Raw genomic sequence first — 222,459 nt, 5'->3', positions numbered from 1 at the left:
CGAAGCGGCCCGCCCTTTGGAGGCGGACCATGCTCCAGATCAGCATTCGTTTTTGGTCCCTGTTCGACCGCGCCTCTTTGTGGGCCTTTCCGAACCGCGCCATCTTTTGCAGCGTCGTCTTCGGTCATTTGGCGGGGTGAATTTCTCCGCTCGTCTTATGGGTCTTACTATGCAGCACGGCCTTCAATACGCGCTTAAAATGCATGATTAATTTGCGACAAACAAAGTCCAAACACTTGGTAAACTTGAGTTTTTGTTAAACATCGAAAGGCCGGAAATCCGGCGCATTCGAATAAAAATTTACGAAATATTCAACTGCCGATTTCAACCAAACGGTAACCACGAAACAAGCACCCGGCCTGCCAACGCCGTCCTTCCTCGATTTTTCTCCGCCTGAACCCGGCAAAGAAAAAGCATAAACGGCCTTGTTCAAGCCAGTTTACCTTTACGTACGCGTAAGCTATCGTGCGCGCGGCGGTGAGGAGACTGCCTTTCAAACGAGGATATCTGCAGAGATGCCGGCGAAGCGGACCGCGCCGGCAACTTCTATCTGGAGGAATGAATGTACCGTACCCTGTTCATGACCGCGGCTCTCGCTCTTGGCGTCGTCGGAACGGCCGTTGCCGCCGAACCGATCGTCGGCAACTGGAAGACCGCAACCGGCGCTACGGCCGAGATTGCCCCTTGCGGCGGCGCTTTCTGCGTCACGCTGAAGACTGGCAAACACGCCGGCAAGCGGATCGGCAACCTGTCCGGCACGGATGGCAGCTATTCCGGAGAGATCACCGATCCCGAAACCGACAAGACCTATAGCGGCTCGGGTGCAGTCAGCGGCAACTCGCTGAAGATGAAGGGCTGCGTGCTCAAGATTCTCTGCAAATCGCAGACCTGGTCGCGCCTCTAGCTAGAGCATGTCGCGCAAAAGTGTGCCGCGCGTTTGCGATAACGGCATGCGTAAAACAAGAACTTAAATCGCGAGATCGCGACGCGCTTTAAGATCGATACAAAAGGGTGGCCATCGGGGTCGCTCCCAGAGCGTTGACAAACCCGCCGATATTTTCGGTGGGTTTTGTTTTTGAAATGTCAGGCGCATCCAGCCGCCTGCCAAAGACCGCCCATCTGCCGCATCGTTGGCTTGGGCGCGCGCCCTGCCCCGCGAGAACGGCGGCTATTTCAATCGCAAGATGAACGCCAGATGAACGACCGTATCAGCAAGAGTTCAGTTTGGTTGTGCGAAAACACGCTCAATCGATTTGAACCGCCTCCAGACCAACGGACAGAACCATGGACATTCTTGCTCGGCGCCTCACTATTATCAGCCTTCTTATGGTTGTTTTTGCGATGACCCTCGCGGCCGCAGTCAGCGCAGATACCGAACGTCGCCGCAGCAACACTTATCTCGGCTCGCTGACGGATTGCACAGCGCATACAGCGCAATACTGCCAAGCCAAGCTCTAAGGGAGAAACCGACATGCTGGCCGCCCTTTCCACATCCGCCTTTCTCTCGCTGCGTGTTCTTGCACTTGCCAGCCTGCTGATGGCGCCGGTTGGGGCGCTCGCCTATAGCAAGGCCAATGGCCTCGGCATCGGCAAGCAGGGCGCCGGCCTCGTTCTCTTCGTGACGCTGCAGCGTCAATCCATGAGCTGACCGAAGGCGCCACCGGCGCCTTTTAATTTGCCTGTCTCTCTTGCATCGCCGAGCGCCTTCCTGTCCTTTCACGGCTGAAAGGATCTGCTATCGATGCCAGCCTATGCCGTCTATTCCCTTGCCGCCCTTGCCGAGATCGCAGGATGTTTCGCCTTCTGGGCCTGGCTGAAACTCGACAAGCCGATCTGGTGGCTGATCCCGGGCATGGCGTCGCTGGCACTGTTTGCCTGGCTGCTGACACTGATCGACAGCTCGGCAGCCGGCCGAGCCTATGCGGCCTACGGCGGGGTCTATATCGCCGCGTCACTCATCTGGCTGTGGCTTGCCGAAGGCGTGCGGCCCGATCGCTGGGATCTGACCGGAATGGTCGTCGCGCTCATAGGCAGCGCCCTCATCCTTGCTGGACCACGCTAAGACCGCTTCTGCATAATGCCTTAAAGGCATTTATGCAGAGAGTTTAAAGCGTTACAGCGTCCTTTGCGCGTCATATCTGACGCGCAACGCTGTAAAGTTGTTCTGCCAGACGCGGTTGTGCATGCCAGCATCTTGTCGTTTGCTTGTCAGAGGCCTCAGCCTATAATGCGACATGAACAAGCGAATCTCTTCACACTCCGTCCTTTCCGTCTCCACACCCGATCCGTTCGAGCCGCAGTTCTTCGATGATCCGGCGGCGGCAGTCGATTGCCTGGAGGCGCTCTACGATCGCAATACCCGGTTCCTCACAGAGGCTTTCGAGGGGCTGGGCAAGAACGGCGTGACCCTGACGCGCTACCGCGCCTGCTACCCGCAGGTCAGCATCGAGACCAGCAGCTTCGGCCATGTCGATTCCCGCCTGTCCTACGGTTATGTCAGCGCACCGGGCGTCTACACCACGACGATCACGCGACCAAAACTGTTTCGGCACTATCTGAAGGAACAGTTGGGGCACCTGATGCGTAATCACGGCCTCGGCATTACCGTGTCCGAATCCTCCACCCCGGTCCCGCTGCATTTCGCCTTCGGCGAAGGCGCCCACGTCGAAGCGTCGGCGGGCGAAGCCATCGATATTCCGCTACGCGACCTGTTCGACGCACCTGATCTGACGACGACCGACGACGAGATCGCCAACGGCTCCTACGAACCTGGCCCGGGCGAACCCTCCCCGCTTGCACCGTTCACCGCGCAGCGCATCGACTATTCGCTTGCCCGCCTCAGCCACTACACGGCCACGAGTGCGACGCATTTCCAGAACTTCGTACTGTTCACCAACTATCAGTTCTACATCGACGAGTTCTGCGCCTGGGCGCGCCAGCAGATGGCGGAGGGCGGCAACGGCTACACGGCCTTCGTCGAGCCCGGCAACATCATCACGCCTGCCGGTTCCGACAAGCCGGAAACGGACTATACGCTCGCCCGCCTGCCGCAGATGCCCGCCTACCACCTGAAGAAGAAGGGCCACGGCGGCATCACCATGGTCAATATCGGCGTTGGCCCATCGAACGCCAAGACGATCACCGACCATATCGCCGTGCTGCGCCCGCATGTCTGGCTGATGCTCGGGCACTGCGCCGGGCTCAGGAACAGCCAGCGCCTCGGCGACTATGTTCTTGCCCATGCCTATATGCGCGAAGACCATGTGCTGGACGACGACCTGCCGGTCTGGATCCCCCTGCCGGCACTTGCCGAAGTGCAGGTGGCGTTGCAGGACGCCGTGGCGGAGGTCACCGGCTACCGCGACTATGATCTCAAGCAGATCATGCGCACCGGCACCGTTGCCACCATCGACAACCGCAACTGGGAACTGCGCGACCAGCGCGGACCGGTCAAGCGCCTGTCGCAGGCGCGCGCGATCGCACTCGACATGGAATCGGCGACGATCGCGGCCAACGGCTTCCGCTTCCGCGTGCCCTACGGCACGCTGCTTTGCGTTTCAGACAAGCCGCTTCACGGCGAGTTGAAGCTTCCGGGCATGGCAACAGCCTTCTACCGGACACAGGTCAGCCAGCATCTGAAGATCGGGATCCTCGCTTTGCAGAAACTTGCGGCGATGCCGCCTGAGAAGCTGCACTCCCGCAAGCTCAGAAGCTTCTACGAGACGTCGTTCCAGTAACCGTGACGGCGCCTACGGCTTTCTCTGCAGAAGCATCGACAGCATCGTGCCCGCGACAGCGGACACGATGATCAGCAGATGCGCGTTGACGCCGGCGCCGGCCAATTGCTCCAGCGCTGCGCGGTCCGCCCCTGCTCCGAAAGAAACGGCGCCGGCGGCGATCGCTGCGGGATAAGTGCCGACGCCCGCCGGCGCGTGCATCGGCAAGACGGAGGAGAGTTCGCCGCCAAGAGCCCCGCCAAAACAGGCAGCAAGCGGCGCGACACCCATGATCGCCAGAACCCAGGCGAGAACCACCACCTTGACCGCCCAATTCAGAATGGTCATCGCCCAGGCCCTGAGGAATGCCTTTGTCGTGCCGGGCAGACCTGTATCCAGCTCTTCGACGATCGATTCCAGTCTTGCCGGCAGCAACCGCCGCGCCAGGGCGACAACGCGATCCTTCAACAGAAAGAACGGAAGTGGCGCGACCAGCGCCGCGATCCAGAGCGCCCAGGCGACGCCTGATCCGCGGCCAAAAACCAGGCCGACTGCGGCGACCGTCAACAGGGCATGCAGGTCGAGCAGCCGCATGACCAGAAGTGCCGCGGTCCCCCGCGCCAGCGGGATGGAGAATTCCGACCGCATCAACAGTGGAAAGCTCGTCTCTCCGGCGCGAAAAGGCAACATGATGTTCAGGAGATTGTGGACTTGGGTGACGCGAAACAGCGCCAGAAACCGGCCTGACGTTTCCGCCGGGAAATAATCATAGATGCGATAGCAGCGAATGAAATAGGTGGCGACAAGAAGTATCAGGGCCGCGAGCCCGGAACCGACGCCGATTTTCGTCCATTGATCGAGCAGCGTTCGCCAGCCCCAGATCCACTGGACAAAAACCGCATAGGCGACAATCGCCGCGGCCGATATCAGCGTCACACGGTTGCGCGCCAGCCACGATCGCCGCTCGAACTCGCAGCCAGAATTCATCAGACGCCGATTTCCCGTGTTGAAACACAACTTTGCACGTTGGTTATCACCGATAACTGTGCAAGAAAATGATTATGTAAGCGCACCCCTATTCTTCCGGCTCGTGCAAGGCGCGCCGAATGCACGAGCGATCCCATGCTGCCCATCGAGCTATCCGTCGTCATCCCAGTCTTCAACGAAGAGGACAGCATTGAGCCGCTCATCACGCGCGTCAGTGACGCCATGGTGAATTTTTCAGCCCCTTGGGAGCTGATCCTGGTCGATGACGGCAGCACCGATCGCACGCTCACCAATGCAAGGAAGGCGCTCTGTCGCCCCGATCTTCAGCTGAAAATCATCGAACTGCAGAAGAACTTCGGGCAGACCGCCGCCATGCAATCCGGCATCGACGCGGCGTCCGGCCGGTTGATCGCCACACTCGACGGTGATCTGCAGAACGACCCGGTCGATATTCCCGCTATGGTCAAAGCAATCGAGGAGCGGCAACTCGACCTGCTCGTCGGCTGGCGCAAGAATCGTCAAGATGGGCTGTTGCTCAGAAAAATCCCGTCCTGGTGCGCCAACCGGCTAATCGGCAAGATCACCGGCGTCCGGCTGCACGACTATGGTTGCAGCCTGAAGGTTTACCGCGCCTCGATCATCAAGCAGGTCAAGCTGATGGGCGAGATGCATCGCTTCATCCCCGCCTGGGTCGCAGGGGTCGTACCCAGCAGCCGCATCGGCGAAATGCCGGTGACCCACCACGCGCGCCAGCATGGCCACTCGAAATACGGTATCTCGCGCACCTTCCGCGTGATCCTCGATCTGCTTTCGGTTCTGTTCTTCATGCGCTACAAGGCGCGCCCGGGCCACTTCTTCGGCTCGATCGGGCTTGCAGCCGGGGCGGCGAGCGTCCTCATCCTGCTCTATCTTGCCTTCGACAAGTTCCTTCTCGGCAACGACATCGGCACCCGCCCGATGCTGATCGTTGGCGTGATGCTGTTTCTGTCGTCGGTGCAACTCGTGACAACAGGCATTCTCGCCGAGATGATGGCGCGTGCCTATTTCCGCGACGACGAAACCACCAGCTATATCGTGCGTGAGGTCTTTGTACGGGATCAAACGAATGTTTGAGTTCGTCGAGCGGCGACCCAACCTCGTCACCGCCCTACTCGCCGGCTATTTCCTGCTCTGCATCAGCCTGCGTCTCGCCGTTTCGAATTCGCTCGAAATCGACGAGGCGGAGCAGGCATTCGTGTCGCAGTTCCTGCGGCTCGGTTACGGCGCGCAACCGCCCTTCTACAACTGGCTGCAATACGGGCTTGCATCCGTTTTCGGACCGTCTCTCGCGACGATGACGGTGCTCAAGAACCTGCTTCTGTTTCTTTGCTGTCTCTTCTATGGCTTCGCCGCGCGCGAAGTCCTTGCAGAAAAGCGCCTGGCGCTGATTGCCATGCTCGGCGTGCTGACACTGCCGCCGATTTTCCTACTTGCGCAGCGTGACCTTTCCCATACGGTCGCGGCACTGTTCGCCGTATCACTGTTTCTCTACGGCTTCCTGCGGACATTGGTCCGGCCGAGTCTCGCGGCCTATCTGCTGACCGGCCTTGCTGTCGGCATCGGCTTCATCTCCAAGTACAATTTTGCGCTTGTACCCGCCGCTGCCGTCCTTGCCATTCTGCCGGAACCCAAGCTACGCGAGCGCCTTTTCGACTGGCGTATCCTGGTCTCGCTGTTGGTTGCGGCACTGATCGCTTTGCCGCATGGCTGGTGGATCCTCGAAAACCTCGGCTCCGCCTCAAACAACACCTTTCTTGAGATGCGCGAGGCCCATTCCGAAGGCCGCCTCGCACAGGCGTTCGGCGGCGTGGTTTCGCTCATTGCCGCCACGATCCGCGGCGGTATCGTGCCGCTGATCGTGTTCGGACTCATATTCCGCAAGAGCATTCCTGCGATTTGGTCGGCGCAAAGCCAATGGACTCGCGTTGTCGGCCGTATGCTTGCAATCTGCCTCGTGGCAGTCCTATTGATTGTTCTGGGGGTCGGAGCCACGCATATCCGGGAAAAGTGGCTCGTGCTCTTCCTGATTCTCCTGCCGCTCTATCTCTGCCTCAAGGTCGAAGCGGCTGGCGTCGATGCCGCGTTTAAACTTCGACCGTTCCTGTGGCTCGTGGCCTTCATCGTGCTCACTACGCTGATGGTGGTTTCCGCCCGCGCAATCGTGCGGCCGCTCTTCGGCAAATATTCGCGATTGAGCATTCCCTACGCCACGCTGGCCGAAGCGGTCGTTAAGCTCGGGGGTCGCGAACCGGCCCTGATCCTTGCGAAAGACAGGTTGATCGGTGGCAACCTTCGCACGCACCTTCACGATGCTCCCGTGCTCACCCCCGGCTATCTTGACGCAGGGACGGCCAGCGCATCGTTGCCGCTGCTCGTCGTCTGGAGCGATGACGGCAAGGCGGAGCCAATCCTGCCCGAGGCGCTGGCAAACGCCATGAAAACGCGTGGATTTTCGACGACGTCGGCAACGCCACAGGTTCTGTCCCTGCCCTACCTGCACGGCAAGGCTGAAGACCGGTACACTTTCGGCTACCTCTGGGTCAGGGACTGACCCGGGGTCACGAACTAGACCGGTCGGCGCCGACGAGCAGTTTGAGTTCGCCGGGATGGATCCTCAACGCGACGTCGCGGCCCATTGGCAGAAGTTCGCCATCGATAACGCAGTTGATCTTCCGGTCGACCTTGGGGAAATGCAGGTCCAAAGCATGGCCGCTCATCTCGGTAATAACCGGATTGTCGCGGAACTTGCCGCGCAGCACGTCGAGCGCAAGCTTGGCAACGCCGGGCGGGCTCAACGGCGGTGCCGTGTAGAAGCCGAGATGGCCGGCGGTCACGTCATCAGCATACATCAGCGTATCGCGCCCGAACGGGTTGTTCGACACGGACACAGCCGAAACGTGCCGGCTTTCATGGTGACCATCCACGTCGAACTCGATCTCGAAATCCGGCGGATTGAGAATGACCCCGACCGCAGCGCGTGTGCTCGCCGTGATCTTGCCCAGGCGCGATCGAAAACTGAACGATTCGCGGTAGCGCACCATGCGAGCATGCAGACCCATCGAGAACTGGTGGACGAAGGCTCGGCCATCGGCGCTGCCGATATCGCCGTCGATGATCGTGCCCTGCGCCAGAACTTCCGGCACCTTCCAGATATCGAGCGGCAATTTCAGCGTGCGCGCAAAAAGGTTCATCGTCCCCGCAGGAACGACCCCAAGCGGCATGCCGGTTTTCCAGGCAACGCCCGCGGCTGCCGAAATCGTACCGTCGCCGCCACCCGCCACGATTGCGTCGAGATCGTCGCGCCGGCAGGTCTTTTCCAGGGTCTCCTGCATCTCGGCGCCCGAGACGGTCGCGATCTCGATCTGGTGACCCGCATCGCGAAAGACCGCCTCAACCCTGTTGCCATAGGCCGCCATGTCCGTCGTTCGGAAGGTCCCACCATCCCGATTGAAGATAGCTTTGATTTTCATGAAAGGCTTACAGGCTCCATTGCCGTGGCACACGGGCGTCCACTGCGATGAGATAATCGCAATCGGCGCCGTTTCCAGAGCCTTACCAAAACTTAACCTTGAACCCGCGTCGGCGGGCGCTCGAATTCACCGTCGCTGCCCACCTTTGTCTGCAGGGCGGCAACGTCGCCGACCTGCTTCGGCGTCACTCCGGCAGCTTGAGCGGACCACCTGTCTTGATCGAGCGGATGGCGAAGTTGGAACGGATGTCAGTCACGCCGGGCATGGCCAGCAATGTCTCCGTCAGCAGCGTCTCATAGGCGGAGAGATCTTCGACGACGACCTCAGCAAGAAAATCGGCATTTCCGGAGATCAGGAAGCAGGAGACAACTTCGGGAATGGCAAGCAGCGCCTCTTGCTGACGCTGGGCATTCTCGCGGCTGTGCTGGCCGACCTTGATTTCCACGAAAACGGTCAGGCCGAGCCCGACTTCCTTGCGATCGATGTCGGCCCGATAACCGCGCAGGATCCCCGATTTCTCCAGATTGCGGATGCGCCGCAGGCATGGCGACGGCGACAGATTGACACGTTCGGCAATCTCCACGTTCGTTGCCCGCGCGTCCTCCTGTAAGATCTTGAGAATCGCGAGATCGAATTTATCTAGACTTGGCATAGTTGATAATCCGGTGAGGCCGTATTGGCATATGATTGCGCACCATAGGCCATTTGAAGCATAAATCGCAAGGACATGCCCCGCCCCCAGGCAGTAATCTTCTTCCCAGGCCCAAGCGATTGTGGGCATTTAAATCGGGAAGGAAAATCAGATGGTTGCGCTCACACTCGATCGCGGCAACGCCACGCCTGTCGCCGCCGGCTATGCCGGCGCCTTCGTCACCGTCCTGATCTGGGCGGGGTGGATTCTTGCGACACGGCATACCGCCGGCACCGCACTCGGCACAATCGATCTCGGCCTCATCCGCTACGGCGTTCCTGCGCTGGTTCTTGCACCGGTTTGGCTCAAGATCGGGCTCCTGCCGCGCAAGCTTCCGCTGCTCCTGCTTCTCCTGATGGTGGCTGGTTCCGGCGCGCTGTTCTTTCAGGTCGCGGCCTTCGCCATCCATGCGACGCCCGCCTCTTCGGTCGGCGTGCTGCTCGGGGGCTCGATGCCGCTGGCGACGGCGCTGATCGGCATCACCCTCTTCGGAGAGCGTCCAGACCGGATGCGCATCGTCGGCTTTGCCGCCATCGTTGCGGGCGTTGCCCTTCTGCTCGCCCGCAGCCTTGCCGGCACCACTGGCACCGGCTGGACCGGCTACGCCCTCCTTCCGGCGGCAGCCACGCTCTGGGCGATCTATACCCACGCCTTCCGGCGCTCCGGCCTCAGCCCGCTCGAAGGCAGTGCACTGATCGCCGTCTGGTCTTTTCTTATCCACCTGCTGCTTGCCGGCATCTTCGGCAGCACGCTTGCAAGCGTTCCGCTGAAGGAGATCGCGCTGCAAATCACCAGCCAGGGCCTGCTCTCGGGCCTCGTCGCGATGGTCGCCTATGGCGTGGCCGTTCGCAGCCTCGGCGGAACTCAGGCCGCCGCCTTCACCGCGCTGACCCCGGTACTGGCAATGTTCGGCGGCGCAATTCTTCTCGGTGAACAGATCGGCCCGTTCGAAATTGTCGCCGCCATTGTCACGGCGGTCGGCGTGGCGCTCTCGACCGGCATCCTTTCACCGCGCAAGGCGTGAAGGATCAGAACGGAAAATGGCCCGGAAGCGAAAGCTTCCGGGCCACTCTGTTGCTTGGTACCGTCATTTTCAGCCGTGAACGATCTCGCGATGCTTCTGCAGCCGGTGGCCATAGGCCTGGCTGACGCGGTCGAAGATGATGGCGATGCCGACGATGGCCAGGCCGTTGAAGATGCCGAGCGTGAAGTACTGGTTGGCGATCGCCTTCAGCACCGGCTGCCCGAGCCCTTGAACCCCGATCATCGAGGCGATGACCACCATGGCCAGCGCCATCATGATCGTCTGGTTAATGCCGGCCATGATCGTCGGTAGCGCCAAGGGCATCTGCACATTCTTCAGTTTCTGCCAGCCCGAGGAGCCGAAGGCGTCTGCCGCCTCCAGCACATCCTTGTCGACGAGGCGGATGCCGAGGTTGGTGAGCCTGATCATCGGCGGGATGGCGTAGATCACCACCGCAATCAGCCCCGGAACCTTGCCGATCCCGAGCAGCATGACCACCGGAATCAGATAGACGAAGCTCGGCATGGTCTGCATCACGTCGAGAATCGGATTGACGACATTCTGGACTCGGTCCGAGCGCGACATGACGATGCCGAGCGGTATGCCGATGGCGATCGACAGCACGGTACAGACGAAGATCATCGAGATCGTCTTCATCGTATCGTCCCACATGTCGAAATAGCCGATGAGCAACAGCGTGCCGATACAGCCGGCGACGATCTTCCAGTTCCGGCTCGCAAACCAGGCGAGAACCGCGATCAGCAGGATGATGATCGGCCAGGGCGTGCGCGTCATGAAGCGCTCCGACTGGATCAGAAAGAATTGCAACGGCTCGAAGAACGCTTCGATACCGTCGCCATAAGCGCGCGTGAAGGTGCGAAAACCCTCGTCGATCGCCTTTTTCAACGCCCGCAGGCGGTCGTCATCCATATGCGGAAACTGGGTCAGCCATTCCATCAAATTGCCCTTCACTGCTCCCCGACGGCGGCCCCGTTTGTTTGTTTTTGTCCGCCGACAATCACCTAGAGCGTTTCCGGATCAAGCGGAGATTCGGAAACGCTCTATCTCCTTGTTTTCACAAATTTCCTTGCGGAAAATCGCTTCGCACTTTTCCAGGAAATGCTTTAGCAGGCGGCGCACTGAACGGTGCGCCGCCCAATTGCGTCAGTCGATGGCCATCAAAGCGCCGACTTCACCTTCTCCGCGACATCAGACGAGACCCAGGTGGTCCAGATGTCAGGGTTTTCCTGGAGGAAGTGCTTTGCACCTTCCTCGCCGCTGGCCTGGTTGTCGGTCATCCAGGCCATCAGCTTGTTGACGGTGTCGTTGGTCCAGGCACGCTTGTTCAGGTAGTCCAAAGCCGGGCCGGCGCGATCGGCGAACGTCTTGGTCAGGAGCGTCTGGACCTTGTCCTTCGGCCAGTCGTTCTTCTTCGGGTCCGGGCAATCGGCAACCGTGTTGCACCGCTTCCACTCCGCTGCATCCGCCTCGACGCCGTGGCCGAGCTTCACCATCTCGTATTTGCCGAGAAGTGCCGTCGGCGCCCAGTAGTAGCCGACCCATCCCTGCTTGCGTTCATAGGCCTTGGCAATCGAGCCATCGAGGCCGGCGGCCGAGCCGGTATCAACAAGCGTGAAGCCGGCTGCCTCGCCGCCATAAGCCTTGTAGAGCTGGGTCGTAACAACCGTGCCGCCCCAACCCTGCGGGCCGTTGAAGACGGCGCCCTTGCTGGCATCTTCCGGATCCGGGAACAGTTCCTTGTGCTTCAGCACATCGTCGATCGTCTTGATGTCGGGATTGGCGTCGACGATATATTTCGGCACCCACCAACCCTGGACGGCGCCGTCGGAAAGCGCGACGGCGGCGCCGACCAGCTTGCCTTCTTCAAGGCCGCGATTGACGACGTCGGGCAGAAGGTCCACCCAGCCTTCCGGCGCAATATCGGGCTGGCCCTTTTCGATCATCGAGGTGATCGTCGGCACGGTATCGCCGACGACGAGCTCGGCGTTGCAGCCATAGCCTTCCGTCAGAATGATCTTGTCGACATTCGCCAGAACCTCGGCGCTTTGCCAGTTCATGTTGGCGATCGTCACGTCGCCGCATTCGGCCGCCGAGGCCGTGCCGGCAAGGCCAAGAAGGCCGGCGGCCAGGCAAGTCGTTGCTAGAAGCTTGTTCATTTCTGTTCCCTCTGTTCTGGCGGTACGTCCCGTCGGACGACCGATCTCACCGCAGTGATCGGTCGCGTGTCAACAGGCTTGGGCCCTACTCAAGAACAACAGGGACCGAACGGCCTGCAGGTCCGTCGGCGCGCTTGGCGCGACAACGGCACCCTCAAGGCTATAGGGTCTTTCCGGCAAGGACTTTCCCATTTGCGTCAACGATTGCCTTTCCCAATGCTCCCGCATTTGTCGGGGCGCCGGAGATGTGGGCTCACCGCTGAGCAGGATGACGTTGCGCCGAGAAAAGCGCGCCGCACACGGGTCCGGTCGTGTGCTTGAAATGAAAGAGGCGCCGAGCCAGAGCTCGACGCCTCCAAATGTTTCCTTTTGCGCGGTCGCGCGAAAACCCGCCCTCACATGTTGGGATAGACCGGTCCCTCGCCGCCCTGCGGCGGCACCCAGTTGATGTTCTGGTTCGGGTCCTTGATGTCGCAGGTCTTGCAGTGCACGCAGTTCTGCGCGTTGATGACGAAGACCGGCTGGCCGTCCTTCTCCACCCATTCATAGACCCCGGCGGGACAGTAGCGCGTCGACGGACCGGCAAAGACGTCGAGTTCCGACGTGCGCTGCAGCTCCGGGTTCTTCACCTGCAGGTGGATCGGCTGGTCTTCCTCGTGGTTGGTGTTCGACAGGAACACCGAGGACAGCCGATCGAAGGTCAAGACACCGTCGGGCTTGGGATAGTCGATCTTTTTGTGCTGAGCGGCCGGTTCGAGGCTCTGCGCGTCGGTCTTGCCGTGTTTCAGCGTGCCGAAGAACGAGAAGCCGAACAGCTGGTTGGTCCACATGTCGAGACCGCCGAGCGCCACGCCGACCGCCGTGCCGAACTTCGACCACAGCGGCTTGACGTTCCTGACCCGCTTCAGGTCCTGGCCGATGGCGCTGTCGCGCCAGCCGCGTTCGATCTCGATCGGCTCGTCATTGGCGCGACCACTGGCGATTGCCGCCGCCAGCTTCTCAGCCGCCAGAATGCCCGACAGCACCGCATTGTGGCTGCCCTTGATGCGCGGCACGTTGACGAAACCGGCCGAACAGCCGATCAGCGCGCCGCCGGGGAACGACAGTTTCGGCACCGACTGGTAGCCGCCTTCGGTGATCGCCCGGGCGCCATAGGACAGCCGCTTGCCGCCCTCGAAGGTGCCGCGAATGGCCGGATGGGTCTTGAACCGCTGGAACTCCTCGAACGGGAAGAGATAGGGGTTCTTGTAGTTGAGGTGCACGACGAAGCCGACGGCGACCATGTTGTCTTCGAGGTGGTAGAGGAACGAACCGCCGCCGGTCTTCATGCCGAGCGGCCAGCCGAACGAGTGCTGCACCAGACCGGGCCTGTGGTTCTCGGGCTTGACCTGCCACAGTTCCTTGAGACCGATGCCGAATTTCTGGACGTCGCGATCCCTAGAGAGATCGAATTTTGAAATCAGTTGCTTGGCGAGCGAGCCGCGCACGCCCTCGCCGATCAGCACGTACTTGCCGAGCAGTTCCATGCCGCGGGCAAAGTTCGGGCCCGGCTCGCCGTTGCGCTCGATGCCCATGTCGCCGGTGGCGACACCGATGACGGCGCCTTCGTCGTTATAGAGCACCTCGGTTGCGGCAAAGCCCGGATAGATCTCGACGCCGAGCGCTTCGGCATGGCCGGCAAGCCAGCGGCAGACATTGCCGAGTGAGACGATGTAGTTGCCGTGATTGTTCATCAACGGCGGCATGGCGAAGTTCGGCAGGCGGATCGAGCCGGCGGGACCGAGCAAGAGGAAATGATCGTCGGTAACCTCGGTCTTGAACGGATGGTCGGCCTCGTCGCGCCAGCCCGGCAGCAACCGGTCGATGCCGATGGGGTCGACGACGGCACCCGACAGGATATGCGCGCCGACTTCGGCGCCCTTTTCCAGCACCACCACCGAAAGCTCGGGATTGACCTGCTTCAACCGGATCGCAGCCGAAAGCCCCGCAGGCCCCGCGCCGACGATCACCACGTCGAACTCCATACTCTCGCGCTCGGGTAGATCCATCGCCTCGCTCATACCGTCTCTCCAGTCTCGCCGGTCTTCTGCCAGCTCAGTTCCCAGGCCATATCATCTCGTCATGGCAAATGCAGTTTGGCTTGTCGAGCCGGGATGCGACAGTCGATGCCCGCTTTTGCGCATGAGGTCATGAGTTTAGCACAAATGTCTATATGACGTGAACGTAAACGTAAATACGTGATTTCACCCATGTCCTTGTGGGCCGCCGCCTTGCAGCCTTGCTTTTGCCGAATAGCCATGTCAGGAGGCCGGGCATTCATTTTCCGGCGGAAGACGCCGGCAATCCCATCCGCAACCAGCATTCGGCAAGGCGCCCTACGGCGCCGGAACGGCATGCCTTTCGCTTCATTCCGGGCTCCGCCGACCTTCCCGGCACCGGCCCAGAAGGCGGCGTGCGGAACAGAGCCGTGTCGCCTTCGCAAGCCCCGGAAGGGCGCGTCGCGAAGCGACACCAAAACACAGGCGTCAGGAGACATCATATGGCCAGAGCACTGGGCTTCGATTTCGGCACCACCAACTCGGTCCTCGCGGTTTCGGCAGGCGACACCACCCATTCGATGAACTTCGACAGCATGGCTGGCAGCACCGATGCGATGCGCACGGCACTCTCCTTCATGAAGGATTCCAACCTCGGCGCGTCCGCCCTGAAGGTGGAAGCCGGACAGGCGGCAATCCGCTCGTTCATCGACAATCCCGGCGACTGTCGTTTCCTGCAGTCGATCAAGACCTTCGCCGCAAGCCCGCTGTTCCAGGGCACGCAGATCTATGCCAAGCGCCATAGTTTCGAAGACCTGATGCGGGTGTTCCTCTCCAAGCTGAAGGACTATGCCGGCGACGACTGGGCGAGCCAATACAGCCGCATCGTCGTCGGAAGGCCCGTTCGCTTTGCCGGCTCCAGCCCCGATCCGGCACTGGCGCTCGAGCGCTACAGCGCCGCCCTTTCCGAATTCGGCTTTCCCGAGATCCACTATGTCTACGAGCCGGTGGCGGCCGCATTCTACTTTGCCCAGAACCTCAAGCGCGACGCCACGGTGCTGGTCGCCGACTTCGGCGGCGGCACCACCGACTATTCGCTGATCCGTTTTGAGACCAAGGCGGGACGTCTGACGGCAACGCCAATCGGCCATTCGGGCGTCGGCATCGCCGGCGACCATTTCGACTTCCGCATCATCGACAATGTGATCTCGCCCCTCATCGGAAAGGGGAGTCTGTTCAAGAGCTTCGACAAGCTGCTTGAAGTCCCGTCGAACTACTATGCGAATTTCGGCCGCTGGAATCAGCTTTCGATCTTCAAGACGTTGAAAGATTTCACGGATCTGAAGAAGCTGGTGCGCCAGAGCCTGGAGCCGGAAAAGCTCGAGGCCTTCGTCGACCTGATCGAGCATGACGAGGGTTATCCGCTCTACCAGGCGATCTCGGCGACGAAGATGCGCCTGTCGCAGGAGGAGGAAACCGAGTTCTACTTCTCGCCGCTTGGCGAGATGTCGCGCCGCACGGTGCGCCGCGCCGACTTCGAAAGCTGGATTGCGCCTGAACTTGCGCGCATCGAAGACGCGCTCGACGAGGTGTTACAGACAACGGAAACGCCGCCCGAAAGCATCGACAAGGTCTTCCTCACCGGCGGCACCTCGTTCGTGCCGGCGGTGCGCAACCTGTTCGAGCGGCGCTTCGAAAAGGACCGGATCGAAAGCGGCGGCGAACTGCTGTCCATCGCCCACGGCCTGGCGCTGATCGGAGAACATGAGGATATCGGCCACTGGACCGCGAATGCCGCATGAAGCCATTGGACCACATTTTCTGACGTGCTAGGTTGGCGCCCATGACTTCTGCCGACAACCTCTCCCCCGGCCAACTCGCCGCCCTGCTCGCATTCCACGCGGATGCGGGTGTCGAGTGGCTGATGGAGGAGGAGCCTGTCGATCGCCTCGCCGAGTTCGAAGCGATGAAGGCGGCGCGTTCCGACGTGCGCCAACAGGCCGATTCGCGCCCACAGACGAGCGCAAGCCAGCCGGTTGCGCGCCCGGAGGCCTCGCCTGCTACGCGGCAGCCGGCCAGCTCGGCCGGTGGCCAAGCTCGCGAAACGCGCGCGCCAGCACCTGCCGTCAACGCCCCTGCTGTGGCCATCCCCGACGCCCAGGCCGTCAAGGAGGCGCAGTTTGCCGCCGAATCGGCGCGGTCGCTCGCCGAGCTGCGGTTGGCAATGGAAGGCTTCGTCGGTTGCAATCTCAGAAACAGCGCCCGCAATCTGGTCTTTGCCGAAGGCGATCCGTCAAACGGCATCATGATCGTCGGCCCGATGCCCTATGCGGATGACGATCGCGACGGGCAGCCTTTCTCGGGCAGGCTGGGCGACATGCTCAACCGCATGCTCGCCGGCATCGGACTATCGCGCGAGGGCGTTCTGCTCAGCAATGTCGTGCCGTGGCGCCCGCCGGGCAACCGCGTGCCGACCGCCCGCGAGGCCGATATCTGCCGCCCCTTCATCGAGCGCCAGGTCGCTTTGGCCGAGCCCAAGCACCTGTTGTTGCTCGGCAATTTTACGGCGCGCTTCTTCTTCGGCGGCAGCGACACAATCCACCAGCTGCGCGGCGAATGGCGTGACCTTCAGATGGGCGGACACAGCGTCCAGACCCTTGCGACCCTGCACCCGCAGGACCTGGTGACAGCGCCGATCAACAAGCGCTTTGCCTGGCAGGATATGCTTGCCTTCAAGGCCCGCATCAACGGCTGACGGCCGCCTGCCCGTTTCATGAACAAAGTGTGAAGAAAGCCATGCGGTTTGCGCATATCTGCGCAGCGTTCTAGTGCATTGCAAAATCCATGTTGCAGCGCAATATATCAACACGGGAGGAATGGAATAAGGAACAAGAACCATGACTGCCCGCTTTCGCCCGATCCACAGCAGCTTTGAGACGCTCCGTCATACGGACGCTGCCCGGCGGACGCCGTTCAACCGCTTCGGCTCGGCAGCCAACGAGCAGATGACTGCAATCGGCCTTGCCCGGACCACCCGTCCGTCGCAGCTCTTCGCCGACTTCATCCAGCGCTGATCCCCACGCGATGCGCCAAAAGGCGTGTCGCGCGAAAGAGACGACGTAAGACAAGGAACAAGATCATGACCAAGCCCATTGCAAGCCTCAAGGTCCTGTTCGATTCGATCGCCGATATCGGCACTGCCGTACGTGCCTCGCGCGAATACACCGCGCTCAGCACCACCAAGGACGCCCGCCGCGCCCATCGCTCGGCGATCAGACCACTGCTGCCGAACTGATAGCGCCCGAGGACGGACCGTTACCGTCTTTTTGCTATCGGCTGTCGCAATCGACAGCGCCTCGAAAACTGGATAGAGCCACACTCATTTCGAGTTCGAAGCGATCGGTCACTCCGGCAACCCCGTCTGACTGCCCTCGCTCCGCATCGCGCCTTCGTTGCCAGCCACCCGGTTGGTCAAGTCGGCGCGTCTTTGTTTTCAGGAGCGCCGATGCTGGCCAGTCTCGCTTCCGTCCTCAGCCTGATGCTGTCCACTTTGTTGATGATGGTGGCCTTCGGGCTTCAGAGCTACGTCATCCCGGTTCGCTCCGTCGCCGAGAACTGGTCGACGCTGACGGTCTCGGTCATTGCCACCGGCTACACGGTCGGCTTCACCCTCTCCTGCATCATCACGCCGAAATTCGTGTTGCGCGTTGGCCATGTCCGCGTCTTCACCGCACTCATAACCCTGCTTTCGATCGCCATCCTGCTTTGCGGGCTGGTCGTCGACTGGCGTGCCTGGATCGCCTTTCGCGCCATATCCGGTTTCGCGATCTCCGGCAGTTATCTCGTCATCGAGAGCTGGCTCAACGAACGGGTGACCAACGAGAACCGCGGCATGCTGTTCTCGCTCTACCTCATCACCACGATGGTCGGCACCATCGGCGGGCAATACATGGTGCCGCTGGGAGACCCGACCAACACATCGCTCTTCATCCTTTGCGGCGTGCTGTTTTCGCTGGCACTACTGCCCACGGCGCTTTCTTCCTCGCCGATGCCGGCACCGCCGGCGCAGGCGCGATTCGACATTCCAGGCCTGTTTCGCCGCTCTCCGGTTGCCGTGGTCGGCGGCTTTCTCGCAGGCGCGCTCTCGGGCGCCTGGCTGAACCTCGGCGGCGTGTTCACGCAGAAGATCGGCCTGTCGACCGGCGAAGGCGCAACATTGCTCGCATCGCTCCTGACCGGCAGCGCCCTCTCGCAGATCCCGATCGGCCGCGCCTCCGACCGCATCGACCGGCGTATCGTCATGGTCGGCTGCGGCATTGTCGGCGTGATCTCCTGCCTGGTCATGTCCGCGTCGATCGGCAGCAGCCCGACGGTGCTCTATATCGTCGCCGCCCTCGTCGGCTCGGTCCTGTTCCCGATCTATGCGCTGAACGTCGCCCATGCCAACGACCTCGCCAAGCCGGACGAATATGTCGAGATCTCCTCGGGCCTGATGATCACCTACGGGCTTGGCACGATCTCCGGCCCGTTGATGGTCGGCCCGGTCATGGATCGGTTCGGGCCGGCGGCGCTGTTCATCGTGCTTGCCGTCTATTTCGCACTCTATGCAGGCTACGCCGCCTGGCGCATCCTGCGGCGGGAGCAGCACGAGGGTCTCGTCGCCAAGACCGACTTCCAGGCGACCACGGTGCTGCCGACACCCGGACCCGACGTTACCAGCCCGACCGCCCAGCAGGCGTCGCAGGACGGCCTGATCGAGGACGACACGGTGCCTGCTTGGGAACGACAGCCGGAATGAATGAAACAGGGGCCGTCAGCCCTGTGGCGTGACGTGCTTGCGCGCACCCCTGCGCTCCAATCCAAGCCGATGCTCGCGGAAGATGATGAAAATACCGGCGCCGACAACGATGGCGGTGCCGATCAGCATGGTGCTCGTCGGGATGTCCTCGAACAGAAAATAGCCGATGATCAGGCCCAGCACGATCGAGGTGTATTCGAACGGTGCGATCGTCGACATGTCGGCGTGACGGTAGCTTTCGGTCAAGAGGAGCTGCGCGACGCCGCCGCAGAAGCCGGCGATCATCAGCAACAGGAAGGCTTTCTGCGAGATGCTCGGCCAGCCGAACGGCAGGGTCGCGAGCGAAAAGACCGAGGCCGAGAACGAGAAATAGAGCACGATCGTGTGGGTGCGCTCGGCCCTCACCAGCTTGCGCACCAACACCATGGCGATCGCGCCGAGCGCCGCCGACAGCAAGACCGCCGCCGCCCCGAGCGCCTCGGACGACCCGAGACCGCCTTCGCGAAACAGCGTCAGCCGCGGCCAGGTGATGATCATGACGCCGACCAGACCGATGACGACGGCCGACCAGCGATAAAGCCGAACGGTTTCGCCGAGAAAAATCGCGGCAAAGGCAACGGCGATCAACGGCATCGCATAGCCAATGGCGATCGCTTCGGGGAGCGGCAAGTGCACGAGGCCGTAAAAGCCGAAGCTCATCGCCAGGATGCCGACGAAGCCGCGTGCGATGTGAGCGCCGATATCCTTCGTCTTGAAAGCGTCGCGCAACTGTCCGCGAAGGGCGAGATAGCCGAGGATCGGCACCATGGCGAAGGCGGAGCGGTAGAAGGTGATCTGGCCGGTGGCGATCTCGCTCCCGGCCGCCTTGATCAAGGTCGACATGCAAACGAAGATGACGACCGAAAGGACCTTGAGCAGGATCCCCTTCATCGGGTTTTCGACTTCGGCATCCATGGAAAACGCTTTTCGAGCCTTAGCGGAGGACCGCGGCGGCGACAGTTTGGGAGATTTGGGTGAGAGGCTCACCGGAGAACGATGTCACTCTAGCTGCGCCGGCCGCGAAAGTCGGATCAATCTTCTTGATGAACCGACTTTTTTCTTGATGAGTTCATCGCAGCAAAGACAATCGCCGAGAATTCTTTAGCGGGGTCGAAAAAAACCTTTCCGGTTTATTTCTTGTTAGTGCCACTTCGATACACGTCAAGGCGATAAGGGAGCGGGAAGAATACCGGACACCATGTCTTTTCTGCCGGAAGTGCGGTCGCCGGCATCACAATCGTGTGGCATATCCGGCTTTTCGCCCTTTGGCCTTTTCACCATCACAAGCGCCCTCTACAAATCCACCAGTAGCAAGGCGCGAGCGGGACTGACCATGCGGACAAATACTGGCCAGATCATTCATCTGGAAGACTACCGGCCGACCGACTTCGTACTTGAAAGAGTGGATCTGACCTTCGAGCTTGACCCGAAGGAAACCAAGGTCGAAGCGCGGTTGATCCTGCATCGGCGGGAAGGCGTGGACGCATCGGCCCCGCTGGTGCTTGACGGCGACGAGCTGGTCATGACCGGCCTGCTGCTCGACCAGGAAGAGCTTGCAGCCGCGCTCTACGACGTGACCGACGACACGCTGACGATCCGTGGCCTGCCCGAGACCGCCCCGTTCGAAGTCACCATCACCACGATGCTCTCGCCCGAGACGAACACCAAGCTGATGGGTCTCTACCGCACCAACAGCGTCTATTGCACGCAGTGCGAGGCGGAAGGCTTCCGCCGCATTACCTACTTCCCTGATCGTCCTGATGTACTTGCCGTCTATACGGTCAACATCATCGCCGACAAGAAATCCGCTCCGCTGCTGCTGTCCAACGGCAACTATCTCGGCGGCGCCGACATGGGCGATGGCCGGCATTTCGCCGCCTGGTTCGATCCGCACCTGAAGCCCAGCTATCTCTTCGCGCTGGTTGCCGGCGATCTCGGCGTGGTCGAAGACACGTTCACCACCATGTCCGGCCGCGAGGTCGCGCTGAAGATCTATGTCGAACACGGCAAGGAGCCGCGCGCAGCCTACGCCATGGACGCGCTGAAGCGCTCGATGAAGTGGGACGAAGAGACGTTCGGCCGCGAATACGATCTGGATATCTTCATGATCGTCGCCGTCTCCGACTTCAACATGGGCGCCATGGAGAACAAGGGGCTCAATGTCTTCAACGACAAGTACGTGCTGGCCGATCCGGAAACGGCCACCGACGCCGACTACGCCAATATCGAAGCGATCATCGCGCACGAATACTTCCACAACTGGACCGGCAACCGCATCACCTGCCGCGACTGGTTCCAGCTCTGCCTCAAGGAAGGCCTGACGGTTTATCGCGACCACGAGTTTTCCGCCGACATGCGCTCGCGCGCCGTCAAGCGCATCGCCGAAGTCCGGCACCTGAAATCAGAACAGTTCCCAGAGGATGCAGGCCCCCTTGCCCATCCGGTCCGGCCGACGAAATACCGTGAAATCAACAACTTCTACACGACCACGGTCTATGAGAAGGGCTCCGAAGTCACCCGGATGATCGCGACCCTTCTCGGCCGCGACCTGTTCAAGAAGGGCATGGATCTCTACTTCGAACGCCACGACGGCCAGGCTGTGACGATCGAGGATTTCGTCGCCTGCTTCGCCGATGTCAGCGGCCGCAATCTCAGCCAGTTTTCGCTCTGGTACCATCAGGCGGGAACGCCGCTGGTGACAGCCTCCGGCGCCTATGACGCAGGCAAGCAGACCTTCACCCTGTCGCTCGAACAGACCGTGCCGCCGACGCCGGGCCAAAGCGCCAAGGAGCCGATGTACATTCCGCTGCGCATGGGCCTGCTCCTTGGAAACGGCGCGGAAGCCGACCTTTCGAGCGTGGCGGGCGCAGATATCACCGGCGACGTGCTGCACCTCACCCAACGCAAGCAGACGGTGGTTTTCTCCGGCATTACTTCGCGCCCGGTGCCTTCATTCAACCGCGGCTTTTCCGCTCCGATCAACCTGCATATCGAGCAGACCGACGACGACCTGGCGCTGATCGCGCGGCACGAAAGCGATCTCTTCGCACGCTGGCAGGCACTCAACGCCATTGCACTTGCCAATCTGGTATCCGCGACGGCCAACGCCCGTGCGGGCAAATCCGTGACCTGCGAAAAGGCGCTGCTCGACGGCCTTGTCGCCGCGGCGGCTGACGACGGACTGGAGCCGGCTTTCCGGTCGCAGGCGCTGTCGCTGCCGAGCGAAGCCGACATCGCCCGCGAGATCGGCGCCGACAACGACCCCGATGCCATCCATACCGCCCGGCAGCAGATCCTCAAGGCGATTGCGGTTTCCGGCCGCGGAACCTTCCTTCGGCTTGCCGACGAAATGGCGTCGACGAGTTCCTTCAGTCCGGATGCGGAAAGTGCGGGACGTCGAGCCCTGCGCAACGCCGCACTCACCTATCTCGTCCATGGCGAGGATGATCCGAAACGGGCAGCAGAAGTCTTCGCAGCCGCCGACAACATGACCGACCTCAGCCATGCACTGGCATTGCTCGCGCACCGGTTCCCGGATGCGCCAGAGACGGCTCAGGCACTGGCAACCTTCCGGAAACGGTTTGCCGACAACGCGCTCGTCATCGACAAGTGGTTCGCGGTGCAGGCGACAATCCCCGGGGCCGGGACGCTCAATCGCGTCAAGGCGCTGATGACCGAGCCGCTATTCAATGGCAATAATCCGAACCGTGTCCGGTCTCTGGTCGGCAGCTATGCCTTCGCCAACCCGACAGGCTTCAACCGCGCCGATGGCGAGGGCTACCGTTTCCTCGCGAAGCAGATCCTCGATATCGATCCGCGCAATCCGCAGCTCGCGGCACGCATCCTGACTTCGATGCGCTCCTGGCGCTCGCTTGAAGACACGCGCGCCGATCATGCCCGCAATGCGCTGAAGGAAATCGCTGGCGCGACCAAGCTTTCGGCCGATGTCAGCGACATCGTCGAGCGCATGCTCAAGGCCTGAAAAGGCCGGGAATGCAGGCATTTTTCAAGGGCCGGGTCGCTCGCTCGACCCGGCCTATTATTTCCCAACGATTAGAAATGGTTAAGAAATCTTTACCATTACCTCTGGACAAGGCGAATCGCCCTGTGATTCATTGAGTCAGATTCGGGCGAGCGGCGCGCCGAATCATCAGAGGGTTTCACATTGGGTAAGATGGCGGACGCGCGACCAGCGAGCGCAGCCGACGGGCGGTTGCGACTCAAGTTTTCGGGCTTTTCCGGCCTGGAACGCGAGTTCATCTCGCAGGCGAAGATTTTCGCCGAGCCGACGTCGCAGCGTCTTGCGAGCGCGGAACCTATTCTCAAGCGCTCTATCCCCATCCTCATCATCGCATTCCTGATCATAGTCGCCGTTTCGCGCATGTCCGGCATCATGGGCGAGCACGCCCGGATGGAAGACAACTCGCGCCAGACGGTCGGGCTTGCCGCGGCAACGGCGGTCGCGGCGTTCCAGGCTGACGGCATGACGCTGTTCGAAGAGGGCCGGCGTTGGGATGCCGAACAGCGGCTGACCCAATACCTGCCCAACACCATGCTCGACGCGGGCATGTTTCTTTTGACCGTGCGCAAGGATGGACGGATCTTCGCCAGCACACCTGATGGTGTGCCGCTGATCGGCCGGACGCTTGCCTCGGTTGCACCCGATATCGCCACGCTGCAGTATTACGGCGAACATTCCAGCGTCATGAAGACGGCCATCAACGGCGTCGACCATATCGTCGCTTTGGCGCAGTTGCCGGAAGCGGCCGGCGTCGTCCTGGCGGCAACGCCGGTGACCCAGCTCGAAACGGCCTGGCGCGACGAGGTTTCGCTGAATGTGACGCTGTTTGCCGGCATCTCGGCGATCCTGCTGGTGGTGCTTTACGCTTATTACATCCAGGCCAAACGCGCCCGCGACGCCGACGGGGTGTTTGCGGAATCGAACCTGCGGGTCGAAACCGCCCTGTCGCGCGGCCGCTGCGGCCTCTGGGATTTCGATCTTGCCAACCGACGGCTGTTCTGGTCGCGGTCGATGTATGAGATGTTGGGCATGCCCGGCGAAAGCAGCGTGCTTTCCTTCGGCGACGCCGCACGGCTGATGCATCCGGACGATCGCGGTATCTATGGCGTGGCGCGGACAATTGCCCGCGGCGATGCGCGACAGATCGACCAGGTGTTCCGCATGCGGCATGCGGACGGCCATTATGTCTGGCTGCGCGCCCGCGCCGAGATCATCCGCACCGTTTCAGGCCGCGCCCATCTCATCGGCATCGCCATGGATGTCACCGAGCAGCACCGCCTCGCCCAGCGCTATGCCGAAGCTGATCAGCGTCTGGCCGATGCCATCGAATGTACGTCCGAGGCCTTCGTCCTCTGGGACAAGCAGGACCGCTTGGTCATGTGCAACACGCACTACCAGGAAGCCTACAAGCTGCCGGATCACGTTCTGGTGCCAGGCACCGAACGCATCGCCGTACACGCCGCTGCGGCACGCCCGGTAGTGGAACGCCGCATTGCGGATCCTGACCGTAGCAACCATTCGCAGACCACCGAAGTGCAGCTCGCCGACGAGCGTTGGCTGCAGATCAATGAGCGGCGCACGCGCGACGGCGGCCTCGTTTCTGTTGGTACCGACATCACGCTGCTCAAGCGTCACCAGGTGCGGCTGCGCGAATCCGAGCGCCGGCTGATGGCGACCATCGGCGATCTCTCGGCTTCGCGCATGACCCTGGAGCGGCAGAAGACCGAGCTGTCGATCGCCAACGCCAACTACCAGGCGGAAAAAGAACGGGCCGAGGCGGCGAACCACGCCAAGTCGGAATTCCTGGCCAATATGTCCCATGAGCTGAGGACACCGCTCAACGCCATTCTCGGTTTTTCGGAGATCCTGCAGACCCAGATGTTCGGGCCGCTCGGCTCGGAGAAATACGATGAATACTCGCGCGACATTCACGACAGCGGCAAACACCTGCTGAACGTCATCAACGACATCCTGGACATGTCGAAGATCGAAGCAGGCCATATGCGCATCAGCCGCGAGACCATCGATCTCGCGCCGCTGATCGAGGAGACGCTGCGTTTCACCACGATCCCGGCGCAGCAGAAGAACATCCATGTGGTGCAGCAAATCGCCTCGGGCCTGACCGTGGTCGCGGATCGGCGGGCGATGAAGCAGGTGCTGCTCAATCTCTTGTCGAACGCGGTCAAGTTCACCAATGAAGGCGGGCGCATTTCGCTGCGCGCCCGCAAGGTCACGGGCGCTGTGACATTGACGATCGCCGACTCCGGCATCGGCATCCCGCGTGATGCCCTGCAGAAGATCGGCCAGCCCTTCGAGCAGGTGCAGAGCCAGTATGCCAAGAGCAAGGGCGGCTCCGGCCTCGGGCTTGCCATCTCCCGGTCGCTGACGCGCCTTCACGGCGGAACGATGAAGATCCATTCCGCCGAAAATGTCGGCACCATCATTTCATTGCGCATGCCCGATCGCGACAGCGACCCGCAGCCCTATCCCGAAACCACCGACTGAAAAATACGCCGGACGGCCTTCGACAGCCGCCTGATATCCGCCTCCAGCGTTTTCAGGTCGGGATAGTCCCCTGCCCGGCAGACGAGATCGACAAGACCGGCAGGCGCCTCCTTCGGGTCGAACTCGCCTTCGATGCACAGGCGCACGATCTGCGACAGCTCGGTAAAGAGGCTCAGCGCCTCCATCGTCGTGTCGAGATCATTGGGGTTCATCATCGCACCGCCGAGGACCTTCAAGGCGTCGGCCGTGTGGGCGCCGGCCTCAAGCGGCGGCACGCCCTTGGCGGGAGCGATCAGCGCCAGGTACTGCGCAATGAACTCGATATCGACCAGGCCGCCGGGGATCAGCTTGAAATCCCAGATGTCGCTTGGCGGCTTCTCGCTGTCGATCATCTCGCGCATCGAGATCACGTCAGTGCTGACCTTGGCGACATCACGCGTGTGGCCGAGCACTTCGGCGAAGATGGCATCGGCTTGCGCCTTCAGACTGTCGTCGCCGCAGATGCAGCGCGCCCGCGTCAGGGCCAGATGCTCCCAGGTCCAGGCCTCTTCCCGCTGGTACTTGGCAAAGGCGTTGATGCGGGTGGCGACCGGGCCCTTGTTGCCGGACGGCCGCAGCCGCATGTCGACCTCATAGAGTACGCCCTCGGCTGTGGGCGCTGAGAGCGCTGCAATCAACCTCTGCGTCAACCGGGTAAAATAGCGCATCGGATCGAGCGGCTTGCCGCCATCCGATTCCGGGGCCGCGTCGTCATAGTCGTAGAGCAGGATCAGGTCGACGTCGGAGCCCGCCGTCAACTCGTGGCTGCCGAGCTTGCCCATGCCGACGACGACAATGCGCCCACCCGGAAAATCGCCATGGACCGAACGGACCTCGGCGAGCACCGCGTCCACTGCGGCAGCGATGATCAGGTCGGCGAGATCGGTAAAGGCGCGACCGGCCTGCGCGCCCGAAATCGAGCCGGTCAACAGGCGGATGCCGATCAGGAACCGCTGTTCGGCGGCGATGATGCGCAGCCGGTCGAGCACCTCTTCATAGTGGCGGGCGCCGGCAACGAAGTTGGCGATGCGCGGCGCCAGATAATCCCGGGTCGGCAGCTCCGCCAGAAGGCCCGGGTCGAGCATGCCGTCGAACACATGCGGCCGCGCCGCGATGATCTCGGCCAGCCTTGGTGCCGAGGACATGATGTTGACGATCAATGACAAGAGCCGCGGATTGTTGCCGAGCAGCGAAAACAGCTGGATGCCGGCCGGCAGGCCCGAGATGAAATGGTCGAAACGCAGGAGCGCCTCGTCGGCGCGCCGGCTTTCGCCGAAGACGCGCAGGAGCTGCGGCGTCAGCTCCGTCAGCCGCTCGCGCGCCTCGACCGACTGCGTCGCGCGGTAGCGGCCGTAATGCCAGGTGCGGATCGTGTGCGAGATGTCCGACGGCCGCTGGAAGCCGAGCTTTCTTAGGGTCTCGAGCGTATCGGGATCGTCGCGCTGGCCGGTGAAAACCAGATTGCCCGTCTCGCTCGAAAGCTTCGCCTCCTGCTCGAAGAGCTGGGCATAACGGCGCTCGACGGTGCGCAGCACCTTCGACAGCGCCTTGGAGAAGGAAGCCGTATCCTCGAAGCCGAGCATGAAGGCGATCCGCTTCAGCTCTGCCTCGGTCTCCGGCAGCACATGGGTCTGTTCGTCACGCACCATCTGAATGCGGTGCTCGACATCGCGAAGGAACCAGTAGGCCTCGACCAGTTCGGCCGCGGTCGTCTCGTCGATCCAGCCGGCCGTTACCAGCGCATGCAGCATCGGCTCCGTCGCCTTCAGCCGCAGTTCGGGCATGCGTCCACCGGCGATCAGCTGCTGGGTCTGAACGAAGAACTCGATCTCACGAATGCCGCCGCGGCCGAGCTTGATATTGTGTCCCTTAACCGCAATCTCGCCATGGCCCTTGTGGGCGTGAATCTGCCGCTTGATCGAATGGATGTCGGCGATTGCCGCATAGTCGAGATACTTGCGGAAGACGAACGGCGTCAATTCCTTCAAGAAGGCATCGCCCGCAGCTATGTCGCCGGCAACGGGCCGCGCCTTGATGAAAGCTGCGCGCTCCCAGTTCTGCCCCCTGCTCTCGTAATAGAGCATCGCCGCCTCGACGGGGATTGCGAGTGGCGTCGAGCCGGGATCCGGGCGCAGCCGCAAGTCGGTGCGAAAGACGTAGCCGTCGCCGCTGCGCTCCTGGAGAATGCGGATGAGGCGGCGCAGAAGCCGGCCGAAGGTCTCGGATGCATCGTCGCGATCGATGATGATGCCGGACTGCGGATCGTAGAAGACCACGAGATCGATGTCGGAGGAGTAATTGAGCTCGAAGGCGCCGAGCTTGCCCATGCCGAGCACGACAACGCCAGACCCCCGGCTCGGGGCCGTCACGTCCTTGAGCGCGAGCTTGCCGCCCTGGTGACCGCTCAGCAGCAGATGATCGATCGTTGCCGAAACGGCAGCGCCGGCAAATTCGCTCAGCCAGCGCGTCGTCTCGCGACCGTCGAAATGTCGTGAGAGGTCCGCAAGCGCAACGGCGAAGGCTAGCTCGCGCTTGGCCTTTCGAAGCCGCGTCATGATCTCGGTATCTGGCAGTGCCACGCCGGGCTCTGCCGATACCCAGGCATCCCGCGCCCGCCGGACCCTTTCGGTGAGAAATTCCTGCAGCGGCTCCGACAGGAGCTGTTCGAGTATGCCGGGCTGGCTGCCGCCGGTGTCGCGCAGGAATGGCGACAGGGCAAAGGCAGCGACGATGAACGCCTTGAACGGCGTTTCGGATGCCAGCAGACGGCTGATCTGGTCATGGCCCTTGGCCATATCCTTCAGCACCGACAGCGCGGATTTGGCGTCAGCCTGGCTTGCCGGTTTGATCGGCGCCGTCTCCATGCCCCACCAGTGCCCTGCCATCGTGTCCTGCATACCGTTCCCCCGTGTTCTCCGCAAACCGGTCTATCAGGTCGCGGACGCCGGGAAAACCATGTGTACCGTCAGTCCCTTGCAGTTGTCAGCGCCATCAGCATCGGTTGCAGCCAGATCCAGCACACCATGATGCATCTCCATCACTGCCTCGACGAGCGACAGGCCGAGACCCGTGCCGGGCTTGGAGCGGCTCTCATCCAGCCGAACGAAGCGCTTGACGACTTCGTCGCGCTTTTCCCTAGGAACACCCGGCCCGTGGTCGGCAACCGAAAGAACGACTTTGCCGTCGCGCCTGCCGAGCGAAACCTTGATCAGCGGATCGGCGGCGCCTTCGGCATATTTGATCGCATTGTCGAGTAGATTGCCGAGCGCCTGGCCGACAAGCTCGCGATTGCCCGAAATCACCATGCCTGGCGCCACATCCGCCTCCAGCCGCAGGCCGACATCTTCGGCGACTGGTTCATAGAGTTCGACGCAATCCGACACAATCTGCGAAAGGTCGATCTCGCTCATCTCGGCAGCAGCCGAACCCGCTTCGACGCGCGAAATCATCAGGAGCGCATTGAAGGTGCGGATCAGCTGATCCGACTCGCCGATGATTTCCTCCAGCGCGCCGCGCTGACTTGTACCCTTGCGCGCAAGTGCGGCTTCCGCCTTGTTGCGCAGCCGCGTCAACGGTGTCTTCAGGTCGTGGGCGATGTTGTCGGAGACCTGGCGCAGCCCCTCGTTCAGCTTCTCGATGCGGCCGAGCATCGCGTTCAGCGATTCGGAAAGCCGGTCGAATTCGTCGCCGGAACCGCTGGTCGGCAGACGCTGCGACAGGTCGCCCGCCATGATCTTGGTGCTCGCCTCGGACATGCGGTCGATGCGCTTCAGCGCATTGCGGCCGATGGCAAACCAGATGATCAGCGCACCGAGGCCCATGATGCCGAGGGCGACCACCAGCGCCTGGCGCACCAGCGCACGAAACTTCTGCGGCTCCTGCAGGTCACGGCCAACAAGGATGCGCAGGCCGTTGTCGAGCATCAGCACATGGGCAAGTGCCACATGGCTGTCCTGGCGGGTCTCGTCGGTATAGCGCTGGTAGGCAAAGGGTTTCTCCGTCCAGCCTTCGCGATCGAGAAGGCCCGGCTCCAGGCTCGCCACATTGCCAGCAAGGATTTCACCGCTTGGCCCGGCGATCACATAGAGATTGGCGCCAGGCTGGCGCGCGCGCCGTTCCAATGAGCGCAGCAGCCCATTGATCCCCGCACGGGTATAGACCTGCTCGATCTGGGTCACCTCTGCGGTCACTGCGTCGCGCGTCTGCTGCTGTAGCAGACGCTCGGACATGCCGGTGACATAGAAGACGAGAAAGGCGGCGCAGAGCGAGAAGAGGATCAGATAGAGCGCGGACAACCGGACGGCGGTTGTCCTCAACAGGACGCCGAGTTTGCTCATGCGCTGGCGGTCCGGTCATCCTTGATCATATAGCCGGCGCCGCGCACGGTTCGGAGCAGCGGCAGATCGAAGTCCTTCTCGATCTTGGAACGCAGTCGCGACACGTGCACGTCGATGACATTGGTCTGCGGATCGAAGTGATAGTCCCAGACGTTTTCGAGCAGCATCGTGCGGGTCACGACCTGGCCGGCATTTTTCATCAGGTACTCGAGCAGCCGGAACTCGCGCGGCTGCAGCGGGATTTCCTTGCCCTGGCGGCGAACCGAGTGCGACAGGCGGTCGAGCTCGAGATCTCCGACCCGGTAGACCATGTCCTGTTCCGGCGTACCCTTGCGGCGGCCGAGCACTTCAACGCGGGCGAGAAGCTCGTTGAAGGCATAGGGTTTCGGCAGGTAGTCGTCGCCGCCGGCGCGCAGACCCGTCACCCGATCATCGACCTGGCCGAGCGCCGACAGAATGAGCACCGGCGTATGGACTTCCTTGCGACGCAGCTCCGAAATCACCGACAGGCCATCGCGGCGCGGCAACATGCGGTCGACCACGAGAACGTCGTAGCTGTTTTCGCTGGCCATGAAGAGGCCGCTTTCGCCGTCGCTCGCGTGATCACAGACGATGCCGGCTTCCCGGAACGCCTTTGCCAGATAGGCGGCTGCCTCGATATCGTCTTCAATAATAAGAATCTTCATACGCGTGACCATAGTCCCGGACCCCTGTCTGTCTCAACCGGTTTCGGTTCTTCCGACAACCGGCATGGCGATCACTTCGCCCCAAACGGCCGGCGCCGCGAAATCGCTTGGATATCGCGGCGCCCTGGTCATTCATTCGCAGCCGCGATCAACCCTGATCGATGGGAAGCGCCACGAAGCGGCTGCCGTTCTCGGCCTCGATCTGGAAGAGCGCCTTGCTGCGACCGTCCTTCTTGGCGATGTTGATCACCTTGAGGATATCGTCCGCCGACTTCACTTCCTGATTGTTGACGGAAACGATCTTCTCGCCCTGCTTCAGGCCACGGTCGCTGGCGTCCGAGTCCTCGTCCACCGAGGCAATCGTCACGCCCTTGCCGTCATCCGACGGCGTCACCGTCATGCCAAGGTCGGCCAGGGCCTGCTCGCTCGACGGCTGGGTTTCCTCGGACTGGTTGCCCTGATCCGTGGCCGCTTCCTTGTCGTCCTTCGGCAGCGTGCCGATCTCGAGCTTGACGGTTTCCGACTTGCCGTTGCGCCACAGTGCAACGTCGACCGTGGTGCCCGGGCGCATGCCGGCTACCTTGCGGGCAAGATCGCGCGGATCCTTGATCGTGTCGCCGTTGAGCGCAGTGACCACGTCGCCCTTCTTGATGCCGGCCTTGTCGCCCGGCGAGCCGGCCTGCGGCTCGACGACGAGTGCGCCGGCTGCCTCAGACAGACCGAGCGATTCGGCGATATCCTTGCTCACCGGCTGGATCTGAACACCGAGCCAACCGCGCGATACCGAGCCGTCCTTCATCAGGTCGGCAACGACGTCCTTGGCGACGGATGCCGGAATGGCGAAGGCGATGCCGACATTGCCGCCCGACGGCGAGAAGATCGCGGTGTTGATGCCGACCACTTCGCCCGAAAGGTTGAAGGTCGGACCACCCGAGTTGCCGCGGTTCACCGCTGCGTCGACCTGCAGATAGTCGTCATAGGGACCCGAACCGATATCGCGGCCACGGGCCGAGATGATGCCGGAGGTTACCGTGCCGCCGAGACCGAAGGGGTTGCCGACGGCAACGACCCAGTCGCCGACGCGGACCTTGTTGTCGTCGGCCCAGCTGACATAGGTGAACTTGCGCTTGTCATCGACCTTGAGCACGGCGAGATCGGTGCGGCTGTCCTTGCCGATCAACTTGGCGTCAAGCTCGGTGCCGTCATTGAGGATGACCGTGAACGCAGAGCCATCGGAAACGACGTGATTGTTGGTGACGAGGTAACCGTCTTCGGAGATGAAGAAGCCGGAGCCTTGCGAAGTCGGGCGCAGGCGACCTTCGCCGTGCGGGCCACGACGGCCGGGGCCGCGTTCGGCACGGTCATCGCCGCGCGGGCCGCCGAATTCCTTGAAGAAACGCTTCAGCGGGTGATCGTCGGGAAGCTCATCCAGACCGCGACCGCCAAAATCGAAGGTGAAGCCATTGCCCTCGTCGGAAACGGGATTAGCACGCGACTGGACGCGGACGGAGACTACGGCCGGGGAAACCGCGTCGACGACATTGGCAAAGCTCGGCACCTGGGGCGCATCGACCTTGACGGGTTCGGCGAAGGACTGGGCAATCGTGGCCGGCAGGCCGGAGGTCAGCATGACGGCCGCAAGACCCGCAACGGTCGAGGTCTTCAGAACAGTCTTGAGGGAGGGACGCAGGAGTTTGGTCGTAATCATCCGTTTTGCCTTTTCTCTTCCTTGAAGCCGCTGGAAGCAGCTTCGGCATCTTGATTTCGAGGATCGCCGCGGGGGTAGCGATTTCGCTCTTGGCTGACTGGAGGAACAGCCGATGACGAAAGATGTAACGGATTGGACCTTACTGAGTTCTGTCCGGAGGATGAATTTTTGGTAATGTTGGTGGCGGGCGTCTGCAACGGCGCATTGCCCGTGGGATCGAGAGCGTTTCCGCCTTAGGCGGAGTCGCAGAAACGCGCTATCTCTCTGTTTTACGCATTTCCTGGCGGAAAGCCGCTTCGCACTTTTCCTGGAAATGCTCTACGGCTGAAGCAGCTTCTTCAGCTTTTCCTTCTCGTCGTCGGAAAGCGGCGTGCCGCGCGATTGCCGGCCGCGTTTGAGTGCCGCCACCAGCAACGTCGCGGCGCCGACCAGCAAAAGCAGGATCGGCATGCCCCACAGGATCATCGTCTTGGTTTCGAACCGCGGCTTCAGCAACACGAACTCGCCATAGCGCGAGACGACATAGTCGATCACCGCCTCGTCGCTGTCGCCATTTGCCAACCTCTCGCGCACCAGAACCCTGAGATCCTTGGCAAGCTCTGCGTTGGAATCGTCGATCGACTGGTTCTGGCAGACCATGCAGCGGAGCTCGGCCGAGATCGCCCGCGCCCGTGCTTCGAGTGCCGGATCGGACAAGACCTCATCCGGATTGACCGCGAAGGTCGGGCCGAGCGACGCCAGAAACAGAAAGAACGCCAGCAGCAATCGGTTCATTCGGCCGCTCCCACCGGGATCGTCTTCGGCCGCTTGGCGCGCGTCGGCGCGCCAACGCGCAGGCGGCGATCGCTGAGCGAGACGAAACCTCCCGCCATCATCAACAGCGTGCCGCCCCAGATGCACAGGATCATCGGCTTCCACCAGATGCGCACGACGATGCCGCCTTCGCTGATCTGGTCACCGAGCGAAACGTAGAGCTGGCTCAGGCCGAAGGTACGGATACCGGCTTCGGTGGTCGGCATGCGCCGCGCCTGATAGAGCCGCTTCGACGACCAGATGTCGGTGACGACGACGCCACCGCTGCTGATGGTGAAATGGCCGGATTCCTCGGAATAATTCGGACCGCTACCGTTGCGCATGCCGTCGAACCGCAGGGTGTAGCCTCCCGCGTCCACGGTCATACCCGGCTTCATCTCGACGACGGTCTCGGTTTCGAAGGCGGTGACGGCGACGATGCCGATCAGCGTGACGCCGAGGCCGATATGCGCAAGTGCGGTGCCGAAGGCCGAGCGCGGCAGGCCGGAGAACCGCCGCCAGGCGACGTTGCCCGCGACCTTGCCGAGCCCCGAGCGCAGCGCCAGATCCGTCACCGAACCGGCGATCAGATAGACGCCCAGCGCAATGCCGAACAAAGCGAGGATCGGTCCGCCGTTCATGGCGTAGTAATAGACGCAGCCGACGACGAGGCCGACGGCAACCGCTGCAAACAGCCGCTGGGCAACGCCCATGAGATCTCCGCGCTTCCAGGCCAGCAGGGGACCGAAGGGCACTGCAAACAGGAGTGGCAGCATCAACAGCCCGAAGGTCATGTTGAAGAAGGGCGGCCCGACCGAAATCTTGTCGCCGGTCAGCGCTTCAAGCACCAGAGGGTAGAGCGTGCCGGTCAGCACGGTCGCGGCCGCGGTCGTCAGGATGAGGTTGTTGAAGACAAGAGCGCCTTCCTTCGAAACCGGCGCGAAGATGCCGCCGGCTTTCAGCCGCGATGCGCGGTAGGCAAACAGCGAAAAGGCGCCGCCGATGAAAAAAACGAGGATGGCGAGGATGAAGATGCCGCGGGTCGGGTCGGTCGCGAAGGCATGAACCGAAGTCAGCACGCCAGAGCGAACGAGGAAGGTGCCAAGCAGCGACAGCGAGAAGGTCATGATCGCCAGCAGCACGGTCCAGATCTTCAGCGCTTCGCGCTTCTCCATGACCAGAGCGGAATGCAGCAGCGCGGTGCCGGCAAGCCACGGCATGAACGAGGCGTTTTCGACCGGATCCCAGAACCACCAGCCACCCCAGCCAAGCTCGTAATAGGCCCAATAGGAGCCCATCGAAATGCCGGCCGTCAGGAACGTCCAGGCAGCAAGGGTCCAGGGACGCACCCAGCGCGCCCAGGCAGCGTCGATACGCCCTTCGATCAGGGCGGCGATGGCAAAGGAGAAGCAGACGGAAAAGCCGACATAGCCCAGATAAAGTAGGGGCGGGTGAATGGCGAGACCGACGTCCTGCAGGATCGGGTTCAGGTCCTTGCCTTCGCCCGGTGCCGGGATAAGGCGGGCGAAAGGGTTGGATGTCAGCAGGATGAACAGCGTGAAAGCCACGGCAATCCAGGCCTGCACCGCGAGCACATTCGCCTTCAGCGTTTCCGGCAGATTACGACCAAATGTGGCGACCAGCGCCGAAAAGAACACCAGGATCAAGAGCCAGAGCAGCATTGATCCTTCATGGTTCCCCCAGACGCCGGAAATCTTGTAGATCAGCGGCTTCAGCGAATGCGAGTTCTCCCAGACGTTGCGGACCGAAAAATCCGACGTGACATAGGCGAAGGTCAGCACGGCGAAGGAGAAGGCGACGAGCAGGAAACAGGCAATCGCCGCGCTGGAGGCGAGCTCCATCAGGGCGCGATCGTTGAGCCTGGCGCCAAGGATCGGCAAAGCCGCTTGCACGAAGGCGGTCGCAAGCGCCAGAACCAGCGCATAATGTCCAAGTTCGATAATCATCGAACGGTTTCCTTCCCGCTGAGTTCGACACCCTGCGCCTTCAAGCGGTCGGCGACATCCTTCGGCATATAGGTCTCATCATGCTTGGCGAGCACGGAGTCTGCAACGAAGACCGAGCTGCCGGCAACGAACGTGCCCTCGGTGACCACGCCTTGCCCCTCACGGAACAGGTCCGGCAGGATGCCGGTATAGGTCACCGGCACCTGGCCGAGCGTATCGGTAACGGTGAAGGTCACGGTCTTGCCGTCGCCGCGCTTGACCGAACCGGCCTCGACCAGCCCGCCTAGACGGATGCGGGTTCCCGGCGGCACGTCGGTCTTGGCGAGATCGCTCGGCACGTAGAAATAGGCGATCGCCTGGCTGAAGGCGAACATTACGAGGAGGACGGCAAGCGTCAGAAAGCCGACGCCACCGCCGATGATCGCCAGTCGCTTCTGTTTTCGCGTCATTGCGTCTCTCCGTCCGTCTTGATCCCGAGTTCACGGGCCAGCGCAAGCAGCTGTTTTCCCTGTTCGCCGTCCGCCGGGAAGGTTTTCAGGCTTTCCTTTAGGGCGGCCGCCGCCTGGTCTCTTTGATCAAGCACAACATGCGAACGGATCAGCCGCGCCCAGCCTTCGGCGTTGGCGGGGTCTTCCTTAAGCCGGCTCGCCAGGCTTTCGACCATGCCGCGGATCATCTCCTGGCGGTCGCCGGCGTTCATGTCCTGTGCGGCGGCGATATCGTCCGCGCTCGGATTTCCCGGTGCAGCGCCCGCAACATTGCCGGCAGCGCCACCTGAAAGCTCGGCCACGTGCTGCTTGACGAGCGGCACCCAGGGCGCATCCGCCGGGGAACTGGCGATCAGCCTGTTGAAGGCTGCAAGCGCCTCGTCCTTCTTGCCTTCCTGCTTCAGGCCAAGGGCAAGATAGAATTCGGAACGCGGGTCGTTCGGGTCGATGGCGAGGGATCTGCGGAGAGCCGACTGCGCTTCGGTGGTCACAAGTCCGCCGGACAGCGTGATCACCGCCTCGGCATAGCCACCCAGCCGCGCCGGCGTCGGCCCCAGCAGGCGCACGGCGCTGTCATAGGCGGCGACCGCCTCCTCGACGCGACCGTTGCGCATGTAGATTGGCGCCAGCACGTCCCAGCCGGCACCGTCGTTCGGGTTCTGCGCCAGGTGATTTTCCGCCCGCGCAATCAGAATGTTGATATCGGCACCGGGATCGGCAAGGCGCGCCGCCAAAGGCTGCGCCGGAACCCCTGGGCTGCCAGTGAACATGTAGAGACAGAGCCCAATTGCGGGAAGACAGAGAAGCACGAAGGCCTGCGCCACGATGTTGACGCCGCGGCGCGTGGCTGCGGCCGGCTCGGCGGCATTGTCGATCTCGCCAGCCGCAAGCAGCCGGCGGGCGACCTCGGCGCGGGCGAGTTCGGCATCGTCGCCGCTGATCAGGCCGCTCTCCTGGTCACGCGTCAGTTCATCGAGCTGATCGCGATAAACTTCGATATCATGACTATGGGGAGACGATGCGGGCGCTGCCGCCCGCAAGAGCGGGAGGATGAGTACGACAGCTACAGCCGCCGTCAACGTGGCGACGAGGATCCAGAACAACATGGATGCTCAATACTATGGCACCCATGCCATTCCAACTCGAAAACCTGCAATGACAGAGATTTGAGGCGTTTCGCCGCAACCGGAAATCCGGTCAGCTGAGCGGCGTCCAGCTTCCGTCGGAATTCCGGCAGGCCGCACCACGCGCCGTCGTCGGTTGTCCCTTGACGGTCACGGTGTGGCTGTACTGGCGGCAGTTCTGCGAACCGACCTGATAAGGTGCGGCGGCGACGACCGAACCGGTGACGCTACGCCCCTGCCAGTTGACCGGCTGACCGCCCGGAGCAGCCTCCAGGGCGCGGTACTCGGCCTCGAGCGCACGCTGGCGGTCCGACGTTCCGATATCGAGATTGCTGAGCCGGCCGATAACGCCGCCCTGCAGGGCCGTGATGTAGGTCGTCGAAGACACGCTGCGGGTCGCGGTCGTGCCCAACCCGGCCGCCGCGGTCTGTCCGCCCGAGGTGGTGCTGCAGCCGGCAAGAGCCACCGCCGACGCGATCAACGCGATCCTGCCGCTGACGACAATAGTTCGTGTCATTTCTGCCTGGTTCCTCATGATCCGCGACATGTACTTTCTAACGCGGGGCTCCGCCTGCGCCGACCGGCGGGGCCGAGCGGAGACTTCCCTTTGATTTTCTTTTGGCATTCCCTGTTGGCAGAGGCAACTGGAAGGGCAGTCGACGCGATACTTTCGCGCGCCAGTGTGACACCTAAACCGCAGCCGGCAGCACGAGCTCGGCGCGCAGCCCGCCCTCTTCCCGGCGCGACAGCGTCAGCGTGCCCTGATATTCCCGTACGATTTCACTGACGATCGACAGACCGAGGCCCGTTCCCGGCTTGCTCTCATCCAGCCGCTTGCCGCGCTTCATCGCCAGCGCGATCTGATCCGGGTCGAGGCCAGCTCCGTCGTCGTCGACGTCGAGAACGATCCATTGCCGACCGGTTTCCTTTGCGTGCTCTTCGTTTGTAGCCGGACGAACATTCAGCCAGACCTCGCCCTTGGCGTGGCGAGCGGCGTTTTCGAGCAGGTTACCGACAGTCTCCTCGACATCCTGCAGCTCCATCGCTAGCACCAGGCCCGGCGGGTTGATCGACAGATGAACCTCTTTTTCCGGATTGAGCTTGCGCATCACGCGCACAAGCCGCTCCAGCGCCGGCTGCGCTTCTGTGCGGGCGAGAATGGATTCGCGCTGGGCGGCGATCCGCGCGCGGCTCAGATAGGATTGAACCTGCATCTGCATCGCATCGACCTGGTTTCTGACGAGTTCGCCATGCGACGCCTCAAGCACGCGGGCCTCGTTGAGGAGGACCGCGATCGGCGTCTTCAACGAGTGCGCGAGGTTGCCGACCTGCATGCGCGCCCGCTCGACGATGCGGCGGTTGCTGTCAATCAGCGCATTCACTTCGTTTGCAAGTGGCTGGATCTCGCGCGGAAAGGCACCATCGAGCCTTTCGCTTTCGCCGGCCCGGATCTTCTCCAGCGAGCGGCGGACCTGGTCGAGCGGTCTGAGACCGAAGAGAATGGTCAGCGCGTTCATGCCGAGCCCGCCGAGGCCGAAGATCGAGAGCGCGATGGTCAGATTGCGGGTAAAGCGGTTGATGTCCGCCTCTAGAACGTCACGATTGCCGGCAACGCGGAAACGGGCGGTGTGGCCCTGAATGTCGAGAACGACTTCGGTCTCGGCCACTTCGACCTCGTTTCCGAACGGGTCCTTGGTGGTGTAGAAACGGACGTAACCGGTATCGAAGGGGACTTCGTCGACGCTCGCGATCGGCAGCTTCGCGTTGCCGAGCGAGGTAGAAATCAGCGGCGGCGTGTCGAACTCGCCGATCGGATCGACGATCCAGTACCAGCCGGTCTGCGGCTGGGAGAAGCGCAGGTCGCCGAGCTGGGGACTGCCGGCAAGCACCGTCTTCTCATTGACCGAAATCGAGTTGACGACGTTGAAAAGCTGGGCACGCAGCAGGTCCTTGAAGCCGCGTTCCGATCCTTGCCGGTAGAGGGCTGAGATGACAACCCCGATCACCACCAGGGCAACGACGGCCCAGACGGTCGAAACCGCCAATACGCGGGCCGTAAGGGATCTAATTGCCATTGCCGGGCGCTTGCATGCGGTATCCGAGGCCGCGCACCGTCTCGATCAGGTCGTTGCCGATCTTCTTGCGAAGACGGCCGACAAAAACTTCGATCGTGTTGGAATCGCGGTCGAAGTCCTGATCGTACATGTGTTCGACCAGTTCCGTCCGGGATACGACCTGGCCCATGTGGTGCATGAGGTAGGAGAGCAGCCGGAACTCGTGCGACGTCAGCTTCAGCGCCGTTCCGTCGACGGTTGCCTTCGACCCCTTTGTGTCGAGCCGCACCGGGCCGCAGACAATTTCCGAGCTTGCGTGGCCGGCCGCCCGGCGGATCAGCGCGCGGATGCGGGCAAGCACCTCCTCGACATGGAACGGCTTGGCGACATAATCGTCGGCACCGGCATCGATGCCGGCCACCTTGTCGCTCCAGCGATCACGCGCCGTCAGGATCAGCACCGGCATGCTCTTGCCGCCGCCGCGCCATTTTTCAAGAACGGTGATGCCGTCCATCTCGGGCAGGCCGATATCGAGGATCACGGCGTCATAGGGCTCGGCATCGCCGAGATAGTGACCCTCTTCGCCGTCATAGGCCTGATCGACGACGTAGCCGGCCTCCTTCAGCACTTCGGCGAGCTGCCGGTTCAGGTTGACGTCGTCCTCGACTATCAGAATGCGCATTCGTACCCACTTTTCCTCTTTCGCACCGTCGTCACGGGCGAATTACATCGGCACCCTTACGGTCACCTTTTTCGGTCGCCCGCCATTGCCCGGCACAAGCACCGTGATCACGCACTGGCCATCGGACGTCGGCTGTGCCGACAGCAGTTCGCCGCCGGTTTCCGAAACGACTTGCTGAGCAGCCGCGCTGCAATCGCCGGCCACGCGGACGACAAAGTCCGTGGGCACGTTGACCTCAGGCGGAGCAAAGCCCGCAAGGCCTGCGGCAAGCGCGGCTATGATCACTGGTGAAGACATGAACGCACTTTCGACTTGGGAAGCATCATGGCAAAAGCAATAACCGATAGAGGCTGAATGGCAAATGAATGTCGGCCGCCCAGCCGGGCGAACAGCCACCTGTGAATGGCTGTATCCACAGTGACCCGACCGCAGATTGCAACGATTCCTTCGACGGTGAAACTCGACGGAAGAAAACCTCCGCCTGACAGCGGTCCGTGCCGAACATCGATCCGCTGCAGCGCCGTGCCAGCCGCCAATCAACGAGGCGCATTCCGCGACGGAGCCGCCGGCTTGACGATCAGCCATTTGTTAAGCCCTTCCTGCTATCGTTGGGTACTCGGTCGAGAACCAGATGGCCGCAGCCTCCGTCGCTCGGCTTACGGCAAGACTTGAAGTGGGCTCGAAATCCCGAGTCCTTTGAATCTCTTGGCCGCACATCTTCCAAAGTTGAGTCCGGCTCTTGCGGGGTTGAATGAGCGCGATCCGGCGAAGAGTCCGACCCCTCATCTAAGCCTCTGCATTGTTTGGTGTTGCCGCGCGCACGTCGGGCCTTCAGGCCGCCTCATGGGGTCAAATACTCTCATCTCACAGCCAGATCGCGATTATCGAAACGCCGTTCGCAACTGAACTTGCTCGCTTTGCGGTGACGTCGCGCACGCGCGCTATCAACCCACTACAGCGCCTGATCGCCAAAGCCGCTTGCTCAAAAGACCGCCCTCCCGACTCACCGAGCGCCAAATTGGCCCGCTGTCCCCGGTCGGCTGAATGCAACTGTGGATCATTGAAAAATTAATCGATTTAAAGATTTTTCAATCGTTTAAATGATTTAAGCCACTGATTTACAAAGCGTTTACGATGTGAAATTGTCCGCCCGTCAACTAGTCATGAATTTGCAACAGGCCCGGGAGGATCGGATGCAGACGCTCGTAAACAACCAGCCGGCATCTCAGCAGTCCAAGGTACCGCAGTCGCTGCTGGACCGTTTCGAAAGCGAATGGCGCGAAATGCGCTCAGCCACCCAGACAACACCGAAGCCCGTTCAGCCGGCTGAATAAGCCTGCGCTAGCGCGCGAGAATAGGCTTGTCGACACGACTATGCCCATCGACCTTAAAGCCGCCCGCGGTCAACGCCGCGAGCGGCTTTCGCTTTTTGGCTTAATGCAGCTCTAAAAGCGCCTTGTGTCTTGAAGAGCCTTCTCGTTCTCGGGGGTGATCGGTCGCATCCAGCTGGTATTCCCCCCGCCCGCGCAGCCCCAAAAGAAGCTGACAACGCTGTGAATCCCGCCTCCCGCGGTGGCGTATCGAGCCGCGCGTATGGCCAGCCGTGTGGCGATTTCCTGCCTTTTGGCCAATCGGAAAAACCGTGTTACTCTTTTTCCATGCTGACCGACGAGATTGAAAAACTGGCGCTGAGCCTGCCGGGAACGGAAGAAAATGCCCATTTCGGCACGCGGGACTTCCGTGTGGGCAAGCGCATCTTCATGTCTCTGCCCGAGGCAGGGCGGGCGGTTTTCAAGTTCACACCGGATCAGCAGCGCATGCTGCTGGAAATGGAACCCGGCGTCTGCGCTGCGGTCCCCGGTGGCTGGGGCAACAAGGGCTGGACCTCGCTCTACTTTGTCGAGGCCGACGAGGATCTCGTTCGCCAGTCGATGGAAACCGCGTGGCGCAATGTTGCCCCCAAAAGCCTGGTGAAGAAGAACGGCCGTCATTGACGCGGCCGGCATCGACGTTTCGAAAGCCGTCTGCAGACGACCTTCTATCCGCAGGCAATCGTCTCAGAGAACATAGTCGAAAAGCGTGACCGGCTTGTCGTGATACTCCGTCTGCGCGAACGGCCGCATGCCGAGTTTCTCCACGATTCTGATCGATGCCGCATTGGCCGGGCTGACGATAGCGGTTACGCGGCGTCCGGCGTGATGTTCCCGCGCCCAGCCGAAAGCCGCATGCGCAGCTTCGCTGGCATAACCGCGTCCCTGCGCCTCAGGCGCGATCGTCCAGCCGGTCTCCATCGTCCCGGTCAGGGCGGGAGAAATCTCGCGGCGCAGTTCCTGAAAGCCGACCTGCCCGACGAAGCGCCCGGAGCTTCTCTCTACGATCACGAAATAACCGAAGCCAAAGAACTGCCAGCCGCCCTCCTGACGCAAAAACCGCGTCCACATCTGTTCGCCGGAAAAGGGGGCCGGTGCGATATGACGAAGGATCTCTGGATCCGACCACATCTGCTGATAGGGCTCGAAATCCTCCAGCTGCGGTCTGCGGAGAATGAGGCGGTCGGTGCTGATCATCGGAATGCCTGAGAACGATGGAATACCACCGATCTCTAGCTGCTCTCCGCAGTGCCTGCAATGGCGCCCCGTTCCAAAACCGATTCCGCAAGGGCAGCTAACAGGCTGTTAACCCAAACTTTTCTCGCCGACTTCCAGCGGCCAGGTCACGAGGTAATCCTCGTAGTCCTCGATGTCGATGCCGTCTTCCGCAACGGTGCGGCCACGCACGGAAATGCCGGCGGTGTGCACCGTCTCGGCATCGCCCGAGAGCAGCGGATGCCACCAATAGAGGTCGCGGCCTTCCGCCACCAGCCGATAGCCGCAGGTCGACGGCAGCCAGGTAATCTCGCGCACCGCGTCCGGCGTCAGCTGAATGCAATCCGGCACCGTTGCCTGACGGTTCGGATAGTCCTTGCACCGACAGCTCTCGCCGTCGAGCAGCGTGCAGCGGATCGAGGTCCAGGCGATCTCTGCCGTTTCCCAATCCTCGAGCTTGTTGAGGCAACAGAGCCCGCAGCCGTCGCAGAGGCTTTCCCACTCCGCGTCATTCATCTCGTCAAGGCTCTTCGCCTTCCAGAAAGGCATTTCGCCCATCGCCATCACACTTTCGTCAAATCGGTCGCGCTACTGCGCGGCACGTCTTATCAGACGTGCAAAGGTCACAGTAGCGATTTGAGTTGCTGCAGGTTTGTCCTTTAATCGGCGACGACCAAAGGAAACATGCAGGAGAGAAATTTCGCAGAAAATTGCCGGTTTTTTAAGGCCACCGGCGCGATATGCAAGTAGATTGGAATTTGACGCCGTGCAAATATCGCGCGGCACCGGCATGATGCCAAAAGCCTTCAGGACGTTGAGACCGTGCGGGAACCGAGGAAAGACGATAACCGGCCGAAAAAGCGGCACATCTTTCTGAGAATCGATTCCTGGATCGATTCGACGGTCTGGAATGCCGGGTTCAAACTCTCACAATGGTGGGAAGATACCACTATTTTCTTCCGCCGCTTCCGCGTCACGGGCTGGAAGAAGGCGGTCTTCGAGGTCCTCGGTGAAGGTATGACCTGGGGAACGGCCGGCTCGGTGCTGATGCTGGCTCTCGCTCTTCCGGCCTTCGAGGAGACCAAGGGCAACTGGCGGGCGCAAAGCGATTTCGCCGTCACCTTCCTTGACCGCTACGGCAACGAAATCGGCCATCGCGGCATCATTCACGAAGATTCCGTGCCGATCGACGAATTGCCGGATCATCTGATCAAGGCTGTGCTCGCAACGGAAGACCGGCGCTTCTTCGACCACTACGGCATCGATTTTCTCGGGCTCGCCCGCGCCATGACCGAGAATGCACGCGCCGGCGGTGTCGTCCAGGGCGGCTCGACGCTGACGCAGCAGCTCGCCAAGAACCTGTTCCTGTCGAACGAGCGCACGATCGAGCGCAAGATCAAGGAAGCGTTTCTGGCCATCTGGCTCGAATCCAACCTTTCGAAGAAAGAGATCCTGCGGCTCTACCTCGACCGCGCCTATATGGGCGGCGGGACGTTTGGTGCTGCGGCAGCGGCGCAGTTTTATTTCGGCAAGGCGATCACCGACGTCAACCTGGCGGAATCCGCCATGCTCGCCGGCCTCTTCAAGGCACCGGCGCGCTACGCCCCGCACGTCAACCTGCCGGCCGCCCGCGGCCGCGCCAACGAGGTTTTGACAAACCTCGTCCAGGGCGGGCTGATGACTGAGGGCCAAGTGATTGCGGCACGTCTCAACCCGGCAACCGTCATCGATCGCGCCCAGGTGAAGGCGCCCGACTTCTTCCTCGACTGGGCGTTTGACGAAGTGCAGCGCATCGCCCGGCCATTTGCCCAGCATTCACTCATCGTGCGCACCACCATCGACATGGGGCTGCAGAATGCGGCCGAGGATTCGGTCGAGTCCAGCCTTCGGCAATATGGCGAGAGCTTCCATGTGAAGCAGGGCGCACTGGTGATGGTCGAAAACGGAGGTCCTGTCAGGGCGATGGTCGGCGGCCGCGACTATGGCGAGAGCCAGTTCAACCGCGCCACGCGGGCGCTGCGCCAACCGGGGTCTTCCTTCAAGGTCTACACCTACGCGGCGGCCATGGAAAAAGGCATGACGCCGGAGACCATCGTCGTCGACGCACCGATCACCTGGCGCGGATGGTCACCGCAGAATTACGGCCGCAGCTATGCCGGCCGCATCACCATCCTGACGGCGATCGCTAGGTCGATCAACTCGATCCCGGTGCGCCTCGCCAAGGACAAGCTCGGCACGGAGCTGATCGCGCAGACCGCCAAGAACATGGGCATCGAAACGCCACTGCGCACCGACAAGACGATGCCGCTCGGCACCTCCGAAGTGACGGTACTCGACCAGGCGACGGCCTATGCCGTGTTCCCAGCCGGCGGCCTACAATCACGCCGCCACGGCATCAGCCAGATCCTGAATTATGACGGCGACATCCTCTACGACTTTTCCCGCGACGAACCGCCGGCCAGACGCATCCTTTCCGAGCAGGCCAACGCATCGATGAATTCGATGCTGACGCAGATCCCGGTGATCGGCACGGCACGCAAGGCGGCCCTCGACAACGGCATCGTTACCGGCGGCAAGACCGGCACCACCCAGGCCTATCGCGACGCCTGGTTCGTCGGTTTTACCGGTGACTACACGACGGCGGTCTGGTTCGGAAACGACGACTATACTTCGACCAACAACATGACCGGCGGTTCGCTGCCGGCAATGACCTTCAAGCGGCTGATGGATTATGCCGAACAGGGCATCGAGCACCGCCAGATACCGGGGATAACGTCCCCGGCGCCTGCACCGAGCAAGCAACCGGAGGTCGCCAATGCCAAGCCGGATGAAAATGCCCTGCCGCCGCTGGTGCGGCCGCGGTCGCTATCGGCAGACGTGACACGGCTCCTGCGTTCGGTGGGCGATACCTTCGAAAAGGCCCCCGCCTTGAAGGCGCCGGAAAGGAGCGGCGGCAAAGTCGCCGTACTCGGCGCCGCCGACGGCGGGTCCTCCCAACAGGCTCTCCCGAATGCCGCCAGCAATTGAACGCGCTCGAAACCTTGAATTGAACGGCCGGATCGATACCGGTTGCCAGGTCGGCGCGATGATCGCCGTTGCGTCGCGCGCCCGTTTGGGCGAGACATGGGCTGCGCGGCGCATTGCGCCTATGCATAACCATATTCGATAGAGCCGCCCTTGTTCCGAATTCCCCTCCTCGTCGCCCTTGCCCTTGCCATCGCCTTCGGCGGCGGCATCGCTTCAGCCGTCTGGGCGCTGAAGGCGACGGTCGGTTTCGGCTCGATCTCGATCGGCCCGTGGGTCGCCTTCCCCGAAGCACAGACCGAGAATGCCGACCCCTATGCCAAGGCACATCGCGCCCGGGCCGGCGAACTGCTCTATGGCGGCGCCGAAGGGCTGATGTTCATGGCACAGGTCGACGACAGGGGCGAGAAGCTGTCGGCCGCCTGCTCCTACGATGTCTCGGGGCTGACGCCGCAGGCGCGATTCTGGACGCTCTATGCAGCGAATGCCGATGGCGTGCCGCTGCGCCCCGGCTCGGATCTGCCTTCGGCGATCAACTCGTGGACGGTGCTGCGCGCCGAAGACAGTTCCTTCACCATCCATGTCTCGCCGAACGCCAAGCCGGACAACTGGGTAGCGTTACGGCATTCCGGAACCTTCCGGCTGGTCCTGACGCTGCTCGATACCCCGACGGCAGGTTCCTCCGGCCTTATCGATCTCGCCATGCCGAAAATCGTGAAAACGGGATGCGGCGATGCGTAGTGTGCTGTTCGCTTCCATCCTTGGTCTCGTGGGCGCAGCACTGCTGCATATCATCATCGTGCTGGTGCTGCCGCAATTTACCGGTCGCGACGCCTATACGCGCGTTCTCGGTCTTCTCGAGATGGACAGCTTCTTTTCTTTGACGAGTACCCCTGGACCGACCGGCCTCAGCAACGACGACCCTTATCTCCGCACGGCCGTCTGCAGCTTTTCGATCACCGACGGTCCGGCGCGGTTCCTCGCCAGAGGCGCGGTACCTTTCTGGTCGCTTGCGGTTTTCGACAGCGCATCGAATGAGGTCTTCAGCATGAACGACCACACCGCCGTCAACGGCAGGCTCGACCTCGTGGTTGCGACGCCGATCCAGCTGGTGGAACTGCGCAAGACGCCGCCGGAAGCTCTGGCACAATCGATCATGGTGGAGATGAAGGAAGAGGATGGCTATGCGGTGCTGCGCGCCATGGCGCCGCTCGACAGCTTCGAGGATCAGGTCCGGAACTTCCTGGCGGAATCAAGCTGCGAGCCGTTCCGTCGTTAGTCAGCGCAGTCCCTCGGACAGGGTACGCGGCCTTCAGCCTTGCCGTTCCTATCTCGATGTCGTGGAGAAGATGAACGCGACCGCAAGGGGCGGAGCGTTGTTGGCACAAGCAAAGCCGTGCGCAGGCCGGCCGATGCAGCCGACACATGGGCGGTGGATATAACTACTGCTTCTTGATCCGACGTCCGTCGGGCGCGGTTGGCTGCGGATCGCGGCCATCGAGACGCTCGTAGCGGATTCCGGTAAACAGAAGCACTTTTGCTCCGCCCGATATGGCCGGAGGTCTGCGTGGTGGCATTTGGACCTTGTGGTCCTGCATTCTGATCACGTCTGCCATGCTCGTCTCCATATAGGCTTGAGACGGATGAACTACCGTACAGATTTCACCCTGCCCTTTCGGGGCCAGCGCATTTTCCCGGGCAGTGCCCGGACAGGCGCGCTTTTCTCATCTTCTCCTTCTTCCGGTCGCCCGGAGGTTGCTGCTTGCTCAAGTGGTACAGACCAATCATAGACGGTCCGCTTCGATTGAGCCATAGGCTGGTTAACAGATGGTTAACGCCGCATCTGCACCCCTAACCTGTGGGAGTATGTCCCCCGGAAAAACAAAACACTGTATCCGGGGTAACAGCTTCGGGCGGAACGGGAATGGCTAGCGCCTGGACAACAGTCCAAACAGGAAGGAAACGCCGGCAACGGTCAGAAGCGTCGAAATCGGCTCTTCACGGACGCGCTCTCGCACCCGCTCGGTCATCAACTCCGCTTCGCTCTGAACAACCGCTTTTGCACCGGACCCGATCGCCGACACGCTATCGGTCAGCCGGGCAATCTCGGCGCGCAACTCGGCAATCTGCGCTTCCAACTCGACGCGAGCAGCCGATGCTTCGACTTCACTCTCGACCGTGTCACGCACCGCCTGCAGTTTCTTTTCTACCATTGCAACGCTCCTTCTCTTGCCCGCTTTCAACGCATCGCAACGGCAATGGTTCCGACCGAGAGCAGCGAAAATCCGAACGCCAACGAAAAACGGGCGGCCCTTGGGCCGCCCGTCCGAAAGCTGGGCGCATCGCCCACCACTCGCATCACTCCACGCAGGATGGGTCCATCGCCTGGCATCGAATCAATGGAACCGGGCGAGCGCCGCCGTAACCATCTTCGAAGTCCTCGCGCACGCGGGTGCCATCGCGGTCCCGTTGACGTTCCCAGTCGCGGCGGTCATCGCCGCCTGCCTGATCGTCCCAGCGCTCGCCGTCTCTGCGGTTACGCTCCCAGTCCTGCCGGGTGCGGTCGCGTTCCCACTCGCGGCGATCGCGGTCACGCTGACGTTCCCAGTCCCGCGGGCGACGGTTGTCGTCGACCCAATCCGGCCCACGACGCCACCGGTCACGGTCGCGATAGAAGTCACGGCCGCGATAGTTGCGGTCCCAGTAGCGATCGAATTGGAAGACCACCGTCGGGATACCGAGCGGGCGGTAATATTGCGGTTCGACATAGACCCTGTTGCGACGATAATCCGCCTGCACATAGCGTCCGGCGACCCAGCCGCGGCCGCCAAAGAAGGAAACGTCACACCAGGGCAGATCGGCAAGACAGCCGTGGATTTCGACGGCTTCTCCGGCCGGGATCAACGACACTGCCGGATAGCGCGTGCTCGGACCGGACCGCATATTGACGTTGGCGGTTGCAAACCCCTCTGCCGCCTCGGCAATCGCCGGCGCCAGGAAAAGCGCGCATATGGCCGCTGCGCGCAACACTATTTTCTTCACAGTAAGCTTTCTCCCATCGGAAGGCCCCTCTTCACTAAGCCCTCTTGCGTCGGCGGGCGTCCGGAACCCTTCACCGTCACCGCGATCACTTAAAGCCGCTTGTGGATTTTTTAAGGCTGGAAACGATCGAGCCCACAGGAAGCAGGGCTTTGCGATAGAAAGCGCACAAAATCACCAGCCGCTCGCACGCCGCAAGCCTGAATAAAGCCCCAACGTCCATAGTTAACAGTACGCTAACGCTTTTCTTTTATTTTTAGTGACGTGTGCCGTTCCGGATCGCCGGCAATGGCGATCATGTTTTGCGTGCAAGGATTTATCGTGACGGATCGCTTTCGTGAGTTGGAAAGGCCACAGACGGGCCGCTTGAAGGACGTCGTCCTGATGGCAACCGTCAGCGGTTTCGAAAGCCTGCGGATCCCTCGCAAGTCCGACATGAAGCAATTTTCCGAATTGTTCGAGCCGCTGTTCCTCGGCTCCAGCAGCGAAGCGCGCCGTCAGGCCGCCGCCGCGCTGTCGCAGTGCCCCCATGTTCCGGAGCCGGTCGCAGCCCTGATCGGCAGCATGCCGATCTCGATCGCCGCCATTTTCCTGACCCGTTCGCAGGCCCTGTCGGATCGAACGCTTATCGGCATCATCCGCCAGCAGGGAGCGGCCCACGCCGGTGCAATCGCCCGCCGCACCGCTCTGTCGCCTTCCGTGATCGATGCCCTGGTCGAGCACCACAACCCCGCCGGCCTTTCCGCCCGCCCGGACGTGCGGCAACAGACAGTCGCTGCGCCTTCAACGCTGGCCGAGCCGGATGTCGATGCTGCAAGGGCCGCGCGCGAGGAAACCTTGCGCACCGAAATCAAGACACTTGCCCGTGTCGCGGCGCACGAGGCGGCTGCCGCCGCATCTACCATTATACCGATCAGCACTACGCTAAGCGCCCTCCTGGTGCGCTTTGCCCGCAGCGGCGAGATCATCCTGTTTTCGCGTGCGCTGGCGACGGCGCTCGATGCCGGAGGGCACCTGGTCGAGCGCATTCTTCTCGACGTTTCCGGCCAACAGCTGGCGACGAGCCTGATCGCCCTATCGCTGCCGACCGACGATCTCACCTTCGTGCTGCAGTCGCTTTATCCGCACCTCGCCGAACGCATCGGCGGCACCACGCGCGCTGAAGCCTTGACCGGCGCCATGGACCCGACATCGAGCCGCGAACAGCTTGACGCCTGGCTGCAATCCGAGGAACGGGACGCGCCCGCGGCACGGCACCAGCCCTATCTTGCGGATGACCATGCCAATGATGCGTGCCAGCTGACCGTCCGCAAGGTAGCCGGGGCCGCCGGCGGCGCCAAGCCGCAACGGGTGTTCGGCCGCCGTTAGAGCGTTTCCGATTTAGACGGAACCGAACAAACGCTCTATCTCTTTGTTTTTACGCATTTCCTGACGGAAAACCGCTTCGCACTTTTCCTGGAAATGCTCTAGTCCTGGTCACGACCGAGCCGGCCCAGCTCTCACATATGGTTCAAGAGTGGTTTGCGCCGTCTTCCGGCACGACATCGAACAGGTCGGCGCGATCGTCCAGCTCGATCTCGACGATCCAGCAATCCGGATCGAAACGGATTTCACGGGAGAGTGCATCATCCACGGCGTCGCCATCGCGATCCTTCAAGCGGATCTCGAACTTGCGACCGATATTGGCGTCGTCATCGAAGAAGTTCTGCGGCGCCGGTGCAAACAGCGTTTCGGTACCCATCCGCGTGCGTTGACGAATAAAGATCGCGCCAGCGTCCTCCGCCCCCTTGCGCAGGATAGCTGCGTACCCACCGAGCGCAAAGGCGCGGCGCAGCAACGCGGAGACGAAAATGTGGGATTTGAGACGCATGGACATGCCTGTACACGGGCGGAGCCAGGCATGCAAATTGGCTGCCGCGACAAGAATGTGTTCAACGGATGGGAGACGCGCCCGTGAGAAGGTCCCTCAAAGCGCGCCGATCTCCTTGAGCTTCTTCAGCACTTTGGCATTGGGCTCACCGGTCTGCGGCAACCGGTAGTGCTTCTCGAAATGGCGAATCGCTGCACGCGTCTGGTCCCCCGCAACGCCGTCGACGACGATGTCGGCATAGGCGAGGTTGCTTAAGCCCTTCTGGATGTCCAGGACCAGCTCGCTCGACACCGGGATCTCGGCACGCGGAATCAGCATCTTGTCGGTCTCGGCCGAGCGGATGGCTGCGGCGACAGGGTCGACATCGGCAACTGCACGTTTCGGATCGGCGTAGGGCCGGCTTGCCGGCAGTGCCGCGGCCATCTTCTGGCCAGATGTCGTGCGCAGGGCGCGCAGCAGTTCGGCGCTCACGGCGCCTGTCTCGGTGCGTCCGGCCTGCTTCTCAAATCGCAGGATTGCGGCTGACGTGCGCGGGCCTGTGCGTCCATCCGGCACGCCATCATAAAGGCCGATGCGGTTCAGTTCCTTCTGGATATCGGCGACCAGTGGTGACGCGGACGTCTCCGGCACCGAGGCGACACGTTCGGGCGACGGCTTTTCGGCAGGCGCCTCAGACGGGACCGCCGCGATCACCTCCTCGACGTTTTCCGTCGCCTTGTCGTCCTCGCGCTTGATGACGAAGGTGGTGACGTTGCGCGGCTCGATCTCGGCGCCCTTGGCGACGGCGATGCGCTCGGCGGTCTCTGGACTGACAAGCGGCACGCGGGTGCGAAGCAACGGCGATGGATGGGCGCCATGCTGGTACCACATGGCGTTTGCAGCAACGAAGGAGAAGACCACAACAAAGGCAGCCGAACCGCCGGCACTCAACGGGTGCCGGGCCGCCAGCCGTCCAGCAAGCGCAACCCCGCGGCCGGCGAGAGCCAGCCCACGCATGGCAAGGCCTGGCGCGGAACGCGCCGCCTTCTTGCGATCAGGCTGTTTTCGCTTGCGCGGCGCCATATCCCCGTTCCTCGTTCAAACCCGTCCTTTCGAATCGGTCGCCATCGGCAACCGCCTGCGTGTCACTATCTCTCAGCCGCGGCGGAAATTCGACGGTCACGGCCGAGCGCGGTTCCTCGCGATTGGCCTCGACGATGCCGGACCCGTCGCTGGGCAGCGTAACAGTGATGACTGTGCCTTCGCGCTCGCGGCTGCGGATCGCGACCTCGCCGCCGTGAAGCGCCACGAGGCCCTTGACCAGCGAGAGACCGAGACCGGTGCCCTCGTAACGGCGGGTGTAGTCGTTCTGGATCTGGACGAAGGGTTGCCCCAACATCTGCAATTTGTCGGCGGCGATGCCGATGCCGGTGTCGCTGACGGTCAGCTTCAAGGCCGGACCGTCAAGCTCGGCGTCGATCGTCACCATGCCGCCGTGGTCGGTGAACTTGATGGCGTTTCCGACAAGGTTGATCAGAACCTGCTGGAAGGCGCGTTGGTCGGCATTGATCTCGCCGACACTGCGGGTCACGCGGCTCGCCAGCTTGACGCCCTTTTCCTGGGCCTGATGCGACAGCATCGCTTCGCAGGCCGCGACCGCCTCGGCCACGCGGAAGGGCTCGGGAACCAGCTCGTAGCGGCCCGCTTCGATCTTGCTCATGTCGAGCATCGTATTGACGACCGACAGAAGGTGCTCGCCCGACTTGTGGATCAGGCTGACATATTCGCGCTGGCGGTCGTTTTCGAGCTTGCCGAAATACTCGCCCGTCAGCACGTCGGAGAAGCCGAGGATGGCGTTGAGCGGCGTGCGCAGTTCATGGCTGACGGCGGCAAGGAAACGGGTCTTGGCATCGTTGGCCGATTCCGCTTCTGCGGTTCTCGCCGCAGCTTCGACGCGCAGCCGTGCTTCCTGCGATACATCGCGCGACTGTGCCAGGATCGCCGTCAGACCGCCGTTGCGGTCGAGAAGCGGTGCGAGTTCGCAGCACATATGGACGAATTGTTCGCCTTCAGCCGGCAGCGACCGGCGCTCGATGCGAATGTTGACGGTCGCCCGCTCGCCGCCCTGGCGCAGAATATCGATCGCGCTCAGGAAGGTGATGCGATCGGAGACGTGGATCTGCTCGATGAAGCCGCGGCCGCCCGGGTCGCGCATCAGGGTCAGATGCTCGGCCGAGTCACGGCCGTGAATGGAGAGAACATTGCCGCGCAGATCGTGCACGGTGACAAGACCGGCAAAAAGGTCGTAGGCGGCCGAAAGATCCGGAAGATCTGGTACAGCCGGCTCGAGCGTTTCCGAGGCCTGGTTGCCGCGTCCACGAGCAATGGCGGTAGCAGCGGCCAGCAGCGAGGCGGACGCCCAAAGAGCGGTCCCAAGCGGCAATGCGGAGGAAACGGGCATGGCGAGCGCAAGCGCCAGCGGTACTGCCGGAAGTGCTGTCAGGGAGACGGCAGCGACCGTACGCAGACGCTTGAGGTCCCGACGGCCAATGGCGGAGCCAGCCTCGCGGCGGGGCAACCACAGGGCAGCGGCCTCGTCCACGCGGGACGTCCATCTGCCAGCCATGTCACGCAATACGCTCACGCCTTACCCTGCCACATTTGTTGTTCTTGCGAGACTGAGCGTGACCGATTTCCGCTTCATGCGGGCCGCCATTCGAACTGCCTCGTGACATGTCGGAATCTCGCATCCCCGGCTTAATGAAAGAATAAACGGGACTGTCCCGGAACGGCGCCAAATGCCTGAAAAATCCCGTTTTGAGGCAATTCGGGCGACCTTCATTTCTTGTGGTTAACGGGGCGTAAGCAACGGATTTCCGTGCATTTTCCGCCTCACGTTAAGGATTTGGGCAGGGCGCCCCGGTGCCGTTGCCCACGCTTTCGGCCTTTGCCGGCGGCCCGCCGCCATGAACCTTAACGGCGAAAGCTAAAATGCGACACAAATGCCCGGCAAATCCTCAAAATCGGGAATTTCATTAAAATTCGAAACAAATGCTGCGGGTTTTTGAAAAGCGGTCTTGTGATTCCCTGCCTAATGTCAGTCTCAACAAAGGGCCGGGCGACGAAAGACGGCGGTCCTCATGCAAACGACGGCGGGCGTGAACGGGTATCAGGGGATACTGCGGCGCTCCAGGATGCCGAAAGCAGTAAAACCGGCTAGAAGACCGGCGGGCGCGGCAGCCGAATATAGGATGGGCAGAACATGTGGTTTCTCATCAAGGCGACATTCTGGTTTTCGATGGTGCTGGTGCTGCTGCCGTTCCTCGATCCGTCGAGCGCGCAGAAGCTGGAGCACGGACCGAAGGTCGAGCTCGGCGATACCTTCTCGGCCGCCAATGAGGCATTCCAGTATATCAGCGCCATCTGCATCCAGAAGCCGGAGGTCTGCGAGAAGGGTGCTGAAACCTTCGTCGCACTTGGCCATCGGGCCCGGGAAGGCGCCCGCATCGCCTATGAATTCCTTGACACCCAGTTTGCCGAAACCGATGCGATCAAGCCCGATGCCAAGGTAACGACCGGCACTGTCGGTCAGGCGACCGAGGCTGCCGCCACGCTGGTGGCGCCGGTCGAACAGACCGCTGCGGAGACGGCTCCGGTGTTCAAGCGTACGCCGGTTCCGGAAAAGCGCCTCGACCCGAAGGCGTCCCTCGCCAAGTAAACATTTCTTGCCGTGGCAGCAGGTCCGCGCGACCGCCGCCGAGCCATCCTTTGACACTGCCTGACTTGCCGCCTTCTTGCGGCCGCCGCGAGGATCCCATCCCCTCGCGGCGTTTTCTTTTTTCGGTTTGCAACCGAGGGGCGGTCCAGCAACAGGTCCGCACAAGACATGGCTGTTTAGGTCCCCGCACATTCAGCGGAGACTGCCCCGATGCAGATATACGGGTTCTTTTCAAATGCGAGCGCAACGCGTGTCCCCGCGGCCGGATCGCAAGCGGGCACCGACGTGGCGCCGCTGGAGCAAAAGAGCAGATCTTCCCTTCTCAATCTTTTGCGTACGGACGATGAGACCGCCGCCAACCGCAAGGCCATTGCCAAGAAGAAATTGGACGAGTTGAAGGAGCAGATGCAGATGCTGCGGTTCTGGGCCTCGGACCCGGAGACGCTTGCAAGGCTTGCAAAACAGTTGGCCCAGCAGCTTGGCGCGGCCGCACAGCAATTCGCCGGTGGCGGCTCGTCCGGCCTGGCCGGTGGCGACACGGCGGCCGGTGCCGCATCCGCAGCAACAACGGTTGCATCGGCGGCGATGGAAGTGAATGCCGACGAGATGGCGAATGCCGGCGGCGAAGAAGGCAACAGCGCCGACAAGACAGAGCCATCGTCCCTTGCCGAACGCGCCTACCGCGAATTCAGCTCCGGGAGTTCGGAGGAAAACTCCGATGCGAGGACGGTTGCAGAGTTCAAGGCACTTGCCGAACAGCTCAAGCAATTGCTGAGGAAAGCGGAGCAGGATCTGCGCGCTGAGGGCGCTGGCAGCGACGCGGACGACGCCAGGAAAGTAAGCGCCTCCCTCACCACCTCGATTGCATCTCTGGATTCAACAGTCGGCGCGGCTGCCGGTGCCATCGCAATTCCTACAAGCGTTTCGATCTAGCGCTACTGCATGTTTCCTTAAATCCCATTCGATTTGAGGATAACAACAGGCAGCAATTCAAAGTGCTACAGCGACCTTTGCGCGTCTAATAAGACGCGCGGCGCTGTAGATCCTCGCCCGAATCGAACTCTGATGCGTCCGAGTTGGCAATTCGCGGTTCTCATCTGTGCTACCATCACCTATATGAGGGTCACAACGATCCCGGCACCGTAAGGACTGCTGGGGATCGGAGCAGAGGCACTGACCTCGGGCGGACAAGCGCGCCGCCTGACGGTGTCGACAAACGGACCGGACCATGACCACGCTTGACCAGATCATCGACGACTTCGCCTTCCTGGACGAATGGGAGGATCGCTACCGCTATGTGATCGAACTCGGCAAGGCCCTGCCCGAGATGCCGGACGCCAAGCGCACCAGTGAGAACAAGGTGCAAGGCTGCGCCAGCCAGGTCTGGCTCGCCACCCAGGCGACCGGCGACCCGGAAGATCCGGTATTGCTCTTCGAAGGCGAGTCCGACGCCCACATCGTGCGCGGACTGGTCGCCATTGTGCTTACGATCTATTCCGGCAAGCGTGCCTCCGAGATTTCCAGGCTGGATGCCATCGTTACTTTCAGCAAGATCGGCCTGATCGAACATCTGTCGACGCAACGGGCGAACGGCCTGCGCTCGATGATCCGGCGGATCAAGAACGAAGCCGAGACCCGCCTCGCCGCCTGAGATCGCGGCCGTCCCCATGCATTCACACAATCGCCGAACTTGCGCGAATGTGAGCGTCGCCCGGCACCACAAGCGTTGCGCGACGCAGCCATTTTGACGCTGACAATGCCTGAGGATCCGTGCCGGCCAATCGCTACCGGCCGAATGCCCGGCGAACAGCTATTCACCCCGCTCCGCTTGTGCGGTGAACGCAGATGACACCAGGCGCTCGATCGTCTCTATGAACGCATCGAAATCGGCAGCATCCCGTCGATCCTCGATGACGGAGCAGGCATGCCGGACGGTCGTCCGGTCTCGCTCGAAAGCGTTGGCGATATCGCCTTGCGATATTTGCAGGACGACATGGCAGACATACATGGCGATCTGGCGCACATGGCATTTGGCGCGTCTCCTATCACGAAGAAGCGGTATCCGGTCTGCGGCAAGATGCACCGCTTCGGCCGTCAGATTTTGCACGAGGCGGCAGGTCAACCGCGTCGACATCTCACGCGCGCCGCCCTGCCCGCGCTTCACTGCAGCAACCTGCCCTGCCGTCAACGCGGCCGTCTTGAGATGATGGACCGTCCCGGATGAAAATTCGTTTCGGCCGTCGGCTTCGATAAAGGACATATGAAAACCCCTTCAATAGGAATTAATTCATATATCCATTTCTCGGGAGGGGAATAAGGAAATTTTTTGCACACTTTCCCGCCCCTTTTGCGTCCAGTTGCAGCTACAGCCTACTGCATGTTTCCTTAAATCGTATCCGATTCAAGGATAAGAACATGCAGCAATTCAAAGTGCCACAGCGACCTTTGCGCGTCTAATAAGACGCGCGGCGCTGTAGCGTCGCGAATAGGCACATTTTCCCAAGCTGAAAAACACAAAGGCCGGGCGACAGCCCGGCCTTTGTGTGTTCAGTTACGCTCCGCCCCTCGAACCAGACCGGCGCAGGGCGCGGTCGTGGCGATGGGCGGCAGGTCAGCTTACTTGCCGCGACGCTTGCGACGCTGGCCGAGACCCATTTCCTTGGCGAGCCGCGAACGTGCTTCGGCATAGGCAGGAGCAACCATCGGGTAGTCGGTCGGCAGATCCCACTTCTCGCGATATTCTTCCGGCGACAGGCTGTGATGCGTCATCAGGTGGCGCTTCAGCGACTTGAAGGTACCGCCGCATTCCAGGCAGGTGATCTGATCGTCCTGCACGGATTTGCGGACCGATACGGCCGGCTTCGGTTTTTCAACGGGGACCACGACCGGCGTAGGTGCCGCCGTGTTGTTGAGAGCCAAATGGACGTCGGCGATCAGCGTGGAGAGCTCGGCAGCCGGAACGACATGGTTGCTGACGTAAGCGGACACGATCTCAGCCGTCAGCTCAACCAGAAGTTCATGGCTCGCGCCAAGCGTTGTTTCAGTCATTTCTTTCTCCTATCGGAATACAGCACAAGCCCGAAACATGTTTCAGGGAGAGGAATACGTGCAAATGCCGTCGGGAAGCCTTCGCTGCCTTGGGATAGACCATCAATCGTACAGCAAGGACAAATTCTTGCCGCAATATCAAGAGTTGGAATTTTGATCACGAAACCTATTGCCGAGTCGCTGGAACAACCAACCTCTCAAAGCAACAGCCAATATTCACAACTCAAGCTGGAATTTCAGCTCTAAGTATTTTCCACAACGACACTTTACATTTACTCGATTAACATTGATCAGCGAAAATTCCAAACATAAATTTGCCCGCCGCTAGCAACTTTATTTCGAAATTGCTGACGCGGCGGCGCTCTATCGGAATGTTCTGAAATACAAAATCAGAAACGTTGCCGTTCAATGCCGGCGCGGCTCTTCCTTTTGCGGAAGCTGATCTATGACCGACTGTTTCGCCAGCCTGTAACCCGCCTGATGAGCAGCCTTTGCCAAGAGATGGGCAGAAATCGGAGCGGTCAGTACGAAGAAGAAGAAGCCCGCCAGCGCCCGAAACAATATTGCCACGTCGAGCGAGTGCAGTCCCGCGGCCAGAAGCAGCAGGCCCGAACCGACGGTGCCCGCCTTGGAGGCCGCATGCATGCGGGTGTAGAGGTCGGGAAAGCGCACGATGCCGATTGCCGCCAGCAGGGAAAAGGTGGCGCCGCCGACAAGCAGGACAGCAACAGAAAGCGTAATGATGGCCTCAAACATCGGTTCTATCAGCGTCCCCCTTTGCGTTTGCGTCGGGCAACTTTCGCCTGCGGCGTCCGACCTCGCTTTCCGGCACCGGCCGCAGCCTGCTCCGGGCTCGCCTTCTCCGGCGAGAGACCGCGCGCCAGAACAAAGCGGGCAAAGGCGACGGTTGCGAGAAAGCCGACCAGTCCAAGGGCGATGGCGATATCGATATAGAGATTGAAGCCGGTGCGGATGGCAACGACCGCAATCAGGCCTATGGCGATCGCCACGAGCATATCGAGGCCCAGGACCCGATCGGGCAGTGTTGGGCCGCGGATGATGCGCCACACGGTCACCAGCAGCGCCAGTGACAAGAGCGCGAGCGCGAAGACGGTGGCGCCGCTGAGTATCTGCTCCGGCATCGTCATTCGAAGGCCTCCTTGATCCGACGCTCGAAGCCGTTGGCAAGATCGCGCCTGAGGCCACCGGGGTCCGCACAATCAAGCGCGTGCACATAGAGGGTCTTGCGATCCTCGGAGACGTCGACCGAAAGCGTGCCGGGCGTCAGCGTGATCAGGTTGGCAAGCAACGCAATCTCGAAGTCGCTCTTGATCGTCAGCGGGTAGGAGAAGATGCCCGGCTTCAGCCGCATTTTCGGCTGAACGACCAAGAGAGCGACCTTGGTCGCCGAGACTGCCAGCTCTTTGAAGAACAATGCGGTCAGCAGCAGGATCTTCAGCGGTCGAACCGGATAGGCAACAGGCTGCAATTCGCGCCGGATCAGCCACAGGGATAGCGCGCCGACTGCAAAGCCGAGCAACAGGTTCGGCACGCTGAGACTGCCGCTGATTGCAGCCCAGATCGCAGTGAAGATCAGATTGATCCAAAGGAACTTGATCATCGGGCGGCTCCCGGGAAGACCGAGTTCAGATAGCTCGACGGTTCCGAAAGCCCGGCGGCAGCATTCTGGATCGTTGCAAGCAGCGGCTCGGGATAAAGGCCGATCGCGAGCGTCAGCATCGTCAGCGCCGCAAGCGGCAGAAGAATGGCGGCCGGGATCTGCGTCTCGGCCGTTGCCGCCTGCCCGTCTGCCGTGTCCCGCCAATAGGCAAGCAGGAAGAAACGACCGGTGGCGATCGTCGTGAGGAAACCGGTGACGAGCAGCACTGCGGCAAGCCACCAGGCGCCAATGTCGAGTGCGGCCTTGACCAGCATGACCTTCGGCCAGAAGCCCGAGAACGGCGGCAGGCCGGACACGGCAAAGGCAAGCATCAGGCTGATCGCAGCGAAACCGACATGGCGGCGGTAAAGACCGGCAAGCGAGGACAACGAGAAGCTGCCGCCGAGTTTCGCTGCCACGCCGGAAGCAAAGTAAAGCGCCGTCATCACAAGCATCGAATGCAGCGCATAGAAGATCGCGCCGCCGATGCCACCCGGCCCGCCAACGGCGATGCCGGCGAGGATCGAGCCGATGCCGGAGATCACGAGATAACCGAGCATGCGACGGAAATCCGACTGCGCCAGCGCCCCGAACACACCGACCAGCATCGTCAGGGCGCCGACCGCCGCGATGACGAAACTGAGTTCTTCCCGTTCCAACGGCAACAGCATCACCGTCACACGGATCAGAGCGTAGATCCCGACCTTGGTCAGCAGACCAGCAAAGAGCGCGGACACGACGACACGCGGCGTATGATAGGACGCCGGGAGCCAGAAATTGACGGGGAATGCCGCAGCCTTCATGCCGAAGGCCAAAAGGAACAAGGCCGTCAGCGTCATCAGCGGCGCGGTGCCGCGCAGGCCCTCCGCCTTGCGGGCAATATCGGCCATGTTGAGCGTGCCGAAGCTTGCGTAGAGATAACCGGTGGTGATCAGGAAAAGCGTCGTCGCGACGAGGTTGAGGAAACCGTATTTCACCGCGCCGTCGATCTGCTCGCGCTCGGAGCCGAGCACGATCAGGCCGAAGGACGAGATCAGCAGCACCTCGAACCAGACATAGAGATTGAAGACGTCGCCGGTCAGAAATGCACCGGAGACGCCCGCCATCAACAGCATCAGGAAGGGATAGAAGCCGTATCGCCGGCCGCTGTCGTTGATATCGGCAAGCGAGTAGATGCCGCCGGCAAGCGCGACGATGGAGGCCGCAAGCGCAAAGAGCGCGCCGGTCAGATCGACGGTAAAGGCTATCCCGAAAGGCGGCAGCCAGCGCCCCATGACCATCGTCACCGGGCCGCTGGCGATCACGTGTTGAAGCAGCAGCCCGTCGATCACCACCAGACCGGCAAGCCCGGCCACCGCGACGAACGGGTGCAGGCCGATCGGACGGCGCAGCATGACCAGCAGCGCGCCGATCGCCAGGCACCAGGCAACCGGAAGGATCACCAGCCAGTCGGCAGCCGCAACCGGCTCGAGAACGAGGGCAGCGGAGAGATCGGCGGGAGGTGAAGTCGAAACGGCCATGGGTCGGTCAGTATCCAAGCGGCGGAGCCGGCTCTTCTTCCGGCTCGGCGACGCGCATCTCGTCGGTGTTGTCGGTCGAAAGATCCTCGTAGGCGCGCCAGGCCAGGACCAGCAGGAAAGCAAAGAAAGAGAAGGAGATGACGATCGCCGTCAGGATGAGAGCCTGCGGCAGCGCATTCGCCGCCGGCCCTGCGAGCGTATCGGCGCCCTCCGGAATGACGGGCGGCACGCCGCGCGTCAACCGGCCACCGGTGAAGATCAAAAGGTTGACGGCATTGCCGAGGACCGCCACGCCCAAAAGAACGCGAATGATGTATTTCGACAGCAACAGGTAGATGGCAACGGTAAAGAAGATGCCGACGAGCAGCGCGAACCATGCCTCCATCATTCACCTCCCCGCTCTTCGAGCGACAGGGCGATCGAGCTGATGGCGCCGACGACGACGAGATAGACGCCACCATCGAACAGCATCACCGTCGACAGCGGCACCTCCACGCCAAGCAAGGAAGGATAGATCCAAAGCCCGGTCATGAACGGCACGCGCGCAGCCATCGAGATCAGGCCGGCGATGGTGGCAGCGAAGAGGCCGGCGCCGGCAATCGCCATCGGATGGAAATAAATGGCGCGACGTACCGTCTCCACGCCGCAGGCGATACCGTAGATCGCCAGCGCCGACACGGCGATCAGCCCGCCGATGAAGCCGCCACCCGGCTCGTTGTGGCCGCGCAACAGGACGAAGATCGAAAACAGCACCATCAGGCTGGTCAGAAACGGCGCAACGGCACGGAAGATCACCGATCTCATGCGCCGTCCTCCGCGTCCGGGTCATTATCGGCGATGCGCCGCAGCGAGCCGGCCCTGAGGCGAACGAGAGACAGGATGGCGAGACCCGTCACCATGACGACGGCAATCTCGCCGAGCGTATCAGTGCCGCGGAAATCGACGATGATGACGTTGACGACATTGGCGCCATGCGCAACCGTCTTCGAATAGAGATTGAAGAAATCGGTCAACGAGGCGTCGAAGGGCACGCCGGTCACCTTCAGCAGCATAAGCCCGAAACCGATGCCGCAGGCGAGCGCGATGGTGAAATCAGGAAGTCTCTGGCCGAGCGGCCGATGATCGGAGGGCGAGAGCCTCAACCGCGTCATCACCAGCGCAAGCACCACGACCGAAAGGGTCTCGATCATGAACTGGGTAAAGGCGAGATCCGGCGCACCGTAAAGCAGGAAGATGACGGCGACTGCAAAGCCCTGAATGCCGAGCGAGACGATCGCGGTCAGCCGGTCGGCGGCGAGAACGACAGCGAAGAGCCCGATGACGGCGATCGCCATGATCGCGAGCTCATGCAGCGGCACGTCGCCCGCAAAGAACGGTGCGCGCGGCAATTCGCCATAGTAGATCGGCGCGCCCAGGAGCACGGCGGCCACCAGCACGAAGGTCGCCGTCATATAGACTTCAAGGCGACCTGACTGCAGCCGGCGGGTCAGCGCGACGGAAAAGCGCACGAGGTTTCGCATGAACTGATCGAAACCGCGATCCGGCCCCCAGCCGATGTCACTCAGGATGGTCGCGATGAAGGCACGCAAGCGGGCGAGGTTGAGATAGCAGACAATGCCCAGAGCGATGGTGGCAAAGGACAACACCAGCGGCATGCCGATATCGGGGATCGCCGAGATCGTGATCTGCCTGGGCTCGCCGGCAATCGCCGTCGCCATCGGTGTCGACACAAGCTCGTGGGTGAGGTTGGACAACAGGGCAGCCGACAGTCCCTTGGCAGCCAGGAGTGCAGGCCCGAGCCAGAGAAGCAGCGGCGCCTCATGCGGCGACTTCGGCGTTTCGATCTTTGCGCCGATGAAGGGCTTGAGCGCGACGGCGAAAGCGACGGCAAACATCAGCGCATTGCCGAGGATGGCAAGTGAAGCGAAAACCATCGCGCGCCGGTCAAAACTAGGCAGCGCGTAGTAGATCTCCTCCTTGGCGAGGAAACCGAAAAACGGCGGCAGGCCGCCCATGGAAAGTGCTGCGGCAAGTGCGATCACGAACGTCAGCAGCATGGCGGAGCGCAGTCCGCCGAGCTTTGTGACATCGCGCGTGCCGGTTTCGTGGTCGATAATGCCGGCGACCATGAACAGCGCGCCCTTGAACAGCGAATGCGCCACCAGATAGAGCGCCGCCGCCTCGATGGCATGCGGAAAACCGAGACCGGTCAGCATCACGAGCAGGCCGAGAGATGCCATGGTGGTGTAGGCGAGCATCAGCTTCAGGTCAGTCTGGCGACAAGCGAGAACCGCGCCGATGATGAGCGTGGTGCCGCCGAAGAGCGGCAACAGCATCTGCCATTCCGGCGTTCCGCCGAGCACCGGGTTGAGGCGCATCAACAGATAGACACCGGCCTTAACCATCGTTGCGGAATGCAGATAGGCCGAAACGGGTGTCGGCGCTTCCATCGCGTTGGGCAGCCAGAAATGGAACGGAAACTGGGCAGACTTGGTAAAGGCGCCACCGAGCACCAACAGCAACGCGGCGAGATAGAACGGGCTCTCGCGCATCTCCGGACCGAAAGACGTCAACAACGAAAGCTGGGTGACACCGGTGACATTCCAGATGATCAACAGGCCCGCGAGCAGAAACAGCCCGCCTCCCCCGGTGACCACCAACGCCTGCAGGGCGGCGCGCCGGGCGGCTTCGCGCGAATGGTCGAAGCCGATCAGCAGGAACGAGGTGATCGAGGTCAGCTCCCAGAAAACGAAGAGCATCAGGAAACTGTCGGACACGACGAGCCCGAGCATCGATCCCATGAACATCAGGATGAACGAGAAGAACCGCCCCTGCTGGGGGTGGCCCTTCAGGTAGCCCCCGGAATAGAGCACGATCAACGCGCCGATACCGGCAATCAAAAGCACGAAGGTCAGGGACAGGCCATCGATCAGCCAGGAGAAACTGACATTGAACGACGGAATCCACTCATAGCCGCCGGTGACGACTTCGCCACGAGAGACTTCCGGCCAAAAGCCCATGAAGTGCAGGACGATCGCGGCAGGAAAAAGCGCCAGGATCCAGGCCGCGTTATGCCCAAGGAGTCGGGTCAGGAGCGGCGCGACGAGTGCCGCGACGAAAGGGAGAGCAAGAGCCAGCAATGTCAGGGCCGCAACATCCATCGTCCGGGCCAGCTCCTTTGCGCTTTGATTGATTGATCGACGAACGAACGAACACCCGACATAAAAGAAGGGTAAAGGCGCCTCAAGGGTAAATCGGGTAAAATCGACGTTATGCGCTGTTAAGTCCGGCAAATGCCCGGAAAATCTCCAGTTTTCTCGTGAGATTGGTGGTCACGTTTGACCGACAAGGCAAAATCATCCGATGCGACATCGCCTTGGCATACACGTCCGCACAACACCGGTCATCGCCGCCGATCGGCCTGCGCATGCGATTAAAGTGTTGTTAGCAACATCCAGTGGTATCGATGGCATGAAACGCGCTGTATCTGGTAATTCGTCGCGATTGGATGGTATCTCCGATATAAGATACGCAGCGGCACAGATGCCGACTTCGACCGAAGGCCAACGCCCTTTCCTCGATAAGTTGAAGATAGGCAAGCATTTGAATTTTCAGGGGCTTCAGCGCCATTTCATGCTTCCCGCCGGGCGTGGCATGCTGTAATTCAAAGTGCTACAGCGACCTTTGCGCGTCTAACAAGACGCGCGGCGCTGTAGATCGTTCGTTATCGCTGATTGACTGATGCACCGAATTGCACGGCGTTTCTCTTGAACCTGCGAGGTCTGGCTTGGAACGGTCTCACATTGTGGCGGTGACCAGTGTACTTGCGGCGCTGGGCGCCATCCTTCCGATCGTCGCCGCGTTCTATCTCTCCTGGTCAGTCGCCACCAGCAGAGAGGAGACCCGCCTCAGCCGCCTTGCCGAATATGCGATCATGCGTACCAATACGGCGTTCGGCGAAGCAACATCCGCGCTCAAGTCTGCCGACCAATTCAGCTTCACGCCCTGCTCCCAGCAACATATCGCGGCGATGCGCGCTCTGGTTGTCAACACGCGCTCCGTCGAGGATATCGGTTACTTCGAGGGCGATGCGCTCAAATGCTCCTCCTGGGGCAAGCCGGAAACGAGCGTCGGCCGCGGGCAAGTCGACTTCACCACAGCCAGCGGCATCGGCGTGTCGGCCCGGGTTCATCCGACGATCAGCAACGGTCGGGCGATGCTGGGATTCCGGTACCGATCCTACAGCGTGCTGACCGATCCGGCTCGGCTCGTCGACGTGCTCGCCACCCCGGATACGCGCCTTGCGATCGCCAGCGATACCGGCACCCTCGTCAGCGAATTGAACAACCCGGATGCATCGTTGATCAAGCGGCTGATCGAGCATACGCAGACCGGCACCGATGCGGACAATCTGTTTGCCACCGCGACCGGCTCCGGCTGGATTGCCATTGCAACATCGTCACGGGCGTTGCTGCTGAAAGATCTCGGCCGCGAACGGCTACTGCTCCTGCCGCTCGGCGCGATCGTCGCTGCGCTAATGGTCGGCCTCGTCTTCTGGCTGTCGCGGCGGCGTCTGTCGCCGCTCGGCGAACTCTCGATCGCCGTGCAACGCCGCGAATTCATCGTGCACTACCAGCCGCTCATCGAGATGAAGACCGGCATCTGCGTCGGCGCGGAAGCGCTGGTCCGTTGGCGCAGACCCGACGGTTCGCTGGTCAGGCCCGATACCTTTATCCCGCTCGCAGAGGAAAGCGGCCTGATCCAGGCCATTACCGATCAGGTCATCGGCGGGGTTATCAAGGATCTCGGGCCGGTCCTTGTCGCCGACCGCTCGCTACACATCGCCATCAATCTGTCGGCCGACGACATCAAGTCCGGGCGCGTCCTGCCGGTTATCCAGGCGGCGCTTGCAAACTCCGGCGTCCTCACCGAGCAGATCTGGCTCGAGGCGACCGAACGCGGTTTCATGGACGTGAAATCCGCCCGCGCAACGATCGAGGAAGCCCGTCGGCTCGGCCATTCGGTAGCGATCGACGATTTCGGCACCGGCTATTCCAGCCTGCAATATATCCAGGACCTGCCGCTCGACGCATTGAAGATCGACAAGTCGTTTATCGATACGGTGGGTCTCGTCTCGGCGACCAGCGCCGTTACTCCGCACATCATCGACATCGCCAAATCGCTGAACCTCTACATCGTCGCCGAAGGCATCGAACGACAGGAGCAGGCGGACTATCTGCTCGCGCGCGGCGTGCAATACGGCCAGGGCTGGCTCTATTCCAAGGCCCTACCAGCGCCCGAGTTCATCGCATTCTACAACGACAGCAAACGTGTTCACGGTGCCGGCCCAACCGTGATCCGACGAGATATTCCCGAGGTGCCGCCGGCCGTCGGCGGCGATTGAAAACGGCGCCCGGCCAGTCCACGATCAATCCGTTGCGATTGCGGCGCGAAGGCACGCTGATCGGCCAAACTGACGGTCGCGGTCACACGACGAGGCTGTCGAGATAGGCTGCAGCCTCGTTGGCGCCGATGCGCACCCATATCGGCACGCGAGCGTGATTTGCGGCGCGTCACCGCCGATCCTATATAGTCGCGAAAATCACAGGGAGATCTTCGATGAGAGACGCAAGGGCGGCGAAAGTGATCAAGAGCGAAGCGGAGTGGCGCGCGCAGTTGTCGCCCGAACAGTACCGCATCACCCGCGAGCACGGCACCGAGCGCCCTTTCACCGGCCCGTTCCTCGCCAACAAGAAGGCGGGCACCTATGAATGCGTCTGCTGCGGCCGGGCGCTGTTCCGCTCCGATACCAAGTTCGATTCCGGTTGCGGCTGGCCGAGCTATTTCGCGGCGATCGACGACGAGGCGATCCGCGAGATCGAGGACCGTTCGCACTTCATGGTGCGCACAGAAATCCGCTGCGCCGACTGCGATGCCCATCTCGGACACGTCTTTCCCGACGGCCCGCCGCCGACCGGTCTGCGCTACTGTCTCAATGGTCACGCGATGACGTTTACCGAGGATTGACGCAAACAGACGGAAGCATTCGCAAGCTCAGCGCTGTTCCAATAGAAACAGCTGTTCGTGCACGGATGTGCTATTGATAGTGAAACCGTCGAAGCAAGCCGGAAGGAGGTCCGCATGCGTCGCATTCTGGCTGCATTCGTTCTTCTGTTCTCGGCTGCTTGCCCGGCCGCGGCAGACAATGACTGGCACGCCTACGCCAATCCCCGCTTCGGCTATATTCTCGACATTCCGCCGGGCTTCGAAGTGCAAGGTGAAGCCGACAATGGCGACGGTGTCAGCTTTCATGCCAACGATAACGGCGCCACGCTCTCCGTTTTTGGCAGTGAACTTGTCGATGGCGATTTCGAGATCGACGTCAACGACCGCATGGCGACCGAGCGGGAAGACCAATGGCGGATTTCCTATTCACGCGTGACCTCAGCCTGGGCCAGTTTCTCGGGCGTACGCGGCGAGGAAGTGTTTTACACACGCGCCATCGCACTCTGCGACGGCAGCGCCGCCTATTTCCGTCTGCAGTACCGCAAGAGCCGGTTGACCAGCTTCGATGGCGTCATCTCGCGGATGGCGGAGGCTCTGAGGCCCTCGGAAGGCTGCCAGCAGACGCCAGTGGCGGCAGCCCCCGTAGCCGCCCCGAACTGAGCGCCCGGATTTTTTGATCAGGAAATCGCCGTGCCGCTCAGACAGCTGACGACGGCCGAATAATGCACTGCGGCGCCGGTGACGACGAAGGAATGCCAGATGGCGTTCTGGAACCGCAGCTTTTCCCAGACATGGAAAATCACGCCGGCGGAATAGATGATGCCGCCGATCAGGATCAGCACGAACGTTGTCGCCGAGAGTGCCGACAATAACGGCCCCACCGCAAGCACGCCGCTCCAGCCCATGGCGAGATAGAGCAGGATCGCAAGCCGGTCGAAGCGGCCGGGGAAGAGGCACTTGATCACCACGCCGAGGGTGGCGATCGCCCAGATGCCAATCAACATCGCAAACAGGAACGGATCCTCCCAGCCGCGCTGGAGGAAGGGCGTGTAGGTGGCGGCGATCAGCACGAAAATGGACGAGTGGTCGAAACGGCGCAGAAACCATTTGGTCCGCGAAACCGGGTAGAGGTTGTAGAGGAACGAAATCGACAAGGTTGCCAGCAGTCCCGCGCCATAGATCGCGGCGGCAGCAAGCTGGCCGGTCGTGCTCCAGAGCATCGCGTAAAAGATAAGTGCTGTTACGCCGACGAGGGCCGCTGCAAGGCCGACGCCGTGCACGATGCCATCGGCAATCAGTTCCGATCGATCGTAGTTCCACTTGACGCCGGCGAATTCCACTTTACCCCGCTTCCGACCTTCTTTCGCGCTCAGGCGGCGGTCGTCTTGCTTATTTGCCTTATCCTGCCACAGCCTGGCGCCGTGGCAAAGAGCTCGACGATGGCGAAAGCATCAACTTTTGCAACGCATTACAACAGAGACATGACGTGATTGCGAAGACGGACGTCCCTTGTCTGCAGCACGGGTTGCGACCAAATTGTCCGCAGAGGCGGGAGAACAACGTCCAAAGGAGAGTTTTGCTGCGCACGCCGGAGCCGGGACAGGCAGCAATCCTGACGGCGCTTTGCCTAAGATCAAAGGCCGTCTGGGGCTATGACGAGGCCTTCATGGCCGCCTGCCGCCCGGCCTTGACGGTGACGGCGGACGACTGGATGCAGTCGGATATCCAGATTGCCGTTCAGGATGACGATATCGTCGGCATGGCGCAGGTCCTGTATCACGGAGAGATCGCCGATCTCGACAAGCTGTTCGTCGATCCGGCCGCGCTGGGTGGCGGGATCGGCCGACGCCTGTTCGAATGGAGCGTGGAAACGGCGCTGCGCAAGGGTGCGAAGGTCATGACTGTCGATGCCGACCCGGGCGCAGCCGATTTCTATCGCCGGCTGGGGGCGGTCGATGACGGAGTGGTCGCCTCTGTTATACCAGGACGGTTCTTGCCGAGATTGAAGCTCGACCTGACGAGCGTCAGGTAAGTCCGGATCACCTACTGCATGTTTCGTTAAATCCTATTCGATTTAAGGATAAAAACATGCAGCAATTCAAAGTGTTACAGCGACCTTTGCGCGTCTAGTAAGACGCGCGGCGCTGTAAGACGTAGCAGCGAGGCTGCCTATCGCAAGCAGCCTCTAGGGCAAGTAACAGTCGCCGAAAAACATCGTCACTTCGCGCCGGCGGCGACCTCGGCGGCGCATTCCTGGCAGAGCGGCGCATGGGGCACGGCATTGAGCCGTTCTGCGGAAATCGGTAGGCCGCAACGCACGCAGGTTCCGAAGGTGCCGGCCGCAATACGGTCGAGCGCCGCGTCGATCCCACGGATCTCCTCCTGACCGGCAAGGCCAATGCCCTCCAGCACCTCGTCGTTCTCCCGTTCGGTTACCCGATCCGGCACGTCGGCATTCATCGGCTCATCGAGATCGTGCTCGATCTTCACCAGTCGGCCGTAGAGTTCGCGTTTGCGGCTGCTCAGCCGTTCACGAAAGTCGTCAAGCGCAAGCTTGTCCATGGGAAGACTCCTTGAAGTCGTGGCGCTTCGGGCGCGCCCCGCTCCTGTTCTTGATTGTTGGCGGCTCACCGGTCGACGAGAACGGCGCAGGGGCAATGGCTGACGACCCGGCTGGCGGTCGATCCGATGAAATAGTCAATGAGACCCGGCCGGTGCGAGGCAATGATGACGAGGTCGGCGTTCTCTTCGTGGGCGAGCGCATTGATCGTGCCGGCCGCGCCGCCGGTGCGGATCTCGATGCGTCCATTGATTCCGTGCTTGGCCTTCATCGCTTCCAGCGTCTTCGTCGCATGCTTGCGCGATTCCTCGACCATCTCAAGCGGGAAATCGACGATCATGTAGCCCTGGGCATAGGCGTTCAGATCCTCGACGACATTGAGCAGAACAATCTCGCCCCCTTCATCGATCAGCTTTTCTGCAATGCCGAGCACGGACTCGCCATGCTCCAGCTGATCCATGGCAATAGGGACGATGATCTTCTTGTACATGCTGCACTCCTTTGCGTTGCCTACCCGGATCGCCGGCACCGAAATGCGGGGGCAAATCCCACGCATTCGAGACTGAGCCCAGACGGTTCTTCCGGCATTGATTGAAATCAAATCGAAAGCGCCGCGATCGCATTGCCCTGTGTAATTGAGCTAGGGCGACAACGGCCACTGTCAACGCTCATCGAACACAACATCAAATGACTGACGGTCTTCCGTGAACGCCGACTTCGGCCCATATTCACCGGGCAGTTTCAACGAAACTGAGGCCCGAAAGGGCCACCGGTTTCGCCGCGCAAGGAGACAACAGATGATATCCACCCAGAGCACACCGCCTATCGACATTGCGGCCAATCACGCATTGGCGATGCCGGCGCATGTCGATCATTCGCATCTGGTCGTGGAGGATCTGGCGACAGTGTCGCAGTGGTATCAGCGCATCATGGGTCTTAAGCCGCTTGAGACGAGCGCCAGCGGCGAGACGCTGGGCGTTGGCGCCCGGCCGCTGTTGACGCTGACCACGGCCGGCAATGTCGCCAGGGCGCCACGAAACGCACCTGGTCTCTTTCATACCGCTTTCCTCGTTCCGAACCGTCAGGAACTAGGACGCTGGCTCGCCCATGCCGCCCATAACAATGTCCGCCTGCAGGGCGCGTCCGACCATCTCGTCAGCGAAGCGATCTATCTCGCCGACCCGGAAGGCAACGGCATCGAGGTCTATCGTGATCGGCCGCGGACCGATTGGAACTTCAAGCCGGACGGAACCGTCGGCATGGATACGCTGCCGCTCAACCTGCAGGCGCTCTATGACGAGGCGCCGAAAGACGACTGGAACGGGCTTGCCGACGGTACCGGCATCGGGCACATCCATCTGCAGGTGTCCGATATCCCCGAGGCAGACGCGTTCTTTCGGGACGTGCTGGGGCTCGGGTTGATGGCGCGCTACCCGGGCGCAAGCTTCTTCGGCTCGGGCAAATATCACCACCATGTCGCGGCCAACATCTGGAACTCTCGCGGCGCGCCCAAGCGCGAGAACAATATGACCGGCCTCTCCGACTACACGATCCAGTTCAAGGATCCGGCAGAGCTTGCAAAGGCGGTTGGCAAGCTCGACGAGATGGGCATTCAGGTCGAGCGAAACGGCACTGCTTACAATCTCGTCGATCCCTGGGGGATCGGCCTCAGGCTTGCAGCCTGACGCCGCCTCGCGACCCCTCCTCCACCGCCGCCACGACTGCGCTGCGTCGCTCACTCCGCAACGCGGTCGTATTTCTGCTGGACGACCAGTTCGACCGAGCGGCGGGGCCTTTCTGAGCGGATTCGGCAGCCGAGACGAATTCCCAGATTATCGCCAGGATTGTAAACACGCGGCACTGGCGCGCCCTGCGTCATCACGCCGCTGGAAAGATTTTGGATAATCTATCAATAAACTTGAGTAAAATAGTCTTATAATCTAACCGCACCGCCATGGGCGTCGCCACGCCCAGTGTATGCGGAGTTAATAATATGAAATACAACACTATTTTAGCGTTTGCGCTTGCAGACGCCACGATGCTTTCGTCCCCGGCCCTGGCTGTGGAGTTCAGGCCGCAGGCCGAAATCGAAGGCGGTTTCTTCAGCGGCGGTTCGGCTGTCAGTGGCGGCTTCTTCCTGCCTTTCGTGCTCGACTCCGGCAACGCCATTTTCATCGATACACGCGGAACGATAGAAAACGATAAGGTCCGGCAGGGCTCGATCGGCGCCGGTTACCGCTTCCGCGCCAATGACCAGTGGGTCATCGGCGCCTATGGCTACTACGACTATCTGAAGAGCGAGTACGGCAATTCGTTCAGCCAGGTATCCTTCGGTCTCGAGGCGCTCAGCGGCGACCTCGAAATGCGCAGCAATCTCTATCTGCCGCTTTCCGGCGCCAAGACGCTGAGCGCCTTCAATGCCGCCTATGTTCGCGACCATGTGCTCGTCGTCCAGGAAGGCAAGGAGCGCGGGCGGCGCGGGCTCGACGCCGAAATCGGCCGGCGGCTTCCGGTCTTCGACGAAGGATCAGACGTCCAGCTGAAAGTCTTCGGCGGCAGCTACTGGTACGGCGGCAAGAACCTCGACGACATGTTCGGCGCCAAGCTGCGCGCGGAGCTGACCTTCGCCAACCTGCCCGGGCTTTCCGAGGGATCGACCGTCTCACTCGGCGTTACCGGCACCTACGACAATGAGGACAAGCTCAAGGGTGCCGTCATGGCACGCCTGCGCATCCCATTCGGGGCGACGGCGAAGGCAAGTGATGCCTTCGACCCGATGGTCCAGCGTGTCGAGCGCTCGAGCAAAATCCGCACGCATGCCGGCCCAACCGGCGATGTCGAGGCGGCGCAATTCGTTGCCAACGGCCGCAACCCCGGCAAGGTCGTCAACATCTCCTCGGCGAACGGCGACGCGGCCTCGATCAACGCTCTGATCGGCGCAGCCGGGGCCGATGCGCTCATCCTTGCCGATGGCAATCTCGGTCTCAACCAGTCGCTGACGCTCGGCTCCGGCCAGGCGCTTGTCGGTGGCGGTGGCTCTATTGCGGTGCGCGGCGCAAGGAGAGGAGCAACCGCATCCTTCGTCAACCACGGAGCGGCAACGACCCTCACCGGATACAATCCGGCACAAGACGTCGTCACCATGGCGTCCGGCAGCAGCATCGCGTCGCTGTCCGTGCGCGGCGGTCTCGCCGGCATCGCCGCAGCCGATGCTCGAAACGTCTCGATCGACAATGTCGACATCTCCGCCACCAATCATGACGGCATTCGCTTCACGCGCGTCGACGGCGCGGTGGTTGAGAACAGCCGCATCCATGACCTGTTCATCTGCGAAAACAACACAGCCTGCGAGTTCTCGGTCTACAATCCCAACAAGGCACCCTATGCCGCCGTCAGCGCGATCGGCAGCACAAACGTGACCGTACGCGACACGACGATCGACAAGGTCACCTATGGCGTGTTTGCCGGCGGCGAATTCAAGAAACTCAGCCGCACCGAATACGAGCTAATCACCGGCACGACAGATATCAAGCTCGACAACGTCACCATCAGCAACTCTCGTCGCGAAGGCGTGCTGCTCGTCGCCGGCAAGGACATCCAACTCGACCGCGTGACGATCGACAATTCCAAGCAGGACCGCGACATGGATCTGGTGGTGCTGCAGGGCACGTCGAACGTTGCGATCAACGACATGCGCCTCGCCGGCGGCATCAATGGCCTGATGTTGATCTCCAGCCCGAACCTCGATGCGACGACCACCAATGTCGACGTCAAGGGCCTGAAGATCGACGGCACGCGCAACGCCGGCATCTTCTTCAACCCGGTCTCGGGCATTTCGCTGCAGGACGTCACCGTCACCAATGCCGGCACCTATGGCGCCTATATCTACGGCAGCGACTATGAGTTCCTCGGCGGCGCCGCGAGCAACATCGTTCTCAACAACATGACGGTCGACAAGGCCGGTACGGCGGGCCTCTACTTCTCCGGCCCGGCTGCCGACATAAAGGGCAATGTCAGCGTCACCAACACACCGAAGGATTGCCTGCTCGACACCGGTTGGGCACCCGGCACCATCACGCAGGCTCCCGGCTCGGTGCTGACCGTGAACGGTTCGCCGCTTGACCAGAGCAACGCCGCAAGCCGTTGCCGATAACATTTGCGGCCACGCCCTCCATGTGGGGGCGTGGCTTTCTTTTGCTGGAGAACGCTGTCGGCTACCGCGGCCGGCGGCACTCGAAGGTGACAACCTCGTCGCCATGCTTCGGCGCGCTGCCGAAGTCGTAATTGCCGGAAACGACGAGATCGACGAAGCCGGCAGCACGCAGGGTCAGCGCCATTTCCTCCACGCCCCACCAGCGCATCGTCAAGAATTCGAGCTCGCTCGACGCCAGCTTGCCTTCGCACCAGAGTTCGTAGCGCAGATGCGACACGGTCGTCTGGGCGATCAGGTCGGCCTTGACCCGTTGGCTGGTCAGCGTCAGCAGGTCGCCCGCCTCGGTCTGCCAATTGCGGATGCTCGGCTGGGTGTCGGCGAAAAGATCATGCGGATACAGGTCGAAGATCAGGCGACCGCCCGGCCGAAGATGGTCTAGGAAACGTTTGACGGTCGCAATCGCCGTGGCATGGTCGGCGATCAGCTGCAGCGATCCGGCGGGAATGACGATCGCCTCGAAGCGCTCCTCATGGGCAAAGGCCTCGAAAGTCTGCTGCGATAGCGCCGGTGTCAGCGAGCGTTCCTTGCAATGCGCCCGGCAATAGCCGAGCATTTCTGGCGACGCGTCGAAGCCTCTGACGTCAAGGCCGGCTTCAAGCAGCGGAATCAGCGCGCGACCGTTGCCGACAGCCGGTTCCAGTATCGGGCCGGAACACTCGTTCAAACGCTCGAGATAATACTCGACGTCGCCGAAGGACTTTCCAATATATTTGTCTAAATTATAAACATGAGAGGCAAGCTTGCCGTAAGAATTGTTCAACATGCATTCGTCCAAACTGCTGAAGAAAGTGAAACGCCTATCCTATACAGCAGCATGCTCCGATGCGGTGTCGTTCAATTGTCACGCCGATCGCTTTTGTGATGCGACGAGCTTCGCGCATGGCACCATCGGCTGCGGCAAGCCGACGACAGTTCTGACTTGACAGCCGCCCCGGAAATCCGGGACGGACCCGCACGCTCAGCCAGGCATGCGGCAGACGGCACCGACGAGTTTTAGCACGAAGGGGCGGACTGTCAGCACGCAAAGGAAAGCGACCGGCATCGCCAGCGCATAGGTGCTGAGCACACGGCCGGGGTAGCCGGCATCGATACCGGTGTTTACGCCGACGATGACGCAGCACATCAGAAACGCCATGATCGCCGACATGAAGAAGGCAAAGGTAATCGGCACCGCCCGCGGTGGCAGCTTGCGGCTGCGCGCGATCCGCGGCGGTGGCATCGTATCTTCCATGGTGAGGATCTCCATAGCTTGCCCGCAGGGACCATCCCAGCGGCATGGCCGGCACTATACGGATGACGTCGCGCGGAGGTAGGCCATTGCAGCCTTGCTCAGAGTTAGGCAAAACCATCGAATGGGAATACACAGTCGATGGATGTCATTATGGATACGTTGCGCGGCATCGAGAGTTTCGTTCGAAGCGTGGAGGAAGGCAGTATCGCCGCGGCGGCGCGCAAACTCGGCATCACGCCGGCCTCGGCAAGCCAGAATATCGCCCGACTGGAGCGGGCGCTCGGCGCCAGACTGCTTAGCCGCACGACCCGGCAATTGGGCCTCACGGAAAGCGGCCGGGTCTATTTCGACCGGGTGCGCAGCGTTGTCCATGATCTCGAACTCGCAGCCGTTGCAGTCGCATCGCTGAGCCAGGAGCCGCGGGGATCGCTGAAGATCGCGTCCTCGGTCGCCTTCGGCCGTCATGTGGTGGCGCCTCTCGTGCCATCCTTTGCCGCACGCCATCCGGAGGTCTCGATCGAACTCGTCGTCACCGATCGGGAGATCGACCACATCGGCGAGGGCATCGATATCAGCGTGCGCTTCGGCCTGCAGCTGGAGCCTGGGCTGATTGCGCGCAAGCTTGCCTCGGTGCCGATGGTCATCTGTGCCTCCCCGTCCTACATCGAGCGGCGCGGCCGGCCCGAGCACCCGGAAGACCTGATCCATCATCATTGCCTCGTCTACCGCTATGCCGGGCACGGGCGAATCTTTCGCTGGGGTTTCGTGCGGGATGGACTGCGTTTTGAGCCGGAACTGAAGGCAACGATCGTTAGCAACGATATCGACACACTTGCCGAAATGGCGATCGCCGGCGCCGGCATCACGCGGCTCGGTGCCTTCATCGCAACGGACCTGATTGCGCGCGGCCTGCTTGTGCCGCTGTTCGGCGGCGCACCGCGCGAAGGCATTGCCAACACCGACCACGAGCCCTTCGACTTCTATGCCTGCTTCGTCGATCGCCAGGCGGAAACGCCGAAGGTTCGCGCCTTCATTGAGCATGCGGCGCAGTCCCTCAAAGGTCGGTGGTAGCCGTCACGATCGCGCAACATCCCGCCGTCAGGCGAGCTCTACCTGGGCGACATTCTGCGCGGCTTCCTTTGCAAGCTTTGCCTCGCGGCGAAGCTTGAGCTTGTAACCGACTTCGACGATCGCATGGATCGCCGGGACGAATTCCTGACCGAGATCGCTCAGCCTGTATTCGACCGAAGGTGGCGATGTCGGCATGATCCGCCGTTCGATCGCACCCTTTTCCTCCATATCCTTCAGGCGCGTGCTCAGCACCTTCGCCGAAATGCCGGGAATATCGATCTTGAGTTCGCTGAAGCGGCGTGGACCGCCGCTCAGATACCAGATGATGTTGGGCGCCCAGGCGCCGCCAAGCATGACCATGCACTCCCCGACCGGGCAGGTCGGCGGCAATGCCGCAGCTCTATTCTTTCGAATTTTCAAGCTCATGGGCAAAATTCTCCAGTTACCGTGGGGAAACCGCAAACGTCGGTAACATAAAGTAATCTCATATACAAAAGTTATCGCTTCGGTTTAGGTTCCGCCGTCTTCGACAGAGACCATCATTGCAAAAGGAACATGGCCATGAAGCTTTATTACGCCCCCGGCGCCTGCTCGCTCTCGCCCCATATCAGCCTGCGCGAAGCGGGCGTCGAGTTCGAGATCGTCAAGGTCGATACCGCGACGCACCTCACCGAAAGCGGCGCCGATTTCAAGGCGGTCAACCCCAAGGGCTATGTGCCGGCACTGGTGCTCGAAACCGGCGACGTCGTCACCGAAGGTGCGGCCGTCGTGCAGTACATTGCCGATCGCTTTCCGAAGGCCGGGCTTGCCCCTGCCAACGGCACGCTGGAACGCACCCGCCTGCAGGAGCAGCTGAACTTCATCGCCTCCGAACTGCACAAGGCGTTCTCGCCGCTGTTCAGCAAGACGGCAAGCGTCGATGCCAAGGAGACGGCCGCGGCGCAGGTTTCCAAACGGCTCGGCAACGTCGAAACCCTGCTTTCCGATGGCCGCGCCCATCTGCTCGGCGAAGCCTTCTCCGTTGCCGACGCCTATCTCTTCACCGTCGTCAATTGGACCAGCGTCACCGGAATTTCGCTTAGCCCGTGGCCGCACCTGACGGCCTACATGCAGCGTGTTCGCGAGCGCCCGGCAGTGCAGGCAGCCATGAAGGCCGAAGGGCTGATCGCGGCATGAGCGGCACCCACAACGATCCGCACTTTGCGGCCGTCATCGATGTGCTCGGGCGCTACTTCGACGGGCTCTACCACAGCGACACGGCGATCCTGCGCGAGGTTTTTCACCCGAAAGCCCACTACGCCACCGCGACTGGGGGAGAACTGCTCGAACTCGACATGAACAGGTATTTCCCGATCGTCGACAAACGTCCCTCGCCGGCAAGCCGTGGCGAGGTGCGCGCAGACAGGATCGTCTCGATCGAATTTGCCGGCCCGGTGACGGCCTTCGCCAAGGTACAATGCGCAATCGGCGAGAAGGCGTTCACCGACTTCCTGTCGCTGATCTTCGTTGACGGACGCTGGCAGATCATCGCCAAGGTCTTTCACTACGACATCCGACAACCAGGCTAAGGAGCCAGCAATGCCCTATGTAAACATCAAGATCACCCGCGAAGGCGCGACCAGCGAACAGAAGGCGGCGCTCATCAAGGGCGTCACCGACCTGCTCGTCACGGTGCTCGACAAGAACCCGGCCACCACCTTCGTCGTCATCGACGAGGTGGCATTCGAAGACTGGGGCGTCGGTGGCCTGCCGGTGGAGGAATATCGAAAGCAACTGAAAGCAAAGAGCTAGTACCGCGCCACAGAGATTATGACTCTTTGACGGGGTAGGCTTTGCGGAGCTTTTGGCGGGCATTTTCGGTTGTGAACATCCATTGGATCTTTGCGCCATGGGTGTTGCGTTGCTGCTCCCAGGCTGCGACTTCGGCGATTATGGTGTCTTTGTTGTCGATACGACGGTCGAGGCACTGGCTACGCAGGACACCGATCTCTATCTCGACCATGTTAAGCCAACTGGCGTGCTTGGGCGTGTGGTGGAACTCGAGTCGCTTCAGCACCCTTCGAGCCTCCGGGGCGGGAAATGCGTCGTAAAGCGCCCCGGCGGAATGGGTGGAGAGGTTGTCCATCACCACGCGGATGATCGGGGCGTCGGGATAATCGACGTCGACCAGTTCGCGCATGCACTCGGCGAAGTCTTGGTTGGTTCGCCGATCGGTGACCTTCACCCTGCGCCAGGGCCGGTGGGCGTCCATGAAGACAAACAGATTGACCGTGCCATTTCGACGATACTCGCAGTCGTAGCGTTCAAGCTGGCCAGGCTTGGCCGCAATGGGCTCGCGCACTTCGCCGATGAGTTGGGTCGGGCTCTCGTCGAAGCAGACCACGGGCCTTTGTGGATCAGGCGTTTCTGCGTAGAGGTCGAGAACATCCTCCATGCGCGCGACGTATTCCCCATCGATCTTTGGGATGCACCACATGTTTTTGCGCCAAGGCTTGAGATGGTTCTCAGCCAGCCGGCGACGCACGGTCTCGGAGGACAACTCGTCATGATCGGTGAGCCGGACCATCTCATCGGCCAGAAGCTCAAGCGTCCAGCGGGCTCGCCCGGGCGGCGGCTTTGAGCAGGCGGTCGCCACCAACAGCGCCTCCTCCTTGGCTGATAGCTTGCGCCCAACGCCCGGGCGCGGTTCTTCACTGAGCGCGCCCTCCAGATTGGCTTCCACAAACCGGCGCTTGGTCCGGTAAATCGTCGATCCGCTGACGTTCAAGGTTGCCGCGATCGCCTCGTCGCTGAAGCCTTCGTCCGCCGCGACCAGGATCTGGGCGCGCTTGATCTTGCGCGACGCATGGCGTCCCCCGCTCAACAAAGCGGCCAGTTGATCACGTTCCGATTGGCTAAGCTCTATGTGAAACTTTATATTCATCGACACCTCCTTCAGCGCGGAGACGCAGATGAATCCGAAAATGAGTCCCTCACTTGACCCGCAAGCCGCAACGGCAACACATCGCCTTACGCAAATCCAAGGCCAGTACCTGGCCTTCATCTACGCCTACAGCCGCATCTTCAAACAGCCTCCGGCCGAAGCCGACATGCGTCGCCACTTCGGCGTTACGGCTCCGTCTGTTCACCAGATGGTGCTGACCCTCGAGAAGGCGGGTTTCATATCCCGCGTGCCAGGCGCCGCACGAAGCATCCAGCTTCTCATCCCACCAGAAGCCCTGCCCATTCTACGATAAGACAAACCGTCATAATCTCTGTGGCGCGGTACTAGTCGTTCCTCACTGCCTTGGGTCTGCCCAGCGAACGATCGAACGCTTGCCCGGTCGCGTTCCACTGCCTTCTCCCCACCGATGGGGAGAAGGAACCATCGACCGGCGAAGTCCTTTCCGCTTGATCGTCGCAGCCGGGCTCTCTATCTCATTGTCTCCCGCCGCATAAATCCCGGAGACACGCCTTGTCCGTTTTCAAGAACCTGCCCGAAGCTCCCGTCGCCGCGAAAAAGCCGGTGACCGATACGCGCCACGGCATCACCCGCACCGACGACTACGCTTGGCTGCGGGACGACAACTGGCAGGCAATGTTCAAGGATCCCTCGATCCTCAACCCTGACATCCGCAAGCATCTGGAGGCCGAAAACGCCTACATGAACGCGGCGATGGACGACACCAAGGCGCTGCAGAAGACGCTGTTTGCCGAGATGCGCGGCCGCATCAAGGAAGACGACAGTTCGATACCGGTGAAAGATGGCCCCTTTGCCTATGGCAGCCTCTACGTAACCGGCGGCGAGCAGCCGCGTTACTTCCGCATCCCGCGCGACGCCGACAATAAGGACGAGACCATCCGGCAGGTGCTGCTTGACGGCGACAAGGAAGCCGAAGGCAAGTCCTATTTCCGCCTTGCGGGCCTCGACCACTCGACCGACCACAGCCGCGGCCTTTGGGGGTACGACGACAAGGGATCGGAATATTTCACGCTGAAGGTGCGCGACCTTTCGACCGGCGAGGATCTTGCCGACGTGATCGAGAACACCGGCGGCGGCGGCGCCTGGGCGCCTGATGGCAAGAGCTTCTTCTACACCGTGCTTGACGACAACCACCGTCCGTCGAAGATCTTCCACCACGTGCTCGGTACGCCCCAGGCGGACGATCGGCTGGTCTATGAAGAAAAGGACCCAGGTTTCTTCATGTCGGTCGGCGGATCGCTCCTCGACGACTTCATCTACATCGACATCAACGACCACGAGACCAGCGAGTATCGCCTGCTTTCGACCAAGGATCTCACGGCCGAGCCGAAGCTGGTCGCCGGTCGCGTCATCGGTCTCGAATATGCCATGACCGAAGGCGGCGACGTCTTCTACATCCTCACCAATGCCGACGGCGCCAAGGATTTCAAGATCATGGAAGCGCCGGTGGAAGCACCGGGCAAGGAGAACTGGCGCGAGGTCGTGGCCCATAGGCCGGGTACGCTGATCCTCAGCCACATGGCCTATGCCCGCCACCTCGTCTGGCTGCAGCGCCGCGACGGTCTGCCGGAAATCGTCATCCGCGACCGCAAGACCGGCGAAGAGCACGCGATCGCCTTTGCCGAGGAAGCCTATTCGCTTGGGCTCTCCGGCGCTGCCGAATACGACACCGACGTCATCCGCTTTTCCTATTCGTCGATGACGACGCCGTCGCAGCTCTTCGACTATGACATGGCGACGCGTAAGCGCACGCTGCTCAAGACACAGGAAGTACCATCAGGGCACAATCCCGACGACTATGTCACCCGCCGCGTCTTCGCGCCGTCCTGGGATGGAACGAAGGTGCCGGTGACGTTGCTTTATCGTAAGGATACGCCGCTCGACGGTTCGGCACCGTGCCTGCTCTATGGCTACGGCGCTTATGGCATCACCATTCCTGCCGGCTTCAATACCAACTGCCTGTCGCTCGCCGACCGTGGCTTCGTCTATGCCATCGCCCATATCCGCGGCGGCAAGGACCGGGGCTTCTCCTGGTATGAGGACGGCAAGATGGCCAAGAAGACCAACACCTTCAAGGACTTCATCGCCGCCGCTGACTATCTGAATCAGGAGAAGTTCACGTCCTACGCGAACATCGTCGCCGAAGGCGGATCGGCCGGCGGCATGCTGATGGGCGCCATCGCCAACATGGCTCCGGAAAAATTCACCGGCATCATCGCCGCGGTGCCCTTCGTCGACGTGCTCAACACCATGCTCGACGACACCCTGCCGCTGACCCCGCCGGAATGGCCGGAATGGGGCAATCCGATCGACAGCCCTGAGTTCTACGACATCATCGCCGGCTATTCGCCCTACGACAATGTCGGGGCAAAACCCTACCCTGCAATCCTTGCGCTCGGCGGCTTGACCGACCCGCGCGTGACCTATTGGGAACCGGCGAAATGGGTCGCCCGCCTGCGCGAAAAGACCACGGGCGTTGAGCCGATCCTGATGAAGACCAACATGGACGCCGGCCACGGCGGCGCCTCCGGCCGCTTCCAGCGACTTGAAGAGATCGCCTTCGAGTATGCCTTCGCCATCAAGGTCGCCGGCAGAATGTAAAACCTACAGCGCCGTGCGTCGTTTCAGACGCACAAAAGTCGCTGTCGCACTTTGAATGGTTGCATGTTTTAGCCTTAGGTCGGATACGATCTAAGGAAACATGCAAGAGGAGACGCACCATGCCCGTTCACGTCGCCCTCCTTCGTGCCATCAATGTCGGCGGGGCCGGCATGCTGCCGATGGCCGACCTCAGAGCGATCTGCGAGGGGCTCGGCTTTAACGACGTGAAGACCTATATCCAGAGCGGCAACGTGCTGTTCCGCTCCGATTTGCCGGCGCCGGAGGCGGCGGCAAAACTCGATGCTGCGCTTGGCGAGAATCTCGGCAAGGCGCCCGGCGTGATGATCCAGAACGCCAGGCAGCTGCAGACGGTTGCCGAGAACGCCCCCTTCCCCGACGCCAAGACCAATCTGCTGCATGTGGTCTTCCTGCCGAATGCGGCGCCGGCGGACGCGCTCGACAGGCTTGTCGCGCCCGACGGTGAGGAAGTGCAGGTCGCCGGGCACGAAATCTATGTGCACTATCCTGGTGGATCCGGGCGATCGAAGCTGAAGCTGCCGGCGTTGAAGCCGGGCACCGCGCGCAACCTCAATACGGTGCGCAAGCTCGCCGAAATGGCGCAGACCATGGAAGACGACAAAGACTGATGCTCACGGGGCTGCCGGCTGGAACAGCAGCCGGACAAAGGTGCGGAAGACCAGCAGCTGGGCGGGCAGGTTCTTAGGCTCCTTCAGCGCCTTCGACAGGATGATGCCACCCTCGATCACCGTTGAGACCATGTCGGCAAGCTGGTCGACATCCAGCGGCTCACGTGGCCGGTAGACCTGCATGATATCGCGGAACATCGCTCCGAAACGGCGGCGCCACATCAGCGCCGCTTGCCGATTGATCTCCTGTATGTCGCGGTCGAAGGCACGCTCGTGGCTACAGATCACCGCAACCAGGCAGCCGGGGTGACCGTTCGGAAGATCGGAGAGCAGTTCCGACAACAGCTTGAGGCCAAGCAGAAACGCCTGGAGCGGATCGTCCGCAAGCTCGCGCGCCCGGCTGAAGATCTCGTCATAGATCCGCTCGTCGTTTTCAACGTAGCGTTCGAGCAGCGCCTTCGCCAGCTCGTTCTTGTCGCGAAAATGGTAGAAGAAACCGCTCTTGGTGATACCGGTCTCGGCGATCAACTCATCGATCGAGGTCCCGCCAAATCCCTTCGCCAGCACCGAGACTTCGGCGGCGTCGAGAATCTTGGCGCGCGTTTCCTCACCCTTTCGCATTAGCCGTTTCCCTACCTTCGGTACAGTTTCCACCAATGACATGGCGACCAGCGAGCAATGCCGCGGCAAATCGCAACCAGCAAGCCTATGATTTCACTGAGATATTTACGTATATTAGCAATAGTATACCTTAAGTCGCCTAGTTTAGAAGACGATAAAAAGGCAGAAATTTAACCATCCTTGCGGGAATGGGAGCGCTCCGCCGGGATCCAACGCTAGCAAAAAACGGGTGGAGACCGACATGGCCAAATACCGACGCAGCCTGCCGCTCATGAAAGGTGCAACCTTTCTCAGCGACGGCGGCATGGAAACGGCGCTGATCTTTCACGAAGGCGTCGAGCTCCCGCACTTTGCCTCCTTCGTCCTGCTGTCGACGTCCGAAGGACGACGGCGGCTGCTAAACTACTACACGCGCTATCTCGACATCGCACAACACCACGGCACTGGCTTCGTGCTCGACTCTGCGACCTGGCGTGCGAGCGCCGACTGGGGCGCCAAGCTTGGCTATGATGCCAGGGCGCTCGCCGAACTGAACCAGGATGCCGTCTATTTGCTGACGGAACTGCGCGCCGAGTACGAGCGGCCGCGGGCCCCGATCGTGCTCAGCGGTGCGATCGGCCCGCGTGGCGACGGCTACAGGGCTGGTCGCATGAGCCCTGACGAGGCCGAGGATTATCATGCCGCACAGGTCGCTGCCTTCGCCGTCAGCGACGCCGACATGATTTGCGCCTATACGATCACCAATATCGACGAGGCAATCGGCATCGCCCGCTCGGCGCAGAGCCACGGCATGCCCTGCGCCATCTCGTTTACGGTGGAGACAGACGGGCGGCTGCCGAACGGCCGCGCGCTCAAGGATGCGATCGAGACCGTCGATGCGGCGACCGGCCGGTTTCCGCAATACTACATGATCAATTGCGCCCATCCCGACCACTTCGACGCGAGTCTCGATGCCGGTAGCGCCTGGGTCCACAGGATCGGCGGCATCCGCGCCAATGCCTCGACGAAAAGCCACAGCGAGCTCGACGAAAGCGAGACGCTCGATCCCGGCGATCCGACGGCGCTCGGCCAGCAGTATCGGATGCTGACCGATCGTTTGCCGCGACTGCGCGTTCTCGGTGGCTGCTGCGGCACCGACCACCGCCATATCGCGGCGATTTGCGAGGCCTGCCTATCGCCGACGGCGCTTAGCGCCTGAAACGAAGACGGTACTCGCCCTCCCGGCCCTCCCGCGAACGACCTCTCGCGGGAGGGCGCCGCCTCGTCTGTCAACCCTCGCGAAACGGGGACAGCTCGTGTAGACTTGGCGCGAAAGGGCGGTGGCCGGAAGTCCCGGCAGAAACCGCTGACCGCAGAACCATGAACTACGCGCCTCCTTCGCCGACCGCCGAAACCGACGTCTTTCGCTTCGACAACAGTTTTGCGCGGTTGCCGCAGCAGTTCTTCGCCCGTGTCGACCCGACACCGGTTGCCGAACCCTGGCTGATCAAGCTCAACCGGCCGCTTGCCGAAGAACTCGGCCTCGACGTCGACAGTCTCGGGCGCGACGGCGGGCAGATCTTTTCCGGCAACAGCGTGCCTGCCGGTGCCGCGCCGCTCGCCATGGCCTATGCCGGCCACCAGTTCGGCACCTTCGTGCCGCAGCTCGGCGATGGCCGCGCGATCCTTCTTGGCGAGGTCATCGATCGGAACGGGCAGAGGCGTGACATCCAGCTGAAGGGACCGGGACAGACCCCGTTCTCGCGACGCGGCGACGGGCGGGCAGCGCTTGGCCCGGTGCTGCGTGAATACATCGTCAGCGAAGCCATGTTCGCGCTCGGCATCCCGACGACGCGAGCGCTTGCCGCCGTGGTAACCGGCCAACCTGTTTATCGCGAGCAGATCCTGCCGGGTGCCGTCTTTACCCGTGTTGCGGCAAGTCACATCCGCGTCGGCACCTTCCAGTTTTTTGCGGCGCGCGGCGACATGGCTTCGGTCCAGGCCCTGGCCGACTATGCGATCGACCGCCACTACCCGGAGGTACGGGATGACGAGCGCCCCTATCTCGCCTTCTTCAAGGCGGTGGTCGCGCGGCAGGCGGTATTGATTGCCCGCTGGCTGCATGTCGGCTTCATCCATGGCGTCATGAACACCGACAACATGACGATCTGGGGTGAGACCATCGACTTCGGCCCCTGCGCCTTCATGGATGCCTACGATCCGAAGAAGGTGTTCTCCTCGATCGATCAGTTCGGACGCTACGCCTATGCGAGCCAGCCGGCGATCGGCCAATGGAACCTGACGAGGCTTGCCGAGACGCTGGTGCCGCTCTTTGATCCGGTGGCGGCGACCGCGGTCGATCTCGCGAACGATGCGCTCGGCGAATATGGCGCGATCTTCCAGCGGCATTGGCTCGACGGCATGCGCCGCAAGATCGGGCTTGTCGGCGAGGAGGAAGGCGACCTTGATCTCGTCCAGGCGCTGCTGACGGCGATGCATCACGGTGAAGCCGACTTCATCCTCACCTTCCGCCGGCTTTGCGACTGTGCGGCCGATCCAGCGGCGGACGCTGCCCTGATATCCCTGTTCACCGACCCTGCCAGGATTGCCTCATGGCTTGCCGATTGGCGACAGCGCCTGGAGCGAGAGCCCGGCGCAGCAGGCGAGCGCACCGTGGCAATGAGGGCGGTCAACCCGGCCTATATTCCGCGCAACCACCGTATCGAACAGGCGATTGCAGCAGCGACGGAAGATGCCGACTTCTCGCTGTTCGAAGCGCTCGTCGACGTGACGTCCAAGCCCTACGAAGACCAGCCGCGTTTTACCGCCTATGCCGATCCGCCGCAGCCGGAAGAGGAAGTGCGGCAAACCTTCTGCGGCACGTGAGGTAAATCGACGGCAGCATAGTGCGCGCGCCCGGTAGTCGTGGCCTATGGCTTTCGGCCATAGGCCGACAGGAATATCCGCACGCTTTCCCTTGCGTGGGCGCGAAGAGCACCGGCATCGGGAATCGCCCGATCGCCGAGCAGCATGGCATCGTTGACGGGCTCGCCCATCACCAGCCAGTTGAAGAAGGACGCAGCGGCGCGCAGGTCCTGCGCCTCGACATCGCCGGCCTCGCGGTAATGAGCAAGGGCCTTTCTGAGCCTGTCGATCGAACGACGCGGCCCCTTCGCATGCAGTCTTTTGCCCAATTCCGGAAAGCGTTCCGCCTCGCCAATCACCAGGCGCCGCAGTTGCATCAGCCGCGGCGTCATGACGATCGCCAGCTGCTGCTCGGCGAAATCGAGCAGAAAATCCTCGATCGGGCGCCCATCTATGGGATCGGCGACCTGCTCCTCCAGCTCATCACCGGCCACGCCCGTCATGCCGGTGACAATATCGAGGAAGAGCGCCTCCTTGGTTCCGAAGTGGGCATAAACGGTCTGTTTCGACACGACGGCCATCGCCGCCACCTCGTCCATGTTGGTCGCGAGGAACCCGCGCTGCAGAAACAGCTCAGTGGCGGCAGTCAGGATGGACTGGCGCTTTCTCGTCATTCGCGTCTCGACGGGATTCGTCATTCTCAACCACGACCTCTCAGATGAGCACGCGATAGCACAAGTTCCTGACTACAGCGCCGCGCGTCTTATTAGGCGCGCAAAGGTCGCAGTAGCACGACCGCATTGACAAATCAAACTGGACGGTACAGTTTGATTTCTTATGAAGGCGGAGACGGCGGGTGAGCAAGAGCGAAAACCGGACCTTGAATGCGCAATGCAACTGCGGGCGGGTGCAGATGCACGCCGTCGGCAGGCCGATCGTGGCGACCGCCTGCTATTGCGCGAGCTGCCGGAAGGCAGGCGCACTGCTCGAGGCAATACCCGGCGCCGCACCAGTACTCAACAGCGATGGGTCCACGGACTTCGTGCTCTTCCGCAAGGATCGGATAGACTGCGTGCGTGGGGCCGATCAGCTTCGCGAGCACCGGCTGACGCCGACGTCGAAGACCCGCCGTGTCGTCGCCACCTGCTGCAATGCGCCGATGTTTCTCGAGTTTACCAGCGGCCATTGGCTGACGCTCTACCGGCATCGTCTCGACAAGGACGCCCGCCCACCCCTGCAGATGCGGGTAATGACGCGGGACCGCCGGGCAGATGTCAGCGTCAAGAACGACCTGCCGAGCTACGCCGGTCATTCCGGAAAATCCATGCTGAAGCTGATCGGCGCCTGGGCGGCAATGGCTTTCCGGTCCCCGAAGATCGACTATGTCAAGGGAGAGCTTGATGGCCATGGAACGTGAAAAGGTCGAGATCCAGAACATCGTTTCCCCAGGACACGTCACACGTGTCGACAAGGTGAAGTACGATGCAATGAAGGATGCGCTTCTCACCGCCCTATCGCGTGAGCAGTCCGCCCTCACGATCGCGGAAGCCAAGCAGAAGCTGCTGCCATTGCTGCCGGACGATCTTTTTCCAGGCGGCGCGAAGGCCGGTTGGTGGCTGAAGGCCGTCCAGCTCGATCTCGAGGCCAAGGGCGTGCTGCGTCGGGAAAACACCAAACCGCTGCGCCTTCGGCTCGCTTAGTCAGCCGAGACCGCGCGGTGAGCGCGCGACAGTGATCGTCTGCCGCGTGACGACGGCTGCCCCCTCACATCAAAGCAGCAAAGCGTCACTCGATCCCTCGGCGCGCAACTTCATTGCGGGCACCCTAATTTTTTGCGCTGCGAAATTATGGCTATTGAAAGGCAGGACCGGCGCGTTAGGTGCTAGGGGGCGGGCAGTCGCGTGACTTGCCCAAGCCCGATCTGACGGCCGCGGCCTCCTTCGCGACCGCCGACCCCGAAACCGATTTTTTCCCGCGCGGCCGCTCATTCGCGCCGCCTCAATGAAAAAGCCGTGCCACGGCGCCGTTCTTCAATTCGGGAGTTCCCACCATGCTCATTCTGGCGGCCATCGTCTTCGCCCTCATTGGCCTTGCGCTCGGCGGCGGCGGAGCCAAGCTCCTGATGCTTGGCGGCAGTCCCTATTATCTCATCGCCGGCATCGGCTTTCTGCTGACGGCCATCCTTCTCTTCATGCGCAAGGCCGCCGCCATCTGGCTTTATACGCTCGTCATCCTTGGCTCGCTCACCTGGGCCGTCTGGGAAGTCGGTTTCGACTGGTGGCAACTGGGCCCTCGTGGCGGCATCATCGTGCTGCTCGGCCTGTGGCTGATGCTACCGGCGGTCCGGCGTCCGCTCGGATTTGAGAGCCCGACAGGAGAACGGTATGCCGCCAGTGCCTGGCCGCTGGCGCTTGCCGTGCTCGTGTCGATCGGCATTGCCGGCTACTCGATGACCCAGGATCCGCACGACATCCGCGGCGATCTGCCGAGCGACGTGGTCGCCGCCAATCCGCCTCTCGGCGGCAACGTACCATCAGGAGAATGGCATCAATACGGGCGCACGCCATTCGGTCAGCGTTATGCGCCGCTCGATCAGATCACGCCCGAAAATGTCGCCAATCTCAAGGTCGCCTGGCAATATCAGACGGGCGACATCAAACGCCCCGAAGACGTGGGCGAGACCACCTATCAGGTGACGCCGATCAAGGTGAAGGACACGCTCTTTGCCTGCACGCCGCACAACTGGGCGATCGCGCTTGACGCGGCGACCGGCGAAGAGAAGTGGAAATATGACAGCAACTCCGGCATGAACCCTGACCGGCAGCACCAGACCTGCCGCGGCGTCACCTATTGGGCCGACCCGGCGGCAACCGCCGGCAGCGTCTGCGCCGAGCGGGTCTATCTGCCGACATCCGATGCCCGCCTGATCGCGCTCGATGCGGCAACCGGCGCCGTCTGCACCGGCTTTGCCGACAACGGTGTGCTGCACCTCGAAAAGGGCATGAAATACAATCCGGCCGGTTATTACTACTCGACCTCGCCGCCGGTTGCGGTTGCCGGAAAGCTGATCATTGGCGGCGCCGTCAACGACAACTATTCCACCCAGGAGCAATCCGGCGTCATCCGCGCCTTCGACATCAACACCGGCGCGCTCATTTGGAACTGGGACAGCGGCAATCCCGATGTAGCGACGCCGCTTGCCGAGGGCCAGACCTACAGCACCAACTCGCCCAACAGCTGGTCGGTATTCAGCTACGACGAGGGCCTTGGCCTCGTCTATATTCCCATGGGCAACCAGGTGCCGGACCAGCTCGGCATGGGGCGCAGCGAGCACGTGGAGAAATATTCCTCCTCCATCGTCGCGCTCGATATCAACTCCGGTGCTGTGCGTTGGGTGCAACAGACGGTGCACCACGACCTCTGGGACATGGACGTGCCCGCACAACCGGCACTGCTCGACGTCACCAAGGAGGATGGCACGGTCGTGCCGGCACTCGTCGGTCCGACGAAGCAGGGCGACATCTATGTGCTCGATCGACGGAGCGGCGAGCCGATCATCCCGATTGCGGAAGTCGCGGCACCCAAGGGCGCAATCCCGGAAGATTTTACCGCACCGACCCAGCCGGTCTCCGGCCTGACCTTCATGCCCGCCCCGCTGCAAGAGCGGAACATGTGGGGCGTGACGATGTTCGATCAGCTCGCCTGCCGCATATCGTTCCGCTCGTTGAAATACGAGGGTCGCTATACGCCGCCGTCGCTTGAGGGAACGCTCGTCTATCCCGGCAACTTCGGCACGTTCAACTGGGGCTCGGTCGCGGTCGACCCGGAGCGACAGGTGATGTTCGGCATGCCGACCTACCTCGCCTTCACCTCTCGTCTCGTTCCGCGCGATCAGATCCCGCCGAAGGGCCAGGACGAAAAGGGATCCGAGCAAGGCCTCAACCGCAACGACGGCGCGCCCTATGGCGTCTTCATGGGCCCGTTCCTCGGCCCGCTAAAAATCCCCTGCCAGGCGCCGCCATGGGGCTATGTTGCCGGTGCCGACCTCAGGACCGGCAAGATCGCCTACAAACACAAGAACGGCACCGTCGAGGACATGACGCCTTTGCCGCTGCCCTTCAAAGTCGGCGTTCCCGGCATCGGCGGACCGATGATCACCAAGGGCGGCGTCGCCTTCCTTGGGGCGGCAGTCGACGATTATCTGCGCGCCTATGACGTGACGACCGGCGAACAGCTCTGGGAGGCGCGCCTTCCGGCCGGCGGCCAGTCGACGCCGATGAGCTACACGGTCGGCGACAAGCAATATGTGGTGATCGTCGCCGGCGGCCACGGCTCGGTCGGCACAAAGCCCGGAGACTACGTCATCGCCTATACCCTACCCTAAAACGCGAAAAGGCATCCCTAATTCTCGCTAATGGGTTGCATCGGCAAGCCCCGCGCAAGCCACCAGAAGCAGCCTCCCCCGGACAGCAGATTCCGGGGGCTTCCCATGAAGATCGATAGCAGCATCTCCAACTATTATTTCTCGCAGCGCCGTGCCCAATCGGGAACGGTCATGCCGCTCGAAGAAACTGGCGGCGGTGACACGCGCCCGCGGCTCTCGCCGACCATTGCGCCGGCATCCACGTCGGCCTCGCTATCGAACGCCTTCTGGATCAGCGCATCCCGGGATGAAGAGGCCAAGCCTTCGATCGGAAGCGGCGAACAGACCGCCTCCGGCGATTCAGTCAGCGACGAATTCCTGAAACGCGCCAAGATGAGCCTGGCGGAACAGATCCGTGCACAGATCCTGGAAGCGCATGGCATCACCGAAGACGAGCTGAAGGCGATGGATCCGGAGCAGCGCGAAGCGATCGAGGAGGAAATCCGCAAGGCGGTCGAACGCGCGATGGGCATCGACCAGCAGCGCGACGATACCGCATCCGATATCGCCGACGGAAGCGCCGCATGAATCGCCTGCAAGCTTCGACGCGACGACATTTCTGGGGCTTCATGCCCGGAATGCTGTAGATCGCCTTGACTATAACAATGCTGGACGTCGCAGCGGCCAGGTTATCAGATTGAAGACAGCTGAAGACGCCATGACCAGTGCTCACCTGACGATCGGCGGTTAGACCATCTCCGCCGCCATCCGGCCGACATCGGCAAAGACGGTGTTCAGCTCAGCCAGCGGCGCCGTCGCCTCAGCGATGTAGACCGCGATCAGGAGCGGTCCCCTACCCTCGGGCCAAACGATGGCGATGTCAGACGCGGCGCCGTTGCCGTTGGTTCCCGTCTTGTCGCCGACCTTCCAGGCCTTCGGCAGGCCGGCGCGGATGCGCAGGTCGCCAGTGGTATTGGCGACCATCCACTCGATCAACAGCTTGCGCGACGCTTCCGCCAGCACGGGGCCGAAAGCAAGATTGCCGAGCGTCTCCAGCATTGCGGCAGGCGTGGTCGTGTCGCGTGGGTCACCCACTTTCGCCTCGTTGAGTGCGGGCTCGTTCCGGTCGAGGCGCGTGGTCTCATCGCCGATCGTGCGCAACCAGGCGGTCAGCGCCGGCGGACCGCCGAAATTTTCCAGCAAAAGGTTTGCCGCCGCGTTGTCGCTTGTCGTCAACGTCGCGGCACAGAGTTCGGCGATCGTCATGCCCTCGCCGCCGACATGCTTCTCGGTTACCGGCGAATGGGCGACGATATCCTTCTGCGCAACGACGATACGGCGATCAAGCTTTTCGGCGCCCTGATCCGCACGGGCGAGCGCGAATCCCGCCGCCAGCGTCTTGAAGCTCGAGCACATGGCGAAACGCTCGCTCTCGCGGCGGCCGAACGACACGTTGGTTTCCATATCGAGAACGGAAACGCCAAGCCGTCCGCCCGTGCGCTTTTCGAGTTCGGCAAGGCGTGTATCGACATCGCCGCCGGTGGCGGCTTTTGCGGCCGGGCCGAGGGCGATTGCCGGATAGATCAGCGCGGAGCCGACGAGCAATTGGCGGCGATTGATGAGCAGCGGCACGTGTTCCTCCGTCGTGCGCCACGCATATATGCCGACGCTCTAACTAACTGTTGCAAAACATGCATTCGGATCGACGCTGGGCCGAATCGAGTGCCGTGCAGATCGCTAGGCGGTGATTGTGGCGTCCTTGTGCCACCTTTTTTCGAATGAGAGGATGACGGCCCGAATGTCTCGATTCGACGGTTGCGGCTCAACAGAGCGGACTGGTATGAAGTCGCAACAAAACAGGGATACTGATCCGTGCGCCTGATCCGTTAGCGACGCTCACCGGCAAGAAAGAACCACCGACGCCAAGGCCGCCTCGCGGCACCGTTTGGCGTGGGCATTTTTTTAAGGCCGATGAGAGCGCCAACCATTGAGCCATCGTTCTCCGGCCGTTTGCAGGATCATATCCATGACAACGACCAGTTCATCCCTGCCTGAAACCGGTAGCCTGCGCGCCGGTCCGTTCGAGCTCGGCTATCGCATCGAGGGCAGCGGCATGCCGCTGCTCGTCATTGGCAGCGCCGCCTACTATCCCAGTACCTTCTCGAAGCAACTGCGCCAGCGGACAAAGCTCCATTTCATCGATCACCGCGGCTTCGCGCCGGCGCATGCGTCCTACACGCGCGATGATATCGGCTTCGACGTGGTCCTCGACGATATCGAGTGGATGCGCCGGCATCTCGGTCTCGATCGCTTCGCCGTCCTCGGGCACTCCGGCCACGGCTACATGGCGCTCGAATACGCCAAACGCCATCCCCAGAATATCAGCCACGTGATCATGGTCGGCACCGGACCGAGCCATTCCGCCGCGCATACGGCGCTTGCCGATCGCCGGTGGGAGGAGCTGGTCGCGCCGGAGCGCAAGGCGATCTTCGAGCGCGAGATGGCCGAACTTGGCACCGATATCGCCGCCCGACCGGAGGAGCGGTTCAAGTCGCTGCTCATCCGTCTTGGCGCCAAGAGCTGGCATCTACCCGCCTTCGACGCGGCACCGCTATGGCGTGATGTCACCGTCAACAATCCCGTCTTCGACCATCTCTGGGGCGAAGTGTTTCGCGACATCGATATTCGGGACGGGCTCGACCGGCTTGCGATGCCGGTGCTCTTGGCACTCGGGCAATGCGATTATCTCGTTGCGCCGGCCGAGACCTGGGACGCCTATCGCCGGGACTTTCCGGATCTGACGGTCCGCATGTTCGAAAAAAGCGGCCACACACCGCAGCTTGAGGAAAGCGATCTCTTCGACGAGACGCTGCTTGCCCTTCTCGCACGCTAACCGGCATCGCCAAGGGAAAGGCCCGATCGGGCCTTTCCTCCCAGCCCCACATTGACCGTCGCCGGAAAGCGATTATCTAATGCTCCAGAAGCTATAGGTTTGGAGCATGGACATGTATTCGATCGGCGATCTCTCCCGCCGCACGGGCGTAAAAATTCCGACAATCCGCTACTACGAGCAGATGGGGTTGATTGCGGCCCCGGAACGCTCCGAAGGCAACCAGCGGCGCTACGAGAAACGCGAACTCGAACGTCTCGCCTTCGTCCGCCATGCACGCGATCTGGGGCTTTCGATCGAATCGATCCGCGATCTGCTGGCCTTGAGCCAGCATCCGGAGCGCCCCTGCGGCGAAGCAGACCGTATCGCCAGGGAACACCTGATCACCGTGCGGGAGAAAATCGCCCAGTTGCAGAAACTGGAACGCGAGCTCGAGCGCATCGTCGCCTGCAACGGCGACCACACGATCGGCGATTGCTACGTCATCCGTGCGCTTGCAGACCATTCCATGTGCGACAGCGACCATTGAGCGCCGGCGCGAGGCTGCAGACTTGGGCCGACTTCGAACGGAGTCGCGACCCGTCTCCAACTCAGTGCAAAAATCCCCGTTGACAAAAGCGCGGAAACGGACAATCTACGCACATGATCAAGAACGCACCCATCTGCCGCGCGTTTTTTTGGCTGTTCCCATAGGAGCGGCCTGCTGATCAATTTCAACAAGGCCGCCATCAGGCGGCTTTTGTTTTTCACGGCACCTGATGGCTAGAGAACCATGAGGAGCCGACAATGCTACAGACCGCCATCCCCTCTCTCCATCCTCTGCCATCGACGCGGCCGCCGATGGTGACGATCCGTTGCGCCAAACAGCGCGACCTTCCCGAACTGCGCGAAATGATCGCGGAACTCGCCGCCCATCACGGCGACGCAGCCCCGATCACGCCGGAGCAGCTCGAGCGCGACCTCTTCGGTCGCACGCCCTGGATCACCGCGCTTGTCGCGGAGGCCGGCAACCGACTGATCGGCTACGCCATCCTCGTGCCGATCTACCGGGCTGCGGAAGGCGCGCGCGGCATGGAGCTGCATCATCTCTTCGTGCGCTCCGACAATCGCGGCACCGGCATCGGCCGCCACCTCGTCGCCAAGGCGCGCGAACAGGCGAAGATGGCCGGCTGCGATTACCTGTCGGTCAGCGCCGCCACGGGTAATTTCAAGGCATCACTTCTACGAATCCGAGCGCTTCGTACCTCGCCCGGTAACGGGCATGCGCTATATGCAGAAACTTGGCTGAGGATGAGGCGATGCGGCTTGCAATCGTGCTTCATGAAGGGTTTGCGGATTGGGAATGCGCGTTGTTGATGGCGACGGCGCGCGCTCACCTCGGCGTCGATATCGACGTCGCCACCCTGGACGGCGCGGCAGTCACGTCGATGGGCGGGCTCGACGTCTCCGCGCATCTGTCGATCGACGCGCTCGACCCCGCGGGCTTCGATGGCCTGGTGATCTGCGGCGGCGCGATCTGGGGAACCGCCGACGCCCCCGACCTCTCCACCACGATCCGCTCCTTCCATCGGCAGGAACGGCTGGTCGCCGCCATCTGCGGCGGCGTCGATGCGCTGGCGTCGAGCGGAATTCTCGACGCCACGGATCACACCGGAAACAGCGCGGACAGCCTTGCGTCACTCCGCGGCTATCACGGACACGGCTCCTATCGCGATCAGCCGCAGGCTCTCAGCCACAACCGTGTGGTCACGGCTGCCGGCACGGCGCCGGTCACCTTTGCGGTCGAGATCTTTCGCGCGCTCGGTCTCGGCTCGCCCGAACTCGACGGCTATGCAGCGCTTTATGGCCGGGAACATGCGGCAGCAACGACAGCCGCATGAGCAAGTTAAAGCGCATCACGATCTCTACAGCGCCGCGCGTCTTATTAGACGCGCAAAGGTCGCTGTAGCACTTTGAATGGCTGCATGTTTTAATCCTTAAATCGAATAGGATTTAAGGAAACATGCAGTAGGATTCGCTTGCCGCGCTTCAAAATCTTTGTCTTTTGCGCCTGTCGGCATCGCAAAACCGCTGAACACTTTTGCGCGACATGCTTCGGCGATCACAACCAGGTCGATATCTGCTCAAGCGGCTTCTTCACCTTGCCGGCCACCGGCACGGTCGCGTCGGGCGCGGGGTAACCGACCACCAGGATCAGAAACGGCTTTTCGCTGTCCGGCCGTCCGCAGATTTCGTTGAGAAAATTCATCGGCGCCGGCGTATGGGTCAGTGTCGCGAGCCCGGCATGGTGCAGCGCCGCGATCAGAATGCCGGTGGCAATGCCGACGCTTTCGTTGATGTAGTAGTTCTTCTTCGTGTCGCCCGGATTGGGGCCACCACGCTTCTGCGAGAAGATGGCAATCAGGTAGGGCGCCGTCTCCAGAAACGGCTTGTCCTCATCGGTGCCAAGCGGCGCCAGCGCGTCGAGCCACTCCTGCGGGGCCTTCTGCTGATAGAAGACGCGCTCCTCCTCTTCGGCGGCTTCACGCACCTTCGCCTTGATGCCAGGGCTTTCGATGACCGCGAAATGCCAGGGCTGGTGGTTCGCGCCGCTCGGGGCGGTGCCGGCTGCCAGCAGACAGGTCTCGATCACCGCGCTCGGCACCGGCCTTTCGCTGAAGGAGCGCGTGGTGCGGCGGCGGTTGATGTCCTCGTAGAATTCAGCCGCACGCGCTGCCATCTCCTCGGGGCTGCGCTCGATCCATTGGTCGTAGGGCACGGTTTCATGAGCACGCATGGCAAGTCTTCTCCTACAGCGGCGCGCGTCTTATCAGACGCGCCAAGGTCGCTTCAGCACTTTGAATGGCTGCATGTTTTATCCTTAAATCGAATAGGATTTAAGGAAACATGCAGTAGTTCCAGGAGACGTTAGAGCGTGCCGACCACCCGGAATCAAGCGGCCCGGACTACGCTTCAGAGTGCGGGAACGGCCTTGAGATAGGCGGCAATCGCCTCGCGGTCGGCAGCGGTCAACTTCGCCATATTCTTCTGGACTTCGACCATGGAGCCACCAACGGAATCGAATTCCGGCGTGAAACCGGTTTCGAGATAGGAGGCGATGTCGGAGGCGCTCCAGCCGCCGATGCTCTTCGAGCCCGGCGTGATGTCGGGGATGCGTCCCTTACCTTCCGGGTTCGGCGCGCCAGCCAGCCACTGGGCCGGCTCGAAGCCACCAAGCGCGTTTCGTGGCGTATGGCACTCGCCACAATGACCCGGCCCTTCGACCAGATATTGGCCGCGCGTCAGCTTCGGATCGGCGGCATCGATGGTCACGCGTGGGGTGTCGGTGAGGAACAGCAGCTTCCAGCCGCCGAGCGCCAACCGCATATTATAGGGGAACGGCAGCTCGTGGTCCGGCGCAACGTCGCTCGCCTTCGGCAGCGTCTTGATGTAGCCCCAGAGGTCGTTGACATCCTTCGGCGTCATCCTGATGTAGGAGGCGTAGGGGAAGGACGGATAGAGATGTTCGCCGTTTCGACCGACGCCCCGCGTCATGGCGTTGCCGAATTCCGCAAGCGTCCATCCGCCGATACCGGCCGCTTCGTCAGGCGAGATATTCGGCGCGTGGAAGGTGCCAAATGGGCTTTTTAGCGGCGGCCCGCCGGCAAGAACCAGCCGGGCGTCACCCTCGCTGCCGCGCTTTGCATGGCAGCTGACGCAGCCGCCGGCCCAGAAAATCTGCTCGCCATTGGTCAGATCTGGCTCTCCGAGACCCTCCCAATGAGCCGCCGCCCAGGGCGCGGGCTTGGTCAGCCACCAAAAGGCCGCACCGCCGACAAGGCCCAGAATCACGAGACCCGAGACCAGCTTTCTAATCCGTCGGCCCATCAGGCTTCCTTTCAACTGCATCCCCAACCCGCTACAGCGCCGCGCGTCTTATCAGACGCGCCAAGGCCGCTGTAGCACTTTGAATTGCTGCATGTTTTTATCCTTGAATCGGATACGTTTTAAGGAAACATGCAGTAGGTTCGCTCACACTCAAAACTGCGTGACAAGCCACAACCTTACTGCGGCAACAGCGCGATGATGCGCCGAAACAGTCGGCGCATCGTCTGAGAATTTCGGGGAGAACGACCTACCGTCAGTCCTTCTTCAGGCGATAGGTCTCATGACAGCTGCCGCAATCCTTGCCGAGCATGCCGAGTGCCGCACCGACGCCAGCCTGATCGGCCGGAAGCTGGGCGAGCACGGCGTCGGTGTCAGAACCAAGCTTGGCCGCCTTGGCTTTGAAATCGTCCATGTTCTCCCAGATCTTCGGGCTTGCTTCCGTCTCCAAACCGGTTTCGGAACCGGCCGGGAAATGGTCCGGGAAGACCTTGACCGACTCGGAGATGGTCGTCAGCGACGCCTTGACGATCTCAGCGTCATAAGGCTTTTCGCCCTTGGCGATACCACCGAGCGCACCAGCAGCCTGACCAACCTTCTTCATCAGGGCCTGACGAACCGCCTGCGGTTCGTCAGCCGCGGTCACGGCGGTAACGCCAAGCCCAGCGAGGGCGGCCGCAAGCATTAGAGCGCGTATCTTCATCGTGATCTCCCGGTCATTCGAATCCGCATCTGCGGCCTTCGTGTTGAATGCGCCGGCATGATGTCATTTTAGCCTTTCGACGGAAGTAACATTTTTTTGATGTCCTTGTCACAACAGCATAATTTGACGCGGCCGCGCGATTCTTGATCGTCTCGACCGCGTCGTTCCAATAACATGACTACAGCAGTCATGTTTGTACGTGACGGCTCTACCGTCCGCCGGCCCAGCCCTGCCAGACGGTGAAAGCTGCGACCAGCACCAGAACAACGCCGGCGATACGGCCGATCAGAACCGTCGCACCGGGGCTGCCGACGAGAAAGTCGCGGCCGCGACCGGCGGCGAGCGCCAAGCCGCCATAGACGGCAAGCTGGGTGGTGGCGATCATCAACGCCATGACCGCCGCCTGCGACCATACCGGCCCGAATTGGGGTTTGAGAAACTGCGGATAGACCGCCAGCATGAAGAGATAGGCCTTCGGGTTCATCAGGCTGGTGAGTGCGCCCTGACGAAAGCTCGCCCAGCGCGACAGCCGCGCGGCGCCGTCGATACCGCCGATGGTGATGGAACTGCGGATGAGGGAATAGCCGATCCAGGCGATATAGGCGGCACCGCCGATGAGCAGCACGTTGAACAGTTGCGGCACCAGATGAAGGATGACGCTGACCCCGAGCGCCGCGTAGAGGGTGTGAAGGACACCGCCCGCCATGATACCGGCCGTCGCCGACAGGCCGGAGGCTCGCCCCCCGGTCAGCGAATTCGCCAGCACGAAGATCATATCCATGCCCGGCACGATGATGATGCCGAAGAGAAGGGTGAAGAAAAGCCAGAGATTTTCCGTATAGCTCATGTCAGTTGTCCGAGGTCCGTTCGATCGTTGCCTGAGCGGATTGCTTATTTTTCAATCCGTTGCCCAATGTTATAAGCGTCGCCAACTGACAGGGTCTTGTCAGGAGCGTTTTGGAACAGCGGAGTTTTTTCGATGCGCAAGGCCTCGCGCCTGTTCGAGATTATCCAGATCCTGCGGCTGGCCCGAAAGCCGGTGACCGCCGCTGAAATGGCCGAGACGCTGGAGGTGACGCCGCGCTCGATCTATCGCGATATCGCCGCCCTACAGGCCATGCGCGTGCCGATCGAAGGTGGTCGCGGCATCGGTTATATCCTGCGCCCCGGCTTCGACCTGCCGCCGCTGATGTTCTCGATCGAGGAAACCGAGGCGATCGTACTGGCGCTGGCGCTGCTGGCGCGCACCGGAGACGAGGAGCTGAGGGCGGCAGCCGGCCGCGTCAATCAGAAGATCACAGGTGCTGTGCCAGAACCGCTGCGGCTTGCGCTTCGCTCACAGGCGCTGCATGCCTGGGGAACGGTGGCACCCTCACCTACCGGCGTCGATCTGGCACTGGTGCGTCGCGCGATCCGCGACGAACGCAAGCTCGGCATCGACTATCGCGACGAACTCGGCCGCGCCACCGAGCGGACGATCCGGCCGGTCGCGTTGATCTACTATTCCGAAACCGCCAATATCGTCGCCTGGTGCGAGCTGCGTCAGGCGATCCGCAACTTCCGCGCCGATCGGGTCGAACATTGCGAAGCGACCGACGACTTCTTTCCAGGCGAAGGCGAAGGCCTGCGGGACCTCTGGATCAGCGGCTGGCGGCCACAACCAGGCGGGGCATGATCGTCTCCAACTGCAGGGTTCGATCCGTTTCGCGGCCGTAGCCGCGGATTGCCATTCTGTCCGCATGGATCTCGACGATCGCATAGGCTGTCGTATCCGGCGTCTCGACCATGCCCTTGATATTGACGAAATGAGTGCCGTCGGCGAGGCCGTAATTGCCGTCGTGGTTGTGACCGCAGAAATAGGCGCCGACGTTTTTGAAACGACCGAAGAGATCGACGATGCGCTGGCTGTCCCACATGTTGTGGGCGTTCGGCGGATAGACCGGGTAGTGGCCCATGACGACCACCTGCTCGCCGGCAGCCTCCGCCTTGCGCAGCGTCTCCTCCAGCCAGGCGAACTGCACGTCGCCGAGCGCGGCATTCCAGGGATGGGCGTTATCGGCCCCTTGCGATTTCAGCGTCTCGATCCACGTCTCGGCTGCGGTTCGCCGCGGGTCGCCGGGTGGCGGGGCGAAAAGGCTGACCTCGTTGCCGTCGATCAACACGAACCGCCAGTCGGCCATCGCAAATGTCTGATAGGGCGAGGGCATGCCGACCCGGCCGAAAACCTGCCCGAGCTTCTCCGGATCGACGCCGAAATCATGATTGCCGAGCAGAAAATGCTTGGGATGACGAAGCTTGTCGTAGAGCGGCAGGATCGCATCGAAGCTCTGCCAGCCTCGATCGATGATATCACCGAGCGTCACCACGAAGGCGAGGTCTTCGGCGTTGAAGGTCTCGATCGCTTCGGCGAGCTTCGTCAGGCTGTTGGCATAATAGCGGCCGAGGACGAGGTTCGGTTCCACAGCGGCATATTGCGGGTCGGCGATGACGCCGAAGCGGAGGAGAGGTGATGTGTCTGCGTGCATGGTGCTTCTCCCTACAGCGCTGCGCGTCCTATTAGATGCGCAAAGGTTGCTGTAGCACTTTGAATTGCTGCATGTTTTTATCCTTAAATCGAAGACGATTTAAGGAAACATGCAGTAGCGCCGGGCGATGACACGTTGGTGACGGCCGAGCATCCCGCCTCCACCGGTCACCCCCAAACGAAAAGACCCGGCGCAAGCGCCGGGTCCTGAAGTCGAGGCTTGGGAAGGCTTACTTGGAAGCCGCTTCGTACATTTCGAGTACGTAATCCCAGTTGATCAGGCTGTCGACGAACGCTTCGAGGTACTTCGGGCGCGCGTTGCGATAGTCGATGTAATAGGAATGTTCCCAGACGTCGACGCCGAGGATCGGCGAAGCGCCGTGAACGAGCGGGTTCTCGCCGTTCGGGGTCTTGGAGATTTCGAGCTTGCCGTTCTTGACCGAAAGCCATGCCCAGCCCGAACCAAACTGGCCGGTGCCAGCCGCGATGAAATCGGCACGGAACTTGTCGTAGCCGCCGAGATCCGACTTGATGGCTGCGTCGAGCTTGCCCGGCAGGCTGGTGCCGCCGCCGCCCTTCTTCATCCACTTCCAGAAGTGGATGTGGTTGTAGTGCTGGCCGGCATTGTTGAACAGCGGCTGGTTGGTGCCATAGGACTTCTTGACGACTTCCTCGAGCGAGAGGTCGGAGAGACCGGCTTCCTCGGCAAGCTTGTTGCCGTTGGTCACGTAAGCGAGGTGGTGCTTGTCGTGGTGGTACTCGAGCGTCTCGCGCGACATGTAGGGCGCCAGCGCATCGTAGTCATAGGGAAGGTTCGGCAATTCGAAAGCCATGTGGGCATCTCCTCTTGGCATGGGATTTCGTCAAAGAAATCTGTGAGCGGGAACATAGGCACCGGCCTTGACGGAGGCAACCGATGCGATGCCAATTTTTCCTCAACCCACGGAATATACTTTCAACATCATTTTGAAAGCGCCCGCGGCCCGAGCACATTCGCGCCACGTTTCGCGGGCAGCGTGCACCCATTGCAACCAGTTGAGAATAAGGACTGAACATGCTGCATCGCCCGATCCTGACCCTTGCCCTTGTGGCAGCAACCGGATTTGCCGCGACCGGCGCCCATGCGTCCTCAGGCGATGCCTGGGAAGAATTCCGGGCCGACGTTTCGGAGAAGTGCATTGCGGCCGCCCCTTCGCTCGACAAGCCGGTCGTCGTCGTCGATCCGTTCGGCTCGGAAAGCTTCGGGCTGGCGCTGGTCTCGGGCAAGCCCAAGGGCGCCGAAAATGCCGTCACCCAGATCTGCGTCTACGACAAGCAGAAGAAGACGGTGGAAATCGGCGGTGAACTGGCAGCCGACACCGTCACGGTCGTGGCACCGGCCGCAGACAATTAGGCTGTCGCCGGCGATCTGTGATCGCAGGCCCGCGCGAGCTTGCGCGCACAAGCGCTCATGCAAGCGGTTTCCGGCTCTCATCGTCGAGCAACCGGCCGGAAACCGCACCGCCCAACGTCAGGGTTGCGAATCACAGCCGCCACAATTACCGGCAATTCTCCAACCGGAGATTGCCATGAAACCGATCCATATTGCTTCGTTCGCGTTTACCCTTTTGACCCTAGCCTCCTGCGCCCCAAGCCAGCGCGAGTATGAGACGGTGCAGACGGCGGTTCAAGGCAGCCCCGCGCTTCAGAGAGCGATTGTGAAGGATTGCATCAGCAAGAGATGGTCGAAATCCGACCTCGAAACTGGCGCGTTGATCATGAGCGTTCCGATCAACAAGGTCCAGGCGTTGACCTGCAAGCGGTTGACGAGCGCTCTGGCATCGGGCCGGCTGAAGTATGCGGACGTCCGCCCCGGCCAACCTACGGTCAACCTCATAAAGATCGTGCAGGGGCGCTAAGCAGCCTTTCACGGACCAACGGTGGAGACGATCCGGGGCAAGGCCTTGCCGGCTCTTCCGGCCGACCTTGCCACGTTGGCGGCGGAAACTGTCGAAGCCTTCGAGCGCCTGGGCCCCGACCCGCACGGCTCCACCTACGGCTTCTTCGATGGCCATGGCTGGAACATGGCCTTCGACCATGGGGAGCGCCGGCTCAACGGCATCTATGATTTTGCCGATTCAGGCATTGGCCCGCTTCACCGTGAGTTCATCTATTCGAACTTCATTTCGCCGGATCTGACGGCGCGGATTGTCGAAACCTATGAAGAACTGACGGGTCGGGCCCTCGACCGCCGGCGCATCGCGGTGCTGACCGGCGTGCACCGGCTGTCGGAACTGGCCGAACTCGTTGACGATCCCGAGCATGCGCCGACGATGCTGCGCAGCGTCGAGACCTGGGCCGCGACCGTGGCGCGGGCAACCTGACCCGCGCCATAGTCGATCTCGTTAGGCGTCCTGGCTCGAATGGGCCCAATCCATGTAGAGATCGCGTGCCTTGGCGGCGACCGGTCCGGCCTGCAGGTCACGGTCGTCAAGGCGGGTGACCGGCAGGACCTTGGAATAGTTGCCGGAGGTGAAGATCTCATCGGCAGCCTCGAAATCGGCCATCGACAACGTCGCCTCGACAACCTCGAAACCGGCTTCGCGCAACAGCGTCATGACGCGGAAGCGGGTGATGCCGGCAAGGAAGGTGCGGTTGGCGGCCGGCGTGAACACGACGCCATCCTTGACCAGGAAGACGTTGGACGAGCCGGTTTCGGCGATGTTGCCGAGCATATCGCGCACCAGCGCATTGTCGAAGCCGCGCGACCGCGCCTCGGTCAGGATGCGGGCATTGTTGGGATAGAGGCAGCCGGCCTTGGCATCGGTCGGCATGGATTCGAGCGTCGGCCGGCGGAACGGCGACAGGGTCAGAGACGAGCCGCCATGGCCGTTACCCATCGGCGCCTCGAACAGGCAAAGCGCAAAGCGGGTCGATTCCGGATCGATGGCGACCATCCCGGCCGCACCATGCTCGGCCCAATACATCGGCTTGACGTAGAGCGCGGTCTGGCCGTCGAATTTCTTGGCGCCTTCCCAGGTCAAGGCCTCGATCTCTTCCGGCTTCACGGTCGGCTTCAGTCCGAGCGCCGTTGCCGAGCGGTTGACGCGCTGGCAATGCAGGTCGAGGTCCGGCGCGATGCCGTCGAAGAAGCGGGCGCCGTCGAACACGGTCGAGCCCAGCCACATGGCATGGGAGGTCGGGCCGATCAGCGGCGGATTGCCGGACAGCCATTCGCCGTCGACATAGGTCCAGGTCACTGAGCGGGGGGATGTATCGACGGCCATCTGCGTCTCCTTCACGTTTTGTCTTCCGTATCTTCCGCCATAGCTCGAAAAAGCAGCATGGGGGTGAATGGGTACATCAAAAAATGTCATGGCGTCCATTCTGGCACCGGAACGGCCTCTCGCGTAGTCTCTCTCGCAGGGCAAAGGGGCAGACGTGCACATCATCAGGCATCTTGATCAGGACGACGTGGAAATTTTCCGCCGCATACGGCTGGAGGCGCTGCAGCGCGAGCCGCAAGCCTTCGCTTCCACCGCGGCGGATTGGGCGCGGCTGTCGACGGCGGAATGGCAGGCAAGGCTCGCCGCAAACACCGTCTTCGTCGCGCTCGACGGGGGTGAGCCTGTCGGCATGATGGGACTCATGCGCCAGCGCTCCAGCCGGATGGCGCACCGTGCCACCATCATCATGGTCTATGTGCGCCGCGAGGCGCGCGGTTCCGGCGTGGCGCGCGAGCTTCTTGCACACCTGACCGACCATGCCCGCTCGACCGGCATCCGGATGTTGGAGCTCGTCGCCCGCGCCGACAACGAGACGGCCATCCGCTTCTACAGGCGCGAAGAGTTCCACGAAATCGGGCGCGTTCCAGGTGGCCTGCTCGACGGCGAGGAAGAGGTCGACGAAATTCTGATGGCGCGGCACATAGACGGTCGCGCCGCACCGGCCAGACATCGCAAGGAGTGCCCCGATGAAAGCCATGTACTACGACGCCTTTGAGAAGACGCCCGAGATTCGCACGTTTGCCGATCCGACGCCGACCGAAAACGGCGTGGTCGTCAAGGTCGAGGCGACGGGTCTGTGCCGCTCCGACTGGCATGGCTGGATGGGGCACGACGCCGACATTCGCCTGCCGCACGTGCCGGGCCACGAGCTCGCCGGCATCGTGACCGCCACCGGCCGCGGCGTGATGCGCTACAAGGTCGGCGACCGGGTGACGGTACCCTTCGTTTCCGGTTGCGGCCGCTGCGGCGAATGCCGTTCGGGCAACCAGCAGGTCTGCGAGGCGCAGTTCCAGCCGGGGTTCACCCATTGGGGCTCATTTGCCGAATATGTCGCACTCGATTTCGCCGACCAGAACCTGGTGCATCTGCCTGAGAACATGGACTTCAAGACTGCCGCCAGCCTCGGCTGCCGCTTTGCCACCTCGTTTCGCGCCGTCGCCGACCAGGCACGGGTCAAGGGCGGCGAATGGGTGGCGGTTCACGGCTGCGGCGGTGTCGGCCTTTCGGCGATCATGATTGCTGCTGCACTTGGCGCACATCCGATCGCGATCGACATTTCCGAAGAAAAACTCGCCTTCGCCAAGAAGCTCGGCGCCGTTGCCACGGTCAACGGCCGCGACACGGACGACGTCGCAGGTGCCGTGAAGGAGATCACCAGCGGCGGCGCCCATGTCTCGATCGACGCGCTCGGCCATCCCGTCACCTGCTTCAACTCGATCAAGAACCTGCGCCGGCGCGGCCGCCACGTGCAGGTGGGCCTGATGCTCGGCGACCATGCCACGCCGGAAATCCCAATGGCGCAGGTGATCGGCCACGAGCTCGAGATCTATGGCAGCCATGGCATGCAGGCTTGGCGATACGACGCCATGCTGTCGATGATCGCTGGCGGCAAGCTCAATCCGCAACAGTTGATCGGCCGCGAGATCTCGCTCGAGGAAGCGATCCCTGCCCTCGTTTCGATGGACCGCGCCACCGATCTCGGCATCAGCGTGATCACACGGTTCTGAAGGGGACATTCCAAAGCCTGTTTGCTTTTGGCTGCGGATGCGATTTTGCCCTTAAGTCAGAACCGGTTTCAGGGCAAAATCACCACAGGAAGAATCACGACGAGGTCCTGTCATGGCGCTAGCGGCAGCTGCCACCGGGGAAGAACTCTACAGCCCCGTTCTTAATGCCAATCCGGCCCATCCGAACGGATGGCCCATCCAGATGGTCATCAGTTCACAAACGGAGGCGCGGCACAATCGGGCGCTCTGGGCACCGACGCACCTGATCTCGATGCGGGCGCCGGCGAGCCGGCTGCTGTCGATGATCGAGCTGCCGCCCGAAAAGCACCTGGAACTCTATTTCGGCGACGCCACCGACCCCGATGCTCCTGACGCCGCCCGTCCGGACGCGATCGAGGCGGCCTTCAATTTTATCGACGGCTTGCCTGAGGATGCGCATCTGCTGGTGCACTGTCTGCGCGGCATCGGCCGCGCGACGGCACTGAGCCTCGGCATTCTTGCGCGGTACATGTCGCCCGAGGAAGCGGCCGCGGCGTTGCATGCCCTGCGGCCGGAAGCCAAGCCGAACCGGCATGTGGTCGGGCTTTGCGATGCGGCGCTCGGGCTCAAGGGAAAGCTTGCCAAACAGGCCCTCCGCTTCCCCGCAAAGGTCTGGAAACCAGGCAAAGGCTGACGCCTGGTGGCGCAATGCCGTTGTGCAACGCACAAATCTTTGACATGATCGCGCAAAAGAACGGTATTCGCGGCGTGCCAACACCGGCACAATGCGGTAAGCCTTTGTTTTCGGCCACGCTTTTACGGGGTATGACATTTTGTCCCGCTGTGTGGCCGGGGATGACAGACGGGAGGAAAGAATGTCCCACGCGGCCTATGTGTTCGATGCCTATGGCACGCTTTTCGACGTGCATGCGGCGGTTCGGCGCCATGCCGCCGAGATCGGTCCGGACGGACAGGCGTTCTCCGAACTCTGGCGCGCCAAGCAGCTCGAATATTCCTGGGTGCGCTCCTTGATGGGCGCCTATCAGGACTTCTGGCAACTGACCGAGCAATCGCTCGACTACGCATTTTCCCGCTTCCCTTCCGCCGACCGCAAGCTGAGGAAACCGCTGCTTGATGCCTATTGGACGCTCGATTGCTACCCGGAGGTTCCCGCCGTTCTGAAAGGGCTGAAGGAGCGCGGAGCGCGGCTCGCGATCCTTTCCAACGGTTCACCTGATATGCTGGCTGCAGCGGTGCACAATGCAGCGCTCGAGATCGTCATCGACGACGTCTTCTCCGTCGACACGGTGAAGACCTACAAGGCGGCACCAGCGGTCTATGATCTCGTCACCACGCGCTATCGGCTTTACCCGCATGCGGTTTCCTTCCAGTCGTCAAACCGCTGGGACATTGCAGGGGCGACGAAGTTCGGCTTCCGCACGGTCTGGATCAACCGGGCCGACATGCCTGACGAATATCGTGACCAGGGGCCGGCGTTGATCCTGCCTTCGCTCGAAAGTCTGCAATTCGGTATCTGAGGTTTTGTCTCAATGGCTTGGTCGGCGTCGCAATACCTGAAATTCGAAGACGAACGCACGCGGCCGGCACGCGATCTGCTGGCGCAGGTTCCGGACCTGCCCTCCGGTCCTGCCTTCGATCTTGGCTGCGGCCCGGGAAATTCGACCGAACTGATCCACCAGCGATTTGCGGACGCCTCCCTTTCCGGCCTCGACAGCGACGAAAACATGCTGCTGGCCGCCGCCAAGCGGTTGCCGGGCCTGACCTTCGAGAAGGCTGACCTGGCGACCTGGGTGCCGCCGAAGGGCGCGTCGCTATTCTTCGCCAATGCCGTCTTCCAGTGGCTGCCCGATCACCTCGACGTGCTGGAACGGCTGACCGCTTCGCTTGCGCCCGGCGGTACGCTGGCGGTGCAGATGCCCGACAATATCGACCAACCGACCCATCTGCTGATGGAAGAAACGGCCCGCAGCGCCGACTTCGCCGATGCCTTCGAGGGCCGGACGATCCGCCGCAATGCGTTGCCGGCACCGACTGTCTATGTCGAGCGTCTGTCGCGCCATGCGCCCCATATCGAGGTCTGGCACACGATCTACTATCACCGGCTGGCGAACACCAAAGCGATCGTCGAATGGGTCAAGGGCACGGGCCTGCGCCCCTATCTCGATGCGCTGCCGCCTGAGCGACGCGACGCCTTTGCTGCAGCCTATACCGACCGGATCCGTGACGCCTATCCGGCGATGAGCGACGGCCGGGTGCTGTTGCGCTTTCCCAGGTTCTTCGTCGTCGCCGTCAAGGCCGACTAAGACACACCATCCCGCGGGCCATGCATCAGATCCGTTCGGCCAGGAAGTCGATGAAGGCGCGGATGCGGGCCGCGAGATGTTCATGGCCGGCATAGACGGCGTAGACCGTTTCGATCTCGTCCGGCCGATAATCCTCCAGCAACGCAACCAGCCGTCCCGCGGCCAAGTCCGGCTCAGCGTGGAAGCGGCCGATACGGCCGATGCCGACACCGGCGAGACAAAGCTGCTGGACGATCGCGCCGCTCGAGACCTGCAGATTTCCGAAGACCGACAGAAGCTCGGCCGAAGTTTGGCCGGGGGCACGGAAGGCCCACTCGTCGACGCTGCGGCGGAAGTTGAAGCGAATGCAATTGTGATTTTCCAGGTCGGCAGGCGTCTGCGGCACGCCGTGTCTGGCCAGATAGGCCGGTGACGCGATCACCACCGGCCGGCTCTCCATCAGCTTGCGCGCCTTCAGCGACGAATCGCGCAAGGGGCCAGTGCGGATCGCCACGTCGGCCCGTTCGCCGACCACGTCGATCAGGCTGCCCGTCAGGGTCAGATCGAGGCGCACCTCCGGATAACGTTCGAGAAATTCCGGCGCGAGCGGCAGGATGTAGCGCTCGCCGAAGCCGACCGATGCGTTGATGCGCAGAAGCCCGCGGGGAGAGAGCCGGCCGCCGGCCGCAACCAGTTGCTCGGTCTCGGCGATCTCGGTCAGAATGCGTTGGGCGCGTTGCAGGTAGACTTCACCCTCCGGCGTTAATTGCAGGGACCGGGTCGAGCGCACCAGCAGGCGCGTGCCCAGCCGATCCTCGATCCGGGTGACCAGCTTGCTGACCGCAGATGGCGATAGCCTCAGCCGCCGGCCGGCGGCAGAAAAGCTGCGCGTTTCGCAGACGGCGACGAAGACCTCCATTTCACCGGCGCGGTTGTCCATCACTCACCTATGAATTCAGTTCACAGCCGTTTATCCGATTATACGGATTATCGCGCAAGCTCTCCACCCTCATATTCCCGTCGAACACATCAACACCAAAACGCCCGGTCCTCCCAGCCGGACGGGAAAAGGTCTTGTCATGCCCATTGCACTCTTCGCATTGACGATCGCGGCCTATGCGATCGGAACCACCGAGTTCGTCATCGTCGGCCTGCTGCCGACGGTTGCCGACGATCTCAACATCACCCTGCCGCTTGCCGGCCTCATCGTCAGCGTCTACGCGCTCGGCGTCACCTTCGGCGCACCGATCCTGACGGCGCTCACCGGCCGGATCGAGCGCAAGCCGCTGCTGGTCGGACTGATGGCGCTGTTCATCATCGGCAACGCCGCGGCGGCACTGGCGCCGAGCTACGAGCCTCTGCTCATTGCCCGCGTGATTTCCGCCTTCGCCCACGGCGTCTTCTTCTCCGTCGGCTCGACCATTGCCGCCGACCTCGTGCCCGAGGATCGCCGTGCCTCGGCCATTGCCATGATGTTCATGGGCCTGACGGTCGCCATCGTCACCGGCGTGCCGCTCGGCACCTGGATCGGCCAGACCTTCGGCTGGCGCGCCACATTCTGGGCTGTCACCGGGCTTGGAGTCATAGCGCTTGCCGCCATCGCCACGCTGCTGCCAAACACGCTGACCAAGGCGCCGCCGGCAAGGTTGATCGACCAGGTGCGCGTTCTCGGCTCTGGTCGGCTGCTGATCGTCTTCGCCATGACCGCGCTCGGCTATGGCGGTACCTTCGTCGCCTTCACCTTCCTGGCGCCGATCCTGCAGGAAATCACCGGCTTTTCCGAAGGCGCCGTCAGCCTGATCCTGGTGCTCTACGGCGTCGCGATCGCGATCGGCAACATCGCCGGCGGCAAGATCGCCAACCGCGATCCGGTGAAGGCGCTGGTTGGCCTCTTCCTTGCTCAAGCCGTCGTCCTTGTGCTCTTCACCTTCACGGCCACGTCGCAAGTCCTGACGCTGGTGACACTGGCAAGCCTCGGCTTCCTGTCGTTCGCCACCGTGCCCGGCCTGCAGCTCTACGTCGTGCAGCTTGCCAAGCAGCATCGGCCCGGCGCTGTCGACGTCGCCTCGGCGCTCAACATTGCCGCCTTCAACCTCGGTATCGCCATCGGCGCCTGGCTTGGCGGCGTCATCGTTGCCTCGTCGCTTGGCCTCGGCATGACGCCGGTCGTCGGTTCCGTTCTGGTCGTTGGCGCGCTGCTGCTGACGCTTCTGAGCGGCGCACTCGATCGCAAGGCAGAAACAGTCGCCCAGCCGGCTTGACCAAGCGGCCAACTGGCCCACCTATACCCTCGCCTCTTTCCCGCCCGGCCGATGGCCGGGCGTTCTGCAAAAACAAGGAGTTCCCACATGCATTCGGTCAATTCCAACGGCGCCAACATCCCGGCGCTCGGCTTCGGCACCTTTCGCATGCCCGGTGCCGACGTGCTGCGCGTGCTGCCGGAAGCGCTGAAGCTCGGCTTCCACCACGTCGATACCGCCCAGATCTACGGCAACGAGGCTGAAGTCGGCGAAGCCATCCACAAATCGGGTATCGCCCGCGCCGATATCTTCCTCACCACCAAGGTCTGGGTCGACAAATATGCCCATCGCGATTTTCTCGCCTCTGTCGACGAGAGCCTGATGAAGCTCAAGACGGATCACGTCGACCTGCTTCTCCTGCATTGGCCGGGTGGTAGCGACGTGCCGATGGCCGAGCGCATCGGCGCACTGAATGAAGTGCACAAGGCCGGCAAGGTCCGCCACATCGGCGTCAGCAACTTCAACACCGCCCAGATGGAAGAGGCGGTGAAACTCAGCGACGCGCCTGTTGCCACCAACCAGGTGGAATACCATCCCTATCTCGACCAGACGAAGGTGCTCGCCACGGCCCGCAAGCACGGCATGTCGATCACAGCCTACTACGCCATGGCCAACGGCAAGATCCCGAACGATCCGCTGCTGAAGGACATCGGTGCGCGCCACGGCAAGACCGCGGCGCAGGTGACGCTGCGCTGGCTGGTGCAGCAGAAGGATGTCATCACCCTGTCGAAGACAGCAACGATCGAGCGCCTGAAGGAAAACTTCGACATCTTCGACTTCGCGCTTGGTGACGGCGAGATGGCGGCGATCCATGGCCTCGCCCGTCCGGACGGCCGCATCGTCAGCCCCGAGGGTCTGTCGCCGGTGTGGGACAAGGCCGCCTGACAATAGTTGCCGATCCGCCGCCGGTCGAGTTCCAAACCGGCGGCGGATGATCTATGCAGATCCCCTGGGGAGATCGATGCCGATCTCCCCAGGGGACGCACTGTCGATGGGAGGGGCCGATGACGTCGAAAACCGTTGAGGTGGGCGACATCGCTCCGGATTGGCCGGCCATCATCGCCGTCGTGCTTGGCGTTACCGCCTTTTCCGTCGCGCAAGGGCTCACCTATCCCTTGATTTCGCTGTCGCTGGAAGGCCGCGGCGTCTCGGCCGCCACGATCGGTCTCAATGCCATGGGCTTTGCCGCCGGCCTTGCCGCGGCGACCCTGCTGCTCGGGCATCTGACGCGACTTGCCTCCGCAGACAAGCTGATCATCGCCAGCCTCTGCGGCTGTTCCCTCTGCCTCGCAACACTTGCGTCCACCTCCTCGCTTCCGGTCTGGTTCATCGCCCGCTTCGCGCTCGGCTTCTTCGTCAGTATGGTCTTCATGCTGGGCGAAGCCTGGCTCAACACCGCCTGCCCGGACCGGCTGCGCGGCCGGGTATCCGGCCTCTACGGCGCCGGCATGTGCGGCGGCTTTGCCGCCGGGCCGCTGGCGATCCCGCTTCTCGGCACCAGCGGCGGGCTCGGCTTTGCGTTGCTGGCGATCTATATCGCGCTCGTCGCCTTCCTCACCGGCCTTCTGACGATGGGCGCGCGGACGCGGCCGGAGCCATCTTCGACGCGCGATCTGTTCGCGTTCTTCCGGCACGCGCCGACCCTGATCCTGATGGTGCTGATGTTCGGCTTTGCCGATATTGCGGCGATCTCGGCGATGCCGGTCTATTTCGTCAAGTCCGGCCACAGTCAGGCCTTCGCGGCGTTGAGCGTGACGGTGCTTGCGGTGCCGACGGCACTGGCGCAGCCCTTCATTGGTGTCTTGCTCGACAAGTTGCCGCGTCGGCGGGTGGCGATTACTGCAGCCGCGGTGGCGGCAACCGGCTATCTCGCCATTCCGTTGGTGACGTCGGCACCGCTCTTGCTGGCGCTGTTCGCGCTGATCGGCGCTGCCAGCTTCGCCCTCTACACGGCAGCGCTGACCATGCTCGGCGAGCAATATCGCGGCAGCATGCTGGTGGCTGGCAGTGCCGCCTTTTCGCTGGCCTATGCTGCCGGCAGCGCGGCCGGATCGGGCGCCACCGGCTTTCTCATGGCGCTGATCAATCCCACTGCCGGTCCGCTCGGGGTCGGCATGGTACTGGTCATGTTCACGCTGATATTCGCCGTCGCCGGCAGGAGATAGGCGCGGCCGTCAGCGCCGACAAAGTCGGGTAAGCGCGTCGCCAAAAACACGCGCCGCCGGCCCGAGCGGCTCGTCGATCCGGTGCACGAGATAGGCCTCGGCGGCGACCTGGCTGTTGCGGCCGAGCGAGGCCGTAGGCAAGCGAACGAGCCGGCCCTCGGCGAGATCGCGCTCCACCTGCCACAGCGGCAACCGCCCCCAGCCGAGCCCCGCCAGGATCATCGCATGTTTGGTATCCTGGTTGCTGACTCGGCAGGTCTGCGGCGAAAGCACGCCGAAGTCGCGCCCCTCCGATCGCTGCGAGGGATCCGACTGGACGATCTGCAGATGGTCGGCGAGCTCCGGGCTGCCGAGCACGCCGTTGACGGCGTTCAGACCCAGCGGATGCTGCGCGGCCACCACCGCGATCAGCTGGACGTCCGTCAGCGCCTGCCGGCCGATCGCCGGATCGCGAAAATCTTCACCCACCATGATCCCGAGCGTGAAGCGTCGCTCGATCAGGCCATCGAGCGGGCCGCCGAGCGGCGAAACCGAAAGCCTGATGGCAACCGAGGGAAAGGCCACCCGCATTTCCTTCAGTGCAGCGCCGACGGTCACAATCGGAAACAGCGTATCGACGATCAGCGACAGTTCCAGCTCGATGCCCTCGCCGAGGCCGCGGGCGCGGGCACGCATGGCATCGACGCGCAACAGGATATCGCGCGCATTGGCAAGCAGAGCCTGGCCTTCGGGTGTCAGCACCGGCCGGTGGCCGGAGCGATCGAACAAGGAAACCCCGAGCCCGGCCTCGAGATTGGCGATGGCGTGGCTGACGGCAGACTGGACGCGGGACAGCCGGCAGCGCCGGAGCGAAAACTGCCGCTTTCGGCAACCACCACGAAAGTCCGCATCTGGTCCAGGGTCAAGGCGTCAATCATGATCGATTCCATAGATCAGTTTGATGCATTTTATATCACTTTTTCAGATCGATGAAAGCACCCATCCTGCCTGACATCAGCGGCCGCGAACGCTCCGCAGACCGAAGCAAGCGCAACAAGGGAACCGGAAATGACAAAGATCCTCGTGCTTTACTACTCCTCCTACGGTCACATCGAGACCATGGCCGCAGCCGTTGCGGAAGGCGCACGGGCCGCAGGCGCCAGCGTTGCGGTGAAACGGGTGCCGGAGATCGTACCGGAAGCCGTCGCCATCAATGCCGGCTACAAGCGCGACCAGGACGCACCCGCCGCAAGCGTTGCCGAACTGCCCGATTATGACGCGATCATCATCGGCACGCCGACGCGGTTCGGTAACATGGCCGCGCAGATGAAGAACTTCCTCGATCAGGCGGGCGGCATCTGGGCCAGGGATGCGCTGGTGGGAAAAATCGGCAGCGTCTTCACCTCGACCGGCAGCCAGCACGGCGGCCAGGAGTCGACGATCCTGGCAACACACACGGTGCTGCTGCATCTCGGCATGGTGATCGCCGGTCTGCCCTACAGCTTCAAGGGCCAGATGCGCATGGATGAGATCAGCGGCGGCTCGCCCTATGGCGCCTCGACGCTCGCCGACGACGGCAATGGCGGCGACCGGCAGCCAAGCACCAACGATCTGGAGGGTGCACGCTTCCAGGGCCGCCACGTCGCCGAACTGGCGCGGGCGCTGGTCGCCGGCCGGGCGCGTGTGGCGGAGGTGGCCTGATGTCGACGGTCGTCGCTTTCGTCCCGGAAAGGACCAGCTTGACCGCAGTAACGGCGGTCGTTGCCGCCGGCATGGTCGCCGCAATGCAGGTGGGCAAGGGGCTGATCGCCGGCCCCCTGCTGCAGGCCGATCTCGGGCTCGACCTGACCGCACTCGGCTGGCTTACCTCCGTCTTTGCGATCGTCGGCGTTGTCGGCGGCATGCCGGCCGGAGCCATGGTCGCGGCCATCGGCGACCGGCGCATGCTCGGCGTCGGCATGGGCATCCTCCTGCTCGGCATCATCACCGGTGCCGCGAGCCAGAACTTCACGCTGCTCATCCTGTCCCGCATCTTCGAGGGGTTCGGTTTCCTGCTCGTCGTCGTTGCCGGTCCGGCGATCCTCATGCGCATTGTCGGCTCCGGGCGGCGTGATCTGGTCTTTGCGGTCTGGAGCTGCTTCATGCCGGCGGGCATGGCAATCGCGATGCTCACGGGTCCTCTGTTTGCCTCCTGGCAGGCAATCTGGTGGATCAACGGCCTCGTCGCGCTCCTCAGCCTGTTGACGATCATTGCAGCGATATCGCCCTCGCAGAGCAGGCCCCGCCCATCCGCTGGCGGCTTCCACGCGGACGTGATCGCAACGGTGAAAAGCCGAGGGCCGGTGCTGCTCTTCGCCCTTTTCGCCCTCTACAGCCTTATGACGTTCACCCTGTCCAGCTTCCTGCCGATCCTGCTCGTCGCGCTTGGAACGGCTGGGGTGCTCAGTGCCCTCATCACGCTTTCCAACGTCATCGGCAATCTTGCCGCCGGCCACATGCTGTCCCGCGGCGTCGGCCGCGGTCGTCTGGTTATCACTGTAGCCACGCTGATGGGCGCTGCCGGCCTCTGGATCTTCCTTTCGCAGTCGGGTGACTTGCTGACGTTTACATCATGCGTGCTATTTTCGGCGATTGGCGGACTGATCCCTGCGACCTTGATATCGACCGTACCGATGCTGTCGCCAAGCCCGGCGCCCGCACCGATGGCGATGGGCCTCTTGATGCAAGGCAGCAATCTCGGGCAGCTCGTCGGACCTGTTGCTGTCGGAACCGCGATCGAAGTTTACGGCTGGACTTCCGGTGCGGCCTTCATCGGCATCGGCGCACTCGCCTGCATCCTGCTGGCGACAACTCTTGATCGCGCCCTTCCTGTTAAGGAACAGAAGAAAGCGTGATGGAGCATCTGTTCGACACCCTCTACGGCGCCGGGGCGGAACGGCTCAGCTTCGCCCCCAATTTCACCGGTCGCGCCTTCGTACTTCGTCGCGATGCTGGCACCCTGCTCGTCTGCGCCTCGCGGCAATTGGCCGAAGAGGCCGAAGGCCTCGTTTCGGTGGGCGCGATCGCACGGTAGCACATCAACCACCATCACCAGGCGATGCCCTCCTGCGATTGGGCCTCAGACCACCTCGGCGCACCGCTGTTTGGACCCTGGAACGCCGGCAGATCCGGGCACATTGCCGAATGGCCGGTGGTTTTGCTGATCGCGAACTGCCTTCCGCGGATTTTGAAGTGATCCCCACACCTGGGCATACGGCGGGCTCGGCCTGCTTTCTCTGGGACGATGGCCAGCGTCGTGCCGAGCCTGGCAAAGGGACTGCCGCTTCATCAGACCGAGGTACGGGAAACGGAACGCCAGATCGATGCGATGACGCGGCGGCTGAAGCACGGTGCCGATGGTTAGAGCATTTCCAGGAAAAGTGCGAAGCGATTTTCCGTCAGGAAATCCGTAAAAAACAAAGAGATAGAGCGTTTCTGCGACTTCGTCCAAACCCGAAACGCTCTATCGTCGATCGAGGGTACGACACCAAGACAACAAAAAACCCACCGGCGCTGGCGCCGGTGGGTTTTCTTCAAGCAGAGCCGAAAGAGATCAGACGAACTGGCTGAGGCCCGGGACCGAGGCGACAACTTCGTCGACGACATCGGCGCCAGCCTTTTCCTTGGCGAAAGCAATGGTTTCCTTGGCGAGCGAGGTGATCTCGCCCATGCCGAGGCCCTGGCTCATCAGCTGCTGGCCGAGCGCCATGACACCGCCGCCGCCGATCGCCGACATCAGGCCGCCGAGCAGACCGCCGCCGCCCGTGCCTTCGCCGTTGTACTGTGCGATCAGGTCGGTTGCGCCCGGGATCGATTCGATCATCTGGGCGACCGGACCGTCAGCCGCTTCGCGCTGCAGGAAGCCGAGGATCATGCCGACAGCCTTTTCAGCCGTCGCAGGCTCTAGGCCGACATTCTCCGCTACGCGCGTGACCAGTTCATTCATGGATAACTCCTCGTTGAATTTTGACGTTGACGTCAAGGTAAATGATCGCTTCCGAAATAACAAGCGACGATGGATGGAATGCCGGGCAATCCACCAGCTTTCAAGCAGCTCTCCGCGCATCGCGTAGCGGCGCAATTCCGCGGCTCGGGGCAATCGTTTCACGGTCGTGACCGCTTGGCAATGCGACCGATCGGCCGCCACCAGCTCCGCTGGTTTCGGGTTGCGCGCCGCAATCACCTTGTTGCCGGGTGGAGCAGCACCGCCTATAACAGGAACGAGCCACATTTCGATGACGGGCCCGGCAGACATGCCGCGAACCGCCCGCTTTCATTGATGAAACGGAGATGAAGCCCACATGGTGGAAGAAGGCAAGCTCTTTATCGGCGCCAGCCGCAAGCCGGATGATACGATCAACAAAGGCGAATATCTCGAGCTGAAATTCGGCAACCGCCACGGGCTCATCACCGGCGCCACCGGCACCGGCAAGACCATTACCCTGCAGATCCTCGCCGAAGGATTTTCCAGCGCCGGCGTTCCGGTGTTCTGCGCCGACGTCAAGGGCGACCTCTCGGGCATCGGTGCGATCGGCGAGGCCAAAGACTTCATCCTCAAGCGCGCCGAACAGATCGGCCTGCCGACCAACCCCTACGAGTTCCAGGAATTCCCGGTCATTTTCTGGGATCTCTACGGGGAAAAGGGCCACCGCGTCCGCACCACCATGTCGGAAATGGGTCCACTCCTCCTGTCGAGGCTGATGAATGCGACGGACGCTCAGGAAGGCGTGCTCAACATCGCCTTCAAGATCGCCGACCAGGGCGGCCTGCCGCTGCTCGATCTGAAGGATCTGCAGGCGCTGCTCAACTACATGGGCGAGAACGCCACCCAGCTTTCCAACCAGTTCGGCTTCATCTCCAAGGCCTCCGTCGGCTCGATCCAGCGCGAACTGCTAATCCTGGAACAGCAGGGCGCCGAACATTTCTTCGGCGAGCCGGCACTGAAGATCACCGACATCATGCGCACGACCAATGACGGGCGCGGCGCGATCTCGGTGCTTGCCGCCGACAAGCTGATGATGAACCCGCGCCTCTACGCGACCTTCCTGCTGTGGCTTTTGTCCGAGCTGTTCGAGGAGCTGCCTGAGGTCGGCGATCCCGAGAAGCCGAAGCTGGTGTTCTTCTTCGACGAGGCGCATCTGCTGTTCAACGATGCGCCGAAGGTGCTGACCGAGCGGGTCGAACAGGTCGTCCGCCTCATCCGCTCCAAGGGCGTCGGCGTCTATTTCGTGACGCAGAACCCGCTCGACGTGCCGGAAACGATCCTCGGCCAGCTTGGCAACCGCGTCCAGCATGCGCTGCGCGCCTATACGCCGCGCGACCAGAAGGCGGTGAAGACCGCCGCCGACACCTTCCGCCCGAACCCGGAGTTCGACTGCGCCACCGTCATCACCAATCTCGGCACCGGCGAGGCGCTGGTCTCGACGCTCGAAGGCAGGGGCGCGCCGTCGATGGTGGAGCGCACGCTGGTGCGCCCGCCGCAATCGCGTGTCGGCCCGCTGACGGCGGAAGAGCGGCAGAAGGTCATGGATGTCAGCCCCGTCCGTGGCCAGTACGACGAAGATTTCGACCGAGATTCGGCCTATGAAATGCTGACGGCGCGCGCCAAGAAGGTGGCGGAAGCGCAGCAGCAAGCCGAGCAGGCGCCGGTGGAAGCCGATACCGGCGGTGGCCGCTGGACGCTTCCGGCCTTCGGCGACGACGAGTCTGCGGCCCCGGCCGGAAAGCAGGCCCGTCCGCGCTCCTCCGGATATCAACGCGAAACCGTGGTGGAAGCGGCGATGAAATCGGTTGCCCGCACCGTTGCAACCCAGGTTGGCCGCGCATTGGTTCGCGGCATCCTTGGCAGCCTGAGCAGGCGCTAGAGTATTTCCAGGAAAGTGCGAAGCGGTTTTCCGTCAGGAGATACGGAAAGGCAGGAGCGAGGGCGTTTCCCCGGCTCCTCTAAAGCGGAAGCGCCGCAGCGCAACGGCGCGGACGCTGTCCGCCGCGGCGATAGAATAGACCATCTCTGCACGCCCTGATCCGCCGGATCAGGGCGTGCCTGCATCTTGAAAGGACATCCCATGGACGTGAAAGACTCGAACGGCGCCATCCTCAACGACGGCGACAACGTCACCCTGATCAAGGACCTGAAGGTCAAGGGCACCTCGACGACGCTGAAGCGCGGCACGGTGGTCAAGGGCATTCGCCTCACCGACAATCCTGACGAAGTCGAGTGCCGGGTCGAGAAGATCAAGGGCCTCGTGCTGCGCACCGAATTCCTGAAGAAGGCCTGATGCTGCTGCGCGCGGCAGGAAACGGGTAGCGCGCCCTCGCCGTCAATGACGCGCGAAGCTGAGCAGACAAACAATAAAGCCCGGCGGGAGCCGGGCTTTATTGTTTATTAGCGAAACGAGAGGCTTAGAGCGTTTCCGGTTTAAACGAAGCCGCAAACGCTCGGCCTCTTTGTTTCCAAGCATTTCCTGACGGAAAACCGCTTCGCACTTTCCTGCAAAGGCTCTAGGCGACCGTCAGCGTGACGTCGATATTGCCCTTGGTCGCATGGCTGTAGGGGCAAACGATATGCGCCTTCTGGACGAGATCTTCGAGAACCGCCTTGTCGACGCCCGGCGAAGTGATTTCGAGTGCAGCGTCGATGCCGAAGCCGGTGCCGTCTTCGCGCGGGCCGATGCCAACCGTGCCCGTCACGGTGGTGTCTTCCGGAAGCTTTACCTTCTCCTTGCCGGCGACGAATTTGAGCGCGCCGAGGAAGCAGGCGGAATAGCCGGCAGCGAAGAGCTGTTCGGGATTGGTGCCGCGGGCGCCGTCGCCGCCAAGTTCCTTCGGCACGGTCAACGTAACGTCGAGAACGCCATCGGCGCTCTTGGCCTGGCCGGCGCGGCCACCGGTTGCGGATGCAGTGGTACGATAGAGAATGGGCATTGGCGGGGTCTCCTTTGCGTTTCGTTGTCGAAATGAGAATTACATACTGCAAAATTAAATTGTGCGCAAATTAATTTTGCAAATTGCATTTTCGGCCCAAATTTGCGACAATGCTGAGATGACGATCAAAGCGGCACAATTCGACACGCTCCCGGACGAAGCGCTGACGCTCGGTAAACAGCTCTGTTTCGCCGTCTATTCCGCTGCGCATGCCTTCAACCGCGCGTACAAGCCGCTCCTCGATCGTTTTGGCCTCACCTATCCGCAATATCTCGTGCTGCTGGCGCTCTGGCAACAGGACGGAATGACGGTCAAGCGTATCGGCGAAGAGATCGGGCTCGATTCGGGAACGTTGTCCCCGCTGCTGAAACGGCTAGAGGCGGCAGGTTATGTCGGTCGGCAACGCGATCCCGGCGACGAACGGCAGGTGATCGTCAGCCTGACGGAGAAGGGTCATGACCTCAAGACGGAGGCTTTCGGCATTCTCGCTGATATCGGCAAGGCGTCGGGCTGCAGCCTGGAGGAAGCCCGTGAAATCAGGGAAACCCTACATCAGCTGACGCGACGGCTCTCCTCCGGCGAGAGCGAAGTCTGATCGCGGGCGGCAACGTCGAAATTTCAAAACTTGAGAAACGTGCCGGGATCGTGGCTGTCGCGCCGATCTTGCGCAGCACAGAAACCGGGCGCGCAGGTCGAACGCCCGGACTGATCCAACCTGCGGCGCTGTAAGCGCAGCTCAGACGACGAGGATCGGCGCCTTGCCTCGCACGCGGTCATAGAGATCTATGACATCCTGATTGAGCATGCGCACGCAACCCGACGAAACGGCCTTGCCGATCGACTGCCATTCGGGCGAGCCATGCACGCGGTAGAGCGTGTCCTGCCCGTTCTGGAAGATGTAGAGCGCGCGGGCGCCCAGCGGGTTGTCGATACCAGGTGCCATGCCGCCATTGCTGGCGGAATACTTTGCCAGCTTCGGCTGGCGCGCGATCATCGAATCGGGCGGCGTCCAGCGTGGCCACTTCTTCTTCCACTGGATGACGCCGCGGCCCGACCAGGCAAAGCCCTCGCGACCGAGACCAACTCCGTAGCGCAATGCGCTGCCACCCGGCTGGATCAGATAGAGGAACCTGTCACCGGTATCGACGACGATCGTGCCCGGACGCTCGCCGAAGGGATCGCTGACCTCCTGGCGATAGAAGCGTGCATCGATCTGGCGATAAGGCACGGCCGGGATCTGATTGCCGCCATCGTCGACAGCGGCATAGATATCGCCGAAATAGGCGCTCTGCGGCGGCAGGCCCGTCGGCAACGGACCTCCATAGGCAGGGCCTTCCAGAATGACCTCGGCACGCGGATCGACCCAACGCCCTTCAAGAGCAGGATTGCGAAAGATCGGCGCAGTTTCCTGGCGGAAGCGATCGGTGTTCATCGAAGACGTGCAGCTCGCAAGGCCCGCGGAGGCGAGCGCAATACCGGACGTGCGGAGAAACTGGCGACGGGAGAAAATAACTGAAGAGGACATCGAACTCTGAAAGGCTTGAGTGCGCGACGAACTGGAGTGCTGCACGAAATTGATTAATGAAACGATTCGCGCAGACCCGCCCAATTTAAGAATGCTGGCATCTACGGCTGGAACGAGGCTTGTGTCGGTAAACGTCGGATCACGTTTCCGACAGCTTTTTCGGCGTTACGCCGGCGTGGCTCAAATGCCGTCGGCGTTCAAGCCGGGCTGGCGCAACAGCGCCTCAAAATCCGCTGATGCAAGCGGGCGGCTGAAAAAATAGCCCTGGATCTCGTCGCAACCGCTATGGCGCAGGAACTCCACCTGCGCCTGGGTTTCGACCCCTTCGGCGATCACCCGCAGCCCGAGATTTTGTGCGAGCGATATGATCGCCGCGGTGATGGCCCTGTCGTCGACATCACCAGGGATATCCTCGACGAAGGATCGGTCGATCTTCAGGCGACGGACGGGAAACCGCTTCAATGCGCTAAGGCTCGAATATCCCGTGCCGAAATCGTCGATCGCCAGATGCACGCCGATCGCCTTCAGTTCGTGCATGGTCGCCAATGCGCCCGGCACGTCCTGCATGATCAGGCTCTCGGTCAATTCCAGCTCGAGAAACCGCGGCTCCAGCCCGGTCTCGGCGAGAACGGCGGCGACATGCGCCGCCCAGTTTCGCTCGCGGAACTGGCGTGCGGAAACGTTGACGCTGACGATCAGCAACGGCAGCCCGGCCTCGTGCCACGCCTTGCACTGACGGCAGGCGGCGCGCAGCACCCAATCGCCGATCGGCACGATCAGTCCGGTCTCTTCGGCCAGCGGAATGAAATCGCCCGGCGAAATCATGCCACGCTCGGGATGCCGCCAGCGAAGCAGCGCTTCGGCGGCAAAGACCCGGCCGCTCTCGATATTCACTTGCGGCTGGAAATGCAGCAGGAATTCTTGCCCCGCGATCGCCTGGCGCAACTCCGCCTGCTTCAACAGCTTTTCGTGGGCCTTGTCGGCCATCTCCTCGGTGAAAACCTGCAGATTGTTGCGGCCGAGCTCCTTGGCGCGGTACATCGCCATGTCGGCATTGGCGAGCAGCTCGCCGACCGTCTTGCCCTGGTTGGGGAAACAGGCAACGCCCATGCTGCAGGATATCTGCAGGCTGCGGCCGTTGATCTGCATGGGCGCAGCAATAGCCGCCCGAATATCCTCAAGGCGTGCGAGCACGACATCGCGCTCGCAGGGCAGGCCGTTCAGAAGAAGGATGAATTCATCGCCACCGACGCGCACGACCATATCGGATTTGCGCACCGATGCGCGCATGCGCGTGGCGGTCACCTTGAGCAACTCGTCACCCGCCGCATGACCCAGCGTGTCGTTGACGAGCTTGAAGTTGTCGAGATCGAGGAAGGCGAGGACCGCCCATTGCCTCGTTCCGCGCAACGCTTCCAGGGCTTCGGCGACCTGCTCTTCGAACAGCGCCCGGTTCGGCAAACCGGTCAACGCATCGTGGTGAGCCATGAAGCTGATGCGGTCTTCGGCCTGCTTGCGCTCGATCGCGATGCCCGCCAGATGGGCTGCCATGGCGATCAGCTCCTTCTGGGGTTCGTCGGGAACGCACACGGTTTCCGAATAGAGGGCAAAGGTGCCGAGCACCTTCCGATCGCGAGAATGGATCGGTGTCGACCAGCAGGCATGGAAGCCGTAGGGCGTGACGACCTCCTTGCAATCCTCCCAGAGCGGGTCGCTATGAATATCCGCAACGATCACCTGCTCGCCGCGCCAGGCGGCCGTGCCGCAGGAGCCCGCTTTCGGGCCGATCTCGAGACCATGGATCAGGCCACAATAGGTTTCGTCCAGGCTCGGCGCGGCACCATGCAGCAGGTGACGGCCATCGGCCGATAGCAGCAGGATCGAGCCGCGGATCCGCGGCACCAGCGCCTCGATCAGCAGGATCAGTTCGCGGAAAAATTCTTCGAGCGGCCGGCCGTTGGCGATCATCTCCAGAAGATGCGCCTGGCCCTCCAGCAAACGTTCTGCCGCCTTGCGGTCGGAGATATCGCGTGACACGCCGACGATGCCGACGATCTTGCCGCGCTTGTTGCGCAACGGCACCTTGGACGTCATCAGCCAGCGATCGCGACCCTTGGTCACCATCGCACGCTCTTCGATGCCGAAGATCGGCTCTCCCGTCTCGATCACCCGGCGCTCGACAGTGGCGATGATCTCGGCCAGATGTGGCGGATGCAGGTCGAAATCGGTCTTGCCGATGATGTCGCGAAGCGATTCCAGTCCGTTGTCTTCGATAGTGACCTGGTTGGCGATGAGGAACCGGCCCTCGGTATCCTTGGCATAGATATAGTCGGGCACGTGGTTGATGATCGTTTCCAACCAGTAATGCCGGTCGGCAATGTCAGGGTCGGAAGGAAATATCCGGCTCATCTCATCGGCCAGACGATTGCTCGCATCGATCAGGCAGCGCGTATCCTCGTTGCCGCCCACATTGAGGGCCGCATAACGCGGATTGCGGGACGTGTTCTTCGCCAAGCAAGGCCTCCGGAAGCACAATGTCGAGATCGGTCTGACTTCCCCAACCAACGATAGGCGGCCAAAGGTTAGCCGTCCCTAAATAAGACAAGGAAAATCGTGCAGAGGTTGCATTTCGGTGCTCAATATAGCCGGAAAGATGGGGCGGCGCGAGCCGCCCCATGCCAAATCAGGACAGAACCCTGCGCAATGGCGGAACCAGCATCAGTGCCTGGTCCGCAACGATCATTACGATGATCGCAATGCCGGTCAGCGGAAAGGCCAGCCCGAACAGTAGCGCCAGCAACCACAATCCGGCATAGATACTACGCCGCGGCGGCATCGGCGGCACGCCGATGCGCCCGGCCGGGCGCCGTTTCCACCACATCACAACCGCCGAAACCGACACGAATATGATCGCCAGGCAGGTCGCAAGCATCAGCAGCTGGTTGAACAGCCCCCATTCCTGGCCCTTGTGAACGTTGATGCTCCATTCGATCGCCTTGCCGAGTGGCGGGTACTGGCCAAAGGCGATGTCGACCAGCGGCTCGCCGGAATATTGATCGATGTGCATCGTGCGTTCGCGGGCGAGATCGGCGGGAAAAATCGCCGCGGTGTAGACACCGGTCTCGTCGGCGGGAATGGCCAGTTCATAGCCAGGCAGCATGCCGGCCTTGTCGGCAATCGCGACGGCCCTGTCGAGCCCGATGGACGGGACTGAGCCGCCGCCGGCCGCCGACATCGGGACCGGCGCGTTCTCCACCAGCCAGCCGGCCTTGGAGAGCACGTCGGTCGACACCTTCGTCGAGGTCGGGACATCGTCCCAGAGCTCGGCCGGGTAGCCCAGACCAGCCGCCGTCAGCTTGCCGTTGACGGTCGAGCCCCAGTAACCGGACCAGAGCAGACCGGAAAAGGCGAGAAAGACGATGAGCAGCGCCGAGGCGATGCCCGTGACCGCATGCATGTCGCGCCAGAACACCCGTCGCCCCGGTGTGCCGCGGACGGTGATCACACCGCCGGTCTGCTGCCGTGGCCACCAGAGATAAATGCCGGTGACGACGAGCAGCAGCGCAAAACCCGCGACAATCTCGATGATCGTTTCGACACGTTTGCCGAAAAAGTCGAGGCTGTGCAGGTCTTCGACCACCTGGTTGAACTCGTCGCTCGGGGCGACCATGTCGAGTATGCCGGCAGTATAGGGATCGACATAGACCATCAGGCGCCCTGCGCCTACGCCCACCGTCACGCGTGCCGACCGATCGGCACCGGCCGGCGTGCGATAGGCAACTGCCGTGCTGCCCGGCACCGCCTCGACGGCGTTGGCGACGATCGCCGAGGGCGGCAGCGGCGTCTCCCCCACCGCAACGATATTGCGATAGGCAAAGAACGTGTCGTCGATCTCGTCGTTGAAGAGATAGAGCCCGCCGGTCACGGCAAGGCTGATCATGAATGGAATGACCAGAAGGCCGGCGAAGAAGTGCCAGCGCCAGATCGCGCGGTAGAGCGAAATGCCGCGCTCGGCGACATCGGGCAGTCGCGCGGCGCCGGAAAGAGATGCAGTCGTCATGGGTGTCCCCCCGGGAAAAGCCCAGCGATGACCAGCTGGCGGCTTACCCTTGCTTGAAGTCTGGATGTGGTGGTTGCGCCAGCCGCTGGAGCGAACGCGTCGACCGAGAACCCCTCGTCGACAGTGCGCGTGCTGGCACTCAACCCTTCAGAGGCAGATCAGGCGGAAAACGGTGGGGGCGCGCGAGGCCCGGAGCCAGCCAGCAGCACCGGACGAGCGAGCAAAAGCTTGGCTGCTGGCGAAGAGAGCGCCAGGAACGTAGGCGCGGTCTTGGCGTGAAACGCCTGAGGCGTGGGCAGAAGCACCGGCGCGGCGAGACAGCAGGACTGGCATGCATGCGCTTTCGTGCCGCCCTTGCCATCCGGATCGTCATGGCCGGCCAGGCAGAGGTCGGGAAGCGAGCCGTCGGGCAGAACATAGGCTGCCATATCCGGTGCAGCCCGCATGGCGGCGCCCGCTGGCAGTTGCACCAGGGCGGAAACGATGAACACCAGCGCGCAGAAAATGCGCACTGCCGCGTCCATCCTCATCCACTCTCGCCGCGGTCGCGCCAATCAAGCCCCCATATCGATGCTGGGATTGCTAGTGTGCGAAGGTCTGAAAGACAAGCGGCCTTACCGCCGCACCGGTCGTTCAGCAAAAGATTTCATGCGAGATATCAACGCCCGCCGCTTCTTGCGCGGTCCGCGATTGCCTATGACAAGGGTATGCAAATGACAGGAGGAGACCGGACATGCTGACGATCTATGGCGTCTATCGCTCGCGCGCATCGCGCAATTACTGGATGGCGGGAGAACTCGGCATTCCCTTCAAATCCGTACCTGTTAAGCAGGCCTATAGGCTGGCCGATCCGCTGGCGGACGATGCGCCTGTTAACACCAAGTCGGCGGAGTTTCTCGCCGTCAATCCGATGGGCTTGATCCCGGCGATCGACGACGATGGCCTTGTGCTGACGGAATCGCTTGCCAACAATCTCTACCTCGCCCGCAAATATGGCGGGCCGCTTGCGCCCATCGACGTCCGGGAAGAAGGACTGATCGGCAATTGGACGATGTGGGCGGCCACCGAAGTCGAGCCGCACGCCGTTCGCATCATTCTCACCTACGATGCCGGCACCGAGAACACCGATGAGGGCAAAGCCAAGGTCAGCGCGGCTGTCACCGCATTGGGCAAGGCCTTTGCCTATCTCGAAAGCCATCTCGATGGCCGGGACCATATCGTCGGCGACCGCTTCACCGTCGCCGACCTCAACCTCGCGGAAGTGTTCCGCTACGCCATGAGCCAGACGGAACTGTTCGACGGGCATCCCAAGGTCAAGGCGTGGCTGGCGCGCTGCCAGTCTCGTCCGGCTTTCAAGGCGATGATGGAGGTTCGGTCAAAGGAAGCCGAATAGGCTTCTGCCATCGAACGCCACGCCGGCGAAGCGACATTAGTCACTCGCAGACGGTGGCTTGAAACGGGTGCGTGGCGCCTTGAGGTCGAGCAGTCGCATGCCCTCTTCGACCTCGTCGCGCACCCAACGTTTGAACGCCGTGGTGGCCTTGCTCTCCCGCCTTGAGGGCGAGCTGACGAAGTAGTGGCCGTAGCCGGTACGCGCGCGGATACCGTAGGGAACGACGAGACTGCCCTCGGTCACGGCGAAACCGGCAAGCGTCTGCCAGGCGAGCATCACGCCTTGGCCGGCAATCGCGGCATCGAGCACGAGCGATGCCTCGTTGAAGGTATGGCGCACGCCCAATTCGGCACCGGAAAGCCCGACCTCGCGCAGCCAGACCTCCCAGGTAAACATCGAATGGCCGTCGATAACCGCCGGCATCTTTAGAATATCTGCAGGCTCGCGCAGGTTTTCAGCCATCGCCGGCGAGCAGACCGGGAAAACCTCCTGCTCCAGCAACAGCTCCGATTTGACCCCCGGCCAGCGACCCTCACCAACACGAATTCCGACATCGACATCCGATGTATCGAGATTAACGAGCCTGGTCGTCGCGTCGATGCGCAGCCTGATATCAGGATGGCGCTCGGCGAAACGATTGAGCCGGTAGACCAGCCAGCGCGCGGCAAAGACCGGCGCGACCGAGATTGTCAGCACCGATTCGTCCCGCCGCCGCGCCGAGGCAACCGCCTCAGCCAACTCGCCGAAAGCATTGCTCAGCCGCGCCAGGAACAGCCGGCCGAAATCCGTGGCCACCAGCCCACGCGATGTGCGCTCGAACAGGATGCGGCCGAGCTGCGCCTCGGATTTGGCGATCTGCTGGCTGACCGCGCCGGGGGTCACCCCCAATTCCTCGGCTGCTGCTGCCAGCGAGCCAAGGCGACCGGCCGCCTCGACCGCACGCAAGCCGTTCAGGTGAATAGCATTCAATTCTTTCATATAGTTTTTCTAAACCTACCCTTTGGCAATCTCAATTGAAATCGTGGTCAAACAGGCAGATGCTCTGAAGCATCGAAAGGATGGCCCGCCATGCTGAAGATTTTCTCCCTGTTGAAACCGACCCGATCTCTTACCGACACCCGACAGGACGCCTCGCTCTCCTGGGCACGCGACCCATTGCAACATCCCGATCTCGAACGAATGGACGGGCGCGAACTCGGCGACCTGCCCTTCCCGGGCTGGCCCTGGCCGCGGACCGGCAATTGCGATTGCGCCTCGGCGGCCAGGCGATGAGCCACCCTCCGGCCGCGCATAATGGCCGCCCGAGCGAAGACCTCGACGGTCCTTTTGCCCGCGTCGTGACGCTGGCCGAAGCCTCTGGCCTGCCGGAGGTGTCGCTCGGCACCTCCTATGGCACGCCCGCTCTCTTGGTAAAAGGCAAGAGCTTTGCGCGCATGAAGGACGCCGACACCCTGGTGGTCATGTGCGCGCTCGAAGAAAAAGAAATGCTGCTGGAACTCGATCCGTCACTCTTCTTCGAAACCGATCACTACAAGGGATGGCCGGCGATGCTGGTGCGTCTTGGAGCGATCGACGACGCGAGCCTGACACAGAGGCTGATCGCCGCCTGGCGCGAGAAGGCGCCGCGGAAACTGTCAGCCGACTTTCCGGCCTAACTCGACATTCCTCGTCGCGTGGGCCTGGCGGATCACCGGGCCGTTACCCGACAAATACCTGCTATGCCACGCCGTTAGCTCCCTGCCTTTGAACCCAAGCCAGCCGGATCGCTCAATCGCCGACGGCATAAACGAGGCTGACAGTGCCGTCCGGGCGCGACTTCGCCTCGTTGAGCTGCAGGCGATGCCGTTGCGCGATCGTTGCAAACAGCGCCTTGCCCTCCCCCACCACCAGCGGATGGATCGTCAGGCGCAACTCATCGATCACGCCCCTGTCGAGCAGGCCGGAAACCGTCTGCGCGCCACCGACCACATAGATGGTCTTGCCCGACCGTTGCCGCAAAGCGTCAACATCCGCTGCGTCGCGCAGCACCGTCGTGTTCGCCCAGCGCACGCCGTCGAGCGTGTTGGACAGCACATAATGCGGCGTGTTCAGGGCGAAGTCGGCGTATTCGATTTCCTCTGGTGTCGGCAGGTTTCCGCTCAATTCGAGCGGGCTGTGCGGGTCGGCCTTGATCGCGCTCCAATATTGTTCGTAGCCCGAATACATGCCGCTTCCGAGCACGCAGGCATCGATTTCGGGCAAGAGATCAAAGGTATCCGACCAGGACTCGACCCAATCGGCATAGCCATCGGGACCATCGATCTTGCCATCGATGGACATTTGCATGCCGGCAACAACCTTGCGCATTTTCGTCTCCTCTTCGATGCTCTCATCAAGGACGAGCGGGACGCCCGCGTGCCGACAGGGTGCCTGAAATATCGTTGGAGACTGGTGCCGCGGTGCAGGCGGCGAAAAGGACGGCAGCGGGAAGATCGCCAATTTACATTGCTGGTCATGGCAAGGCACGGATGCGGGCGCTGACAACATCGCGCGCTCTTCCAATTTTCGTGTCCCGCCTGTACCGATGCTAAATCCTTGCCGCACAGGTACCCGTCGATGATCGTTCGCGACCGCCCCAGCCTCCCCAAGCTCTTCTTCATTCTGCGCGGCTCGGTCATCCAGCGGATCTTCCCGCAGGTGCTGTTCGTCTTTGCCCTGTCAGCCGGCGTCGTCTGGTCGCACCAGGCCTTCCCGACGATGGTGCCGAGCGTCAACAGCGGACCGTTCGCGCTTTTGGGCATCGCCCTTTCGGTGTTTCTCGGCTTTCGCAACAATGCCTGCTACGACCGCTGGTGGGAGGCCCGCAAGGATTGGGGGCAGCTGATTTTCGTCTCGCGTGACTTTGCCCGCCAGACACTGATCCTCGAAGCAGGTGACGCGGACGGCGCGCGGGCACGTTTGCTCAATCTGGTGATCATCTTTGCGCAGACGCTGGTCTGCCACCTGCGGCCGGGCAGCAAGCCCGACAAGGCGTTGCGGAGGCTGCCAGCGGATCTCCTGCCTACCTACAAGGCAAGCCGCAATGCCCCGGACCTGCTGCTGCGCGAGATCGGCGGCCTGCTTGCCAGCCTGCGTGCCACTGAGAGGATCAGCGACATTCAGTACATGATGCTGGACGGCACGGTCGGACGCATGTCGGCCGTGCTTGCCGCCTGCGAGCGCATCCGCAACACGCCGGTTCCCTTCGGCTACACGTTGCTTCTGCACCGCACCGCCTATCTCTTCTGCTTCCTCCTGCCCTTCGGATTTGCCGATGCGCTCGGGTGGGCGACGCCGTTCGTAACGGCACTCGTCGCCTACACCTTCTTCGGTCTCGACGCGCTTGGCGATGAACTGGAGGAGCCGTTCGGCACGCTGCCGAACGACCTGCCGATCGTGGCGCTTGCCGATACGATCGAGATCAATCTGCGCGAGGCGCTTGGAGAAACCGACCTGCCCGAATTGCCGCAACCGAAGGATTACATGTTGATGTAGCCGACAGATTTCCAAGGACCGCAGGCTTGTGGCAACACACGCCAGGATAGCCATGATAACTCATTGCAGCTTCCAGCTTTGTTTTCTATTTGCTATGCAGGGTGTCCTGAAAGCGAAGGTTTCGAATGCGGCTCAGCAAGGCATTGAACGGACTCATCGTAAGCCTCGGCCTTGTCGTTGTTCTCATGCTTGTGATGAACTTCAGGGTGGCCGAATTCGGCCGTGCCTCCAGCGCTGACAACCTTACGGTCGAGGAATGGCAGCAGAGGAAACGTGCTCTTCGCGAAGAACGCCACGCCTTTTCCCGTGCAGTGACCGGGTGCAGGCTTGGGATGGAAAAGCGAATTGCCGAAGGCCGGATCGCCAATGTCGACCTGGCGAAGCTGGGGTCCCATTTTGACGTGCGGCTGGCAGAGATTCCGGCAGCCTATTGCCGCCTGTTCGTCCGCGCCATTATCGACGATCAGATCAGCTACGGGGAATTCGTCGCCTGGGCAGACGAACCCCCGCTCGACCTGCCCGAGAGACTCGCTGGCCGTTAGCCCCGATCCTTAACCCTTCAGAACCGCGAGAACCCGGGCGACTGCCGGCCGCTGCGTCATGCGGTTGCGGTGGTCCAAAATCTTCGGGAAGCGTGTCGGGTCGACGCCATCCGGCTCGAGCCAGCCAGCGATCGTGAACAGGTAGGGGTCGGCGATCGAGTAGGTGTCGCCGGTGACGAAGGGACCGGCGAGCATCCTGGTTTCGATCAGCTCGAAACAATCCGTCATATTCGAAGCAACCTTGGCCCTCATCGCCTCATGCGCCGCCGGGTCGTCGGCCCAGCGCGAGCCACGCCGGCCGTGGGCATGGGCGACATGCACGGTCGAGCAGAGATAGCTCAGGAAGGATTGGATCCGTGCAAACTCGAAGGCATCGTCGAGCGGTGCCAGCTTCGCTTGCGGAGCGCTTTGGGCAATGTAGGTGAGGATCGCCGGGGTCTCGGTAATTGTGCCGCGATCGGTGACGAGCGCGGGGACACGCCCCTTCGGGTTGATCGCGAGATAGTCGGGCTTGGTCTGTTCCGCCTTGGAAAAATCGACCGGCGCGGCCGTGTAATCGATGCCAGTCTCTTCCAGCGCGATGTGCGAGGCCAGCGAGCAGGTTCCCGGGGTGTAGAACAATTTCAGCACGTTACTCTCCTTGCTAATCAAGGCGACCCTGGCGCCGCCTTCGGGCCGCAGAAGAAATGAAGTCTCCTCGGTTGACAAGCCGAACATGACTTCAATACAACGTGAACGTAACGTTATAACATATTTTCGGAGTCGCTCATGAAGACCTTGATTTCCTCCCTGCTTGCCGCCGGTCTGCTGGCCACCGCAGCCACGCCGGCATTTGCGCATGGCGCCTGGATCGGCGAGCGCTGGGGCGACCTTGCGGTGATCTACGGCCACGGCCCCGCCGACGAAGCCTATGATCCGGCCAAGGTGAAATCCGTTTCTGCCCTCGGCGAGGATGGCACGGCATTGCCGGTCACCATCGAGCCGGCCGGCACCCATGCCCTGCTGAAGCTCGACGGCGAACCGGCCCTGCTCGCGCTCGAATTCGACAACGGCTACTGGAGCCAGGGTGCTGACGGCAAATGGGTGAACAAGCCGAAGAGCGAGGTACCAGGCGCCAAACAGGCGAGCCACTCGGTGAAATACAGTATCGCGCTTGTGCATGTGCATGGCGACATGCCGGCCTTCCCGGCCCAGCCACTGCAGATCGTGCCGCTCGACAATCCGATCGGGCTGAAGCCCGGCGAAAAATTTCGCGTCCGCCTGCTGCTTGATGGAAAGCCGCTCGAAGGCAAGGAAATCACCGTCGACTACGCCGGACTTCCGGAGCTCGTCTCCGAAAAAACGGACGCGAAGGGCGAAACCGAAGTGACGTTGCGCAATGCCGGCGTCAACATTCTCGCCGTCAGCCACGCAATTCCGCTCGAAGCGGATACCGCCGCCGACAAGAAGGGGCTGACGGCAACGCTGACCTTCGTCGCCGAGCCGCACGTGCACGAATAAGTCCACGCCTTTCCGGGTAGCCGGCGCAAGTGCGACAAGGCACGCGTCGCGGCATGCCCGGCACCAATCCGCAGCCCCGGCGAGCTATACCCGCCGGGGCTGCTGTCGCTCAGGCGACCTGCGCTTCGCTGCAGCCGGGCACATCTTCGAGGTTGTAATAGACCGGAATGCCGCGCTCCCGGGCAATGCGGACATCATTGTCCGCCCCCTTGCTGTCGCCCGGCAGACGCAGCACGGCATCGCAAAGCGCCAGCAGGCGCCCGGCGACGGGATGAAAGATCTCCTCGTAGAGGTCGTCACCGATGCTGGCGCCGCCGGCGGCATGCCAGACCGGCAGCGCCACCCACTCCCCGATAACAGGCACATGGCCCGCCCTGAAGAGGGCATAGGACGGTTCCTCCAGACGCTTCAAATTTTCCGCCATCTTGGCCGGATCGTCGCCCGTACCCGAGCGATAGGGACCCGCAATCAAGATCAACATGATTTTTTCCTTACTTTGCACGATACACCCAGATAACTCTGGAATATTCATGATATTTCGTGTAATATCGTGAAGAGTCAAGGAGCGAAATGATGCTGACCACACAGAGACGAGCGTTGATCTCGGCGCGGCTAAGCCGCGATGGCGAGATCGTCGCCAAGCGCCTGGCGGATGAATTGCAACTTTCCGAAGATACGATCCGCCGTGACCTCCGGGAAATGGCGGCCGAAGGGCTGCTGAAGCGGGTGCATGGCGGTGCGCTGCCGCTGACACCTGCCCTACCGGACTTTGCCACACGCCAGGAAATTGCTGGCAACGTCAAACGCCGGCTCGGACGCAAGGCAGCCGGGCTCGTCGCACCGAGGCAAACGATCTTTCTCGATGGCGGCACAAGCAACGCCGAAATCGCCAGAGCGCTTCCGCGCGAGATGCGGCTGACGATCATCACGCACAGCCCGACCATTGCGGCGGAGCTGGAGAGACATGAGGCGGATGTGATCCTTATCGGCGGCAGGCTTTACAAGCACTCCATGGTGGCAACGGGTGCGGCCGCCCTGGCGGCCATTACCGCTATCCGTGTCGACATCTTTTTCCTGGGCGTCACCGCGATCCATCCGGTTCATGGGTTTTCGACCGGCGATTACGAGGAGGCCGCCGTCAAGCGCGCCATTCTTGGCCAAGCCGCCGACACCTTCGTCATCGCGACAGCCGAAAAGTTCGATGCCGCTTCGCCGCACCACGTCGCCAACGCCGAAGACATTGCCGGCCTGATCGTGCCGGAAGATATGAACGATGATGCTCTCGGCCCCTATCGCGACAAGGGCATGGCGCTTCTGTCGGCGTGAGACGCGGAGTACTGGTCGCTACGGGGCGTGTGCAACAACGCGCGGCCGGGATTCCTGCGCGCGCGTCATTCCGATCGACATCAGGCGGCGAAGGCGTCCGTCACCCTGACGTCACCGACCGGGATGCCGTTCCAGTTCTTCATGGTGTGGTTGGCCTGCGCCATCAGTGCCGCGTGCACGTCAGGCTCGCCCCGAAAGAAGCGAGCAAGCGTAGCGGTGACCATCGCCTCGGCAGCACGGGTGGCACCATCCCCGCATTTGACGGCGATGGCGATGCCCTTTTCCGGGATCGCCGCGCAGAACACACCTTCGGCGCCGGTTTTCGCGAAGATCCGGCCCGGTGCCGTTTCCATCAGCCGCGTGCAGCCGCGCTTCGTGCCGGCGACGTAGAAAGGCTCGGCCATGCAGGCTTCGATCAGCCGCTTCGATGCGCGCGCGCGTTCGGGCGCGAGACCGACGCCAGTCGCCATTTTGGCAAAACCGTGCGCCAGCCCCTTCAGCGGCACCGCGTAGGTCGGGATCGAGCAGCCGTCAACGCCGCAATTGTCGCGGCCGAGGATCGCGCCGGTGAGGTTTTCCATGGCGCCACGGATTTCCTGCTGCAGCGGGTGATCATAGCCGACATAGCCCTTCACTTCAGTGCCTGAATGGCAGCAGGCGCAGATGAAGCCGGAATGCTTGCCGGAGCAATTGTTGTGAAGCGCGCTCGGCGCCTCCATCGAGCGCGCCTGGCCGATCAGCGTCTTCTGGTCAGACGACCAGTGGGCGCCGCATTCGAGCGCCGACACGTCGCGGCCGGCAGCAGCCAGCATCTTCGTGGCAAGCGCGACATGCTCCGGCTCGCCCGAATGCGAGGAGCAGGCGAGCGCCAGTTCCTTGTTGCCGAAGCCGTAAGCGTCAGCAGCGCCGCTTTCCATCAACGGCAGCGCCTGCATTGCCTTGCAGGCCGATCGCGGGAACACGCCGCTCTCGGTATCGCCCAGCGAAAAGACCGTACGGCCTTCGCTATCGACAGCGATGACCAGGCCGCGGTGACGGCTTTCGACCAGATTGCCGCGCGTGACTTCGACGAGAACGGGATTCGACATGTCTTGCCCTCAAATTTCCTAGATTAGTGCATGCATTTAGCAGGAATCGGACAACAGGAAACCGGCGCTTTCATGAAATTCATCCGCAGGCTCGTCGCCGTCTTTCTGGTCATCTACCTTCTGCCGGCTCTAGCGTCGGCCGGATGGTGGTATATGAAGGAGCGACCGCAGAGTTGGCGCCATGCCGATTGGTCTTCGGCGGGCATCCTGCCGAAGCCGGCGCAAAGCCCGGATGCGGCGGTCTATATCTTCTCCGCCACGACGGGCGGCATGAAGGGAGCGGTCGCCAGCCACGCCTGGATCGTCACCAAGCAACAGGGCGCCCAGGCCTATAATCGCTACGACAAGGTCGGCTGGGGCAAGCCGATCCGCAGGAACGCCTATCAGGCGGACGCCCGTTGGTATTCGAACGAGCCGCGATTGGTTGCGACCGCCAGCGGCGTCGAGGCGAGCAGGCTGATCCCGAAGATCGAAGCGGCAATCGCTGCCTACCCCTATTCATCGGCCGGCGGCTACCGGATCTGGCCGGGGCCGAACTCAAACACCTTCGTTGCCCATGTGCTGCGCTCGGTCCCCGAACTCAATGCGGTGTTGCCGCCAGATGCTGTCGGGCGCGACTACCTGCCGGAGGGGAAACTGTTCCAGATCGACGCCGATAGCCGCGACCTGCATGCGACGCTCTATGGCCTCGCAGGCATTTCAGCGGGGGTGCGCAGCGGCCTGGAGCTGCATTTCTTCGGCCTCGTCGCCGGTTTCGACATTGCCAAACCGGGCATCAAGATCCCGGCGGTCGGGCGTTTCGGTATTTGACGACATCGCAGGCGCACGCGCACGCCGGCGCAGAATGCATCTGAAGATCGGGATGGGAAATTGCATGGCGGGCTAGAAATGGAAAAGGGCCGCGCGAGGCGACCCTTCCATGAGTTTTGGCCAAGTGGCTGGCCCGGGCTTAGGACCCGAAGGAAGGCGGGAATCAGGCCGAAGTTCGCCTCGACGTGTTCACCTCTCCCATGCCTGTCACGACGACCGAAATCTCATTAGACATTGGATCACCTTCCTTTCTGTTCGTTAGCGATAATTTCAAGGTAGGTGAATTTCCCGGGATTGCAAGGCCGACGAAGGTCGTAACTCAAGCTAGGTTATGATGCGTTTCGCATGGTCACGACGAACTTCGCGCGGTCATGACGAGGTTCGCATGGTCATGACGATCTTGCCGATGTGGTCGCCCTCTTCCATCATCCGGTGTCCGTCCGCCACCTGTTCGAATGGCAGCACCGCGTGGATGACCGGTGCGACGCTGCCCGCTTCGAGCAATGGCCAGGCGGTTGCCAGCAGGCCGTCGCGGATCGCCTGTTTCTCTGCCGCCGTTCGCGGGCGGAGCGCCGAACCCATGACATGCAGCCGCTTTGACAGGATCGGGGCGATGTTGGCGGCCTCGACCTTGGCGCCGCCGAGAAAGGCGATGATCGAGAGCCGGCCATCCTTGGCAAGCGTACCAATATTGCGGTCGAAATAGCGGCCGCCGACCATGTCGAGGATGACGTCTACGCCGCGACCGCCGGTTTCCTCCAGCACGACCGACTTGAAATCTTCGTCGCGATAGTTGATCGCCCGTTTCGCGCCGAGCGCCTCGCAGGCCCGGCACTTCTCAGTATTGCCGGCGGTGGCGAAGACCTCGGCGCCCAATGCTTTTGCCAGCTGGATTGCCGTCGTGCCGATACCGCTCGATCCGCCGTGGACGAGGATGGTTTCCCCCGCTTTCAGCTCGGCCATGCCGAAGACATTGGCCCAGACAGTGAAGAAAGTTTCCGGCAAGGCTGCCGCTTTCACCGCGTCATACCCTTTCGGCCAGGAAAGCGCCTGCGTCGCCGGCACGGCCGCATACTCGGCGTAACCACCGCCGTTCGCCAGGGCGCAGACCTTGTCGCCGATCGAAAAACCCTGCGCGCCCTCGCCGAGAGCCACCACTTCACCGGCAACCTCCAGCCCGAGAATGGGGCTCGCCCCGGGCGGCGGCGGATAGTCGCCCTTGCGCTGGAGCACATCAGGCCGGTTGATGCCTGCCGCTTCGACGCGCACCAGAATGTCGCCCGGCTTGAGCGTCGGCAATGGTCCCTTCGACAGCACCATATTTTCCGCCCCGCCCGGGGACGGAAGATCAACGAAGGTCATTTCAACTGGAAGGGACATGGCTCTACCTCAAGGACTCTCAAGCGTCATACCTAGCGCCGCCCATGCGTCGCGGAAAGGCCCGATGTCGATCCGGGTTGGCCGACCTCATCGCCGAGAAACGAGAGGATCAGCGCTGCGACATCGGCAGGACTCTCCCAATGCGGGTTGTGGCCATGGCCGTCGAGCGTGATGGAGCGCACGGAGGCGAAGGTCTCGGCAAGAACCTGCCGATGCCCGATGTCAAAAAGAGGATCCTGTGCTCCGGCGATGCACAGCACCGGCGCTCTGACATGAGTCGCGCGCGATTTGAGATCCGTCACCGCGAGCGCATCAAGGAGCGTTCGCCAAGTCGTCATCGGCATCGCTGCGGCTTCGCGGCGCAGATGCCTTAGGAACGCCGTGTCGACCGACCGACTGCAGGCATGCCAGCGGTCGAAGAAGGCATCGTCGGGACCAAGCGGGTCTTTGAGCCCGCGTATCGCCCGGGCGACCTCCGTCCCCGGACCAAAGTCCGGCTTGAGGCTTCCCGAGAGCAGGATCAATGCACGCACCGCCTCCCGGCGGCGCGCGGCAATATCGACAGCAATCATCGCTCCCATGGAATGACCAACAAGCACAAACTGGTGAATGGCCAGGCGATCGGCCAGACAATCGACATCGTGGGCGAGTTCGGCAATCGACATCCCTTCCCTGGGCATCGAACCGCCGTGTCCGCCGAGATCTGGAATGATCAGGCGATATCCGCCTAAGGATGGCGCGATCAGGGAAAAACTGCGGCTGGTATCGGAGTAGCCGTGCAAGAGAAGGAGAACCGGCCCCTGCCCGTGATCGACATAGGTGAACTGCTGGCCGCCGGGCAGTTCTATTCGCCGCTTGGCGGCCGCCCACGACTGCTGATCGATCACCATCAAAGACCGAGCGCGGCTTTGACCGCGGCCAGCCCCGGCTGCCCGTCATAGGTCGTTACGCCAGCGAGCCATGGTTCCAGACGCTGCGGTTCTTCCTTGATCGACTTAGCCCCTGCCTCATCGGGCGACAGGCCGTCATTCATCAGGTAGCCCATGCCGCGGTTCTCGAAATCGACGTCGAAAACCAGATTGTTCAACAGGCGGGCGACATTCGGGCACTCCTGAAGGTATCCCTTGCGTACCTGCGTCGACACCGTCGCCGCGCCAAAATTCGGACCGTAGAACTTGTCGCCACCCGTCAGGTACTTCATCGAAAATACAGTGTTCATCGGATGTGGCGCCCAGCCCTGGAATACGATGAAGGCCTTGTCACGAACCCGACGCGTCACCTCGGACAACATGCCCTGCTCGCTCGACTCGACCACTTCCCAGTCTGCCAGACCAAGATCTGGATCCTTGATGGCATCGAGCATCAGTTGATTGGAGCCAGGTTCGATGCCGTACATCTTCTTTTCGAACTTGTCGGAGAAGGGTTTCAAATCCGAGAAATCCTTGACGCCCGCTTCCCAGACGTAGTCGGGAACGGCAAAGGTGTATTTTGCCCCCTCAAGATTGGTTCGCACGGTCTCGACCGAACCGTCCTCCCGGTAAGGCTTGTAGTAGGCGACCATAGCCGGATCCCAGTAGCCGAGAAAGACGTCGAGATCCTTGCTGCGCAGGCTCGTATAGATGACGTCGATGCCGAGAAGCTTGCTTTCCGGCTCATATCCAAGCGCCTTCAGCAGGCTCAGCCCGACGCCGGTCGTAAAGGCCAAGTCATTCCAGCCGGGCTCCGCCAACCGCACGCTTTTGCATGCCTGCGGATCACCGGCAAAGCCGGAACTTGTGGCCGTCAACAGAGCAGCGGCAAATATCAGGCTCTTCAAATGCAGCATCGCGATCCTCACAATTGTCCGTCGGGACTTCAAATTGACCCACGGGTCAGCAATTGATCTTCCTGGAAAGATTGTCAATGTGAGAATCGCTTGGGAGAAACCGCATGCGATTGACGAAAATCAGTGAGATCAGGCGCCGCGAGCTGCGGCGGGCGGCCTTTGAGGTCCTGCAGAAAGAGGGAATGGCCGGGGCGACCCTGGAAAAGGTGGCGACGCATGCCGGCGCCTCGAAGGGCATCGTGCTGCATTATTTTGCCAGCAAGCAGGAACTGTTCGAGCATGCCATGCGCGAGGCGAACGCTTCCTTGAAAGAAGCGGTGGTCGAGAGGCTGCATCGCGCACGTACCCCGCTCGAGCGGATGGATGCGATCATTGAGGCCAATTTCGAGGAACGCTTCTTCCAGCCTTCCGTCTGCCACGCCTGGCTATCGCTTTGCGCCGAAGTGCCGCGCGAACCGCAATTGGCGCGGATTCAGAAGATCATTCACGCAAGGATGCGGTCGAACTTGCTGTCGGCGCTGACGCACATCCTGCCTGCGAACGAGTGCGAAGATGTGGCGCTTGCCATTACATCGTTGATCGACGGGCTGTGGCTGCGGCTCGGGCTGCAGTCTGAAGGGGGGCTGACACGCGACATGGCACTTGCGCAGATGCGCGACTACCTGGTCCATCGCCTGCCAAAAACCCAGGCGTAAATGGACGCAGCGGCACTCATTGCCGACTGCAACGTGTTTGCCCATCCACGCGTTAGACGCCGAGCGCCTCCAGAACGAGGCCGCTGGCGCTGGCCTTGGCACGAGACTTGATCTCGGCGATGCGGGCGCTGACGGCTTGGCCGTCCGAAAACACAAAACCTTCCGGCAATCCGAGAACGGCGATCGAACAGCGCATCAGCGGAAAATCCTTGGCCGTGCCATCGCGGCCATGACCGCTGATACGCCCCTCTGCCTGATGCTCCGGTAGATAGAGCTGGCGGACATCGGAGGCGAAATCGTCGAGTAGACGGTGAAGAACGACCTGCAGCTCATCGACGGTGCAACCGCTGATGCCGACGAAGAAATCGTCGCCGCCGACATGGCCGAGGAACTTTTCTTCGCCAATGAAATGCCGCCGCAGCAGGGCGGCGAAAAGCGAAATCGCCAGATCGCCCTTCTGAAAACCGTAGGTATCGTTGAACGGCTTGAAATCGTCAAAGTCGCAATAGCAGAAATAGCGCGGCTGATCGCCGTCGAGGATCGCGTCCTGAACGTAATCGCGGATGGCGCGATTGCCGGGCAATCCGGTCAGGGGGTTCTGCTCCTGCGCCGTCTTCAACTGCTTCTCGTTGATGATCTTCAACAGCGACGATGCCGACAGGATGCCTGCATAGCGCATATTCTCGGTCAGGATCACACAATCGCTGCCGTCCATGCCGGCGAAAATCTTCAGCATCTCGTCGGCCGGCGTATCGAGATCGGCGATCGGCGCCGGGCTTGCGAAATGCGAGATGCGGCGCTGGTAGAGCCGGTTCTTCAGCAGGTCGCGGCCGAAGGGATGATAGATCATCTCCTTGACGTGATATTCGTGCAGGATGCCGCGCGGTTCGCCGTTGGCGTTGAGCACCGGAAAGAACGCCTGACGGGGATTAAGCCGGAACAGATCGAACACGGATTCGAGTTCGTCGCTTTCGCGCACCGCCGGCAGCTGTTCGATCTGCTTGCGGATCAGAATGCTGTCGAGCGTCGCCGACGAGCGGTGACCGCCGCCATTCAAGGCCAAATGCGGATAGGCAGGCTGCAATTCGCTCAGGTGCGTCGTCGGCCGGGCGATGAAATAGCCCTGTACGAGGTCGCAGCCGAGATCGCGACAGGTCTGGAACTCCGCCTCGGTCTCGACGCCTTCGGCGATGACCCGGGTGCCGAGCACATGGGCGGTGTTGACGGTGTGGCGCACCAGGTGGCGCTTGCGCGCATCGGCGTCGATGCCGGAAATGAAATGCCGGTCGATCTTCACGTAATCGACGGGCTGATCGCAGAGCAGCTTGAGGCCATTGAAGCCGGCGCCGAAATCATCGATGGCCAGCTTGAATCCGGCCAGCCGCAGTTCGCGCACGAGCGCCGAGAAATCCGGCATCTTGCCGCTGTCGAAACGTTCGGACAGCTCGAAGCATAAGGACGACGGCGCGATGTTGGCGCGCTTCAGGTGATTGACGAGGCGCTCGACGATCGCGTTTTCGCCGCCGACCAGGCGGGAATCGAAATTCAGGAACAGCGTGCGGGTGGAAAATTCCGGCAATGTCGCGAAGCCTGCGACGGCACGACTGTTGACCATATGCTCGAGCGCCAGCAACTGGCCGGCCTCTTCCGCCTTGTCGAGCAATTCCAAGGGCGAGGCAAAGCCCAGCTTTTGAAAGCCGCGCATCAGTGACTCGTAGCCGAACACGGCACCGGTTGCCGCTTCGACGATCGGCTGGAATGCGCTTTCGATCACAAGCTTTGCAAGCGTTACGATCTGGTCGTCGCCGAACCGGCGAAGCGAGAGAATTTCGGCGGGGGCGGCGGACATGCCGGGCTCCAGAAGATTGAGAACGGACGATCGGACGGCCGCAGGATGGCGACCAACAGTCAACGAAGTCTTTCCCCAATATGAAGCTTTGATGAAAGCTATATGACAGCTCCGCCCACGCTGATCATTATCGAACTTTCTAATAAAATCAGTAGTTTCATCGAATTTTCCCGAACTGCGGAAAATTGGTCGCAACAGGTTCAGGTGATGCGATAACGAGTGCATGCCACGACCGAGAAAGATCGCGGCAAGCGCAAACATCGTGGTCCAGAGCAGTCACACTGCAAGCAGGATCAGTGCCATGCCGGACAGGGGCACCTGTAGCGCTACACCCGAGATGGCGATCAGCGCTGGGATGAGCGTCGTTACACGGGCGGCCCGCACGGTCGCCTTCCCAATACGCCAGCCAACAGGCACGCTCTGCTTACAATCCCACCCGAACACGGCAAAGGCGAGCGAGCCGTGCGCTAGCCTTTTGCCAACACCCCGAAGGCGATCAGCGACAGACCCTGCATCACCAGATCGACCGCCAGGAACAGGCCGAGGATCCAGAGGCTGTTGACCGGCCAGCCGGCGGCAATGATCAGACCGGCGGCGAGCGTGACCAGACCGCCGAGCGCGACCCATCCCCAGCCCTGGATCGGCCGCAGCTTGAAGCTGACCCAGATCCGGAAGCAACCGGCGACGACGAGTGCGATGGCCATCAGGAAAGTGAGGACGGAGGAGGCCAGCACCGGGTTGATGAAGGCAAAGAGCCCGGCAATGGCGTAGCAGGCGCCGCTCAGCACCCAATAGAGCACGCTGTTCCAACCCTTGACCTGAAAGGCATGGGCGAGATTGAACAGGCCGCCGACGAGCATGATCAGCCCGACATAATAGACCGAGGCCACCGTCGCCATCAGCAGATTGCCGAAGGCAAGGCCGCCACACATGATCAACAGCACGCCGAGCGCGACGAACCATCCCCATTTGCCGGCAACCGCCGCCTTGCCAGCCGGATCGAATGCATGGGTCATTTCAACCTCCAGTCCTTCTGATATCCAGAACTCTACCATCGAATTGAGCCGGATTTCTCCGAAAAAAGAAAGAGAAAACATCGCAAATTTTTATTGATTGATGAGTCAATCAAAAATAAACTGACCATCATCGAGGGAGAGACGGATGCCCAAGGTCGGGATGGAGCCTGTGCGCCGCAAGGCGCTGGTGGATGCGGCGCTGCGCGTGATCGGCGATCAGGGCACGCTCGCCGTCACCATGTCCGACATCGCCCGCCGTGCCGGTGTCTCCCCTTCCCTTGCCCATCACTATTTCGGCAGCAAGGAGCAATTGCTGATCGAGACCGTGCGCAGTCTTCTAAGGCAACTGCGCGACGATACGGTGACGGCGCTGAGTGCAGCGATTACACCGCGTGAGAAACTGAGCGCGTTGATCCGCGTTTCGTTCCAGGCAAGCCAGTTTGCGCCCGACACCATCGCCGCTTGGCTCGCCTTCTATTCCGAGGCGCAGCGCTCGGAAGACGTCCGCCGGTTCCTCGTCGTCTACGCCCGGCGGTTGCGCTCCAACCTGATGGCGAGCCTCAAGGCGCTTTGTCCCGTCGATGACGCGGAACGCATCGCGGAAGGCGCAGCTGCGATGATCGACGGGCTCTACATCCGCCAGAGTCTGCGCTCTGCGCCGATCGGCATCGAAGCCTCGATCGCGCTGACGGAAGACTACGTCACCTCGCTTCTCGACCAGCTCCACCGCCAAGGACGGGCCATATGACCGCCAGACCTAATATCCTGATCATTATGGTCGACCAGCTGAACGGAAAATTCTTTCCCGACGGTCCGGCGGAATTCCTGCATGCGCCGAACCTGAAGAGCCTCGCCGCCCGCTCCGCCCGCTTTCGCAACAACTACACCTCGTCGCCGCTTTGCGCGCCTGCCCGCGCCTCGTTCATGGCAGGCCAGCTGCCGAGCCGCACCCGGGTCTATGACAACGCCGCCGAATACCAGTCCTCGATCCCGACCTACGCACATCACCTGCGCCGCGCCGGCTACTACACGGCACTGTCCGGCAAGATGCATTTCGTCGGGCCTGATCAATTGCATGGTTTCGAGGAGCGGCTGACGACCGATATCTATCCCGCCGATTTCGGCTGGACGCCGGATTATCGCAAGCCGGGCGAGCGCATCGACTGGTGGTATCACAATCTCGGCTCCGTCACCGGCGCCGGCGCCGCCGAGATCACCAACCAGATGGAGTATGACGACGAGGTCGCCTTTCTCGCCAACCAGAAGCTCTACCAGCTGTCGCGCGAAAACGACGACGCGGGCCGCCGCCCCTGGTGCCTGACCGTCTCCTTCACCCACCCGCACGACCCCTATGTCGCACGAAAGAAATTCTGGGATCTCTACGAGGATTGCGAGCATCTTCTGCCAGAGGTCGGCATGCTGCCGGAGGAGGACCAGGATCCGCACTCGAAGCGGATCATGCATTCCTGCGACTACGTCAATTTCGACTTGACCGAGGACAATATCCGCCGCTCGCGCCGCGCCTATTTCGCCAATATTTCCTATCTCGACGAAAAGGTCGGCGAACTTGTCGACACGCTGACGCGCACCCGGATGCTCGACAACACTCTGATCCTGTTCTGCTCCGACCATGGCGACATGCTGGGCGAGCGCGGCCTGTGGTTCAAGATGAACTTCTTCGAAGGCTCGGCGCGCGTGCCCCTGATGGCGGCCGGACCCGCCGTTGCGCCCGGCCTGCACCTGACGCCGACGTCGAACCTCGACGTAACCCCGACGCTTTGCGACCTCGCCGGCATCTCGATGGACGAGGTGAAGCCCTGGACTGATGGCATCAGCCTCGTGCCTGTCATCAATGGCGAGGAGCGCACCGAGCCGGTGCTCATGGAGTATGCTGCGGAAGCGTCCCACGCGCCGCTGGTCGCCATTCGCAAGGGCAAATGGAAATATATCCACTGCGCGCTCGACCCGGATCAGCTCTATGATCTCGAAGCCGATCCGCTGGAGCTGAAGAACCTCGCGGCAAACCCGGAGACACCGGTGCAGGCGGCAACGCTGAATGCGTTTCGCGACATGTGCGCCGCCCACTGGGACATGGAGGCCTTCGATGGCGCCGTGCGCGAGAGCCAGGCCCGGCGCTGGGTGGTCTACGAGGCACTGAGGAACGGCGCCTATTATCCGTGGGACCATCAGCCGCTGCAAAAAGCATCCGAGCGCTACATGCGCAACCACATGAACCTCGACAATCTCGAGGAATCCAAACGCTATCCGCGGGGAGAATGACATGAGAGCCCAACCGCAAGCCTCGCACTTCATCGATGGCGAGTATGTCGAGGACATTGCCGGCACCGTCTTCGAGAGCATCTATCCCGCAACCGGCGAGGTGATCGCCCGGCTGCATGCGGCAACGCCCGCGATCGTCGAAAAGGCGATTGCCGCTGCCAAGCGCGCGCAACCGGAATGGGCGGCCATGAGCCCGACTGCCCGCGGCCGCATCTTGAAGCGCGCCGCCGAGATCATGCGCGAGCGCAACCGCGAGCTTTCCGAGCTCGAAACGCTCGACACCGGCAAGCCGATCCAGGAGACGATCGTCGCCGACCCGACATCGGGCGCCGACTCGTTCGAATTCTTCGGCGGCGTCATCGCCACAGCGCTCAACGGCGACTACATTCCGCTCGGCGGCGATTTCGCCTATACCAAGCGTGTGCCGCTCGGCGTCTGCGTCGGCATCGGCGCCTGGAATTATCCGCAGCAGATCGCCTGCTGGAAGGGTGCGCCGGCGCTTGCCGCCGGCAACGCCATGGTCTTCAAGCCATCGGAGAATACCCCACTCGGCGCCCTCAAGATCGCCGAGATCCTGATCGAGGCGGGCCTTCCCAAGGGCCTCTACAACGTCATCCAGGGCGATCGGACGACCGGTCCGCTGCTCGTCAACCACCCCGATGTCGCCAAGGTATCGCTCACCGGCTCGGTGCCGACGGGCCGCAAGGTGTATGAGGCGGCAGCTGCCGGTCTTCGCCACGTAACGATGGAGCTCGGCGGCAAGTCGCCGCTGATCGTCTTCGACGATGCCGATCTCGAAAGCGCCATCGGCGGCGCCATGCTCGGCAACTTCTATTCCACCGGCCAGGTCTGCTCGAACGGCACCCGCGTCTTCGTCCAGAAGGGCATCAAGGATGCGTTCCTCGATCGCCTCAAGGCGCGCACTGAAGCGATCGTCATCGGCGACCCGATGGACGAAGCCACCCAGCTCGGGCCGATGGTGTCGGGCGCGCAACGCGACAAGGTCTTCTCCTATATCGAAAAGGGCAAAGCCGAGGGCGCGCGTCTGGTCACCGGCGGCGGCATTCCGAATGCGGTCAGTGCCGACGGCACCTATATCCAGCCGACCGTCTTTGCCGACGTCACCGACGACATGACCATCGCGCGCGAAGAGATCTTCGGCCCTGTGATGTGCGTTCTCGACTTCGAAAGCGAGGCTGATGTCGTCGCGCGCGCCAATGCCACCGAATTCGGCCTGTCGGCCGGCGTCTTCACCGCCGACATCACCCGCGCCCACCGCGTCGTCGACCAACTCGAAGCCGGCACGCTCTGGATCAACACCTACAATCTCTGCCCGGTCGAGATCCCCTTCGGCGGCTCCAAGCAATCCGGTTTCGGGCGCGAGAATTCCGTGGCGGCGCTCAACCATTACAGCGAGTTGAAGACCGTCTACGTCGGCATGAGCCCGGTGCAGGCGCCGTATTGAGGTTCAAGCGGCCTTCCTCGGGACGCATCTGATTCGCTCCCTCATCCTCGGGTGAGCGAAGCGAGTTCCGGGGATCCAGCAGCGCCACGTCGGTGGCGCGAAAGACTCCCTCAAGCGACAGACGTCGCTTGGCTGGATTCCTGTGACAAGCACAGGAATGAGGGGACAGAGGTAGAGGCACGGTACCGGCCGGTTTAGAGACGCAGAAGAAAGAGCACGATCATGCAGGCAGACTACATCATCATCGGCTCCGGCTCGGCCGGTTCGGCGCTCGCCTACCGCCTCTCGCAGGACGGCAAGCATTCCGTAATCGTGCTCGAATATGGCGGTTCGGACATCGGGCCGTTCATCCAGATGCCGGCAGCACTTGCCTGGCCGATGAGCATGGACCGCTACAACTGGGGCTATCATTCCGAACCCGAGCCGAACCTCAACAACCGGCGCATCACCGCGCCGCGCGGCAAGGTCATCGGCGGCTCCTCCTCGATCAACGGCCTTGTCTACGTGCGCGGCCATGCCGAGGATTTCAATCGCTGGGAGGACCTGGGCGCACGTGGCTGGGCCTATGCCGACGTGCTTCCCTACTTCAAGCGCATGGAGCATTCGCACGGAGGCGAGGTCGGCTGGCGCGGGACCGACGGGCCGTTGCACGTCAAGCGCGGGCCGGTGACCAACCCACTGTTCCATGCCTTCATTGAAGCGGGCGAGCAGGCGGGCTTCGAGCTTACCAACGACTACAACGGCTCCAAGCAGGAAGGCTTCGGCCTGATGGAGCAGACCGTCTGGCAGGGGCGCCGCTGGTCCGCCGCCAACGCCTATCTCCGCCCGGCTCTGAAGCGGCCCAACGTTTCGCTCATGCGCTGTTTTGCCCGCAAGGTGGTGATCGAGAACCGCCGGGCGACCGGCGTCGAGATCGAGCGCGGCGGCAAGATCGAGATCGTCAAGGCGAACCGCGAGGTGATCGTCTCCGCCTCCTCCTTCAACTCGCCGAAGCTGCTGATGCTGTCCGGCATCGGCCCGGCACAGCACCTGAAGGACATGGGCATAGAGGTCAAGGTCGATCGACCCGGTGTCGGCGCCAACCTTCAGGACCATATGGAGTTCTATTTCCAGCAGGTCTCGACCAAACCGGTCTCGCTCTATTCCTGGCTGCCGTGGTTCTGGCAGGGGGTCGCCGGAGCACAATGGTTGCTCTCCAAAGGTGGGCTCGGCGCCTCCAACCAATTCGAGGCCTGCGCCTTCCTGCGTTCGGCGCCGGGCGTCAAGCAGCCCGATATCCAGTATCACTTCCTGCCGGTCGCGATCAGCTATGACGGCAAGGCGGCGGCCAAGAGCCACGGCTTCCAGGTGCATGTGGGCTACAACCTGTCGAAGTCGCGCGGCAACGTCACCCTGCGATCCTCCGATCCGATGGCCGACCCGGTGATCCGCTTCAACTATATGAGCCACCCGGAGGATTGGGAGAAGTTCCGCCACTGCGTGCGCCTCACCCGCGAGATCTTCGGCCAGCGGGCCTTCGACCAGTATCGCGGGCCGGAGATCCAGCCGGGCGAGAAGGTGCAGACGGACGATGAGATCGACGCCTTCCTGCGCGAACACCTGGAAAGCGCCTACCACCCCTGCGGCACCTGCCGGATGGGTGCCAAGGACGACCCAATGGCCGTGGTCGACCCGGAGACGCGGGTGATCGGCGTCGATGGTTTGCGCGTCGCGGACTCCTCGATCTTCCCGCACGTGACCTATGGCAATCTCAACAGCCCCTCGATCATGACCGGCGAAAAGGCAGCCGACCATATCCTCGGCAAGCAACCGCTTGCCCGGTCCAATCAGGAGCCCTGGATCAATCCGCGCTGGGCCGTCAGCGACAGATAGGATCGCCTGCGCCACGAGGCACGTTTTCCCCGGCATTCGACTGCCGCAACGTCTGCGGCATGTCACATTCATTGACGCTATCTCGTCCTGTCTTCTCAAGTGCCCGAGATGAAGGAGACGAACATGACAGCGAAGCTCGATCCGCTTGTCGCAACCGCTGCGGCAATGCCATCATGGCTTCGCCTGCGCGCTGGCCATTGCTTGACCGCCTGCACCGCACGGCAGTGGGGGATGTGATGACCGAGATGACCGACGAAGACGTCAAAACGAGCTTCGACCCGCTGCGTCCGCGACTGATCCGCATTGCCTATCGGATGCTGGGTTCGGTCAGCGAGGCCGAGGACATCGTCCAGGAGGCATTCCTGCGCTGGCTGGACACCGACCGTGTGACCGTCAAGGAACCATCGGCGTTTCTGCGCCGGATCGTGACGCGCCTTTGCCTCGATCAGTTGAAGTCGGCACGACGGCGGCGCGAAACCTATCTCGGGCCGTGGCTGCCGGAACCGATCGTCGAGGAGAGCGACGACCTCGACGACATCACCCTGCCGCTGATGATGGCGCTGGAGCGTCTGTCGCCGCTCGAACGGGCTGCCTTCCTGCTGCACGATGTCTTCGGCGTCAGCTTCGATGAAATTGGCGAGACGATCGGCCGCAAGCCGGCGGCCTGCCGCCAGCTCGCCAGCCGCGCCCGCGTCAATATCCGCAATGCCCGACGCCGCTTTGCGATGCCACGGGAACAGGGCCTGGAAATCGCCTCCGCCTTCTTCGCGGCGTCGCGTGGCGGCGACATGCAGCAGCTTCGTTCGCTGCTTGCGACCGAGGCGATCGTCTATGCCGATGGTGGCGGTAAGACGGTGGCACCAAGACGGCCGATCGTCGGCCTAGACAAGGTGATGAAGCTGCACGCCTCGCTGGCGCTGATCTTTGCCCAGACGATGTCGCGGCTGGTGCGTTACGATTTCATCAATGGGCTGCCCGGTTTCATCACCATCGAAGACGGAGAGATCCTGCAGACCACTGCCCTTGAGATCGAGCAGGATCGGATCACCGCCATCTACGTCACCCGCAATCCGGAGAAGCTCAAACATCTCCCGGAAACACTGCGACATTTCGGTGGCCATGCCGTTCACTGAACGGCGGGTGGCCGCGCCCTAAAAATCGTTGGAGCCGACAGCTCCGTCAACCGACCCTGACCAACGCTTCAGCAAACCTGGCACGCGCCGACGGCGCGCGCCTTCGCTCGCGCGACAAATCCACCACCAAAACCAAAGGAGACCGAACCATGAGCAACATATGCATCGCCGTCATCTACCACAGCGGCTACGGACACACGGCACGGCAGGCTGACGCTGTCAAAACCGGTATCGAGCGGGTCGACGGCGCGCAGTGCCTGCTCTTGACCGTTGAAGACACACCGGCGCGCTGGAGCGATCTGCTCTCGGCCGAGGCGATCATCTTCGGCACGCCAACCTATGTCGGAGGCCCGTCGGCCGCGTTCAAGTCTTTTCAGGAAGCGAGTTCCAACGCTGTAATGGCCAAAGGCTATCTCTGGAAAGACAAGATCGCCGCCGGCTTCACCAATTCGGGAACCGCTTCCGGCGACAAGCTCGCGACGCTGATGCAGCTCGCACTCTTTGCTGCCCAGCACGGCATGCACTGGATCAACCTCGATCTGCCGCCTTCCAACCACTCGACCACCGGATCACCTGATGATCTCAACCGGTTGGGCTTTTGGCTGGGCGCCGGCGCCCAGTCGAATGTCGACCAGGGGGCCGATCTCGCGCCGCCGGCATCCGATCTCGCCACAGCACGGCATCTCGGCCAACGCGTCGCCGAGGCCACGTTGCAGTTCGTGCGTGGCAGAACGGTCGAGCGGGAGCCGGTCGTCCCCGCGTGGAGAACGGCAAACGAGCGATAGGATCGGCGTCAGAGAAAGCCGATCCAGCGCCCAGCCAGAAGTGCTGCCGGCCACACCGTCAGCGAGACGGCTGCGGATACGCGAAGACGCCATGAGACCGGGCCGCCATTTACGGCGGCCCGCCAGGCGCCGCCAAGATGCACAGTCATAGCATTGGCGGCGCCAACCCCGAGCAGACCGATCTTTGCGAGGAAGGCAGCATTCGCGGCATAAGCCGCCGGCCGAACGCTAAAGAGGCAGAAACCGGTCACGATCGCCAGACCCAGACCGACCGCGGCAGCGCGCGACAGAAACGGCCCGAGCCCTTCCAGCGAAGTGTTCCCGAAGAAACCGAGCAGTCGCAGGTCCAGAGGCACGATCGCGCCGATCAAAAGCGCGATCGCCAAGATATGGGCCGCGTTGACGACGAGATAGAGGATCGCGGATCGACGCATCGCTGACGCCAGCGGCCAGGCGGCAATCCAATCGAGCAGTTCCGCCGCGCTCATCCACCGGTCCGGATGCGGTCCGGATAGATGTCGAAGCTCTTGCCGGCAACGGTGACGCGGACTGCCTTCAGGCGCTTCTCGTTCGGATCGAGCGAGCGATTGCCCAGAACCACGATCTGATCGCCGACTTTGGCGACACCTTCGACGAAGCCGGACCGTTCCGTCTGTCTGGGATTGCCCAGTTCGACGCGCCAGAGCCCGTCCTTTTCAGTCTCGACCTGAAGCGTCGGATGTGGCGGCGCCATCGAGATTTCACGGATCGTGCCGGCAAGTTCGATCTGGTCCGCCTCTGCCCAGGACCAGCCGTGATGAGCGTAGGCGCCAGTGACCAGAAGCAACGTCACGATGCTTCCGGCGAGAACGCGGCCAGGAAAGGACCTCATCATCTCCCACTCCTCAATTTGCCTCGGAACCCGCAAGATTGAACCTGAAGCGACGGATGGGAAAGCATCTGCCGTTCAACATATCTTGAGCGGTCCGGCCTTGAGGCAAGCGCTACGTCGTCGTTGCTAGGCCCGCGCATCCGTGCTCGGCCGCCGACTTGCGGCTGCTTTTCGCAATCCGGAAGCCGAGCAGGAGAAGGCCTGAGTAGAGTTCTGACCGGCACCGTTGACCGATCGCCCGTTGAAGCGCGGACCGAAGGGGCCGCGCTTCTTCATGTAACGGCCGGGCCAAGGACGCGAAAGGAAGTATAAAGTCTAGTAAATTACTAGCTTATCTTGCGTTTTTCGCTGCTTTTCGATCTGAGAGGCAGATTTGCTCCAAACGCCCAGCATTAGAAACCGCTATTTCTGTCCCTCGCCACACCCGGCTGCGATATTCCTGACAAGTTGGAACAGGACGCAGCCATGACCACGTCACCCCTCGACGCCACCGCGAAAGCTCTGAACCAAGCGCTTGAAGTCCTGGATCTCGCAGGACGTCTCGCGCTCGTTGCCGGCCTTGAAGGCCGTGCCGTCTTTACCACGTCGCTCGGTATCGAAGATCAGGTGATCACGGCCGTCATCGGCGAGAACCAGCTGGCGGTCGATGTCGCCACGCTGCAGACCGGCCGCCTCTTCAACGAGACGGTGGCGCTGATCGACAAGACCGAAGAGACCTATGGCATCCTGATCAAGCGTTTTCATCCGGAAAAGGCAGACGTCGACGCCTATGCCGCGCAATATGGTGCCAACGGCTTTTATGACAGCGTCGAAGCCAGGCATGCCTGTTGTGACGCGCGCAAGCTGAAGCCGCTTGCACGCGCACTCGAAGGCGCCAGCTACTGGGTGACGGGGCTTCGCCGCGGCCAGTCCGGCAACCGGGCAGCGACACCCTTTGCCGAAGCGGATGCTGAGCGCGGCCTCATCAAGATCAATCCGCTCGCCGACTGGGACATCGAAACCATCCGCAGTTACGTCACTGCCAACGCCGTTCCTGTGAACCCGCTGCATGCCCGCGGTTATCCCTCGATCGGCTGCGAACCCTGCACCCGCGCCATCAAGCCGGGCGAGCCCGAACGGGCCGGCCGCTGGTGGTGGGAAAACGACGAGAAGCGCGAATGCGGGCTTCACGTCCCAGAGACCGCCAGTTCCATCATCCCGACTTCGAGCAGCGCCGCCTGAGGGCTGGCGCGCTCCTCCCAAGACAAAGATCCTCCCGGAGACTGAAATGCCTCTTACCCATCCGGAAACGGAACTGCACAATCCGCAGAGCACCAAGCCGCCGCTTGACCCGCATTTGAAGGCGCTCGAAAACGAAGCGATCCACATCTTCCGCGAAGTGGCCGCCGAGTTTGAACGCCCTGTCATGCTCTACTCGATCGGCAAGGATTCCTCGGTGCTGCTGCACCTGGCGCGCAAGGCCTTCTATCCCGGCCGCGTTCCCTTTCCGCTGCTGCACGTCAACACCGGCTGGAAGTTTGCCGAGATGATCACGTTTCGCGACGAGATCGTGAAGCGCTACGACCTCGACCTGATCGAGCACGTTAATCCGCGCGGCGCTCAGGAGAACGTCACGCCGTTCAGCCACGGTTCGGCGCTCTACACCGACATCATGAAGACCGAGGCGCTGCGCCAGGCGCTCGACGCCGGCCAGTATGACGCCGCTTTCGGCGGCGCGCGCCGCGACGAAGAGGCCTCGCGCGCCAAGGAGCGCATCTACTCCTTCCGCACCCCAGACCACCGCTGGGATCCACGCAACCAGCGTCCCGAGCTTTGGAACGTCTATAACGGCATGGTGCGCAAGGGCGAGAGCGTGCGCGCCTTCCCGTTGTCGAACTGGACCGAGGTCGACATCTGGCGCTACATCCAGGCCGAAGACATTCCGATCGTGCCGCTTTATTTCGCCAAGAAACGGCCGGTCGTCGAACGCGACGGCATGATGATCCTTGCCGAAGACCCGCGTCTCGAACTGCTGCCGGGTGAGGCCAAGCGCGAGGAAGTGATCCGCTTCCGTACGCTCGGATGCTTCCCGCTGACCGGCGCCATCCGCTCCGACGCCACGTCGCTCGACGACATCATCTCCGAACTTGAAACCGCGACCGTATCCGAACGCCAGGGCCGCGCCATCGACCGTGACCAATCCGGTTCGATGGAAAAGAAAAAACGCGAAGGATATTTCTGATGACCGCACCAGCAACCGCGAATGCCGTTCAGGAAGACGCAGCCGCTCACGTTCTGGCGTTTCCGGCGTCCGAATCGGTCCGCGCAACGCGCGACAGCCGCCCCCTTCGCCTCATCACCTGCGGCTCGGTCGACGACGGGAAATCGACGCTGATCGGTCGACTGCTTTGGGATACCAAGGCGGTCAAGGAAGATCAGGCGGCGACGCTGCGGCGTGATTCCAACGGCAAGCAGAACGATCTCGGCCTGCCGGACTTCGCGCTCCTGCTCGACGGCCTGCAGGCCGAGCGCGAACAGGGCATCACCATCGACGTCGCCTATCGGTATTTCTCCACCGACAAGCGCTCCTTCATCGTCGCCGACACACCCGGCCATGAGCAATATACCCGCAACATGGCAACCGGCGCGTCGACGGCCGACCTCGCGGTGTTGCTGGTCGACGCCCGCGTCGGCCTGCTCGAGCAGACTCGGCGGCACGCGACGATCGCGACCCTGATGGGCATCAAGCAGTTCGTTCTGGCGGTCAACAAGATCGACCTGACGGACTATGACCGCGCCCGGTTCGACCAGATCAGCCACGAGTTTCGTGAGCTGGCGCTATCGCTCGGCGTGCGCCAGGTCACGGCAATTCCGCTTTCGGCACTGAAGGGCGAGAACGTCGTTTACGACGGCCGCGCTTCGATGCCCTGGTACGATGGCCCGACCCTGGTCGAAGTGCTTGAACTGGCGACGACACGCTCCTCCCAGACCGTCGGCTTCCGCCTGCCGGTGCAGCGCGTCTCGCGCCCGGGCGAAAGCTTCCGCGGCTACCAGGGAACGGTTGCCGGCGGCGCGGTCAAGCCCGGCGACAGCGTCGTGATCCTGCCCTCGGGCATGGTTGCCAACGTCACCAAGATCGTCACCTTCGACCTCGTGCGCAACGCTGCGGTCGCCGGCGATGCCATCACCCTGGTGCTCGACCGCCAGGTCGACGTTTCGCGCGGCGACATGATCGTCGCCATCGACAGCCAGCCGCTGACGGGCCTTGCCTTCGACGCCCAGATCGTTGCGCTGCAGCCTGATGGCATCCAGCCGGGCAAGCGCTACTGGCTGAAAAGCGGCAGCCGCCGCCAGCGTGTGCAGGTGCAGCCGGCAAGCCAGCTGGACCTGAAGACGGGCAAGTGGGAGCACGCAGACCAGTTGCCGATGAACGCCATCGGCAAGGTTCACCTTGCCTTCGACGAACAGGCGATCTTCGACCCTTATGAGCAGAATCGGACGACCGGCGCCTTCATCCTGATCGATCCCGACACCAACAACACGGTGGCCGGCGGCATGATCACGGCCAAGCGCTCGGCGCTCGGCGGCATCCATACGGAAGACGCCCGCGTGATCCTGTCGCTGCCCGCCGATCTCGCCGACCAGCTGATGGCAACCGAGCTGTTTGCGGGTCGTCGCGAGGATGCAGAAGTGCGTCGCGTCAGCGCTGGCCGCGCGAGCGAGATCATCGACACGATCGACGGCTGATCGCCACTCCCCCAAGATCAGAAAGGGCCCACGAGGGCCCTTTTTCCGTTTCTGCTGATCTATTTTTGATGCCTCGCCAGATTGCTCCTACCGCCTCTTCCCGAAACGACCTGCCGCACTACTTCCAAAGAACCGGGAAGGAGGAGCAGCCATGATGCTGGACCATGAACGGGAGGACGTGCCGCGCCGAAGCTTTCTTGGGCGGGCCGTGACGATCGAGGCCTTTGCGCGAAAGTACCGGTTGGACGCTGAGGAAACAAAACGGCTTCAGAGCCAGTTTGGTCCGACGGCCGGTGAGATCGAGTTATTGCAGGCCGCGCGGCGCAACGGAATGCCTGAGGAGTAGCGTTTCGCGCCGCGCCGGATTGCCTTTAAATTACGACCGCTGCTCGATGCTCGGAAGCACCATCGTCAGCGGCGCGGGATCTGTGTGCTGCCAAAGCTGGTATCCGACGACGCTGCCGAGGATGGCAGACCATATGGCGATCTCGCGGAATGTGAATATCGGTTCCTTCAACATCTGAGCCTCACTGGGAGAACGATTGTTGAAGATAATATCGCGCTTATTGTTCACCCTGATAAGACGCCATTCGATGAACAGGCCGTTTCCAATTGAACAATAACGTGACCCGACGTAGGCGGGTGCGGCGTTGGAGACTGCCCCTCACCCGCAGCTTCTGCCACCGCTAGAACGATCGGAAAATGGCCGCACGCGTGACGCCCAAGATGCGATCGTCCCAAAATGGGACACTTGTCGACATTGCTTCACCTTGATTGGCGGTCGCGAATAACTTGGTTCAAATTCACCGGGGCATTTGTAATTTGGCGCGTCGATCATGATGATCGATAGGGCTGTTTCACCGTTTCCAAACGCCGTGGGACAGTCCGCCTGGCTATGCACTTGCAGGCTTTGGCCGTGCAACAAGAAAGGGCCCTTGCGAGCCCTCTCCTGTCATTCGAAGCTGCTGCATGTTTCCTTAAATCCTATTCGATTTAACGATAAAAACATGCAGCCATTCAAAGTGCTACAGCGACCTTTGCGCGTCTAATAAGACGCGCGGCGCTGTAGTTCCCGATCAGCGTGTGATGACCACGGGCTCGACGTTTTCGTCTTCCGTGCGGCTTGCGAAGTAGTTGGCAAGCAGCGCGCCGGAAATGTTGTGCCAGACGCTGAAGATCGCGCTCGGCACGGCAGCCACGGGCGAGAAATAGGCATTGGCCAGAGCCGCGCCGAGACCGCTGTTCTGCATGCCGACCTCGATGGCGATCGCCTTGCGCTTGGCAAGTGACAGGCCGGCGGCCTTGGCGGCGAAGAAGCCGAGCAGATAGCCGAGGCCATTGTGCAGAACGACGACCGCGAAGATCAGCAGGCCGGAGCTGGCGATAGCGCCCTTGCTGGCGCCGACGACGGCGGCAACGATCAACACGATGCCCGCAACGCTGACCAGCGGCAATGCCGGCACCGCGGCCTTGACCAGGCCCGGCAGCAGCTTCTGCAAAAGAAAGCCCAACGCCAGCGGCACCAGCACGACCTTGACGATGCTCATGAACATCGCCATCGCATCAACCGGCAGATACTGGCTGGCAAAGGTCCAGACGAGAAACGGCGTGACGACCGGGGCCAGAAGCGTGGTGACGCTAGTGCAGGCCACCGACAGCGCGACATCGCCCTTCGAGAGGTATGTCATGACGTTGCTCGAGGTGCCGCCCGGGCAGCAGCCGACGAGAATGACACCGGCGGCCACTTCCGGCGACATCGGGATGATGGCCGTCAGCAACACGGCCAGCAAGGGCATGATCAGAAACTGTGAGATGACGCCGATGCCGACCTCGAACGGGCGCTTGGCGACTTCCTTGAAATCGTCGAGCGAAATGGTGAGGCCCATGCCGAACATGATAATGCCAAGCAGCGTAACGATATAGGGCGTGATCTGCTTGAAAATATCCGGGAAGACAAAGCCGAGAACGGCGAAGAGAATGACCCAGAGCGCGAATGTGCGCCCGACGAACGCGGAAAACGATGCGACAGCCTTCAAAATTTTACTCCTTGGCGTGATGAGGGCTGTCTAGGCGCCACAACCGGCGGCTTCAACACGCTTCGAACAAAAAACCGTCAGATATCGCAACTTTGTTTCTATCACGTCACGATAGCCGACATAAACCAGACGTCTATGGACATGGACCGCGTCATGCGGATATCAGGCATTGCCCACGCGGCGGCGCGCAGGATCTCAAGGAGACGAAGATGACCACGGATAAAAAACCGGAGACGACCGTGACCGTCGAGAAGCGCATGAACGGCAAATGGTGCTTCGTCGTCAAGTATCGCGGCGTCACCCATCCGGCTCAGGGCAACTTCTCCTCGATGCTGCAAGCGCAGGCAATCGGCCAATCCGTGCTGAAGGCTTTGGAAAAACAACGCTGAAGACGCGGGGGCCGTCGTGCCCCCCACCCAGCGGCACAGTTCGCTTCCAGCTTGTACTTGATCGCGCCACGGCAGCGAGCCCCGCATGGCTGTGCGGCCGTCATCCCGACTGGTGTTTGGCCGCACCGCGCAAACGAACGGCCAGCAGCCGCCTGCGACTACTCCGTCGCCGAGCGAACGATGTTGCAGAGACCGTCGCGCACGATGTCCTTGGAGGTCACCTGTCCGGCCTGGATGTCGAAGATGGCATCGACGCGCGTGCCGGCACCGCGCTTGCGAGCAACGACCCGCAGCGTCTGGATGCGTCCTGAACCGGTCGTTTCCTGGAATGCGTCGACAGTGCCGAGCGACTTGTTGACCTTGATGCCCGAGAACCCTTCGGCGGCAACGCCCTGGGCAAGCCGCTGCAAGGCCGTGTCGGGTTTCAGCTTGGAAAATTCCTGCCAGGTCTTGTAGCTGATGGCCGTCACCAGCGGCACACCGGATACCTTGAAGTTTTTCTCGCAGCTCTGCGCCTGCGCCAGTCCGTGGCTCGCCAGAACCAGCGCCGATGCGACTATTATCCGCCTAAACAACATTCCCTATCCTCTCGACAACGACAATGTAGTTGCCGAGACTACAACCCTTAGTTATCGACCAACAAGTCGAACATCCACCAATGCACCGTTATTCGACGAACGGCGCGTTCACGCCTGCGAAACGCGCACCAGAGGGAATCACGCGCCGCAATAGAACTTCGAGGAGATGTCGAACACGGAGGAGAATGGATAAGCGGCCAGCGCCAAATTAAGGCGGGCCAATCCGTATGCGGAGACGAACTTCACAAGCCCACGACTTGCGTTACCCTGAAGGCGCCCGCAATCGGTCCGCACTCAAAAACGGGCCGAACAGAAAACGAATTAAGGGATTGATTTAGCTGGTCGGAGTGAGAGGATTCGAACCTCCGACCCCCACGTCCCGAACGTGGTGCGCTACCAGACTGCGCTACACTCCGTGACCAGCGGCGCCTCTATAGAACAGGCATTTGGATTGCACAAGCGCCTATTTCGAAAAACCTTCTCGGTCTCGCCAAAAAAGCCGGTACAGTGGAAAACCCCGGCCGAAACCGCGTTCCGCCTCTTGTCCGACACACCCGTCAGGCACACCAGCAATCGACCAGGACAGAAGGCGACTGCTCGTGCTTGAGGCCGCCCCTTGACGGGGATGGCCCGTGTCGATTGTCTGCTGTGTCCGCTTTTTTGCCCGCCATTGCCAAGGAGTGCTGCCGTGTCGCCCATCATCCGTCCCGTGTCGCTTGCCGCAATGATCCTTGGTCTCTTGGCTGGCCCGGCTGGTGCCGATATTGCCGGACCCTGGGGCTTTGAAGTGGATCTTTCCTTCTCGCAGGCCGCCGCGAGCAAACTTCAGGCGCTGAAGGAAGGGGTCGTGATCGCGGCCTATTATTCCGGCGAGCCGGCGGCGGGCGCAGAAGAGCATGCTGATCAGATCGGCATGATCGATCTCGGCGAGGACAGGACCGAGCGCGATGGCGAACCGGCCGTGGTGGCGATCCCCGGCAAGGGCGACATCGAGACGCGGCTGCATTGGGTCAAGGACGGCGAACCTCTCGTCAACATCAACGTCCATTCCGCCCGTCGCAGCGGCCCGGACAACCTGCTCGATTGCGATGTCTATGACGGTCCGCTGAAGGCGATCGCCGGGAGCGCCACCAAGATCGGCTGCAAGCTGATCGGGGAGTAGACCCACAGGAGCCGCCCCTGACCGACACAGCGGAGCGGACAATGCCTGCGCACCGACGAAACTCTAGCGCTTTCGCGTCTCGGCGAAGACCGCGCCCACCAGAAGCCCTCCCGCGGAGCGATTCGCATCGAAATGGAGCAACGGTTTCCCATGCCCGCAGCGGCGGGCGAAGGGACCAGAAACGACTTCAACCGATCACGTTGCGGTGAGGTTTCCGGGGCCAGATAGGGACTTTCTGCAACGCTTCGCATTTTCCTTAGATAGAATGCAGACAGCGGATTTTCTTTGCCGGCTTTTGGCGCTAGAGGCTCAGCGGAAAGCGCGCAAACTCAGGGGATTGGGGCGCGCGCGCCACGCCTACTTCCGAACGAGAGCCAAAGGGACGAAAACATGAACTTCCGCATGATGACGGTGGCAGGCCTCGCGCTTGTGCTCGCAGGCTGCACCACGACGACGGCGATTTCCAGAAACGCAGTTGAATCGCGTTGGCTCGGTCAGCCGGCCGGCGGCTTCTTCGCCCAGTATGGTCCTCCGCTCTCCGACGTCGAAAGCGGCAGTTCCACCGTCTACAACTGGAAGGGCGGCTATAAGACCCGCAAGACCCCGGCCCAGTACGAAACCGGCAAGGACGGCAAGCGCGGCAAGCGTATCTCCTCGGCCCGCACGGAATATCTGAGCTGCTCGGTGCAGCTGACCGTCTCTTCGGACTATGTCATCCGCTCGATCCGCCTGGTCGGTGACCACAAGCGCGCCGACGGCCCGAGCTGGTGCGAAGAATTCCTCGGCGGCGCCAAGGCGGAAAAGCCGGCTGCACCGGCAAGCTGATAACCGGCGCATCAAGGGGCAGACATTTGAAACCCGCCAGCGTCAGTTGGCGGGTTTTCTGCTTCCTTGGAATAGTCCGCCGAAGCCAGCCGCCCTCGGTTATTGCTTCAGGCAGCCGGACTGGCTGCATTTGCCGGCTGAGCAACCTCTGCCGGCCCAGCGGTCAGCGGCATATCCGCAGCCACGACCCGGTCGCGCCCCTCGCGCTTGGCGCGATAAAGCCTTGCATCGGCGCGCGCGCTGAACGCCTGGAAACGTTCACTGCCATCGCGTTGCGCCAGACCGAAACTCGCGGTCACGCTTTCTGTCGCGCCAAGAACAGGAAAACGGTGAATTGCCAGCCGCTCGCGAATACACTCGGCAACCGCCATCGCCGCATCCACGTCCATCCCAGGTAGGAGGATTGCGAACTCCTCGCCGCCAATCCGCGCGACAAGATCTGCTTCACGCACGCTGTCGCGCAATACGCCCGCAAACGTCGCCAGCACTCTGTCACCGGCCGCATGTCCATGGGCGTCGTTGATCGCCTTGAAATGATCGATATCGCAGAGGATCAGGCTGAGCGGTGCACCCGCATTGCGAAACAGCCTTGCCACTCGCTCCTCCAGCCCCCGACGATTGAGGACACCCGTCAGCGGGTCGACATCGCGCTCGCGCCTGAGATCGTCCATGACATCCGTCAGCGCCGCCGCAAGCAGCGCGAAGGCAAGCGCTGTACCCGCCGCCGCGATCAGCAACTGCATCATGTTCCAGAAGAGCGACGCGCCGAAAGCCTCGATGCTGGCGGTCGCGTCAGTGCCAAATGTCAGCCAGGTGCGCGGGAAGAAGTGGATCGCAACGACAGCCACAACCCAGAACAGGACGCGGTCTACAAGGCGACCATGTCGCAGAGCCCGAATGCGCCAGGCGGTGGCCGCAAGGATCAACCCATACCCAAAAGCCTGCACGTAGATCCGCACCAGAAGGTTCGGCCTGATATAGTAGAAGTACCAAAGCAGAGCGGTTATCACACCGATTGCCCCGAGTGCCGCCTTCCAGCCCATGCCGCGACCTGAACGACGCAGGATGGCCTCCGCGGCAGCAAGCACCGCAAGCGTATAGAGCAGGCCAGTCGGGATGGTATTGGCGCCGATATCGAGGGGCAGCAGCATGATCTGCATAAACGCCGCTGTCGCAAACAATAGGCAGGCGGCAGTCAGAAGCAGCAGATAGTGCCGCTTCTTCTCAATCGACCACGCCCATCCAAAGGCAAGGCCGAATAGCACGAACAGTCCCGGCCATGCCGAAGCGATCGCCGATGCCGCCAGAGGTCCATTCATTTTCCGGCTGTTTCCTCCCTGGCAACCAACGCCTCTCACGCGACGTGAAGACGTGCATCCAGACGTTGCGTGCATGAATGCGGCAGACAGATGGAGGAAAGATGAAAGACGCCCCTAGAATTTTAAGGAGACTCGAGGACCGGGCATACACGGCAACGCGACAGCCATCGTCAAGCGCGACGCCGAACTTGGCATCCGGGACGTTGAGAGGACAGAACGCTTGAAAGAAAAATGTGGCTGGGGCGCCTGGATTCGAACCAGGGGATGGCGGTACCAAAAACCGCTGCCTTACCGCTTGGCTACGCCCCAACGAAATTGGCGAGAAATAGTTTCGCCAAATCGAGCGCCTGATTAGCAAAGCTCGTGCCGCGTCACAATGATTAAGTTTGTGGTTCGAGCGGTTTTGTTGGGCTTTGTTCGCCAGCATACACTTCGCCCTCGGCGAAACGCCAGTGCCCGATGCCGCACCGCCCTTCCCTTCCCGACCGTCACCTCCTATTCTCCGGCGCGAATGGAGACCCCAATGAGCCAGTTTCGCGCCCGTCCGCCCGCCGTGCCCAGCATTCTTGTCGATGACGCGGTCGTGCGCATTACTAGGTGGGACTTCGAACCCGGTGCCGATACCGGCCATCATGTCCACGGTCTCGGTTATGTCGTCGTGCCGATGACCGATTGCCGGTTCCTGCTGGAGGAGGAAGGCGGCAGCCGCCGGGTGGATATCGCCAAGGGAGCGGCCTACCGGCGCGAGGCCGGCATGGCGCACAACGTCGTCAATGCCGGCAGCGAACCGATGTCCTTCATCGAGATCGAATACAAGTGAAGGCCAGGAAACGACGCATGCAGGGCCCCGACTTCGATCTCGACTTCAAGCCGGCACATGGCGAGGCCGTGACCGTTGCCGACGGCGTGCAGCGCATCACCGTCAACAATCCCGGCCCTTTCACCTTTCACGGCACCAACAGCTATATCGTCGGTAATCGCTCGGTGGCGGTGATCGATCCGGGCCCGGAGGACGAAGCGCATTTTCAGGCGTTGATGTCGGCGCTTAGGGGCCGCGAGGTGACCCACATCGCCGTCAGCCACACCCACCGCGACCACTCGCCGCTGGCGCGGCGACTGAAGGCCGCGACGGGCGCGGCAATCGTCGGCGAAGGGCCTCACCGTGCCGCCAGACCTTTGCATGAAGGCGAGATCAACCCCTTCGCCGAGAGTTCCGATATGGACTTCTCGCCCGACATCATCCTTGCCGATGGCGGACGGATCGAAGGCGACGGCTGGGCGCTGACGGGGCTCGCCACCCCCGGCCACACCGCCAACCACATGGCATTTGCGCTCGACGGCACCGGCACGGTCTTTTCCGCAGACCACGTCATGGCCTGGGCGACGACGATCGTCGCACCGCCGGATGGCGCCATGGCAGACTACATGGCCTCGCTGGAAAAGCTGCTGATGCGTGACGACCGGCTCTATCTGCCCGGCCACGGCGGGCCTGTCATCGAGCCGGCTTCATTCCTCAGGGGCCTGCGCGCCCACCGGCGCATGCGTGAGCGCGCCGTGCTTGAGCGCGTCCGCGCCGGCGACGGCAAGATCCCCGACATGGTCAAGGTGATCTATGCCTCCACCGACACACGACTGCATGGCGCAGCAGCCCTCTCCGTGCTGGCGCATCTTGAAGACCTGGTCGAACAGGGACGTGTTGAGACCGATGGACCGCCGTCCCTTTTCGGCGACTATCGCCTGGCGCCGGGAGGGGCTGGCTGAGGATGCGGCGGCAAGCGCACAGCTACCGCGAGGACCCGTCGGTGCCGCGCTTTCCCGACGATCGGCCGGTGATCGTCTTTGACGGCGAATGCATCTTCTGCTCGGGCTGGGTGCGCTTCATGCTGCGCCATGACCGGCAAGCGCGCTATCGTTACCTGACGGCGCAATCGCCGCTCGGCCAGGCGCTCTACCGGCACTATGGCCTCGATACAGAGAACTATGAAAGCAACATCCTGATCGAGAACGGTATTGCGCGCTTCAAATCGGACGGATCGATTCGCACGCTTGCAGGATTGGGCCTGCCATGGTCGCTGGTGAATATCTGCCGCATTTTGCCTGCTGCCCTTCGCGATCCGCTCTACGATCTCGTTGCAAGGAACCGCTACCGCATCGCCGGGCGCCGCCAGACCTGCATGGTTCCGACCGCCGACGAGCGCGGGCGTTTCATCGCGTGAAGGACGCAGCGGAAAGTGGCATGGTCCGTCAGCAAAGCCTCTACCGACGAGTTCTCGGCGCTGAATGGGATCGCTTGCCCACGGCGATCCGCACTCTGCATGAGACGTCGGATGGGCAAGCCATTTTCAGGGGGCGTGCGACCATCGAGCGTGGCAAGGGGTCATGGGGCCGCCTCACCGCCTCTGTCTTCGGCTTTCCCGTGGCCGGCGAGAATGTGCCGGTCGAGATCCGTTTCGAGTGCGCCAATGGTCGCGAGATCTGGACGCGGCGGTTTGGAGAGAAGGTTTTGCGCAGCTCCCAGCAAAAAGCCGAGAACCGGAAGGAACGATTGCTTGCCGAGGGTTTCGGGCCGTTCCGGATCCTGTGCGCCTTGGAGCCTGTGGGAAACCGCCTGCATCTCAGGGTTCGCGGCTGGTCCTTCCTCGGCCTCCCGCTTCCAGCGTTGCTGGCGCCAGGTGGCCGGACGTTCGAGGAAGATCGCGATGGCCTGTTCCACTTCCACGTCGAGGTCGAAAGCCCATTGACCGGCTTGATTGTGCGCTATCGCGGCTGGCTCAAGGCGGACGACGAGGCACCATCGCCGATCGCAAACGTGCGAGACCAAAAGCTGCCTCATGGATCTGGTGGCCACGACGCCCTCATGCAGGACTGAAGCGTCTGCCGGTATTCTGCGGATCAATCGCCGGCGATGCCGAGCAGCTCCGCATCGAGCGCCCGCAGGAACTGGTCGGCGAAGGCGGCGCCGATGCCGAGGTCGTGCTGGCCGTAGCGAGACGCGACGCGCAGGTCGACGAACGTCGTTTCCGCTTCTTCGCGCAGGCGGATCAGCACATCGAAACGAAAGCCGGCAATCAGCGTCCGCCATTCTCCCTGAAGCACGACGTCACTGGAACGCCGCCCTGGAAGGGCGCCCTCCAAAGCCAGCTCCGGTCGGGATTCCGGCACGGGTATGTTCTCCGGCTCGGCGGCGGCGTCCGCCCCGGCATTCGGCCGCACCGCCAGATCCTCGAGATCGGCGCGGGCGTTTTCGACGCCGAGTTCCTGCGTGACGCCGACGCGCGTTTTCTCGACGACATTGCGCACACCTTGGAAAACGCGGTCGAGCGCACCGTCGTATCGTCGTCCGGTCAGGCCGGGATAGGCGATAATCTGCGCTTCGCGGTCCTCGGGCGTCACAGCCGGATTGCGCTTCAGCCAGCTTTCCTCCGTCTGCGGCACCTTCAGCCAAGGCGGCGGCGTCACTGTGTCGGTGCTGACATCATAGATCGCCGGCCGGGTCAGGTACTGCGCGATGCCGAAACCGATGAAACCGAGCGTGGGCGCCGCATAGACAAGGGCCGAGGCGGAGGCGATGCCACCGATCGCGGCCACCTGCCAAAGCCGCGCGAGCCCGACTACGGCAAGCAGGACGCCGAGCAGTGCAAAAGCACCGGAGAGCCCGACCAATCCAAGGAAATGCGGCGTCGTCAACGGGCCGAACCGGTGCGCCAGCAGGGACAGCGCGAAGATCGCAAAGGCTATGCGGGCAAAGCGGCGCGCCCAGTGGGCGGCATAGGAATAGGGGCGCTCGTACCGGACCATCATATAACGGAATCAATCCCCTGCATCGAAACAGACCAGCATTCTTAGACCATGGCCGGGGCCGTGAAAACAGGCAATAGGATGCGGCTGGAGACCTGGGCCGCGCGCCTGCAGCCACTTGCCGCAAAATCGCCATTCTCGTTAACCACCTATCAGAAACTGGAAATATGCCCGTACGCCGGCAAAAGTCGTCGCGAATCGTCAATCGGGGGGCAAGGGCCGACGCTGGGAACGCATCCGGCACGGCAAGATGGAGAGACATCATGGTCGCATCGCAAGCAGCCGTGGCAACAGCCACCCACGCAGCACCGCCTCCGCCGGCTGACGCCCGCATTCCCATGGCGCTGCTGGAGCTGGAGCTTTCGCTCGACGGTTTCTCCGGAAGCAAGGACGATTTCACCGCCTTCATCCGCACGGTTGCCGACAACGTCGGCGGCGAGTTTCTCTTTGCCTTGCCCGCTTCCGGCCTGGTCGACGATTGCCTGAGCATCGCGGTCCTTCGGCTCGGCGGGACCGAGGGCGACGCGTCGCCAATCCTGTTTGTCTGCCTCGAAGAAGAGGGCTCGACGATCCGGCTCGAGCACCCCGGCGAGAACACCCAGGATCTGAAAAGCTTTGCCGAATCCTTTGTCGGCGTGCTTGAGCGCATGTGACCATCCGGACTTGCCGAAAACGGATTGACGGTCGCCCAACGGCTGCCCCATCATGTCTTCATGCGATCGAATCGTGAATGCAAAATCCGTGTTGTGCGTTTCTGCCCTTGGCTTGTAGCTGCGCCGAAGCCTCGGCCCTCGATTGCACGATCCACCCTACCGATCTTTACAGCCATACCCGAAAAAATCAGGGTGGACACGACGGCCCGCCATGCGGCAGAGCTCTGTCCTGCAGGCGGCGGTAAAGACCTGAGCGACCGGTGTACCCAACAGCCTTCTGACAAAAGCTGAGGTTCGGGCACAAGCAAAGCCGGTCTTTCGCCGAGCCGATCTGCATCCGCTCAGGAGGCATGAATACGATGAAGACCAAACTGCTGACCCTTGCCGCCATCGGGCTCTTGCTTGCGGCCTGCCAGACGATGACGCCGGAAGAGCGGCGCGCCGCCGACGGCAACACCTGCGCCTCCTACGGCTTTCGGCGCGGCACCGATGCATTCGCCACCTGCCTGCAACGCATCGAGCTCGACCGCCGCGCCGAGCGGCGCAGCTACCGCTATGACAATGATGTGATGATGTGGGGTTGGAACCGGCCGGTCGTCATTGCACGCCCGGTTATCGTGCAGTCTAAGTAGCTCTGAAACGAGATGCCTACAGCGCCGCGCGTCTTGATAGACGCGCAAAGGTCGCTGTAGCACTTTGAATTACTGCATGTTTTTGTCCTTAAATCGAATAGGATTTAAGGAAACATGCAGTCGCCCCGGGCACCCTTGACCGGGGCGTTGAGGTTATGGCCGGTATCGATGCCGCCTCACGCCTTGCCGTTGATCGCCGCCTGTGCGGCGGCGAGCCGGGCTATCGGCACGCGGAAGGGCGAACAGGAGACATAGTCGAGGCCCGCTTCTTCGCAAAAGCGGATCGAGGCCGGATCGCCGCCATGTTCGCCGCAGATGCCGAGCTTGAGGCCGTTCTTGGTCCGGCGTCCGCGCTCCGTGGCGATCTGGATCAGTTCGCCGACACCGTCGAAATCGAGCGAGACGAAGGGATCCTGCTCGATGATGCCCTTCTGCTGATAGGTCGCCAGGAACTGCGAGGCGTCGTCGCGTGAAATGCCGAATGTCGTCTGGGTCAAGTCGTTGGTGCCAAACGAGAAGAAGTCGGCGGCTTCCGCAATCACATGGGCGCGAAGTGCCGCGCGCGGCAGCTCGATCATGGTGCCGACGAGATAGTCGATGTCGATGCCGGCTTCGCCGATCACCGCCTTTGCCACCGCATCGATGCGCTCCTTGACGTAGTCGAGTTCGGCGCGCAGGCCGACGAGCGGCACCATGATCTCAGGCACGACGGCAGCGCCGGTTTCGCGCGCGGCTTCGACCGCCGCCTCGAAGATGGCGCGAGCCTGCATCTCGGCGATCTCCGGATAGGAGATGGCCAGACGGCAGCCACGATGGCCGAGCATCGGGTTGAACTCGTGCAGCTGGTCGACGCGCTGACGCAGGGCTGACGGATCCAGTGACAAAACACCGGCAACATCAGCGATTTCCTCATCCGTCTTCGGCAGAAATTCGTGCAGCGGCGGGTCGAGCAGACGGATTGTCACCGGCAGCCCGTGCATGATGGAAAAGAGTTCGACGAAGTCCGAACGCTGCATCGGCAGCAGCTTGGCGAGCGCCAGCCGCCGCCCGGCTTCGTCTTCCGCCAGGATCATCTCGCGCATGACATTGATGCGGCCATCCTCGAAGAACATGTGCTCGGTACGGCAAAGGCCGATGCCCTCGGCACCAAAAGAGCGGGCGGCGCGCGCGTCGGCCGGCGTTTCGGCGTTTGTGCGCACGGTCATGCGGCGGCTGGCGTCCGCCCAGGCCATGATCTTTCCAAAATCGCCCGAAAGCTCCGGCTGGAGCATGGCGATCGCGCCCTTCAGCACTTGGCCGGACGAGCCGTCGATGGTGATGATGTCGCCCTTCTTCAGCGTCACGCTCGGCGTGATCAGCAATTCGTTGCGCAGATCGACGCGGATGCCGCCCGCACCGGAAACGCAAGGGGTGCCCATGCCGCGCGCAACCACCGCGGCGTGACTGGTCATGCCGCCGCGCGTGGTCAGAATGCCTTCGGCGGCGTGCATGCCGTGAATGTCTTCCGGACTGGTTTCGATGCGCACGAGGATGACCTTGCGGCCTTCCTTGTCGGCCTGGACGGCCTCTTCCGAGGTGAAGACCATTTCGCCGGTTGCAGCCCCCGGCGAAGCCGGAAGGCCGGAGCCGATGATATCGCGGCGCGCGTGCGGATCGATCGTCGGATGCAGCAACTGATCGAGCGAAGCCGGATCGATGCGGGCGACCGCTTCGTTCTTCGAGATCAGCCCCTCGTCCGCCATGTCGACGGCGATCTTCAGGGCGGCCTTGGCCGTCCGCTTGCCGGAGCGCGTCTGCAGCATCCAGAGCGTGCCGCGCTCGATGGTGAATTCGAGGTCCTGCATGTCGCGATAATGCCGCTCGAGCTTGTCGCAGATCGTGCGGAACTCGGCAAAGGCCTCCGGCATCAGCTTTTCAAGCGATGGCTTGTCGGAGCCGGACGCAATGCGGGCCGCCTCGGTGATGTTTTGCGGCGTGCGGATGCCGGCAACCACGTCTTCGCCCTGGGCATTGACGAGGAACTCGCCGTAAAGCTCGTTCTCTCCGGTCGAGGGGTTGCGGGTAAACGCAACGCCGGTCGCCGACGAATTGCCGAGATTGCCGAAAACCATCGCCTGGACGTTGACCGCGGTGCCCCAGGCCGCCGGGATGCTGTGCAGATGGCGGTAGGTGATGGCGCGCGGGTTCATCCAGCTGGAGAACACGGCGCCGATGGCGCCCCAGAGCTGGATTTCCGGATCCTGCGGAAACGGCTCGCCGAGCGTTTCCTCGATCGCGTCCTTGTAGCGTGTGATGACATGTTGCCATTCGACCGCGGAAAGTTCGGTATCCTGCTCGTGGCCGAGGCGGGCCTTCTCGTCTTCAAGGATCTCCTCGAAGATATCGTGGTCGACGCCCATGACGACGTCGCCATACATCTGTATGAAGCGGCGGTAGCTGTCCCAGGCAAACCGCGCATCGCCGGCGTCGTGACCGAGCGCATGCACGGACTGATCGTTGAGGCCGAGATTGAGGACAGTGTCCATCATCCCCGGCATCGAGGCGCGGGCGCCGGAACGCACGGAAAGCAGCAGCGGACGGTTGGTGTCGCCAAAAACCCGGCCGGTGACTTCCTCCATCCGGCGAATGCCTTCGCGGACCTGGTCGTGCAGGCCCTCGGGTATTTCGCGGCTATTGTCGAAATAGCTGTTGCAGGCATCGGTGATGATGGTCAGCCCCGGCGGCACCGGCAGGCCCAGACTGCACATTTCCGCAAGGTTTGCACCCTTGCCGCCCAGCCTGTCACGATCACCCGCACGCCCTTCGGCCTTGCCCCCACCGAAGGTGTAAACCCATTTCATCATGCCTGCTCTCCACCCAAAAACAGTCTTTTATGACGATTTACAGTATATGCTTCAGCCTGGAAATGCACCCGCCGAAGATTTATGCTGCATTGCATCATTTTTCCGACTGTCGAACGCACTGCGGCGGACTTCGAGGCTCAGCGGATCGTCGCGCGCACCATCTCCCCCTTGATGCAAATCAGAGGCCTGGCGCCGGGGATCGCCGTTCGCGAACTGTCGACCCAGGAGGCCGTCGCCATCACCCGATAATCAATGAAACTTGCCGCATCGAATCCGAGGTGAATGTCGAGTGCCTTGCCGGAGATCTCCACGGTCTCGGACTGCGAGGTCTTCTCATAGATCAGCCGCGCCCGCAGGGCGTCGACATCGAGCCTCACCTGTCCGACGTGCCCCTCGATCGAAACATCAGCTGCCTTGCCCTTGAGCGCCACACTCGAAAACTCCCCCTCAAGCGCGGCTTGGAACGCCGGTTGCTCCACAGAGATTGACGCTCCCTTTTTCAGGTTGGCGCGAAATGCGGTCCTGCACTCCTCCAATTCCGGCCAGGAGGGCGCTGCCACAACGATGTAAAGGGTCGAACCTTCGACGCGCATACGGGTCTCCGATACGCAATCGCTGTAGAACCAGCTGGAATAGAAGGGGGCAAACCAGCCGGACCGCCTGCTCTCGACCGAGGCGCTGAAGGGCAAAGTCTCATCGCTGGTGAGTTCGATTGCGCTTGCGTCGCCGGTGGCGACGATCGCCGTGACGCCGGTGATATCGATGTCCCTCGCCGATGTCTCGGCATTGCTCGCCAGGGCGAGGAGAAGGATGGGGGCGAGAACCATTGCTGGCGGTCCGATCAACATTTGACGCTCCATTCGTGCGGTCTGGCACCATCGCCGGACCGGAATAGCTCGCCTGAAATCGAACGCAGTCGCGACCTTGATCGCGTTTCGGGTCGACCCTGAACGCAATCAAGGGCATCATCCTGCCATCCGCCCACCTCCCTCCCGAAGAATTCTTCCGCTCATGCTGTTTGTACCGCTCCCCTTCGTCGTTTCCCTGCTGCTGATGATCGTGATTGTCCGGATGTTTTGGCAGCGCGGCGAGGCCATGACCTTCGAGCAACGCCTGTTCCTGCTGCTCGTGTGCGCTTATGCACTGCAATCCGTGCTGATCGGCATCCGATGGGGCTACGAAATCCGTACCATCCTCTTGGCACAGGCGATGCTTGCGACGTTCAACGCGGCGCTGGCATGGGTTTGCTTCAGCAGCCTTGCGAGCGATGGTCCGCCACGCCTGGGGCAAATCGCCTGGCACCTCCTGCCCCCGCTCATCGTCGGGGTCATGATGTTTGCCTGGCGCGATGCGGTCGGCACGGCGATCACCCTGTTCTTTCTCGGCTACGGGTTTGCCTTGCTCTGGCTTGCGCGGCGGGGCCCGAACGCACTGGTCGCCTCGCGGCTCGACGGCGTGCTTCGCTCATACCGATCGCTCAAGTTCACCGGGTGGGCGCTGATCGCCTCAGCGCTTAGCGACGTCGCCATCGGCTTCGACCAGCTGCGCAATGGAGGTGCCTATTCCGGCGCGATCGTTGCGGCAGGCAACGTACTCGCCCTGCTCATTCTCGGCACCGCCGCCTCGATCGCCAGCTTCGACACATCGACAGACAGCGGACGGGGGGACGCAGCGCCTTTGCCGCAAGAGCGCACTGCGACTGAAGAAGATGCCGAGATCGTGCGAAGCATCGACGACCTGATGCGCAGGAAAGCGCTCTACAAGGATCTCGAGCTCAACCTCTCGCGGATCGCCCGCAAGCTCGGCGTGCCGGCCCGGCGGATTTCCAATGCCATCAACCGGATCCACGGCATCAGCGTCTCGCAATATGTCAACAACTACCGGGTGGAGGAAGCCTGCCGGCTGCTTTCGGCGACCGACGAGGCAATCACGCAGATCGCCTTCGAGGCCGGCTTCCTGACGAAATCGAACTTCAACCGCGAGTTCCTGCGCGTCACCGGCCAGAGCCCTTCTTCGTGGCGCGAAGAGCAGCGCGTGCCCGAATTTCGCGAAGCGGCATAGAGCCTACTGCACGTTTCCTTAAATCGTATTCGATTCAAAACATGCAGCAATCCAAGGTGCTGCAGCGACCTTTGCGCGTCTAACAAGACGCGCGGCGCTGTAGTTTACCGCGTGGCGCTGACGCAATCGGCCCAGGACTGCACATTGCAGCATCCATCATAAATATCTAATATTACGAAGCGATGAGGGGCACATCGGCGAATATCCCGTCATGGCGATCCGTTTCAGTCCTGTGGGCTTGGAGGCAGGTCATGAAATGTCGTGCGAAACTGCGCTTTTCGATGCTGTCATTTCTGCTTTTGTTGTTTGCTGCGAGCCCAGTGTTCGGCGACAATGGCGGCAAGCGGCTGGCTCTGATCGTTGGCATGAGTAACTACGCGATCGCCGGAAGCTTGCCGAACGCGACCCGCGACGCCGAAGCCTTCAGCGGCTTCCTGCAGAGCAAAGGCTTTGAAGCGGACCTCGTGCTGAATGCAGACCGCAAGAGCTTTGCCGAGGCGCTCTCGCGCTTCGCCCGCAAGATCGGGCCGCAGGATATTGCACTGTTCTATTTTGCCGGCCACGGCATGCAGCTCCATGGCGAGAATTTTCTGATCGGCACGGATGCCAGGCTCGAAAGCGAGTTCGACGTGCCGGCGGAAACCGTGGCGCTGTCCGAGATCATCAATGCACTCGAAAAACGCGCCCGGATATCCCTGGTGTTCCTCGACGCCTGTCGCAACAATCCGCTCGCCAACAAACTGAATGTCGACGTCGATGGCGCCACGCGTGGCGGCGCCACCCGCGGACTTGCACCGATCGAAACGCAAGGTGCCGGTACACTGGTCGCCTTTGCGGCCGCCCCGGGACAGGTCGCTGCCGACGGCACCGACGGGCATTCACCCTTTACCCGCGCCCTGATCGCCAACCTCTCCGGCCCCGGGCTTGAGGTTGGCACCGCCTTCAAGCGCGTGGTTCGCGATGTGCGCAAGGACACGGGCGGCAAACAATCACCGCAGATCCTTTCGTCCCTGTCGCTGGAATTCTACTTCGGGCCGGAAACACCGACGGCGGCATCGACGCAGACGGCCCCCTCGACTGCCGTCGATCCGGCAGAGCTTGAAGCCGAAGCCGATTTCAAAAAGGCGCTTCGTGTCGGTACGCCGCGCATCTGGCGCTTCTTCGTCGCCAAGCATCGCACAGGCGAATATGCCGAACTTGGTAGGCAGGCATTGGCGCAGATCGACCCGGCGACAGCGCGGGGTCAAAATTCAACGCCGCAGACGATCGAGAGCCGGTTGCTTCCGAGCAAGGAAGCGCGGAGGAGCGTGCAGCTGGCGCTCGCGGCGACGGGGCTTGAGATCGGCACGGCCGACGGCGTCTTCGGCGAGCAGACCCGCACTGCCATCCGGCAGTACCAAAGCCGGAACCAGCAGCCGAGCAACGGCTTTATCAGCGAACGCACCGCCAAGGCACTTGGCATCGCCGTTTCGCAGGATATCGACGGCGTCTACAGCGCCACCAAGGCCCGCGAATACAAGATCGATGATTTGAGAGGGCTGGAGACCGACGGGCGGGTTCTGAGGGCAGTTGAATGCCTACCTCGCTACGACACTGTCTATGGTGCCTTCCAGGGGCATCTCTACGTCGTCGTGCGATACCTCTATGTCCCTGCCTCAGTCGCACAATATTGGGCCAAGAGTTGCGGCGCACATCTCGCTACAATCACTTCGGACGCAGAGAACGAGTTCGTCGCCTCACTCTTCAACAGCGACGAGAACTTCTTCAACACCGGATACGATCCGAATGGCGGCGTCAGCTACAAGATGGGTCCGTGGATCGGTCTCGTTCAAGCGTCCCAGGGCAGAGAGCCGCGCGGCGGATGGGGCTGGGACGACGGCGAGCCGCTGACGTACTCGAAATGGTTTGCCAACATGCCGAACGAGCACAAGAAGGGCGACGATGTTGGCATGTATTATGCTCACCGCGAAGGCAGAGCCGATCTTAAATCGCTGCGGGTAACGACTTGGGACGACATGGGTCCGCAAGACGCGACCGGGAGCTTCCTGCTTGAGTTCGAGTAGAGTTACACCACTTCCCTCAGCCGCTCTGCCGTCTGCAGGTCGACGGAAACAAGCTGCGACACGCCCTGCTCCGCCATGGTGACGCCGAACAGGCGGTTCATGCGGGCCATGGTGATCGGGTTGTGGGTGATGATGACGAAGCGGGTTTCGGTCGATGCCGCCATCTCGTCCATCAGGTTGCAGTAGCGCTCGACATTGTGGTCGTCGAGCGGCGCGTCGACTTCGTCAAGAACGCAGATCGGCGCCGGATTGGTGAGGAAGACGGCGAAGATCAACGCCATTGCCGTCAGCGCCTGTTCACCGCCCGACAGCAGCGTCATGGTCTGCGGCTTCTTGCCCGGCGGACGGGCAAGGATTTCAAGGCCGGCTTCAAGCGGGTCGTCGCTCTCGATCAATTGCAGCTCGGCCGTGCCGCCACCGAAGAGATGGGTGAAAAGCCGTTGGAACTGGGCGTTGACCACGTCGAAGGCGACGATCAGCCGCTCGCGACCCTCACGGTTGAGGTTCTGGATGGCGCTGCGCAGCTTGCGGATCGCTTCGATGACGTCGTCGCGTTCCTTCAGAAGCAGAGCGAGCCGCTCGGAGAGCTCCTTCTGTTCTTCTTCGGCCCGAAGGTTGACGGCGCCAAGACGCTCCCGCTCGATCTTCAGCCGTTCCAGCTCGCGCTCGACATTGCGCATGTCCGGCAGCGCCTCGTCGACGGCAAGCCCGGTCAGCCGCATAACCTCATGCGGAGCACAGGAGAGCGCCTCCTGGATGCGTGCCTCGATCTCGACCCGGCGCTCGCGGCCGGATACCAGCCGCTCCTCGGCGCGGCCGCGCTTTTCGCGCGATTCTGCCAACTCCGAAAGCGCGGTTGCGGCCATGCGGTCTGCCTCGCGCTGGCGACCCTCGGCCTCGGCCAGGATATCGGCGGCCTCGCGACGTGAAGCCTCGGCCTTCTGCAATTCGTTCATCAGCGCGCGCCGCTTGTCCTCGAACTCGTCGGGCGCATCCATCAGCTCCTCGACCTCGTCGCGCGCTTCCGCCTCGCGATCCCTGAGGGTGGCTATATGTTCTTCGGCGCTTGCCGCCCGTGCTTTCCAGGTCTGGCGTTCGCCTGATATCGCAGTGATCCGGCGCTGGCGCGCATCGTTTTCGCGCGCAAGTCCGTCATGGGCCGCACGCCTTTCGGCAACCGCTGCCCGGTCGGCGGCGACATCTGCCGTTTGCGTGCGCAATTTCAGCTCAAGTTCTGAAAGGTCGGGCGCATCGGCAAGCGCGTCGTTGGCGGTCTCGATCTGCTCGGCGACCTCTTCAAGCTGGCTTTCAAGCTGGCTCTTGGTTTCGGCAACAACCGCGCGGCGACGCGAGAGATCGCCGGATGCGCGCTCGGCAGCGGCCAGCGCATCGCGCGCTTCGCCGAGCTGGCGCGTGATCATGCGCTGGGCGTCGCGCGCAAGCCTCAGCCGTTCATCCTCGGCGCGGATGCGCGAGCCGGCAGCGGCAAGATCAGCCTCGGCACGGCGGAGCGACTCGCCGGCGTCGTCCGCCTCAGTATCGAGTTCAGCAAGGCGGTTCTTCTGGGCCAGCCTTAGTGCTGCAGCACTTGGCGCTTCGGAACCGGTCACGTGGCCATCCCACCGCCAAACCGAGCCCTGCTTCGTCACCAGGCTCTGGCCGGGTTTCAACAGCGGCATCAGCCGCTCGGCCTCTGCCTCGCTGTCGACAATGCCGACCTGGCTCAAGGCACGCGTCAATGCCTGTGGCGCGCGAACGTGCTCGATGAGTGAGCGCGCCCCTTGCGGCAAGGCGGCATCGCCGGAATGATCGCCCGGTGTACGCCAATGGGCCGGTGCTGCGCTATCGAGCGGCGAATCGAGATCATCGCCAAGCGCTGCGCCAAGCGCCGTCTCGAAGCCGCGGTCGACCTTCATCTCCTCGACAACAGCCGGATAGTCGCCACCACCGGCCGCTTCGAGCATGCGACGGATCGTGCGCGCCTCGGTCTCGATGCCGTTCAGGATGGCCCGCGCCCGATCGACTGGCGGGCGGGCGTCGGCCTCGGCGCGGCGGGTTTCGGCGAGGGTCTCTTCGATGGCTGCGACAGTCGCCTCGGCCTCTTCTAGGGCGGCCTCGGCCACTTCGACCTGGCCCTGTTTTTCGTGCGGGTCGGGCAGCGTCGACATCTGCCGGTCGAGTTCGTCAAGATCGCGGGCCTGGTCGGAGAGCTGGCGCGCCAACCGAGCCTGCCGCTCCGAGAGATCGCGCAGCGCCCGCTCAAGCTGGTTGCGACCGGCCTGTGCCTCGGCACGCTCGGCCGTCAGCCGGCTGAGATCTGCTTCGCTCATGGAGAGCTTTTCGTTCGCTTCCTCGAGCCGTTCCCGGGCTTCGCTTGCCCGGTCGTCCGCCTCGGCGAGCAGTTCGCGCAGTTCTTCATCTTCTTCGTCGAGGCGAGCGAGAATACCGGCATTGTCGGCAACCAGGCGCTCCTCGCGGGCGATATCCTCGGCAAGCTGGGCCAGGCGACGCTGCAGCTCGTCGCGACGGCGCAGGATACGGCCAGCATCCTCCTCAAGCTGCGAACGGGCGATCTGCAGCCGCTGCAGTGCGGCCGCCAATTTCGCCTCGCTCTCGCGCAGCTCCGGCAGTTTCAGGCTGGAAATCGCCTGATCCTTGGCGGCCTGCATCTGGGCCTGCGCCTTTTCGGCGACGAGTGCCGTCACCTGGTTGAGTTGGCTGGTCGCCTCGGCTTCGGCTTCCTTGGCCTGAACCCAGCGGATGTGGAACAGGATCGCCTCGTGCTTGCGGATATCGGCAGAGAGCATCTTGAAGCGACTGGCCTGGCGCGCCTGCCGTTTCAGGCTCTCGATCTGGCTTTCGAGCTGAGAGGTGACGTCATCAAGGCGCTCGAGGTTGGTTTCGGCGGCTTTCAGCCGCAGCTCGGCCTCATGCCGGCGCGAGTGCAGGCCGGAAATACCGGCCGCCTCTTCCAGAAGCTGGCGCCTGGCCTGCGGCTTTGCCGCAATCAGCTCGCCGATGCGGCCCTGGCCGACCATCGACGGCGAGCGAGCGCCGGTGGACGCGTCGGCAAACAGCAGCTGCACATCCTTGGCGCGCGCTTCCTTGCCGTTGATCCTGTAGACCGAGCCCTGTTCGCGCTCGATGCGGCGCGTCACCTGGATTTCGTCGCTGTCGTTGAAGGCGGCAGGCGCGGTGCGATCGCTGTTGTCGAGGTAGAGGCCGACTTCGGCGGTGTTGCGCGCCGGGCGATTGCCGGAGCCCGAGAAGATCACATCGTCCATACCGGACGCGCGCATGTTCTTGTAGGAGTTCTCCCCCATAACCCAGCGCAATGCCTCGACAAGGTTCGACTTGCCGCAGCCGTTCGGGCCGACGATGCCGGTCAGACCGCGCTCGATGATGAATTCGCTGGGTTCGACGAAGGATTTGAAGCCAAGCAGGCGAAGCTTGTTGAACTTCATGCGGCAAACGCTGGCGCGGAACGCCCCTCTTCACCCGGCCCCAGGGCATGAAAAACGGGCGCACGGCTGCTGCCGTCGCCCGTTTTCAGGAAAAGCGAAGGATCAGAGCTTGCTGTCGATGAGGGCCGACATGACGTCAACCGACATATCCCCAGAATAGTGCTCTCCATTGACGAAGAAGGTCGGCGTCGATTGTACGCCAAAGTCCTTTGCGCCCCGCTGCATAACTGCGTTCACATCATCCAGAAGTTTTTGGTTCGTCAAGCAGGACTCGAAGCTCTCCTGTGTAAAACCGGCAAGTTTGGACATCTGCAGCAATGCGTCGCGACCATTCTGAGCGGCAGCCCACTGCTGCTGCTGCTTGAACAGCATCGAGATCATCGGGAAATACTGGCCCTCTGGGGCGCAGCGCGCCAGCATGAAGGCGGCAGCAGCGCGCGGATCGAACGGGAATTCGCGCAGGACGAAACGAACCTTGCCGCTGTCGATGTACTTCGTCTTGATCGCTTCGAAGGTGTTGTTGTGGAAGGCGGCGCAATGCGGGCAGGTCATCGACATGTATTCGACGATCGTTACCGGGGCGTTGGCATCGCCGACCGCCATTTCCGGCAGCGCTCCGGGCTCGAGCAGCTTGGCCATGTCGACGGAGCCTTCCGAGCTCGGCAGCTCGACCTTTGCCGGAGCGGCGGTCGACTGGGCAACTTCGGTGCCGGCGGGCTTGGCTTGCGCGGTCGTTGTCGGAGCAGCCGTCGTCGAAGCGGTCGTCATCGCGTCGGCCGGCTTGGCGTCGGCCTTGGCGGCCGTTTCCGTGGTTTCGGTCGGGGTCGCCGAAGCCTGCTCCTTCTTCTCGTCGCTGCAGGCGGCAAGCACAAGAGCGACGGTCGCGATGGCAACACCGCTGAGCAGGCGTTTCGAAAGGTTCATTGCGGAAGCGGACATGAATTTTACCCGTGTTCGGAGGGAATTGCAGTGCGGATTCGATATCTTGCCGCGCGCGGGGCGGCAAGGGGCAGCGTTTCAACAGAATTCAAAGAATTGTGACCGCCTGATGGTGCTGGCCTAACGCCGGCGTGGAGACATGACTGCGGTCCCGAGCCGTCGCAGCGCCGCCTTCAGCTCTTCGCTCTCGATACCCTCGACCATGGTTTCGAGTTTGCGGGCCGGTTCGCCGGAAAGCGGGCTTGGCTTGCGATTGCGTTTTGGCGGCGGCGATACCGGCTTTTGCACGATCCGCAGCTGGCCGATGGCATAAAAGCCGAAGAAGCCGTTGATACGCTGGATCAGCTCGCCCTGTGCATGGGTGAGGAAAAGCGCACGCGCGCCCTCGCAGGCAACGGTGAGCACGCCGGGCTGATGGCCGCCCTCGCCGGCAATCTCCGAGGCGCGTCGCGGCCAGGCGATCTTTTCCGGCCGGGTGCAGTCGGCAAAGTCCGCGCCGGCGATCTCGTCCCAGGAGCCGAGCAGCATGGTGTTGATGCCGGCGCGCTTGGCGAGCACCGGATCGATCAGGCCGTTGGCGACCTCGCTGATCTGGACCACACCCCTGCGGGACTTCTGTTCACTCACGAACGCGACTTTCTGTATGCAATGTCGATTGAGCCTTGATGCGCCGGCTCGCCTTCTCCAAGTATAGGCCGGAAAAGGAACTTCCGGCAAATCATGGCAAATACGATCACGGCGGCGAAGGCCGCTCCGCTTCTTCTTGAATGGTACGACCGGCACCACCGCGAGCTTCCGTGGCGGGTCTCGCCGTCGATGGCGCGGCAAGGCGTGGTCGCGAACCCATACCATATCTGGATGTCGGAGGTCATGCTGCAGCAGACGACCGTGCAGGCGGTGAAGGCCTATTTCGAGAAGTTCCTGACCTTGTGGCCGGCGGTCGAAAATCTCGCCGCCGCCGACAATGAAGACGTGATGAAGGCCTGGGCCGGCCTCGGCTACTACGCACGGGCGCGCAACCTGAAGAAATGCGCCGAGGCCGTCGCCCGCGATCATGGCGGCCGTTTCCCGGACACGGAAGAAGGGCTGAAGGCCCTGCCCGGCATCGGCGACTATACGGCCGCCGCCGTCGCCGCCATCGCCTTCAACCGCCAGAGCGCCGTACTTGACGGCAATGTCGAGCGGGTGATCTCGCGGCTCTATGCCATCGAAACGCCGCTGCCGGCGGCCAAGCCGGAAATGCGTAGCCAAGTCGCGGCCTTGACGCCCACCGACCGGCCCGGCGATTTCGCCCAGGCGATGATGGATCTCGGCGCGACGATCTGCACGCCGAAGCGCCCCGCCTGTTCGCTCTGTCCCTTCCGGCCACACTGTCTGGCGCTTTCCGTCTCCGACCCCGAGACTTTTCCGCGCAAGGCAAAGAAGAAGGACAAGCCGCTGAGGCTCGGCGCCGCCTTCGTGGCGATCGATGCCCGCGACACGGTCTATCTGCGCAAGCGCAGCGAAACCGGCCTACTCGGTGGCATGACCGAAGTGCCCGGCACGGCGTGGACGGCGCGGCAAGACGGCGAGACTTCAGTCGAGGCCCAGCCCTTTGCGGCGGCCTGGGAAGACTGCGGCACGATCACCCATGTGTTTACGCATTTCGAGTTGCGCCTGTCGGTCTACCGGGCCAATGTCGCGCGCGCCGAGACCGGAAACGACGGCTGGTGGGAGCCGGTCGCTTCGCTGAAAACCCAGGCGTTGCCGACGGTTATGAAGAAGGCGATCGCCCAGGCGATACCAGATGCCTTCAAGGCCGAGCGCGTCTAGCGTAGACGCGCGGCGCTGTAAAAGTTCGTAAAGAGGAACAGGTTCATGAGCAGCATCGAAATCCGCCACATCGTCTTCGACATCGGCAGGGTGCTGATCCACTACGACCCGAATCTGCCTTTCAGCCGCATCATTCCCGACGAGGCCGAGCGGCAGTGGTTCTTCGCCAATGTCTGCTCCCACGACTGGAACATCGAGCAGGACCGCGGCCGCTCCTGGGAAGAAGCCGAGGCTCTGCTGATCAAGGATCACCCTGAACGGGAAGAGCATATCCGCGCCTTCCGCAAGCACTGGCAGGAGATGGTCCCGCACGCCTATGTCGAAACGGTTTCCCTGATGGAGAACCTGATCGCCGAGGGGCGCGACGTGACGATGCTGACCAACTTCGCCTCCGATACGTTCCGCGAGGCGCTGCAGCTCTATCCGTTCCTCACCCTGCCGCGCGGCGTCACCGTGTCGGGCGATGTCGGCCTGATCAAGCCGGATGTGGCGATCTACGAGACTCATGCCCGCAACTTCGACCTCGATCCGCCAGCGACACTGTTCATCGACGACAGCATGCCCAATGTCGAGGGCGCGCGCCTCGCCGGCTGGTACGCGGTGCATTTCACCGACCCGGAGAAGCTGAAGGCCGATCTCGCGGCCTATGGCATCCAGCGCTGACATGGCAGCGCGCCAATAGCTGGAAGTCCCCGAGGTTGAGGGAAACATACAAACGCCCGGAAACCTTGCGGATTCCGGGCGTTTAAAGCTCTCCTTCCGGGACTGAAGGTACAAAAACCGGGCAGAGGGCTTTTCGAAGGACCTGGCGGAACTGGTTGATCAGTTCAGTTTTGCCAGGTCATTTCGAATGACGGTTCTGAGTTCGTCGATGGGCTTCAGGATGTTCCCATCTTCGAAGTGCCAGAATGTCCATCCATTGCAGGCATCCAGACCCTGGACCTTGGCGCCCAGGCGATGAATGGAGCCGGCCTCGCCACCGGAGGCAAGCGTGCCGTCGGCGCGCACGATGGCACTATGACGCCGCCTGGCGTCGGTCAGGACGGTGCCGGGCTTGATCAATCCGCTTTCGATCAGCGTATTGAATGCCACGCGCGGCTCGGCCTTCTTGCCGGTCATCACAGAAAGCATGGCCTTGCCGAGCGGCTCGACGGCGTCGATGCGCGCCGATGCCGCGTCGATGTAATCCTGTTCGCGCTCGATACCGACGAAGTGACGGCCGAGGCGCTTGGCAACGGCGCCGGTGGTGCCGGAGCCGAAGAACGGATCGAGGATGACGTCGCCGGGCTTGGTCGATGCCATCATGATGCGGGCAAGCAGCGCTTCCGGCTTCTGGGTCGGGTGCACCTTCTTGCCATCGTCGCCCTTGAGGCGCTCGTGACCCGAGCAGATCGGAAACAGCCAATCGGAGCGCATCTGCACGTCGTCATTGGCCGCCTTCATTGCATCGTAGTTGAAGGTGTAGCCCTTGGCGCTGGCGTTCGGCGTCGCCCAGATCAGCGTTTCATGGGCGTTCTGGAACCGGCGGCCCTTGAAGTTCGGCATCGGGTTGGTCTTGCGCCAGATGATGTCGTTGAGGATCCAGAAATGCAGGTCCTGGAGGATGGCGCCGACGCGGAAGATGTTGTGGTAGGAGCCGATGACCCAAAGCGTTCCGGTCGGCTTCAGCACGCGACGGCAGGCAAGCAGCCAGGCGCGGGTGAAGGCGTCATAGGCTTCGAAGGAAGCAAACTGGTCCCACTCGTCATCGACGGCGTCGACGACCGACTGGTCGGGGCGGGTCAGCATGCCGCCAAGCTGCAGGTTGTAGGGCGGATCGGCGAAAACGACATCCACCGAATTGTCGGGAAGCGCATTGAGCGCTGCCACGCAGTCACCCTTGATGATGGAATCGAGCCAGCCCAGCGGACGGGTGGAACGGGAGACTTCGGCAAGCGAAACAACTGATGACATGGACAACTCGCAAATACGCTTACTCGGGACGGACTATGGAGCGTATGGTTACCGAAGATGGTTACCAAAGCCTGAAGGTCATCAGGAAAAATTTTGTAATTGCGATGCATAGCCAACCGCTTGGCATGCCGATGGCCCTCAAGCCTCGTGGAAGGCGCGGCTGTCGACCGGCGCCTGATGCCGCTCGTTCATGCCATAGTCGCGAACGACTGACGCGATGCGCAGACGGTAGTCGGCAAAGACGCCGTGACGGCCGGCCTCCTGGGCGGCGCGGTGCTCGGCGCCGTTGCGCCATTCCTTAACGGCGGCCTCATCGCGCCAGAACGAAAGCGACAGGACCTTGTTCGGATCGGCAAGGCTTTGAAAGCGCTCGATCGAGATGAACCCGTCGATGCCGTCCAGCAGCGGGCGCAGGTCGGCGGCGATGCCGAGATAGGTATCGCGACGACCCTCGGCCGGCAGTACTTCAAAGATAACGGTGATCATGAGCTCAGTCCCTTCCAGCCGGTGACGAAACGTTTTTCAGGAAGATGCGATCCTCCTTCAGAATAAAACGCTCTTTGCACGCGAATGCGTAGTTCTCGCTGCCCAGAGGGTCGGCGGCAAGCCGGGCGCGATAGGCCTCATAGGCAGCAAGGCTGTCGATATTGTAGACGCCATAGGCGGTTGTCGCCGAACCTTCGTGCGGCCCGAAATAGCCGATCAGGTCGGCGCCGCAGCGCGGGATCGCCTCACCCCAGTTGCGGGAATAGGCGGCGAATTCCTCCTTCTTGAAGGGGTCGATTTCGTAGCGGATGAAGCAGGTGATCATCTTGAGTTCCTCGTGTTTGTCTTTCGATGAACCCACTATGCCCGCTTGCCGGCCTTTGATGCTTCGATTACCATCGAAGTATGAAGGAAGGTCCAGACATCGCACTCATCGGCTCGCTGATCGGCGACCCTGCCCGCGCCAACATGCTGACCGCGCTGATGGCCGGGCGCGCACTGACGCCGACAGAGCTTGCGGCCCATGCCGGCATCACGCTGCAGACGGCGAGTTCCCATCTTTCCAAGCTCGAGGCCGGGGGCCTGCTGACCCAGCGTAAACAGGGCCGTCACCGCTACTACCAGCTGGCCGAAGACGAGGTCGGGCTGATGCTAGAGAACCTCGTGGGATTTGCCGCCAGCCGCGGCATGAACCGGCATCGCCCCGGGCCCAGGGATCCGGCCCTGCGCAAGGCCCGTGTCTGCTACAACCACCTAGCCGGTGACTACGGCGTGCGCATGCTCGACAGCCTGATCGCGGCGAAACAGATCGAGGTCGCCGGCGACGATCTCGCCTTGACCGATACGGGCCAGATCCGCATCGAGGCGCTCGGCATAAGCTACGCATCGCTGAAGAAATCCCGCCGGCCAATCTGCCGAACTTGCCTCGACTGGAGCGAGAGACGCTCGCATCTGGCAGGCTCGCTGGGCGAGGCGCTGCTGACGCTGTTCATCGACAAGGGCTGGGCAAAACGCGAGAACAACAGCCGCGCCATCCGCTTCACCGATAGCGGCGAAAGGGCCTTTTCAGACCTCTTCCCGCAGTGAACACGGGTCCGTGCCTGCTCGCACCAGAACATCCCTAAAACCGCTATCGGCAACGCGGCTACAGAGGCCGGCCCATTCGCATTCGACACAGACCGCCGCGGCCTTTCCGTCGGCGACTGATCTGTCGAGGATGTTCGCGATGGCCGCGAGTGCAAGACTGTCTCGCCGTGCAATGCTGTCTTCCCGGCAATGGGCACCGGCGTCACACAACATCGGCACGCAAATATCGTCCGGGCCGTCGACAACCGTGACGCTTTCACCTGACGACAGGCGTTCGGCGATCCTGACATAGTTGCGCGTGAACGTGGGCGTGTAGCCCTCGCCCACGAAGGTCAGCAGGCACAGCAGATGGTGCCCGCGCAGCCGGACCGTCAAAGCAGGTCCGTCGGCTTCTGCACATAGCGCTGGACGGCTTTCAGCACGGCCGCCGCAAGTGCCGACTTCAGCACCGCGCCGAGCACGAAGGGCGCAGCACCGAGTGCGATTGCCTGTTCGAAACCGATCAACGTCGCAAGCCAGGCGGCGCCAACTGCAAGGCACAGCATGTTGGCGGCGAAATGGGCGGAGAAGCTCAGGACAACGCGATCGCCGGTCCAGCCGCGCTGTGCCAGCCAGCCGGCGATACCAGCGACCAAAGGAAAGGCGGCGAGATAACCGGCCGTCGGCCCTGCGAAATGGGCAAGACCGCCGGCGCCATTGGCAAGAACCGGAAGCCCGAGCATGGCCTCAGTCAGCCAGGTAAGGACGGTGGCAACGCCAAGCCGCCAACCATAGATGACGCCGATCATCGTGATGGCAAAGGTCTGCATGGTCACCGGCACCGGGACCATCGGCACGCTGATCTGCGAGGAGAGCGCGAGAAAGCCGGTGCCGAGAAGCACGAACAGCGCCTTGACCGGCCAGGCTTTACCGTCGAGGCGGAGCGGATCGAAGAGGGGCGCGTGGGCGGAAGCGAGATTGGACATCTGGGTCTCCGTGGGTTGCATTCACGATTATAGATAATTTTTTATTCTATCTATAAGATGGCCGCACTAGCCCCGACTGACGTACCAGTCAATCCGAGACCGACAACGGCGCGCAAAATCGCACGTCGATTCCATCAACAGACTGAAAAACAAGGCAAATAAATTATCTATAATTTTGCGCCCATGGCGGCGACCCAAGCGTAACGGTTGCGCTCAAAGACCTATCCGACGATGGAAAACGCCTCTCGCGTCTCGCCGGCAGCTGTCTTGACCGGCGTCTTGCCAATCCAGCCGACATGGCGCGCGAGGATTTTGGCTGCCTCGTCGCCCCGCCCTTCCCGCAAGGCGGCAAGGATCGCGCGGTGGTCATGGTCGGTGCGCGCTTCCCAGCTGCTCCTCCAGGCCGAAAACAGAAAGCGGGCGCTGGCGGCATGCAGGTCGTCGATCGAGGCGAGCAGTCGCGGCATGCCGCAGGGCTCCAGGATCAGCCGATGGAAAGCGCGGTTGGCAGCCTCCCAGGAACGGACGTCGCGCGACGTGTCCGCGGCGACCGTTGCCGCCTCGGCACGATCGAGGATGGCAGCGGTCAGATGTGGGATCGCATGGCGCAGCGCCAGCACCTCGAGAACCGCCCGCATTTCGGCGACCTCGCGGACTTCCTTGAGGTCGAACGCCGCAACACGAACGCCGCGACGTGGCTCGCTGACGGCAAGCCCCTGCGCCTCCAAAAGCCGGAACGCTTCGCGCACCGGCACGTGGCTGGCGCCGAATTCCTCGGCGATGTGATCCTGGCGCAGGCGCTCGCCCGGCGTCAGCACACCCGAGATGATCCTCTCGGCCAGTACCCGGCTGATGCGGCTTGCGATCGTATCGTCCCGTTGCTTGTTCATCGGCTACAGATAGAGGTGCCGGCAGGACCTGTCGAGCAAGCGACTGCGGCCTTTCGACGATTTCCAAAGGTTGAGATTTCGGCCGCCATCGTATAAACCTTCGGCGTACAAAAGCACGCGCCGCGAAAGCGATCTCCCCCTGCCTGTGGCGCCTCCTTCTCCCAGGGAAACTGACCTAAATGAACGGTATCGACCTCATCATCTTCGATTGCGACGGCGTTCTCGTCGATTCGGAAATCATCGCCTCGGAAGTCGAGGCGGCCCTTTTGACCGAAGCAGGCTATCCGATCAGCACCGAGGAGATGGCAGAGCGCTTTGCCGGCATGACCTGGCAGAACACGCTGCTGCAGATCGAAAAGGAAGCGAGCATCCCGCTTTCGGCCTCGCTCATCAGCAAGGTCGACACGATCCTCGACGAACGCCTCGCGCGCGATCTCAAGATCATCGAAGGCGTCAAGCCGATGCTGGCGCAGCTGACGCTGCCGCACTGCATCTGCTCCAACTCGACCTCGGCGCGGCTCGCGATGATGCTCGGCAAGGTCGGGATCAAGGATCATTTCGGCCGCCATATCTATTCCGCCCGCGACCTTGGAGCGGACCGCGTCAAGCCGAAGCCGGACATCTTCCTGCACGGCGCCAAGCAGATGGGCGTCGCCCCTTCCCGCATCCTGGTCATCGAGGACTCCGTTCACGGCATCCATGGAGCGCGCGCAGCGGGCATGCGCGTCGTCGGCTTTACCGGCGGCTCGCACACCCATCCCTCGCATGCCGACCAGCTGACCGATGCCGGCGCCGAAACGGTGATTTCCCGCATGTCGGCGCTGCCGGGCGTGATCGCCGCTCTATCCGAGTGGTCGGAGTCGATGACGGCCTGATCCGGCAAAGCCGGGCGCTAGCCGCTACAGACCCTTTCGCTCCGGATGTTCACCGGGGCGGGAAAAAGCTCTCGGCCATCACGGCGGGCGTCCGATTAGGCGCCGAGGGACAGGATGTCACATTGATGTGCCATGGCTGTCCCTCCGAAGATCTCCCCGGTTTTCGCACCGCGCACGAGGGCCATATCAGCCAAGCCCCTCAGGGGTATTTCTAGGAGGAAACATCATGCGTCTTTCAATGTTGACGGGCCTGACCCTGGCGGCCAGCGTTGCCTTCGGGCCGTTCGCCTTTGCCGATATCACCGTTGGCGTCATCACGCCGCTCACCGGCCCGGTCGCGGCCTATGGCGAGCAGGTCAAGAACGGCGCGGAAGCTGCCGCGGAGGAGATCAACAAAGCCGGCGGCATCAACGGCGAAAAGATCGTGCTGAAGATGATGGACGATGCCGGCGACCCGAAGCAGGCCGTATCGGTAGCAAACCAGGCTGCTGGTGAAGGCATCCACTTCGTCGTCGGTCCGGTGCTTTCAGGCACCTCGATGGCGGCGTCCGACGTTCTCGCCGAAAACGGCATCCTGATGATAACGCCGACGGCGACCACGCCCGATCTGACCACCCGCGGTCTGTGGAACGTGCTGCGCACCTGCGGTCGCGACGACCAGCAGGCTGAGGTTGCCGCTGCCTATGTGGTCAAGAACCTTAAGGACAAGCGCGTCGCCGTCCTGCACGACAAGGCTCCCTACGGCAAGGGCCTCGCCGACGGCTTCAAGAAGGGGATCAACGCAGGCGGTATCACCGAAGTCGTCTACGAAGGCCTCAACCCGGGCGACAAGGACTTCAGCGCCATCGTCACCCGTCTGAAGGCGGAAAAGGTCGATGTCGTCTACTTCGGCGGCTATCATCCGGAAGGCGGCCTGCTCGCACGCCAGATGCGCGACCAGGGTGTGACAGCGCAGATCTTCGGCGGCGACGGCCTGTCGAACACCGAGTTCTGGGCGATCGGCGGCGACGCTGCGACCGGCACGATCTACACCAACGCAAGCGACGCGACCCGCAACCCGGCGTCGGCTCCGGCCGTCGAGGCACTGAAGGCGAAGAACATTCCGGCCGAAGCCTTCACCCTTAACGCCTATGCGGCAGTGCAGGTCCTGAAGGCCGGCATCGAAAAGGCCGGCTCCGCCGAGGATGCGACCGCCGTTGCGACCGCGATCAAGTCCGGCGAAGCCATCGACACCGTGCTCGGCAAGCTCACCTACGGCGAAGCTGGCGACCTCACCTCGCAGGCTTTCTCGCTCTACAAGTGGGAAGGCGGCAAGAGCGTCGCTGCCGAGTAATCCGGTACAGTCACCAAATGAAAACGCCGGGGCTTGCCCCGGCGTTTTTCGTTTCAGGCAGCTGCTACAGCGCCGCGCATCTTAATTAGACGCGCAAAAGTTGCGTAGCACTTTGAATTGCTGCATGTTTTTATCCTTAAATCGAATAGGATTTAAGGAAACATGCGGCAGAGCCGCTTACTTCTTGCGCTTTGCCGGCGGACCTTCGTCGAAGCCGACGAAGACCTTGGCGTTGGAGCCTGCGCCGGCCGGGAGCGCGACGTCCGTCTTGGTGAAGACGAACTGCGTCGAGCCGTTTGCCGGGATCTCAACGACATGCTGCGTCAGCTCGGAATAGAGCGTCTTGTCTTCGTCGACCGCTGCGACGCGGATCGGCATTGTGATCTTGCCGGGACCGCCTGCGGGACCGCTGACGACCCGACCCTGAACCACGACGGTCACCGTGAGCGCGGTTTCGCTCTGCACGCATTGCCGCGTCGTATCGGCGAGCGACGCCTGATAGATGACCTTGGTCGGATCGTCCTTGCCGCCCTTGGCGTAGGTGCGGAACGACGAGGTGCCTTCTCTCAAAACCACCTGCGGGCATGCAGCCTGGACAACGGCCGGCGTAGCTGCTGCGGCACTGCCGCCCGCATCGATCGCTCCGCCGGATTGCGTCTTGTTACAGCCGGCGAGGATCGCGAGAAAGGATATTGCGAGGACAGGCCGGGATACTTTGCCAAACACGTTGAACAACCTCTACTGAACCGGTTGAAACTCCTTGACCGAAATCTCGGCCGGAAGGCCTTTCATGGCCTTCGGGCATCGTCTATAGCAGCGGCGAATTGAAAAATCGATCGGGTCAGCCATCTCGATCGGAATTTTCCGAAACGACGCTCGGGCCGGAAATTGCATTGGTGACAAGAATGCGTGGGGACTTTGTCAAGGACTGACGCAATAAGACAGACGCGCTGCGGCCGGTTCGCATAGGGTCGCCGCGATCCGAAGGCAAGACGAAGGACTAGGATGGTGAAGTATATCTCGACGCGCGGCGAGGCCGCCCCTCTCGGCTTCTGCGATGCGCTGCTTGCGGGCCTTGCGCGCGACGGCGGTCTCTACCTTCCCAGGGAATGGCCGACGCTGTCGAAGAAAGAAATCCGGGCGCTGCGCGGCAAGTCCTATCAGGATATCGCCTTTGCCGTGCTCGAGCCCTTCATCCACGGTGAGATCCCCTCAGCGAAGTTTCGCGAGATGATCGACGAGGCTTACGCGACCTTCCGTCATCCCGCCATCGCGCCTCTCGTCCAGACCGGCCCCAATGCCTTCGTCATTGAGCTGTTCCACGGCTCGACGCTTGCGTTCAAGGACGTGGCGATGCAGCTGCTGGCCCGCCTGATGGACTATGTGCTCGCCGAGCGCGGTGAACGGGCGACCATCGTCGGCGCGACTTCGGGCGATACCGGAGGTGCTGCCATCGACGCCTTTGCCGGTCGCGAACGTACTGACATCTTTATCCTCTTCCCGCATGGCAAGGTCTCTGCCGTTCAGCAGCGCCAGATGACGACATCGAAGGCCGGCAACGTCCACGCCATCGCCGTGAAAGGCAATTTCGACGATTGCCAGAACCTGGTCAAAGGCATGTTCAACGACGCGGCCTTCCGCGATCGCGTCAAGCTTTCGGGCGTCAACTCGATCAACTGGGCGCGGATCATGGCCCAGATCGTCTATTACTTCACGACGGCGATCGCGCTCGGCGGCCCGGACCGCAAGATTTCCTTCACTGTGCCAACAGGCAATTTCGGCGATATCTTCGCCGGCTACGTCGCCAAGCGCATGGGCCTGCCGATCGACAAGCTTGTTGTCGCCACCAATGAAAACGACATTCTCGCCCGCACGCTGAAGACCGGCCGCTACGAAATGCGCGGGGTCAAGGCGACCACGTCTCCGTCGATGGACATCCAGATCTCGTCCAATTTCGAACGGCTTCTGTTCGAAGCCAACGATCGCGATCCGGCCGAAGTCCGATCCGCGATGGACAGCCTCAAGCAATCAGGCTCCTTTGCCATCCGCGAAAAGGCGCTGAAGGCGATCCGCAAGGAGTTCCAGGCCGGGCGCGCCTCCGAAAAGGACGTCGCCAGGACCATTGCCAAGACCTTGGAGAAAACCGGCTACCTGCTCGACCCGCACAGCGCCATCGGCGTCTTCGTGGCGGCCAAGCACGAGAAGGCGTCGGCCCCAATGGTGACGCTTGCAACCGCCCATCCCGCGAAATTCCCCGACGCCGTAAAATCGGCAAGTGGTATTGACCCGGCGCTTCCGACGTGGCTTGCTGACCTGATGAACAGGGAGGAGCGTTTCGATATCCTGGATGCGGATTTGAAGAGCGTCGAGACCTTTATCGGCGAGCGCACCCGTCTCCAGGGGTAAGAACGAGAAGAAACGTATGATGAAAGTTGAGTGCACCCGGCTCCCTTCCGGGTTGACGGTGGTAACCGAGCAGATGCCGCACCTTGAAAGCGTGGCGCTCGGCGTGTGGATCAAATCGGGCTCACGCAACGAAACCGTGGGCGAACACGGCATCGCTCATCTGCTTGAGCACATGGCTTTCAAAGGCACCGGCCGGCGCACCGCCCGCCAGATCGCCGAGGAAATCGAGAATGTCGGCGGCGAAGTCAACGCCGCGACCTCGACCGAAACGACATCCTATTACGCACGCGTCCTCAAGGATCACGTGCCGCTGGCCGTCGACATCCTTGCCGACATCCTCACCGAATCGAGCTTCGACGAGGAAGAGCTGCGCCGTGAAAAACAGGTGATCCTGCAGGAGATCGGCGCTGCCGACGACACGCCCGACGATGTCGTCTTCGATCGTTTCGCCGAAACTGCCTATCGCAACCAGACGGTCGGACGCCCGATCCTCGGCACGCCGGAGACGGTGATGTCGTTCTCCGCCAACCAGATCCGCCAATATCTCGGCCGCAACTACACCACCGACCGGATGTTCGTCGTCGCGGCCGGCGCCGTCGAGCACGAGGCTTTCGTGCGCCAGGTCGAGGAGCGCTTCTCGACGCTGCCGCGCACGCCGCTGGCAACGCCGGTTCTCGAAACCGCGATCTATACTGGCGGCGAAAGCCGCGAGACCCGCGACCTGATGGACGCGCAGATCCTGCTCGGGTTCGAAGGCAAGGCCTATCACGCCCGCGACTTCTACTGTTCGCAGATCCTCGCCAACATCCTCGGTGGCGGCATGTCTTCGCGCCTATTCCAAGAAGTGCGCGAGCATCGTGGCCTCTGTTACTCGGTCTATGCCTTCCATTGGGGCTTCTCCGATACCGGCATCTTCGGCGTGCATGCGGCAACCGGCGGCGAGAACCTGCCGGAGCTGATGCCCGTGATTGTCGACGAACTGCGCAAGTCGTCGATGAACATCGAACAGCAGGAAATCGAGCGCGCCCGCGCCCAGATCCGCGCCCAGCTGCTGATGGGCCAGGAAAGCCCGGCCGCACGCGCTGGCCAGATCGCCCGCCAGATGATGCTTTATGGCCGCCCGATCCCGAACGACGAACTGATGGAGCGCCTGTCTGGCATTACCATCGAGCGTCTGACCGATCTGGCAGGTCGCCTGTTCTTCGACACCGCCCCGACGCTGTCGGCGATCGGACCACTCGAACAGCTGGCGCCGATGAACGACATCCTGTCGTCACTGACAGGAAAAACCACCGTCGCGCACGCCGTCGCAAGCTGATCCGGACCACCGGATCTCGGCCGGGACTGCCATGGCGCCCGGCCGGCGAAGTGTTTGCGACTTTTCGTAAAATCGGATTCGATTTGTGCGCAAAGTTGTGCAACGCTCGGATTTGCGACAGCGCAAAGGGCGCCGTGCGCCGGGCGGTTAAGGATCTTCCGCGCGTTCAACTGGAAGGCCTCGGAGGCACATATGACACGATCGGTTTTTCGGTTCCTGTCGCGACAGCCCGAGACGATCGAGATCGCCAACCAGGATTACCTGCTCCGCCTCCCCCGTTACGCCGATTATCGCCAATGGTACCACCTTCGAAGCGAGAGCCGCGGCTTTCTGGAACCGTGGGAACCGACCTGGCGCGCCGACGAAATGACGGAAAGCGCCTTTCGCGGCCGCGTCATCCGCAATGAGCAGGAATTCGCATCCGGCCAGGCCGTACCGCTTTTTCTTTTCCACAAGCCCGCGGAGACCCTGCTCGGCGGGATCACCATCGGCCACATCCGTCGCGGTGCCGGGCAAAACTGCATGATCGGCTACTGGATGGGCGAGCGTCATGCCGGCCACGGCCACATGTTTGCCGCCCTCAAGCTTGCGATTCCCTACATCTTTTCGAGCCTTGAGTTGCACCGTATTGAAGCAGCCTGTATTCCGGAGAACTCAAGAAGCATCCGGCTCCTTGAAAAGGCCGGTTTTGAGCGTGAAGGCTACTTAAGACAGTACTTGAGGATTAACGGGCAATGGCGTGACCATGTGCTTTTCTCTCTCCTGTCCGATGATGCCGTACCGAACAGGAAATTGCCCCTTTGATGCCTCTAACCCGCTCGCCCTTCGCATGGTCAGCCTCGAAGCTGGCAGCGTTTCTGATCGCTCTCACGACGCTGTTCTGCGCCTTTAGCGGCATTGCCCATGCTCTTGAGCCGGTCAAGATTTCACGCGAAGACACCGCACTCGACCTGACCGCGACGACCGAGATCTATAGCGGCCGCAGCGAAGCCTTCCAGGTTTCGACGGCGCCAGGCGCTGACGGTATCGTCCGGCGCATCGAAGTGCGTTCCAGCACCGAGAACCACCAGGGCGACTGGGCGGTTTTCGCGCTCGCCAACGTTTCGGGCGAACAGCTCGACCGCGTGATCGTCGCGCCGCATTTTCGCCTGGTGAATTCCAAGCTCTTCTGGCCCGACCTCGGGTCGCAACGCATGCTGTCGATCACGCCGAGCGAGGGCTTTGCGCTCGAACGGCTGCCGAGCGACGATTCGGACGTCTTCCAGATCACGCTCAACCCAGGCGCGGTCATCACCTTCGTCGCAGAGCTGGCGACGCCTGAGCTGCCGCAGATCTACCTCTGGCAACCGGACGCCTACAAGGACACGGTCAACGCCTTCACGCTCTATCGCGGCATCGTTCTCGGCATCGCCGGCCTGCTCGCGGTGTTCCTGACGATCCTGTTCGTGGTCAAGGGAACCTCGATGCTGCCGGCAACGGCAGCACTCGCCTGGGCGGTGCTTGCCTATATCTGCGTCGATTTCGGCTTCTTGTCCAAGCTCATCAGCGTCACGGCCGGCGACGAGCGAATATGGCGAGCGGGAACCGAGGTGTTCCTCGCGGCAGGCCTGGTGATCTTTCTCTTCACCTATCTCAACCTCAATCGCTGGCACCAGCATCTGGGTTATGCGACACTCGCCTGGATCCTCGGCCTTGGCCTGCTCTTCGGCGTTGCGGTCTATGATCCGGCAATCGCATCGGGTATCGCCCGCCTCTCATTCGCACTGACGGCAACGGTCGGGATCGTGCTGATCGCCTATCTCGGCTTCAACCGTTACGACCGCGCCATCCTGCTGGTCCCCGCCTGGCTGCTCATTCTGGTCTGGCTGTTCGGCGCGTGGCTGACCGTCACCGGCCAGCTGGCAAACGACATCGTCCAGCCAGCACTTGGCGGCGGCCTCGTCCTGATCGTGCTCTTGATCGGCTTCACCGTCATGCAGCACGCCTTTGCCGGCGGCGCCTACCAGCAGGGCCTGTTCTCCGATCTTGAGCGCCAGTCGCTGGCGCTGACGGGTTCCGGCGATACGGTCTGGGACTGGGATGTGGCGCGTGACCGCGTCGTCACCATTCCCGATATCTCCCTGCAGCTCGGTCTCTCCATGGGCTCGATGCACGGCCCCTTGCGCAACTGGTTGCCGCGCCTGCACCCCGATGACCGCGATCGCTTCCGTGCCACGCTCGACGTCCTGCTCGAACACCGCCGCGGCAAGCTCAACCACGAATTCCGTGTACGTGCAGAGGATGGCCATTATCACTGGCTGTCGATCCGCGCCCGCCCGGTGCTTGGCGCCAATGGCGAGATCATCCGCTGCGTCGGCACGATCATCGACATCACCGAGCAGCGCAACTCGGTCGAACGTCTGCTGCACAACGCGCTGCATGACAATCTGACCGGCCTTCCCAATCGTCAGGTCTTCCTCGACCGCCTGCAGGCCATCCTGCTGATGGCCGACACCACGACCGCACGCCCGACCGTTCTGGCGATTGATATCGATCGCTACAAGCAGGTCAACGACCTGCTCGGCATTGCCGCCGGTGACAACATCCTGATCGCACTGACGCGCCGGCTGCGCCGGCTGCTGCGCCCGCAAGACACGCTCGCGCGCCTCGGCGGCGACCAGTTCGGGCTGATCCTGATGTCGGAGCGCGACCCGGCCAAGGTCGCCGATTTCGCCGACGCGGTCAGCAAGGCGATCATGGTGCCGCTCAACTATGGCAACCGCGAAATCAACCTCACCGCGTCCATCGGCCTCGTCTCCTGGCTCGACCAGGAGCAGAGCGCTGCCGGCCTGATCGACGACGCGGAGCTTGCGATGTTCCGCGCCAAGAAGGAAGGCGGCAACCGCGTCGAGCCTTTCCGTCCAGCCTTTAGAACCTCCGGCTCGGATCGCATGCAGCTCGAAGCCGATCTCAACCGAGCGATCGAGCGCAAGGAACTGTCGCTGGTCTACCAACCGATCGTGCGGCTCAGCGACGCCGAGATTGCCGGTTTCGAGGCGCTGATGCGCTGGGATCACCCCAAGCGCGGCAATGTCTCGCCGACCGAGTTCATCCCGATCGCCGAGAATTCCGACCTGATCAACCAGCTCGGCATGTTCGCATTCGACAAGGCGACCAGCGACCTCACGGAATGGCAGATCCAGACCGGCGATCTGCCGATCTTCGTGTCGATCAATCTCTCCAGCGCGCAGCTGCTCAACAACGAGCTCTATGACGACGTTCGTGCCGTGCTGAACAAGAACCGTTGCGACCCGGCCAAGGTGAAGATGGAGCTGACCGAATCTCTTGTCATGGAGAATCCGGAGCAGGCGCGGTTGGTGCTTGAGAAGCTGAAGGAAGCCGGCTTGAAGCTGGCGCTCGACGACTTCGGCACGGGCCACTCGTCGCTCTCCTATCTCACCCGCTTCCCCTTCGATACGATCAAGATCGACAAGGCGCTGGTGCGAGACCCGAGCGATAAGCGCGGCATTCTGCTGCGCTCGGTGATCACCATGGCACGCGAACTCGACATGCAGGTTGTGGCCGAAGGCATCGAGTCCGAGGAAGACGCTATCCAGCTTTCACAGATGGGCTGCGACTACGGCCAGAGCTTCCTGTTCGGCCCGCCGATCGGTTCGGAGTCGATCCTGCGGCTGTTGAAAGAGCGATTTCCGCTGATGAAACGGGCTTAAGCTCCACAAGGGTGCGCCACTGCAAGGCTGCGGATACACGCAGCCTCGGATGTCTCATGGACGAATCTGATTGAGGCAATCTGGATTACAGTTCATGGCCGGATCTTCGGCGCCGGGTATCAGGCGTGGCCGGCCTCGATCGACAGCATCGCCGGGCTGACGCCCATCAATGCCAGAGCGCGATCGTATTTGTCGCCGAGCGCCTTGTCGAAGATCAGCTCTTCGCGCGCCGGGCAGGTCAGCCAGCCGTTCTGGGTGATCTCCGCCTCAAGCTGGCCGGGACCCCAGCCGGCATAACCCAGCATCATCGTCGCCCGGTGCGGCCCCTCCCCGCGCGAGATCGCACGGACGATGTCGAGCGTGGCGGTCAGGCAGATATCGTCGCTGACCGGAATGCTGGAATCGCTTAAATAATCGTCAGAGTGCAGCACGAAACCACGCCCGGTCTCGACCGGGCCGCCCGCCTGAATCTGGAAATCGCGGGTCATCGCCGGCAGACGGATTGCCTCGTCCTCGTCGAGGATTTCGAGGTGCATCAGCACATCGGGGAAGGTCAGCTGCTGCGGCCGGTTGAGGATGAAGCCCATGGCGCCGTCGTCCGAATGGGCGCAGATGAAGATGACGGTGCGGGCAAAATTCGTGTCAAACATCCCAGGCATGGCGATCAGGAACTGACCGTCAAGGAAACCGCGTTCCCGTTTCTTCTGTGCCATGGGTATCGCCATAATGCGGACAGCCTACCAATTCGTCGCGAAATGAAAAGCGCTTCAACGTCGCGACCGCCAAATAATGCACGTACCGCGTTTACCCTGTTCTGCTTGATCAAACATTTATGATCTCCGCGCCCAAAGGGGCGTCTGGAGCGTTGCCGGCAAAAGCGATATTGCTTTGGCCATGATCAAACGTCCCACATATCAGAACATGGTCCAGCGCATCGGCACGGCAAGCCTTCTCCTCGCATTTTTTCTGCCTGCCAGCGCCCAGGCGGCGACCAGCGAATGGATGACATCAACCGGCGGCATGATCCGCATTGTTGCCGCGCCATTGCAAAAGGATGGCACGATCCCGGCGACGCTCGAGGTCAAGCTGAACCCCGGCTGGAAGACCTATTGGCGCGAGCCCGGCGCTAGCGGCATTCCCCCGCAGATCACGCTTGATCCGGCCGAAGGAGTCGTTCTTGAAAAGATCGGCTTTCCCGTGCCCAAGACCTTCGACGACGGGGTGGTGCGCTATGTCGGCTACGACAAGTCAGTCGCCTTCCCCTTGACGCTGAAGCGCCTGCACGGCAAGGGAGACGTGAAGATCCGCGCCTCGGTGTTCCTCGGGATCTGCGAGGACATCTGCATCCCGGTGCAGGGCGAACTGAATCTGACGCTCAAGCATGACGACTTCGACAACCCGCTCGATGCCGCCCGCATCGACGGTGCAGTCGCCGCCCTGCCGGAACCGCCCTCCGAGGATTTCAAGGTGACAACCGCCGTTTATGACGAGCACAAGGCAGCGGTGCGCCTCTCGTTGAAGCTACCGCCGGACACCGGCAAGGAGCACCGCGAACTGTTTCTTGCCGGCGCCTCAGGCGTCTCCTTCGGCAAGCCGGCAATCACTCAGGCGGAAGGTGCGGAGCTAAAGGCCGAGATCCCCGTTCGGCTCTCCGGCAAGGATAAGACGCTGAAGGGAAAGCCGGTCATCCTCACCGTGCGCGCCGGCGGGCGCAGCATGGAAACGACCCTTGCCTTTGATTGATGCGCCTCTATAGTCTTGCCGGTTTCAGGCGGTTGGGTCCAAAAACAATCGCCGGAGACACCCGGACGCACAACTCAAGCCGCGACAACGCCCTGCCGGAACGCCGGTCTGGCCATGCGCGCAACGCAAGGAGAATGCCGTGACCATTGCCGTCGGAGACAAGCTGCCCGCTGCTACCTTCAAGGAAAAGACCGCCGATGGTCCGGTGGAAGTGACGACCGAACAGCTTTTCAAGGGCAAGCGCGTCGTGCTCTTTGCCGTGCCGGGCGCCTTTACCCCCACCTGCTCGCTCAACCATCTGCCCGGCTATCTCGAAAACCGTGACGCGATCCTGTCGCGCGGTATCGATGATATCGCCGTGGTTGCCGTCAACGACCTGCATGTCATGGGTGCCTGGGCGACATCGTCGGGCGGCATGGGCAAGATCCACTTTCTCTCGGACTGGAATGCCGCGTTCACCAAGGCACTCGGCATGGATATCGATCTGTCCGCCGGCACGCTCGGCGTCCGCTCCAAGCGTTATTCGATGCTTGTCGAAGACGGCGTGGTGAAGACGCTCAATCTTGAGGAAAGCCCGGGCCAGGCGACCGTATCGGGCGCCGCCGCGATGCTGGAGCAGCTCTAGGCTTAGACGTCACTGCGAATGAAAAACGGGCCATGCGGCCCGTTTTTCATTTTGCGAGAGGATCCGGACGGCGCCCCTTCTTGTAGGGCTCCATGCCCTTGCGGGCGAGTTCGTCGGCGCGCTCGTTTTCCGGATGGCCGGCATGGCCCTTAACCCAGTGCCAGGTGACTTTATGGCGGCGGTTGGCCTCGTCCAGCGCCTGCCAGAGTTCGCCGTTCTTCACCGGCTTCTTGTCCGCGGTCTTCCAGCCGTTTTTCTTCCAGCCGTGGATCCACTTGGAGATGCCGTCCATCACATATTTGCTGTCGGTATGCAGGTCGACCTCGCAGGCGTTCTTCAGCGCATCCAGCGCCGAGATCGCCGCCAGAAGCTCCATGCGGTTGTTGGTCGTTTCCGCCTCGCCCCCGCACATATCCTTTTCCACCTCGCCGTAGCGCAGCACCGCGCCCCAGCCGCCCGGCCCGGGGTTGCCCGAGCAGGCGCCGTCCGTAAAAATATCAACGTGTTTCATGCAGAGGTCTCTTCGATCCGGAGGCCGTATTCGGCGCTGGAAACGATCGCCCGGTGGAACCGGATCTTCGTCAAATATTCGAGCGGATCCTTCTTCACCACCAAGGCGCCGGCCGGCGTCATCAGCCAGTCGTAGAGGCGCGTCAGGAAGAAGCGCAGTGCCGAACCGCGGCAGAGCAGCGGCAGGGCTTCGACCTCATCCGCCGTCAGCTTGCGCACGCTCTCATAACCCGAAAGCAGCGCCATGCCCTTGGTGATATTGTAGGAGCCGTTCTTTTCGAAGCACCACGAGTTGAGGCAGACCGCCACATCGTAGGCGAGATAATCGTTGCAGGCGAAATAGAAGTCGATCAGGCCGGAAAGCTGGTCGCCGAGGAAGAAGACATTGTCGGGGAACAGATCGGCATGGATGACACCATCCGGCAGCGATTTCGGCCAATGGCTCTCGAGATGCGCAAGCTCGGCGGAAATCTCGTCCTTAAGGCCGGTCTGCACCTCGTCGGCGCGCGCCTCGGAATTGACCCATAGCGGCCGCCAACCGCCGACCGAAAGCGCATTGGTGCGCCTCAGGTCGAAGCCCTGGCTAGCGACATGCATCTCAGCCAACGCCCTGCCGACCTCGCGGCAATGCTTGGCCTCCGGCTTGCGAAGCCACATGCCTTCGAGGAACGAAATCATGGCGGCCGGACGGCCGGACAATTCGCCCAGCAGTTCGCCGTCGGAGCGCGGCAGGGGCAGCGGACAGGAAAGCCCGCGATCGGTCAGATGATGCATCAGCCCCAGGAAGAACGGCAGGTCACCTGCGTTCACCCGCTTCTCGTAGAGCGTGAGGATATAGGCGCCCTTTGTCGTGTGCAGCAGGAAGTTGGAGTTTTCGACCCCCTCGGCGATGCCCTTGTAGGACGTCAGCTGGCCGACGTCATAGGCCTCGAGAAAGGCGCTCAGGTCGTCTTCCGTGATATCGGTGTAAACTGCCACGGTCGTTCACTTTCAAATGCGGGCAAGATATGCGGGTTATTCGCCGTTGACGAAGGCCATGTCGGCGGCGGTCAGCGGCACGTGCCGGATCTCGCGGTTGACGAGGAAGTTCTCATTTTCCTCGACGGTGTCGGCAAGTTCAACGACGGCGTCGTAGCGCTCGCGGAACGCCTCGATGATCTCGTTGACGATGACCTCAGGCGCCGATGCGCCGGCAGACAGGCCGACGGTCGAGATTTCGCCGATCGAATCCCAGTCGATTTCCGCTGCCCGCTGCACGAGAACGGACTTTTTCGCGCCGGCTTTCAGCGCCACTTCGACCAGGCGCTTGGAGTTCGACGAGTTCGGCGCACCGACAACCAGGAACAGATCGCAGCCGGGTGCCGCCTGCTTGACCGCTTCCTGGCGGTTGGTGGTGGCATAGCAGATCGAGTCCGCAGCCGGCGCAGTCAGATTGGGGAAGCGCTCATGCAGCCGCTTGATGACCCCGGCAGTGTCGTCGACGGAGAGTGTGGTCTGGGTAACAAAACCGAGATTTTCCGGATCCGGCGGCATATAGACGTCCGCATCCTCGATCGTCTCGACGAGCGATACCGCGCCTTCCGGCAGTTGCCCCATGGTGCCGATGACTTCGGGGTGACCGGCATGGCCGATCAGCACCACGTGGCGGCCCAGCCGGTTGTGGCGCATCGCCTGCTTGTGCACCTTAGAGACCAGCGGACATGTGGCGTCGAGATAGAAGAGATTGCGTGTATCGGCATCCGCAGGCACCGATTTCGGCACGCCATGGGCGGAAAACACCACCGGCTGCTTGCGATGCTCCGGCGGGATCTCGTCGAGTTCCTCGACGAAAATGGCACCCTTGGCTTCCAGCCCTTCGACCACATAACGATTATGCACGATCTCGTGGCGAACATAGACCGGCGCGCCGAATTCCTTCAGCGCCAGGACGACGATCTGGATCGCCCGGTCGACGCCGGCGCAGAAACCGCGCGGCCCGCAAATGCGAATGGTGATCGGGGATTTTGCCGCGGATGATGCCATGGATCAGGATGCCAGTAGAACGAAAACAAGGGCTGCAATCGCCGGGCCGCCCTGGATCAACAGGATGCGCGGCTTGACGGACCACGCGCCATATATAGCGGCAACGATCACGCACACAAGGAAGAACACCTTCAACTCGAAGGCAAATGACGCCTCCGGCTGCAGAAGAGACCAGAAAAGACCAGCTGCGAGAAAGCCGTTGTAAAGCCCCTGGTTGGCGGCGAGCACCCGGGTCGCTTCCGCCTGCTCCACCGTCATGCGGAACACCGAACGTCCCTCAGGCCTCGTCCACAGAAACATCTCCAGCACGAGAAAACCGAGATGCAACAGCGCCGTCAGCGCGATCAGGATCGTCGATATCAAACCCATTCCACATGTCCCCCAACTGCGTCGGTCAGGGATAGCACGGCGCTACAGCCTGTTTCCTTAAGTCCTATTCGATTTAAGGATAAAAACATGCAGCAAATCAAAGTGCTACAGCGACCTTTGCGATAATAAGACGCGCGGCGCTGTAGAGGCCCGCCTATGGCTTGCGCCGCATCAGAAAAACGCCGCTGACGACGACCAGGGCTCCGGCAAGACCGTACCAGGTCAGCGCGTATTGCAGATGGCTGTTCGGCAGGTCGAACTGGGTAACGCCGCCGATCGGAAGCCCACCCGGATTGGGCGTAGCATCGGCGTCGACGAAGAACGGTACGACCTTCTCGGCGGGAAGCCCGACCGAAGATGCCATCGTGTCGAGGTCCTTCCAGTAAAAGATATTCTTGGCGAGGTCATTGTCCGGGACCAGCGACGACGGCTTTTCGGCGAGCTTCGGCCTTGCGAGGCCATGGATGGCCACGGACGCCGGAAGCTCGCCCGCGAGACGGGTCGACGAATCCTTCAGTTCGAAGGGAACGAAACCGCGGTTGACGAACAAGGCACGGCCGTCCTCGATATTCAGCGGCGTAAAGACATAGTAGCCGGTGCGACCGTTGTAGGTCGCGAAGAAGTGCCGCTCCTTGCTGTGGTCGAAGGTGCCGGAAACATTGACGGTGCGATAATCGATATCGCCGCCTTCGGCTGAAATCTTTTCGACCTCGGCAAGCGTCACCGGCGGCGCCGACCGCCGTTCAGCGATCGCTTGAAGCAGGCCCTCTTTCCAGTGCAGCCGCTGCATCTGCCAGGTGCCGAGCGAAATGAGGATGGCGAAGACGATAGCGAGCACGGCGAATGCGCCGAGGCGCGCAACAAGGCTGCCCTTCTTCCTGGTCTCGATCTCAGCCACGGTCGATCTCGCCGGGCCGCGCGTTGTTGCGATACTGCAGGTTGATAAGGATGCCCTTCAGCATGCGCGTCAGGCCGAGGCTGAGCACGATCGCCAGCGGTATCCAGAGCAGGAAATGCAGCCAGAGCGGTGGATTGAGGTTTACCTCCATCCACAGTGCCGCACCGACGACGATGAAGCCGACAATCAGGATGACGAAGACGACAGGACCATCGCCGGAATCGGCGAAACGATAGTCGAGATCGCAGCTGGCGCAGGCGGGCTTTACCGTCAGGAACCCATCGAACAGCTTTCCCTGGCCGCATCGCGGGCAATGGCCTTTGATACCTGCCATGACCGGGTCGACCGGCGGATAGAGGGCTTTGTCGTCACTCACGGATTGATCTCGATCGGGGTGTTGTTGGGAACCAGGTCCCAGATTTCATCCATTTCGGCATTCGTAACCGCAATGCAGCCGTCCGTCCAATCGAACATCTGCGTCATAAACGCCAGCCAGCCGAAATAATTGCGCTGGCCGTGGATCATGATCATGCCACCGGGGTCGACGCCCTTAGCTGCCGCTGCCTTGATATCCTCGGGTCTCGGATAGGAGACGTGCATCGACAGGTGATAGCCGCTCTTGTCGTTGCGCCAATCGAGGACATAGAGGCCTTCCGGCGTTCGCCGGTCACCTTCGCGTTCCTTGTGACCGATGGGATTGCCGCCAAGAGCGACCGAATACTGGCGCAGCATCTCTCCACCCCGGTAGAGCTGCAGGATGCGCTTCTCCTTGTGCACCACCACGCGGTCGGCCGGATCGCCGGCAGAGGCTGAAAAGCATCCTGCCAGAAGCCAGGCCGTCGTCACCGCAGCCACGCGAATATTCATGTCGGCTCGCCCCATCGATTCCGCCGTAATGCAAACAAAAAATAAGGCGGCTGCATGGTCGCAGCCGCCTTATCGAGAAGAGCTTGCGCTCAAATCTTCTTACATGTGAGCGACCGGCGCGCCCCAACCACCCCAGATGTAGATGGAGAAGAAGAGGAACAGCCAGACGACGTCAACGAAGTGCCAGTACCAGGCCGCCGCTTCGAAGCCGAAGTGCTGCTTCGGCGTGAAGTCGCCACGCAGCGCGCGCAGCAGGCAGACGAGCAGGAAGATCGTACCAACGAGAACGTGGAAGCCGTGGAAGCCGGTCGCCATGAAGAAGGTCGCGCCGTAGATCGAGTCCTTGAAGGCGAACGGAGCGTGAGCGTATTCGTAGGCCTGGACGTAGGAAAACAGCACGCCGAGCACGACCGTCAGCGACAGGCCGTAGACGAGGCCCTTGCGGTCGTTGTGGAGCAGTGCGTGGTGCGCCCAGGTGACCGTCGTGCCGGAAAGCAGCAGGATGACGGTGTTGTAGAGCGGCAGATGCCAGGGGTCGAGAACCTCGATGCCCTTCGGCGGCCAGACACCACCGGTGAAGGCGGCGCGGGTTGCCTGAATGGCTTCGCCCGGGAACAGGCTGGCGTCGAAGTAGGCCCAGAACCAGGCGACGAAGAACATCACTTCCGAAGCGATGAACATGATCATGCCGTAGCGCAGGTGCAGCGAGACGACGCGGGTGTGGTGACCCTCGTGCGCTTCCTTCACCGTGTCCGACCACCAGCCGTACATGGTGTAGAGAACGACTGTGAGGCCGATGAAGAAGACCCACGGATTGGCAAGGTCAGCGCCGAACAGCTTGAAGGAGCCGCCCGAGAGATAGCGCATGTAGCCGACACCGCCGAACGCCATGACGAATGCGCCGATCGAGGCAAGCAACGGCCAGGGGCTCGGGTCGATGATGTGGTAGTCGTGATTCTTCTGATGTGCATCGGCCATGTCAGTAATCCCCGATAGGTCTTTCTCTTGTCGCCCTTTCGGCATAGCCGAAACGGGCCTCCAGTCAAAGTTTGTTCTCAGTTTCGCCCGTCTTCACCTGTGCGACCGGCTTCGACGGCTCGCGTGGGTAGAAGGTGTAGGAAAGTGTCAGTGTCTTGATGTCCTTGGTCTCTACCGCCTTGACCATGTCCGGATCGACGAAGAATACCACCGGCATCTCCATCTCCTCTCCCGGCTGCAGTGTTGTCTCGGTAAAGCAGAAGCATTGAACCTTGTTGAAATAGGCACCGGCCTGCATCGGCGTGACGTTGAACGACGCCTGCCCGGTCGTCGGCTTCGACGAAAGGTTCTTGGCGCGGTACATCACCTGTACCGTCTCGCCGATCCGCACATCGATGTCGCGTTGAACCGGCCTGAACTCCCACGGCAGGCCGCCGGAGGTATTGGCGTCGAAGGTCACCTTGACCTTTTCGTCGAGAATGACATCCGATGCCTGCTCGACGCGCTGCGTCGTGCCGTTATAGCCGGTGACGCGGCAGAACATGTCATAGAGCGGCACGGCCGCATAGGCCATGCCGGTCATGCCGACGACGAAGGCAATGCAAGTACCGACGATAGCGCCGTTGGAGCGCTGCTTCTGCTGAGGGTCCTGAGAGGTCGTCATATCGCGCTTCCCTCAGTTGACCATGCCGTTGCCGAACTTGATCAGCGTGACGACGTAAAAGAGGACGACCAGGCCAGCCAGCACGATACCGAGCGCAATGTTGCGGCCGCGGCGGGACTTCTTCTGGGCTTCGTTCAGCTTGACGGTTTCCATCAGGCAACACTCCCGGCATTCAGCCAGATATTGACGATCAGGTGATCCGCCATCAGGGCGGAGAAGATCACGAACAGATACATGATCGAGAAGGCGAAAAGCTTCTTGGCGGGCAGCATGCGCTCATCCGCCTCAGGCATGCGCAGCACGCCGATCGAATACCAAACGAAGCCCAGGCCTAGTGCCGCTGCAACCGCGCCATACCCGATGCTCGCAAAACCGAGCAAGGTGGGACAGATGCCGATCAGGGCCGTCAGGACTGCATAGATGACGATCTGCTTCTTGGTGGTTGCCTGGCCGCAGACGTTGGGCAGCATCGGCACGCCGACGGCGCCGTAGTCGCCCATCTTGAACAGCGCCAGCGCCCAGAAATGCGCTGGCGTCCACAGGAAGGTGATGAGGAACAGGACGATGCTTTCCACCGATACGCCGCCGGTCACGCACGCCCAGCCGATCATCGGCGGGAAGGCACCGGCAGCACCGCCGATGACGATGTTCTGCGGCGTCGAGCGCTTGAGCCACATCGTATAGATGACGGCGTAGAAGAAGATGGTGAAGGCGAGCAACCCGGCTGCGAGCCAATTGACGGCGAGCCCGAGGATGATCACGGAAAAGGCGGAGAGCGTCAGGCCGAAGGCGAGGGCTTCCTCGGGCAGGATCTTGCCTGCAGGGATCGGGCGCTTGGCCGTGCGGGTCATGACCGCGTCGATGTCGGCGTCATACCACATATTGAGCGCGCCTGAGGCGCCGGCGCCAACAGCGATGCACAGGATGGCGATGAAACCAATGAAGGGATTGATATGTCCGGGTGCAAGCACGAGGCCTGCAAGCGCAGTGAACACAACGAGCGACATGACGCGGGGTTTCAGAAGCTCGAAATAATCGCGTGCAGAGGCCTCGGACAGGCGCGGTGCACCACCCCTGCCAACTGCTTCGTGATTGTCGATGACCGTCATGTCTCGTCCTTGATCGTCTTTTGCCCATACGGGCCGTCTTTTGCCGGTTCTCCGGCGGGGTGAAGCCGCCGGGATCGGCGGCTTCTGTTTCTTTCCCATCACTTGATGCGCGGGAGTTGTTCCCACTGGTGGAACGGCGGCGGCGAAGACAGCTGCCATTCCAGCGTGTTCGCACCCTCGCCCCACGGATTGTCGCCAGCGACGCGCTTCTTTGCGAAGGCTTCAGCGACACAGAAGAGGAAGATCAGCACGCCGACGGCTGCGATGTACGAGCCGTAGGACGACACCATGTTCCAGCCGGCATAGGCATCCGGATAGTCGATGTAGCGGCGCGGCATGCCGGCGAGACCCAGGAAGTGCTGCGGGAAGAAGATCAAGTTCACACCGATGAACATGACCCAGAAGTGCAGCTTGCCGAGGAACTCGGAGTACATGTAGCCGGTCATCTTCGGGAACCAGTAGTACCAGGCAGCGAAGATCGCGAACACGGCGCCGAGCGACAGAACGTAGTGGAAGTGAGCAACCACGTAGTAGGTGTCGTGCAGCGAACGGTCGAGACCGGCGTTGGCGAGCTGAACGCCCGTGACACCACCGACGGTGAACAGGAAGATGAAGCCGATCGCCCAGACCATCGGGGTCGTGAAGCGGATCGAACCACCCCACATCGTCGCGATCCACGAGAAGATCTTCACGCCGGTCGGAACAGCGATAACCATCGTCGCGAAGACGAAGTAACGCTGCGTGTCGAGCGACATGCCGACGGTGTACATGTGGTGCGCCCACACGATGAAGCCGACGGCGCCGATCGCGACCATGGCGTAGGCCATGCCGAGGTAGCCGAAGATCGGCTTACGCGAGAAGGTGGAAACGATGTGGCTGACGATGCCGAAGCCCGGCAGGATCAGGATGTACACTTCCGGGTGACCGAAGAACCAGAACAGGTGCTGGAACAGGATCGGGTCGCCGCCGCCTTCAGGCGCGAAGAAGGCCGTGCCGAAGTTGCGGTCGGTCAGCAGCATGGTGATGCCACCTGCCAGAACCGGCAGCGAGAGCAGAAGCAGGAAGGCGGTGATCAGAACCGACCAGGCAAACAGCGGCATCTTGTGCAGCGTCATGCCCGGAGCGCGCATGTTCAGGATCGTGGTGATGAAGTTGATCGCGCCGAGGATCGACGAGGCACCGGCGATGTGCAGGCCAAGGATCACAAGATCCATCGCCGGCCCGGGCATGCCTGATGTCGAGAATGGTGGATAGATCGTCCATCCGCCCCCCGCACCATAGGCGCCTGCCGGACCTTCGACGAACATCGAAAGCAGAACCAGCAGAAAGGCCGGAATGATCAGCCAGAAGGAGATGTTGTTCATGCGCGGGAACGCCATGTCCGGCGCGCCGATCATGATCGGAACCATCCAGTTGGCGAAGCCCCCGATCAGCGCCGGCATGACCATGAAGAAGATCATGATGAGCGCGTGCGCGGTCGTGAACACGTTGAACATGTGCTTGCCGCCGTCGATGGCAGCATCGCCCTCGAAGCCGTAAACCATCTGCGCCAGACCGTGGAAGATCTGGATGCCCGGTTCCTGCAGCTCGGCGCGCATGAACACCGACAGCGTGCCGCCGATGATGCCCGCGATGATCGCGAAGATCAGGTAGAGCGTGCCGATGTCCTTGTGGTTGGTTGACAGAAACCAGCGCTGAAAGAAGGTCAACGGCTTGTGCGCGTGGTCTGCGTGACCATGATCGGAGTGATCATGGCGTTGGTCGTGATGAGCGGCTGTTCCAGCCATGGGTCGAGCTCCCCTTCCGATTACTGTGCGGCGTTGGCAGCGACGTCAACGGCCTTGGCCGCGCCGTCGATGGACGCCATGAGCGCCTTGTTCGCATCGCCGATATTGGTTGCGGCGGCAGCGAGCCAGGCGTCGTATTTTTCCTGCGAAACAACGCGGATGGCGATCGGCATATAGGCGTGGTCCTTGCCGCAGAGCTCGGAACACTGGCCGTAATAGAGGCCTTCGCGGTCAGCCTTGAACCAGGTTTCGTTCAGGCGGCCGGGAACGGCATCGATCTTAACGCCGAAGGCAGGCATTGCGAAAGCGTGGATGACGTCGGCAGCCGTGACGAGCACACGAACGGTCTTGCCGACCGGAACGACGACTTCGTTGTCGACGGCGAGCAGACGCGGGTATTCGGCCTTGTCTTCCTTGCCGAGACCCGCACGATCTTCTTCCTTCATCAGCAGACTGTCGAAGGAGAGCGGGCTTTCGCCGACTTCATATTCATAGGACCAGTACCACTGGTTGCCCGTCGCCTTGACCGTCAGGTCCGGATTCTGCGGCGGCGTCAGCTGCGCGGTCAGAAGCTGGAAGGACGGGATCGCCAGGAATAGCAGGATGATGACCGGACCAACGGTCCAGACAACTTCGATAGCGGTGTTGTGGCTGGTCTTGGAGGGAACCGGGTTGACGCTCTCACGGAATTTGACCACCACGACAATCAGCAGCAGGAGGACAAAAAGAGTGATCGGAATGATGAACCACAGGGTATAGTGCTCAAACCACGTGATCTCTTCCATAATGCCCGTCGCAGCCGTCTGAAAGTTCGTCTGCCAATCGACAGGCTTGTCAGCGAAGGCGCTCGAAGCAAAAAGCAGACAGGCAAGCGCTGCCATAACTGCATAAGCCTTATTTTTCACAATATGTCTCCCCAATGCGCTTGATCAGGATCAAACCGGAACGCAGAATCCCTGCGATACTGCAGCGCTTCAAACCACAGTTTGCCCAACGCCGCAACATCTGTGCAATCAACCCCATGCGGCATTTTTGCACAAATGCGACTTTTCTCACAGGCACCCCTCGGAACCCCCAGCGAATCGACTTATATGTCCCGGTCTGCGCCACTGACGGCGCTATCACGCCACATCAGCGCGACAATGGCGCTCCGCGAGCCCAATTTCCGCCATATGGCGCTGGAATGTACCCCACAGGGCTTTTCATTTTCTCCCGCGCGCTTCAAGAATAGCCCTGATGATTCGACGTTTTGAGGTTTACATGGGCCTGCCCCTTTTCTCCCGACTGTCGGCTCTTGCCGCTCTCGGATTTGCCGTCCTCGCCCTTCCTACGGCGAGTGCTGCCCAACAACCCGCTGGCGCGCCCGGAACGGTCAAGTCCAACCATGGCGCATGGTCGATCGTCTGCGATCAGCCGGCAGGTGCGTCAACCGACCAATGCGCCCTGATGCAGAACGTCATCGCCGAGGACCGGCCGGAAGTCGGCCTCTCGGTCGTCGTGCTGAAGACCGCCGACCGCAAGGCGAAGATCCTGCGCGTTCTGGCGCCGCTCGGCGTGCTGTTGCCGAACGGCCTTGGCCTCAACGTCGACGGCAAGGATATCGGCCGCGCCTATTTCGTGCGCTGCTTCTCCGACGGCTGCTATGCCGAGGTCGTGCTCGAAGACGAACTGTTGAAGACCTTCCGTTCCGGCGCGACGGCAACCTTCATCGTCTTCCAGTCGCCGGAAGAAGGCATTGGCATTCCGGTCGACCTCAAAGGCTTCGGCGAAGGCTACGACGCCCTGCCGTGATGGCACTCGCCACAGACCGATTTTCAAAGCCGCGCCTCGTGCGCGGCTTTTTCGTTTCGAACACCAAGAACCGCGCAAAAAAAGCAAAAGCCCGGATGTTCGTCCGGGCTTGCGAGGTGTGCAGACGTGCAATCGCTCAGCGTCAGATGATGTCTGTCGCGGCGATCTTGATGCCGAAGCCTTCGAGGCCGACATAGTGGCGCTCGCGTGAGGCGATGAGCCGGATGGAGCTGATGCCGAGATCCTTCAGAATCTGTGCGCCGAGGCCGATCTCCAGCCACTCGCTTTCACGAGCCTGCGCCTCGTCATGGGCTTCGCGTTCATGCTTGCCCTTGCGGGCGGTCTGCGACACGCCGACGCCGACCGAGCCTTCGCGCAGATAGACGATGACGCCCCTGCCCTCTTCGGCCATGCGCTTCATGATCCGGTCGATCTGGCAGTCCTTGCCGAAAACGTCGGCACCGACATTTTCAAGGTGCAGGCGAACCGGAATGTCGACGCCGTCGCGGATGTCGCCGAAGACGACGGCGAGGTGTTGCATCGGATCCCAGGGGAGCGAGTAGGAATGTCCCTTGGCCATGCCGTAGGGTGTCTCGATGTCGAACGAACCGCCCTGCTCGATCAGCGTTTCCTTGCGCTGACGGTAGGCGATCAGGTCGGCGACGGAAACCTGCTTCAAACCGTGCTTTTCGGCAAACGCGCTGACCTGCGGGCCGCGCGTGACGGTACCGTCGTCATTGACCAGTTCGCAGATGACGCCGATCGGCGGCAGGCTTGCGAGCTTGCAGAGATCGACGGCCGCCTCCGTGTGGCCCGAGCGCATCAGAACGCCGCCTTCGCGGGCAACCAGCGGGAAGATGTGGCCCGGCCGCACAAAATCGGTCGGGCCGACATTGGGGTTGGCAAGGTTGCGCACCGTCAGCGTGCGATCGTCAGCGGAGATGCCGGTTGTCGTGCCGTGTTTGAAGTCGACCGAGACGGTAAAGGCGGTGGTGTGCGCCGAGTCGTTCTCTGCCACCATGGCATTGAGATTGAGGCGCTTTGCCTCTTCGCGCGGCATCGGCGTGCAGACGATGCCCGAGGTGTGGCGCACGATGAAGGCCATTTTCTCCGGCGTGCAATGGACCGCGGCGACGATCAGGTCGCCTTCGTTCTCACGGCCGCCATCGTCGGTGACGACGACAATCTCGCCGGCTTCGAAGGCACGGATGGCATCAACGACACGCTTCTGGTCATAGGACATCTTGTTCTTCCCGAATTACTTACAGCGGCGCGCCTGTCTAGGAGCGCAAGGGTCGCCGTAACACTTTGAGTTGCTGCATAATTTTGCCCTTAAATCGATCCCGATTTAAGGAGTTATGCAGTAAGCCGGCCGGTCTGGCCGCGGTCACGCAGGTAGTGATCCGCAATCGTGCAGGCAACCATTGCCTCGCCGATCGGCACGGCGCGGATGCCGACACAGGGGTCATGACGTCCCTTGGTGCGCACATCCACCTCGTTACCGTCACTGTCGATCGAACGACGCTCGGTGAGGATAGAAGAAGTCGGCTTGATCGCAAAGCGGGCGATGACCGGCTGGCCGGTCGAAATGCCGCCAAGGATGCCGCCGGCATTGTTGGACAGGAAGACCGGCTTGCCGTCTTCGCCGATGCGCATCTCGTCGGCATTTTCCTCGCCGGTAATTTCGGCGGCGCCAAAGCCGTTGCCGATCTCGACACCCTTGACGGCGTTGATCGACATCAGGTTTGCAGCGATGTCCTGGTCGAGCTTGGCGTAGATCGGCGCACCGATGCCGGCCGGCACGCCCTCGGCCACCACTTCGACGACGGCGCCGATGGACGAGCCGGACTTGCGGATGCCATCCAGATATGCCTCCCAGACGGGCACGATCGCCGGGTCCGGCGCAAAGAACGGATTGTTGTTGACCTCGGCCCAATCCCAGTTGGCGCGGTCGATCTTGTGCTTGCCGATCTGGACGAGTGCAGCGCGCACGACCAGCCCCGGCACCACCTTGCGGGCGATGCCGCCGGCAGCAACGCGCGCCGCCGTTTCGCGCGCCGACGAACGGCCGCCACCGCGGTAATCGCGAATACCGTATTTGACGTCGTAGGTGTAGTCGGCATGCCCCGGGCGATAACGCTTGGAGATCTCCGAATAATCCTTCGAACGCTGGTCGGTGTTTTCGATCAGCATCGAGATCGGTGTGCCGGTGGAAATCATCGTCTCACCGTCCTCATCCAGCATCACACCGGAGAGAACCTTGACGAGATCGTCCTCACGGCGCTGCGTGACGAAGCGTGACTGGCCGGGTTTGCGCTTGTCGAGCCAGGCCTGAAGTTCGCCGAGCGTGAAACGAATGCCGGGGGGGCAGCCGTCCACCACACAGCCAAGCGCCGGGCCGTGGCTTTCGCCCCAGGTGGTGACGCGGAAGAGGTGACCGAAGGTATTGTGCGACATAAGGCAACCGAACTCTGAGAAGCAACGGACGTACATGTTTCATGTACGGGCGCCCCTCTCTTAGTGCAAAGCCGGGACAGGGGGAAGTCTTTCCGACCACCGCTTAGGCACGTCGCGATCTTTCAGATCAACCCGTTGCGCTTCAGTTCTCTTGTTCCTGGGCGTGTCGCGCGAAACCGCGGCATAATTTTGCGGGACATATATCGGGAATTTGCAAGCGCCTCAGGAAGCGAGTCTCAACCCCCGATCTGTCGCAAATGCCAAGAAGTTCTCTGCGCTCAGCGGCTTCGAGAAGGCATAGCCCTGCAGCAGATCGCAGCCGAGAATGCCGAGCATCTCGGCATGTGCCATGGTCTCGACCCCTTCTGCCACCGTCTCGATGCCGAGCGAGCGAGCGATATCGATGATCGACCGGATCATCGCCTGTTCGGTGCGGGCGCCGAGAACCGGGACCACGAGCTGCCGGTCGATCTTCAACCGCTTCGGCTTGATCTTGAGCAGGCTGACGATAGACGTATGGCCCGTGCCGAAATCGTCGATCTCGATGTCGATACCGAGCTTCTTGATACCCTCGATATTGGCGGTGACGATGTCGTCGCTTTCATCGAGGAAGATCGACTCCACCAGCTCGAAGGAAATCTGCCCCGGCACGATGCTCAAGCCTTCGAGCGAGGCGAGTAGCCGCTCGTCCTGCAGGCGCTTGGCCGAGACATTGACGGAGATCTTCGGCACCCGCAGACCGGCAGCCGCCCATCGCATCTGGTCGGCCAGCGATTTCTCCAGGACGAGGCGGTCAAGCGCCGCGGTGACGTTCAGTTCATCGGCGATCGCCAGGAACTTGTCCGGCGTCAGAATGCCCTGGCGCGGATGGCGCCAGCGGATGAGCGCTTCCACACCGGAGAGTGCCAATGTCGAGGCGTCGAACTGCGGCTGGTACCAGGGCACGAACTCGTCGCGCTCGATGCCTTCGAGGATTTCATCGGCGACGCGCTTGGCGGTGACGACTTCAGCCTGGAGCATCTGGGTAAAGAACTGATAGCGGTTGCGGCCGTTTTCCTTCGCCCGGTAGAGCGCCATGTCGGCATTGACCAGCAGCTTGCGTGCGTCGGCATGCGCCTGGCGGGCCACGGCGACGCCGATGCTGACGCCGAAGCGACAGGGAAATCCGTTGTAATCGACGGGCTGGCGCATTTCCGCGATGATCCGATCGCAGAGCGCCGCAAGTTCGGCAGCGCCCGGCGCGCCGGTGACGACGACGACGAATTCGTCGCCCCCGATGCGCGCCACCATGTCACCCGGCGCCATGTTGGAACGCAGGATCTCCGACGCATGAACCAGCATCGCATCGCCGGCCGCATGGCCGAGCGTGTCGTTGATCTGCTTGAAACGGTCGAGGTCGATGTGAAGGATGGCAATGCTCTGGAGCGCATCGGTGTTCTGGCCGGTCAGACGCTCAAGCGCCTTGTCCAGCATCCGGCGATTGCCCAGGCCCGTCAGCGGATCGTGCAGCGAATTGTGCTCGATGCGGATGCGTGCCTGTTCGAGCTCGGCATTCTTGGCGTCGGCCATCGCCTTGGCGGCGCGCAATTGCTCGGTCATCACCACGTCGTCGGTCACATCAAGCGCGATGCCGACCAGTTTCCTGCGCCCCTCCGGCGAGACATGCAATTTGCCGACCGAACGAATGTGGCGGACAGCGCCCTCCGTCAGCACCACGCGGGCCTGGTGTACATAGGTTTCGCGCGCGCCGATGGTTTCGCGCGCGCCGATCGCCGTGTTGACCGCCGATAGCGCGGATCCGCGATCGTCGGGATGCAGCGCGTTGAGCCATGTCGCTTCGTTCGTTGCGCCGTCGGTGTAGACCAACCCGTAGAGCTGGTGCATGCGCTCGTCCCAATAGGTGACGTTGCTGTCGAGATCCGCTTCCCACATGCCGCAGCGATAGCTGTCGAGCGCCAGATCGAGCCGACGCGACAGCTTTTCCAGATCCTGCTCGCGCTCGTAAAGCCCCATGAGGGCCTGCTCGAGCTCCAGGTTCTGCTGGTCAACCTGGGCCTTGGCAGCCCCAAGCCTTTCATTCTTGAGCACGTCATCGGTGACATCCCAGCTGATGCCGGTGATCTTGGACCGGCCATCAACCCCCTGATGGCCGGAGCCGACATTGCGGATATGGCGTATGCTGTCGTCGGCCAGCACGACCCGATACTGCGAGCGGTACTCCAGGCCCTCATCAAGGCTGCGGAAGAGCGCGTTGGCGGCGATACCGACATCATCCGGGTGCACGGTCGAGCGCCATTCATCGTAGGTCGGCTCGTCATCATGGACCGTAAGCCCATGCAGATGGAACATGCGATCGTCCCAGGAGCGCTCCTGCGTGGCCTGGTCGATCTCCCATATGCCGATCTTGGAAGCTTCGAGCGCCAGGTTGAGACGATGCGAAAGCGTCATCACCTCGCCTTCGCGCGCCCGGAGCTTGGCGATGTTGCGCTGGCGCTCGTTGACCAGCCCGCCGGCCAGCAGAATAGGAATGACAACGACGGCGACCGCCGCCGCGATCGCCAAGCGCAGGTCCCTGCTGTTTTGGGGCAACTTTTCCCAGCCGCCGATCGGTGTCGCCGCCAACTCCCAGACACCACCAGGCAGAGTGAGCTGGCGTTTGGCCGGTGCCATTCGAAACACACTGTCGTCACCGAAGAAGGCATCCTGGATACGCTCCGGTTCCGACACGTCGCGGATTGCGAGATGCACGTCGACATGACGGTGGTCGCCGGTGAATTCCGGCGTTTCGACACCTTCCTCAAGCAGGCGGGCGGATCGGTAGAGAGCCCTTTCATCGAGGATTGCTTCAACGTAGCCCCATCGCTCCATGCGCCCCTGGATCTTGGCGAAGACCGGCAGGAAGAGTTCAAAGCCGTTGCGCCCGCTCGGCAAACGGATCGGCCCGATCATGACCGGTTTTACCGTGGACGATGCGCGCTCAACGGCGCGGCGAGTCGCCCCGAATTTGTTGAAGTCGGTGCCGACGAACCATTGCTGGCTTTCGCGCGGAAAGGCGATGCGAACAACGCCGCCCGGGGCCGCCGACGCACGCACCATTTGCGGATTCTGCAGCAGCAATTTGGTCGACATGATGGTGAAATCATCGGCGGTCATCTCGGGATGGACACCAATGCTGTTGGCGAAACCGTTGAGGGCCGCAATATTGGTATTGACCTCCGACTGGAGGCGATTGGCAATGAGGTTCAGTTCATTCTCGACGTCGATCCTGAGATCACTGCGGGCGTTTTCGCGGTTTTGGCGCTCATAGACATGGCCGCCGCTAAAGACGACGATGCCCGCGATGGCGGCCGGTATCAGCGACGGTTTCGCAAATCTGGCTGCCGCCCGAATGCGTTGGCGCAGAACGTCAACAATCTTCACTCTATTCCCCTCGATCCCCAACCGAAGGTAGCGATCGAGTCTTAAGATTGGCTTTCGTCACATTTCTTTGGAAAACCCTACAATTCATGGGGATACAGTGCTGATGCACCGCCGGCTCAGCCGGCGGAATGCTTGAAAACTGCACGTTTGGCGTTCAGTCTCCATCAACCGGCCGGGCATCCCCGAAATGGAGGGAAAGCCTGTCAAAAGCTACGGTGCAAGGCAATTTTTGCCACAATCGGGGATCAAAGGGTGATGACAAGAATAATCGCAGATACATTGAAAAGGGCAAGAAAGATGCGTTTTGTCATTGCCGCGCTCATGGCTACCGCCGGCTTGCTTGCGCCTTTGTCGGCCGTTGCCGAAAGTGCCGATGTAGAGGCCGTTATTACCGGGGTCGATACCGATCGCCTCAGCCTTCAGCTCGACGACGGCAAAAGCTATCAGGCGCCTGAAGAATTCAATTTTGAAGGTCTCACCGCCGGCGTCAAAGTTCTCGTGTTCTACACTGAGGTCGACGGCAAGCGCGTGATCAACGATCTGGAAATCGTTCAGTAAGACTATTTAAGAACCCAAGTCCCGCCCCTTGAGGGGCGGGTGTGCTGACCCGGCTTCGTCAGAGCTTTCCAGGAAAGGTGCGAAGCGGTTTTCCGTCAGGAAATGCGTGGAAACAAAAAGGTAGAGCATTTCTACCGGTCCGTTCAGGACGGAAGCCTCAGATCCAGCCGATGGAATTTCCGGCAATCCGCAACAGACGATCCTGCGGGATGGCAGCAGAAGCCGCCTCATCTTCGTCCATCTCACCAAAAAGCTTGAACAGCGCACGGATGACGCCGCCATGGCTGACGCAGACCGTCGGCTTGCTCACGTCCTTGAGCCATGCGGCAATCCGCCAGGACAGGATCTCGTAGCTTTCGGCATCATTGCCGGGCGGGATGAAATCCCATTTCACTTTGCGTCGCTCGGCGATGCGCTCCGGCACGGACCGTTTCAGCTCCGGTAGCGTAAAACCTTCCCAATCGCCGAAGGAGACTTCCTTCAGCCGGTCGTCGGTGCGGTAAGCGGTGGGATCAAGACCCATGGCCCGGCGAAGGCGCTCCATCGTTTCGCGGGTGCGACCGAGGGGGCTCGCGACGAAGTCGAACTGCGCGGCGTCGGCGCCGAGGATGGCACCAAGCGCAAGCCCGTTTCCGGTCGCCTGCTGGCGGCCGGTATCGTTGAGAGGGATGTCCTTCTGCCCCTGGAGGCGGCTTTCCGCATTCCAGTCCGTTTGTCCGTGACGGATCACATAGATCAGCACAACATTTCGCTCCGGGCAGGAGGCTGTTCGGGCCGGTCGGCGGCGCCGATCAATCCTTGATGACGGAGATATCCGGAGCGTCTACCGCCTTCATGCCGACGACATGGTAGCCGCTGTCGGCGTGGTGAACCTCACCCGTGACCGAGCGCGACAGGTCGGACAGCATGTAGAGGCCGACATCGCCGACTTCCTCGATGGTGACGGTGCGACGCAGCGGTGCGTTGTACTCGTTCCACTTCAGGATGTAGCGGAAGTCGCCGATACCGGAGGCGGCCAGTGTCTTGATCGGGCCGGCAGAGATCGCATTGACGCGGATGTTCTTCGGGCCAAGGTCGACCGCCAGGTATTTGACGCTCGCTTCGAGCGCGGCCTTGGCGACACCCATGACGTTGTAGTTCGGCATGACCTTTTCGGCGCCGTAGTACGTCAGCGTCAGCATCGAGCCGCCGTCCGTCATCAGCTTTTCAGCGCGCCGGGCGACCGAGGTGAAGGAATAGACCGAGATCTGCATCGTCTTGGCGAAGTTTTCCGGCGACGTGTCGACGTAGCGCCCGGTCAGTTCGTCCTTGTCGGAGAAACCGATCGCGTGAACGACGAAGTCGATCTTGCCCCAGTGCTTTTCAAGCGTCGAGAAAACCTCGTCGATGGTGGCTTCGTCGCTGACATCGCAGTGGCCGGCCATGAAACCGTCGATTTCCGCCAAGAGCGGCTCGACGCGCTTCTTCAGTGCATCACCCTGATAGGTCAGAGCAACTTCGCCGCCCTGGCCATGGATGGACTTCGCGATCCCCCATGCAATCGAACGGTTGTTCGCGACGCCCATGATGACGCCACGCTTGCCCTTCATCAAACCCGATGCCTGAGCCATGCATTGTCCCCAATACTATCTGCCGGCATCGACGATGGCCGACGCCAGACTTCACAAAATTCAAAAACGCCAGATCTGCGCTGTCAGCGCGCGTGCGGCAAATTGTCGAGAATTGCCTATGGCATAGCCGCTCCGGTGGTTCAAGCGCGGCCGGGATCAGGAACTGTTAGTCCCCGTAATATTGGTTCAGTGTGTCAGCAAACCGTCACAAATAAAAGCCGTCGCGCAGCGATTTCATGAGGTCGGTGACCTTGTCATCAGGCGTGTCGCGCAAAATGAGCCGCAACTCGACCAGCAGATCGCCGCGCGCGCCATAGGCACCCGGCAGCCCGAAGCCGTCGACGCGAATGACCTTGTCCGACCCGGACCAGGCCGGAACGACAACGGTCGCCTCACCGATCGGCGTAGCGATGACATGCTCGCAGCCCAGCACGGCGCTCTGCAGATCGACGGACAGTGTCGTGAACAGATCGAGTCCACTGGTTCGGAAATCGCCGCTCTGGTCGACGCGCAGGGTGACGACGACGTCGCCGCGTGTCATGCGGGTGACGCGATAGCCCTGCTCCGCCAGGCGGATCGTCTGTCCGTCGACGGCACCCGGCGGTATCTGGACCTTGAAGGTTTCACCGTCGGGCAATTCCAAGGACAGGCGTTGACGATCGATCAAGTCCTGGATGGTGACGGTCAGATCGACAGCGAGATCTGGAACCTTGTCGGCGGGTTTGGCCGCCCGGCCGCGAATGCGTCTGACGATGGCGGCCACCAGCTCGGCGGCGGGTGCTGCGGCACGCTGCATCAGCGGCGGCTCCGTCTTGGCGACCGCCTCCTGCTTCGGCTCAGTGACAGGCTCGGGTTTCGGCTCGGGGGCAGCGGCTGGCCTTTCGGGTGCTTTGGCCGCTGCCGGCTTCGGCGCGGGCCTGGCGGCGCTGGTACGGCTCTCTGTGCCGAAGATCCGCGAGACCGCCTCTTCGGCGGTTTCCGCATCGACCGGCTGCTCCTCCGGCTCGGGGCCGCGCATCTTCGCCTTCATCGCCTCCATGCGGCGCAGCTCGGCTTCGCGCCGGGCATAGTCGTAGCGGCTTCTCAGCTTCGGGTCGCGCAGCAGCTCGTAGGCCTTGCCTGCTTCGGCAAAGCGCTCGGCGGCAGTCGGGTCGTCCTGATTGTGGTCGGGATGGATGGCCTTGGCGACCGAGCGCCACGCCGCCTTGATTTCGTCCTGACCGGCGGTGCGCCGGACGCCGAGAATTGCATAGGGATCACGCATGGCTTGCTACCATCTTCTCTGATCGGCGGCCTCTCCCGGATGCCCGCCTTATGCCTCAAACCGGGGATCAAGTGCTGTGGCACGTCCCGTTCAGCGGCGAGGATGGGCAGAACTTGCTAAATATCGGTTAGCCGGGGCGACGACGGAGCAGGTCAAAACGACGATCGAACCGTTCCTGCCGCGGTTTGCCGAAACGTGGTTAACGCAGGATTTCAGGAGCGCGGACCGAAGCTGGTGAGATACCACTCGCCATCGCTGAGCTTGCAGGTGCTGCCGTCGAACTTGGCAATGCCCTCATAGGAATGGCGGGTCGTGGTGAAACGACGGCAAAGCATGCCGCTGGCGTTGTCTTCCTGAATGCTGCTGATGACGCCGGCGCTGCCGGACGTGGCGTTTGCCCAGGGAATAGGGTTGAGCGACCCCTGCCCGAGTTCGGCTGAGGTCACGGCGTTGCGAATCAGGACCGCATCGGAAAGGCCGTCGGAGGTTTTGGCAACGGGAACGGTACCGGTTGAAACGGTGCGATCGACACCACTGCCGAACATGTCGAGGCCGGCTCCCATGCAACCGGACATAATGAGCACGGGCAGGCAAATTGCCGCGCCACGCATCACCGAGAAGGAATACCCCTTCTTGCCATCGATCCACTTTGCTATGTCTTGCACGGCAATCCTGTCAGACTCGCAAGAGCCGCACGTTTCCCGAGGAAGTCAACAAGCAGGCTCTGACATTTTCGATGCGGAAACACCGCTCGGGCTCATCCCGAAGCGTTTCCGCGCCAGACATCACGGCGTTAGAAGGCAATATGGCGGTGAATGAGTTAACAAGCGGTGACTTCACGGAAGCAAATGAGCCCTTTTCCCTTTTCGGCACATGGCTGAAAGACGCGGAAGGCAGCGAGATCAACGACCCGAATGCCGTGGCGCTGGCGACCGTCGACCCCGACGGGTTGCCGAATGTGCGCATGGTTCTGCTCAAGGATTTCGACGAGCGCGGCTTCGTCTTCTACACCAATTTCGAAAGCCAGAAGGGCCGCGAAATTCTCGGCGCCCGCAAGGCCGCCATGTGTTTCCACTGGAAATCGCTCCGGCGCCAGGTACGGCTGCGCGGGCCTGTCGAAATCGTCTCGGAGGCCGAGGCGGACGAATATTTCAAGTCGCGACCGCGCGGCAGCCGCATCGGCGCCTGGGCTTCGAAACAGTCCCGTCCGCTCGAAAGCCGCTTCGCGTTGGAAAAAGCGGTTGCCGAATACACGGCCCGCCATGCGCTTGGCGAAATCCCCCGTCCGGAATACTGGTCCGGCTTTCGCATCCGCCCGACCTCGATCGAGTTCTGGCACGACCGGCCATTCCGACTGCACGACCGCCTGGAGTTCCGTCGCGAGACACCGGAAGGTGGCTGGGAAAAGGTGCGGATGTACCCATGATGGACGCGGTAGGCGGCGGCTGGAGCATTTCCAGGAAAAGTGTGCAGCGGTTTTCCGCCCGGAAATGCGCAAAAGTGAGAAGCTTGAGCGCTTCCGTTTCGTCTAAAGCGGAAAGATTCTAGCTTCGACCGAGCCGAAATGGAATGCCCGAGGCGAGCGCCGAAACGTAACGGGCACGCTGGAAATGGCCGTTAAGTGAAATGCGCGGCAAGGCGTCTAGCGGCGTCGCCGCCGCGACCGTGCCCGGCATGGTGGTGACCGCAACCGTAAAGCCGAGATCGGCTGCAAGCCTTTGATCGCGCGGCGAGACAGCCGGGCGATCCCCATAGGGATAGGCAAAGCTGCGCGGCCTTTGGCCGACAATGGCTTCGACGCGGGCGGCGGATGCCTCGATCTCCTGGCTTGCCTGTTCATCACCGAGCCGCGCGACGGCGCGGTGGCTTATGGCGTGCGCCCCGAGGCTGGCGAGCGGGTTTTCAATCAGGAGACGGAGACCGGCTTCGTCGAGCGTCAGCGTTTTGGTGATAGCCAACGCATCGATCCCATGTTCCAGCGCCGCCGCGTCGAGCTCGGCAACCGAAACAATTTCCTCGCGACTGTGGATGTAGGCGGCCATACGGCCAAATATCGCGTGCTTGTCGGCGCTACTTTCAGCCTTGAGTACCTCCACGCCGCTACCGAAATCAAACCGGAACTGCGTGGTTGCCGAGAGCAGATCGGCCAGCGTTTCCCACCAGAGCGTATGGGTGCGGTCGACGAACCCGCCGGTCACGAAAACGGTGAACGGCACGCCGTGCCGCGTAAAGACCGGCTGGGCATGGTCGAGATTGTTGCGATACCCGTCGTCGAGGGTGAAGCAGGCGAAGGGCGCTGCACCCTCGTCGGCAAGCGCCGTCGGCAAATCGTCGAGCGCAATGAAGCGATAGCCGTCCCGCTTCAGCCGGGTGATGGCCCTATCGAGAAACTCCGGGGTGATTTCGAGATGGGCGTTCGGATCAAAGGCCCGGGCAACCCGCGGGCGGACGTGATGCAGGGTGAAAATAGCGCCGCGCCGACGGGCATCAGGCATCAGGCCAGCGCGGCTTAGACCGTGCGCCAACTCAAGCCCACCGGCGATTGCCGCGCGCCGCGCCCTCGTCCTGATGCTTGCCGTGATCCCACCCGCCATATCAGTCCATTCAAATCAGCCTGTATCGATCACTGCAGAACTCCTTGCGCCTCGGTCGATTTACGGAGAAGATCGTCTGGAGGGTTTCAAGCGTTACAGTGTCCCTGGCGCGCCAGACCTGGTGCACCACCATGGAGGTTAATGGCGGGAGCGTTAAACCTTGCTGAAGGACGTCGGCGTTAATTTCTGGTTTACCACCCCGACGAAAGTCGCAGGAAGAAATCGCATTCTGCCTCAAAGTTGCAGCAAAGACACGGCCTTGTCACAAAAAGGCACAGCGCGCCTGTCCGACGGCGCATTTCGATGGGGACTGACATGAAAGCTATCCGCCGCCTCCTTTTGGCGATGTGCGCTCTCGCTCTGGGGTCTGCGACGGCGTTTGCCGGCAGCGCTTCGTTGGTGCTCGATGCGCGCACGGGCAAAGTCCTGTCGTCGGAGAATGCGGACACGCTGAACCACCCGGCATCGCTCACCAAGATGATGACGCTGTACCTCACCTTCGAGGCGCTCCGGCGCGGCGACATGAACTGGGACAGCAAGATCAAGGTATCGAGGGCGGCGGCGGCCCAGCCGCCGATGAAACTGGGCCTGAAGCCGGGTAGCACGATCACCGTGCGCGAAGCAGTCTATGCCATGATCGTCCGCTCGGCGAACGACGCAGCCGCCGCGATGAGCGAAAGGCTCGGCGGTTCGGAGCAGAACTTCGCCAGGAAAATGACGGCTAAGGCGCGCCAACTGGGCATGAGCCGCACCGTCTTCATCAACGCATCCGGCCTGCCCGCAAGCAGGCAGGTGACCACCGCACGCGATATGTCGACGCTCGCGGTGGCGCTGATACGCGATTACCCCAGGGAATACCGGCTGTTTGCCACGCCGAGCTTCACGTTTCGCGGTCGCAAGATTCGCGGCCATAACAACCTGATGTACCGCTATGACGGCATGGACGGCATCAAGACCGGCTACACCAATGCCTCCGGCTTCAATCTCGTCAGTGCCGTCAGGGACGGCAACCGCCGCGTCATCGGCGTGGTGATGGGCGGGCGCACGGCGCGCAGCCGCGACGACAAGATGGCGGCATTGCTCAACCGCCATGTCGGCAAAGCCTCCAATGGCCGCCAGTTGGTGGCCGCTGCCAAGACGCGGAGTGCTGCTGCAGCTGAGGTCGAGGTCGCATCTGCCGCCACGATGTCGGACGTGCCGCTGCCCTTCACGGCAGCCCATCGTGCCAAGGGCGACAGCGTTGCGGCATTGATCGCCGCGTCATCCACGACGGTCGTGCCGGCCGAACGGCCGACGGCCATGGTCGAAGAGGAAAACGCCGCTGTCGTTCCAGCCGCCGGCCGCTGGCAGATCCAGATCTCGGCGGCACCTTCGGCTGAAGCGGCCCGCGCGCTTCTGGCACAGGCGCAAGCAGCCGGAGGCGACATGCTGGCGGAGGCGTCTCCCTATACGGAAGCGGTGGGCGAAGGCGCCGGCACCATCTATCGCGCCCGCTTCGTCGGCTTCAGCAGCCGTGATGCTGCCGCTTCCGCCTGCAGCGCGCTGAAGAAGCGCTCCTACGACTGCGTGCTGCTGCCCTCGCGAGGCTAAGGGAGCCATCGGCCTTAGGCCTGCGTGCCGCCGACGGTGATCTGGTCCATGCGCAGATGCGGCTGGCCGACGCCGACCGGCAACCATTGCCCGGCCTTGCCGCAGTTGCCGATGCCGGTGTCGAGCTTGGTGTCGTTGCCAACCATCGTCACGCGCTTCATCGCGTCGGGGCCATTGCCGATCAGCATCGCGCCCTTGACCGGCGCGCCGATCTTGCCGTTCTCGATCATGTAGGCCTCGGTGCAGCCGAAGACGAACTTGCCGGAGGTGATGTCCACCTGGCCACCACCGAAGGAGACGGCATAGATGCCCTTCTTCACCGAGGCGATGATTTCCTCGGGCGTCCGGTCGCCGGACAGCATGTAGGTGTTGGTCATGCGCGGCATCGGCACATGGGCATAACCCTGGCGCCGGCCGTTGCCGGTCGGCTGCATGCCCATCAGCCGGGCGTTCTGCCGGTCCTGCATGTAGCCAACGAGCTTGCCGTCCTCGATCAACACGTTGTAGCCCGATGGCGTGCCCTCATCATCGATCGAGATCGAGCCACGCCGGGCCTCGATCGTACCGTCATCGACGACTGTCACACCCTTGGCAGCAACCTGCTCGCCGAGCAGGCCGGCAAAAGCGGAGGTCTTCTTGCGGTTGAAGTCGCCTTCAAGGCCGTGGCCGACGGCTTCGTGCAGCATCACACCCGGCCAACCCGAGGCCAACACCACGTCCAGGGTACCGGCCGGCGCATCGATCGCGTCGAGATTGACGAGCGCCTGGCGTAGTGCCTCGTCGGCACCCTTCTTCCAGTTCTCCTCGGTGATGAAGTCGCCGAAGCCGCGGCGTCCGCCGATGCCGTAGGAGCCGCTTTCCTGACGGTCGCCATCGCCGGCAACCACGGAGATGTTGATGCGCGTCATCGGCCTGATGTCCTGAACCCGGTGGCCATCGGCGCGCAGGATATCGACCAGCTGCCAGCTTGCGGCGATCGAGGCCGTCACCTGCCTGACCTTGGGATCGCGTGCACGCAGATAGGCGTCGATTTCCTGCAGAAGCGCGACCTTCGCCTCAAAGCTCGGCTCGCCGATCGGGTTTTCGTCGCCATAGAGCTTCGTGTTGGTGCGTTGCGGCGCTGCGGCATAGGAGCCGGCATAACCGCGCGTCACCTGGCCGACTGCATCGGCGGCACGGCGAAGTGCTGCCAGCGACAGCTCACCGGCATGGGCATAGCCGACCGATTCGCCGGCGACCGCACGCAGACCAAAACCCTGGTCGGTGTTGAAGCTGCCGCCCTTCAGCCGGCCGTTGTCGAAGGAGAGCACTTCGGCCTGGGCATGTTCGAGAAACAGCTCACCATCGTCGGCGCCGGCAAGCGTCTCCGACAGAACCTTGCGGATCGCTGCCTCGTCGGCATCGAAGAGGCTCATCAGATCGGTGTTCATAGTCGTGCGCTCCCGCGTCATAAGTTCGATGGCCTCCATTTAGGAAGGCGAGCGGTTCAAGCCAAGAAAAATATCGATCAGGAGAGCGAAGCGTTCCAGCCATCGAGGCGTTCGATGCGCTCGACCCCGGCGAAGCGGGCGACGCGTTCGAGTTCTGCATCTATGCGCTCCATGCGCCCAGAGGACGGCTTGACGCCACGCTCCAGCCAGAGCCGGCGCACATCGAGACTGCCGCGCTTGCGGTCGGCCTTCATGTCGATGCGGCCGATCAGGCGATCGCCTTCGATCAGCGGGAAGACATAGTAGCCGTATTCCCGCTTCGGCTCAGGCACGAAGATCTCGATGCGATAGAAGAAGCCGAACAGCCGCTCGGTGCGATTGCGGTCGCGCAGCAACGGATCGAACGGGCTCAGCACGCGCACGCGGCCCGGCGGGTCGGGAATATCGCCAAGCTCGTCAGGAAAACCCGCAAGCGCATAGGACGACCGTGGCTTGCCGCCGTCGATCGGCTCGATCGACACGTCGATCAGTTCGTCGCGATGTTCCGCCACCCAGGCCTTCGCTTCGTCCGGAGAGACCAGATCCCAGAACGCGGCGATTTCGCCGTGGGTGGCAAAGCCCAAGCGTTCAAGGGCGCTGCGGCAGGCCCAGTCTATGAACTCGTGATGCTCCACCTCGCCATCCTGGTGGTGCGGCGGGATCACCCGCTCTGTCAGGTCGTAGACCTTCTGGAAATTCTCGCGCCTGGCGATCGCCAGCTTGCCGGTGCGCCACAGCACCTCAAGCGCAGTCTTCGACGGATGCCAGTTCCACCAGCCGCCGGACTCGTGTTCGGCCTCCTTGAGGTCGCGGGCAAGCACGGGACCGCCCTTGGCGATGCGCTCGTAGGTTTCGTCGCAGCCTTTTTCAAATCCCTCGCCGCGCCACTTGCTCCAACGGTCGACGATGGTCTCGCCTTCCCATTTGAAGCGGTGCTTCCAGTAGCGGTAGAAGCTGCTGGGGATGATCGAAGCGTCATGGGTCCAGTGCTCGAACAGTTCGCGGTCGTCTTCAAGCAGCGATGTCAAATGTTCGCGGCGATAGGTCTGGTTGCGCGAGAACAGGATCTGATGATGGGCGCGTTCCACCGTCGCGATGCTGTCAACCTGAACGAAGCCGATGTCATGGATCAGCTTCAGTAGGCCATCCTTGCCGAGCGCGCGGTGCGGCGCGCCGGAAAGGCCCTGCTTTGCGAGGAAGATGCGCCGGGCATCGCTATTGGAGAGCCGAATCGTCATGGGAGAAAGAGTAGGCTTTTATTCCCATATTTCAAACGGAACCTTGGCGCAAAGCGCATTGCCCTTGTCCGCCGACTTGGCCTATAGAGCAACCGCAAACCGCGAGGGACGGGATGGACATCCGCTTTACCGATTGCTCGGTCCGCTTCGGCGAACGGGTGGCGCTGCAGCCGCTGACGCTGACGATCACCGAAAGGCGTGTCGGCATTATCGGCCTCAATGGCTCCGGTAAGACAACCTTCGCGCGGCTGATCAACGGTCTAGTCAAACCTTCTGCCGGCAGCGTCACCGTCAATGGCCTCGATACGGTCAAGGACGAGCGCGCCGTGCTTTCCGAAGCCGGCTTCATCTTCCAGAATCCGCAGCACCAGCTGATCATGCCCGTCGTTGCCGATGACATCGGCTTCGGCCTGAAGAACCGCGGCCTCAAAGGCGAGGAAATCGACAAGCGGACGCAAGCGGTGCTGTCGCGCTTCGGCGTCGAGCACCTGGCGCGGCGCCGGGTTCACGAACTCTCCGGCGGCGAGACCCAGCTGATCGCCATGGCCAGCGTCGTCGTCACCGATCCCAAAATCCTGATCCTCGACGAGCCGACCAACCAGCTCGACCTACGCAACCGGCGGCGCGTCGCCGACACGATCGCGACACTTGACGAAGACACGCTGGTCATCACCCACGACCTGCCGCTGGTCGAAAATGTCGAGCGCCTGCTGCTCTTCCACGAAGGACGGCTTGCCGCCGATGGCGCGCCGCAGGAAACGATCCGCCACTACCACGAGATCGCCGGATGCTGACGAGCCTGCACATCGAGGGCAACAGCTGGCTGCACCGGCTGCCGGTGCGTGCGAAGCTTTTGGCACTGGTGGCGCTCAGCATCCTGCTTTTCCTCACCAGCTCGCTCGTCGTGCAGCTGATCGCCTTTGTGATTTCCGGCGGGCTCTATCTCTCGGTCGGCCTTTCCTGGCGCGAAGCGCTGAAACGCGTCGGCTTCGTCTTCTTCACGATCTTCTTTCTCGCGGCCGTGAACCTCTTCCTTCTCCC

226 protein-coding genes, 2 tRNA genes and 3 pseudogenes (1 of these 231 running past the window's edge) are annotated in these 222,459 nt (G+C 62.0%); 114 read left to right on the top strand and 117 right to left on the bottom strand.

Annotation, left to right across the window (positions count from 1 at the left end):
* Positions 1-562: 562 nt before the first annotated feature.
* From J3R84_RS03830 to J3R84_RS03810, 5 genes are all read left to right on the top strand, one after another.
* Entirely contained in the window at positions 563-904 is a 342-nt protein-coding gene (locus J3R84_RS03830; RefSeq protein ID WP_025426370.1) for a DUF2147 domain-containing protein, read from the top strand.
* Positions 905-1,284: 380 nt separating this feature from the next.
* Positions 1,285-1,458: a hypothetical protein gene (locus tag J3R84_RS03825; protein WP_025426369.1), complete on the top strand. Its 174-nt coding sequence runs from the start codon at positions 1,285-1,287 to the stop codon at positions 1,456-1,458.
* Positions 1,459-1,471: 13 nt separating this feature from the next.
* The gene (locus J3R84_RS03820) at positions 1,472-1,648 is read left to right on the top strand and encodes a hypothetical protein (RefSeq protein ID WP_162174731.1); all 177 of its coding nucleotides are present in this window, start codon (positions 1,472-1,474) and stop codon (positions 1,646-1,648) included.
* Between the two features lie 93 nt (positions 1,649-1,741).
* Positions 1,742-2,062: a YnfA family protein gene (locus J3R84_RS03815; protein ID WP_025426367.1), complete on the top strand. Its 321-nt coding sequence runs from the start codon at positions 1,742-1,744 to the stop codon at positions 2,060-2,062.
* Positions 2,063-2,234: 172 nt separating this feature from the next.
* The gene (locus tag J3R84_RS03810) at positions 2,235-3,737 is read left to right on the top strand and encodes an AMP nucleosidase (protein ID WP_025426366.1); all 1,503 of its coding nucleotides are present in this window, start codon (positions 2,235-2,237) and stop codon (positions 3,735-3,737) included.
* A 12-nt stretch (positions 3,738-3,749) separates the two neighbouring features.
* Here the strand turns inward: J3R84_RS03810 and J3R84_RS03805 are convergent, their stop codons facing one another.
* Positions 3,750-4,703 (bottom strand): lysylphosphatidylglycerol synthase transmembrane domain-containing protein, encoded by a 954-nt coding sequence (locus J3R84_RS03805; RefSeq protein WP_025426365.1) that lies wholly within the window; start codon positions 4,701-4,703, stop codon positions 3,750-3,752.
* 135 nt (positions 4,704-4,838) lie between these two features.
* Between J3R84_RS03805 and J3R84_RS03800 the strand changes: the two genes are divergently transcribed.
* Positions 4,839-5,816, top strand: a complete 978-nt coding sequence (locus J3R84_RS03800) for a glycosyltransferase family 2 protein (protein WP_025426364.1) — start codon at positions 4,839-4,841, stop codon at positions 5,814-5,816.
* Entirely contained in the window at positions 5,809-7,293 is a 1,485-nt protein-coding gene (locus J3R84_RS03795) for an ArnT family glycosyltransferase (protein ID WP_025426363.1), read from the top strand. The genes J3R84_RS03800 and J3R84_RS03795 overlap by 8 nt, the downstream gene beginning before the upstream one ends.
* 7 nt (positions 7,294-7,300) lie before the next feature.
* Here the strand turns inward: J3R84_RS03795 and J3R84_RS03790 are convergent, their stop codons facing one another.
* Both J3R84_RS03790 and J3R84_RS03785 read right to left on the bottom strand, forming a co-directional pair.
* On the bottom strand, positions 7,301-8,212 hold the full coding sequence (locus J3R84_RS03790) for a diacylglycerol/lipid kinase family protein (protein WP_025426362.1): 912 nt from the start codon (positions 8,210-8,212) through the stop codon (positions 7,301-7,303).
* A gap of 184 nt (positions 8,213-8,396) precedes the next feature.
* Positions 8,397-8,864 (bottom strand): Lrp/AsnC family transcriptional regulator, encoded by a 468-nt coding sequence (locus J3R84_RS03785; protein ID WP_025426361.1) that lies wholly within the window; start codon positions 8,862-8,864, stop codon positions 8,397-8,399.
* A gap of 151 nt (positions 8,865-9,015) precedes the next feature.
* On the opposite strand from J3R84_RS03785, the gene J3R84_RS03780 reads away from it, so the two are divergent.
* Positions 9,016-9,927 carry a DMT family transporter gene (locus J3R84_RS03780; protein WP_025426360.1) on the top strand — a complete coding sequence of 304 codons (912 nt, stop codon included), beginning with the start codon at positions 9,016-9,018 and terminating at the stop codon, positions 9,925-9,927.
* A 69-nt stretch (positions 9,928-9,996) separates the two neighbouring features.
* Here J3R84_RS03780 and J3R84_RS03775 read toward each other — a convergent pair whose 3' ends face one another.
* The 4 genes from J3R84_RS03775 to J3R84_RS03760 form a co-directional block, all read right to left on the bottom strand.
* Positions 9,997-10,884, bottom strand: coding sequence for an ABC transporter permease (locus J3R84_RS03775; protein ID WP_025426359.1), 888 nt, complete (start codon positions 10,882-10,884; stop codon positions 9,997-9,999).
* Between the two features lie 221 nt (positions 10,885-11,105).
* Complete coding sequence (locus J3R84_RS03770; protein ID WP_025426358.1) at positions 11,106-12,104, bottom strand: ABC transporter substrate-binding protein; 999 nt, start codon at positions 12,102-12,104, stop codon at positions 11,106-11,108.
* A gap of 395 nt (positions 12,105-12,499) precedes the next feature.
* Positions 12,500-14,164, bottom strand: coding sequence for an electron transfer flavoprotein-ubiquinone oxidoreductase (locus tag J3R84_RS03765; RefSeq protein WP_203529117.1), 1,665 nt, complete (start codon positions 14,162-14,164; stop codon positions 12,500-12,502).
* 59 nt (positions 14,165-14,223) lie between these two features.
* Positions 14,224-14,466 carry a hypothetical protein gene (locus J3R84_RS03760; RefSeq protein ID WP_128090422.1) on the bottom strand — a complete coding sequence of 81 codons (243 nt, stop codon included), beginning with the start codon at positions 14,464-14,466 and terminating at the stop codon, positions 14,224-14,226.
* A 177-nt stretch (positions 14,467-14,643) separates the two neighbouring features.
* On the opposite strand from J3R84_RS03760, the gene J3R84_RS03755 reads away from it, so the two are divergent.
* From J3R84_RS03755 to J3R84_RS03735, 5 genes are all read left to right on the top strand, one after another.
* Positions 14,644-15,942 carry an Hsp70 family protein gene (locus J3R84_RS03755; RefSeq protein WP_025426357.1) on the top strand — a complete coding sequence of 433 codons (1,299 nt, stop codon included), beginning with the start codon at positions 14,644-14,646 and terminating at the stop codon, positions 15,940-15,942.
* A gap of 41 nt (positions 15,943-15,983) precedes the next feature.
* Positions 15,984-16,895, top strand: a complete 912-nt coding sequence (locus tag J3R84_RS03750; protein ID WP_025426356.1) for a uracil-DNA glycosylase — start codon at positions 15,984-15,986, stop codon at positions 16,893-16,895.
* 142 nt (positions 16,896-17,037) lie between these two features.
* Positions 17,038-17,214: a hypothetical protein gene (locus J3R84_RS03745; RefSeq protein WP_107026881.1), complete on the top strand. Its 177-nt coding sequence runs from the start codon at positions 17,038-17,040 to the stop codon at positions 17,212-17,214.
* 65 nt (positions 17,215-17,279) lie between these two features.
* Complete coding sequence (locus J3R84_RS03740) at positions 17,280-17,435, top strand: hypothetical protein (protein WP_164474923.1); 156 nt, start codon at positions 17,280-17,282, stop codon at positions 17,433-17,435.
* A gap of 210 nt (positions 17,436-17,645) precedes the next feature.
* Positions 17,646-18,938, top strand: a complete 1,293-nt coding sequence (locus J3R84_RS03735) for an MFS transporter (RefSeq protein WP_025426355.1) — start codon at positions 17,646-17,648, stop codon at positions 18,936-18,938.
* A gap of 15 nt (positions 18,939-18,953) precedes the next feature.
* On the opposite strand, the gene J3R84_RS03730 is transcribed toward J3R84_RS03735, so the two are convergent.
* Positions 18,954-19,892 (bottom strand): DMT family transporter, encoded by a 939-nt coding sequence (locus J3R84_RS03730; RefSeq protein ID WP_203529118.1) that lies wholly within the window; start codon positions 19,890-19,892, stop codon positions 18,954-18,956.
* A gap of 418 nt (positions 19,893-20,310) precedes the next feature.
* On the opposite strand from J3R84_RS03730, the gene pepN reads away from it, so the two are divergent.
* The gene (gene pepN, locus J3R84_RS03725) at positions 20,311-22,959 is read left to right on the top strand and encodes an aminopeptidase N (protein ID WP_025426353.1); all 2,649 of its coding nucleotides are present in this window, start codon (positions 20,311-20,313) and stop codon (positions 22,957-22,959) included.
* A 183-nt stretch (positions 22,960-23,142) separates the two neighbouring features.
* Complete coding sequence (locus tag J3R84_RS03720; protein ID WP_025426352.1) at positions 23,143-25,503, top strand: PAS domain-containing sensor histidine kinase; 2,361 nt, start codon at positions 23,143-23,145, stop codon at positions 25,501-25,503.
* Here J3R84_RS03720 and J3R84_RS03715 read toward each other — a convergent pair.
* The 12 genes from J3R84_RS03715 to J3R84_RS03660 all read right to left on the bottom strand — a co-directional run bounded on the left by J3R84_RS03715 (position 25,482) and on the right by J3R84_RS03660 (position 39,677).
* A complete protein-coding gene (locus tag J3R84_RS03715; protein ID WP_057211472.1) occupies positions 25,482-28,439 on the bottom strand; it encodes a bifunctional [glutamine synthetase] adenylyltransferase/[glutamine synthetase]-adenylyl-L-tyrosine phosphorylase in 2,958 nt (985 codons plus the stop codon). The two genes, J3R84_RS03720 and J3R84_RS03715, sit on opposite strands and share 22 nt — an antisense overlap.
* Positions 28,440-28,472: 33 nt before the next feature.
* Positions 28,473-29,879 (bottom strand): sensor histidine kinase, encoded by a 1,407-nt coding sequence (locus J3R84_RS03710; protein WP_203529120.1) that lies wholly within the window; start codon positions 29,877-29,879, stop codon positions 28,473-28,475.
* Complete coding sequence (locus J3R84_RS03705; RefSeq protein ID WP_025426349.1) at positions 29,876-30,577, bottom strand: response regulator transcription factor; 702 nt, start codon at positions 30,575-30,577, stop codon at positions 29,876-29,878. Before J3R84_RS03705 ends, J3R84_RS03710 begins: the two co-directional genes overlap by 4 nt.
* Before the next feature lie 136 nt (positions 30,578-30,713).
* Positions 30,714-32,273: a Do family serine endopeptidase gene (locus J3R84_RS03700; RefSeq protein ID WP_025426348.1), complete on the bottom strand. Its 1,560-nt coding sequence runs from the start codon at positions 32,271-32,273 to the stop codon at positions 30,714-30,716.
* Positions 32,274-32,591: 318 nt separating this feature from the next.
* Positions 32,592-33,047, bottom strand: a complete 456-nt coding sequence (locus J3R84_RS03695) for a cytochrome c-type biogenesis protein (protein ID WP_025426347.1) — start codon at positions 33,045-33,047, stop codon at positions 32,592-32,594.
* Positions 33,044-35,032, bottom strand: a complete 1,989-nt coding sequence (locus J3R84_RS03690) for a heme lyase CcmF/NrfE family subunit (RefSeq protein WP_025426346.1) — start codon at positions 35,030-35,032, stop codon at positions 33,044-33,046. The genes J3R84_RS03695 and J3R84_RS03690 overlap by 4 nt, the downstream gene beginning before the upstream one ends.
* Positions 35,029-35,481 carry a cytochrome c maturation protein CcmE gene (gene ccmE / locus J3R84_RS03685; protein WP_025426345.1) on the bottom strand — a complete coding sequence of 151 codons (453 nt, stop codon included), beginning with the start codon at positions 35,479-35,481 and terminating at the stop codon, positions 35,029-35,031. The genes J3R84_RS03690 and ccmE overlap by 4 nt, the downstream gene beginning before the upstream one ends.
* Positions 35,478-36,626, bottom strand: coding sequence for a c-type cytochrome biogenesis protein CcmI (gene ccmI / locus J3R84_RS03680; RefSeq protein WP_025426344.1), 1,149 nt, complete (start codon positions 36,624-36,626; stop codon positions 35,478-35,480). The genes ccmE and ccmI overlap by 4 nt, the downstream gene beginning before the upstream one ends.
* A 91-nt stretch (positions 36,627-36,717) precedes the next feature.
* Entirely contained in the window at positions 36,718-37,161 is a 444-nt protein-coding gene (locus J3R84_RS03675) for an RT0821/Lpp0805 family surface protein (protein WP_025426343.1), read from the bottom strand.
* 172 nt (positions 37,162-37,333) lie between these two features.
* Entirely contained in the window at positions 37,334-38,719 is a 1,386-nt protein-coding gene (locus J3R84_RS03670; protein ID WP_025426342.1) for an ATP-binding protein, read from the bottom strand.
* Complete coding sequence (gene feuP, locus J3R84_RS03665; protein WP_025426341.1) at positions 38,709-39,380, bottom strand: two-component system response regulator FeuP; 672 nt, start codon at positions 39,378-39,380, stop codon at positions 38,709-38,711. Before feuP ends, J3R84_RS03670 begins: the two co-directional genes overlap by 11 nt.
* Before the next feature lie 42 nt (positions 39,381-39,422).
* Positions 39,423-39,677: a hypothetical protein gene (locus J3R84_RS03660; protein WP_025426340.1), complete on the bottom strand. Its 255-nt coding sequence runs from the start codon at positions 39,675-39,677 to the stop codon at positions 39,423-39,425.
* A gap of 896 nt (positions 39,678-40,573) precedes the next feature.
* Between J3R84_RS03660 and J3R84_RS03655 the strand changes: the two genes are divergently transcribed.
* Both J3R84_RS03655 and J3R84_RS03650 read left to right on the top strand, forming a co-directional pair.
* Positions 40,574-40,714 (top strand): hypothetical protein, encoded by a 141-nt coding sequence (locus J3R84_RS03655; protein ID WP_164474924.1) that lies wholly within the window; start codon positions 40,574-40,576, stop codon positions 40,712-40,714.
* 324 nt (positions 40,715-41,038) lie between these two features.
* Positions 41,039-41,374, top strand: a complete 336-nt coding sequence (locus J3R84_RS03650) for an MmcQ/YjbR family DNA-binding protein (RefSeq protein WP_025426338.1) — start codon at positions 41,039-41,041, stop codon at positions 41,372-41,374.
* A gap of 63 nt (positions 41,375-41,437) precedes the next feature.
* On the opposite strand, the gene J3R84_RS03645 is transcribed toward J3R84_RS03650, so the two are convergent.
* Together J3R84_RS03645 and J3R84_RS03640 are read right to left on the bottom strand one after the other, a co-directional pair.
* Complete coding sequence (locus tag J3R84_RS03645) at positions 41,438-41,947, bottom strand: GNAT family N-acetyltransferase (protein WP_025426337.1); 510 nt, start codon at positions 41,945-41,947, stop codon at positions 41,438-41,440.
* Positions 41,948-42,055: 108 nt separating this feature from the next.
* Positions 42,056-42,523 carry a YcgN family cysteine cluster protein gene (locus J3R84_RS03640; protein WP_203529126.1) on the bottom strand — a complete coding sequence of 156 codons (468 nt, stop codon included), beginning with the start codon at positions 42,521-42,523 and terminating at the stop codon, positions 42,056-42,058.
* Positions 42,524-42,787: 264 nt separating this feature from the next.
* Here J3R84_RS03640 and J3R84_RS03635 point away from each other — a divergent pair, with 264 nt between their 5' ends.
* From J3R84_RS03635 to J3R84_RS03625, 3 genes are all read left to right on the top strand, one after another.
* On the top strand, positions 42,788-44,992 hold the full coding sequence (locus J3R84_RS03635; RefSeq protein WP_025426335.1) for a transglycosylase domain-containing protein: 2,205 nt from the start codon (positions 42,788-42,790) through the stop codon (positions 44,990-44,992).
* A gap of 150 nt (positions 44,993-45,142) precedes the next feature.
* The gene (locus J3R84_RS03630; RefSeq protein WP_025426334.1) at positions 45,143-45,730 is read left to right on the top strand and encodes a DUF1214 domain-containing protein; all 588 of its coding nucleotides are present in this window, start codon (positions 45,143-45,145) and stop codon (positions 45,728-45,730) included.
* Positions 45,723-46,268, top strand: a complete 546-nt coding sequence (locus tag J3R84_RS03625; protein ID WP_025426333.1) for a DUF1254 domain-containing protein — start codon at positions 45,723-45,725, stop codon at positions 46,266-46,268. The genes J3R84_RS03630 and J3R84_RS03625 overlap by 8 nt, the downstream gene beginning before the upstream one ends.
* Positions 46,269-46,431: 163 nt before the next feature.
* On the opposite strand, the gene J3R84_RS03620 is transcribed toward J3R84_RS03625, so the two are convergent.
* The 3 genes from J3R84_RS03620 to J3R84_RS03610 form a co-directional block, all read right to left on the bottom strand.
* Complete coding sequence (locus tag J3R84_RS03620; RefSeq protein WP_164474925.1) at positions 46,432-46,605, bottom strand: hypothetical protein; 174 nt, start codon at positions 46,603-46,605, stop codon at positions 46,432-46,434.
* A gap of 312 nt (positions 46,606-46,917) precedes the next feature.
* Positions 46,918-47,202 carry a hypothetical protein gene (locus tag J3R84_RS03615; RefSeq protein ID WP_025426332.1) on the bottom strand — a complete coding sequence of 95 codons (285 nt, stop codon included), beginning with the start codon at positions 47,200-47,202 and terminating at the stop codon, positions 46,918-46,920.
* 145 nt (positions 47,203-47,347) lie between these two features.
* A complete protein-coding gene (locus J3R84_RS03610) occupies positions 47,348-48,031 on the bottom strand; it encodes an SH3 domain-containing protein (RefSeq protein WP_025426331.1) in 684 nt (227 codons plus the stop codon).
* 294 nt (positions 48,032-48,325) lie between these two features.
* Between J3R84_RS03610 and J3R84_RS03605 the strand changes: the two genes are divergently transcribed.
* Entirely contained in the window at positions 48,326-49,396 is a 1,071-nt protein-coding gene (locus J3R84_RS03605) for a DUF2336 domain-containing protein (protein WP_025426330.1), read from the top strand.
* Between the two features lie 142 nt (positions 49,397-49,538).
* Here the strand turns inward: J3R84_RS03605 and J3R84_RS03600 are convergent, their stop codons facing one another.
* From J3R84_RS03600 to J3R84_RS03590, 3 genes are all read right to left on the bottom strand, one after another.
* Positions 49,539-49,898: a DUF1491 family protein gene (locus tag J3R84_RS03600; protein WP_025426329.1), complete on the bottom strand. Its 360-nt coding sequence runs from the start codon at positions 49,896-49,898 to the stop codon at positions 49,539-49,541.
* A 96-nt stretch (positions 49,899-49,994) separates the two neighbouring features.
* Complete coding sequence (locus tag J3R84_RS03595; RefSeq protein ID WP_025426328.1) at positions 49,995-50,960, bottom strand: peptidoglycan-binding domain-containing protein; 966 nt, start codon at positions 50,958-50,960, stop codon at positions 49,995-49,997.
* A complete protein-coding gene (locus J3R84_RS03590) occupies positions 50,932-52,503 on the bottom strand; it encodes a sensor histidine kinase (RefSeq protein WP_057211476.1) in 1,572 nt (523 codons plus the stop codon). The genes J3R84_RS03595 and J3R84_RS03590 overlap by 29 nt, the downstream gene beginning before the upstream one ends.
* A gap of 636 nt (positions 52,504-53,139) precedes the next feature.
* On the opposite strand from J3R84_RS03590, the gene J3R84_RS03585 reads away from it, so the two are divergent.
* The 3 genes from J3R84_RS03585 to J3R84_RS03575 all read left to right on the top strand — a co-directional run bounded on the left by J3R84_RS03585 (position 53,140) and on the right by J3R84_RS03575 (position 55,246).
* A complete protein-coding gene (locus J3R84_RS03585; protein WP_025426326.1) occupies positions 53,140-53,595 on the top strand; it encodes a DUF5330 domain-containing protein in 456 nt (151 codons plus the stop codon).
* Positions 53,596-53,805: 210 nt separating this feature from the next.
* Entirely contained in the window at positions 53,806-54,528 is a 723-nt protein-coding gene (locus J3R84_RS03580) for a hypothetical protein (protein WP_203529122.1), read from the top strand.
* A 295-nt stretch (positions 54,529-54,823) separates the two neighbouring features.
* Positions 54,824-55,246 (top strand): SufE family protein, encoded by a 423-nt coding sequence (locus J3R84_RS03575; protein WP_025426324.1) that lies wholly within the window; start codon positions 54,824-54,826, stop codon positions 55,244-55,246.
* Between the two features lie 159 nt (positions 55,247-55,405).
* On the opposite strand, the gene J3R84_RS03570 is transcribed toward J3R84_RS03575, so the two are convergent.
* From J3R84_RS03570 to J3R84_RS03530, 9 genes are all read right to left on the bottom strand, one after another.
* Positions 55,406-55,855 carry a helix-turn-helix domain-containing protein gene (locus J3R84_RS03570; RefSeq protein WP_025426323.1) on the bottom strand — a complete coding sequence of 150 codons (450 nt, stop codon included), beginning with the start codon at positions 55,853-55,855 and terminating at the stop codon, positions 55,406-55,408.
* Positions 55,856-56,211: 356 nt separating this feature from the next.
* A complete protein-coding gene (locus J3R84_RS03565; RefSeq protein WP_025426322.1) occupies positions 56,212-56,643 on the bottom strand; it encodes a Ros/MucR family transcriptional regulator in 432 nt (143 codons plus the stop codon).
* A gap of 405 nt (positions 56,644-57,048) precedes the next feature.
* Positions 57,049-57,399 (bottom strand): monovalent cation/H(+) antiporter subunit G, encoded by a 351-nt coding sequence (gene mnhG, locus J3R84_RS03560; RefSeq protein WP_025426321.1) that lies wholly within the window; start codon positions 57,397-57,399, stop codon positions 57,049-57,051.
* A gap of 8 nt (positions 57,400-57,407) precedes the next feature.
* Positions 57,408-57,785 carry a cation:proton antiporter gene (locus J3R84_RS03555; protein ID WP_371412233.1) on the bottom strand — a complete coding sequence of 126 codons (378 nt, stop codon included), beginning with the start codon at positions 57,783-57,785 and terminating at the stop codon, positions 57,408-57,410.
* A gap of 2 nt (positions 57,786-57,787) precedes the next feature.
* Positions 57,788-58,261 (bottom strand): Na+/H+ antiporter subunit E, encoded by a 474-nt coding sequence (locus tag J3R84_RS03550; RefSeq protein WP_025426319.1) that lies wholly within the window; start codon positions 58,259-58,261, stop codon positions 57,788-57,790.
* Positions 58,261-59,823, bottom strand: a complete 1,563-nt coding sequence (locus J3R84_RS03545) for a Na+/H+ antiporter subunit D (RefSeq protein WP_025426318.1) — start codon at positions 59,821-59,823, stop codon at positions 58,261-58,263. Before J3R84_RS03545 ends, J3R84_RS03550 begins: the two co-directional genes overlap by 1 nt.
* Positions 59,824-59,830: 7 nt before the next feature.
* The gene (locus J3R84_RS03540; RefSeq protein WP_025426317.1) at positions 59,831-60,208 is read right to left on the bottom strand and encodes a Na+/H+ antiporter subunit C; all 378 of its coding nucleotides are present in this window, start codon (positions 60,206-60,208) and stop codon (positions 59,831-59,833) included.
* Positions 60,208-60,627, bottom strand: a complete 420-nt coding sequence (locus J3R84_RS03535; protein ID WP_025426316.1) for a Na(+)/H(+) antiporter subunit B — start codon at positions 60,625-60,627, stop codon at positions 60,208-60,210. The genes J3R84_RS03540 and J3R84_RS03535 overlap by 1 nt, the downstream gene beginning before the upstream one ends.
* A complete protein-coding gene (locus J3R84_RS03530) occupies positions 60,624-62,984 on the bottom strand; it encodes a putative monovalent cation/H+ antiporter subunit A (RefSeq protein ID WP_025426315.1) in 2,361 nt (786 codons plus the stop codon). The genes J3R84_RS03535 and J3R84_RS03530 overlap by 4 nt, the downstream gene beginning before the upstream one ends.
* 202 nt (positions 62,985-63,186) lie before the next feature.
* Here J3R84_RS03530 and J3R84_RS03525 point away from each other — a divergent pair, with 202 nt between their 5' ends.
* The 4 genes from J3R84_RS03525 (at position 63,187) to J3R84_RS03510 (ending at position 66,489) form a co-directional block, all read left to right on the top strand.
* A complete protein-coding gene (locus J3R84_RS03525; RefSeq protein WP_057221497.1) occupies positions 63,187-63,486 on the top strand; it encodes a BTB/POZ domain-containing protein in 300 nt (99 codons plus the stop codon).
* A gap of 124 nt (positions 63,487-63,610) precedes the next feature.
* On the top strand, positions 63,611-65,227 hold the full coding sequence (locus J3R84_RS03520; protein WP_025426314.1) for an EAL domain-containing protein: 1,617 nt from the start codon (positions 63,611-63,613) through the stop codon (positions 65,225-65,227).
* A gap of 215 nt (positions 65,228-65,442) precedes the next feature.
* Positions 65,443-65,850 carry a peptide-methionine (R)-S-oxide reductase MsrB gene (gene msrB, locus J3R84_RS03515; protein ID WP_025426313.1) on the top strand — a complete coding sequence of 136 codons (408 nt, stop codon included), beginning with the start codon at positions 65,443-65,445 and terminating at the stop codon, positions 65,848-65,850.
* A gap of 114 nt (positions 65,851-65,964) precedes the next feature.
* Positions 65,965-66,489, top strand: a complete 525-nt coding sequence (locus tag J3R84_RS03510) for a hypothetical protein (RefSeq protein ID WP_025426312.1) — start codon at positions 65,965-65,967, stop codon at positions 66,487-66,489.
* Positions 66,490-66,506: 17 nt separating this feature from the next.
* Here J3R84_RS03510 and trhA read toward each other — a convergent pair whose 3' ends face one another.
* Complete coding sequence (gene trhA, locus J3R84_RS03505) at positions 66,507-67,169, bottom strand: PAQR family membrane homeostasis protein TrhA (protein ID WP_025426311.1); 663 nt, start codon at positions 67,167-67,169, stop codon at positions 66,507-66,509.
* Between the two features lie 236 nt (positions 67,170-67,405).
* Here trhA and J3R84_RS03500 point away from each other — a divergent pair, with 236 nt between their 5' ends.
* A complete protein-coding gene (locus J3R84_RS03500; protein WP_025426310.1) occupies positions 67,406-67,861 on the top strand; it encodes a GNAT family N-acetyltransferase in 456 nt (151 codons plus the stop codon).
* Between the two features lie 185 nt (positions 67,862-68,046).
* On the opposite strand, the gene J3R84_RS03495 is transcribed toward J3R84_RS03500, so the two are convergent.
* Both J3R84_RS03495 and J3R84_RS03490 read right to left on the bottom strand, forming a co-directional pair.
* Entirely contained in the window at positions 68,047-68,391 is a 345-nt protein-coding gene (locus J3R84_RS03495) for a TraR/DksA family transcriptional regulator (protein ID WP_025426309.1), read from the bottom strand.
* 65 nt (positions 68,392-68,456) lie between these two features.
* On the bottom strand, positions 68,457-68,879 hold the full coding sequence (locus J3R84_RS03490) for a universal stress protein (protein ID WP_025426308.1): 423 nt from the start codon (positions 68,877-68,879) through the stop codon (positions 68,457-68,459).
* A 307-nt stretch (positions 68,880-69,186) separates the two neighbouring features.
* Here J3R84_RS03490 and J3R84_RS03485 point away from each other — a divergent pair, with 307 nt between their 5' ends.
* Entirely contained in the window at positions 69,187-70,074 is an 888-nt protein-coding gene (locus tag J3R84_RS03485; RefSeq protein WP_025426307.1) for a VOC family protein, read from the top strand.
* Positions 70,075-70,382: 308 nt separating this feature from the next.
* Entirely contained in the window at positions 70,383-72,542 is a 2,160-nt protein-coding gene (locus J3R84_RS03480) for a right-handed parallel beta-helix repeat-containing protein (RefSeq protein ID WP_203529124.1), read from the top strand.
* Between the two features lie 61 nt (positions 72,543-72,603).
* On the opposite strand, the gene J3R84_RS03475 is transcribed toward J3R84_RS03480, so the two are convergent.
* Complete coding sequence (locus J3R84_RS03475) at positions 72,604-73,365, bottom strand: class I SAM-dependent methyltransferase (protein WP_225906455.1); 762 nt, start codon at positions 73,363-73,365, stop codon at positions 72,604-72,606.
* A gap of 195 nt (positions 73,366-73,560) precedes the next feature.
* Positions 73,561-73,833 (bottom strand): DUF2798 domain-containing protein, encoded by a 273-nt coding sequence (locus J3R84_RS03470; RefSeq protein WP_025426304.1) that lies wholly within the window; start codon positions 73,831-73,833, stop codon positions 73,561-73,563.
* 138 nt (positions 73,834-73,971) lie between these two features.
* Between J3R84_RS03470 and J3R84_RS03465 the strand changes: the two genes are divergently transcribed.
* Entirely contained in the window at positions 73,972-74,904 is a 933-nt protein-coding gene (locus J3R84_RS03465; RefSeq protein ID WP_107026877.1) for a LysR family transcriptional regulator, read from the top strand.
* A gap of 27 nt (positions 74,905-74,931) precedes the next feature.
* Here the strand turns inward: J3R84_RS03465 and J3R84_RS03460 are convergent, their stop codons facing one another.
* Entirely contained in the window at positions 74,932-75,330 is a 399-nt protein-coding gene (locus J3R84_RS03460) for a winged helix-turn-helix transcriptional regulator (protein WP_025426302.1), read from the bottom strand.
* Positions 75,331-75,465: 135 nt separating this feature from the next.
* Here J3R84_RS03460 and gstA point away from each other — a divergent pair, with 135 nt between their 5' ends.
* From gstA to J3R84_RS03445, 3 genes are read left to right on the top strand one after another with little or no spacing between them, the layout of a single operon-like run.
* The gene (gene gstA / locus J3R84_RS03455; protein WP_025426301.1) at positions 75,466-76,080 is read left to right on the top strand and encodes a glutathione transferase GstA; all 615 of its coding nucleotides are present in this window, start codon (positions 75,466-75,468) and stop codon (positions 76,078-76,080) included.
* Positions 76,077-76,472, top strand: coding sequence for a nuclear transport factor 2 family protein (locus J3R84_RS03450; RefSeq protein WP_025426300.1), 396 nt, complete (start codon positions 76,077-76,079; stop codon positions 76,470-76,472). The genes gstA and J3R84_RS03450 overlap by 4 nt, the downstream gene beginning before the upstream one ends.
* A gap of 10 nt (positions 76,473-76,482) precedes the next feature.
* Entirely contained in the window at positions 76,483-76,695 is a 213-nt protein-coding gene (locus tag J3R84_RS03445; protein WP_025426299.1) for a tautomerase family protein, read from the top strand.
* 16 nt (positions 76,696-76,711) lie between these two features.
* Here the strand turns inward: J3R84_RS03445 and J3R84_RS03440 are convergent, their stop codons facing one another.
* Complete coding sequence (locus J3R84_RS03440) at positions 76,712-77,827, bottom strand: IS630 family transposase (RefSeq protein ID WP_057221884.1); 1,116 nt, start codon at positions 77,825-77,827, stop codon at positions 76,712-76,714.
* A gap of 28 nt (positions 77,828-77,855) precedes the next feature.
* Between J3R84_RS03440 and J3R84_RS03435 the strand changes: the two genes are divergently transcribed.
* The 3 genes from J3R84_RS03435 to J3R84_RS03425 all read left to right on the top strand — a co-directional run bounded on the left by J3R84_RS03435 (position 77,856) and on the right by J3R84_RS03425 (position 81,114).
* The gene (locus tag J3R84_RS03435) at positions 77,856-78,140 is read left to right on the top strand and encodes a LexA family protein (protein WP_225968538.1); all 285 of its coding nucleotides are present in this window, start codon (positions 77,856-77,858) and stop codon (positions 78,138-78,140) included.
* 218 nt (positions 78,141-78,358) lie between these two features.
* Positions 78,359-80,467 (top strand): S9 family peptidase, encoded by a 2,109-nt coding sequence (locus J3R84_RS03430; protein ID WP_025426298.1) that lies wholly within the window; start codon positions 78,359-78,361, stop codon positions 80,465-80,467.
* A 119-nt stretch (positions 80,468-80,586) separates the two neighbouring features.
* Entirely contained in the window at positions 80,587-81,114 is a 528-nt protein-coding gene (locus J3R84_RS03425) for a DUF1697 domain-containing protein (RefSeq protein ID WP_203527590.1), read from the top strand.
* Between the two features lie 3 nt (positions 81,115-81,117).
* Here J3R84_RS03425 and J3R84_RS39000 read toward each other — a convergent pair whose 3' ends face one another.
* The gene (locus J3R84_RS39000) at positions 81,118-81,735 is read right to left on the bottom strand and encodes a TetR/AcrR family transcriptional regulator (protein WP_025426296.1); all 618 of its coding nucleotides are present in this window, start codon (positions 81,733-81,735) and stop codon (positions 81,118-81,120) included.
* Between the two features lie 241 nt (positions 81,736-81,976).
* Here J3R84_RS39000 and J3R84_RS03415 point away from each other — a divergent pair, with 241 nt between their 5' ends.
* Entirely contained in the window at positions 81,977-82,933 is a 957-nt protein-coding gene (locus J3R84_RS03415) for a homocysteine S-methyltransferase family protein (RefSeq protein ID WP_203527592.1), read from the top strand.
* Positions 82,934-83,094: 161 nt separating this feature from the next.
* Positions 83,095-84,600 (top strand): protein adenylyltransferase SelO, encoded by a 1,506-nt coding sequence (locus tag J3R84_RS03410; RefSeq protein WP_203527594.1) that lies wholly within the window; start codon positions 83,095-83,097, stop codon positions 84,598-84,600.
* Positions 84,601-84,644: 44 nt separating this feature from the next.
* Here the strand turns inward: J3R84_RS03410 and J3R84_RS03405 are convergent, their stop codons facing one another.
* The gene (locus J3R84_RS03405; protein ID WP_225906244.1) at positions 84,645-85,253 is read right to left on the bottom strand and encodes a TetR/AcrR family transcriptional regulator; all 609 of its coding nucleotides are present in this window, start codon (positions 85,251-85,253) and stop codon (positions 84,645-84,647) included.
* Positions 85,254-85,435: 182 nt separating this feature from the next.
* On the opposite strand from J3R84_RS03405, the gene J3R84_RS03400 reads away from it, so the two are divergent.
* The 4 genes from J3R84_RS03400 (at position 85,436) to J3R84_RS03385 (ending at position 89,530) form a co-directional block, all read left to right on the top strand.
* A complete protein-coding gene (locus J3R84_RS03400; RefSeq protein WP_025426292.1) occupies positions 85,436-85,996 on the top strand; it encodes a GFA family protein in 561 nt (186 codons plus the stop codon).
* Entirely contained in the window at positions 85,980-86,279 is a 300-nt protein-coding gene (locus tag J3R84_RS03395; RefSeq protein WP_025426291.1) for a DUF6958 family protein, read from the top strand. Before J3R84_RS03400 ends, J3R84_RS03395 begins: the two co-directional genes overlap by 17 nt.
* A 350-nt stretch (positions 86,280-86,629) precedes the next feature.
* Positions 86,630-88,963 (top strand): glucose/quinate/shikimate family membrane-bound PQQ-dependent dehydrogenase, encoded by a 2,334-nt coding sequence (locus tag J3R84_RS03390; protein ID WP_025426290.1) that lies wholly within the window; start codon positions 86,630-86,632, stop codon positions 88,961-88,963.
* 105 nt (positions 88,964-89,068) lie between these two features.
* A complete protein-coding gene (locus J3R84_RS03385) occupies positions 89,069-89,530 on the top strand; it encodes a hypothetical protein (RefSeq protein ID WP_203527596.1) in 462 nt (153 codons plus the stop codon).
* Between the two features lie 159 nt (positions 89,531-89,689).
* Here the strand turns inward: J3R84_RS03385 and bla are convergent, their stop codons facing one another.
* Positions 89,690-90,574, bottom strand: a complete 885-nt coding sequence (gene bla, locus J3R84_RS03380; protein ID WP_025426288.1) for a class A beta-lactamase — start codon at positions 90,572-90,574, stop codon at positions 89,690-89,692.
* A gap of 394 nt (positions 90,575-90,968) precedes the next feature.
* Here bla and J3R84_RS03375 point away from each other — a divergent pair, with 394 nt between their 5' ends.
* The 4 genes and pseudogenes from J3R84_RS03375 to J3R84_RS03360 all read left to right on the top strand — a co-directional run bounded on the left by J3R84_RS03375 (position 90,969) and on the right by J3R84_RS03360 (position 93,712).
* Positions 90,969-91,835 (top strand): alpha/beta fold hydrolase, encoded by an 867-nt coding sequence (locus tag J3R84_RS03375; RefSeq protein WP_025426287.1) that lies wholly within the window; start codon positions 90,969-90,971, stop codon positions 91,833-91,835.
* 112 nt (positions 91,836-91,947) lie between these two features.
* Positions 91,948-92,361: a MerR family transcriptional regulator gene (locus J3R84_RS03370; protein WP_025426286.1), complete on the top strand. Its 414-nt coding sequence runs from the start codon at positions 91,948-91,950 to the stop codon at positions 92,359-92,361.
* A gap of 257 nt (positions 92,362-92,618) precedes the next feature.
* Positions 92,619-93,120 (top strand): annotated as a pseudogene (locus tag J3R84_RS03365) (GNAT family N-acetyltransferase).
* 10 nt (positions 93,121-93,130) lie between these two features.
* Complete coding sequence (locus J3R84_RS03360; protein ID WP_025426284.1) at positions 93,131-93,712, top strand: DJ-1/PfpI family protein; 582 nt, start codon at positions 93,131-93,133, stop codon at positions 93,710-93,712.
* 221 nt (positions 93,713-93,933) lie between these two features.
* Here J3R84_RS03360 and J3R84_RS03355 read toward each other — a convergent pair whose 3' ends face one another.
* From J3R84_RS03355 to J3R84_RS03340, 4 genes are all read right to left on the bottom strand, one after another.
* Positions 93,934-94,608 carry a nitroreductase family protein gene (locus J3R84_RS03355; protein WP_025426283.1) on the bottom strand — a complete coding sequence of 225 codons (675 nt, stop codon included), beginning with the start codon at positions 94,606-94,608 and terminating at the stop codon, positions 93,934-93,936.
* Positions 94,609-94,784: 176 nt separating this feature from the next.
* Positions 94,785-95,699: a cytochrome c gene (locus J3R84_RS03350; protein ID WP_025426282.1), complete on the bottom strand. Its 915-nt coding sequence runs from the start codon at positions 95,697-95,699 to the stop codon at positions 94,785-94,787.
* A 253-nt stretch (positions 95,700-95,952) separates the two neighbouring features.
* Positions 95,953-96,399: a c-type cytochrome gene (locus J3R84_RS03345; RefSeq protein ID WP_203527598.1), complete on the bottom strand. Its 447-nt coding sequence runs from the start codon at positions 96,397-96,399 to the stop codon at positions 95,953-95,955.
* A gap of 208 nt (positions 96,400-96,607) precedes the next feature.
* Positions 96,608-97,246, bottom strand: coding sequence for a LysE family translocator (locus J3R84_RS03340; RefSeq protein ID WP_025426280.1), 639 nt, complete (start codon positions 97,244-97,246; stop codon positions 96,608-96,610).
* 132 nt (positions 97,247-97,378) lie between these two features.
* On the opposite strand from J3R84_RS03340, the gene J3R84_RS03335 reads away from it, so the two are divergent.
* Positions 97,379-98,074: a helix-turn-helix transcriptional regulator gene (locus J3R84_RS03335; RefSeq protein ID WP_025426279.1), complete on the top strand. Its 696-nt coding sequence runs from the start codon at positions 97,379-97,381 to the stop codon at positions 98,072-98,074.
* On the opposite strand, the gene J3R84_RS03330 is transcribed toward J3R84_RS03335, so the two are convergent.
* Entirely contained in the window at positions 98,040-98,924 is an 885-nt protein-coding gene (locus J3R84_RS03330) for a metallophosphoesterase (RefSeq protein WP_025426278.1), read from the bottom strand. The genes J3R84_RS03335 and J3R84_RS03330 overlap by 35 nt on opposite strands.
* 229 nt (positions 98,925-99,153) lie before the next feature.
* A complete protein-coding gene (locus J3R84_RS03325; protein ID WP_025426277.1) occupies positions 99,154-99,756 on the bottom strand; it encodes a superoxide dismutase in 603 nt (200 codons plus the stop codon).
* A gap of 224 nt (positions 99,757-99,980) precedes the next feature.
* Here J3R84_RS03325 and J3R84_RS03320 point away from each other — a divergent pair, with 224 nt between their 5' ends.
* The 3 genes and pseudogenes from J3R84_RS03320 to J3R84_RS03310 all read left to right on the top strand — a co-directional run.
* Complete coding sequence (locus J3R84_RS03320) at positions 99,981-100,316, top strand: hypothetical protein (protein WP_203527704.1); 336 nt, start codon at positions 99,981-99,983, stop codon at positions 100,314-100,316.
* Between the two features lie 175 nt (positions 100,317-100,491).
* Complete coding sequence (locus J3R84_RS03315) at positions 100,492-100,821, top strand: hypothetical protein (RefSeq protein WP_025426275.1); 330 nt, start codon at positions 100,492-100,494, stop codon at positions 100,819-100,821.
* A 24-nt stretch (positions 100,822-100,845) separates the two neighbouring features.
* Positions 100,846-101,286 (top strand): annotated as a pseudogene (locus tag J3R84_RS03310) (phosphotransferase); the annotation flags it as partial.
* A 21-nt stretch (positions 101,287-101,307) separates the two neighbouring features.
* On the opposite strand, the gene J3R84_RS03305 reads toward J3R84_RS03310, so the two are convergent.
* Positions 101,308-102,189, bottom strand: a complete 882-nt coding sequence (locus J3R84_RS03305) for a branched-chain amino acid aminotransferase (protein WP_025426273.1) — start codon at positions 102,187-102,189, stop codon at positions 101,308-101,310.
* A 160-nt stretch (positions 102,190-102,349) separates the two neighbouring features.
* Here J3R84_RS03305 and J3R84_RS03300 point away from each other — a divergent pair, with 160 nt between their 5' ends.
* From J3R84_RS03300 to tam, 5 genes are all read left to right on the top strand, one after another.
* Positions 102,350-102,904, top strand: coding sequence for a GNAT family N-acetyltransferase (locus tag J3R84_RS03300; RefSeq protein ID WP_051509198.1), 555 nt, complete (start codon positions 102,350-102,352; stop codon positions 102,902-102,904).
* Entirely contained in the window at positions 102,876-103,916 is a 1,041-nt protein-coding gene (locus J3R84_RS03295) for a zinc-dependent alcohol dehydrogenase family protein (protein ID WP_025426271.1), read from the top strand. The genes J3R84_RS03300 and J3R84_RS03295 overlap by 29 nt, the downstream gene beginning before the upstream one ends.
* 112 nt (positions 103,917-104,028) lie before the next feature.
* Positions 104,029-104,589: a phosphatase gene (locus tag J3R84_RS03290; protein WP_025426270.1), complete on the top strand. Its 561-nt coding sequence runs from the start codon at positions 104,029-104,031 to the stop codon at positions 104,587-104,589.
* Between the two features lie 181 nt (positions 104,590-104,770).
* Positions 104,771-105,433, top strand: a complete 663-nt coding sequence (locus J3R84_RS03285) for a haloacid dehalogenase type II (protein ID WP_025426269.1) — start codon at positions 104,771-104,773, stop codon at positions 105,431-105,433.
* A 12-nt stretch (positions 105,434-105,445) separates the two neighbouring features.
* Entirely contained in the window at positions 105,446-106,219 is a 774-nt protein-coding gene (gene tam, locus J3R84_RS03280) for a trans-aconitate 2-methyltransferase (protein ID WP_025426268.1), read from the top strand.
* Positions 106,220-106,244: 25 nt separating this feature from the next.
* Here tam and J3R84_RS03275 read toward each other — a convergent pair whose 3' ends face one another.
* Complete coding sequence (locus tag J3R84_RS03275; RefSeq protein ID WP_203527600.1) at positions 106,245-107,138, bottom strand: LysR family transcriptional regulator; 894 nt, start codon at positions 107,136-107,138, stop codon at positions 106,245-106,247.
* A gap of 139 nt (positions 107,139-107,277) precedes the next feature.
* Between J3R84_RS03275 and J3R84_RS03270 the strand changes: the two genes are divergently transcribed.
* The 3 genes from J3R84_RS03270 (at position 107,278) to J3R84_RS03260 (ending at position 110,663) form a co-directional block, all read left to right on the top strand.
* Positions 107,278-108,459 carry an MFS transporter gene (locus tag J3R84_RS03270; protein WP_025426266.1) on the top strand — a complete coding sequence of 394 codons (1,182 nt, stop codon included), beginning with the start codon at positions 107,278-107,280 and terminating at the stop codon, positions 108,457-108,459.
* 87 nt (positions 108,460-108,546) lie between these two features.
* Positions 108,547-109,383: an aldo/keto reductase gene (locus J3R84_RS03265; RefSeq protein WP_025426265.1), complete on the top strand. Its 837-nt coding sequence runs from the start codon at positions 108,547-108,549 to the stop codon at positions 109,381-109,383.
* A gap of 119 nt (positions 109,384-109,502) precedes the next feature.
* On the top strand, positions 109,503-110,663 hold the full coding sequence (locus J3R84_RS03260) for an MFS transporter (RefSeq protein ID WP_025426264.1): 1,161 nt from the start codon (positions 109,503-109,505) through the stop codon (positions 110,661-110,663).
* 9 nt (positions 110,664-110,672) lie between these two features.
* On the opposite strand, the pseudogene J3R84_RS03255 reads toward J3R84_RS03260, so the two are convergent.
* A pseudogene (locus J3R84_RS03255) lies at positions 110,673-111,580 on the bottom strand (LysR family transcriptional regulator).
* Positions 111,581-111,710: 130 nt separating this feature from the next.
* Here J3R84_RS03255 and wrbA point away from each other — a divergent pair.
* The 4 genes from wrbA (at position 111,711) to J3R84_RS03235 (ending at position 114,251) form a co-directional block, all read left to right on the top strand.
* Positions 111,711-112,343, top strand: coding sequence for an NAD(P)H:quinone oxidoreductase (gene wrbA, locus J3R84_RS03250; RefSeq protein WP_025426263.1), 633 nt, complete (start codon positions 111,711-111,713; stop codon positions 112,341-112,343).
* Positions 112,343-113,536 carry an MFS transporter gene (locus J3R84_RS03245; protein WP_203527602.1) on the top strand — a complete coding sequence of 398 codons (1,194 nt, stop codon included), beginning with the start codon at positions 112,343-112,345 and terminating at the stop codon, positions 113,534-113,536. Before wrbA ends, J3R84_RS03245 begins: the two co-directional genes overlap by 1 nt.
* Positions 113,533-113,715: a hypothetical protein gene (locus J3R84_RS03240; protein WP_156612976.1), complete on the top strand. Its 183-nt coding sequence runs from the start codon at positions 113,533-113,535 to the stop codon at positions 113,713-113,715. The genes J3R84_RS03245 and J3R84_RS03240 overlap by 4 nt, the downstream gene beginning before the upstream one ends.
* A 110-nt stretch (positions 113,716-113,825) precedes the next feature.
* Positions 113,826-114,251 carry an MBL fold metallo-hydrolase gene (locus J3R84_RS03235; RefSeq protein ID WP_128090419.1) on the top strand — a complete coding sequence of 142 codons (426 nt, stop codon included), beginning with the start codon at positions 113,826-113,828 and terminating at the stop codon, positions 114,249-114,251.
* Here the strand turns inward: J3R84_RS03235 and J3R84_RS03230 are convergent.
* Positions 114,235-114,627, bottom strand: a complete 393-nt coding sequence (locus J3R84_RS03230) for a DUF2780 domain-containing protein (RefSeq protein WP_053250731.1) — start codon at positions 114,625-114,627, stop codon at positions 114,235-114,237. The genes J3R84_RS03235 and J3R84_RS03230 overlap by 17 nt on opposite strands.
* 355 nt (positions 114,628-114,982) lie before the next feature.
* Here J3R84_RS03230 and J3R84_RS03225 point away from each other — a divergent pair, with 355 nt between their 5' ends.
* Together J3R84_RS03225 and J3R84_RS03220 are read left to right on the top strand one after the other, a co-directional pair.
* On the top strand, positions 114,983-116,545 hold the full coding sequence (locus J3R84_RS03225) for a helicase HerA-like C-terminal domain-containing protein (protein WP_203527604.1): 1,563 nt from the start codon (positions 114,983-114,985) through the stop codon (positions 116,543-116,545).
* A gap of 201 nt (positions 116,546-116,746) precedes the next feature.
* A complete protein-coding gene (locus J3R84_RS03220; protein WP_025426258.1) occupies positions 116,747-116,959 on the top strand; it encodes an alkylphosphonate utilization protein in 213 nt (70 codons plus the stop codon).
* 223 nt (positions 116,960-117,182) lie between these two features.
* Here J3R84_RS03220 and J3R84_RS03215 read toward each other — a convergent pair whose 3' ends face one another.
* Positions 117,183-117,605, bottom strand: a complete 423-nt coding sequence (locus J3R84_RS03215) for an organic hydroperoxide resistance protein (RefSeq protein ID WP_025426257.1) — start codon at positions 117,603-117,605, stop codon at positions 117,183-117,185.
* A gap of 118 nt (positions 117,606-117,723) precedes the next feature.
* Between J3R84_RS03215 and J3R84_RS03210 the strand changes: the two genes are divergently transcribed.
* Positions 117,724-118,200: a MarR family winged helix-turn-helix transcriptional regulator gene (locus J3R84_RS03210; RefSeq protein ID WP_025426256.1), complete on the top strand. Its 477-nt coding sequence runs from the start codon at positions 117,724-117,726 to the stop codon at positions 118,198-118,200.
* 141 nt (positions 118,201-118,341) lie between these two features.
* Here J3R84_RS03210 and J3R84_RS03205 read toward each other — a convergent pair whose 3' ends face one another.
* From J3R84_RS03205 to J3R84_RS03190, 4 genes are all read right to left on the bottom strand, one after another.
* Positions 118,342-119,130 carry a L,D-transpeptidase family protein gene (locus J3R84_RS03205; RefSeq protein ID WP_025426255.1) on the bottom strand — a complete coding sequence of 263 codons (789 nt, stop codon included), beginning with the start codon at positions 119,128-119,130 and terminating at the stop codon, positions 118,342-118,344.
* 180 nt (positions 119,131-119,310) lie between these two features.
* On the bottom strand, positions 119,311-121,644 hold the full coding sequence (locus J3R84_RS03200; RefSeq protein WP_025426254.1) for an EAL domain-containing protein: 2,334 nt from the start codon (positions 121,642-121,644) through the stop codon (positions 119,311-119,313).
* Positions 121,645-121,813: 169 nt separating this feature from the next.
* Complete coding sequence (locus J3R84_RS03195) at positions 121,814-123,190, bottom strand: PepSY-associated TM helix domain-containing protein (RefSeq protein ID WP_025426253.1); 1,377 nt, start codon at positions 123,188-123,190, stop codon at positions 121,814-121,816.
* Between the two features lie 158 nt (positions 123,191-123,348).
* On the bottom strand, positions 123,349-123,702 hold the full coding sequence (locus J3R84_RS03190) for a hypothetical protein (protein WP_128090418.1): 354 nt from the start codon (positions 123,700-123,702) through the stop codon (positions 123,349-123,351).
* A gap of 221 nt (positions 123,703-123,923) precedes the next feature.
* Here J3R84_RS03190 and J3R84_RS03185 point away from each other — a divergent pair, with 221 nt between their 5' ends.
* Positions 123,924-124,583: a glutathione S-transferase family protein gene (locus tag J3R84_RS03185; protein ID WP_025426251.1), complete on the top strand. Its 660-nt coding sequence runs from the start codon at positions 123,924-123,926 to the stop codon at positions 124,581-124,583.
* A 36-nt stretch (positions 124,584-124,619) separates the two neighbouring features.
* On the opposite strand, the gene J3R84_RS03180 is transcribed toward J3R84_RS03185, so the two are convergent.
* Positions 124,620-125,561 (bottom strand): LysR substrate-binding domain-containing protein, encoded by a 942-nt coding sequence (locus J3R84_RS03180; RefSeq protein WP_025426250.1) that lies wholly within the window; start codon positions 125,559-125,561, stop codon positions 124,620-124,622.
* 90 nt (positions 125,562-125,651) lie between these two features.
* Between J3R84_RS03180 and J3R84_RS03175 the strand changes: the two genes are divergently transcribed.
* Both J3R84_RS03175 and J3R84_RS03170 read left to right on the top strand, forming a co-directional pair.
* On the top strand, positions 125,652-125,855 hold the full coding sequence (locus tag J3R84_RS03175) for a hypothetical protein (protein ID WP_057212448.1): 204 nt from the start codon (positions 125,652-125,654) through the stop codon (positions 125,853-125,855).
* Positions 125,852-126,238 (top strand): MmcQ/YjbR family DNA-binding protein, encoded by a 387-nt coding sequence (locus tag J3R84_RS03170; RefSeq protein ID WP_051509197.1) that lies wholly within the window; start codon positions 125,852-125,854, stop codon positions 126,236-126,238. The genes J3R84_RS03175 and J3R84_RS03170 overlap by 4 nt, the downstream gene beginning before the upstream one ends.
* Before the next feature lie 112 nt (positions 126,239-126,350).
* On the opposite strand, the gene J3R84_RS03165 is transcribed toward J3R84_RS03170, so the two are convergent.
* Complete coding sequence (locus tag J3R84_RS03165; protein WP_025426248.1) at positions 126,351-126,929, bottom strand: dihydrofolate reductase family protein; 579 nt, start codon at positions 126,927-126,929, stop codon at positions 126,351-126,353.
* Between the two features lie 249 nt (positions 126,930-127,178).
* Between J3R84_RS03165 and J3R84_RS03160 the strand changes: the two genes are divergently transcribed.
* Both J3R84_RS03160 and J3R84_RS03155 read left to right on the top strand, forming a co-directional pair.
* Positions 127,179-128,096 carry a bestrophin family protein gene (locus tag J3R84_RS03160; RefSeq protein ID WP_025426247.1) on the top strand — a complete coding sequence of 306 codons (918 nt, stop codon included), beginning with the start codon at positions 127,179-127,181 and terminating at the stop codon, positions 128,094-128,096.
* Between the two features lie 125 nt (positions 128,097-128,221).
* A complete protein-coding gene (locus J3R84_RS03155; RefSeq protein ID WP_057211496.1) occupies positions 128,222-128,638 on the top strand; it encodes a hypothetical protein in 417 nt (138 codons plus the stop codon).
* A gap of 9 nt (positions 128,639-128,647) precedes the next feature.
* Here J3R84_RS03155 and J3R84_RS03150 read toward each other — a convergent pair whose 3' ends face one another.
* Positions 128,648-129,268 (bottom strand): glutathione S-transferase family protein, encoded by a 621-nt coding sequence (locus J3R84_RS03150; RefSeq protein WP_025426245.1) that lies wholly within the window; start codon positions 129,266-129,268, stop codon positions 128,648-128,650.
* A 138-nt stretch (positions 129,269-129,406) separates the two neighbouring features.
* Here J3R84_RS03150 and J3R84_RS03145 point away from each other — a divergent pair, with 138 nt between their 5' ends.
* Positions 129,407-130,138, top strand: coding sequence for a DUF4198 domain-containing protein (locus J3R84_RS03145; protein WP_025426244.1), 732 nt, complete (start codon positions 129,407-129,409; stop codon positions 130,136-130,138).
* A gap of 109 nt (positions 130,139-130,247) precedes the next feature.
* Here the strand turns inward: J3R84_RS03145 and J3R84_RS03140 are convergent, their stop codons facing one another.
* Positions 130,248-130,619, bottom strand: coding sequence for a hypothetical protein (locus tag J3R84_RS03140; protein WP_025426243.1), 372 nt, complete (start codon positions 130,617-130,619; stop codon positions 130,248-130,250).
* Between the two features lie 92 nt (positions 130,620-130,711).
* Here J3R84_RS03140 and J3R84_RS03135 point away from each other — a divergent pair, with 92 nt between their 5' ends.
* Positions 130,712-131,464, top strand: coding sequence for a DeoR/GlpR family DNA-binding transcription regulator (locus J3R84_RS03135; protein ID WP_025426242.1), 753 nt, complete (start codon positions 130,712-130,714; stop codon positions 131,462-131,464).
* Positions 131,465-131,544: 80 nt separating this feature from the next.
* Here J3R84_RS03135 and J3R84_RS03130 read toward each other — a convergent pair whose 3' ends face one another.
* Positions 131,545-132,552 (bottom strand): asparaginase, encoded by a 1,008-nt coding sequence (locus J3R84_RS03130; RefSeq protein ID WP_025426241.1) that lies wholly within the window; start codon positions 132,550-132,552, stop codon positions 131,545-131,547.
* 72 nt (positions 132,553-132,624) lie between these two features.
* Here J3R84_RS03130 and J3R84_RS03125 point away from each other — a divergent pair, with 72 nt between their 5' ends.
* Positions 132,625-133,362 carry a DUF3750 domain-containing protein gene (locus tag J3R84_RS03125; protein WP_025426240.1) on the top strand — a complete coding sequence of 246 codons (738 nt, stop codon included), beginning with the start codon at positions 132,625-132,627 and terminating at the stop codon, positions 133,360-133,362.
* A 369-nt stretch (positions 133,363-133,731) separates the two neighbouring features.
* On the opposite strand, the gene J3R84_RS03120 is transcribed toward J3R84_RS03125, so the two are convergent.
* The 3 genes from J3R84_RS03120 to J3R84_RS03110 are packed head-to-tail and all read right to left on the bottom strand — an operon-like array spanning position 133,732 to position 136,567.
* A complete protein-coding gene (locus J3R84_RS03120; protein WP_025426239.1) occupies positions 133,732-134,742 on the bottom strand; it encodes an NAD(P)H-quinone oxidoreductase in 1,011 nt (336 codons plus the stop codon).
* 32 nt (positions 134,743-134,774) lie between these two features.
* Positions 134,775-135,632 carry an alpha/beta fold hydrolase gene (locus J3R84_RS03115; RefSeq protein WP_025426238.1) on the bottom strand — a complete coding sequence of 286 codons (858 nt, stop codon included), beginning with the start codon at positions 135,630-135,632 and terminating at the stop codon, positions 134,775-134,777.
* Positions 135,632-136,567: a choline ABC transporter substrate-binding protein gene (locus J3R84_RS03110; RefSeq protein ID WP_025426237.1), complete on the bottom strand. Its 936-nt coding sequence runs from the start codon at positions 136,565-136,567 to the stop codon at positions 135,632-135,634. The genes J3R84_RS03115 and J3R84_RS03110 overlap by 1 nt, the downstream gene beginning before the upstream one ends.
* 104 nt (positions 136,568-136,671) lie before the next feature.
* Here J3R84_RS03110 and betI (J3R84_RS03105) point away from each other — a divergent pair, with 104 nt between their 5' ends.
* Complete coding sequence (gene betI, locus J3R84_RS03105) at positions 136,672-137,262, top strand: choline-binding transcriptional repressor BetI (protein WP_025426236.1); 591 nt, start codon at positions 136,672-136,674, stop codon at positions 137,260-137,262.
* Between the two features lie 52 nt (positions 137,263-137,314).
* On the opposite strand, the gene J3R84_RS03100 is transcribed toward betI (J3R84_RS03105), so the two are convergent.
* Positions 137,315-139,111: a GGDEF domain-containing protein gene (locus tag J3R84_RS03100; RefSeq protein WP_025426235.1), complete on the bottom strand. Its 1,797-nt coding sequence runs from the start codon at positions 139,109-139,111 to the stop codon at positions 137,315-137,317.
* A gap of 467 nt (positions 139,112-139,578) precedes the next feature.
* Positions 139,579-140,127, bottom strand: coding sequence for an HdeD family acid-resistance protein (locus tag J3R84_RS03095; protein ID WP_025426234.1), 549 nt, complete (start codon positions 140,125-140,127; stop codon positions 139,579-139,581).
* A 145-nt stretch (positions 140,128-140,272) separates the two neighbouring features.
* On the opposite strand from J3R84_RS03095, the gene betI (J3R84_RS03090) reads away from it, so the two are divergent.
* The 6 genes from betI (J3R84_RS03090) (at position 140,273) to J3R84_RS03065 (ending at position 147,662) form a co-directional block, all read left to right on the top strand.
* Positions 140,273-140,875 (top strand): transcriptional regulator BetI, encoded by a 603-nt coding sequence (gene betI / locus J3R84_RS03090; RefSeq protein WP_025426233.1) that lies wholly within the window; start codon positions 140,273-140,275, stop codon positions 140,873-140,875.
* Positions 140,872-142,407: a choline-sulfatase gene (gene betC / locus J3R84_RS03085; RefSeq protein WP_025426232.1), complete on the top strand. Its 1,536-nt coding sequence runs from the start codon at positions 140,872-140,874 to the stop codon at positions 142,405-142,407. The genes betI (J3R84_RS03090) and betC overlap by 4 nt, the downstream gene beginning before the upstream one ends.
* A 1-nt stretch (position 142,408) precedes the next feature.
* Complete coding sequence (gene betB, locus J3R84_RS03080) at positions 142,409-143,872, top strand: betaine-aldehyde dehydrogenase (protein ID WP_025426231.1); 1,464 nt, start codon at positions 142,409-142,411, stop codon at positions 143,870-143,872.
* A 222-nt stretch (positions 143,873-144,094) separates the two neighbouring features.
* The gene (gene betA, locus J3R84_RS03075) at positions 144,095-145,744 is read left to right on the top strand and encodes a choline dehydrogenase (protein ID WP_025426230.1); all 1,650 of its coding nucleotides are present in this window, start codon (positions 144,095-144,097) and stop codon (positions 145,742-145,744) included.
* Between the two features lie 236 nt (positions 145,745-145,980).
* Positions 145,981-146,877, top strand: a complete 897-nt coding sequence (locus J3R84_RS03070) for a sigma-70 family RNA polymerase sigma factor (protein ID WP_025426229.1) — start codon at positions 145,981-145,983, stop codon at positions 146,875-146,877.
* Positions 146,878-147,026: 149 nt separating this feature from the next.
* A complete protein-coding gene (locus J3R84_RS03065) occupies positions 147,027-147,662 on the top strand; it encodes a flavodoxin family protein (protein WP_025426228.1) in 636 nt (211 codons plus the stop codon).
* Positions 147,663-147,670: 8 nt separating this feature from the next.
* Here J3R84_RS03065 and J3R84_RS03060 read toward each other — a convergent pair whose 3' ends face one another.
* Complete coding sequence (locus tag J3R84_RS03060) at positions 147,671-148,150, bottom strand: hypothetical protein (protein WP_025426227.1); 480 nt, start codon at positions 148,148-148,150, stop codon at positions 147,671-147,673.
* Positions 148,147-148,536, bottom strand: coding sequence for a DUF6152 family protein (locus J3R84_RS03055; protein WP_025426226.1), 390 nt, complete (start codon positions 148,534-148,536; stop codon positions 148,147-148,149). The genes J3R84_RS03060 and J3R84_RS03055 overlap by 4 nt, the downstream gene beginning before the upstream one ends.
* Before the next feature lie 462 nt (positions 148,537-148,998).
* On the opposite strand from J3R84_RS03055, the gene J3R84_RS03050 reads away from it, so the two are divergent.
* From J3R84_RS03050 to J3R84_RS03035, 4 genes are all read left to right on the top strand, one after another.
* Entirely contained in the window at positions 148,999-149,754 is a 756-nt protein-coding gene (locus J3R84_RS03050) for a phosphoadenylyl-sulfate reductase (protein WP_025426225.1), read from the top strand.
* Between the two features lie 46 nt (positions 149,755-149,800).
* The gene (gene cysD / locus J3R84_RS03045; protein ID WP_057211498.1) at positions 149,801-150,754 is read left to right on the top strand and encodes a sulfate adenylyltransferase subunit CysD; all 954 of its coding nucleotides are present in this window, start codon (positions 149,801-149,803) and stop codon (positions 150,752-150,754) included.
* Positions 150,754-152,259: a sulfate adenylyltransferase subunit CysN gene (gene cysN, locus J3R84_RS03040; protein WP_025426223.1), complete on the top strand. Its 1,506-nt coding sequence runs from the start codon at positions 150,754-150,756 to the stop codon at positions 152,257-152,259. The genes cysD and cysN overlap by 1 nt, the downstream gene beginning before the upstream one ends.
* 151 nt (positions 152,260-152,410) lie before the next feature.
* Entirely contained in the window at positions 152,411-152,605 is a 195-nt protein-coding gene (locus tag J3R84_RS03035; RefSeq protein ID WP_107026871.1) for a hypothetical protein, read from the top strand.
* Positions 152,606-152,635: 30 nt separating this feature from the next.
* On the opposite strand, the gene J3R84_RS03030 is transcribed toward J3R84_RS03035, so the two are convergent.
* Positions 152,636-152,779, bottom strand: coding sequence for a hypothetical protein (locus J3R84_RS03030; RefSeq protein WP_164474926.1), 144 nt, complete (start codon positions 152,777-152,779; stop codon positions 152,636-152,638).
* 556 nt (positions 152,780-153,335) lie between these two features.
* Positions 153,336-154,295 carry a bile acid:sodium symporter family protein gene (locus J3R84_RS03025; RefSeq protein WP_025426221.1) on the bottom strand — a complete coding sequence of 320 codons (960 nt, stop codon included), beginning with the start codon at positions 154,293-154,295 and terminating at the stop codon, positions 153,336-153,338.
* 209 nt (positions 154,296-154,504) lie between these two features.
* Here J3R84_RS03025 and J3R84_RS03020 point away from each other — a divergent pair, with 209 nt between their 5' ends.
* Positions 154,505-154,684, top strand: coding sequence for a hypothetical protein (locus J3R84_RS03020; RefSeq protein WP_025426220.1), 180 nt, complete (start codon positions 154,505-154,507; stop codon positions 154,682-154,684).
* 158 nt (positions 154,685-154,842) lie between these two features.
* Here J3R84_RS03020 and J3R84_RS03015 read toward each other — a convergent pair whose 3' ends face one another.
* Positions 154,843-155,262: a hypothetical protein gene (locus tag J3R84_RS03015; protein ID WP_057211502.1), complete on the bottom strand. Its 420-nt coding sequence runs from the start codon at positions 155,260-155,262 to the stop codon at positions 154,843-154,845.
* Positions 155,263-155,601: 339 nt separating this feature from the next.
* Positions 155,602-155,678, bottom strand: a tRNA-Pro gene (locus J3R84_RS03010).
* 272 nt (positions 155,679-155,950) lie between these two features.
* Here J3R84_RS03010 and J3R84_RS03005 point away from each other — a divergent pair.
* Positions 155,951-156,424: a hypothetical protein gene (locus tag J3R84_RS03005; protein WP_203527606.1), complete on the top strand. Its 474-nt coding sequence runs from the start codon at positions 155,951-155,953 to the stop codon at positions 156,422-156,424.
* A gap of 390 nt (positions 156,425-156,814) precedes the next feature.
* Positions 156,815-157,249, top strand: a complete 435-nt coding sequence (locus tag J3R84_RS03000; RefSeq protein WP_025426217.1) for a hypothetical protein — start codon at positions 156,815-156,817, stop codon at positions 157,247-157,249.
* Between the two features lie 107 nt (positions 157,250-157,356).
* Here the strand turns inward: J3R84_RS03000 and J3R84_RS02995 are convergent, their stop codons facing one another.
* Positions 157,357-158,568, bottom strand: coding sequence for a GGDEF domain-containing protein (locus J3R84_RS02995; RefSeq protein ID WP_203527608.1), 1,212 nt, complete (start codon positions 158,566-158,568; stop codon positions 157,357-157,359).
* Positions 158,569-158,802: 234 nt separating this feature from the next.
* Positions 158,803-158,877, bottom strand: a tRNA-Gln gene (locus J3R84_RS02990).
* Positions 158,878-159,091: 214 nt separating this feature from the next.
* On the opposite strand from J3R84_RS02990, the gene J3R84_RS02985 reads away from it, so the two are divergent.
* The 4 genes from J3R84_RS02985 to J3R84_RS02970 are packed head-to-tail and all read left to right on the top strand — an operon-like array spanning position 159,092 to position 161,437.
* A complete protein-coding gene (locus J3R84_RS02985; protein ID WP_025426215.1) occupies positions 159,092-159,388 on the top strand; it encodes a cupin domain-containing protein in 297 nt (98 codons plus the stop codon).
* A 17-nt stretch (positions 159,389-159,405) separates the two neighbouring features.
* On the top strand, positions 159,406-160,329 hold the full coding sequence (locus tag J3R84_RS02980; RefSeq protein WP_025426214.1) for an MBL fold metallo-hydrolase: 924 nt from the start codon (positions 159,406-159,408) through the stop codon (positions 160,327-160,329).
* Between the two features lie 2 nt (positions 160,330-160,331).
* Complete coding sequence (locus J3R84_RS02975; protein WP_025426213.1) at positions 160,332-160,784, top strand: thiol-disulfide oxidoreductase DCC family protein; 453 nt, start codon at positions 160,332-160,334, stop codon at positions 160,782-160,784.
* Between the two features lie 20 nt (positions 160,785-160,804).
* Complete coding sequence (locus J3R84_RS02970; RefSeq protein WP_057211504.1) at positions 160,805-161,437, top strand: DUF4166 domain-containing protein; 633 nt, start codon at positions 160,805-160,807, stop codon at positions 161,435-161,437.
* 23 nt (positions 161,438-161,460) lie between these two features.
* Here J3R84_RS02970 and J3R84_RS02965 read toward each other — a convergent pair whose 3' ends face one another.
* Entirely contained in the window at positions 161,461-162,369 is a 909-nt protein-coding gene (locus tag J3R84_RS02965) for a DUF1499 domain-containing protein (protein WP_025426211.1), read from the bottom strand.
* Positions 162,370-162,629: 260 nt separating this feature from the next.
* Between J3R84_RS02965 and J3R84_RS02960 the strand changes: the two genes are divergently transcribed.
* A complete protein-coding gene (locus tag J3R84_RS02960; RefSeq protein WP_025426210.1) occupies positions 162,630-163,019 on the top strand; it encodes a hypothetical protein in 390 nt (129 codons plus the stop codon).
* A gap of 350 nt (positions 163,020-163,369) precedes the next feature.
* Positions 163,370-163,651 carry a hypothetical protein gene (locus tag J3R84_RS02955; RefSeq protein ID WP_025426209.1) on the top strand — a complete coding sequence of 94 codons (282 nt, stop codon included), beginning with the start codon at positions 163,370-163,372 and terminating at the stop codon, positions 163,649-163,651.
* Positions 163,652-163,827: 176 nt separating this feature from the next.
* Here the strand turns inward: J3R84_RS02955 and ppdK are convergent, their stop codons facing one another.
* Entirely contained in the window at positions 163,828-166,494 is a 2,667-nt protein-coding gene (gene ppdK, locus J3R84_RS02950; RefSeq protein ID WP_025426208.1) for a pyruvate, phosphate dikinase, read from the bottom strand.
* A gap of 137 nt (positions 166,495-166,631) precedes the next feature.
* A complete protein-coding gene (locus tag J3R84_RS02945; protein ID WP_025426207.1) occupies positions 166,632-167,342 on the bottom strand; it encodes a hypothetical protein in 711 nt (236 codons plus the stop codon).
* Positions 167,343-167,505: 163 nt separating this feature from the next.
* Here J3R84_RS02945 and J3R84_RS02940 point away from each other — a divergent pair, with 163 nt between their 5' ends.
* Together J3R84_RS02940 and J3R84_RS02935 are read left to right on the top strand one after the other, a co-directional pair.
* Positions 167,506-168,555 (top strand): helix-turn-helix domain-containing protein, encoded by a 1,050-nt coding sequence (locus tag J3R84_RS02940; RefSeq protein WP_025426206.1) that lies wholly within the window; start codon positions 167,506-167,508, stop codon positions 168,553-168,555.
* 251 nt (positions 168,556-168,806) lie between these two features.
* Positions 168,807-170,618 (top strand): caspase family protein, encoded by a 1,812-nt coding sequence (locus J3R84_RS02935; protein ID WP_025426205.1) that lies wholly within the window; start codon positions 168,807-168,809, stop codon positions 170,616-170,618.
* Between the two features lie 2 nt (positions 170,619-170,620).
* On the opposite strand, the gene smc is transcribed toward J3R84_RS02935, so the two are convergent.
* The 3 genes from smc to J3R84_RS02920 all read right to left on the bottom strand — a co-directional run bounded on the left by smc (position 170,621) and on the right by J3R84_RS02920 (position 175,648).
* Positions 170,621-174,082, bottom strand: a complete 3,462-nt coding sequence (gene smc, locus J3R84_RS02930) for a chromosome segregation protein SMC (RefSeq protein ID WP_203527610.1) — start codon at positions 174,080-174,082, stop codon at positions 170,621-170,623.
* Between the two features lie 102 nt (positions 174,083-174,184).
* Positions 174,185-175,021: a DsbA family protein gene (locus J3R84_RS02925; RefSeq protein WP_081788840.1), complete on the bottom strand. Its 837-nt coding sequence runs from the start codon at positions 175,019-175,021 to the stop codon at positions 174,185-174,187.
* Between the two features lie 120 nt (positions 175,022-175,141).
* Positions 175,142-175,648: a DUF721 domain-containing protein gene (locus tag J3R84_RS02920; RefSeq protein WP_025426202.1), complete on the bottom strand. Its 507-nt coding sequence runs from the start codon at positions 175,646-175,648 to the stop codon at positions 175,142-175,144.
* A gap of 93 nt (positions 175,649-175,741) precedes the next feature.
* On the opposite strand from J3R84_RS02920, the gene mutY reads away from it, so the two are divergent.
* Positions 175,742-176,833 (top strand): A/G-specific adenine glycosylase, encoded by a 1,092-nt coding sequence (gene mutY, locus J3R84_RS02915; protein ID WP_025426201.1) that lies wholly within the window; start codon positions 175,742-175,744, stop codon positions 176,831-176,833.
* A gap of 45 nt (positions 176,834-176,878) precedes the next feature.
* Positions 176,879-177,496, top strand: coding sequence for an HAD family hydrolase (locus J3R84_RS02910; RefSeq protein ID WP_038575950.1), 618 nt, complete (start codon positions 176,879-176,881; stop codon positions 177,494-177,496).
* A 159-nt stretch (positions 177,497-177,655) separates the two neighbouring features.
* Here J3R84_RS02910 and J3R84_RS02905 read toward each other — a convergent pair whose 3' ends face one another.
* From J3R84_RS02905 to J3R84_RS02895, 3 genes are all read right to left on the bottom strand, one after another.
* The gene (locus J3R84_RS02905; protein ID WP_025426200.1) at positions 177,656-178,786 is read right to left on the bottom strand and encodes a site-specific DNA-methyltransferase; all 1,131 of its coding nucleotides are present in this window, start codon (positions 178,784-178,786) and stop codon (positions 177,656-177,658) included.
* A 138-nt stretch (positions 178,787-178,924) separates the two neighbouring features.
* The gene (locus J3R84_RS02900) at positions 178,925-179,272 is read right to left on the bottom strand and encodes an antibiotic biosynthesis monooxygenase family protein (protein ID WP_025426199.1); all 348 of its coding nucleotides are present in this window, start codon (positions 179,270-179,272) and stop codon (positions 178,925-178,927) included.
* Between the two features lie 4 nt (positions 179,273-179,276).
* On the bottom strand, positions 179,277-179,597 hold the full coding sequence (locus tag J3R84_RS02895) for an NIPSNAP family protein (RefSeq protein WP_203527612.1): 321 nt from the start codon (positions 179,595-179,597) through the stop codon (positions 179,277-179,279).
* An 80-nt stretch (positions 179,598-179,677) separates the two neighbouring features.
* Between J3R84_RS02895 and J3R84_RS02890 the strand changes: the two genes are divergently transcribed.
* Positions 179,678-180,358: an ArsR/SmtB family transcription factor gene (locus tag J3R84_RS02890; protein ID WP_203527614.1), complete on the top strand. Its 681-nt coding sequence runs from the start codon at positions 179,678-179,680 to the stop codon at positions 180,356-180,358.
* On the opposite strand, the gene J3R84_RS02885 is transcribed toward J3R84_RS02890, so the two are convergent.
* The 3 genes from J3R84_RS02885 to J3R84_RS02875 all read right to left on the bottom strand — a co-directional run bounded on the left by J3R84_RS02885 (position 180,338) and on the right by J3R84_RS02875 (position 182,213).
* On the bottom strand, positions 180,338-180,733 hold the full coding sequence (locus J3R84_RS02885) for a DUF1284 domain-containing protein (protein ID WP_025426196.1): 396 nt from the start codon (positions 180,731-180,733) through the stop codon (positions 180,338-180,340). The two genes, J3R84_RS02890 and J3R84_RS02885, sit on opposite strands and share 21 nt — an antisense overlap.
* The gene (locus J3R84_RS02880; protein WP_025426195.1) at positions 180,730-181,323 is read right to left on the bottom strand and encodes a biotin transporter BioY; all 594 of its coding nucleotides are present in this window, start codon (positions 181,321-181,323) and stop codon (positions 180,730-180,732) included. Before J3R84_RS02880 ends, J3R84_RS02885 begins: the two co-directional genes overlap by 4 nt.
* A 221-nt stretch (positions 181,324-181,544) precedes the next feature.
* The gene (locus tag J3R84_RS02875) at positions 181,545-182,213 is read right to left on the bottom strand and encodes a GntR family transcriptional regulator (protein ID WP_057211508.1); all 669 of its coding nucleotides are present in this window, start codon (positions 182,211-182,213) and stop codon (positions 181,545-181,547) included.
* 179 nt (positions 182,214-182,392) lie between these two features.
* On the opposite strand from J3R84_RS02875, the gene J3R84_RS02870 reads away from it, so the two are divergent.
* Entirely contained in the window at positions 182,393-183,088 is a 696-nt protein-coding gene (locus tag J3R84_RS02870; protein WP_025426193.1) for an HAD family hydrolase, read from the top strand.
* A gap of 226 nt (positions 183,089-183,314) precedes the next feature.
* Positions 183,315-184,421 carry an ABC transporter substrate-binding protein gene (locus J3R84_RS02865; protein ID WP_025426192.1) on the top strand — a complete coding sequence of 369 codons (1,107 nt, stop codon included), beginning with the start codon at positions 183,315-183,317 and terminating at the stop codon, positions 184,419-184,421.
* Positions 184,422-184,598: 177 nt separating this feature from the next.
* Here J3R84_RS02865 and J3R84_RS02860 read toward each other — a convergent pair whose 3' ends face one another.
* Positions 184,599-185,147, bottom strand: a complete 549-nt coding sequence (locus J3R84_RS02860) for a hypothetical protein (protein ID WP_025426191.1) — start codon at positions 185,145-185,147, stop codon at positions 184,599-184,601.
* Positions 185,148-185,426: 279 nt separating this feature from the next.
* Here J3R84_RS02860 and thrC point away from each other — a divergent pair, with 279 nt between their 5' ends.
* The 4 genes from thrC to J3R84_RS02840 all read left to right on the top strand — a co-directional run bounded on the left by thrC (position 185,427) and on the right by J3R84_RS02840 (position 191,855).
* On the top strand, positions 185,427-186,827 hold the full coding sequence (gene thrC, locus J3R84_RS02855; protein WP_057211510.1) for a threonine synthase: 1,401 nt from the start codon (positions 185,427-185,429) through the stop codon (positions 186,825-186,827).
* A 16-nt stretch (positions 186,828-186,843) separates the two neighbouring features.
* A complete protein-coding gene (locus tag J3R84_RS02850) occupies positions 186,844-188,145 on the top strand; it encodes a M16 family metallopeptidase (RefSeq protein WP_025426189.1) in 1,302 nt (433 codons plus the stop codon).
* A 192-nt stretch (positions 188,146-188,337) separates the two neighbouring features.
* Positions 188,338-188,949 (top strand): GNAT family N-acetyltransferase, encoded by a 612-nt coding sequence (locus J3R84_RS02845; protein WP_025426188.1) that lies wholly within the window; start codon positions 188,338-188,340, stop codon positions 188,947-188,949.
* Entirely contained in the window at positions 188,949-191,855 is a 2,907-nt protein-coding gene (locus J3R84_RS02840) for an EAL domain-containing protein (RefSeq protein WP_203527616.1), read from the top strand. The genes J3R84_RS02845 and J3R84_RS02840 overlap by 1 nt, the downstream gene beginning before the upstream one ends.
* Positions 191,856-191,974: 119 nt before the next feature.
* On the opposite strand, the gene J3R84_RS02835 is transcribed toward J3R84_RS02840, so the two are convergent.
* Positions 191,975-192,568, bottom strand: a complete 594-nt coding sequence (locus tag J3R84_RS02835) for a YqgE/AlgH family protein (RefSeq protein WP_371412230.1) — start codon at positions 192,566-192,568, stop codon at positions 191,975-191,977.
* 181 nt (positions 192,569-192,749) lie between these two features.
* Between J3R84_RS02835 and J3R84_RS02830 the strand changes: the two genes are divergently transcribed.
* Positions 192,750-193,598: a protein-disulfide reductase DsbD domain-containing protein gene (locus J3R84_RS02830; RefSeq protein ID WP_025426185.1), complete on the top strand. Its 849-nt coding sequence runs from the start codon at positions 192,750-192,752 to the stop codon at positions 193,596-193,598.
* 139 nt (positions 193,599-193,737) lie between these two features.
* The gene (locus J3R84_RS02825; RefSeq protein ID WP_025426184.1) at positions 193,738-194,223 is read left to right on the top strand and encodes a peroxiredoxin; all 486 of its coding nucleotides are present in this window, start codon (positions 193,738-193,740) and stop codon (positions 194,221-194,223) included.
* 46 nt (positions 194,224-194,269) lie between these two features.
* Here J3R84_RS02825 and rnhA read toward each other — a convergent pair whose 3' ends face one another.
* The 13 genes from rnhA to coxB form a co-directional block, all read right to left on the bottom strand.
* On the bottom strand, positions 194,270-194,734 hold the full coding sequence (rnhA, locus tag J3R84_RS02820) for a ribonuclease HI (RefSeq protein WP_025426183.1): 465 nt from the start codon (positions 194,732-194,734) through the stop codon (positions 194,270-194,272).
* Positions 194,731-195,711 (bottom strand): homoserine kinase, encoded by a 981-nt coding sequence (locus J3R84_RS02815; protein WP_203527618.1) that lies wholly within the window; start codon positions 195,709-195,711, stop codon positions 194,731-194,733. Before J3R84_RS02815 ends, rnhA begins: the two co-directional genes overlap by 4 nt.
* A gap of 36 nt (positions 195,712-195,747) precedes the next feature.
* Positions 195,748-196,755, bottom strand: coding sequence for a 4-hydroxy-3-methylbut-2-enyl diphosphate reductase (gene ispH, locus J3R84_RS02810; RefSeq protein ID WP_203527619.1), 1,008 nt, complete (start codon positions 196,753-196,755; stop codon positions 195,748-195,750).
* A gap of 3 nt (positions 196,756-196,758) precedes the next feature.
* Positions 196,759-197,124 (bottom strand): DUF1304 domain-containing protein, encoded by a 366-nt coding sequence (locus tag J3R84_RS02805; protein ID WP_025426180.1) that lies wholly within the window; start codon positions 197,122-197,124, stop codon positions 196,759-196,761.
* 154 nt (positions 197,125-197,278) lie between these two features.
* Positions 197,279-198,022: an SURF1 family protein gene (locus tag J3R84_RS02800; RefSeq protein WP_025426179.1), complete on the bottom strand. Its 744-nt coding sequence runs from the start codon at positions 198,020-198,022 to the stop codon at positions 197,279-197,281.
* The gene (locus tag J3R84_RS02795) at positions 198,015-198,398 is read right to left on the bottom strand and encodes a DUF983 domain-containing protein (protein WP_025426178.1); all 384 of its coding nucleotides are present in this window, start codon (positions 198,396-198,398) and stop codon (positions 198,015-198,017) included. The genes J3R84_RS02800 and J3R84_RS02795 overlap by 8 nt, the downstream gene beginning before the upstream one ends.
* Complete coding sequence (locus J3R84_RS02790) at positions 198,395-198,889, bottom strand: L,D-transpeptidase family protein (RefSeq protein WP_057211512.1); 495 nt, start codon at positions 198,887-198,889, stop codon at positions 198,395-198,397. Before J3R84_RS02790 ends, J3R84_RS02795 begins: the two co-directional genes overlap by 4 nt.
* Before the next feature lie 99 nt (positions 198,890-198,988).
* A complete protein-coding gene (locus tag J3R84_RS02785) occupies positions 198,989-199,867 on the bottom strand; it encodes a cytochrome c oxidase subunit 3 (protein WP_025426176.1) in 879 nt (292 codons plus the stop codon).
* Positions 199,868-199,931: 64 nt separating this feature from the next.
* Complete coding sequence (locus J3R84_RS02780) at positions 199,932-200,531, bottom strand: cytochrome c oxidase assembly protein (RefSeq protein WP_203527620.1); 600 nt, start codon at positions 200,529-200,531, stop codon at positions 199,932-199,934.
* A 12-nt stretch (positions 200,532-200,543) separates the two neighbouring features.
* Complete coding sequence (locus J3R84_RS02775; RefSeq protein WP_025426174.1) at positions 200,544-200,684, bottom strand: cytochrome c oxidase system small membrane protein; 141 nt, start codon at positions 200,682-200,684, stop codon at positions 200,544-200,546.
* The gene (locus tag J3R84_RS02770; RefSeq protein ID WP_025426173.1) at positions 200,684-201,640 is read right to left on the bottom strand and encodes a heme o synthase; all 957 of its coding nucleotides are present in this window, start codon (positions 201,638-201,640) and stop codon (positions 200,684-200,686) included. Before J3R84_RS02770 ends, J3R84_RS02775 begins: the two co-directional genes overlap by 1 nt.
* Before the next feature lie 98 nt (positions 201,641-201,738).
* The gene (gene ctaD / locus J3R84_RS02765) at positions 201,739-203,427 is read right to left on the bottom strand and encodes a cytochrome c oxidase subunit I (RefSeq protein WP_025426172.1); all 1,689 of its coding nucleotides are present in this window, start codon (positions 203,425-203,427) and stop codon (positions 201,739-201,741) included.
* 20 nt (positions 203,428-203,447) lie between these two features.
* The gene (coxB, locus tag J3R84_RS02760; protein WP_025426171.1) at positions 203,448-204,332 is read right to left on the bottom strand and encodes a cytochrome c oxidase subunit II; all 885 of its coding nucleotides are present in this window, start codon (positions 204,330-204,332) and stop codon (positions 203,448-203,450) included.
* A gap of 355 nt (positions 204,333-204,687) precedes the next feature.
* Between coxB and J3R84_RS02755 the strand changes: the two genes are divergently transcribed.
* Entirely contained in the window at positions 204,688-205,218 is a 531-nt protein-coding gene (locus J3R84_RS02755) for an invasion associated locus B family protein (RefSeq protein ID WP_025426170.1), read from the top strand.
* A 142-nt stretch (positions 205,219-205,360) separates the two neighbouring features.
* On the opposite strand, the gene ribB is transcribed toward J3R84_RS02755, so the two are convergent.
* The 3 genes from ribB to J3R84_RS02740 all read right to left on the bottom strand — a co-directional run bounded on the left by ribB (position 205,361) and on the right by J3R84_RS02740 (position 211,095).
* Positions 205,361-206,461 carry a 3,4-dihydroxy-2-butanone-4-phosphate synthase gene (ribB, locus tag J3R84_RS02750; RefSeq protein ID WP_025426169.1) on the bottom strand — a complete coding sequence of 367 codons (1,101 nt, stop codon included), beginning with the start codon at positions 206,459-206,461 and terminating at the stop codon, positions 205,361-205,363.
* Between the two features lie 113 nt (positions 206,462-206,574).
* Positions 206,575-207,675, bottom strand: a complete 1,101-nt coding sequence (aroC, locus tag J3R84_RS02745; RefSeq protein WP_025426168.1) for a chorismate synthase — start codon at positions 207,673-207,675, stop codon at positions 206,575-206,577.
* Between the two features lie 222 nt (positions 207,676-207,897).
* The gene (locus J3R84_RS02740) at positions 207,898-211,095 is read right to left on the bottom strand and encodes a bifunctional diguanylate cyclase/phosphodiesterase (protein ID WP_203527621.1); all 3,198 of its coding nucleotides are present in this window, start codon (positions 211,093-211,095) and stop codon (positions 207,898-207,900) included.
* Between the two features lie 297 nt (positions 211,096-211,392).
* Here J3R84_RS02740 and J3R84_RS02735 point away from each other — a divergent pair, with 297 nt between their 5' ends.
* Positions 211,393-211,653 carry a DUF1344 domain-containing protein gene (locus tag J3R84_RS02735; protein WP_025426167.1) on the top strand — a complete coding sequence of 87 codons (261 nt, stop codon included), beginning with the start codon at positions 211,393-211,395 and terminating at the stop codon, positions 211,651-211,653.
* Positions 211,654-211,810: 157 nt separating this feature from the next.
* Here the strand turns inward: J3R84_RS02735 and J3R84_RS02730 are convergent, their stop codons facing one another.
* The 4 genes from J3R84_RS02730 to J3R84_RS02715 all read right to left on the bottom strand — a co-directional run bounded on the left by J3R84_RS02730 (position 211,811) and on the right by J3R84_RS02715 (position 215,192).
* On the bottom strand, positions 211,811-212,395 hold the full coding sequence (locus tag J3R84_RS02730; RefSeq protein ID WP_025426166.1) for a histidine phosphatase family protein: 585 nt from the start codon (positions 212,393-212,395) through the stop codon (positions 211,811-211,813).
* A gap of 49 nt (positions 212,396-212,444) precedes the next feature.
* A complete protein-coding gene (fabI, locus tag J3R84_RS02725) occupies positions 212,445-213,263 on the bottom strand; it encodes an enoyl-ACP reductase FabI (RefSeq protein WP_025426165.1) in 819 nt (272 codons plus the stop codon).
* A gap of 205 nt (positions 213,264-213,468) precedes the next feature.
* Positions 213,469-214,527 carry a J domain-containing protein gene (locus J3R84_RS02720; RefSeq protein ID WP_025426164.1) on the bottom strand — a complete coding sequence of 353 codons (1,059 nt, stop codon included), beginning with the start codon at positions 214,525-214,527 and terminating at the stop codon, positions 213,469-213,471.
* A gap of 212 nt (positions 214,528-214,739) precedes the next feature.
* Positions 214,740-215,192 (bottom strand): RT0821/Lpp0805 family surface protein, encoded by a 453-nt coding sequence (locus tag J3R84_RS02715; protein WP_025426163.1) that lies wholly within the window; start codon positions 215,190-215,192, stop codon positions 214,740-214,742.
* 140 nt (positions 215,193-215,332) lie between these two features.
* Between J3R84_RS02715 and pdxH the strand changes: the two genes are divergently transcribed.
* On the top strand, positions 215,333-215,953 hold the full coding sequence (gene pdxH / locus J3R84_RS02710) for a pyridoxamine 5'-phosphate oxidase (RefSeq protein WP_025426162.1): 621 nt from the start codon (positions 215,333-215,335) through the stop codon (positions 215,951-215,953).
* A 118-nt stretch (positions 215,954-216,071) separates the two neighbouring features.
* On the opposite strand, the gene J3R84_RS02705 is transcribed toward pdxH, so the two are convergent.
* Complete coding sequence (locus J3R84_RS02705; RefSeq protein ID WP_203527622.1) at positions 216,072-217,121, bottom strand: polysaccharide deacetylase family protein; 1,050 nt, start codon at positions 217,119-217,121, stop codon at positions 216,072-216,074.
* 324 nt (positions 217,122-217,445) lie between these two features.
* Between J3R84_RS02705 and J3R84_RS02700 the strand changes: the two genes are divergently transcribed.
* Positions 217,446-218,711: a D-alanyl-D-alanine carboxypeptidase family protein gene (locus tag J3R84_RS02700; protein WP_025426160.1), complete on the top strand. Its 1,266-nt coding sequence runs from the start codon at positions 217,446-217,448 to the stop codon at positions 218,709-218,711.
* Positions 218,712-218,725: 14 nt separating this feature from the next.
* Here J3R84_RS02700 and tldD read toward each other — a convergent pair whose 3' ends face one another.
* Both tldD and J3R84_RS02690 read right to left on the bottom strand, forming a co-directional pair.
* A complete protein-coding gene (gene tldD, locus J3R84_RS02695) occupies positions 218,726-220,141 on the bottom strand; it encodes a metalloprotease TldD (protein WP_057211534.1) in 1,416 nt (471 codons plus the stop codon).
* Between the two features lie 77 nt (positions 220,142-220,218).
* Positions 220,219-221,418 (bottom strand): winged helix-turn-helix domain-containing protein, encoded by a 1,200-nt coding sequence (locus J3R84_RS02690; RefSeq protein ID WP_025426158.1) that lies wholly within the window; start codon positions 221,416-221,418, stop codon positions 220,219-220,221.
* Between the two features lie 113 nt (positions 221,419-221,531).
* On the opposite strand from J3R84_RS02690, the gene J3R84_RS02685 reads away from it, so the two are divergent.
* Positions 221,532-222,212 carry an energy-coupling factor ABC transporter ATP-binding protein gene (locus J3R84_RS02685; protein WP_025426157.1) on the top strand — a complete coding sequence of 227 codons (681 nt, stop codon included), beginning with the start codon at positions 221,532-221,534 and terminating at the stop codon, positions 222,210-222,212.
* Positions 222,206-222,459, top strand: the start of a protein-coding gene (locus J3R84_RS02680) for an energy-coupling factor transporter transmembrane component T family protein (RefSeq protein ID WP_025426156.1). 352 nt of this gene lie beyond the right edge of the window; 254 of the gene's 606 nt are visible here — the first part of the coding sequence; its start codon is at positions 222,206-222,208; its stop codon lies off the right edge, out of view. Before J3R84_RS02685 ends, J3R84_RS02680 begins: the two co-directional genes overlap by 7 nt.

The sequence above is a fragment of the Ensifer canadensis genome (genome assembly GCF_017488845.2).
Taxonomy (GTDB): Bacteria; Pseudomonadota; Alphaproteobacteria; order Rhizobiales; family Rhizobiaceae; genus Ensifer; species Ensifer canadensis.
The sequence above is the reverse complement of the archived record's forward strand: the minus strand, read 5'-3'. Positions and strand labels throughout refer to the sequence as shown.

Excerpts from the sequence above, each read along its gene's own strand:
- J3R84_RS02805 (WP_025426180.1), bottom strand. The coding sequence starts at position 197,124 with ATGGGTTTGATATCGACGATCCTGATCGCGCTGACGGCGCTGTTGCAT.
- J3R84_RS03070 (WP_025426229.1), top strand. The coding sequence starts at position 145,981 with ATGACCGAGATGACCGACGAAGACGTCAAAACGAGCTTCGACCCGCTG.
- tam (WP_025426268.1), top strand. The coding sequence starts at position 105,446 with ATGGCTTGGTCGGCGTCGCAATACCTGAAATTCGAAGACGAACGCACG.
- J3R84_RS02790 (WP_057211512.1), bottom strand. The coding sequence starts at position 198,889 with ATGAATATTCGCGTGGCTGCGGTGACGACGGCCTGGCTTCTGGCAGGA.
- J3R84_RS03465 (WP_107026877.1), top strand. The coding sequence starts at position 73,972 with ATGGATGTCATTATGGATACGTTGCGCGGCATCGAGAGTTTCGTTCGA.
- J3R84_RS02960 (WP_025426210.1), top strand. The coding sequence starts at position 162,630 with ATGGTCGCATCGCAAGCAGCCGTGGCAACAGCCACCCACGCAGCACCG.
- J3R84_RS03155 (WP_057211496.1), top strand. The coding sequence starts at position 128,222 with ATGCGGCTCAGCAAGGCATTGAACGGACTCATCGTAAGCCTCGGCCTT.
- betI (WP_025426236.1), top strand. The coding sequence starts at position 136,672 with ATGCGATTGACGAAAATCAGTGAGATCAGGCGCCGCGAGCTGCGGCGG.
- J3R84_RS02905 (WP_025426200.1), bottom strand. The coding sequence starts at position 178,786 with ATGTCATCAGTTGTTTCGCTTGCCGAAGTCTCCCGTTCCACCCGTCCG.
- fabI (WP_025426165.1), bottom strand. The coding sequence starts at position 213,263 with ATGGCTCAGGCATCGGGTTTGATGAAGGGCAAGCGTGGCGTCATCATG.
- wrbA (WP_025426263.1), top strand. The coding sequence starts at position 111,711 with ATGACAAAGATCCTCGTGCTTTACTACTCCTCCTACGGTCACATCGAG.
- J3R84_RS03315 (WP_025426275.1), top strand. The coding sequence starts at position 100,492 with ATGAAACCGATCCATATTGCTTCGTTCGCGTTTACCCTTTTGACCCTA.
- J3R84_RS03170 (WP_051509197.1), top strand. The coding sequence starts at position 125,852 with ATGAGCCACCCTCCGGCCGCGCATAATGGCCGCCCGAGCGAAGACCTC.
- J3R84_RS03415 (WP_203527592.1), top strand. The coding sequence starts at position 81,977 with ATGGCCAAATACCGACGCAGCCTGCCGCTCATGAAAGGTGCAACCTTT.
- J3R84_RS02995 (WP_203527608.1), bottom strand. The coding sequence starts at position 158,568 with ATGAATGGACCTCTGGCGGCATCGGCGATCGCTTCGGCATGGCCGGGA.
- J3R84_RS02850 (WP_025426189.1), top strand. The coding sequence starts at position 186,844 with ATGATGAAAGTTGAGTGCACCCGGCTCCCTTCCGGGTTGACGGTGGTA.
- J3R84_RS03145 (WP_025426244.1), top strand. The coding sequence starts at position 129,407 with ATGAAGACCTTGATTTCCTCCCTGCTTGCCGCCGGTCTGCTGGCCACC.
- J3R84_RS03710 (WP_203529120.1), bottom strand. The coding sequence starts at position 29,879 with ATGAGCAAACTCGGCGTCCTGTTGAGGACAACCGCCGTCCGGTTGTCC.
- J3R84_RS03485 (WP_025426307.1), top strand. The coding sequence starts at position 69,187 with ATGATATCCACCCAGAGCACACCGCCTATCGACATTGCGGCCAATCAC.
- J3R84_RS02870 (WP_025426193.1), top strand. The coding sequence starts at position 182,393 with ATGAACGGTATCGACCTCATCATCTTCGATTGCGACGGCGTTCTCGTC.
- J3R84_RS03185 (WP_025426251.1), top strand. The coding sequence starts at position 123,924 with ATGCTGACGATCTATGGCGTCTATCGCTCGCGCGCATCGCGCAATTAC.
- J3R84_RS03690 (WP_025426346.1), bottom strand. The coding sequence starts at position 35,032 with ATGATTATCGAACTTGGACATTATGCGCTGGTTCTGGCGCTTGCGACC.
- J3R84_RS03790 (WP_025426362.1), bottom strand. The coding sequence starts at position 8,212 with ATGAAAATCAAAGCTATCTTCAATCGGGATGGTGGGACCTTCCGAACG.
- J3R84_RS03740 (WP_164474923.1), top strand. The coding sequence starts at position 17,280 with ATGACCAAGCCCATTGCAAGCCTCAAGGTCCTGTTCGATTCGATCGCC.
- J3R84_RS03510 (WP_025426312.1), top strand. The coding sequence starts at position 65,965 with ATGCGTCGCATTCTGGCTGCATTCGTTCTTCTGTTCTCGGCTGCTTGC.
- J3R84_RS03705 (WP_025426349.1), bottom strand. The coding sequence starts at position 30,577 with ATGGTCACGCGTATGAAGATTCTTATTATTGAAGACGATATCGAGGCA.
- J3R84_RS03285 (WP_025426269.1), top strand. The coding sequence starts at position 104,771 with ATGTCCCACGCGGCCTATGTGTTCGATGCCTATGGCACGCTTTTCGAC.
- rnhA (WP_025426183.1), bottom strand. The coding sequence starts at position 194,734 with ATGAAACACGTTGATATTTTTACGGACGGCGCCTGCTCGGGCAACCCC.
- J3R84_RS03165 (WP_025426248.1), bottom strand. The coding sequence starts at position 126,929 with ATGCGCAAGGTTGTTGCCGGCATGCAAATGTCCATCGATGGCAAGATC.
- J3R84_RS03410 (WP_203527594.1), top strand. The coding sequence starts at position 83,095 with ATGAACTACGCGCCTCCTTCGCCGACCGCCGAAACCGACGTCTTTCGC.
- J3R84_RS02935 (WP_025426205.1), top strand. The coding sequence starts at position 168,807 with ATGAAATGTCGTGCGAAACTGCGCTTTTCGATGCTGTCATTTCTGCTT.
- feuP (WP_025426341.1), bottom strand. The coding sequence starts at position 39,380 with ATGCGCATTCTGATAGTCGAGGACGACGTCAACCTGAACCGGCAGCTC.
- J3R84_RS03195 (WP_025426253.1), bottom strand. The coding sequence starts at position 123,190 with ATGACGACTGCATCTCTTTCCGGCGCCGCGCGACTGCCCGATGTCGCC.
- J3R84_RS03000 (WP_025426217.1), top strand. The coding sequence starts at position 156,815 with ATGAACTTCCGCATGATGACGGTGGCAGGCCTCGCGCTTGTGCTCGCA.
- J3R84_RS39000 (WP_025426296.1), bottom strand. The coding sequence starts at position 81,735 with ATGCGAAAGGGTGAGGAAACGCGCGCCAAGATTCTCGACGCCGCCGAA.
- J3R84_RS03360 (WP_025426284.1), top strand. The coding sequence starts at position 93,131 with ATGCGGCTTGCAATCGTGCTTCATGAAGGGTTTGCGGATTGGGAATGC.
- J3R84_RS02895 (WP_203527612.1), bottom strand. The coding sequence starts at position 179,597 with ATGATCACCTGCTTCATCCGCTACGAAATCGACCCCTTCAAGAAGGAG.
- ppdK (WP_025426208.1), bottom strand. The coding sequence starts at position 166,494 with ATGATGAAATGGGTTTACACCTTCGGTGGGGGCAAGGCCGAAGGGCGT.
- J3R84_RS03815 (WP_025426367.1), top strand. The coding sequence starts at position 1,742 with ATGCCAGCCTATGCCGTCTATTCCCTTGCCGCCCTTGCCGAGATCGCA.
- J3R84_RS03225 (WP_203527604.1), top strand. The coding sequence starts at position 114,983 with ATGGTGGAAGAAGGCAAGCTCTTTATCGGCGCCAGCCGCAAGCCGGAT.
- J3R84_RS03065 (WP_025426228.1), top strand. The coding sequence starts at position 147,027 with ATGAGCAACATATGCATCGCCGTCATCTACCACAGCGGCTACGGACAC.
- J3R84_RS03340 (WP_025426280.1), bottom strand. The coding sequence starts at position 97,246 with ATGAGCTATACGGAAAATCTCTGGCTTTTCTTCACCCTTCTCTTCGGC.
- J3R84_RS03140 (WP_025426243.1), bottom strand. The coding sequence starts at position 130,619 with ATGTTGATCTTGATTGCGGGTCCCTATCGCTCGGGTACGGGCGACGAT.
- J3R84_RS02735 (WP_025426167.1), top strand. The coding sequence starts at position 211,393 with ATGCGTTTTGTCATTGCCGCGCTCATGGCTACCGCCGGCTTGCTTGCG.
- J3R84_RS03785 (WP_025426361.1), bottom strand. The coding sequence starts at position 8,864 with ATGCCAAGTCTAGATAAATTCGATCTCGCGATTCTCAAGATCTTACAG.
- J3R84_RS03260 (WP_025426264.1), top strand. The coding sequence starts at position 109,503 with ATGACGTCGAAAACCGTTGAGGTGGGCGACATCGCTCCGGATTGGCCG.
- J3R84_RS03670 (WP_025426342.1), bottom strand. The coding sequence starts at position 38,719 with ATGGCAATTAGATCCCTTACGGCCCGCGTATTGGCGGTTTCGACCGTC.
- ccmI (WP_025426344.1), bottom strand. The coding sequence starts at position 36,626 with ATGTTGTTCTGGATCCTCGTCGCCACGTTGACGGCGGCTGTAGCTGTC.
- J3R84_RS03205 (WP_025426255.1), bottom strand. The coding sequence starts at position 119,130 with ATGTCCTCTTCAGTTATTTTCTCCCGTCGCCAGTTTCTCCGCACGTCC.
- J3R84_RS03345 (WP_203527598.1), bottom strand. The coding sequence starts at position 96,399 with ATGAAGATACGCGCTCTAATGCTTGCGGCCGCCCTCGCTGGGCTTGGC.
- J3R84_RS03050 (WP_025426225.1), top strand. The coding sequence starts at position 148,999 with ATGACCACGTCACCCCTCGACGCCACCGCGAAAGCTCTGAACCAAGCG.
- J3R84_RS03565 (WP_025426322.1), bottom strand. The coding sequence starts at position 56,643 with ATGACTGAAACAACGCTTGGCGCGAGCCATGAACTTCTGGTTGAGCTG.
- pdxH (WP_025426162.1), top strand. The coding sequence starts at position 215,333 with ATGGCGGTGAATGAGTTAACAAGCGGTGACTTCACGGAAGCAAATGAG.
- J3R84_RS03305 (WP_025426273.1), bottom strand. The coding sequence starts at position 102,189 with ATGGCCGTCGATACATCCCCCCGCTCAGTGACCTGGACCTATGTCGAC.
- J3R84_RS03590 (WP_057211476.1), bottom strand. The coding sequence starts at position 52,503 with ATGGCTGGCAGATGGACGTCCCGCGTGGACGAGGCCGCTGCCCTGTGG.
- J3R84_RS02945 (WP_025426207.1), bottom strand. The coding sequence starts at position 167,342 with ATGTTGATCGGACCGCCAGCAATGGTTCTCGCCCCCATCCTTCTCCTC.
- J3R84_RS03110 (WP_025426237.1), bottom strand. The coding sequence starts at position 136,567 with ATGCTGCATTTGAAGAGCCTGATATTTGCCGCTGCTCTGTTGACGGCC.
- cysD (WP_057211498.1), top strand. The coding sequence starts at position 149,801 with ATGCCTCTTACCCATCCGGAAACGGAACTGCACAATCCGCAGAGCACC.
- J3R84_RS03780 (WP_025426360.1), top strand. The coding sequence starts at position 9,016 with ATGGTTGCGCTCACACTCGATCGCGGCAACGCCACGCCTGTCGCCGCC.
- J3R84_RS03490 (WP_025426308.1), bottom strand. The coding sequence starts at position 68,879 with ATGTACAAGAAGATCATCGTCCCTATTGCCATGGATCAGCTGGAGCAT.
- J3R84_RS03355 (WP_025426283.1), bottom strand. The coding sequence starts at position 94,608 with ATGCGTGCTCATGAAACCGTGCCCTACGACCAATGGATCGAGCGCAGC.
- J3R84_RS03395 (WP_025426291.1), top strand. The coding sequence starts at position 85,980 with ATGGCCATGGAACGTGAAAAGGTCGAGATCCAGAACATCGTTTCCCCA.
- J3R84_RS03695 (WP_025426347.1), bottom strand. The coding sequence starts at position 33,047 with ATGAACCGATTGCTGCTGGCGTTCTTTCTGTTTCTGGCGTCGCTCGGC.
- J3R84_RS03675 (WP_025426343.1), bottom strand. The coding sequence starts at position 37,161 with ATGACACGAACTATTGTCGTCAGCGGCAGGATCGCGTTGATCGCGTCG.
- J3R84_RS03180 (WP_025426250.1), bottom strand. The coding sequence starts at position 125,561 with ATGAAAGAATTGAATGCTATTCACCTGAACGGCTTGCGTGCGGTCGAG.
- J3R84_RS03265 (WP_025426265.1), top strand. The coding sequence starts at position 108,547 with ATGCATTCGGTCAATTCCAACGGCGCCAACATCCCGGCGCTCGGCTTC.
- J3R84_RS03755 (WP_025426357.1), top strand. The coding sequence starts at position 14,644 with ATGGCCAGAGCACTGGGCTTCGATTTCGGCACCACCAACTCGGTCCTC.
- J3R84_RS03160 (WP_025426247.1), top strand. The coding sequence starts at position 127,179 with ATGATCGTTCGCGACCGCCCCAGCCTCCCCAAGCTCTTCTTCATTCTG.
- J3R84_RS03055 (WP_025426226.1), bottom strand. The coding sequence starts at position 148,536 with ATGATGAGGTCCTTTCCTGGCCGCGTTCTCGCCGGAAGCATCGTGACG.
- J3R84_RS03230 (WP_053250731.1), bottom strand. The coding sequence starts at position 114,627 with ATGAATGAACTGGTCACGCGCGTAGCGGAGAATGTCGGCCTAGAGCCT.
- J3R84_RS03215 (WP_025426257.1), bottom strand. The coding sequence starts at position 117,605 with ATGCCCATTCTCTATCGTACCACTGCATCCGCAACCGGTGGCCGCGCC.
- J3R84_RS03775 (WP_025426359.1), bottom strand. The coding sequence starts at position 10,884 with ATGGAATGGCTGACCCAGTTTCCGCATATGGATGACGACCGCCTGCGG.
- J3R84_RS03730 (WP_203529118.1), bottom strand. The coding sequence starts at position 19,892 with ATGGATGCCGAAGTCGAAAACCCGATGAAGGGGATCCTGCTCAAGGTC.
- J3R84_RS03030 (WP_164474926.1), bottom strand. The coding sequence starts at position 152,779 with ATGTTGAAGGAACCGATATTCACATTCCGCGAGATCGCCATATGGTCT.
- J3R84_RS03820 (WP_162174731.1), top strand. The coding sequence starts at position 1,472 with ATGCTGGCCGCCCTTTCCACATCCGCCTTTCTCTCGCTGCGTGTTCTT.
- J3R84_RS02955 (WP_025426209.1), top strand. The coding sequence starts at position 163,370 with ATGAATACGATGAAGACCAAACTGCTGACCCTTGCCGCCATCGGGCTC.
- J3R84_RS02940 (WP_025426206.1), top strand. The coding sequence starts at position 167,506 with ATGCTGTTTGTACCGCTCCCCTTCGTCGTTTCCCTGCTGCTGATGATC.
- J3R84_RS03530 (WP_025426315.1), bottom strand. The coding sequence starts at position 62,984 with ATGGATGTTGCGGCCCTGACATTGCTGGCTCTTGCTCTCCCTTTCGTC.
- J3R84_RS03535 (WP_025426316.1), bottom strand. The coding sequence starts at position 60,627 with ATGAGATCGGTGATCTTCCGTGCCGTTGCGCCGTTTCTGACCAGCCTG.
- J3R84_RS03750 (WP_025426356.1), top strand. The coding sequence starts at position 15,984 with ATGACTTCTGCCGACAACCTCTCCCCCGGCCAACTCGCCGCCCTGCTC.
- J3R84_RS03615 (WP_025426332.1), bottom strand. The coding sequence starts at position 47,202 with ATGGTAGAAAAGAAACTGCAGGCGGTGCGTGACACGGTCGAGAGTGAA.
- J3R84_RS02845 (WP_025426188.1), top strand. The coding sequence starts at position 188,338 with ATGACACGATCGGTTTTTCGGTTCCTGTCGCGACAGCCCGAGACGATC.
- cysN (WP_025426223.1), top strand. The coding sequence starts at position 150,754 with ATGACCGCACCAGCAACCGCGAATGCCGTTCAGGAAGACGCAGCCGCT.
- J3R84_RS03130 (WP_025426241.1), bottom strand. The coding sequence starts at position 132,552 with ATGTCGAATCCCGTTCTCGTCGAAGTCACGCGCGGCAATCTGGTCGAA.
- J3R84_RS03220 (WP_025426258.1), top strand. The coding sequence starts at position 116,747 with ATGGACGTGAAAGACTCGAACGGCGCCATCCTCAACGACGGCGACAAC.
- J3R84_RS03495 (WP_025426309.1), bottom strand. The coding sequence starts at position 68,391 with ATGGACAAGCTTGCGCTTGACGACTTTCGTGAACGGCTGAGCAGCCGC.
- gstA (WP_025426301.1), top strand. The coding sequence starts at position 75,466 with ATGAAGCTTTATTACGCCCCCGGCGCCTGCTCGCTCTCGCCCCATATC.
- J3R84_RS03770 (WP_025426358.1), bottom strand. The coding sequence starts at position 12,104 with ATGAACAAGCTTCTAGCAACGACTTGCCTGGCCGCCGGCCTTCTTGGC.
- J3R84_RS03825 (WP_025426369.1), top strand. The coding sequence starts at position 1,285 with ATGGACATTCTTGCTCGGCGCCTCACTATTATCAGCCTTCTTATGGTT.
- betA (WP_025426230.1), top strand. The coding sequence starts at position 144,095 with ATGCAGGCAGACTACATCATCATCGGCTCCGGCTCGGCCGGTTCGGCG.
- J3R84_RS02685 (WP_025426157.1), top strand. The coding sequence starts at position 221,532 with ATGGACATCCGCTTTACCGATTGCTCGGTCCGCTTCGGCGAACGGGTG.
- J3R84_RS03575 (WP_025426324.1), top strand. The coding sequence starts at position 54,824 with ATGACCACGCTTGACCAGATCATCGACGACTTCGCCTTCCTGGACGAA.
- J3R84_RS03100 (WP_025426235.1), bottom strand. The coding sequence starts at position 139,111 with ATGTCCGCCGCCCCCGCCGAAATTCTCTCGCTTCGCCGGTTCGGCGAC.
- J3R84_RS03645 (WP_025426337.1), bottom strand. The coding sequence starts at position 41,947 with ATGATCAGCACCGACCGCCTCATTCTCCGCAGACCGCAGCTGGAGGAT.
- J3R84_RS03350 (WP_025426282.1), bottom strand. The coding sequence starts at position 95,699 with ATGGGCCGACGGATTAGAAAGCTGGTCTCGGGTCTCGTGATTCTGGGC.
- smc (WP_203527610.1), bottom strand. The coding sequence starts at position 174,082 with ATGAAGTTCAACAAGCTTCGCCTGCTTGGCTTCAAATCCTTCGTCGAA.
- J3R84_RS03375 (WP_025426287.1), top strand. The coding sequence starts at position 90,969 with ATGACAACGACCAGTTCATCCCTGCCTGAAACCGGTAGCCTGCGCGCC.
- mnhG (WP_025426321.1), bottom strand. The coding sequence starts at position 57,399 with ATGTTTGAGGCCATCATTACGCTTTCTGTTGCTGTCCTGCTTGTCGGC.
- J3R84_RS03390 (WP_025426290.1), top strand. The coding sequence starts at position 86,630 with ATGCTCATTCTGGCGGCCATCGTCTTCGCCCTCATTGGCCTTGCGCTC.
- mutY (WP_025426201.1), top strand. The coding sequence starts at position 175,742 with ATGGCAAATACGATCACGGCGGCGAAGGCCGCTCCGCTTCTTCTTGAA.
- J3R84_RS02705 (WP_203527622.1), bottom strand. The coding sequence starts at position 217,121 with ATGGCGGGTGGGATCACGGCAAGCATCAGGACGAGGGCGCGGCGCGCG.
- J3R84_RS03460 (WP_025426302.1), bottom strand. The coding sequence starts at position 75,330 with ATGAGCTTGAAAATTCGAAAGAATAGAGCTGCGGCATTGCCGCCGACC.
- ribB (WP_025426169.1), bottom strand. The coding sequence starts at position 206,461 with ATGTCCTATGACCAGAAGCGTGTCGTTGATGCCATCCGTGCCTTCGAA.
- J3R84_RS03370 (WP_025426286.1), top strand. The coding sequence starts at position 91,948 with ATGTATTCGATCGGCGATCTCTCCCGCCGCACGGGCGTAAAAATTCCG.
- J3R84_RS03270 (WP_025426266.1), top strand. The coding sequence starts at position 107,278 with ATGCCCATTGCACTCTTCGCATTGACGATCGCGGCCTATGCGATCGGA.
- J3R84_RS03795 (WP_025426363.1), top strand. The coding sequence starts at position 5,809 with ATGTTTGAGTTCGTCGAGCGGCGACCCAACCTCGTCACCGCCCTACTC.
- J3R84_RS02875 (WP_057211508.1), bottom strand. The coding sequence starts at position 182,213 with ATGAACAAGCAACGGGACGATACGATCGCAAGCCGCATCAGCCGGGTA.
- J3R84_RS02770 (WP_025426173.1), bottom strand. The coding sequence starts at position 201,640 with ATGACGGTCATCGACAATCACGAAGCAGTTGGCAGGGGTGGTGCACCG.
- J3R84_RS03450 (WP_025426300.1), top strand. The coding sequence starts at position 76,077 with ATGAGCGGCACCCACAACGATCCGCACTTTGCGGCCGTCATCGATGTG.
- J3R84_RS03405 (WP_225906244.1), bottom strand. The coding sequence starts at position 85,253 with ATGACGAGAAAGCGCCAGTCCATCCTGACTGCCGCCACTGAGCTGTTT.
- J3R84_RS02775 (WP_025426174.1), bottom strand. The coding sequence starts at position 200,684 with ATGGAAACCGTCAAGCTGAACGAAGCCCAGAAGAAGTCCCGCCGCGGC.
- J3R84_RS02755 (WP_025426170.1), top strand. The coding sequence starts at position 204,688 with ATGGGCCTGCCCCTTTTCTCCCGACTGTCGGCTCTTGCCGCTCTCGGA.
- J3R84_RS03425 (WP_203527590.1), top strand. The coding sequence starts at position 80,587 with ATGCCCGTTCACGTCGCCCTCCTTCGTGCCATCAATGTCGGCGGGGCC.
- J3R84_RS03245 (WP_203527602.1), top strand. The coding sequence starts at position 112,343 with ATGTCGACGGTCGTCGCTTTCGTCCCGGAAAGGACCAGCTTGACCGCA.
- J3R84_RS03235 (WP_128090419.1), top strand. The coding sequence starts at position 113,826 with ATGGCCGGTGGTTTTGCTGATCGCGAACTGCCTTCCGCGGATTTTGAA.
- betB (WP_025426231.1), top strand. The coding sequence starts at position 142,409 with ATGAGAGCCCAACCGCAAGCCTCGCACTTCATCGATGGCGAGTATGTC.
- J3R84_RS03480 (WP_203529124.1), top strand. The coding sequence starts at position 70,383 with ATGAAATACAACACTATTTTAGCGTTTGCGCTTGCAGACGCCACGATG.
- J3R84_RS03600 (WP_025426329.1), bottom strand. The coding sequence starts at position 49,898 with ATGCGTCTCAAATCCCACATTTTCGTCTCCGCGTTGCTGCGCCGCGCC.
- J3R84_RS02890 (WP_203527614.1), top strand. The coding sequence starts at position 179,678 with ATGAAGGAAGGTCCAGACATCGCACTCATCGGCTCGCTGATCGGCGAC.
- J3R84_RS03525 (WP_057221497.1), top strand. The coding sequence starts at position 63,187 with ATGCGACATCGCCTTGGCATACACGTCCGCACAACACCGGTCATCGCC.
- J3R84_RS03120 (WP_025426239.1), bottom strand. The coding sequence starts at position 134,742 with ATGTCCCTTCCAGTTGAAATGACCTTCGTTGATCTTCCGTCCCCGGGC.
- msrB (WP_025426313.1), top strand. The coding sequence starts at position 65,443 with ATGAGAGACGCAAGGGCGGCGAAAGTGATCAAGAGCGAAGCGGAGTGG.
- J3R84_RS03115 (WP_025426238.1), bottom strand. The coding sequence starts at position 135,632 with ATGGTGATCGATCAGCAGTCGTGGGCGGCCGCCAAGCGGCGAATAGAA.
- J3R84_RS03640 (WP_203529126.1), bottom strand. The coding sequence starts at position 42,523 with ATGGGCGAAATGCCTTTCTGGAAGGCGAAGAGCCTTGACGAGATGAAT.
- J3R84_RS03335 (WP_025426279.1), top strand. The coding sequence starts at position 97,379 with ATGCGCAAGGCCTCGCGCCTGTTCGAGATTATCCAGATCCTGCGGCTG.
- J3R84_RS03135 (WP_025426242.1), top strand. The coding sequence starts at position 130,712 with ATGCTGACCACACAGAGACGAGCGTTGATCTCGGCGCGGCTAAGCCGC.
- J3R84_RS03435 (WP_225968538.1), top strand. The coding sequence starts at position 77,856 with ATGAATCCGAAAATGAGTCCCTCACTTGACCCGCAAGCCGCAACGGCA.
- J3R84_RS03475 (WP_225906455.1), bottom strand. The coding sequence starts at position 73,365 with ATGTTGAACAATTCTTACGGCAAGCTTGCCTCTCATGTTTATAATTTA.
- J3R84_RS03715 (WP_057211472.1), bottom strand. The coding sequence starts at position 28,439 with ATGCAGGACACGATGGCAGGGCACTGGTGGGGCATGGAGACGGCGCCG.
- J3R84_RS03805 (WP_025426365.1), bottom strand. The coding sequence starts at position 4,703 with ATGAATTCTGGCTGCGAGTTCGAGCGGCGATCGTGGCTGGCGCGCAAC.
- J3R84_RS02910 (WP_038575950.1), top strand. The coding sequence starts at position 176,879 with ATGAGCAGCATCGAAATCCGCCACATCGTCTTCGACATCGGCAGGGTG.
- betI (WP_025426233.1), top strand. The coding sequence starts at position 140,273 with ATGCCCAAGGTCGGGATGGAGCCTGTGCGCCGCAAGGCGCTGGTGGAT.
- J3R84_RS03545 (WP_025426318.1), bottom strand. The coding sequence starts at position 59,823 with ATGGCCGTTTCGACTTCACCTCCCGCCGATCTCTCCGCTGCCCTCGTT.
- J3R84_RS03760 (WP_128090422.1), bottom strand. The coding sequence starts at position 14,466 with ATGCTGGTTGCGGATGGGATTGCCGGCGTCTTCCGCCGGAAAATGAAT.
- J3R84_RS03655 (WP_164474924.1), top strand. The coding sequence starts at position 40,574 with ATGCAGACGCTCGTAAACAACCAGCCGGCATCTCAGCAGTCCAAGGTA.
- J3R84_RS03325 (WP_025426277.1), bottom strand. The coding sequence starts at position 99,756 with ATGGCTTTCGAATTGCCGAACCTTCCCTATGACTACGATGCGCTGGCG.
- ctaD (WP_025426172.1), bottom strand. The coding sequence starts at position 203,427 with ATGGCTGGAACAGCCGCTCATCACGACCAACGCCATGATCACTCCGAT.
- J3R84_RS02985 (WP_025426215.1), top strand. The coding sequence starts at position 159,092 with ATGAGCCAGTTTCGCGCCCGTCCGCCCGCCGTGCCCAGCATTCTTGTC.
- J3R84_RS03290 (WP_025426270.1), top strand. The coding sequence starts at position 104,029 with ATGGCGCTAGCGGCAGCTGCCACCGGGGAAGAACTCTACAGCCCCGTT.
- J3R84_RS03020 (WP_025426220.1), top strand. The coding sequence starts at position 154,505 with ATGACCACGGATAAAAAACCGGAGACGACCGTGACCGTCGAGAAGCGC.
- J3R84_RS03440 (WP_057221884.1), bottom strand. The coding sequence starts at position 77,827 with ATGAATATAAAGTTTCACATAGAGCTTAGCCAATCGGAACGTGATCAA.
- ispH (WP_203527619.1), bottom strand. The coding sequence starts at position 196,755 with ATGGCATCATCCGCGGCAAAATCCCCGATCACCATTCGCATTTGCGGG.
- J3R84_RS03015 (WP_057211502.1), bottom strand. The coding sequence starts at position 155,262 with ATGTTGTTTAGGCGGATAATAGTCGCATCGGCGCTGGTTCTGGCGAGC.
- J3R84_RS03810 (WP_025426366.1), top strand. The coding sequence starts at position 2,235 with ATGAACAAGCGAATCTCTTCACACTCCGTCCTTTCCGTCTCCACACCC.
- J3R84_RS03035 (WP_107026871.1), top strand. The coding sequence starts at position 152,411 with ATGATGCTGGACCATGAACGGGAGGACGTGCCGCGCCGAAGCTTTCTT.
- J3R84_RS03555 (WP_371412233.1), bottom strand. The coding sequence starts at position 57,785 with ATGCCGGAGCAGATACTCAGCGGCGCCACCGTCTTCGCGCTCGCGCTC.
- tldD (WP_057211534.1), bottom strand. The coding sequence starts at position 220,141 with ATGAACACCGATCTGATGAGCCTCTTCGATGCCGACGAGGCAGCGATC.
- J3R84_RS02865 (WP_025426192.1), top strand. The coding sequence starts at position 183,315 with ATGCGTCTTTCAATGTTGACGGGCCTGACCCTGGCGGCCAGCGTTGCC.
- J3R84_RS03800 (WP_025426364.1), top strand. The coding sequence starts at position 4,839 with ATGCTGCCCATCGAGCTATCCGTCGTCATCCCAGTCTTCAACGAAGAG.
- J3R84_RS03095 (WP_025426234.1), bottom strand. The coding sequence starts at position 140,127 with ATGACCCATGCATTCGATCCGGCTGGCAAGGCGGCGGTTGCCGGCAAA.
- J3R84_RS02720 (WP_025426164.1), bottom strand. The coding sequence starts at position 214,527 with ATGCGTGATCCCTATGCAATTCTCGGCGTCCGGCGCACCGCCGGTCAG.
- J3R84_RS03605 (WP_025426330.1), top strand. The coding sequence starts at position 48,326 with ATGTTTTGCGTGCAAGGATTTATCGTGACGGATCGCTTTCGTGAGTTG.
- J3R84_RS03735 (WP_025426355.1), top strand. The coding sequence starts at position 17,646 with ATGCTGGCCAGTCTCGCTTCCGTCCTCAGCCTGATGCTGTCCACTTTG.
- J3R84_RS02970 (WP_057211504.1), top strand. The coding sequence starts at position 160,805 with ATGGTCCGTCAGCAAAGCCTCTACCGACGAGTTCTCGGCGCTGAATGG.
- J3R84_RS02785 (WP_025426176.1), bottom strand. The coding sequence starts at position 199,867 with ATGGCCGATGCACATCAGAAGAATCACGACTACCACATCATCGACCCG.
- J3R84_RS03625 (WP_025426333.1), top strand. The coding sequence starts at position 45,723 with ATGCGTAGTGTGCTGTTCGCTTCCATCCTTGGTCTCGTGGGCGCAGCA.
- ccmE (WP_025426345.1), bottom strand. The coding sequence starts at position 35,481 with ATGACGCGAAAACAGAAGCGACTGGCGATCATCGGCGGTGGCGTCGGC.
- J3R84_RS03830 (WP_025426370.1), top strand. The coding sequence starts at position 563 with ATGTACCGTACCCTGTTCATGACCGCGGCTCTCGCTCTTGGCGTCGTC.
- J3R84_RS03650 (WP_025426338.1), top strand. The coding sequence starts at position 41,039 with ATGCTGACCGACGAGATTGAAAAACTGGCGCTGAGCCTGCCGGGAACG.
- J3R84_RS03385 (WP_203527596.1), top strand. The coding sequence starts at position 89,069 with ATGAAGATCGATAGCAGCATCTCCAACTATTATTTCTCGCAGCGCCGT.
- J3R84_RS03595 (WP_025426328.1), bottom strand. The coding sequence starts at position 50,960 with ATGGCGCCGCGCAAGCGAAAACAGCCTGATCGCAAGAAGGCGGCGCGT.
- J3R84_RS02980 (WP_025426214.1), top strand. The coding sequence starts at position 159,406 with ATGCAGGGCCCCGACTTCGATCTCGACTTCAAGCCGGCACATGGCGAG.
- J3R84_RS03295 (WP_025426271.1), top strand. The coding sequence starts at position 102,876 with ATGAAAGCCATGTACTACGACGCCTTTGAGAAGACGCCCGAGATTCGC.
- J3R84_RS03275 (WP_203527600.1), bottom strand. The coding sequence starts at position 107,138 with ATGGACAACCGCGCCGGTGAAATGGAGGTCTTCGTCGCCGTCTGCGAA.
- J3R84_RS03060 (WP_025426227.1), bottom strand. The coding sequence starts at position 148,150 with ATGAGCGCGGCGGAACTGCTCGATTGGATTGCCGCCTGGCCGCTGGCG.
- J3R84_RS02835 (WP_371412230.1), bottom strand. The coding sequence starts at position 192,568 with ATGGCACAGAAGAAACGGGAACGCGGTTTCCTTGACGGTCAGTTCCTG.
- J3R84_RS03210 (WP_025426256.1), top strand. The coding sequence starts at position 117,724 with ATGACGATCAAAGCGGCACAATTCGACACGCTCCCGGACGAAGCGCTG.
- J3R84_RS03570 (WP_025426323.1), bottom strand. The coding sequence starts at position 55,855 with ATGTCCTTTATCGAAGCCGACGGCCGAAACGAATTTTCATCCGGGACG.
- J3R84_RS02965 (WP_025426211.1), bottom strand. The coding sequence starts at position 162,369 with ATGATGGTCCGGTACGAGCGCCCCTATTCCTATGCCGCCCACTGGGCG.
- J3R84_RS02975 (WP_025426213.1), top strand. The coding sequence starts at position 160,332 with ATGCGGCGGCAAGCGCACAGCTACCGCGAGGACCCGTCGGTGCCGCGC.
- J3R84_RS03765 (WP_203529117.1), bottom strand. The coding sequence starts at position 14,164 with ATGAGCGAGGCGATGGATCTACCCGAGCGCGAGAGTATGGAGTTCGAC.
- J3R84_RS03470 (WP_025426304.1), bottom strand. The coding sequence starts at position 73,833 with ATGGAAGATACGATGCCACCGCCGCGGATCGCGCGCAGCCGCAAGCTG.
- J3R84_RS03700 (WP_025426348.1), bottom strand. The coding sequence starts at position 32,273 with ATGATTACGACCAAACTCCTGCGTCCCTCCCTCAAGACTGTTCTGAAG.
- J3R84_RS02690 (WP_025426158.1), bottom strand. The coding sequence starts at position 221,418 with ATGACGATTCGGCTCTCCAATAGCGATGCCCGGCGCATCTTCCTCGCA.
- J3R84_RS02900 (WP_025426199.1), bottom strand. The coding sequence starts at position 179,272 with ATGATCACCGTTATCTTTGAAGTACTGCCGGCCGAGGGTCGTCGCGAT.
- J3R84_RS02780 (WP_203527620.1), bottom strand. The coding sequence starts at position 200,531 with ATGACGACCTCTCAGGACCCTCAGCAGAAGCAGCGCTCCAACGGCGCT.
- J3R84_RS02840 (WP_203527616.1), top strand. The coding sequence starts at position 188,949 with ATGCCTCTAACCCGCTCGCCCTTCGCATGGTCAGCCTCGAAGCTGGCA.
- J3R84_RS03330 (WP_025426278.1), bottom strand. The coding sequence starts at position 98,924 with ATGCACGCAGACACATCACCTCTCCTCCGCTTCGGCGTCATCGCCGAC.
- J3R84_RS02830 (WP_025426185.1), top strand. The coding sequence starts at position 192,750 with ATGATCAAACGTCCCACATATCAGAACATGGTCCAGCGCATCGGCACG.
- betC (WP_025426232.1), top strand. The coding sequence starts at position 140,872 with ATGACCGCCAGACCTAATATCCTGATCATTATGGTCGACCAGCTGAAC.
- J3R84_RS03175 (WP_057212448.1), top strand. The coding sequence starts at position 125,652 with ATGCTGAAGATTTTCTCCCTGTTGAAACCGACCCGATCTCTTACCGAC.
- J3R84_RS03585 (WP_025426326.1), top strand. The coding sequence starts at position 53,140 with ATGTGGTTTCTCATCAAGGCGACATTCTGGTTTTCGATGGTGCTGGTG.
- J3R84_RS03445 (WP_025426299.1), top strand. The coding sequence starts at position 76,483 with ATGCCCTATGTAAACATCAAGATCACCCGCGAAGGCGCGACCAGCGAA.
- J3R84_RS03125 (WP_025426240.1), top strand. The coding sequence starts at position 132,625 with ATGAAATTCATCCGCAGGCTCGTCGCCGTCTTTCTGGTCATCTACCTT.
- J3R84_RS03620 (WP_164474925.1), bottom strand. The coding sequence starts at position 46,605 with ATGGCAGACGTGATCAGAATGCAGGACCACAAGGTCCAAATGCCACCA.
- J3R84_RS03660 (WP_025426340.1), bottom strand. The coding sequence starts at position 39,677 with ATGTCTTCACCAGTGATCATAGCCGCGCTTGCCGCAGGCCTTGCGGGC.
- J3R84_RS03540 (WP_025426317.1), bottom strand. The coding sequence starts at position 60,208 with ATGGAGGCATGGTTCGCGCTGCTCGTCGGCATCTTCTTTACCGTTGCC.
- J3R84_RS02925 (WP_081788840.1), bottom strand. The coding sequence starts at position 175,021 with ATGTCCGCTTCCGCAATGAACCTTTCGAAACGCCTGCTCAGCGGTGTT.
- J3R84_RS03580 (WP_203529122.1), top strand. The coding sequence starts at position 53,806 with ATGCAGATATACGGGTTCTTTTCAAATGCGAGCGCAACGCGTGTCCCC.
- J3R84_RS03745 (WP_107026881.1), top strand. The coding sequence starts at position 17,038 with ATGACTGCCCGCTTTCGCCCGATCCACAGCAGCTTTGAGACGCTCCGT.
- thrC (WP_057211510.1), top strand. The coding sequence starts at position 185,427 with ATGGTGAAGTATATCTCGACGCGCGGCGAGGCCGCCCCTCTCGGCTTC.
- pepN (WP_025426353.1), top strand. The coding sequence starts at position 20,311 with ATGCGGACAAATACTGGCCAGATCATTCATCTGGAAGACTACCGGCCG.
- J3R84_RS02880 (WP_025426195.1), bottom strand. The coding sequence starts at position 181,323 with ATGTCCAATCTCGCTTCCGCCCACGCGCCCCTCTTCGATCCGCTCCGC.
- aroC (WP_025426168.1), bottom strand. The coding sequence starts at position 207,675 with ATGTCGCACAATACCTTCGGTCACCTCTTCCGCGTCACCACCTGGGGC.